The 230,686-nt window shown below is 45.2% G+C and carries 183 protein-coding genes and 2 tRNA genes (2 of these 185 only partly in view); 94 read left to right on the top strand and 91 right to left on the bottom strand.

The genetic code is table 11. From position 1 onward, the window contains the following. The 3 genes from tsaB to efp all read left to right on the top strand — a co-directional run. Nucleotides 1–494 carry the 3' portion of a tRNA (adenosine(37)-N6)-threonylcarbamoyltransferase complex dimerization subunit type 1 TsaB gene (gene tsaB, locus ACRD6K_RS05715; protein WP_430972448.1) on the top strand. 220 nt of this gene lie to the left of the window's left edge, so only the last 494 of its 714 coding nucleotides appear in the window; the start codon falls outside the window, past its left edge; its stop codon occupies nt 492–494. Further along, nucleotides 491–1,222: a DUF3108 domain-containing protein gene (locus ACRD6K_RS05720; protein WP_430972449.1), complete on the top strand. Its 732-nt coding sequence runs from the start codon at nt 491–493 to the stop codon at nt 1,220–1,222. Before tsaB ends, ACRD6K_RS05720 begins: the two co-directional genes overlap by 4 nt. Nucleotides 1,223–1,320: 98 nt before the next feature. Continuing rightward, nucleotides 1,321–1,890, top strand: a complete 570-nt coding sequence (efp, locus tag ACRD6K_RS05725) for an elongation factor P (RefSeq protein ID WP_299578786.1) — start codon at nt 1,321–1,323, stop codon at nt 1,888–1,890. Nucleotides 1,891–1,932: 42 nt separating this feature from the next. Here efp and ACRD6K_RS05730 read toward each other — a convergent pair whose 3' ends face one another. From ACRD6K_RS05730 to ACRD6K_RS05750, 5 genes are all read right to left on the bottom strand, one after another. Then, nucleotides 1,933–3,387 carry an O-antigen ligase family protein gene (locus tag ACRD6K_RS05730; RefSeq protein ID WP_430972450.1) on the bottom strand — a complete coding sequence of 485 codons (1,455 nt, stop codon included), beginning with the start codon at nt 3,385–3,387 and terminating at the stop codon, nt 1,933–1,935. Next, nucleotides 3,388–4,341 carry a Wzz/FepE/Etk N-terminal domain-containing protein gene (locus ACRD6K_RS05735; protein ID WP_430972451.1) on the bottom strand — a complete coding sequence of 318 codons (954 nt, stop codon included), beginning with the start codon at nt 4,339–4,341 and terminating at the stop codon, nt 3,388–3,390. It lies immediately after the preceding gene. A gap of 181 nt (nt 4,342–4,522) precedes the next feature. Further along, nucleotides 4,523–5,815: a tyrosine--tRNA ligase gene (tyrS, locus tag ACRD6K_RS05740; RefSeq protein ID WP_430972452.1), complete on the bottom strand. Its 1,293-nt coding sequence runs from the start codon at nt 5,813–5,815 to the stop codon at nt 4,523–4,525. A gap of 193 nt (nt 5,816–6,008) precedes the next feature. Then, nucleotides 6,009–7,019 (bottom strand): DUF3667 domain-containing protein, encoded by a 1,011-nt coding sequence (locus ACRD6K_RS05745; protein WP_430972453.1) that lies wholly within the window; start codon nt 7,017–7,019, stop codon nt 6,009–6,011. Then, nucleotides 7,003–7,542, bottom strand: a complete 540-nt coding sequence (locus ACRD6K_RS05750; protein WP_430972454.1) for a CvpA family protein — start codon at nt 7,540–7,542, stop codon at nt 7,003–7,005. Before ACRD6K_RS05750 ends, ACRD6K_RS05745 begins: the two co-directional genes overlap by 17 nt. Nucleotides 7,543–7,725: 183 nt before the next feature. Between ACRD6K_RS05750 and ACRD6K_RS05755 the strand changes: the two genes are divergently transcribed. Both ACRD6K_RS05755 and ACRD6K_RS05760 read left to right on the top strand, forming a co-directional pair. After that, on the top strand, nt 7,726–9,243 hold the full coding sequence (locus tag ACRD6K_RS05755) for a GH3 auxin-responsive promoter family protein (protein ID WP_430972455.1): 1,518 nt from the start codon (nt 7,726–7,728) through the stop codon (nt 9,241–9,243). A 61-nt stretch (nt 9,244–9,304) separates the two neighbouring features. Then, entirely contained in the window at nt 9,305–9,919 is a 615-nt protein-coding gene (locus tag ACRD6K_RS05760; RefSeq protein ID WP_430972456.1) for a deoxynucleoside kinase, read from the top strand. Nucleotides 9,920–10,035: 116 nt separating this feature from the next. Here the strand turns inward: ACRD6K_RS05760 and ACRD6K_RS05765 are convergent, their stop codons facing one another. Beyond that, nucleotides 10,036–11,037 (bottom strand): adenosine kinase, encoded by a 1,002-nt coding sequence (locus ACRD6K_RS05765; protein WP_430972457.1) that lies wholly within the window; start codon nt 11,035–11,037, stop codon nt 10,036–10,038. A gap of 454 nt (nt 11,038–11,491) precedes the next feature. On the opposite strand from ACRD6K_RS05765, the gene ACRD6K_RS05770 reads away from it, so the two are divergent. From ACRD6K_RS05770 to ACRD6K_RS05815, 10 genes are all read left to right on the top strand, one after another. After that, complete coding sequence (locus tag ACRD6K_RS05770) at nt 11,492–13,168, top strand: hypothetical protein (protein WP_430972458.1); 1,677 nt, start codon at nt 11,492–11,494, stop codon at nt 13,166–13,168. Nucleotides 13,169–13,212: 44 nt separating this feature from the next. Beyond that, entirely contained in the window at nt 13,213–14,079 is an 867-nt protein-coding gene (locus ACRD6K_RS05775; protein WP_430972459.1) for a 4Fe-4S dicluster domain-containing protein, read from the top strand. Beyond that, a complete protein-coding gene (gene nrfD / locus ACRD6K_RS05780; protein WP_430972460.1) occupies nt 14,072–15,304 on the top strand; it encodes an NrfD/PsrC family molybdoenzyme membrane anchor subunit in 1,233 nt (410 codons plus the stop codon). Before ACRD6K_RS05775 ends, nrfD begins: the two co-directional genes overlap by 8 nt. 41 nt (nt 15,305–15,345) lie before the next feature. Next, nucleotides 15,346–16,056 carry a glycine cleavage system protein H gene (locus tag ACRD6K_RS05785; protein ID WP_430972461.1) on the top strand — a complete coding sequence of 237 codons (711 nt, stop codon included), beginning with the start codon at nt 15,346–15,348 and terminating at the stop codon, nt 16,054–16,056. 207 nt (nt 16,057–16,263) lie between these two features. Next, the gene (locus ACRD6K_RS05790; protein ID WP_430972462.1) at nt 16,264–17,934 is read left to right on the top strand and encodes an ATP-binding protein; all 1,671 of its coding nucleotides are present in this window, start codon (nt 16,264–16,266) and stop codon (nt 17,932–17,934) included. A 12-nt stretch (nt 17,935–17,946) separates the two neighbouring features. Continuing rightward, entirely contained in the window at nt 17,947–19,290 is a 1,344-nt protein-coding gene (locus tag ACRD6K_RS05795) for a sigma-54-dependent transcriptional regulator (protein WP_430972463.1), read from the top strand. 80 nt (nt 19,291–19,370) lie between these two features. Then, complete coding sequence (locus tag ACRD6K_RS05800; protein WP_299578815.1) at nt 19,371–19,901, top strand: archaemetzincin family Zn-dependent metalloprotease; 531 nt, start codon at nt 19,371–19,373, stop codon at nt 19,899–19,901. Between the two features lie 152 nt (nt 19,902–20,053). Then, nucleotides 20,054–21,610 (top strand): pyruvate kinase, encoded by a 1,557-nt coding sequence (locus ACRD6K_RS05805; RefSeq protein WP_430972464.1) that lies wholly within the window; start codon nt 20,054–20,056, stop codon nt 21,608–21,610. A gap of 131 nt (nt 21,611–21,741) precedes the next feature. Continuing rightward, on the top strand, nt 21,742–21,933 hold the full coding sequence (locus ACRD6K_RS05810; RefSeq protein ID WP_299578819.1) for a cold-shock protein: 192 nt from the start codon (nt 21,742–21,744) through the stop codon (nt 21,931–21,933). A 208-nt stretch (nt 21,934–22,141) separates the two neighbouring features. Further along, a complete protein-coding gene (locus ACRD6K_RS05815) occupies nt 22,142–23,593 on the top strand; it encodes a hypothetical protein (protein ID WP_430972465.1) in 1,452 nt (483 codons plus the stop codon). Between the two features lie 122 nt (nt 23,594–23,715). Here ACRD6K_RS05815 and ACRD6K_RS05820 read toward each other — a convergent pair whose 3' ends face one another. The 6 genes from ACRD6K_RS05820 to ACRD6K_RS05845 form a co-directional block, all read right to left on the bottom strand. Further along, nucleotides 23,716–24,150 (bottom strand): hypothetical protein, encoded by a 435-nt coding sequence (locus ACRD6K_RS05820; RefSeq protein WP_430972466.1) that lies wholly within the window; start codon nt 24,148–24,150, stop codon nt 23,716–23,718. Nucleotides 24,151–24,233: 83 nt separating this feature from the next. Then, nucleotides 24,234–25,487 carry a cytosine permease gene (gene codB, locus ACRD6K_RS05825; protein WP_299578825.1) on the bottom strand — a complete coding sequence of 418 codons (1,254 nt, stop codon included), beginning with the start codon at nt 25,485–25,487 and terminating at the stop codon, nt 24,234–24,236. A 25-nt stretch (nt 25,488–25,512) separates the two neighbouring features. Next, the gene (locus ACRD6K_RS05830) at nt 25,513–26,508 is read right to left on the bottom strand and encodes a hypothetical protein (protein ID WP_430972467.1); all 996 of its coding nucleotides are present in this window, start codon (nt 26,506–26,508) and stop codon (nt 25,513–25,515) included. Nucleotides 26,509–26,861: 353 nt separating this feature from the next. Next, nucleotides 26,862–27,848, bottom strand: a complete 987-nt coding sequence (locus ACRD6K_RS05835; RefSeq protein ID WP_299578829.1) for a 3-keto-disaccharide hydrolase — start codon at nt 27,846–27,848, stop codon at nt 26,862–26,864. Nucleotides 27,849–28,050: 202 nt separating this feature from the next. Next, nucleotides 28,051–28,124: transfer RNA gene (locus tag ACRD6K_RS05840), tRNA-Asn, on the bottom strand. Nucleotides 28,125–28,314: 190 nt separating this feature from the next. After that, nucleotides 28,315–29,079 (bottom strand): hypothetical protein, encoded by a 765-nt coding sequence (locus ACRD6K_RS05845; RefSeq protein ID WP_430972468.1) that lies wholly within the window; start codon nt 29,077–29,079, stop codon nt 28,315–28,317. Nucleotides 29,080–29,397: 318 nt separating this feature from the next. Between ACRD6K_RS05845 and ACRD6K_RS05850 the strand changes: the two genes are divergently transcribed. From ACRD6K_RS05850 to ACRD6K_RS05870, 5 genes are all read left to right on the top strand, one after another. Beyond that, a complete protein-coding gene (locus ACRD6K_RS05850) occupies nt 29,398–31,746 on the top strand; it encodes an efflux RND transporter permease subunit (RefSeq protein WP_430972469.1) in 2,349 nt (782 codons plus the stop codon). Continuing rightward, nucleotides 31,743–32,735 (top strand): polyprenyl synthetase family protein, encoded by a 993-nt coding sequence (locus ACRD6K_RS05855; RefSeq protein ID WP_430972470.1) that lies wholly within the window; start codon nt 31,743–31,745, stop codon nt 32,733–32,735. Before ACRD6K_RS05850 ends, ACRD6K_RS05855 begins: the two co-directional genes overlap by 4 nt. Before the next feature lie 116 nt (nt 32,736–32,851). Next, nucleotides 32,852–34,363 (top strand): F0F1 ATP synthase subunit beta, encoded by a 1,512-nt coding sequence (gene atpD, locus ACRD6K_RS05860; RefSeq protein WP_299578837.1) that lies wholly within the window; start codon nt 32,852–32,854, stop codon nt 34,361–34,363. Between the two features lie 11 nt (nt 34,364–34,374). Continuing rightward, nucleotides 34,375–34,617, top strand: coding sequence for an ATP synthase F1 subunit epsilon (gene atpC, locus ACRD6K_RS05865; protein ID WP_299578839.1), 243 nt, complete (start codon nt 34,375–34,377; stop codon nt 34,615–34,617). A 68-nt stretch (nt 34,618–34,685) separates the two neighbouring features. Next, nucleotides 34,686–35,669 (top strand): glycosyltransferase family 9 protein, encoded by a 984-nt coding sequence (locus ACRD6K_RS05870; RefSeq protein WP_430972471.1) that lies wholly within the window; start codon nt 34,686–34,688, stop codon nt 35,667–35,669. Here ACRD6K_RS05870 and ACRD6K_RS05875 read toward each other — a convergent pair. Beyond that, a complete protein-coding gene (locus ACRD6K_RS05875; protein WP_430972472.1) occupies nt 35,666–36,832 on the bottom strand; it encodes a MalY/PatB family protein in 1,167 nt (388 codons plus the stop codon). The genes ACRD6K_RS05870 and ACRD6K_RS05875 overlap by 4 nt on opposite strands. Nucleotides 36,833–36,964: 132 nt before the next feature. Then, a complete protein-coding gene (locus tag ACRD6K_RS05880; protein ID WP_430972473.1) occupies nt 36,965–37,654 on the bottom strand; it encodes a 2-phosphosulfolactate phosphatase in 690 nt (229 codons plus the stop codon). Nucleotides 37,655–37,895: 241 nt separating this feature from the next. Between ACRD6K_RS05880 and ACRD6K_RS05885 the strand changes: the two genes are divergently transcribed. Then, nucleotides 37,896–38,486 (top strand): hypothetical protein, encoded by a 591-nt coding sequence (locus ACRD6K_RS05885; protein ID WP_299578847.1) that lies wholly within the window; start codon nt 37,896–37,898, stop codon nt 38,484–38,486. Nucleotides 38,487–38,632: 146 nt separating this feature from the next. Here the strand turns inward: ACRD6K_RS05885 and ACRD6K_RS05890 are convergent, their stop codons facing one another. Beyond that, nucleotides 38,633–39,445, bottom strand: a complete 813-nt coding sequence (locus ACRD6K_RS05890) for a DUF5602 domain-containing protein (protein ID WP_430972474.1) — start codon at nt 39,443–39,445, stop codon at nt 38,633–38,635. 266 nt (nt 39,446–39,711) lie between these two features. Here ACRD6K_RS05890 and ACRD6K_RS05895 point away from each other — a divergent pair, with 266 nt between their 5' ends. Together ACRD6K_RS05895 and ACRD6K_RS05900 are read left to right on the top strand one after the other, a co-directional pair. Beyond that, nucleotides 39,712–40,272: a hypothetical protein gene (locus ACRD6K_RS05895; protein WP_430972475.1), complete on the top strand. Its 561-nt coding sequence runs from the start codon at nt 39,712–39,714 to the stop codon at nt 40,270–40,272. A 78-nt stretch (nt 40,273–40,350) separates the two neighbouring features. Continuing rightward, nucleotides 40,351–41,187, top strand: coding sequence for a DUF2971 domain-containing protein (locus ACRD6K_RS05900; RefSeq protein ID WP_430972476.1), 837 nt, complete (start codon nt 40,351–40,353; stop codon nt 41,185–41,187). 190 nt (nt 41,188–41,377) lie between these two features. Here the strand turns inward: ACRD6K_RS05900 and scpA are convergent, their stop codons facing one another. The 6 genes from scpA to ACRD6K_RS05930 all read right to left on the bottom strand — a co-directional run bounded on the left by scpA (nt 41,378) and on the right by ACRD6K_RS05930 (nt 50,442). Next, a complete protein-coding gene (gene scpA / locus ACRD6K_RS05905; protein WP_430972477.1) occupies nt 41,378–43,531 on the bottom strand; it encodes a methylmalonyl-CoA mutase in 2,154 nt (717 codons plus the stop codon). Nucleotides 43,532–43,572: 41 nt separating this feature from the next. Further along, complete coding sequence (locus ACRD6K_RS05910) at nt 43,573–43,968, bottom strand: GxxExxY protein (RefSeq protein WP_430972478.1); 396 nt, start codon at nt 43,966–43,968, stop codon at nt 43,573–43,575. Between the two features lie 29 nt (nt 43,969–43,997). Beyond that, complete coding sequence (gene mutA, locus ACRD6K_RS05915; protein ID WP_430972479.1) at nt 43,998–45,875, bottom strand: methylmalonyl-CoA mutase small subunit; 1,878 nt, start codon at nt 45,873–45,875, stop codon at nt 43,998–44,000. A 229-nt stretch (nt 45,876–46,104) separates the two neighbouring features. Further along, nucleotides 46,105–48,444 (bottom strand): TonB-dependent receptor, encoded by a 2,340-nt coding sequence (locus ACRD6K_RS05920; RefSeq protein WP_430972480.1) that lies wholly within the window; start codon nt 48,442–48,444, stop codon nt 46,105–46,107. A 170-nt stretch (nt 48,445–48,614) separates the two neighbouring features. Continuing rightward, nucleotides 48,615–49,379: a LytR/AlgR family response regulator transcription factor gene (locus ACRD6K_RS05925; protein WP_430972481.1), complete on the bottom strand. Its 765-nt coding sequence runs from the start codon at nt 49,377–49,379 to the stop codon at nt 48,615–48,617. Further along, the gene (locus tag ACRD6K_RS05930) at nt 49,354–50,442 is read right to left on the bottom strand and encodes a sensor histidine kinase (protein WP_430972482.1); all 1,089 of its coding nucleotides are present in this window, start codon (nt 50,440–50,442) and stop codon (nt 49,354–49,356) included. Before ACRD6K_RS05930 ends, ACRD6K_RS05925 begins: the two co-directional genes overlap by 26 nt. A gap of 533 nt (nt 50,443–50,975) precedes the next feature. Between ACRD6K_RS05930 and ACRD6K_RS05935 the strand changes: the two genes are divergently transcribed. Further along, entirely contained in the window at nt 50,976–51,863 is an 888-nt protein-coding gene (locus ACRD6K_RS05935) for an SDR family NAD(P)-dependent oxidoreductase (RefSeq protein ID WP_430972483.1), read from the top strand. Next, the gene (locus ACRD6K_RS05940; RefSeq protein WP_430972484.1) at nt 51,781–52,767 is read left to right on the top strand and encodes an NAD-dependent epimerase/dehydratase family protein; all 987 of its coding nucleotides are present in this window, start codon (nt 51,781–51,783) and stop codon (nt 52,765–52,767) included. Before ACRD6K_RS05935 ends, ACRD6K_RS05940 begins: the two co-directional genes overlap by 83 nt. A 76-nt stretch (nt 52,768–52,843) precedes the next feature. Here the strand turns inward: ACRD6K_RS05940 and ACRD6K_RS05945 are convergent, their stop codons facing one another. The 3 genes from ACRD6K_RS05945 to ACRD6K_RS05955 form a co-directional block, all read right to left on the bottom strand. Next, nucleotides 52,844–53,341 carry a GtrA family protein gene (locus tag ACRD6K_RS05945; protein ID WP_430972485.1) on the bottom strand — a complete coding sequence of 166 codons (498 nt, stop codon included), beginning with the start codon at nt 53,339–53,341 and terminating at the stop codon, nt 52,844–52,846. A gap of 209 nt (nt 53,342–53,550) precedes the next feature. After that, a complete protein-coding gene (locus ACRD6K_RS05950) occupies nt 53,551–54,384 on the bottom strand; it encodes an MBL fold metallo-hydrolase (protein ID WP_430972486.1) in 834 nt (277 codons plus the stop codon). 5 nt (nt 54,385–54,389) lie between these two features. After that, entirely contained in the window at nt 54,390–55,499 is a 1,110-nt protein-coding gene (locus ACRD6K_RS05955) for a DUF3810 domain-containing protein (RefSeq protein WP_430972487.1), read from the bottom strand. Between the two features lie 131 nt (nt 55,500–55,630). Between ACRD6K_RS05955 and ACRD6K_RS05960 the strand changes: the two genes are divergently transcribed. From ACRD6K_RS05960 to ACRD6K_RS05995, 8 genes are all read left to right on the top strand, one after another. Beyond that, nucleotides 55,631–57,049 carry a UDP-N-acetylmuramate--L-alanine ligase gene (locus ACRD6K_RS05960; protein WP_430972488.1) on the top strand — a complete coding sequence of 473 codons (1,419 nt, stop codon included), beginning with the start codon at nt 55,631–55,633 and terminating at the stop codon, nt 57,047–57,049. A 14-nt stretch (nt 57,050–57,063) separates the two neighbouring features. After that, entirely contained in the window at nt 57,064–58,296 is a 1,233-nt protein-coding gene (locus ACRD6K_RS05965; RefSeq protein ID WP_430972489.1) for a dipeptidase, read from the top strand. 127 nt (nt 58,297–58,423) lie between these two features. Continuing rightward, nucleotides 58,424–58,753: a hypothetical protein gene (locus ACRD6K_RS05970; protein WP_430972490.1), complete on the top strand. Its 330-nt coding sequence runs from the start codon at nt 58,424–58,426 to the stop codon at nt 58,751–58,753. 22 nt (nt 58,754–58,775) lie between these two features. Beyond that, the gene (locus tag ACRD6K_RS05975) at nt 58,776–61,079 is read left to right on the top strand and encodes a LamG-like jellyroll fold domain-containing protein (RefSeq protein ID WP_430972491.1); all 2,304 of its coding nucleotides are present in this window, start codon (nt 58,776–58,778) and stop codon (nt 61,077–61,079) included. 269 nt (nt 61,080–61,348) lie between these two features. Beyond that, on the top strand, nt 61,349–62,617 hold the full coding sequence (locus ACRD6K_RS05980; protein WP_299578875.1) for a Gfo/Idh/MocA family oxidoreductase: 1,269 nt from the start codon (nt 61,349–61,351) through the stop codon (nt 62,615–62,617). Between the two features lie 69 nt (nt 62,618–62,686). Beyond that, on the top strand, nt 62,687–66,076 hold the full coding sequence (locus tag ACRD6K_RS05985; protein ID WP_430972492.1) for a 3-keto-alpha-glucoside-1,2-lyase-like domain-containing protein: 3,390 nt from the start codon (nt 62,687–62,689) through the stop codon (nt 66,074–66,076). Between the two features lie 184 nt (nt 66,077–66,260). After that, nucleotides 66,261–69,350, top strand: a complete 3,090-nt coding sequence (locus ACRD6K_RS05990; protein WP_430972493.1) for a sensor histidine kinase — start codon at nt 66,261–66,263, stop codon at nt 69,348–69,350. Further along, entirely contained in the window at nt 69,347–70,099 is a 753-nt protein-coding gene (locus ACRD6K_RS05995) for a LytR/AlgR family response regulator transcription factor (RefSeq protein ID WP_430972495.1), read from the top strand. Before ACRD6K_RS05990 ends, ACRD6K_RS05995 begins: the two co-directional genes overlap by 4 nt. Before the next feature lie 66 nt (nt 70,100–70,165). Here ACRD6K_RS05995 and ACRD6K_RS06000 read toward each other — a convergent pair whose 3' ends face one another. Next, nucleotides 70,166–70,606 (bottom strand): DUF4395 domain-containing protein, encoded by a 441-nt coding sequence (locus tag ACRD6K_RS06000; protein WP_430972496.1) that lies wholly within the window; start codon nt 70,604–70,606, stop codon nt 70,166–70,168. Nucleotides 70,607–70,927: 321 nt separating this feature from the next. Here ACRD6K_RS06000 and ACRD6K_RS06005 point away from each other — a divergent pair, with 321 nt between their 5' ends. The 11 genes from ACRD6K_RS06005 to ACRD6K_RS06055 all read left to right on the top strand — a co-directional run bounded on the left by ACRD6K_RS06005 (nt 70,928) and on the right by ACRD6K_RS06055 (nt 85,067). After that, nucleotides 70,928–71,725 carry a glycyl-radical enzyme activating protein gene (locus tag ACRD6K_RS06005; protein WP_430972497.1) on the top strand — a complete coding sequence of 266 codons (798 nt, stop codon included), beginning with the start codon at nt 70,928–70,930 and terminating at the stop codon, nt 71,723–71,725. Between the two features lie 28 nt (nt 71,726–71,753). Then, on the top strand, nt 71,754–74,117 hold the full coding sequence (hypD, locus tag ACRD6K_RS06010) for a trans-4-hydroxy-L-proline dehydratase (protein ID WP_430972498.1): 2,364 nt from the start codon (nt 71,754–71,756) through the stop codon (nt 74,115–74,117). A 29-nt stretch (nt 74,118–74,146) separates the two neighbouring features. Further along, the gene (locus ACRD6K_RS06015; RefSeq protein ID WP_430972499.1) at nt 74,147–75,439 is read left to right on the top strand and encodes a S28 family serine protease; all 1,293 of its coding nucleotides are present in this window, start codon (nt 74,147–74,149) and stop codon (nt 75,437–75,439) included. A gap of 183 nt (nt 75,440–75,622) precedes the next feature. Beyond that, nucleotides 75,623–77,728 (top strand): alpha-galactosidase, encoded by a 2,106-nt coding sequence (locus ACRD6K_RS06020; RefSeq protein WP_430972500.1) that lies wholly within the window; start codon nt 75,623–75,625, stop codon nt 77,726–77,728. Nucleotides 77,729–77,830: 102 nt separating this feature from the next. Continuing rightward, on the top strand, nt 77,831–78,271 hold the full coding sequence (locus ACRD6K_RS06025) for a PaaI family thioesterase (RefSeq protein WP_430972501.1): 441 nt from the start codon (nt 77,831–77,833) through the stop codon (nt 78,269–78,271). Further along, nucleotides 78,258–79,373 carry a chorismate-binding protein gene (locus ACRD6K_RS06030; RefSeq protein WP_430972502.1) on the top strand — a complete coding sequence of 372 codons (1,116 nt, stop codon included), beginning with the start codon at nt 78,258–78,260 and terminating at the stop codon, nt 79,371–79,373. The genes ACRD6K_RS06025 and ACRD6K_RS06030 overlap by 14 nt, the downstream gene beginning before the upstream one ends. Continuing rightward, nucleotides 79,370–81,052 carry a 2-succinyl-5-enolpyruvyl-6-hydroxy-3-cyclohexene-1-carboxylic-acid synthase gene (gene menD, locus ACRD6K_RS06035; RefSeq protein ID WP_430972503.1) on the top strand — a complete coding sequence of 561 codons (1,683 nt, stop codon included), beginning with the start codon at nt 79,370–79,372 and terminating at the stop codon, nt 81,050–81,052. The genes ACRD6K_RS06030 and menD overlap by 4 nt, the downstream gene beginning before the upstream one ends. A 13-nt stretch (nt 81,053–81,065) precedes the next feature. After that, nucleotides 81,066–81,890: a 1,4-dihydroxy-2-naphthoyl-CoA synthase gene (gene menB / locus ACRD6K_RS06040; protein ID WP_299578896.1), complete on the top strand. Its 825-nt coding sequence runs from the start codon at nt 81,066–81,068 to the stop codon at nt 81,888–81,890. Between the two features lie 162 nt (nt 81,891–82,052). Then, entirely contained in the window at nt 82,053–82,964 is a 912-nt protein-coding gene (locus tag ACRD6K_RS06045) for a 1,4-dihydroxy-2-naphthoate polyprenyltransferase (RefSeq protein WP_430972504.1), read from the top strand. After that, the gene (gene menC / locus ACRD6K_RS06050; protein ID WP_430972505.1) at nt 82,961–84,028 is read left to right on the top strand and encodes an o-succinylbenzoate synthase; all 1,068 of its coding nucleotides are present in this window, start codon (nt 82,961–82,963) and stop codon (nt 84,026–84,028) included. Before ACRD6K_RS06045 ends, menC begins: the two co-directional genes overlap by 4 nt. 1 nt (nt 84,029) lies before the next feature. Beyond that, complete coding sequence (locus tag ACRD6K_RS06055; RefSeq protein ID WP_430972506.1) at nt 84,030–85,067, top strand: AMP-binding protein; 1,038 nt, start codon at nt 84,030–84,032, stop codon at nt 85,065–85,067. A 105-nt stretch (nt 85,068–85,172) separates the two neighbouring features. On the opposite strand, the gene ACRD6K_RS06060 is transcribed toward ACRD6K_RS06055, so the two are convergent. The 3 genes from ACRD6K_RS06060 to ACRD6K_RS06070 are packed head-to-tail and all read right to left on the bottom strand — an operon-like array spanning nt 85,173 to nt 87,997. Further along, nucleotides 85,173–86,249, bottom strand: a complete 1,077-nt coding sequence (locus tag ACRD6K_RS06060; RefSeq protein ID WP_430972507.1) for a PCMD domain-containing protein — start codon at nt 86,247–86,249, stop codon at nt 85,173–85,175. 9 nt (nt 86,250–86,258) lie between these two features. After that, entirely contained in the window at nt 86,259–86,984 is a 726-nt protein-coding gene (locus ACRD6K_RS06065; protein ID WP_430972508.1) for a hypothetical protein, read from the bottom strand. After that, nucleotides 86,984–87,997: an META domain-containing protein gene (locus tag ACRD6K_RS06070; RefSeq protein WP_430972509.1), complete on the bottom strand. Its 1,014-nt coding sequence runs from the start codon at nt 87,995–87,997 to the stop codon at nt 86,984–86,986. Before ACRD6K_RS06070 ends, ACRD6K_RS06065 begins: the two co-directional genes overlap by 1 nt. 640 nt (nt 87,998–88,637) lie before the next feature. Here ACRD6K_RS06070 and ACRD6K_RS06075 point away from each other — a divergent pair. After that, nucleotides 88,638–89,270, top strand: a complete 633-nt coding sequence (locus tag ACRD6K_RS06075; protein ID WP_430972510.1) for a DUF6266 family protein — start codon at nt 88,638–88,640, stop codon at nt 89,268–89,270. Between the two features lie 48 nt (nt 89,271–89,318). Here ACRD6K_RS06075 and ACRD6K_RS06080 read toward each other — a convergent pair whose 3' ends face one another. From ACRD6K_RS06080 to ACRD6K_RS06120, 9 genes are all read right to left on the bottom strand, one after another. After that, nucleotides 89,319–89,873 (bottom strand): hypothetical protein, encoded by a 555-nt coding sequence (locus ACRD6K_RS06080; protein WP_430972511.1) that lies wholly within the window; start codon nt 89,871–89,873, stop codon nt 89,319–89,321. Further along, complete coding sequence (locus ACRD6K_RS06085) at nt 89,870–90,124, bottom strand: hypothetical protein (RefSeq protein ID WP_430972512.1); 255 nt, start codon at nt 90,122–90,124, stop codon at nt 89,870–89,872. Before ACRD6K_RS06085 ends, ACRD6K_RS06080 begins: the two co-directional genes overlap by 4 nt. Before the next feature lie 16 nt (nt 90,125–90,140). Next, the gene (locus tag ACRD6K_RS06090; protein WP_430972513.1) at nt 90,141–93,038 is read right to left on the bottom strand and encodes a type I restriction endonuclease subunit R; all 2,898 of its coding nucleotides are present in this window, start codon (nt 93,036–93,038) and stop codon (nt 90,141–90,143) included. Continuing rightward, nucleotides 93,039–94,247 (bottom strand): PDDEXK-like family protein, encoded by a 1,209-nt coding sequence (locus tag ACRD6K_RS06095; RefSeq protein WP_430972514.1) that lies wholly within the window; start codon nt 94,245–94,247, stop codon nt 93,039–93,041. A gap of 147 nt (nt 94,248–94,394) precedes the next feature. Next, nucleotides 94,395–94,790: a GxxExxY protein gene (locus ACRD6K_RS06100; RefSeq protein ID WP_430972515.1), complete on the bottom strand. Its 396-nt coding sequence runs from the start codon at nt 94,788–94,790 to the stop codon at nt 94,395–94,397. Between the two features lie 74 nt (nt 94,791–94,864). Then, nucleotides 94,865–96,013, bottom strand: a complete 1,149-nt coding sequence (locus ACRD6K_RS06105) for a restriction endonuclease subunit S (RefSeq protein ID WP_430972516.1) — start codon at nt 96,011–96,013, stop codon at nt 94,865–94,867. Between the two features lie 190 nt (nt 96,014–96,203). Further along, nucleotides 96,204–96,767: a transposase gene (locus tag ACRD6K_RS06110; protein WP_430972517.1), complete on the bottom strand. Its 564-nt coding sequence runs from the start codon at nt 96,765–96,767 to the stop codon at nt 96,204–96,206. Then, nucleotides 96,768–98,327 (bottom strand): type I restriction-modification system subunit M, encoded by a 1,560-nt coding sequence (locus tag ACRD6K_RS06115; RefSeq protein WP_430972518.1) that lies wholly within the window; start codon nt 98,325–98,327, stop codon nt 96,768–96,770. A gap of 300 nt (nt 98,328–98,627) precedes the next feature. Then, nucleotides 98,628–98,701 (bottom strand) — tRNA-Ala (locus ACRD6K_RS06120). Nucleotides 98,702–99,263: 562 nt separating this feature from the next. Between ACRD6K_RS06120 and ACRD6K_RS06125 the strand changes: the two genes are divergently transcribed. From ACRD6K_RS06125 to hflX, 3 genes are all read left to right on the top strand, one after another. Further along, the gene (locus ACRD6K_RS06125) at nt 99,264–99,947 is read left to right on the top strand and encodes an energy transducer TonB (protein ID WP_430972519.1); all 684 of its coding nucleotides are present in this window, start codon (nt 99,264–99,266) and stop codon (nt 99,945–99,947) included. A gap of 128 nt (nt 99,948–100,075) precedes the next feature. Then, nucleotides 100,076–100,759, top strand: a complete 684-nt coding sequence (locus ACRD6K_RS06130; protein ID WP_299578914.1) for an energy transducer TonB — start codon at nt 100,076–100,078, stop codon at nt 100,757–100,759. A 75-nt stretch (nt 100,760–100,834) separates the two neighbouring features. Continuing rightward, on the top strand, nt 100,835–102,046 hold the full coding sequence (gene hflX / locus ACRD6K_RS06135) for a GTPase HflX (RefSeq protein ID WP_430972520.1): 1,212 nt from the start codon (nt 100,835–100,837) through the stop codon (nt 102,044–102,046). A gap of 78 nt (nt 102,047–102,124) precedes the next feature. On the opposite strand, the gene ACRD6K_RS06140 is transcribed toward hflX, so the two are convergent. Next, the gene (locus ACRD6K_RS06140; protein WP_430972521.1) at nt 102,125–103,135 is read right to left on the bottom strand and encodes an aspartate-semialdehyde dehydrogenase; all 1,011 of its coding nucleotides are present in this window, start codon (nt 103,133–103,135) and stop codon (nt 102,125–102,127) included. A gap of 158 nt (nt 103,136–103,293) precedes the next feature. Between ACRD6K_RS06140 and ACRD6K_RS06145 the strand changes: the two genes are divergently transcribed. After that, nucleotides 103,294–104,685 (top strand): T9SS type B sorting domain-containing protein, encoded by a 1,392-nt coding sequence (locus ACRD6K_RS06145; protein WP_430972522.1) that lies wholly within the window; start codon nt 103,294–103,296, stop codon nt 104,683–104,685. A 149-nt stretch (nt 104,686–104,834) separates the two neighbouring features. Here the strand turns inward: ACRD6K_RS06145 and ACRD6K_RS06150 are convergent, their stop codons facing one another. The 4 genes from ACRD6K_RS06150 to ACRD6K_RS06165 all read right to left on the bottom strand — a co-directional run bounded on the left by ACRD6K_RS06150 (nt 104,835) and on the right by ACRD6K_RS06165 (nt 109,858). Next, nucleotides 104,835–105,908, bottom strand: a complete 1,074-nt coding sequence (locus ACRD6K_RS06150) for a family 10 glycosylhydrolase (protein WP_430972523.1) — start codon at nt 105,906–105,908, stop codon at nt 104,835–104,837. A 4-nt stretch (nt 105,909–105,912) separates the two neighbouring features. Then, the gene (locus ACRD6K_RS06155) at nt 105,913–107,028 is read right to left on the bottom strand and encodes a carbohydrate-binding family 9-like protein (protein ID WP_430972524.1); all 1,116 of its coding nucleotides are present in this window, start codon (nt 107,026–107,028) and stop codon (nt 105,913–105,915) included. Nucleotides 107,029–107,054: 26 nt separating this feature from the next. Continuing rightward, entirely contained in the window at nt 107,055–108,494 is a 1,440-nt protein-coding gene (locus ACRD6K_RS06160; protein ID WP_430972525.1) for an alpha-L-fucosidase, read from the bottom strand. A 650-nt stretch (nt 108,495–109,144) separates the two neighbouring features. After that, on the bottom strand, nt 109,145–109,858 hold the full coding sequence (locus ACRD6K_RS06165; protein WP_430972526.1) for a hypothetical protein: 714 nt from the start codon (nt 109,856–109,858) through the stop codon (nt 109,145–109,147). A 49-nt stretch (nt 109,859–109,907) separates the two neighbouring features. Here ACRD6K_RS06165 and ACRD6K_RS06170 point away from each other — a divergent pair, with 49 nt between their 5' ends. Next, nucleotides 109,908–110,621, top strand: coding sequence for a M48 family metallopeptidase (locus ACRD6K_RS06170; RefSeq protein WP_430972527.1), 714 nt, complete (start codon nt 109,908–109,910; stop codon nt 110,619–110,621). Between the two features lie 39 nt (nt 110,622–110,660). After that, nucleotides 110,661–111,998: a deoxyguanosinetriphosphate triphosphohydrolase gene (locus tag ACRD6K_RS06175; RefSeq protein WP_430972528.1), complete on the top strand. Its 1,338-nt coding sequence runs from the start codon at nt 110,661–110,663 to the stop codon at nt 111,996–111,998. On the opposite strand, the gene ACRD6K_RS06180 is transcribed toward ACRD6K_RS06175, so the two are convergent. Then, a complete protein-coding gene (locus tag ACRD6K_RS06180; RefSeq protein ID WP_430972529.1) occupies nt 111,995–112,594 on the bottom strand; it encodes a 3-keto-disaccharide hydrolase in 600 nt (199 codons plus the stop codon). The genes ACRD6K_RS06175 and ACRD6K_RS06180 overlap by 4 nt on opposite strands. A gap of 23 nt (nt 112,595–112,617) precedes the next feature. After that, a complete protein-coding gene (locus ACRD6K_RS06185; RefSeq protein ID WP_430972530.1) occupies nt 112,618–113,274 on the bottom strand; it encodes a hypothetical protein in 657 nt (218 codons plus the stop codon). Between the two features lie 232 nt (nt 113,275–113,506). On the opposite strand from ACRD6K_RS06185, the gene ACRD6K_RS06190 reads away from it, so the two are divergent. Continuing rightward, a complete protein-coding gene (locus ACRD6K_RS06190; protein WP_430972531.1) occupies nt 113,507–114,658 on the top strand; it encodes a carboxypeptidase-like regulatory domain-containing protein in 1,152 nt (383 codons plus the stop codon). Nucleotides 114,659–114,730: 72 nt separating this feature from the next. Here ACRD6K_RS06190 and ACRD6K_RS06195 read toward each other — a convergent pair whose 3' ends face one another. From ACRD6K_RS06195 to ACRD6K_RS06215, 5 genes are all read right to left on the bottom strand, one after another. Further along, entirely contained in the window at nt 114,731–116,014 is a 1,284-nt protein-coding gene (locus ACRD6K_RS06195) for an efflux RND transporter periplasmic adaptor subunit (RefSeq protein ID WP_430972532.1), read from the bottom strand. Nucleotides 116,015–116,197: 183 nt separating this feature from the next. Continuing rightward, on the bottom strand, nt 116,198–117,445 hold the full coding sequence (locus tag ACRD6K_RS06200) for an aspartate kinase (protein ID WP_430972533.1): 1,248 nt from the start codon (nt 117,443–117,445) through the stop codon (nt 116,198–116,200). 250 nt (nt 117,446–117,695) lie between these two features. Further along, complete coding sequence (locus ACRD6K_RS06205) at nt 117,696–118,400, bottom strand: queuosine precursor transporter (protein WP_430972534.1); 705 nt, start codon at nt 118,398–118,400, stop codon at nt 117,696–117,698. 67 nt (nt 118,401–118,467) lie between these two features. Next, nucleotides 118,468–119,256, bottom strand: a complete 789-nt coding sequence (gene pgeF / locus ACRD6K_RS06210) for a peptidoglycan editing factor PgeF (protein WP_430972535.1) — start codon at nt 119,254–119,256, stop codon at nt 118,468–118,470. 74 nt (nt 119,257–119,330) lie between these two features. Continuing rightward, on the bottom strand, nt 119,331–120,005 hold the full coding sequence (locus tag ACRD6K_RS06215) for a Crp/Fnr family transcriptional regulator (protein WP_299578948.1): 675 nt from the start codon (nt 120,003–120,005) through the stop codon (nt 119,331–119,333). A gap of 79 nt (nt 120,006–120,084) precedes the next feature. Between ACRD6K_RS06215 and ACRD6K_RS06220 the strand changes: the two genes are divergently transcribed. Continuing rightward, entirely contained in the window at nt 120,085–120,975 is an 891-nt protein-coding gene (locus ACRD6K_RS06220; protein WP_430972536.1) for an ATP-binding protein, read from the top strand. A 72-nt stretch (nt 120,976–121,047) separates the two neighbouring features. Here the strand turns inward: ACRD6K_RS06220 and ACRD6K_RS06225 are convergent, their stop codons facing one another. Beyond that, the gene (locus ACRD6K_RS06225; RefSeq protein ID WP_430972537.1) at nt 121,048–121,206 is read right to left on the bottom strand and encodes a hypothetical protein; all 159 of its coding nucleotides are present in this window, start codon (nt 121,204–121,206) and stop codon (nt 121,048–121,050) included. Between the two features lie 27 nt (nt 121,207–121,233). Between ACRD6K_RS06225 and hcp the strand changes: the two genes are divergently transcribed. Further along, nucleotides 121,234–122,904, top strand: a complete 1,671-nt coding sequence (gene hcp, locus ACRD6K_RS06230; RefSeq protein ID WP_430972538.1) for a hydroxylamine reductase — start codon at nt 121,234–121,236, stop codon at nt 122,902–122,904. A gap of 148 nt (nt 122,905–123,052) precedes the next feature. Here the strand turns inward: hcp and ACRD6K_RS06235 are convergent, their stop codons facing one another. Together ACRD6K_RS06235 and ACRD6K_RS06240 are read right to left on the bottom strand one after the other, a co-directional pair. Further along, the gene (locus ACRD6K_RS06235; RefSeq protein ID WP_430972539.1) at nt 123,053–123,718 is read right to left on the bottom strand and encodes a DUF6629 family protein; all 666 of its coding nucleotides are present in this window, start codon (nt 123,716–123,718) and stop codon (nt 123,053–123,055) included. Nucleotides 123,719–124,002: 284 nt separating this feature from the next. Further along, entirely contained in the window at nt 124,003–134,685 is a 10,683-nt protein-coding gene (locus ACRD6K_RS06240) for a T9SS type A sorting domain-containing protein (protein ID WP_430972540.1), read from the bottom strand. A gap of 217 nt (nt 134,686–134,902) precedes the next feature. Between ACRD6K_RS06240 and ACRD6K_RS06245 the strand changes: the two genes are divergently transcribed. The 6 genes from ACRD6K_RS06245 (at nt 134,903) to ACRD6K_RS06270 (ending at nt 143,720) form a co-directional block, all read left to right on the top strand. Then, complete coding sequence (locus tag ACRD6K_RS06245; RefSeq protein WP_430972541.1) at nt 134,903–135,631, top strand: PAS domain S-box protein; 729 nt, start codon at nt 134,903–134,905, stop codon at nt 135,629–135,631. Nucleotides 135,632–136,018: 387 nt separating this feature from the next. Continuing rightward, a complete protein-coding gene (locus ACRD6K_RS06250; protein ID WP_430972542.1) occupies nt 136,019–139,078 on the top strand; it encodes a protein O-mannosyl-transferase family in 3,060 nt (1,019 codons plus the stop codon). A gap of 35 nt (nt 139,079–139,113) precedes the next feature. Beyond that, on the top strand, nt 139,114–139,716 hold the full coding sequence (locus tag ACRD6K_RS06255; RefSeq protein WP_430972543.1) for a polysaccharide deacetylase family protein: 603 nt from the start codon (nt 139,114–139,116) through the stop codon (nt 139,714–139,716). 20 nt (nt 139,717–139,736) lie between these two features. Then, complete coding sequence (gene purD, locus ACRD6K_RS06260; RefSeq protein WP_430972544.1) at nt 139,737–141,008, top strand: phosphoribosylamine--glycine ligase; 1,272 nt, start codon at nt 139,737–139,739, stop codon at nt 141,006–141,008. A gap of 58 nt (nt 141,009–141,066) precedes the next feature. After that, complete coding sequence (locus ACRD6K_RS06265) at nt 141,067–142,053, top strand: hypothetical protein (protein ID WP_430972545.1); 987 nt, start codon at nt 141,067–141,069, stop codon at nt 142,051–142,053. Beyond that, a complete protein-coding gene (locus tag ACRD6K_RS06270; RefSeq protein WP_430972546.1) occupies nt 142,050–143,720 on the top strand; it encodes a carbamoyltransferase C-terminal domain-containing protein in 1,671 nt (556 codons plus the stop codon). The genes ACRD6K_RS06265 and ACRD6K_RS06270 overlap by 4 nt, the downstream gene beginning before the upstream one ends. Here the strand turns inward: ACRD6K_RS06270 and ACRD6K_RS06275 are convergent. Both ACRD6K_RS06275 and ACRD6K_RS06280 read right to left on the bottom strand, forming a co-directional pair. After that, nucleotides 143,717–145,072, bottom strand: a complete 1,356-nt coding sequence (locus ACRD6K_RS06275) for an ATP-binding protein (protein WP_430972547.1) — start codon at nt 145,070–145,072, stop codon at nt 143,717–143,719. The genes ACRD6K_RS06270 and ACRD6K_RS06275 overlap by 4 nt on opposite strands. 28 nt (nt 145,073–145,100) lie before the next feature. Continuing rightward, complete coding sequence (locus tag ACRD6K_RS06280; protein ID WP_430972548.1) at nt 145,101–145,523, bottom strand: DUF7793 family protein; 423 nt, start codon at nt 145,521–145,523, stop codon at nt 145,101–145,103. 306 nt (nt 145,524–145,829) lie between these two features. On the opposite strand from ACRD6K_RS06280, the gene ACRD6K_RS06285 reads away from it, so the two are divergent. The 5 genes from ACRD6K_RS06285 (at nt 145,830) to ACRD6K_RS06305 (ending at nt 151,688) form a co-directional block, all read left to right on the top strand. Then, nucleotides 145,830–146,555 (top strand): ABC transporter ATP-binding protein, encoded by a 726-nt coding sequence (locus ACRD6K_RS06285; protein ID WP_430972549.1) that lies wholly within the window; start codon nt 145,830–145,832, stop codon nt 146,553–146,555. Between the two features lie 9 nt (nt 146,556–146,564). Further along, a complete protein-coding gene (locus tag ACRD6K_RS06290; RefSeq protein ID WP_430972550.1) occupies nt 146,565–147,815 on the top strand; it encodes an ABC transporter permease in 1,251 nt (416 codons plus the stop codon). A gap of 18 nt (nt 147,816–147,833) precedes the next feature. Then, entirely contained in the window at nt 147,834–149,096 is a 1,263-nt protein-coding gene (locus ACRD6K_RS06295) for an ABC transporter permease (RefSeq protein ID WP_299578973.1), read from the top strand. A 68-nt stretch (nt 149,097–149,164) separates the two neighbouring features. Next, a complete protein-coding gene (locus ACRD6K_RS06300; RefSeq protein WP_430972551.1) occupies nt 149,165–150,292 on the top strand; it encodes an efflux RND transporter periplasmic adaptor subunit in 1,128 nt (375 codons plus the stop codon). Between the two features lie 61 nt (nt 150,293–150,353). Continuing rightward, nucleotides 150,354–151,688, top strand: a complete 1,335-nt coding sequence (locus tag ACRD6K_RS06305) for a TolC family protein (RefSeq protein ID WP_430972552.1) — start codon at nt 150,354–150,356, stop codon at nt 151,686–151,688. 96 nt (nt 151,689–151,784) lie between these two features. On the opposite strand, the gene ACRD6K_RS06310 is transcribed toward ACRD6K_RS06305, so the two are convergent. Then, nucleotides 151,785–152,483 carry a MarR family winged helix-turn-helix transcriptional regulator gene (locus tag ACRD6K_RS06310; protein ID WP_430972553.1) on the bottom strand — a complete coding sequence of 233 codons (699 nt, stop codon included), beginning with the start codon at nt 152,481–152,483 and terminating at the stop codon, nt 151,785–151,787. Between the two features lie 139 nt (nt 152,484–152,622). Here ACRD6K_RS06310 and ACRD6K_RS06315 point away from each other — a divergent pair, with 139 nt between their 5' ends. The 4 genes from ACRD6K_RS06315 (at nt 152,623) to ACRD6K_RS06330 (ending at nt 154,593) form a co-directional block, all read left to right on the top strand. Continuing rightward, nucleotides 152,623–152,847: a hypothetical protein gene (locus ACRD6K_RS06315; RefSeq protein WP_430972554.1), complete on the top strand. Its 225-nt coding sequence runs from the start codon at nt 152,623–152,625 to the stop codon at nt 152,845–152,847. A gap of 63 nt (nt 152,848–152,910) precedes the next feature. After that, nucleotides 152,911–153,324 (top strand): GreA/GreB family elongation factor, encoded by a 414-nt coding sequence (locus ACRD6K_RS06320; RefSeq protein ID WP_430972555.1) that lies wholly within the window; start codon nt 152,911–152,913, stop codon nt 153,322–153,324. A gap of 170 nt (nt 153,325–153,494) precedes the next feature. Beyond that, entirely contained in the window at nt 153,495–153,935 is a 441-nt protein-coding gene (locus ACRD6K_RS06325) for a GreA/GreB family elongation factor (RefSeq protein ID WP_430972556.1), read from the top strand. Between the two features lie 355 nt (nt 153,936–154,290). After that, the gene (locus tag ACRD6K_RS06330) at nt 154,291–154,593 is read left to right on the top strand and encodes a monooxygenase (RefSeq protein ID WP_430972557.1); all 303 of its coding nucleotides are present in this window, start codon (nt 154,291–154,293) and stop codon (nt 154,591–154,593) included. Between the two features lie 61 nt (nt 154,594–154,654). Here ACRD6K_RS06330 and kbl read toward each other — a convergent pair whose 3' ends face one another. From kbl to ACRD6K_RS06345, 3 genes are all read right to left on the bottom strand, one after another. Then, nucleotides 154,655–155,842 carry a glycine C-acetyltransferase gene (gene kbl / locus ACRD6K_RS06335; RefSeq protein WP_299578981.1) on the bottom strand — a complete coding sequence of 396 codons (1,188 nt, stop codon included), beginning with the start codon at nt 155,840–155,842 and terminating at the stop codon, nt 154,655–154,657. 173 nt (nt 155,843–156,015) lie between these two features. Further along, nucleotides 156,016–156,633, bottom strand: coding sequence for a ribonuclease HII (rnhB, locus tag ACRD6K_RS06340; RefSeq protein ID WP_430972558.1), 618 nt, complete (start codon nt 156,631–156,633; stop codon nt 156,016–156,018). Nucleotides 156,634–156,704: 71 nt separating this feature from the next. Further along, nucleotides 156,705–157,832 (bottom strand): glycosyltransferase family 4 protein, encoded by a 1,128-nt coding sequence (locus tag ACRD6K_RS06345; RefSeq protein WP_430972559.1) that lies wholly within the window; start codon nt 157,830–157,832, stop codon nt 156,705–156,707. A 199-nt stretch (nt 157,833–158,031) separates the two neighbouring features. Here ACRD6K_RS06345 and ACRD6K_RS06350 point away from each other — a divergent pair, with 199 nt between their 5' ends. The 3 genes from ACRD6K_RS06350 to ACRD6K_RS06360 all read left to right on the top strand — a co-directional run bounded on the left by ACRD6K_RS06350 (nt 158,032) and on the right by ACRD6K_RS06360 (nt 162,522). Continuing rightward, nucleotides 158,032–159,480 (top strand): oligosaccharide flippase family protein, encoded by a 1,449-nt coding sequence (locus ACRD6K_RS06350; RefSeq protein WP_430972560.1) that lies wholly within the window; start codon nt 158,032–158,034, stop codon nt 159,478–159,480. Then, nucleotides 159,477–160,142 carry a DUF3267 domain-containing protein gene (locus ACRD6K_RS06355; protein WP_430972561.1) on the top strand — a complete coding sequence of 222 codons (666 nt, stop codon included), beginning with the start codon at nt 159,477–159,479 and terminating at the stop codon, nt 160,140–160,142. The genes ACRD6K_RS06350 and ACRD6K_RS06355 overlap by 4 nt, the downstream gene beginning before the upstream one ends. Nucleotides 160,143–160,302: 160 nt before the next feature. Then, nucleotides 160,303–162,522 (top strand): amino acid permease, encoded by a 2,220-nt coding sequence (locus ACRD6K_RS06360; protein ID WP_430972562.1) that lies wholly within the window; start codon nt 160,303–160,305, stop codon nt 162,520–162,522. A gap of 301 nt (nt 162,523–162,823) precedes the next feature. On the opposite strand, the gene ACRD6K_RS06365 is transcribed toward ACRD6K_RS06360, so the two are convergent. The 5 genes from ACRD6K_RS06365 to gltX form a co-directional block, all read right to left on the bottom strand. Next, nucleotides 162,824–164,083 carry an ABC transporter permease gene (locus tag ACRD6K_RS06365; RefSeq protein WP_430972563.1) on the bottom strand — a complete coding sequence of 420 codons (1,260 nt, stop codon included), beginning with the start codon at nt 164,081–164,083 and terminating at the stop codon, nt 162,824–162,826. Nucleotides 164,084–164,136: 53 nt separating this feature from the next. Continuing rightward, complete coding sequence (locus ACRD6K_RS06370) at nt 164,137–165,336, bottom strand: ABC transporter permease (protein WP_430972564.1); 1,200 nt, start codon at nt 165,334–165,336, stop codon at nt 164,137–164,139. 3 nt (nt 165,337–165,339) lie between these two features. After that, the gene (locus ACRD6K_RS06375; RefSeq protein WP_430972565.1) at nt 165,340–166,335 is read right to left on the bottom strand and encodes an HlyD family secretion protein; all 996 of its coding nucleotides are present in this window, start codon (nt 166,333–166,335) and stop codon (nt 165,340–165,342) included. A 30-nt stretch (nt 166,336–166,365) separates the two neighbouring features. Beyond that, nucleotides 166,366–167,892: a TolC family protein gene (locus ACRD6K_RS06380; protein WP_430972566.1), complete on the bottom strand. Its 1,527-nt coding sequence runs from the start codon at nt 167,890–167,892 to the stop codon at nt 166,366–166,368. 216 nt (nt 167,893–168,108) lie between these two features. After that, entirely contained in the window at nt 168,109–169,635 is a 1,527-nt protein-coding gene (gltX, locus tag ACRD6K_RS06385) for a glutamate--tRNA ligase (RefSeq protein WP_430972567.1), read from the bottom strand. 385 nt (nt 169,636–170,020) lie between these two features. Here gltX and ACRD6K_RS06390 point away from each other — a divergent pair, with 385 nt between their 5' ends. The 4 genes from ACRD6K_RS06390 (at nt 170,021) to ACRD6K_RS06405 (ending at nt 176,977) form a co-directional block, all read left to right on the top strand. Next, nucleotides 170,021–172,171 carry a S46 family peptidase gene (locus tag ACRD6K_RS06390; RefSeq protein ID WP_430972568.1) on the top strand — a complete coding sequence of 717 codons (2,151 nt, stop codon included), beginning with the start codon at nt 170,021–170,023 and terminating at the stop codon, nt 172,169–172,171. Between the two features lie 88 nt (nt 172,172–172,259). After that, on the top strand, nt 172,260–172,739 hold the full coding sequence (gene rnhA / locus ACRD6K_RS06395; RefSeq protein WP_430972569.1) for a ribonuclease HI: 480 nt from the start codon (nt 172,260–172,262) through the stop codon (nt 172,737–172,739). A gap of 117 nt (nt 172,740–172,856) precedes the next feature. Beyond that, nucleotides 172,857–174,095, top strand: coding sequence for a 3-deoxy-D-manno-octulosonic acid transferase (locus ACRD6K_RS06400; RefSeq protein WP_430972570.1), 1,239 nt, complete (start codon nt 172,857–172,859; stop codon nt 174,093–174,095). A gap of 320 nt (nt 174,096–174,415) precedes the next feature. After that, nucleotides 174,416–176,977 (top strand): adenosylcobalamin-dependent ribonucleoside-diphosphate reductase, encoded by a 2,562-nt coding sequence (locus ACRD6K_RS06405; RefSeq protein WP_430972571.1) that lies wholly within the window; start codon nt 174,416–174,418, stop codon nt 176,975–176,977. A gap of 142 nt (nt 176,978–177,119) precedes the next feature. On the opposite strand, the gene ACRD6K_RS06410 is transcribed toward ACRD6K_RS06405, so the two are convergent. The 10 genes from ACRD6K_RS06410 to ACRD6K_RS06455 all read right to left on the bottom strand — a co-directional run bounded on the left by ACRD6K_RS06410 (nt 177,120) and on the right by ACRD6K_RS06455 (nt 186,908). Beyond that, a complete protein-coding gene (locus tag ACRD6K_RS06410) occupies nt 177,120–177,314 on the bottom strand; it encodes a hypothetical protein (protein ID WP_299579002.1) in 195 nt (64 codons plus the stop codon). A 212-nt stretch (nt 177,315–177,526) separates the two neighbouring features. Then, nucleotides 177,527–178,315 carry a tryptophan synthase subunit alpha gene (gene trpA, locus ACRD6K_RS06415; RefSeq protein ID WP_430972572.1) on the bottom strand — a complete coding sequence of 263 codons (789 nt, stop codon included), beginning with the start codon at nt 178,313–178,315 and terminating at the stop codon, nt 177,527–177,529. A gap of 62 nt (nt 178,316–178,377) precedes the next feature. Then, the gene (trpB, locus tag ACRD6K_RS06420; protein ID WP_430972573.1) at nt 178,378–179,559 is read right to left on the bottom strand and encodes a tryptophan synthase subunit beta; all 1,182 of its coding nucleotides are present in this window, start codon (nt 179,557–179,559) and stop codon (nt 178,378–178,380) included. Nucleotide 179,560: 1 nt separating this feature from the next. Next, the gene (locus ACRD6K_RS06425; RefSeq protein ID WP_430972574.1) at nt 179,561–180,202 is read right to left on the bottom strand and encodes a phosphoribosylanthranilate isomerase; all 642 of its coding nucleotides are present in this window, start codon (nt 180,200–180,202) and stop codon (nt 179,561–179,563) included. 47 nt (nt 180,203–180,249) lie between these two features. Continuing rightward, entirely contained in the window at nt 180,250–181,032 is a 783-nt protein-coding gene (trpC, locus tag ACRD6K_RS06430) for an indole-3-glycerol phosphate synthase TrpC (RefSeq protein WP_430972575.1), read from the bottom strand. 35 nt (nt 181,033–181,067) lie between these two features. Next, a complete protein-coding gene (gene trpD / locus ACRD6K_RS06435; RefSeq protein WP_430972576.1) occupies nt 181,068–182,057 on the bottom strand; it encodes an anthranilate phosphoribosyltransferase in 990 nt (329 codons plus the stop codon). A gap of 121 nt (nt 182,058–182,178) precedes the next feature. Next, on the bottom strand, nt 182,179–182,748 hold the full coding sequence (locus ACRD6K_RS06440) for an anthranilate synthase component II (protein ID WP_430972577.1): 570 nt from the start codon (nt 182,746–182,748) through the stop codon (nt 182,179–182,181). Between the two features lies 1 nt (nt 182,749). Then, on the bottom strand, nt 182,750–184,156 hold the full coding sequence (locus ACRD6K_RS06445; protein WP_430972578.1) for an anthranilate synthase component I family protein: 1,407 nt from the start codon (nt 184,154–184,156) through the stop codon (nt 182,750–182,752). A gap of 341 nt (nt 184,157–184,497) precedes the next feature. Next, on the bottom strand, nt 184,498–185,313 hold the full coding sequence (locus ACRD6K_RS06450; protein WP_430972579.1) for a mechanosensitive ion channel family protein: 816 nt from the start codon (nt 185,311–185,313) through the stop codon (nt 184,498–184,500). 491 nt (nt 185,314–185,804) lie between these two features. Beyond that, nucleotides 185,805–186,908, bottom strand: a complete 1,104-nt coding sequence (locus ACRD6K_RS06455) for an Sb-PDE family phosphodiesterase (protein WP_299579020.1) — start codon at nt 186,906–186,908, stop codon at nt 185,805–185,807. Nucleotides 186,909–187,057: 149 nt separating this feature from the next. Between ACRD6K_RS06455 and ACRD6K_RS06460 the strand changes: the two genes are divergently transcribed. Both ACRD6K_RS06460 and ACRD6K_RS06465 read left to right on the top strand, forming a co-directional pair. Next, nucleotides 187,058–187,918, top strand: coding sequence for an ROK family protein (locus ACRD6K_RS06460; protein WP_299579022.1), 861 nt, complete (start codon nt 187,058–187,060; stop codon nt 187,916–187,918). Between the two features lie 106 nt (nt 187,919–188,024). After that, the gene (locus ACRD6K_RS06465) at nt 188,025–188,222 is read left to right on the top strand and encodes a hypothetical protein (RefSeq protein WP_430972580.1); all 198 of its coding nucleotides are present in this window, start codon (nt 188,025–188,027) and stop codon (nt 188,220–188,222) included. 174 nt (nt 188,223–188,396) lie between these two features. Here the strand turns inward: ACRD6K_RS06465 and ACRD6K_RS06470 are convergent, their stop codons facing one another. From ACRD6K_RS06470 to yidD, 5 genes are all read right to left on the bottom strand, one after another. Next, nucleotides 188,397–189,227 (bottom strand): metal ABC transporter permease, encoded by an 831-nt coding sequence (locus ACRD6K_RS06470; RefSeq protein ID WP_299579027.1) that lies wholly within the window; start codon nt 189,225–189,227, stop codon nt 188,397–188,399. Further along, nucleotides 189,211–189,981, bottom strand: coding sequence for a metal ABC transporter ATP-binding protein (locus ACRD6K_RS06475; protein ID WP_430972581.1), 771 nt, complete (start codon nt 189,979–189,981; stop codon nt 189,211–189,213). Before ACRD6K_RS06475 ends, ACRD6K_RS06470 begins: the two co-directional genes overlap by 17 nt. Beyond that, complete coding sequence (locus ACRD6K_RS06480; protein ID WP_430972582.1) at nt 189,978–190,838, bottom strand: metal ABC transporter solute-binding protein, Zn/Mn family; 861 nt, start codon at nt 190,836–190,838, stop codon at nt 189,978–189,980. The genes ACRD6K_RS06475 and ACRD6K_RS06480 overlap by 4 nt, the downstream gene beginning before the upstream one ends. Before the next feature lie 198 nt (nt 190,839–191,036). Next, entirely contained in the window at nt 191,037–191,771 is a 735-nt protein-coding gene (locus ACRD6K_RS06485; protein ID WP_430972583.1) for a sulfite exporter TauE/SafE family protein, read from the bottom strand. Nucleotides 191,772–191,973: 202 nt separating this feature from the next. Beyond that, complete coding sequence (gene yidD / locus ACRD6K_RS06490; RefSeq protein WP_363322887.1) at nt 191,974–192,297, bottom strand: membrane protein insertion efficiency factor YidD; 324 nt, start codon at nt 192,295–192,297, stop codon at nt 191,974–191,976. Between the two features lie 183 nt (nt 192,298–192,480). Between yidD and ACRD6K_RS06495 the strand changes: the two genes are divergently transcribed. The 12 genes from ACRD6K_RS06495 to ACRD6K_RS06550 all read left to right on the top strand — a co-directional run bounded on the left by ACRD6K_RS06495 (nt 192,481) and on the right by ACRD6K_RS06550 (nt 212,748). Next, complete coding sequence (locus tag ACRD6K_RS06495; RefSeq protein ID WP_299579035.1) at nt 192,481–193,161, top strand: ferredoxin--NADP reductase; 681 nt, start codon at nt 192,481–192,483, stop codon at nt 193,159–193,161. A 123-nt stretch (nt 193,162–193,284) separates the two neighbouring features. After that, the gene (gene rlmN, locus ACRD6K_RS06500; protein ID WP_430972584.1) at nt 193,285–194,313 is read left to right on the top strand and encodes a dual-specificity RNA methyltransferase RlmN; all 1,029 of its coding nucleotides are present in this window, start codon (nt 193,285–193,287) and stop codon (nt 194,311–194,313) included. A gap of 294 nt (nt 194,314–194,607) precedes the next feature. Then, nucleotides 194,608–196,467, top strand: a complete 1,860-nt coding sequence (locus ACRD6K_RS06505) for a PAS domain-containing sensor histidine kinase (protein ID WP_430972585.1) — start codon at nt 194,608–194,610, stop codon at nt 196,465–196,467. Nucleotides 196,468–196,580: 113 nt separating this feature from the next. Beyond that, nucleotides 196,581–197,153 (top strand): TetR/AcrR family transcriptional regulator, encoded by a 573-nt coding sequence (locus ACRD6K_RS06510; protein WP_299579042.1) that lies wholly within the window; start codon nt 196,581–196,583, stop codon nt 197,151–197,153. A gap of 70 nt (nt 197,154–197,223) precedes the next feature. After that, nucleotides 197,224–197,820, top strand: coding sequence for an outer membrane beta-barrel protein (locus ACRD6K_RS06515; RefSeq protein WP_430972586.1), 597 nt, complete (start codon nt 197,224–197,226; stop codon nt 197,818–197,820). Nucleotides 197,821–198,005: 185 nt separating this feature from the next. Continuing rightward, on the top strand, nt 198,006–198,506 hold the full coding sequence (locus ACRD6K_RS06520) for a hypothetical protein (RefSeq protein WP_299579046.1): 501 nt from the start codon (nt 198,006–198,008) through the stop codon (nt 198,504–198,506). A gap of 97 nt (nt 198,507–198,603) precedes the next feature. Then, nucleotides 198,604–199,137, top strand: coding sequence for a nitroreductase family protein (locus tag ACRD6K_RS06525; RefSeq protein WP_430972587.1), 534 nt, complete (start codon nt 198,604–198,606; stop codon nt 199,135–199,137). Nucleotides 199,138–199,241: 104 nt separating this feature from the next. After that, nucleotides 199,242–200,342, top strand: coding sequence for a 4-hydroxythreonine-4-phosphate dehydrogenase PdxA (gene pdxA / locus ACRD6K_RS06530; RefSeq protein WP_299579050.1), 1,101 nt, complete (start codon nt 199,242–199,244; stop codon nt 200,340–200,342). Between the two features lie 11 nt (nt 200,343–200,353). Further along, complete coding sequence (gene ruvA, locus ACRD6K_RS06535) at nt 200,354–200,938, top strand: Holliday junction branch migration protein RuvA (protein WP_430972588.1); 585 nt, start codon at nt 200,354–200,356, stop codon at nt 200,936–200,938. Between the two features lie 18 nt (nt 200,939–200,956). Next, entirely contained in the window at nt 200,957–208,492 is a 7,536-nt protein-coding gene (gene sov, locus ACRD6K_RS06540) for a T9SS outer membrane translocon Sov/SprA (RefSeq protein ID WP_430972589.1), read from the top strand. A gap of 128 nt (nt 208,493–208,620) precedes the next feature. Further along, complete coding sequence (locus ACRD6K_RS06545) at nt 208,621–209,880, top strand: peptidase U32 family protein (RefSeq protein ID WP_430972590.1); 1,260 nt, start codon at nt 208,621–208,623, stop codon at nt 209,878–209,880. Nucleotides 209,881–209,994: 114 nt separating this feature from the next. After that, nucleotides 209,995–212,748, top strand: a complete 2,754-nt coding sequence (locus ACRD6K_RS06550) for a hypothetical protein (RefSeq protein WP_430972591.1) — start codon at nt 209,995–209,997, stop codon at nt 212,746–212,748. A gap of 142 nt (nt 212,749–212,890) precedes the next feature. On the opposite strand, the gene ACRD6K_RS06555 is transcribed toward ACRD6K_RS06550, so the two are convergent. From ACRD6K_RS06555 to ACRD6K_RS06585, 7 genes are all read right to left on the bottom strand, one after another. Then, complete coding sequence (locus ACRD6K_RS06555) at nt 212,891–214,231, bottom strand: serine hydrolase domain-containing protein (protein WP_430972592.1); 1,341 nt, start codon at nt 214,229–214,231, stop codon at nt 212,891–212,893. Between the two features lie 151 nt (nt 214,232–214,382). Continuing rightward, on the bottom strand, nt 214,383–215,432 hold the full coding sequence (queA, locus tag ACRD6K_RS06560) for a tRNA preQ1(34) S-adenosylmethionine ribosyltransferase-isomerase QueA (RefSeq protein WP_299579060.1): 1,050 nt from the start codon (nt 215,430–215,432) through the stop codon (nt 214,383–214,385). 50 nt (nt 215,433–215,482) lie between these two features. After that, on the bottom strand, nt 215,483–216,196 hold the full coding sequence (gene truB, locus ACRD6K_RS06565) for a tRNA pseudouridine(55) synthase TruB (RefSeq protein WP_299579062.1): 714 nt from the start codon (nt 216,194–216,196) through the stop codon (nt 215,483–215,485). Between the two features lie 46 nt (nt 216,197–216,242). After that, a complete protein-coding gene (locus ACRD6K_RS06570; RefSeq protein ID WP_430972593.1) occupies nt 216,243–217,025 on the bottom strand; it encodes an undecaprenyl-diphosphate phosphatase in 783 nt (260 codons plus the stop codon). A 3-nt stretch (nt 217,026–217,028) separates the two neighbouring features. Then, nucleotides 217,029–217,283, bottom strand: coding sequence for a DUF3098 domain-containing protein (locus ACRD6K_RS06575; RefSeq protein WP_430972594.1), 255 nt, complete (start codon nt 217,281–217,283; stop codon nt 217,029–217,031). 119 nt (nt 217,284–217,402) lie between these two features. Beyond that, nucleotides 217,403–218,284 (bottom strand): cell division protein FtsX, encoded by an 882-nt coding sequence (locus tag ACRD6K_RS06580; RefSeq protein ID WP_430972595.1) that lies wholly within the window; start codon nt 218,282–218,284, stop codon nt 217,403–217,405. Beyond that, nucleotides 218,256–220,772, bottom strand: coding sequence for a YfhO family protein (locus tag ACRD6K_RS06585; protein WP_430972596.1), 2,517 nt, complete (start codon nt 220,770–220,772; stop codon nt 218,256–218,258). Before ACRD6K_RS06585 ends, ACRD6K_RS06580 begins: the two co-directional genes overlap by 29 nt. Before the next feature lie 66 nt (nt 220,773–220,838). Here ACRD6K_RS06585 and ACRD6K_RS06590 point away from each other — a divergent pair, with 66 nt between their 5' ends. Beyond that, nucleotides 220,839–222,314, top strand: a complete 1,476-nt coding sequence (locus ACRD6K_RS06590) for a lipopolysaccharide biosynthesis protein (protein ID WP_430972597.1) — start codon at nt 220,839–220,841, stop codon at nt 222,312–222,314. A 25-nt stretch (nt 222,315–222,339) separates the two neighbouring features. Here ACRD6K_RS06590 and ACRD6K_RS06595 read toward each other — a convergent pair whose 3' ends face one another. Genes ACRD6K_RS06595 through ACRD6K_RS06605 form a run of 3 tightly spaced genes read right to left on the bottom strand, consistent with a single transcriptional unit; the run spans nt 222,340 to nt 225,279 of the window. Then, entirely contained in the window at nt 222,340–222,858 is a 519-nt protein-coding gene (locus tag ACRD6K_RS06595) for a methyltransferase domain-containing protein (protein ID WP_430972599.1), read from the bottom strand. Next, nucleotides 222,851–224,005, bottom strand: a complete 1,155-nt coding sequence (locus ACRD6K_RS06600) for a glycosyltransferase (RefSeq protein ID WP_430972600.1) — start codon at nt 224,003–224,005, stop codon at nt 222,851–222,853. The genes ACRD6K_RS06595 and ACRD6K_RS06600 overlap by 8 nt, the downstream gene beginning before the upstream one ends. Beyond that, nucleotides 224,002–225,279, bottom strand: coding sequence for a glycosyltransferase family 4 protein (locus ACRD6K_RS06605; RefSeq protein WP_430972601.1), 1,278 nt, complete (start codon nt 225,277–225,279; stop codon nt 224,002–224,004). The genes ACRD6K_RS06600 and ACRD6K_RS06605 overlap by 4 nt, the downstream gene beginning before the upstream one ends. 72 nt (nt 225,280–225,351) lie before the next feature. On the opposite strand from ACRD6K_RS06605, the gene ACRD6K_RS06610 reads away from it, so the two are divergent. The 3 genes from ACRD6K_RS06610 to ACRD6K_RS06620 are packed head-to-tail and all read left to right on the top strand — an operon-like array spanning nt 225,352 to nt 227,984. Next, nucleotides 225,352–226,452: a DegT/DnrJ/EryC1/StrS family aminotransferase gene (locus ACRD6K_RS06610; protein ID WP_430972602.1), complete on the top strand. Its 1,101-nt coding sequence runs from the start codon at nt 225,352–225,354 to the stop codon at nt 226,450–226,452. A gap of 3 nt (nt 226,453–226,455) precedes the next feature. Further along, nucleotides 226,456–227,028 (top strand): acyltransferase, encoded by a 573-nt coding sequence (locus ACRD6K_RS06615; protein ID WP_299579083.1) that lies wholly within the window; start codon nt 226,456–226,458, stop codon nt 227,026–227,028. Further along, a complete protein-coding gene (locus tag ACRD6K_RS06620) occupies nt 227,028–227,984 on the top strand; it encodes a Gfo/Idh/MocA family oxidoreductase (protein ID WP_430972603.1) in 957 nt (318 codons plus the stop codon). The genes ACRD6K_RS06615 and ACRD6K_RS06620 overlap by 1 nt, the downstream gene beginning before the upstream one ends. 61 nt (nt 227,985–228,045) lie before the next feature. Here ACRD6K_RS06620 and ACRD6K_RS06625 read toward each other — a convergent pair whose 3' ends face one another. The 3 genes from ACRD6K_RS06625 to ACRD6K_RS06635 form a co-directional block, all read right to left on the bottom strand. Beyond that, complete coding sequence (locus ACRD6K_RS06625) at nt 228,046–228,519, bottom strand: hypothetical protein (RefSeq protein ID WP_299579088.1); 474 nt, start codon at nt 228,517–228,519, stop codon at nt 228,046–228,048. Between the two features lie 524 nt (nt 228,520–229,043). Continuing rightward, nucleotides 229,044–229,295 (bottom strand): LPXTG cell wall anchor domain-containing protein, encoded by a 252-nt coding sequence (locus ACRD6K_RS06630; RefSeq protein ID WP_299579090.1) that lies wholly within the window; start codon nt 229,293–229,295, stop codon nt 229,044–229,046. 110 nt (nt 229,296–229,405) lie between these two features. Beyond that, nucleotides 229,406–230,686, bottom strand: partial view of a tetratricopeptide repeat protein gene (locus ACRD6K_RS06635; RefSeq protein WP_430972604.1) — the 3' portion only. Its footprint extends 789 nt past the window's final position; the window shows 1,281 of its 2,070 coding nt (coding positions 790–2,070); its start codon lies off the right edge, out of view; it ends in the stop codon at nt 229,406–229,408.

Consider the following 230,686-nt stretch of genomic DNA (forward strand, 5'->3'; position numbering starts at 1 on the left):
GCATTGGTGTTTCATTGGCCAAAGGCATTTGTTATGCCAATCAAATTCCGTTGATTGCCATCAGTCCCTTGCAAGCCATGAGCGATCATGTCAGCTTCAATCTCGAAAAATATGCCATTCAGCCTCATGCACAACTTCGGCTATGCCCCATGATTGATGCCCGGCGTATGGAAGTGTACACCGCCATGTATGATTTGCAGAATCAAGAGCTGGAATCAGTTTCTGCCAAGATTGTGGATGCAGACACTTTTGCCAGCCAACTGGACCAGCACCCGATCGTATTTTTTGGCAATGGAGCCTCTAAATGCCAACCGGTCATTGACCACCCTAATGCCATCTTTATCAGCAACCTTGAGACTTCGGCACAGTTTATGTGTTCTCTGGCACAGAAAGCGTTTGATAACAATCACTTTGAGGATGTGGCCTATTTTGAGCCTTTCTACCTGAAAGATTTCATTGCGGGCATTCCCAAGAAAAATATGCTGAAATCATGAAAATACAACTAATCATTTCCTTTTTACTGGCGGCCATTCTTGTCAATGCCCAGCCCCATGAAGAACTGAAGTACCACATGAAATACGGCTTCTTCAAGGGAGGCGAAGCAATTTTGAGTGTCGAAGACACCACCTACGAAGGCAAAGAAGCCATTCATCTTCTTCTGGACGGCAACACCGTTGGGGTAACCAATATGTTGTTTGGCGTTCATGACATATATGAAAGTATTGTCGATCCTAAAACTTACCTGCCTTATAAAGCCATTCGAAACATTAAAGAAGGCAACTATCGCTGGTACAACGAAGCCTTCTTCTTCAACGACCGGGACTCTATCTACTCGCAACGGTCCGGCCCCAAAAAAGTACCGCACAATACGGTTGACTTTGTCACGGCATTTTTCTACATGCGTCATACCAATTACCTCGATCAGTTTGAGGGAGGAGAAGAATTTTCCATCCCGGTTTTTCATGCCGATGAACATTTTGTAATGAAGGTGAAATACCTGGGAAAAACCAAAATAAAATCCAAACTCGGCACCAAAGAATGTCATATCATTCAGCCCCGCATTGACAAGGGGAAAGTGTTGAACAGCAACAGCGGCCTTAAGTTTTACATTACCAACGATGAGCACCGCATTCCACTCTTGCTTGAGTTCGATCTGAGAGTGGGTGCCCTAAAATGTGAACTCCATTCCTACAAAAAAAATGGCATCGAACAAGTGGACTAAGTTCAACAAATGAATTGATTAGCGGCAGAAAAGGAAAATATTAAGCAGAAAATAACTATTTTTGCAGCAAAATTTGCAATTCATTATAATTCAAAGATATGGCTAGTACATCAGATTTTAGAAACGGACTGACAATTGAATACAACGGACAGATTTTTACCATTGTACAATTTCAACATGTTAAGCCCGGTAAAGGTGCCGCTTTTGTGCGTACCAAATTGAAAAATGTTAAAACCGGGAAAGTGCTTGAAAACACCTTTAATGCCGGAGTAAAAGTAGATGTGGTTCGGGTTGAAAGAAGACCGTATCAATACCTGTATAAAGATGACATGGGGTGCAACTTCATGCACACCGAAACATTTGAGCAAATTTCACTGAATCCGGACATGATTGAAAACGCCGATTTGATGAAAGAAGGCCAAATGATTGAGGTAAACTTCCAGGCTGAAAATGAAACCCCACTGACTGCTGAGCTGCCTCCTTTTGTTGAATTGGAAGTTACTCAAACCATTCCTGGCGAAAAAGGAAACACAGCCAGTTCAACAGCGCTGAAACCAGCGACTCTTGAAACAGGTGCTGAACTGATGGTTCCTTTATTCATCAATGAAAACGACATCATTAAAGTCGATACCCGCGAACGCTGCTACAGCGAACGTGTAAAAAAATAAAACCTTCAGCAATGATTGAAAAGCCCGGGAAACCGGGCTTTTTTATTTTCCACTCAATTCAGCTTGCTGTTCTTTCGTTTTCCCGTCAAGCACAACCAAAATAGCGACAAAAGCCCAAAAGGGCACAGCCACCTTGTCGCTATCCAAAAAGTTGTTTAAAGTACCATGAACCAGGTAAGTGACTAAACCCAGCAATGTGCATAAAATAAGCATCCGCGTTTCCTTGTCTGATGCACGCGAATAAGCATGAATTCCGGTGTAAAGCACCACTGTAATCAAAACCAACAGACTGATCAGCCCGATGAAACCCGATTCAGCTAAAATCCCCAGGTACTCGCTGTGCGCATTTCCGCGATTGGCCGAGTTGGTGCTTATAATTGTCCGGTGCCTGGTTAACTGAAAGGGGGCATATTGAAACATGTAAGTTCCGGGTCCCCACCCCCACACCGGCCTTTCTTCAAACATACGCATCGCGCAACTCCACCGATTGATCCGCTCCAGATTGGAGGCATCGCTGGACACATTGGTCATCGACGAAACATGCGCCATTAAGTTAGCCGAAGACTCCTGATCATTGCGTTCCAGCATGCTGAGCAGCTGAGTCTGAAAAGTCAGTATCAGCGCAAGGGCAGTTAAGCCGGTAATCAACAACGGACGAAAGCGAATGCGCAGCTTCAGAATAGCCCAAACAACTGCTGCAGCCCCCAAGCTCAACCACGCAGCCCGGCTGTAGGACAACAGCAAAGCTGCCGAAAATAAAAGTAGAGCCAAAGCAGCCATCTTACGAAACCCTTTCCGGTAGCCCTTAAATAAGGTAACGCCAAGCAAAAAAGGAATGAAAAAGGCCAACATGGCACCATACGAGGTGTGATCTTTGTAAAAAGGGTTCATAACAAAATGGGCCGCTTGAACATTGTGAAAACCCAAGGCAAAATGCCGGGACCACGCATAGTAAATGACCAACACAAAAGCACTGCAATAAAGCCCTGCAAAACGATAAATGTTCGTTTTTTTCTGAAAGAGCAAAAAGCCCAGAAAGTAAAATGCGATCAAAAACCAAAGCTTCGACAACCAGTATTTTAAGGAAACCACCGGCATGCTACTGCTTAACGAGGTCAGCAGCATCCAGCCCAGATAAAAATACAGAGCCAGTGAAACCGGATGCCTGAGGATACGCTTATCAAAGGTTTGCTGCCTGGCCACCTGAAAGATAAACAAGATCAACACACCAAACAGCAAAGGCTCGGTGGGCAAATACATATCAAAAGGCAGGCCTTCAACCAAATCGTGCAACGGTAATGACAAAGGTGTTAAGAAAGCCACCAGCAGCAATAAGTTATCCATCCGCATAAAGGCTGTGAGCACAAAGGCCAAAGCAAAAGGTAATACATTAATCAACAGGCTTTGCTGATTAACCACAAAGTAGAAGTTGAGTGCCAAAAACAAAACAACAACCCCGTAAAAAATGACAAAACGAAATGATTTGGGAGACAACATCTAGCGGCTGGACAATTGAATTCCTTCAACACAAAAAATAGTAAGTAAGGCCAGTGCCTCAACCGCAAGCAGGCAAAACAACACGATTAACCAACGGATGGGGTAAGCTTTTTTATCAGCAGGAAATGGCTTTTCAATAACCATCGTGTAGGTTGAATTCTTTTCCGCCTCAATCAAGGCATTATCGTAGCGATTAGCCAGCGTATCGCGCTGAGCTTCCAGGCCAGCGAGTTCTTTTTGAAGCAGGAAAAAGCCCCCCCCCTGTTCTTCCAGGTTCGCTTTTAACTCTTTAATATCAGCCACCGAACGACTGCTGGCTCCCTCAGCCAGGGCCAGCAAATACCCTTGCGTTACCTGAGCGGCTTGAATCTCATAATCCAGCAAACCATATTCTTTTCTCAACGGCTCCATTTTTTCTGAAACCTCCTCAATCGCAATTCTTTTACGCTTCAGTTGTTTTAAAATGGTAGCCGCATTTTCGCGCGCCTTTTCCTGGTGAAGGGTCAAAATCTTGCGGTTGTAAAAATGGATTAGCGAATCGACCATGGCGCTGGCCACCACCGGTTCGGCATCAAGTGCCTTAATTTCAATCGACTCATACTCGGTCTTTTTACAACTTATTCGGTCATTGTACTCTTCCATGATTTTCGTCCGGTAAAAACGTTCAGCGGTTGAAATATCAAAGCGGGAAGTCAAATCAAACGCATCGATAAGCTGCCATTTCAGATCCGAAGAATTAAGCATCTCCAACATTTGCTCACTCTCCGACTCCTCTGAAAACGTGTTGGTATTGGTGGGATAAACCCGCGCCTGCGATTGAAACAGGGGTTGAATAAACAAAGGGGAAGAAAAGACAGCGGCTGCCAAAATAGTTACCACTCCAACAATAAGCAGGTGCAGTTTCCATTTCCAGACAATAGCCAACAGATTCTGGTTATCAAAAAAACTTCTCATAAACATTTAGGTGTTTGGTCTTTCTTTAAACGAATATACCCTTTGTTTTGTATAAATCGGGCACAAAAAAGCCCAAAATAAAAGGGTGTCTAAAAATCGTTTCCTTTGCTTTCAACAACTTAGTAGGTTCTACTAAATGAAACTGTTGAAAACGAAGCCGACTTGTTAGACACCCTTCTGCTTATTCAGCAATCAGCAAATAATAATTTTTCTTTCCTTTCTGAACCAGAATGTACTTATCACCAATCAGGTAATCTTCGTTGACAGACAACTCCTGATCCGTAACTTTATCCTTGTTAATGCTGAGTCCGTTTCCTTTAATGGTGCGTCTCAATTCTCCTTTTGAAGGGAAAACAGCTGCTGTATCGGCCAGCAAGTCCACCACGTTGATTCCCGCGGCAAGTTCTGCTTTAGAAACCACAAACTGAGGCACACCTTCAAAAACAGCCAGGAAGGTTTGCTCATCCAGTTTTTTCAGGTTTTCTGCTGTTCCGCGTCCAAACAAAATCTGAGAAGCCTCTACAGCCATCTCATAATCTTCGCGCGAGTGAACCATAACCGTAATCTCCTCGGCCAGTTTCTTTTGCAGCTCACGCTCATGTGGTGCTTGTTTGTGGCGAGCAACCAAATCAGCCACTTCATCACGGGTTAACAGCGTAAAAATCTTGATGTATCTTTCCGCATCCTCATCCGAAGTATTCAGCCAGAACTGGAAAAACTTATACGGAGAAGTCAGCTTGGCATCCAGCCACACATTGCCGCTTTCCGTTTTTCCAAATTTCGTTCCGTCGGCTTTGGTAATCAAAGGACAGGTCAAGGCAAAAGCTTCTCCACTTTCTTTGCGGCGAATCAACTCAGTACCGGTAGTAATATTTCCCCACTGGTCTGATCCTCCCATCTGCAGTTTGCAATTTTTCGAACGATACAGGTGTAAAAAGTCCGTTCCTTGCACCAATTGGTAAGAAAACTCGGTAAAAGACATTCCCACTTTGGCATCTTCTCCCAGCCGTTTCTTCACACTGTCTTTCGACATCATGTAATTCACCGTCAAATGCTTGCCAATATCACGAATGAACTCCAGAAAGCTGTATTCTTTCATCCAGTCGTAGTTATTCACCAATTCAGCCGAATTGGGTTCGCCTGAATCAAAATCCAGGAAGCGGTTCAACTGGGCTTTAATACAATTCTGGTTATGACGAAGGGTTTCTTCGTCCAGCAAATTACGCTCCTGCGACTTGCCCGAAGGGTCTCCAATCATTCCTGTTGCACCACCAATTAATGCAATTGGTTTGTGCCCGGCTAACTGAAGGTGCTTCAACATCATCACACCAACTAAGTGCCCGATATGCAATGAATCTGCCGTCGGATCAATTCCGACATAGGCCGTGGTCAGTTCTTTTTTTAGTTGCTCCTCAGTTCCAGGCATGATATCGTGAATCATGCCACGCCAGTTTAATTCTTCAACAAAGTTCATCTATAACTATTTGAATTAATGTTCTGTAATTTTTTCGATGGCCGAAAACCTCTTTTTCGCAGACAATGAAAATTGCAAGGAGTAAAAAGTGATTTGGTCCGTGAAATTTGGCAAAGATATAAAAATGAACCGTTAAGGGCTGAAGGTTCTGTTTAATATTTTAAGCTCCGATCCGGCTAGCCACTTCCTATGTTTACCCCAAGGCATTGATGAAAACCGCAACCAGCACAACAACTAGAATAGCGTGATAGATAAATCCGAGAAGCAGAAATTTGGCCAGCGTTTTCAGGTAAGTCTGCCCATAGAATTTTTTCAATGACCAATAACTATAAACCGGAATCAGCAGCAACAGCCACATAAAAAAGACTGCGACGGAGCTAGAAAGAAATAAGTGCCCGAGCACAACCACGCTTAGCAAGAAAAAAATAAACGCATGCAGATGCACGGAAAAAATTAAATGACGGACGTAAAAAACATGGTGCCGCACATAAATCAAGCTAAGCAGTAGGGCAAACACCGGCAGCAAAACAAAAAAGGCATAAGACAGGTATTGCAAAAACTTAGCAACCCGCTGATCCGGAGACCGAAGCATGGCCGCAACATCTGCCAGCTCCTTTTTTTCCGCCAAGTCCTCCGTACGTTCAGCTTCCTGTTCCAGCTGACTGGCCAAGCCATTCAACCCTTGTTTTACATTGGGAGCCTTCAGCAAATCATCATAGTTCAAGGCCACGGAAGACTCGTCTCCCATGCTCTGCTGCAACTCAATTTGAACTGAATCGAGCTTCGCATCAACCACCGAATCGAAAGCCGACGCTGCCTCCCACTCCTTCGCGATGGAGTATTCCAATGCAGTATTTAATCCCCTGTTGGTCATTACCTGCAGAAGCAGGAACAGAATAAAACTCATGAAAATATAAACACGGAAAGGAGGAGCATACCGTGCCCGGCGTCCTTTAAAAAATTCCTGCGTCAGAAAAGCAGGTTTGAAAATCAAATCGCGAAAAGTGCGGACAAAACGGGAATCAAAAGCCAGAAAATTGCCCAGAAAATCATAAAAAACAAAACCTACCGGACGGTCAAATTCGGAGGTAGACTGCCCGCAATTCGGACAGTAAAACCCTTTAAACACATGCGAACAGTTTGGGCAAGCATGTTCTTCCAGCTCGTCAAACGAAGGTTTTTCGCGTTTAAACCATTTTTTCATGTTCCTTTTGTTTTTGCGGTTCGAACAACCCCTCGTCCACATCGCCCAGGTTCAGAAAAGGAAACAGGGTAGGCAACAAATTTTTCACCGGCTCATACATCTGTGATTCCTCTTTCACATCCTTTGGAAGAATTTTTACGTTTTCATCCACTTCATCAAAAATCAGCAAAAGAACACTCAGGATCAAGGCCGACTTAATTACGCCAAAGAGAATTCCGGCCAACCGGTTTATAAAGCCCAGGGCAACAGCCGAAATAATGGTTTCAATAGCTTTACCCACCAAGTGAACCAGAATAACAATGATCACAAAAGTGACCAAAAAAGAAACCAGCCCGAGGTGATCTGATTGGTAATTGAACGTTTCAACAATGTAGTCTGCCGTGAAATGCGAAAAGTGGATAGCTCCCCAAACGCCCAATACTAAGGCAGCCAACGAAGCCACTTCGGCCACAAAACCTTTATAGAAACCACGAAATGCTGCAAGTATCAACAAAACAGCAAGAACAATATCAATGTAATTCACGCCGAGCGATTTAAGTAAGGAAACAAAATGTTGCTTTTCTTTTTCAGAAAAGATTTGAAGTAAAAATAGAAAAATATTTTTGCTGATCAGGCAATAGGTAGTCTCAAACAAAAAAGATAAATTTGATTCCTGCAGAAAAAGCAACCTGTAAGCGTGAGTATTTAACACCATAAAAAAACACGAATGCCATTTATCAATTCCGTCATCAACTGGATCAACTTTAAGCGCATCTATCAAATAGATCTTTTTAAAAAGCACCCCTTTGATGTTCAGTTGGAAGTATTTTTCAACTTGCTTGAAGAAGCACGCGACACCGAATTCGGGAAACAATATGATTTTAAAAGTATCCGTTCCGAACAAGAATTCAAGGAGCGGGTTCCCATTCGTTATTACGAAGATTTTGCCCCTTACATTGAACGGCTGCGGCAAGGAGAGAAAAACCTGCTGTGGCCCGGCGAAATCAAATGGTTTGCCAAGTCTTCAGGAACCACCAACGATAAAAGCAAGTTTATTCCTGTAAGCAAACAATCGCTTGAAGATGTTCACTACCGGGGAGCCAAGGATGTTTTTGCCCTTTACCTGAAAAACAATCCCGACTCAGGGGTTTTGTTCGGCAAAACACTCACCCTGGGCGGAAGCCAGCAGGTGAATAATTTCAGCAATAAATCCTACTATGGCGACCTTTCAGCCATCTTAATTGAAAACACGCCTTTCTGGGCCGAATTTATCCGTACCCCTTCCGTACAGGTCGCTCTGCTGGAAGAGTTTGAGGAGAAAATCGCCCGGATCATTGACGAAGCGCTGGATGAAAACGTCACTTCGCTGGCTGGCGTTCCATCCTGGTTTTTGGTTTTGCTCAACCGCATTCTCCAACACACGGGCAAAAGCAGCATCCTGGATATTTGGCCGAACCTGGAAGTCTTTATTCATGGCGGTATCAACTTTGATCCTTACCGCGAACAATACCAAAAGATTATTCCGTCGTCGGCCATGAATTACATGGAAACCTACAACGCTTCGGAAGGCTTTTTTGCCATTCAGGATGACCCGGACAGCAGCGACATGCTGCTGATGCTCGACTATGGCGTTTATTATGAGTTTATTCCGATGGAGAATCTGCACGATGAAAACCCGAAGACTCTGAGTCTTGCAGAAGTCGAGCTGGATAAAAACTATGCTCTGGTTATCAGTACCAACGGCGGCTTGTGGCGCTACATTATTGGAGACACCATTCAATTCACCTCCAAAAAACCATTCAAAATTAAAATTACCGGACGCACTAAACATTTCATCAATGCGTTTGGTGAAGAAATGATTGTTGACAATGCTGAGCAAGCCCTGAAAATTGCGACCGAACGCACCCGATCAATTGTGAAGGAGTACACGGCCGGACCAGTTTTCATGAAAGACGATCAAAAAGGAGCCCACGAGTGGATCATCGAGTTTGAGCAAAAACCGGAGGATTTGGATTATTTCATGGAAGTACTCGACGATTCGCTGAAAACACTCAACTCAGATTATGAAGCCAAGCGGCATAAAAACCTGACCCTGGAGAAACCTCATTTACTGGTAGCGAAACCAAATTTATTCTACGAGTGGATGAAGCAGCGGGGAAAAGTAGGTGGTCAGAACAAAATTCCAAGGTTGGCCAACAACCGGCAATATTTGGATGAACTGAAAGAGCTGCAGGAAAAAATCTAGCACAGGCTATTAATTCAGACAGCAAGACTAAATTTGTAAATCATAATTTAAAAACTATATCATGCACATCGCACTTGCAGGTAACATTGGAGCCGGAAAAACAACCCTGGCCGGCTTACTGGCTAAACACTATGGTTGGAACCCTCATTATGAGGATGTGGATGAAAATCCGTATCTGAACGACTTCTACGAAGACATGCAACGTTGGTCTTTCAACTTGCAAATTTACTTCTTAAACAGTCGGTTTTCACAAGTAATGGGCATTCAGAAATCAGGAGAAACCGTCGTGCAGGACCGGACCATTTACGAGGATGCCGAAATTTTTGCACCAAACCTCCATGCTATGGGCTTAATGTCCACCCGCGACTTTAACAACTACTCCACCTTGTTTCAACTGATGAGCCAATTGGTTAAAGCACCCGATTTGCTGATTTACCTTCGGGCGACGGTGCCCACCTTGGTCAATCAGATTCAACAACGGGGACGTGACTATGAAAACTCCATACGCCTGGATTACCTGAAACAACTGAATCAGCGTTACGAGGCCTGGATTAACCGTTACAAAGCAGGAAAACTGTTGATCATTAATGTGGATAACATTAACATCACCAACAACCCGGAAGATCTGAGCAGCGTGATTGATAAAATTGATGCCCAGATACACGGCTTGTTTTAATAGCGCCGGAATATGAAAGGCCACGGCTGCTCGTCTGGATGACAGCAACCGTGGCCTTTTTTATTTTTACTGAATCCGAGCCATCCCTAAAACGGCCCATCCGCAACTTCAGCAAGTCAATTGTTTTTCCAGCCCTCTACTTGTTCAAATATTCCCGGCCATTCCGCATCCGGAATTTTGGCCCCCAATACCTGAATTACCTTACTGGCCAGCAGCGAAGCCAGGTTTCCGCAGTTTTCAAGCGAAAAACCATGCGCCAGCCCAAATAAAAAGCCTGAAGCATAAACATCCCCTGCTCCTGTAGTATCCAAACTTTTCACTTTGGGCGTATCCACTTTTATGTATTGATTTCCGGCCTGAATCATCGAACCATCTTTTCCTACCTTTACCACAGCTACTTCACACTGCAAGGCAATTTGCTTTAAGGCTGCTTCGGGTTCCAATCCGGTGTAAGCCTTAGCCTCTTCTTCATTGGCAAAAACCACATCCACATATTCGTCTATCAGGTGTTTCAGAAAATCCAGGTTCGCTTCCACCACATTGAAACTTGCCAAGTCCAAGGCAATTTTCAGTCCCTGACTTTTCGCGAGCTTCAAGACTCCCTCAATCAATTCATGATTAAAAACCAGGTAGCCTTCAATATGAAGAAAGTCATAACCCGCAAACAAATTTTCCGACAAATCATCCACCACCAACTCACTGGCAGCTCCCAGGTAAGTACCAAATGTCCGCTCCGAATCCGGTGAAATCAAGGTAGCGGCTTTACCCGTTGGAATCTGACTGTAAAAAAGATGCGGCGCAATATGACTTTTCTCAAATTCATCTTTGAAAAAATGGCCCATTGAATCATCCGCAATTTTTCCGATAAATCCGGCTTTTCCTCCCAGTTGTGCTATAGCTCTTAACGTGTTCGCAGCCGAACCGCCTGTCTCAATTGAACGACTCAAGCCCTGAGTTGAGTCCAGTATCTTTTGCGACAAACCAGCATCAACCAAGGTCATGCTCCCTTTAGGCAATTGAAAATCATCCAGCAACTGGTCATCCTCCAGTTGAACCAGAATATCTACCAGGGCACTTCCGATACCCACAATTGTTTTTGGCTCCATAGTATTGTTCATGGCCACAAAAATAATGAAAATGCTGACTTAGCGACTCTTAAAAACATATGCCAGGCAATTAATCATGACTCTTCCAAACAAGAAAAGTGAACAAACTTGAACTCCAATGCAAAAATTAATTGATGCCTATTTCATTTATTTCTAATGAATTTCAAGCACTTCTCTTCGCAAAGTGTTGTTTAATTCAGCAGTATTGATTTTTTCAACACTTGACACAACTCACTAGCTCACTGCACAATAAGAAAATCCATAAAGCAAACTGTTGATTATATCAACAATACCCTCTGTTTAAGCAAACAACACACAAGCCCATAACAGTCTGACCATTTGCACTTTACGCGTGTTCTGTTTTATGGCATCCTATTTGGCTAATAGTGAAGCAAAACAGTCTAACAATTGACTAACAACCAATTACGACTAAGTAGAAATAGAAACCACACTTAATATCAACGTTATGAAAACCTTTTTAGCAACTTTTTTCACATTATCACTTCTACTGCACAGCATCGCTGGCTTTGGCTTGGTGGTGAGTGATCAACAAGCTGGAGAACAGACCGAGGCTACAAGCCTCCAACTGGTTAGTTCTCCTGAGCTACTGAACCTGACTTCTGACTGGGTGGCTAACTTTAAAAGCCAGCATCCAGATAAAGACATCACCATCCGTACAATGACTTCAGAAACAGCACTTACTGAAGATCAGCTCTACCTGACAACGCATCAGCCTCAGGTAATTCCAGAGGAAATCAGCTGGAAAATGATTATCGGCCATGATATTATTGTACCGATTATCCATTCAAACAACCCGCTTATTCAGGCAATTCAACAACAAGGCATTCATGCCGAAGATCTGGCTCAGCTGATTGTGGAGCATTCAAACTGGAGCCAGGTTCTCGAAGGCGCTCCCAGCCAATCTGCTCAAATATATCTGGTTGACCAAGAACAAATTCGAGCAAAACTTGCCAGTTACACTCAAGTGTCACCAGCTGACATTCAGGCAACGGCGTTTTCTTCAGCCGCCGAACTTCTTGCTGCAATGCAACAAGACGTAAATGCCATTGGATTCTGCAAATTGGCGGATGTAATCGCTTCAGACAACACCACATTTGCTTCAAACATCTGTATTCTTCCGATTGACAAAAACAGGAATGGACGCCTGGACCGCTTTGAAAACATCTACCAAAGTCCTGAAGCACTAACCCGTGGTGTTTGGCTGGGCAAATACCCTCGTGAACTGAGCACTGAGATTTATGCCATGGCCGTGTCAAAACCAGACCAGCAAAATGCGTTGGATTTCCTGAGCTGGGTCAATAACAACGGACAAGAACTGCTGGCCGCCTCAGGTTACAGCTATCTTTCCAGCCGCGAAAAAACGGCTAACATCGAAGCCTTAATTCAGCCCAACGCACAACCTACACCCGAGAACAACACTCCAGGCTTGCCCTTAGGATGGATACTCGCTGCAGCCCTGGTACTTGTTCTGTTTTTCGTTTACCGGCTTATTCATTCCAAACAAGAAGACCTGGCCGAAATTGGAAGTGACGACATTGAAATAACAACTGCTATGAATGAGGACGCGATTGAGGCTCCAGCCGGCCTGTTCTACGACAAAACCCACACCTGGGCCTTTATGGAACGCGACGGACTGGTTAAAATTGGCATCGACGACTTTTTGCAACACCTCACCGGACCTCTGACACAAGTCAAACTCAAAGAGCCCGGAACCGAAATTCGTAAAGGCGAAAAAATACTAACCATCATCCGCGAGGGCAAACAGCTGGAGATTCACTCCCCTGTTTCCGGAGTTATCAAAGCGCAAAACCAATCGTTGCTGAACGCTCCGGTTCAGTTAAACATTGCACCCTATTCCGACGGATGGGTGTATCAGATTGAACCTTTAAACTGGAGCAGAGAAGTACGCTTCCTATTTCGTGTTGACACTTACCGCGATTGGCTTGAGGATGAATTTACACGACTGAAAGATTTTCTGGCTCATGCAGCCAACACCAACACGCTGGCCTTTGAACACTTGGTCTTGCAAGATGGCGGCGAACTGACCGATAACGTTTTGGCAGACCTTGCCCCTGAAGTTTGGGACGACTTTCAAACCAAGTTCATCGACACCTCTAAGTAAACCATACGCTAAACGCTTATAATCACTATCCTAAAAACAGAGTTATGACAATCGATCGTAGAAAATTCTTCAAAAGCATTGCGATAACCGGCATGACCATTATCGGTGTCAATGCTTCGGGAGCGCCCAAGGCAAAGTCAGAGGATGAGGAGACCGAATTTTATGGAATTCTGTATGATTCAAGCATCTGCATTGGCTGCCAGGCTTGTGAAAAAGCCTGCGCCAAAGCCCACGGTCTACCCGAACCAACCGACAAGCCGGAAGTAGGTGTCGTTCGAAAAACCAGTGAGAACCAACGCTGCGTCCTCAACAGCTACGAAACCTCCCAGGGCGAAGTTTATGTACGCAACCAGTGCATGCATTGCAACGAGCCGGCCTGCGCCGCAGCCTGCCTCACGCAGGCCATGTACAAAACCAAAGAAGGCCCCGTCATTTGGCGTGAAGATAAATGCATGGGATGTCGCTACTGCATGATTTCGTGCCCGTTCGATGTTCCGAAGTTTGAATACGGAAGCACCAATCCGAAAATTCAGAAATGCGACATGTGTTACGACCGGATTATCAAAGGCGAAAAACCGGTTTGTGTTGAAACCTGTGGCGATGCCTTATTCTTTGGAACCCGCCGCGAGCTGGTTGCGGAAGCCCGACGCCGAATTGCCGAAATCCCTGAGCTCTATGTTGATTCAATCTACGGAGAACGCGTAGCCGGAGGAACCGGTTACTTATACCTGGCCCCAGTTGCGCCCGGCGAGCTGGGCTTCGATACCCGTATCCAGCCCTCGTCTTATCCAGCACTTACCAAGGGTTTTCTGTACAGTGTTCCTTCTGTCTTTATCCTTGTGCCTACCCTGCTGCTAGGTATTCACGAAGCTACTAAATCCAGAAAAACTAAAGACGAAAATCATGACTAGCCCAATAATTCCATTAACCAAAACAGCCAAAGATCAATCGACTTGGCGCTTTTTAATGAACGAGCTAAAACCCAGAGGAAAATGGCTGACACCTTTTAACCTGATCTCCATTCCGATCATCCTCGTGGGGCTGGCTCTTATTGTCATTCGCTTTACAGAAGGCCTGGGAGCCGTTTCCAACATCAATCAGGAAATCCCCTGGGGCTTGTGGAAAGGCTTTAACGTAGTTACCGGCGTAGCCTTTGCCGGTGGCGCCTATGTACTCACCTTCATCGTTTATATTCTGAAAGTGGATAAGTTCCACTCCATTGTCCGGGTAACCGTGCTGAACGGCTTTCTGGCTTACCTGTTTTACGCCGGAGCACTGGTGCTCGACCTGGGCAAACCCTGGAACATCTTCAACCCGATTATTGGCAATAACTTTGGAGCCAGCTCGGTACTGTTTCTCGTAGCCTGGCATTTCCTGCTCTACATTGTGGCTCAGCTCATTGAGTTTTCTCCGGCTGTAGCCGAATGGCTGGGCGCCCGTCGTGCCCACAAGCTGCTCTCGGGGCTGACTCTCGGAGCAGTTATTTTCGGAATCACGCTTTCAACCTTACACCAATCCGGTTTAGGGGCCCTGTTCCTTATGGCCAGCCAAAAAATTCACCCGCTCTGGTACAACGAGTTCATTCCAATTCTGTTTCTGGTATCCAGTGTGTTTGCCGGCCTATCCATGGTTATTTTCGAAGGGTCAATCAGTCAGCGGGTCTTCTTCCGAAAAATCAGCAGCAAGAACCGCGAATCACGCAATAACCTGGTGCAAAGCCTTTCAAAAATCTGTGCTTTTTCCATGTTTGCCTACCTGGCCATGCAATTCCTGGTTTTCATTCACGGACAACACTGGGATTTGCTCAACACACCCATGGGCTATTGGTTTCTGCTTGAAATGATTGGTTTTGTCTTTGTTCCGATGGCGCTGTTTTTCTATGCTTCCCGAAAGTCCAGCATTTTGCTGAGCCGCGTGGCCGCCATCATCACCATACTTGGCATTATTCTGAACCGTTTGAATGTATCGATCATTGCGTTTCGCTGGGATGCCGCGGTACATTATGTCCCCTCCTGGATGGAAGTGGTGGTTAGCATTACCATCATCCTCATTCAGATTTGGATTTTCCGCTGGGTTATCAGCCGGATGCCTGTGCTTGACGAATCGCCCAAGTGGGCACAAAAAGCCAGTCATTAGGCAACTGACGATTTTGAATTAACAACCTAAAATATACAATCATGGACGGATTTACATACACCAATATCTTTGCAACCAAAGGAATCGAGTACCTGGCCATCATTGGCTTTTTCCTCCTACTGGTTCCATTCTGGATGCTGCTGACCAGAAAATCAAAAACCTCCGGGCAGGAGCAACTGACTGGCAGACTGATTACCGCCAGCACGCTGCGTATTCCTCACGGAATTTTCTTCAGCAAGTTTCACAGCTGGGCTTACCTCGAAAAAAACGGAGCGGCAAAAGTTGGGCTTGACGACTTGCTGCTTCATCTTACCGGCGAGGTAAGCATTACGCACCTGAAACAACCGGGCGAAAAAGTGCAAAAAGGCGAATGGCTCACGCAAATTAACCACAACGGAAAAAGCCTGCGTATTTTCTCTCCCATCTCAGGCGAAATTAAGCAAATGAATGAGCTGCTAGCCGAAGAGCCCGGCCTGATGCGCGAAGATCCATATCGCCAAGGCTGGATGTACCAGATCAAACCCTCGAACTGGAAAGCTGACACCAATGCCCACTTTTTAGCCGAAGATGCCAGCAACTGGGCAGCCCAGGAACTGAGCCGCTTCAAGGATTTCCTGTCGGCTTCAGTCATGAAACACTTGCCCGACCCAAGCCAGGTGGTTTTACAGGACGGAGGAGAATTGGTCGACCATCCGTTGGCAGAACTGCCTCCGGAAGTATGGCATGACTTTCAGGAAAACTTCCTGACCTAAACAACCACCAAAAATACGCTTAAGCCTTAGTGCTTCTTGAAAGGAAACGGTTTTAGAGCGGTGTGCATGCCACATCGCTTTAGCCGTTTCTGATGATTTTAAATAACCGGATTTCATCATTTAGATGTTATATAACAAAATACAGAATTGAGTCTGGTTTCAATTTTCAACTAACTTCGTCCTAGTAACTAACTTTAGCCTGCACCCATGCCCTGGTTAAAAAAGATAGAACAAAAACAACGCGTTGGCAAACCTCTTGTGAATGGTTATGTCAAATTCCGTTCTTCCATCTACGGACGGGTTATCTTCATCATCGCCATTTCTTCCTTTTTCCTGTTTGTCTCCTTCGGAATTATTTTCCGGTCGGTGAATGAAAATTACATGAAATCGGTGATCAGTGAAAACGGCAACAACATTGGCTTTTTGGTCGAAGGGGCTTTGTACGATGCCATGCTGAAAAATGATCAGGCCTCGCTACAGCGAACGTTGGACCTGATCAACAACATGTCCGGGATTGACAATGTGAGCATGTACGACACCAACAACAACCTGGTGTACACCTCCATTTCGAGCAACTCGGCCAACCACAGCGACCCCGACTGCATCAGCTGTCACGAAGACTTTGCCCAAATGTTTTCGGCAGAAGAAAAATCCTACCGGATTATTGAGGCCAAAAGTGAGTGTATCATGAATCCGGACAACGACAGCATTCGTAATTTAATGATCAAATCTCCTATTTTAAACGATCCTTCCTGCCATACGGCGGCCTGTCATGCCCATAGCCCCGATGAAAAAGTACTGGGATCGCTGATGATTAAAATGCCGCTTGAGAAACTGGATAGTGCCCTGCAAGAGTCAACCACCGACTTTTTCCTGATGGCAGCACTGATGACCATTTTGCTCATCCTTTTTCTAATTCTGTTCACCGACAAAAAGATAAAAAAGCCTCTGAACCAGATTATCCGCGCGGCTGAAAAGGTGGCCAAAGGCGACAAAGACACCCGCCTGCGTATTAAGCCCAATTCGCTCTCCGACATGCGCATGGTTTCTTACGCCTTCAACGAAATGCTGGATAACCTGCACACAGCCAACACCGAGCTGCAAAATTGGTCCCAACAACTGGAATATAAAGTTCAGAAGAAGTCGGAAGAATTGGGGCAGGCGCAAAATGAACTCATCAACATTGAGCGCATTGCCTCGCTGGGGAAACTTTCATTATCCGTCGCACACGAAATCAACAACCCGCTGTCCGGCATTCTGATCTACACCAAACTCATTCACAAGCAGCTGAGCAACCCCCAGCTCGATCCGGAGAAGGTAAACAACATGCTCAAACACCTAAAACTGATTGAAAGCGAAACCAAGCGTTGCGGCGATATTGTAAAAGGGCTGCTCGACTTTTCCAAAAAAGATCAGGAAGGCTTTGAAGCCAAGCACCTGAACGAAATCTTGCGCGATACCGCCACCCTGATGAGCCACCCTATGAAGATCGCCAATATTCACTTTTTGGCTGATTTATCGGCCAAACAAGACCTGATCTTCTGCAGCCCGAACCAGATCAAACAAGCATGCATGGCTATTTTAGTCAATGCTTCGGAAGCTGTTGGAGAAAACGGCGAGATTACCCTTCGAACGCTCAACCCCGACCCGGAGACGATCCGGATTGAAGTGATTGACAATGGCGTTGGAATTGCCGAAGCCGACCTGCCTTATGTGTTTGAACCCTTTTTCTCGACTAAAGAAAAAGCCAGCGGAATTGGACTCGGTTTATCCATTGTGCATGGCATTATTCAGAACCATAAAGGAAAAACTGAAGCTCAGTCAGAACCCGGAAAAGAAACAACCATTGCCATCACCCTCCCATTAATAAAGACTTAATCAAGCTCAATCATGACACAAAAAATCTCCATACTCATTGTTGACGATGAAAGCTCCGTAAGAGACTCCCTGTACAATTGGTTTATTGAAGACGGCTACCAGGTAGATTGCGCCGAAGATGCCAAAGTCGCCTTAAACAGGTTGGAGTCTGAAACTTTCGACATTGTGCTGGCCGACATTAAGATGCCGGGCATGGACGGACTTGAAATGCTCAAGCGCATCAAAGCCATTCAGCAGGATGTCATTGTGATTATGATGACCGCCTTTGCCACGGTTGAAACAGCCGTTCAGGCTCTTAAAGACGGAGCCTTCGACTATGTAACCAAACCGTTTGACCCGGATGACTTATCGCACCTTATCCGCAATGCATCGCGGCAAATTACCCTGATGGAGGAGAATGAGGTTTTGAAGGAGAAAGTGGTGTCACTGGAAAATGTGGAAGACCTGATTGGCAAAAGTAAAGCCATGAACCAGGTATTTCGGGAAATCGAAAGCGTGGCTCAATCCAATGCTTCAGTCATTATTACCGGCGAAAGTGGGACCGGCAAAGAGCTGGTAGCACGCGCCATTCATGCCAACTCCCCACGAAAATACTTCCCCTTGGTCAGCGTTCACTGCGGAGCCCTGTCCGAAAGCCTACTTGAGAGTGAGCTGTTCGGACACGAAAAAGGCGCATTTACCGGAGCCGTTTACAACCGGAAAGGACGTTTTGAAATGGCCGACAACGGCACCATTTTTCTGGATGAAATTGCGACTATCTCCCCCAAAATGCAGATCGAATTGCTAAGGGTGCTCGAAAGCAAGAGCTTTATGCGCGTTGGTGGGAACAAAGAAATTAAGTCTGATTTCCGGGTGATTTGCGCCACCAACCGCGACCTGAAAACCATGGTGGACAATGGTGTTTTTCGCGAAGACCTTTACTACCGCCTCAACGTAGTCAACATCAACGTGCCCCCTTTACGCGAGCGTACCGACGACATCCCCTTGCTGGTCGACTACTTCATCAAGAAATACTGCAAAACCATGAACAGGGCGGTAATGACCATTGACCCGGCCGCCTTGAAGCGTCTGGAGGAATTCCCATTCCCGGGCAATATCCGTGAGCTGGAGAACATGATTGAGCGAGCCATTGTCGTTGGGAACGGCAAGAAAATCACCTTAAAAGATCTTCCCATCGACCGACCGGAAGCCAGTCCTTCATTCGAAAGCCTGAACGATATTGAAAAGCATCATATTCTTCAGATTCTGAATAAGTACAATTGGAACATTTCGGCTTCGGCCAAAGCGCTGAAAGTGGATCGGGTGACTTTATACAATAAGATCAAGAAATATCAACTTAAGCAGGCAAACAATTGAGCATTCAGCAAAAAGATAGGGCAAACATGTCCCGACGATACGGACAAAACCACCTGCTTGCTGCTTAAACCGACGGATACATGAAGCCGGAGAACATCACACTAATTTCATTTGGGTATTTCGAGAAACGATTTCTCGGTGAAATCATGTATGATGTCGAACGGGAATTCCGCATCCCGGTTATTGTCCGCGAAGGTTATCTGGACCTAAGCCTTTACTTTGATCCTGCGCGCCGCCAATACAACGGAAATCGCCTCCTTCAGGATATCAACCAGCAATTTGCTTCTGATGAAACCAAAACACTCGCCGTTTTCAATGTCGATCTATACATTCCGATTCTCACCTTCATTTTTGGCCAGGCCTTTTTAAACGGCCGTTGCGGCATTGCTTCGGCATACCGACTTCGTAACGAACGCTATGGCATTGCGCCCAACGAGCCTGTTTTTGTAGATCGTTTGCGAAAGGAAGTGATCCATGAGTTGGGGCACGCCTTTGGCCTTATCCACTGCCTTACCCCGACTTGTGTCATGCGTTCGAGCACCTACGTGGAAGACATTGACCAAAAAGGCTGGTCATTTTGTCCCAAGTGCAGGAAACAGCTGGAAGGCTGACCCCGGCAAAAGCTCCCGAATTCCGGGGCAGAGGTACTTGAAAAGAACCAACACCGATAGTAAGACCTAAAAGTATTCTTATCTTTATGTTTTATTTTCAAACGGATAAATAGTGGCAAAACACCCGAACACAAAAAAGTAATCGTCTGAATATGAAATCTATTGATGTTGACAAATTAATCCTTCGGTTGATGAGGATCAGGGAGGCGATTCTCTCATGCGAAGAAAATTATGAACCGATGATCCAGTCGGTGCATCCGAATTACCAATACAGCGTACGCAATTTCATTCGCTACCTGAAACTACGCACCTTTGAACTCCGGGAGATTCAGGAGGAACTATCGGCCATGGGACTCTCTTCCATTGGTCACTCGGAACGCTATGTTTTAGCCAACATCGAAAACATCCTTTACTTTTTGCACTTGTACCAGGGGAAAAAATTCCAGGGGAAATACGATCTGGGCGAGCACCCGGTTAACTACTTCCGGAGTAACGATGTACTGGAAAATAACTCCACCCGCTTGCTGGGAAAAAGCAACCAGTCGCTCAACACGCGTATTATGGTTACTTTACCTTCGGAGGCCGCAACTGATTACGAACTTGTCAAACGATTGATTAAGCTGGGGATTGAAGTTGCGCGGGTAAACTGCAGCCACGACACACAGGAAGATTGGGAAAAGATGATTGCACATGTCCGGCAAGCTTGTCGGGAAACAGGTCAGGAATGCCGCATTTACATGGACTTGCCCGGCCCGAAAATGCGAACAGGCCCTGTCAAGATGAAAAAAAAGAAAAAGAAGAAGAAAAAACAGATCAATTATCTGACTTTGCATAAAGGCGATCATTTGCACGTGTATCGGGAAGAAATTCTGGGACGCGATGCCCAATACTCCGCTGACGGAGAACTGATCGCCCCTGCCCAAATTGCAATTGCCTCTCCTATTCAGTTTTCCGACCTGAACGTGGGTGAACACATCTGGTTTGACGATGGCAAAATCGGAGGAGTCATCAGCGCAATCACCGCGGAATACCTCGATGTGGAGATTGTGCGGGCTAACATTGAAAAGGGAAGTAAGCTTCGGGCTGAAAAAGGAATTAACCTCCCTGACTCAAAGCTAAACCTGCCTTCCCTATCCTCCGACGACCTCAGCTTTCTACCTTTCCTAACTGAACAGGCCGACATCATTGGCTATTCATTTGTACGCCAGGCCGCCGATGTGATTGCCCTTCAGAAACAGCTGAAAAACTACGGAAGAGCAGACATTGGGCTGGTTCTAAAAATTGAAAACAGCGATGCTTTTGAAAACCTTCCCGAGCTGTTGATCACCGCCATGCGCAATCCCAATATCGGAGTGATGATTGCTCGCGGCGACCTGGCTGTTGAACTGGGAGCTGAACGCATATCTGAAGTTCAGGAGCAAATTCTGTGGCTGTGCGAAGCCGCTTTCATTCCCAACATCTGGGCCACCCAGGTTCTTGAGAAGCTGTCGAAGGAAGGCGTTGCAACCCGCGCCGAAATTACGGATGCCTCCATGGCAGCCCGTTCGGAATGCGTAATGCTTAACAAAGGAGATAACATGCAGGAAACCGTGCAAATTCTGTATAACATTCTGCATCGTATGGAAGCACATCAATATAAAAAGAAAGGAACTTTACGCGCTTTGCGGGTGGCTGAGGGTTTTCTATCGAAAAAGAATCTCCCCCTGTGAAACAAAAACAACTTGCAATGCTTGACAAATGAAACGACCTGACTAAGTCCAGCGCAGGTGTTTTTTGGGTAATCTATGCAAGATTCCCAATAATTAACCTTAACTTGCACGGTATTAAAACTATTCATATCATGAACAAAGGAACAGTTAAATTTTTCAACGAATCCAAAGGTTTTGGATTCATCAAAGATGCCGATTCATCGCAAGAATATTTCGTGCATTCATCCGGGTTAATCGACAATATCGGAGAGAATGACGAAGTAACCTTTGAGTTGCAAGAAGGCAGAAAAGGATTAAATGCAGTCAATGTTAAACTAGCTTAGTTTAAAATAAACTTACCATTTAAAGATCTTAAGTCCCATTAAACATGGGACTTTTTTTTATCTCATTTTCAGACCGATTTTTAAATTTACACCGACAAAAAACAACTGATTTAAAGCATGTTTATCTATCCAGTTCATCTCTGAAATGAATAATGGTACAGGTTTTGTATTTTCACTGGAAACAGATCATTAATTAATACATAATGTCATGAAAAAATCAATCATCATATCCCTACTCGCACTGTTTATAGCAGCAACGAGTACCGTTCAGGCAAAAAACTACCCGAATGAATACCTCGGACTGCCTGGAGACAACCTCAACCTCTACGCCACCATGAAGCTTTTTCAGGAATCAGAAACTCTTGAAGATTTTGAACGAAGTTTGAATGATGAAAATTCACGCATCAACAACCTCGACCTGAACGGCGACCGAATGGTGGACTACCTGATGGTAATTGATTATGTTGACGGACATGTCCACAACATTGTTTTGAGAGCCGCCTTGAACCAGAATGAAACACAAGATGTGGCAGTTTTTACCGTTGAACGTTTCAATGACGGATCAGCCCGCATTCAATTAATTGGCGACGAAGCGCTTTATGGCCCCAATTATATTGTTGAACCCATTTATGCCGACAACCAGGAAAGACCCAACCCCGGCTATATCGGAAACTCAACCGTTGTCGTTGAACGTCCGTCCATGGTTGCTGTTACCACTTTTCAGGTGGCTGCCTGGCCCGTTATTCGGTTCATTTACCGTCCGAGCTACGTAAGCTGGCATTCATCCTGGCGATGGGGCCATTACCCTTCCTACTGGCGGCCATGGCGCCCCTATTACTGGCATACTTACTATGGGTACCATACCCACTATCACAACCATTACTATGCGCACTACCGGCATTCGCACCATCATCATTACAAACATTACAACAAATTTTACTACAGTCGTGTCCGGACTTATTCTCCGAGGGTATCGGCCCGAATAAAACAAGGAAGCTACCGGAAAACCTATTCGCGTCCGGACCTGAGAAGAAAAGGAGATGTACTTTACAAGCGAACAGCTCGCAAAAATCAGCGATCACGCGAAAACTATTCGGATAGCAGGCGCAGAACATCCAGCTCATCTGTGAGCAGCCGGCCAGTTAAACGGAACAGTTCCGTATCTCATAAACGATCGGGCTCGAGCACAACAACACGGGTAAGCCCAAACTCTTCCGTAAACAGAAGAAGCAGTGTAACACGCAAGTCATCAACCGTTCAGCCCAACAGGTCAGTTAACAACTCGTCTTCAGGACGCAACACCAAGGTATCACGTAGAACGAGTCCAAGCAGTAATTCGACTTACAGAAGTGGCACCAAGTCTTCGGTGAAGAAGCAAAGTCGGCCATCTCCGAAATCAACAACAATAAAGACAAACCGGACAACACGTTCGTCTTACAGCAAGCCCAGCAACAGTTCTTCCAAACGGTCATCCACTTCGGTTTCAAGAAAGTCGAATTCCCAACCGAAGAGCTCTTCAAGGTCGGTAAGATCCCGAAGTTCTTCATCAAAGCCTAAAGCAACGGTTCGCAGCAGCAGCTCCAGCAGCAAGACATCAAAAGCTGCATCGAAAAGCAGGCAATCACGGAGTTCTTCCAGCAAGCGATCCGGACGTAGGTAAATCCGAAAAACATAAAAAAGCCGATCCATTTCTGGATCGGCTTTTCTGTGCTTCCAAGTCAAGCTTTACGCGCTAAATAATAATCGCTTTGAGGATAAAACCGGCCTTCGGTCTTGCCGTTTTTAACGAATCAAAGCAAGGTCTTCATCAATAACCTCAGGATTAAAAGCCAGCAATTCATCCGTATACAGCATCTCCGGCACCGGACGATACAGAATGATGCGTTTATTCAGAACATGAGCAAATCCCATTTCCAGAAAGGTATTCCCTCCAATGTAGTTGGCAATGCCCTTTTTATCAAAGTTCAAAACCAAAATCCCATCGGCCATTTTTATCTTCTCAAAATAGCTCCGAATGACATCATGCTCAATCTTTCGCCGGGCACTTTCACCCGCATTGGTTTTCTCGGCAAAATAGTCCTCCAACGTGAGCTCACCGGCTATAATTTGCTGGCTGGTCAAAGGAATATCCACCGTATGCCCCAACCGGGTTAACTCCTGTGCCACCTGCGCTATTTGTAGCGTAAAATCAATACTTGAACAGATAACAATATGCATATCAAACTTATTTTTTTTCAGAATACAAAACAGGCTTCCTGTATTTATCTATTCAACAAGAAACATGCGCAGCTTGCTGTGCGCTAAGCCTTGTCCGCAATCGTTTTGGTTTTAAGAATCACCTTTTCGATGATCACATAAGCGACAATAGACGTAAGCACACTATTTACCGGAGCAACTCCCGGCAAAAAAGTAGCAGCTAAAACACCCATTCCCCACGCCACAACGGCTGACCAGCGAAATTTAGTGATCGTCTTCTCGGCTAATTTGGCATATTTCATTTTATGCACCAGGTAGAAGTCGGCAATGAGCACCCCGCCAATGGATGGCAACATGGTATTCAATACATTCAGGAAGCCGACAAAGTTGTTGTACAAATAAAGGGCAAGCAAAGTCCCGACAACACCATTGACAATTACCATTACTTTTTTAGGCAAACGGGTAATGTTTGAAAAACCTAAGCCTGATGCATAAAGTGCATTGTCATTGGTTGTCCAGATGTTTAAGCCCAAAATTATCATGGCCCAAACAATCATTCCCTGCTGCATTAAAACATCACTAATATCAGACTGCTGATAGAAAGCGGAACCAACCGCCCCAAACAAAAACATTAACGAGTTACCCACGAAAAACGCAATCAGCGTGGTTGATACGGCAATTTTGCTGTTTCTTGAAAATCGGGTAAAGTCAGGAGTTAAGGTGCCACCGCTAATAAAAGAAGCGACACAAATACCAATTGCAGCATAAAGTGTAATCGGATTTGATGGAACAATATCGAACCAAGCCTCTGTACCACCAAAATCATTAAAGGCCTTACCAACCGACATTAAACCCAAAAACGTGATGGAAGGAACGGCAATAAAACTAAGTATTGTCAAGGCTTTGATTCCAAACCAGGCCGTAGCGGTCATAATGAATCCAGAGACAATAACCAGCATGTAAATATTTAAGCCAGTTACTTTTTGCACCGGAATAGCAAACATGGCTACACCAACACCGAACCACCCCACTTGCGTAATTCCCAACAAAAACGAGGGTAATATGGAACCGCGTTCGCCAAAAGAATAACGCGCCAACAGGTGAGTGGACAAATTGGTTTTGGAGGCAATAAAAGCAAGTAAGCCTGTGTAAATTCCTAAAATAAGGTTTCCAAACAATACGGCTGTAATAAAATTAGCGGCCGTTAATCCTGCTCCCAGGTTTCCGCCAGCCCACATACTGGCTGAGAAAAATGTGAAACCCAGCATAACAACCAGCATGGGCCAAAATCCTTTTTGATTATTTTTATCAACAGGCGACAATGAAAAGTCATGGTCAAAGTGTGTCGTCTTTTCCATTCTTATATAGTATAGTTTGAATTGATTATGAATTTGCAATAGTTTTCAACTTATCCAGCTGACAACGGGCCACTTCCAGCAGACTAACATCGGCGAACCGGCTGGCATCAAGCTCCGGGAAACGTTCACTGAGCAGCTGAGTAAAAGTTCTGCCCCGGCGGGCCATGGTATGCACCTGCTCCCAATATTCAATCACATCTTCCAGGTATTCAGGAAGCCAAAAAGCCCGCGACCCGGCATCGTAAATCACACAGCGCTCAATAGCATATGCCGGCGCTTCGTACTGACTTTCGATAAACTCCGGCGTCATTAACGCATCGCGTTTGACCAAGTCGGTTCCGGTAAGTTTTATCGTCAATGGCGATGAAATGGTTGGAACGGAAAAACGTCCTTCAATGTAACAGAGGGTAGTTGATTGGTAGCCTTCAAATTTCTCGCGGCACAGGGCATCCACTTTTTCCAAAATTTCTTCCGTACGCTGTCCTCCAAAAGTGAAAAACAGAATCGATTCAATATTGATGTTGTTCATTTCGGCTTGTTTTACCAAGGCCTCCAAGCCAAACTCTAGGCTGGTTCCGGTAGCCACAACATCGCCAATGACAATTTGTGCCGATGGAGGCATGTAAACTTTTTGGTAATCGCTTTCAATAATATGCCATTCTTCCGATTCCGGATTCCTCCGCGCACGCTGGGCACTGATAAACGACGAGCCATGCAAATTCCAGCCAAAAGCATCTGCAATAGCCTGACGCAAGCCAAAATTCAATCCTCCGCGCAAAATGTTAAAAACAATGGTTTTTCGTTCTTCCAGTTTAATCACTTGCTCTTCCTGCATACTTTTTAAAGCCAGCGAACAGGCTCTTCCTAACTTTTGCGTGTAATCAACCCCCATAACGGTTGAATCATTGCAAATTGCACGCGTTTCAGCACTGGAAACAAGCAAGCGGTTGACACTTGTTTTCCCTTCTTCCTCAATTTGATAGATCGAAGAATTGTTATTCGTTGAAATTCTATTCAGCATTTCTAAAAGATTTAGTATGTAATCGGGAGAAACAGGAGACCAGAGAACGGTCTCGAAGAGTGCCCCGAGTATTCAGAATTACCCTCTAAATACCGGACCACAAAAGTGCTTTTTATTAATTAAAAATCAAAAATTGATGTTCTTAAACAGCTCCTTTAGATCATCTCTTACCCTTTTATTAACAAGAAGACAAAAATGCCTGTCTTTGAGATTTCGTCAGCCCAGACATCAAGGCGTTGAGCAAAAAAAAGGCCAATCATCGTCTGATTGACCTTTTTAGCTCTCCAACAGTGGTAATATGCACCTGTTTGCAACAACTCCACGTTTAAAGAAAACAATTTTTACAACACCACTTAGTTGACAGCGGGTGTAATCACAAATTTGCGGAACTCGATGGGGCCATGATCACCTTGCACCATGATGGGGCCCGGTTCTCCCTCTTTGCTATCAAGCGAACCACCTGTAATTCCAGGGATTGGACGGTTCGAAACCGTTTCAATACCGTTATGAACAACCGTTACATGGCGACCAACAAGCGTGATTTCGTAAGTTTGCCATTCGCCCGGTTTTTTAGCGGCATTAACCGAAGGAGCAATAAATCCGTAGATACCACCAATACTTACCGCATCAGCTCTTCCTTTTGAATCTTCAATTTGAAGTTCGTAACGGCCACGTAGATAAATTCCACTGTTACTTCCTTCCGGATAGCGGAATTCGACGCTAAGTTTGAAATCGTCAAATTTCTGATTGGTAACCAGGTTGCCACCTTTTTCTGTGTTCACCATAACACCGTCAATCATCCGGAACTTATTGTTCGCTGGAATGATCCATTTGTCCATGTTGTCCGTAAGCAGGTTAATCGGATTTCCCCAAATTGCTGGCTCTGTTCTTTCCAAAGAAGGCGCACGAACACCAGTCCATTTCAGTTTGTTGCCATCAAGTACTTTATATCCGGTCAACACATCGTCTTTTATCGTAAATTCAAAATAGATGTCATCAATATCCATCCATTGTGGTGGAATGGTAAAATGATATTTATCTTCACTCGCTGAATAATGAATTTCTGCAATTGGTCTTGCACTTCCTTCGTATCCTACATAATATCCTACAAGTGTTGAGAAACCAGACAATTTAATTTCCAACCAACCGGGGAAACCATCCGAGGCCATTAAACCGTGTCTGAAAATTCCGAGATTCTCTAATTGTTCTTTCTCCATGGTGATCGTAAGATCCCATTTCCCAATCACATTCGAATCGCTTTCAACACGCTGTGCCTGCACCGAAACGAAGCTAGTTAAAGTAAATACAAAAAGTAATAGGAATGTTTTTAGTTTTTTCATGATACTATTCTGTTCGATTAATAAATGTGAATTTTTTGTTTACGTACAAATCTACTTAAAAAACTACTTCAGAATAAATCACAATATCCGAATCGGGTGTGTATTTGGAATTATTTACTATTTGTTGGAGGTTTCTCAGACTTTCAGCTTCTTAAATCAGGGACAAAAAAAAGGTCAACCATTTCTGATTGACCTTTTTGAGCTCCCCAGGTAGGACTTGAACCTACGACCTACGGATTAACAGTCCGCCGCTCTAACCAACTGAGCTACTAGGGAATTTTTATCTTTAGAACTGTTGCTTTGTGTTTCAAAAGCGATGCAAAAATAGGAGCTTTTTTGGAAAGAAAAAACAAAAACAGAAAAAATTATTCATTTTGATCGATATTTTTTTTCCGACCAAACCCCTTTGAAATAGGTACACCCAGCGCACACCTAACTAAAGATTCTGATTATCACCAACCTTACTTTAAAAGTGCCGAACCAAAGCCGAACGCCACCAGGAATAATATTTTTCTTCCAAATCTTTTTCCGAAGGAAACGGATAAAAGAGGTACTGCTTTTGGTCGCCTACAAAAAACCCGGTTTGAATGGTTCGATACGAAATGTCATCGCGCAAAAAACGCAAGACGGTTTTAGTTTGACGAGCTGACGATAGTTTCAACTTCTTGATACAATCCCGAAGATGATCCGGATTCGGATAAGGCAAATCGCTTAGGGGGCCATCGGGATTTGTTCCCCAGTCATTCAATTTCAAATCCACTAAAAATACTTTAGGTGCCGACACCGGCTGATTCATGTCAGTTAAACGGCGAATAAAATCAACGGGCGAAAGTTTACTGGCCACCCGCGTAGTCACCGGAATTAATTGTTGATACAAGTGAATTTCCTTGGTAGTCTTCGGAATATAATCATGAGCTGCCATTTCCAGCACCTTTCCGTCATCAGTCACCAGGTAAAGATTACGCAGAGCACGCAAAGGAATTGCTTCAAAACAGCGGTAAATGGAAAGATAAACCGAACGTTTGGGCTCTCCATCATCATAGGGTTTCATTTTTAAATTGATATAATCCTGATGCAGTTTGGTATGGTCGGGATCAAATTCAAAAAAAATCACCTGCCCATGAAGCTGTTTTTGGGTACCTACCGAAAGGTAATTCCCAAAGTCATGTGGTTGCAAATGCGAAACAATAATGGACTCGGGAGTGGCAACCAGGTAAAAATATTTTTTCATAGCTTCTAATTTTATTGATTTGCGTTTCTCCTAATTCCAATTCAAACAACACCTTTCATTACGTCCCATTCTTTAAGCAGGCTTGCTCCCTTCCGTATCCAACTTGTTTTGCCCCATTAAAAACAAGGTTTTCACCGCTTTAAATCACGAATCTTTCTTTATCATTAATGAAGGGAAGCTGCACCAATGCTTTCTTTCGTAATCCCATTTTATTAACTATTTTCGCCATAATTTTTTATACGAATTTTGATTATGTGGGTTTGGCTCTCCGGTATTATACTTAGAAACAGGCGTTTATTACTTTCAATATTAGGACTTGTGACCATTTTCATGGCCTATCAGGCCAGTAGAGTTGAAATGTCCTATGAGGCGGCACAGTTGCTTCCTAAAAAAGACAGTGCTTATGTTGATTACCAAAAGTTCAGAGAAATTTTTGGAGAAGAAGGTAATCTGATTGTCGTGGGTGTTGAAGATCCGGATTTTTTCCAGCTGGATCATTTTGAAGACTGGCATGAACTGGTCTCCAACCTGGACCAGATTGACGGGGTTGAAAATCTACTGTCGGTTTCCAACGCTTATAATTTAAGGAAGAACAAGGAAAAGCGCAGTTTTGAAATTGAAGAAATCTTCCCGGAAGAAATCAATTCCCAGCAACAACTCGACAGCCTGGCCTCGCTCTTTCACAGCCTGCCCTTCTATCGTGGTTTATTATACAATGAGGAGTCCGACTTTTATTTGCTGGCCATTTCGGTCAACAAAGATAAAATGAAGTCGAAACAGCGGGAAAAAATGGTGACTTCGATTCAAAAGACCTGCGAAGCCTTCTCCGAGAAAACCGAATTAGACCTCCACTATTCCGGTCTCCCTTACATTCGGGTTGTCAATTCCATCAAAATCAAAAAAGAAATTTACCTGTTCAGTGCCTTGGCCCTGCTGCTTTGTATCATCACCCTCTTTCTGTTTTTCAGATCGTTCAAAGCCGTTCTTTTCCCCATCTTGATTGTTATTACCGGGGTGATATGGGCCATGGGAACCATGGCGCTGTTTGGATTTAAAATTACGCTGCTCACCGGGATGATTCCGTCCCTGCTCATCGTAATTGGTATTCCCAACAGTATTTACATGCTGAACAAGTACCATCACGAATTTCGGAATCACGGAAACAACATAAAAGCCTTGCAGCGAGTCATTATTAAAATCGGGAACGCCACCTTTTTAACCAACCTGACCACGGCTTCCGGTTTTGCCACCTTCGTGATTACCAACAGTGAAATTTTAAGGCAATTTGGAGTCATTGCTGCCCTGAACATCCTGACCTTGTTTGTTCTTTCACTGCTGCTGATTCCCATTTTGTTTAGCTTTGCCAAACCTCCGGGCGAGCGTCACATTAAGCACCTGGAAAGCAAACTCTTCCAATTTATCGTTATGCGTCTGGAAACCATTTCACAGAAGCACCGCAAGCTGGTTTACATTTCCACCATTGGCGTATTGCTGCTGGGTTTCTATGGCATTTCGCAAATAAAGAGCTCTGGCTACATGGTCGACGATATTCCGGAAAGCGACATCATTTACAAGGACCTGAAATACTTTGAAAAACAAGTTGACGGATTGATGCCTCTGGAAATCATTATTGATACCCAACGCCCCAACGGAGTCATGAGCCTCAGCAATTTCAAACGCATTGACCAATTGGAAAAACGACTGGAAAATTACGATGAACTGTCGTCTTCCATGTCGTTGCTGAATATATTGAAATTCTCGAAACAGGCTTTCTATAATGGTAATGAGCGCTACTACAGTCTGCCTAACAACCAGGAAAAAAACTTCATACTGGGTTACGCCACCAAAAGTAATGAAGATGAAGCTGCTGGAGTCAGCGCCCTTCATTCCTTTTTGGATAGCACCAAACAAGTAACCCGAGTAAGTATTCGGATGCACGATGTGGGCACCAAACGCATGGAAGAGCTTTACACCGAGTTTAAGCAGGAAGTTGACTCCGTTTTTCCGGCCGACAAGTACGATGTAACCGTAACCGGCTCCAGCGTAACCTTCTTCAAAGGCACGCAGTACCTGGTAAAAAATTTGTTTAGCAGCCTCACCCTGGCCATCTTCCTGATTGCCACCTTTATGGCAGTTATGTTTTACTCCTGGCGCATGGTGCTAATGTCATTAATACCGAACATCATTCCGCTCATATTTACTGCAGCAATCATGGGTTTTGTGGATATTCCCATCAAGGCTTCCACTATTCTGGTTTTCAGTATTGCTTTCGGTATTTCGGTCGATAACACCATTCACTTTTTGGCCAAGTACCGGCAAGAACTCACTGCTACCGGCTGGAATATCCAGGAGTCCGTCAAACTGGCCCTGCGTGAAACAGGCGTGAGCATGATTTACACCTTTGTGGTTCTTTTCTTCGGATTTGGTGTTTACAGCGTTTCCCAGTTTGGGGGTACAGCAGCCCTTGGTATCCTGGTTTCGCTAACCTTATTTGTCGCAATCACTTCAAACCTGATTCTACTTCCCTCGCTTCTGGCAGGGCTCGAAAAATACACGACTACCAAGTCATTCCACGAACCTTTGCTCCAAATCTTTGATGAAGAAGAGGACATTGAGCTGGATGAACTGGAAATAGAAGGGACTAATCAAGAAGACAAAAAGCTATGAAAGCCATGTATTCAATCCAGGAACTCCAGGAGCTGCTGGTAGAACAACTCCAGCAGGAAGCAACGCAAATCGGACAAACCCATCCGGTAAATCTGTACCAACCCATTGAATATACGCTACACATGGGCGGGAAACGCCTGCGTCCGGTAATGCTTCTGATGGCTTGCGATTTATTTGGAGGCGATGTGAACAAGGCCTTGCAAGCCGCGCTAGCTGTTGAAGTGTTTCACAACTTCACCCTGTTGCACGACGACATCATGGACAAGGCGGAAATCCGACGTAACCAACCTGCAGTTCACAAAAAATACAATGAGAATGTGGCTATTCTTTCAGGCGATGCCATGTCTATCATGGCTTACCAGTACCTGCTAAAAACTGCGCATCCCGCCATTCAGCAGGTAGCCCAACTGTTTTCGAGAACGGCCATGGAAGTTTGCGAAGGGCAACAATACGACATGGACTTTGAAAGCCAGTCCAATGTCAGCATCGACAATTACCTGGAAATGATTCGGCTAAAAACAGCCGTACTGATTGCCGGAGCAATGAAGATGGGAGCACTGCTGGGAGAAGCTCCCAAAGCTGACGCTGAGCGTCTTTACCGTTTTGGAATCAATCTTGGACTGGCTTTTCAGCTGCAGGATGACCTCCTGGATGTTTTTGCCGATCAAGCCAAATTCGGTAAAAAAATCGGTGGTGACATCTTATCCAATAAGAAGACATTCCTTTTGCTCAAAGCACTCGAACTGGCATCGCCCACACAACGAGCCGAATTAGAACACTGGATCAATAAAACAGACTTCGCCCCGGAAGAAAAAGTGGCCGCAGTCAAAAAAATATATGGCGAACTGAATCTTCAGGAAATCAGCAGTCAAAAATCAGACGATTACTATCAGGCAGCACTTGGCGAATTACAAGCCATTGAGCTTGAAAACGATCGGAAGCAACCATTGATTTTATTGGCTAAAACCATCATGAAACGTGAACATTAAGCACTAAAAAGCGTTTGCTATTGTTGTAAAAACAACAGACAATATAAAACCCATTAAATTTGTTCAATTAAGCTGGTTTTTGTAATTTCCGGCTCCACAGAAGTAAACTTTTTATCATGAGTCAAAATATCGGAAAAGTAGTACAGGTTATTGGACCTGTAGTTGATATCAGTTTCGACCGGGAAGGCAGTGAACTCCCCAATATTTACGATGCCTTAGAAATTGTTCGCGAAGGCCAGGACAACCTGGTTGTTGAGTGCCAGCAACACATTGGAGAAAACACGGTTCGCGCCATTTCAATGGATTCAACAGACGGAATCAGACGCGGAATGGACGTTGTAGCAACCGGTGAAGCCATTACGATGCCACAAGGGCAAATTGCACTGGGACGCTTGCTGAATGTTACCGGTGATGCCGTTGACGGCATGAAGAACCTTCCCAAGCAAGGATTGAACATTCACAATAAACCACCGAAATACGAAGACCTGACCACTGAAACAGAAGTTCTTTACACCGGAATTAAAGTAATTGACTTGATTGAGCCTTATGCCAAAGGGGGTAAAATTGGTCTGTTTGGTGGTGCTGGTGTTGGAAAAACCGTATTGATTCAGGAGTTGATTAACAATATTGCTTTGGCGCACAGCGGACTTTCTGTTTTTGCCGGAGTAGGAGAACGGACCCGTGAAGGAAACGATTTGCTTCGCGAGATGATTGAAGCGAAAATTGTTGACTATGGTGACGAATTCCGCAAATCGATGGAAGAAGGCGGATGGGACCTTTCAAAAGTAGACCCGGAAGCCCTGAAAAAATCAAAACTGGCCATGGTGTTCGGACAGATGAACGAACCTCCCGGCGCCCGTGCCCGGGTAGCACTTTCCGGATTGACCATTGCAGAAAGCTTGCGCGACGGTGACGGTAGCAGCTCTGGTGGACGCGATATCCTGTTCTTTGTTGACAACGTATTCCGTTTCACACAGGCAGGTTCAGAGGTGTCAGCCCTTTTAGGACGGATGCCTTCAGCGGTAGGTTACCAACCCACGCTGGCTTCTGAGATGGGTGAAATGCAAGAGCGAATCACCTCAACCAAAAATGGATCAATTACATCGGTTCAGGCCGTTTACGTACCTGCTGATGACTTGACTGACCCTGCACCGGCCACAACCTTTGCGCACTTGGATGCTACAACGGTATTGAGCCGAAAAATATCAGAGCTCGGAATTTATCCTGCAGTTGATCCACTGGAATCGTCTTCACGAATCCTGACTGCCGATATTGTTGGGCAGGAACATTACAACTGTGCCCAGCAGGTGAAAGAAATTCTGCAACGCTACAAAGAGCTTCAGGACATTATCGCCATTCTTGGAATGGACGAACTATCGGAAGAAGACAAACTGGTTGTTCACCGTGCCCGCCGGGTACAGCGCTTCCTGTCTCAGCCATTCTTCGTAGCCGAACAGTTTACAGGACTGCAAGGAAAACTGGTTTCCATTGAGGATACCATTAAAGGGTTCAACATGATCATGAATGGTGAAGTGGATCAATATCCCGAATCAGCCTTCAACTTGGTTGGAACGATTGAAGAAGCCATCGAGAAAGGTGAAAAAATGCTGGCTGAAGCCCATGCTTAAAACCCATAAACATGTTTCTTGAAATTATAACACCCTCGACAAAAGTTTATTCAGGTGAAGTAAGCCTGGTAAAACTGCCAGGCAGCAAAGGCTCCTTTGCTGTTCTGAAAAACCACGCCCCTATCATCTCGACCCTGGAAGCAGGAAAAATCAAGATTGTTGAAAAAGGTGACAAGGTGAGCTATTTTGACATTAACGGTGGTGTGGTAGAAGTAAAAAAGAATAAAATTATTGTGCTGACTGAATCAGCATAAATATATTTACACTCATTAATTGATAATACCCTGAAAGATCAATATCTTTCAGGGTATTATTTTTAGCATTGGCTCCTAAAATACTCATCATACGGTTTAGCTCCATCGGCGACATTGTTCTGACCAGCCCGGTGCTGCGCTGCTTAAAAACGCAGCTGCCTGAATCTGAAATTCATTTTTTAACCAAGAAAAAACATGAAGACCTGCTTCGGGCCAATCCGTACATCGATCAACTCTTTCTGCTGCAATCCAACCTAACTGAACTCACCCAGCAGCTTCAACAGGAAAATTACGACTACATTGTGGACTTGCACCACAACCTGCGTAGCCAGTTTATCCGGCGCAACCTGCGCAAGAAAACCTACAGTCTGCACAAGCTGAATATCGAAAAATGGCTGCTGGTTACCCTTAAAATGAATCTGATGCCCAAAATTCACATCGTCGACCGGATGATGAACACCGTGGCGCCGCTGGGCATTAGAAACGACGGACTGGGATTGGATTATTTCATTCCCGAAGAAGAAGATTACCCCCTGAGTCACTTACCCGAAGAATTCAGGCAGGGCTATGTTGCTCTGGTTTTGGCCGGCAGCTTTTACACCAAACGGTTTCCTGCCGAAAAACACTTGGAAGTGATTGCCAAAACCCAGCTTCCCTTTGTTTTACTCGGCGGGAAAAATGAATTGGAGCTGGCCCGGAAGATTGAAGAACAAACATCGGGCAGGGTTCTTAATTTGTGCCATCAACTAAGCCTGAACCAATCGGCCTCGCTGGTCAAAAGTGCCCGGCTGGTTATTTCAAACGACACCGGACTCATGCATATTGCCGCAGCTTTTCAGCAAAAAATTCTTTCGATTTGGGGCGGCACAATCCCCGACCTGGGAATGACTCCCTACCAGCCGCATCCTCAATCCCGCATCTTCAAAGTAAACGGATTAAGCTGCCAACCCTGCTCTAAAATTGGAAAAGCCTACTGCCCCAAACAACATTTCCGTTGCATGCTTGCGCAAGATACAACGGAAATGGCTCAATGGGTTAAACAGAATTTTTAGGCAAACGCTTGCTCGATCCGGATTAAAGCCTGCTCCAGCGTTGCTTTTGGACAGGCAATATTGATTCGCATGTAGCCCTTCCCTTGCGTTCCAAACTGAATGCCCCGGTTCAGACCAACACCGGCATTAATCAATCGGTCGTTCAGTTCATCATCCGTCAGCTTACAGGCTGAAAAATCCAGCCAGATCAGGTAAGTTGCTTCGGGTTTCATCGGAACAATCTGAGGCACTTTCTCTTTCAGGAAAGTCTCTAAAAAGCGGTAGTTTTCCTGTAAGTAATCCATCATTTGATCCACCCAGTCGGCTCCTTCGCGCAAGGCTGTTTCCAGGGCCAGCGAGCCAAAAATGTTCCCCATATGCAAGTGCGGTACCTGCAAACTCCGGTTGTAGCGCACCAACAGACGCTTATTAGGAATGACCACAAAAGAGGTGGTTAAACCGGCAATGTTGAAGGTTTTACTTCCCGACATTAACACCACACAGTTGTCGGCAATCTCATCAGACAGCGAAGCCAAGGGAATGTGCTTATAGCCATCAAACACCAGGTCGGCATGAATTTCATCCGAAATAATCAACACGTTATTCTCCAGGCAGATTGTTGCCAGCTGGGTCAGTTCTTCGCGTGTCCAAACCATTCCCCCTGGATTTTGCGGATTACACAACAACAACATCTTGGTGTTGGGCGTAATTTTGCGCTTAAGATCCTCAAAATCGAACGTGTAGCGACCATTCTGCAGCTTTAGCGGGTTTTCCACAAGCTTTCGTCCGGTTCCCTTAATCGAATCAAAAAACGGGAAATACACTGGTGGTTGCAAAATCACCTCATCACCAGCCTTGGAATAAGTTTCAATGGCCAGGGTTAATCCAGCCACAACCCCCGGACTAAATGAAAGCCATTCCTTATCAATCTTCCAATCGTGCCGCTGCTCCAACCAATTCAGAATAGCATCCGAGTAAGAATCGCCGCGAAACGTGTACGCTAAAACCTCATGTTCCAAACGCTTCCGCAAGGCATCCATCACAAAGTCCGGCGTCTTAAAATCCATATCGGCCACCCAAAGAGGCAACACATCCATGGTTCCAAACACCTGCTCCCGGGCGTCATATTTCAAACTGTTGGTATTGGTCCGGTCAACCAGTTCATCAAAATTGTATTTTTTCATAGCATTTTACCTATTCGTTCTTCTAATTTCAGCAAATCAGACACTTCCGTAGCCTGGGAACTTCGCATCTGCATAGCACTTCCATAAACAAAGGCAGCAAAGTTACCCTTCCCAGCAAGGCGTTCCAATAGCCTAAAGTTCGATCTTTTTCAGAAAATACAAGTCCTCTTCCCGCTCAACTTTCAACACAAAGTTAAAACGATCCAGGTCCAGGCATAAATCAAAATCAACAGCAGGAGCCCAGCTTTGTTTTTCGGGAACAAAAAAACGTGCTCCGGCACCATGACGCAAGCGTTCAACCATAGCCGGGAAGTCAACCGGCTCATCCAGCAATTTCGCCTTGATGTATTCCGCCAGGAAAGTATCTTCGTCAGTTGGTTGCTGGCAGGCATACCCCATACATACCAGCGAGAGCTTTTCGGGTTGCCGCTGCCGGATATATTGAATAATAGCGCCGGCATTAACAAAGCTTCCGCTTATAATCTCATCGGCACCCGTTGCATTCACAATCCCCTGTGTACCGCTACTGGTGGTATGTACCATTGTTTTACCGACAAGCTGGGTGCTGACCAATTGCGAAGGCGAGTTCCCAAAATCAAAACCTTCGGGCTTCTGCTCGTTCCGCTCACCAACAAGCAAGTAATCCGGATGCTGCTTTTTGAGTTTATAAGCCAGCTCAATCTGTCCCACAGGATAAATACGCTCCACTCCACCATCAAAAGCATAACAAGCTACCGAGAAAGCCCGGAACACATCAATAATAACGGTTAATCCTTGTGCCTGCCGGGCACCTTCCAGTAATTGTAAGATTTGTATTTCCATGAATTTTATTAAAAATTAACACCCTGATCTATTTTATGGCACAATTATTGATGAGCCGCCCTTTGCATCTCCAATCCCCTCTAAACACACATGTTAGATGAATTCTTAAGCCCATCAATTTTATTGATCAATCTGATCGCATAAAATTAACCTACCCTTAACGCATGTTTTACAGCACATGTTGTAAAACATCTTACTTTTGTAAGTGTCATTTAGTAGTGACCATTAAAAATTCAAAACTATGAAAACATTTAGAACAATTACCATGATGTTTGCATTAACAGTTATTGCAAATATCGCCCTGGCAGCGGGAAGCCTGCGTGTAAACATTCTGCCGATCAATGGCGATCAGGCTGTGGTAGCCATTTCAAACAATGCCGAAACCAAATTCCAAATCAGCATTAAAGATGAGCAAGGCGATGTTGTTTACTTTAAAGAAACTGAGGAAAATGTAGCAGACTACCGCAAAGTGTATGATTTCTCAAAATTGGAAAACGGAGACTACACCCTGACTGTAAGTATTGATGATGTAAAAGGAGAACGTCCCTTCTCAATTGACCGCGGTTCAATCGTCGTAGGAAAAGAAAAGACTCTGGCTGCTCCATACTTCTCATTCAACAACGACGTATTGCGTATTGCTTTTCTGAACTACTCAGGCGAACAAACAAGCTTATACATTTATGATGGCGACCAACTTGTTTACAGCAAAGCATTGGAAAATTCTTTCTCTGTAAACGAAGGACTTAACCTTTCTAAATTAGCTACAGGAGATTACCAAGTGGTATTGGCTTCAGGAAATGAAGTTTACGACTACGCAGTTGCTGTAAAATAAGAAGTCCCAAAACTTTTTTTCCAATGCGGTTATCCACAAGAGACCGCATTTTTTATGCTTTAAAAATTGCCGGCACACCCACCAAAACAAAAGCCATTCTCTTAAGGAATGACTTTCATGTTTTTAGTCTGTCTGATACGATCGCACTACTCCGCGTCATGATACATCAGATTTTCCAACGCCACCGTGTATTGATTCGGTTTTTCTGAGAACCGGATACTGTAATCGGTCGCATACCAACCCGCCATTTCATAAGCTTCCGGCTGCGGAATGGGGATAAGATCATCCGGCATACTCATCAGGTAAGCACGGGTAATCATCGGCTCCCAGAAAATAAAATGCCCCTGATAAGACCCCCAGATGAACGTGTAGGTAAAAGGCACTCCACTCAATTCAGGTGAAGTTACATCAACCCAATGTGCACCCATCCCCGGCACGAGTCCCGGTAACTCCATGTAATTTTCAGGCACATACATCGCAGCTGGCTTCAGATCTTCATACGGCGGATCCATAGCTGGAATAGCCATACGCGCTTCATTTCCCAAGGTATAAAAATGGAAATCAAAATGCGGGGTATCGTATATTCCAGGCGGTTCATGTCCCTCCGGGTTCCAATCTACCAGCGCATGGGTATAAAACTGGTGCCCTTTGGTTTTTGGCAACTTCAAAACCAACTGAACCATCTCATCAGGCAAACCCATTAAGGCCTTTTCGGACAAGTCAACTCCTACCGCCAAAGGATCACCCTCCTTATTTACCCGCACCCAGGCCCGTGCAGTTCCCCTCCCCAAAGGCTGTGTTGAACTGTAAAAGGTGTTCATCGTTGCATTTTTCAAGCTAAGCCCAGAGGCATTCTTCAGCTCTGAAGAATCAATCCAATCGTCCTTCTGACAACTTGCAAGTCCCAGCAAAACCGTAATTGCCAGAACAAGCATACCAATGTTCAATTTCTTTTTCATAGTACATCATTTAAAAATTCGAAAGAAGTTACGACATACTAATTTGGATGCCAAGTAATTATGTATTTCAACGGACTGTTTTATCTTTTATTCTCCCTCAAAGCCTTTCTCAATCGGCACCACTATTTCCCAAAGTCAAACAATATCCTGGTAAAAAGCGTATTCTACTTTGCATGCAATGCTCCCGAGCAATCAAAAGCTGATTCTGCAACTGTATCGAAGCATACTTTATCCGCTTATCGGTTTTAGTTTTAGAATAGCATATCATGAAAAGAAATCTTGCCCTGCTTACGCTCTCATGCCTGCTTTTGAGCACCACTCCCCTAAAGGCTCAGGAAGAAACCAATGCCGCCAAACGAAGCCAAAGCGTTTACCTTGAATTTGCCGGCAGCGGCTGCGCATTAACCGTCAACTACGAATTCAGACTAAAAAAAGAGCGTATATCCGGCTTAGGCTTACGGATTGGAGCCGGTGGGCTTGCCATTGACCTGTTTGGCACAACATCTGTTTTTTCAGTGCCGACAGAGTTGAATTATATATGGGGCGAGAAGACCAGAGTTAGCGGTGAAATTGGCTTCAGTCTGACTTATTTACATATTCGGGATGAAACAATCTCCTGGTTTTTCGACGAACCTGATTGCGTGGAAAAAGAAGATCTTCTAGTTTCATACATTCCCTTAGGCATTCGGTTCAGACCAAAAACCAATGGCCTGCTCGTTCGCCTGAATGCAGGACCTGTCATCAATTATTCATCCCCCAACCTATGGAGTGATCATGCTATTGATCCCTTTCTGGGTATCGCTGTTGGCTATTCGTTTATGAAATAAGATAATTGCATCCGCTCAAACCAAGTAAAAGCACGAGCTTTACGCATATTACAATGTTTTTGTAGCTTTAAAAGAAAAATGGCCAACGAAAAACCATCTATCCCAAAAGAAGTTTTTGAAAAGGGACTCTTACAGTTTCGAAAATATGATTGCCATGTAATAAGAAATCTAAAAGACAATACAATTTCATTTGGAGACAGAAGAAACTTCAATGATCCATTCGATTGCAACCTCCCCATTAATCTTTGTTCTGAAGGAGAATGGCAAAAATACCTTTTAAAATTTCCTCCCAAAGATCACCTTGGTTCTCCGGCATTCATTGCAAAACGTGCAAAAGAGCTAGCCCTGAATCCACAAAAAGCAAAAAGTGAGATTGAATCATTAATTTATGATCATCGCCGATTTTCATGTTTCACAATTGCCTCGGAAGAACGGTTATTTTTCAACTCTCTGTTTTGGTCCAATTATGCAGATAAACATGCTGGCATTTGCCTGAAGTTTAATGGCAAACTCCTCGTAGAAAACTTCTTAACAAACCACATCCAACCAATTCTTGTAGAATATTGTAATGACAATAAAATACCTGATTTTAACTACATAAGAAACAAATTGAACGGTAGCAAAAAATTAGCTTCAAAGTACTTTTTGGGAACTAAGTCATCTCAATGGGCAAAGGAAGGAGAACTTAGATTTATACATTTATCCCCCGAGAAAATCCTACCGGACTACATTGTAAAAAAATTTATACCTGAATGCTTGGAGGAAGTATACCTAGGATGCAAATTTGAGCTTGAAAAGGTTGACGAGATTAAGAAAATCCTTTCTAATTCTAAATACAAAAATGTGAAACTATTTGGATTAAAAAAGGACAACAAGCATTTCAGATTAATTCCCGAACAGGTTAAAATCCATTAATAAATTCTCTCACGACGCTCAGGACAACGAAACAAAGTAGGCCGCATCCAGAATGCAGCGAATTCCGATTCGCCGTCAAGCGGCTTGGAAACTGCTTTACCCAAAAAAGCCACTCCCTCTCGGAAATGGCTTTTTATATGGTGAATTGAGCAGGTGACTCGGAGTCAGCTGCTCAATAACAGTCAGCTTTCTATTCTTCGTGCGTTGAAATCAAAATCTCAAGGATTTTTTTACCGGCAGCTGATACACTTGTACCAGGTCCGAAGATCGCAACAACACCAGCATCGTACAGGTATTGATAATCCTGAGCAGGAATTACACCACCGGCAATCACCATGATGTCTTCGCGACCCAGTTTTTTCAACTCAGCAATTACGGCAGGCACCAATGTTTTGTGTCCGGCAGCCAGAGAAGAAACACCCATCACGTGTACGTCGTTTTCAACGGCTTGCTTGGCAGCTTCTTCCGGAGTTTGGAACAGCGGCCCCATATCCACATCGAAACCAAGGTCGGCATAACCGGTTGCTACTACTTTAGCGCCGCGATCGTGACCATCCTGCCCCATTTTGGCAATCATGATCCGTGGCTGACGACCTTCCAGCTCAGCAAATTTCTTCGCCAATTTCTGAGCTTCAGCGAAGGTTTTATCTTGTTTACTTTCTGATGAATACACGCCTGATATTGTTCTGATTACAGCTTTATAACGTCCTACGATTTTTTCGCAGGCATCTGAAATTTCACCCAACGAAGCACGTTTTTGCGCGGCTTTAACCGAAAGGTCAAGCAAGTTACCTTCGCCAGTTTCAGCACATTTGGTAATGGCTGCCAAAGCTTGTTTCACTTCTTCTTCGTTACGCTCACCACGCAGTTTCTTCAACCGGTCAATTTGTGACAAACGAACAGCCGTATTGTCAATGTCCAAAATATCAATCGGATCTTCTTTTTCCAATCGGTATTTATTCACACCAACAATGGTTTGAGCACCACTGTCAATACGTCCCTGAGCACGGGCAGCAGCTTCTTCAATTCGCATTTTTGGAACACCAGTCTCAACGGCTTTCGACATACCTCCCAGTTTCTCAACCTCTTCAATCAAAGCCCAGGCTTTGGTGTACAACTCTTGCGTCAATGACTCCACATAGTACGAACCAGCCCATGGATCGGCTCCACGGCAAATTTCAGTTTCCTGCTGGATGTACAGCTGCGTGTTACGTGCAATACGTGCAGAGAAATCGGTTGGCAAAGCAATCGCTTCGTCCAGCGCGTTGGTGTGCAACGACTGCGTGTGACCCAAAGTAGCCGCCATCGCTTCAATAGCTGTACGACCTACGTTGTTAAACGGATCCTGCTCAGTCAACGACCAACCCGACGTTTGCGAGTGCGTACGCAAAGCCATCGATTTTGGGTTTTTAGGATTGAATTGTTTCACCAATTTAGCCCAAATCATACGAGCAGCACGCATTTTAGCAATCTCCATGAAGTGGTTCATTCCAACGGCCCAGAAGAAAGACAGACGTGGTGCAAAGGCATCCACATCCAATCCGGCTTTGATACCTGTTCGCAGGTATTCCAAACCATCTGCCAGCGTGTAAGCCATTTCAATATCGGCCGTTGCACCAGCTTCCTGCATGTGGTAACCCGAAATAGAGATGGAGTTGAACTTTGGCATTTTTTGCGACGTGAACTCAAAAATGTCAGCAATCACTTTCATGGAAAACTCCGGTGGGTAAATGTAGGTGTTCCGCACCATGAATTCTTTCAGAATATCATTCTGAATGGTTCCCGAAAGCTGATCCAGCGTAGCGCCTTGCTCCAATGCTGTAACAATGTAGAAAGCCATTACCGGAAGCACCGCTCCGTTCATGGTCATTGATACAGACATTTTATCCAATGGAATCTGGTCGAACAGGATTTTCATATCCAGAATCGAGTCGATAGCCACACCTGCTTTACCCACATCACCAACCACACGTGGGTGATCCGAGTCATAGCCGCGGTGCGTTGCCAAGTCAAAAGCTACGGAAAGCCCTTTTTGTCCGGCTGCCAGGTTACGACGGTAAAACGCGTTCGACTCTTCAGCTGTTGAGAATCCGGCATACTGACGAATGGTCCAAGGACGCATGGCATACATGGCTGAGTAAGGTCCGCGAAGGAATGGTGGCAAACCGGCCGCATAGTTCAAATGCTCCATGCCTTCCAAATCTTCTTTGGTATACACTGGCTTCACCGGAATTTGCTCCGGAGTCACCCAGTCTTTTTCAATTTTGTTTTGAGCAGCCCACTCACCCGCCTCTGGCTGGGCAGCAGCTGTCTTTATATTGATATTTTTAAAATTTGGTTTCATATTAAAAACTTTTAAACGCGAAGACGCTAAGTCGCCAAGAATTAAACAAAATAGTTGTTTACTTTTCGTTTTATCCCAATTTTAATTAATGGGACATTGAAATTTATTAAATATCCAAGTTTCATATTGGCTAATTTCATGTAGGTCAATAACTGAACTTCGTGCACCGGTAAGATAATTTCCACGGCTTTAAGCTCAATGACTATCGACTTTTCAACTAACAAATCAATAAAAAACTCCTTCTCGAGAACCTTTCCTTTAAAAATCACTGGCAGTTTAACTTGCCTTTCAACCTCTAAATGAAGATTTCTCAGTTCTTCGGCCAGACAAACTTCATAAACTGATTCCAACAAACCGGGACCAAGTTCACGATGCACTTCATAAGATGCATGGACTATTTTTCTCCCAATTTCTTCATATTCAATTTTTGAAATCATCTTAGCGTCTCTGTGTCTTTGCGTTAGGTTTAAATTCCAAGTTTGCTTTGATACGCCTTCAATTCTTCCAGCAAATTGCTTTTCACATGAATGAAGTTTTCAATGCCTTTGGCTTTCAGCTCGTCGGTGCAAGCAGGAGCGCCGGCAACAACAAAGATTGCTTCACCATTGATGGCTTCGAAAGCAGCAGGAGCCATTTCAGCATATTCATCATCAGAGCTACAAATCACCACGATATCAGCGCCGGCTTCTTTGGCAGCAGCCACACCTTCTTCAACCGTAGCAAAACCGTTGTTGTCTTTTACTTCGTAACCGGCAACAGCAAAGAAGTTACAGGCAAACTGAGCCCTTGCTTTGCGGAAGTTCAGGTTACCAACAGTAAGCATGAAAGCCAACGGACGCTTGTTGTTCTCGGCATATTTATCCGTAGCAACACGGATTGCTTCAAACGCCTGAGCACCACGATAAGGTTTCAAGGTTTCAATTTCAGCGTCCTCAGCAGTCAGGTCCATCGGTTTCAACGCGTCCTCAACAGCTTCTGGTTTTTCTAAACGCTCGGTGAAGTTCGGGAATTGATTAATACCCAGCAGATTTTCGCGACGGGTAGCCACGTTTAAATCCCGCTTGGCAGCCATTTCTTTCACTTTTGTTTGAATAAATCCAGCTTTTGCTGCAGCCAGGAAACCACCATTATCCTGAACTTCCAGGAACAGCTTCCAAGCCTCATCAGCAATCGACGCAGTCAATTCTTCAATATAGTATGAACCGGCACCAGCATCAACAATCTTGTCGAAGTGCGATTCTTCTTTCAATAACAGTTGTTGGTTACGGGCAATCCGGTCTGAGAATGTTGTCGGATCTTCGTAGATCGCGTTAAACGGAAGCACCGTAATCGAATCAGCTCCACCCAAAGCAGCACTCATAGCTTCGGTTTGGGTACGCAGCATGTTGACATAGGGATCGTAGAATGTTTTGTTCCAGCTGCCGGTTTCGGCATGAACTTTCATTTTGCAGCCGCATTCGCACTTGGGTTCGTAGGCTTTTACAATTTGAGCCCACAACAGGCGACCGGCACGTAGTTTGGCAATTTCCATGAAGTAGTTGGCGCTCACACTCAAATTGAATTTGATGTTTTTAGCCACATCTTCAACAGCCACACCAGCTTCGCTTAAGCTTGAAAGGTACTCAGCACCCTGAGCCAGCGAAAAAGCCAACTCCTGAACAACAGAAGCTCCGGCATTGCCATAGTTTTTACCATCAACCGCCAATACCCGGTAGCTGGGTAGTTCAGCTGTTTTGGCAATCAGGTCTTGCGCTTGCGTCATCGCTTGCTCAACACCATTTTTGATACGACCGTAAAGCAGGTAGTTGCCAAAAGGATCGTAAGACACGGAAGCGTTCACGTTTTTAGGATCCCATTTGCCTGCCAACACATACTCTGCAAACAAGCCGGCAATGTTGCACGTCTGGCATTTGCAAACAAAGTTTACTTCTACCGACTCCAGACAGATGTCTTTCAACAAAACACCAAGATCTGCAACGGTCAGTTCTGCACAGTCATTAAAAACAAAGCCCAACGAAGTCACACCTTTCATCAAAACGTCAAGTGCTTTTTTGTTGGACTCTTCTAAATCTTTTACTACGATGTTCTGACGGACATACCAATCGTTGTTATTGGTCTTGGTTCCGCGCACGTAAGGAAACTCACCCGGGAGGGCATCAAGGTATCCCAACTTTTCCAGGTCTTCCTGCCGGTAATAAGGCTGAACGGAAAAACCCTCATTTGTCCTCCACACCAGCTTGCGGTCAAAGTCGGCACCTTTCAAATCGGCAACCACTTTTTCTTTCCACGCCTCTGTACTGACAGGAGGAAACTCGTTAAATAGTTTGATATATTTTTCTGCCATAATGTAACTGTTAAGAAAATCAGGCTGCAAAATTAGTCTTTTTACATAAGGACTGCTCAAAAATTCACAAGTTTTTAACCTTTAACTAACAAATATCAGGTTTTGATACTCAGTTATTTAGACATCCAGTCATCTAGATATCTCAAAAATGCCCCTTATTTTTAATGGGTATAAATAAGGCGCTATAAAGATCATGTCGTATTCAAGACACTAATTCTACAACAATACTCTAAAATTCAATCTTGTAACTTAAATTAGGTACAACAATTCGATCGAACTGCTTTTCTGGTCGCCCATTCTGCAAATTAAACTCATAATCACGGTATTCCTCATTGCCCAACGCATTTAGCAGATGGAAAGACCAGATACTTGCATGCTTTGGTTTATTCTTCCGATATGACAGGCTGAATGAAACCACCAAAGCCGGATCTTCCTGTTTGGTATATGCACGCGAGTAGTCGTAGGTTAACTCCCCACTTTCCATCGACTCATCCACAAGCAAAGGCGTATAGCGATCGCCTCCCATCCAGGTCATGCGTCCATTCAAACTTAGGGTGTTGGCATCGTTCTTCCCCAATTGCCATTCCTTACCTGCCAAAAGGTTCAACAAATAATTCTTATTGTACAGGCTGTTACGCTCAATACCATCGCCTCCTTTATACTTTGAATCGAATAGCGATGCTGTTGCCAGGTAGTAAAAGCCGTTGGTCAGGAAGTGCTCCAAAGTAAAATCAACGCCAAGGTTAGTTCCTGTTCCATCATTCACCAAGGTTTCGTTGAAAAACCAATCCATTTCCAGATTTTGCAGCGAGAAATAACTATCCGGAACAACCGGCACATCATACAAATACTGAAAGTATGGTTCAATTTTCAGACGAGTGTTTCGGTTCAGGTTGATGTCGTAGGCCAATCCCCAATGGTGGGCTTTCGTCATTTTCAAGTCTTTATTGGGCTGAATAATGCCATTGTCCGTTTGCTGACGCGCCATGTAAAAGCCAATCATCTCGATGCGGCTATTTAAACCATAGGCAAAACCTAATGACTGATTGGGATTAAACTGCCACTTCAAGCCAACTCGAGGCTCTACGCTCACCTCATCATTCAAACTAAAATAATGCAGATGCACCCCCAGATTCAGCTTTACCTGGGCCGACAGGTTAACCATGGACTGCGAATAGGCTTGCACAGAAGAAGCATCGCCCTCTTCGTCGGCAAAAACCACCAATGGCTGCCCCAAAACAGCTGCCTCCCGATTATCAACATTGTAATGGTGCCGATTAACCACCACCCCCGTCCGGTTGGCATGATGAACACCAAATTTATGGTTTAGTGTACTGGTAAAAGTATATTTCGAGGTGTTGTTATTCACTCGTTCTTTGGGCTGAAGGTCCATGCCTTCGTCCAACTCATCATATACTGTTTCGATACGATTGCCCGAAGCTGCCAAAGTGGTATGTAAATAAGTGGTTTGATTAAACAACACTTTATGCGTTAAGCCAATAGCTCCTGTTGCCAAATCCAAAGCGTAACCTTCCTTATCCTGCACCGTTTCCCACTCCGACTGATCTTCCATTGGATCCCGTTCCTGATCGTCCAAAGCACCAATTCCCCAAAGGGTAAAGTTCCCCATTCGTTTCGTCGGAAAATTCAGCTTAAATGAAAAATCCTGGTAACCAATATCGCCCGCTTCTTCCGGAATCAGCGATCCCAGCAAAGCATAGGTTGAATAGCGATAGTTAAACAAGTAGGATGCCCCGCCTTTTTTCAGCGGTCCTTCCGAAGAAAAATCGAGTCCCGTAACACCGGCCTTAAAAGCGTGTTCATAAGTTTCATTGTTTCCATTTCGAAGCCGGACATCAAAAACTCCGGACAAGGCATTACCATACTCCGCGGGAAAAGCTCCTGTATAAAAGTCCGAATTGGCTAACATGTGACTGGACAGCGCAGTTATCCCTCCAGCTCCAAAAGCAATCACATTGGCAAAGTGCGTTGGATTGGCAATTTCAACGCCCTCCATGCGCCACAACAAGTTACGAGGAGAATTCCCCCGAACCACAATCCCATTGTTCCCAATTTCGGAAGCCACCCCCGCAAACGAACCAGCCAAGCGGGCAGGATCGTCATAGCCTCCTGCATACCTGTTTGCTTCTTCAACACTTAACTGGCGTGCACTAATAGTAGCCATCGTATTCAACGGCTGTTCTTTTGACGTTCGGGCAACAATTTTCACCTCCTCCAACTGCTCCGTTAACTCCTGTAAAGCAGCTTTCAAGACAATCTCTTTACCAGAACCTACAAGCACCTCTCGAAACAAATAGTTTTCATACCCAATAAAGCTCACTAACAAATCGTAACGCCCGGGCTGAATATCCCACAAACGGAATTTACCATGTTCATCCGTAATGGTCCCCAATTGAGGATCACGGTTCAATACGACAACCGATGCTCCGGGCAGTGGAGCCTGGGTAACGGCATCAACCACCTCACCACGAACAACCTGCCCTTCCTGTGCCCAGGCACTTGTCTGGACACCTAAAAGAATTAGAAAAATAACTAGTTTTCTGACCATTGTTTAATTGTTTGAATCATTGTTTTCTGAATGTCATTTTTAAGCAAACCAATCCCTGCTCACATCAGGTCATTTTTTGCCTTTGCAAGAATAAATCTCTGTATTTACATTTGGTAACGTGCTACCGATTCCGCTCTTCAGCTTCTAATCATTCCTGATACGAAGTCGAATCATCCAATCCACTCTTTAAAATCATTCACCCGTTCGCGACTGACAATGATGTCTTTCCCCATATCGGGCTGAAGAACCAATTTTAACCGGCTATTGTAATAAGTATGAATCTTCTCTACAGATTCAAGTTTGATTAACATTTTTCTGTTGATCCGAAAAAAGTCCCGTGGATCAAGCATTTGCTCCAACTGCTCCAGCGAATAATCCATCGGCAACTTAAGGTTCGATTTGCTATTGGCCCAAACCAAACCATCTTCAAAAAAGAAATAAGCAATATCCTTACTTTCGATGCGCTTGAGCTGCTCCCCTAGCTTAACCAAAAAACGCTGCTTGTACTTCCCTTCCCTACTGATTTGCTCATACAAAGTTTGAATGAGCTGACTTTGCACCTGTGGCTGTTGATTCCGATATTTATTAAACTTCTCAAAAGCAGCAACTAACTCTTCAAAATCAATTGGTTTCAAAATGTAGTCCACGCTATTTACCTTAAACGCCTTGATGGCATACTCGTCATAAGCCGTGGTAAAAATCACCGGAACATCAATCACCACTTGATTAAAAAGCTCGAAGCACGATCCATCTGTCAGGTGAATATCCATCAAAATCAAATCCGGGTTTGGATTGGACTTAAACCAAGCCACTCCTTGCTTAACCGAGCTCAACACCTCAACCACCTCAAGGTTTTGATCCAGGCGGGCTAGTAACTGTTCCAAGCGCTCTGCGCTTAATTGCTCATCTTCAAATATCAAAATATCCAGCTTCACTTTGCGATAACTTTGGAAGTTTTACAGTAAATGTTTCATCGGTCTCTTCAACCTGCAATTCGTGATTGCCAATCAATTCATACCGCTTCTTTATATTCTCCAATCCTATTTTCGAAGAACTCTCAATTAAATCGCGCTTGCTTTTATTATTCTTCACCGTAATGCAATTCTCTTCAGCAAACACATTTATCACCAACGGGTTTTCATCATCAAACCGATTGTGCTTAATGGCGTTCTCAACCAACATCTGCAGTGAATTTTTTGGCAGATAAACCGAGTTTTTCAAATCATGCTTCAGCTCCACCTCAAAGCGAATGTTTTCATTGTACCGCACATTGATCAGGAAAATGTACGATTTCAAAAATTTCAACTCGTCGCCCACCGAGGCCAGGCTCTGGTTCTTCCCTTCTAAAATATAGCGATACATTTTTGAAAGTTGCGTGATGTATTCAGCTGAAAGGTTTGGATCCTTGTACACCAGGGAAGTCAACACACTCAAGCTATTGAAAAAGAAATGAGGATCAATCTGATTCTTCAAAACCTCAAACTTCGATTGAATATTCTCCTTTTTCAACCGCTCTGCCGTCAGCTCAGCTTCTTTCCAATTTCGGAAATAGTAAACCAGGTTAATCACGGCAGCGATGAAAAAGTAGAAAATCAAAACAATCAGTGAAAAGTCTGGATCAAAGATTTTGTAGTCTTTCCACATCAATTCCTGCTTGGTCAGCCGATAAAACAGCTCGTAATAAATTCGCCCAAAACTAATGGCAACCACCACGCCATAAGCAGCAAATAGAACCGCCCCTAGAATAGTCCGCATCCAGCGATTCAATTTATCAAGAACCGATGATTTTATTTTGTTAGCCAGCCATAAGCCCAAGCGCCAAAAAAACGCTCCGGTGACAACAAAAAATACGTGAAAATAAATTCCCCGGCTACTGTAATCCCAAATGCCATCAAACGAACTATCGTAGTTCTTGATCAGAAAATGCAGCCCATTGATCATTAAAAATCCCAACACCAACTCGGTGATGAAATAATCTCGTTTTGTTGTATTGAACATGCTATGTTTGACAGACATCGGAATTTTTAAAACTGATTACAGTAACAAAACAACAATTAATAATAAATACAAGCAAACGATCTGATTTATATTGTTGAAAGTATCTGTTGAGCTGCAATAAAACCTGCGTGAACTGCGAGAACCTTTTTTTAAGATGTATTTCTTCAACAATAGAATTCCCCGAAATCAGCAGGACTAAGCGTGTAGCTTTATCCACATCCGTAGAATACCTGACTCAAGAAAACAGCAACCAAGCTATCCACGCCCAACAGACCATAATTTAACAAACAATTTTGCGTTCAATTGATTAAGCCCCCTAAACGAACGAAAGTTCTGCTTCCGATGCCTTTAGTGTGGTTTTTGCAGCTTGCCCATTATGAGTTGTACTATAACTAATCACAGTATCTCCAGGTTTTTCAGAATAAAAGCAGAAAACATGGAGCCCAAATTTCAATCAGCCTGCAACCCTTTATGAATTCAAAAACAAAAGAAAAGAGCTCGATGAAAATCAAAAATGCAAAGAAAAAATAAGTATGAAAGACCCAAATTCACAATATACGCTAATTACAGGAGCGAGCACAGGCCTTGGAAAAGCCTTTGCCCAGGAATGCGCTCAAAGAAAGATGAACCTGATTCTAAGCTCCTTGCCCAACGAGAATCTGGAGGACTTAACCAGACAACTCAGGCAAGACCATGGGGTAGAGGTTTTTTACAAAGAAACAGATCTCACCAATCGGCTGGCCGTTGAAGAGTTCGCCCAGTGGGCCACCACCAACTTTTCAGTCAACACTCTGATCAACAATGCAGGAATTGGAGGTACTCAGCATTTTATTGATTCCACTACGACCTACCTCGACGATATGATTCAACTCAACATCCGGGCAATGACCCTCCTTACTCGTTTGCTACTGCCCAGTTTGAAGCAACATAAGTCTGCGCATATTTTAAACGTCTCCAGCCTAGCTGCTTTCTCTCCGGTTCCTTACAAAACGATTTACCCAGCCACCAAGGCTTTCATCCACCATTTTACCCGCGGACTGGAAGCCGAGCTCCAAGACACGAATGTCCGGGTAAGCGTGTTAAACCCAGGCCCCATCATGACTAACTCGGATGTAAGCAAGCGCATTGAAGTGCAAAGTTTCTACATCAAGCTTTCCATTATGACTCCGGAAGAAGTTGCTCGAATTGCAATAAAAAAGATGCTGCGAGGCAAATCAGTCATCATCCCCGGCATAATGAACCGACTCAACGCTTTTTTTATCCGGGCAGTTTCAGAAAATTTCAGAATCTCTGTCGGAACCCAAATCTTTAAACGCGAAAACCGTAAAACCCACAATTATGAAGGTACTCGTAACCGGAGCAAACAGCCTGCTTGGCAGCAACCTGACCAGAAAGCTGCTGCAAGCCGGCTACAAGGTTAAAGCCATGGTTCGTGAAAATAGCAACCTGCGTTCGCTGGAGGGAGTTCGTCCGGAACTGTTTAAAGGGGATTTTACAAATGCTGCGCACGTACAACAAGCGCTGAACGGGTGTCAAATTGTAATTCATGCAGCAGCCAACACATCGCAATGGCCATCATCCTACGAACACTACAAAGCAACAAATGTGGATGGCGTGCAACGGATGCTGGAAGAAAGTCGGCTAGCCGGCGTAGACCGATTCATCCTGGTGGGCTCAGCCAACGCTTTTGGTCCGGGCTCTAAAACTAATCCGGGCAACGAATCCACTCCATTCACCCCCCCGCAGCACCGGTCGGGCTATATGCGCAGCAAGTTTGAAGCTCAGCAACTGGCCCTGAACTTTCATCAAAAACATGGTTTCCCGGTAACGGTGGTCAATCCCACCTTTATGTTGGGGAAATACGATGCCAAGCCCAGCTCGGGCCAGTTGCTAATGATGGCCTATGGAAAAAAACGGATGCCCTGCCCTTCCGGAGGAAAGAATTTTGTTCATGTAGACGATGTTGCAACCGGCATTGTCAATGCCATCGAACGAGGACAAGCCGGCGCTTGCTACCTGCTAGCCCATGAGAATTTAAGCTATGAAGCCTTTTTTAAAAAGATGCAGGCTGTTTCAACCTACCCCAAACGACTCATCAAAATCCCCAAGCCACTGCTGTCATTAGCCGGAACTGCTGGTTCCTGCTATGAAAACCTAACCGGCAAACCCGCCAAACTCAATTCCATCAATGCTGCTTTGCTCCAGGCGGACAATTATTACTCGCCCGCCAAAGCAGTGCGCGAACTGCAACTTCCACAAACGCCCATCGAGCAGGCCATCCACGATGCCCTCAACTGGTTCAACAAACAAGGGTATTTGAGTTAATGGAACAAACTGGATGTAAGATCAAACCAAGCTGAGTCTGTAGCAAAAAATGTGACGGTAAGGAGTTTCTTTTCCGTTAGGACTTAAAGGTAAAAAAACGCTGCAGCAGGTAACTGACAATAATCACGATGCCAGTAGTAATAATCTTTGAAAGCGTTGGGAAGAAGTGAAATTGCTCAACTAAAACCCGCAACAGCACATAGTTCAACACAATATTCAGCATCGCCACCGAAAAATAACGGACTAGCTGAACACGCCCCCGGATTACCGATTCCGGAAAGACCAAGCCACGCATCAGCATAAATCCCAGCGGGAAGGTGACCAGAAACGCAATGATAAAAGCCGCGATGTGCGGGCTGATAGCCACCTGCGAAGACAAATAAATCACCTGCTTGTCGATAATGAAGTTGTAGGAGATAAAGTACAGGAAAATGTCCAGCAAGGTATTTGATCCTCCCACCGCCAGATAGCGAAAGGTTTGCAAATCAAGAATAGGACGAAAGAGTGGATAAAACCAGTCTATTGTATTGAGAACAAATGTCTTTGTTTTTATGTACTTGATCGGCTCGGGCATGAAACAACTAAAAATTCATAAACTTGAAAGTGATGCTCCGGCAATCCACTTTCGTTAATTTTCCTCTTTATTTTTAACGGATTTTCAGGTTTCAAAAATAGGAAAAAATCCTAAGTTTCAGAATTCCATCCTTTAAGAGCTGCTTCACAACACAAATACCAGAAACTCTTATCGTCAGCAGATCAACACAATCCATCAACTAAGTTGGATCAAATCCGGAAAGGGAAGCTCTCTTTCAGCTTAGGTCCTTTTGCGGTCCATTCCACCGTGGCACATTCGGTATAATAGTCATGCTCAAAAAACAGGATGTAGTTTTTCTCAGCCACCTCTTTTAGAAAAGACGCTTTTTCTTCCATTGCCGTAACCGGATATAAATCGTAAGAAGCCAGCCACACGATAGGAATATGCGCTGTTGTTGGAATGAGATCAGCCGTGTAAACATAGGTTTTACCATCCGATTCAACCAAAGGAATTAGCTGGCCGGGGGTGTGTCCATCAAACAAACGCACACTGAATCCGGGGAAGAGCTCCCCTTCCTGCTCCACCAGCTGCAAGTTGCCTTCGTTTTTCAGAAAATTCAAAATCTCGGGATAAAAAGCAGCCTGTTCCCGCACGCTGGCTTGAGGCACATGCTCCCACTGGCGTTGGCTGCACCAGTGCGTGGCATTGGGAAACACCAGCTGCAACCGGCCACCTTCCTTTAAAACAGCCCCGTTACAATGGTCCCAATGCAGGTGTGTAAACACCACATCCGTAATGTCATCCGTTGACAGACCTTGTTGTTGAAGCGACTGAGCAAGCACATCGGTTTCCTCATGACCATTATTCTGCCTGACCTTTTCGGGATAATGATTGCCTACGCCAGCTTCTATTAGAATGTTCCGATCGCCTTGCTTTACCAACAAACAGCGCATGGTCAGCCGGGTTACATTATTTTCATCGGCCGGATAAACCCGCGACCACAACGGTTTTGGAATCACACTAAACAGAGCGCCGCCATCACATGAAAAGTGACCGGCATGTATGGGGATCAATTCATTCATTTCTTTTAATCTTTGTCTGGTTTTAACAACTGGCTCACCCGTTGGGTTGCCAGCGAATCGGTTGAAAAGTCCATCACAAACTTCACAACACCGGTATAGTCCTCAATACCCTTTTCTACTTTATTGGTTTTCAAATAGGCATCATTCACTTTCGAAGCGTATTGGTCAATCTTCTCGTTGCGCCAACTCAGCCAATGCTGCCGGATACGCCGAAAATCCGCTTTCACCGGTTCATCAATCTTTTTCACCAACCCGGCATAAGCGTCCAGCTGGTACGCCTGGTATAAAAAGTAACGCAACACATACAGGTTGGCGCTGTATTGCAACAGTTGGTCCGGACTCTGGGAGCAGACTAGCCAAGCGTAAAAGTTCGCCTCCGCCTCGCTCGTTATGCCCAGCTGATGCGCCTTTTCATGAGCCAACACCAGGGGGTACTCCACCGGCAGCAAGTGCCTGTTAACCTGCACTTCATTAAAAAACGGCCCATAATAACCCGAAATGCCCGCTTTGGCAAAAAAGCCGCTAAAGGTAATCGCTTTGGCCCGCCGCACACCGGCCGGGTATGAAATCCCAAGGAAAGGGGCCAATTGCCCGTACGAGTTCTCCACCCGTTCATCAACCCAGTCGAAATCAATGGAATCAACCGGTAAATAGGTGCGATTGGTTTTAATAATCAATGCCTCCAAAACCTCCACAAAAGCCTCAGTGTCTGCCTGGCTTTCGGCTATTTCCAGACGTTCATTCAAGCCTTGCCGGTAATAGTTAAAGCCCCACAACCAATAAAACAAGATGTAGAAGAGAGCCAGTGTGTTCACCCAAAACCGGAGGAAGCCACGCCAGTTGATGCGTCGAAGGATCAGGCTTATCAGACTAACCAACCCCAGCAAAATCAGCGAAACATACAAGAGGTCATCCAGCGAAAAAGGGAACCAGCGACTGAAGCCCGACAAAAGTATAGCAAGGTGCGGATAAATTCCACGCGCATAAACCCACTCGGAAACAGTAGGAAACGCAGCCAACAACTCGGTCAGTAAAAACGTAAGCACCGCCAGCCAAAGGAGCAGCCAGCGTTTTCCAAATAATTGTTTCAGTCGCCTGGGAGTTTTCACGTGCATCAATCTTTCTTTCAGAATTTCAAAAATACACGAAATCGGCCGAACCCCGAAATCACAAGATTTTCTTTTCTGAAAAGGAATACTTGACGTACTTTCGCTATTTTTAACGCTCAATGCTTAACACAGACTTCATGCACATCCATTTTATAGCCATTGGCGGAAGCGCCATGCACAACCTGGCCATTGCCCTTCACAAAAAAGGATACCAAATTACCGGAAGCGATGATGAAATTTTTGAACCATCGCGCAGCCGGCTCGACAGCTACGGCTTGCTTCCTCAGCAACAAGGCTGGCAACCGGAGCTGATCACCGATCAAATTGATGCCATTATTCTGGGCATGCACGCTCATCCCGATAATCCGGAGCTGAAAAGAGCGCAGGAACTCGGACTAAAAATCTATTCGTACCCCGAATACCTGTACGAACAAACCAAAGATAAAACCCGCGTAGTGATTGGCGGCTCGCATGGAAAAACAAGCATCACCTCCATGGTTATGCATGTGCTGAAAAGCAACCAGATTGATTTCGACTATATGGTTGGTGCCAAACTGGATGGTTTTGAAACCATGGTTTCGCTGAAAAAAGAAACCCGGATTGCCGTGTTTGAAGGCGATGAATACTTGTCGTCCCCCATCGACCGGCGCCCCAAGTTTCATTTGTACCATCCCCACATTGCTTTGCTCAGTGGCATTGCCTGGGATCACATCAACGTGTTTCCAACCTTTGACAATTACGTGGAGCAGTTTCGCATTTTCGCCAGCCAGGTCGAAGAAAATGGTTCGCTCATTTATTTTGAAGGCGACGAAAACCTGCAACAAATTGCCCGGCAAGTGCGGCAGGATGTAACTGCCATTGGCTACCGCGAGCATGAATCGACTGTTGAAGATGGCGTGACCTACCTGAATTATGGCGACCGACGCATCCGCTTGCAGGTGTTTGGCGACCATAACCTGCAAAACATTGCCGGCGCTAAACACATTTGCGATCAACTGGGGCTGACTGATGAGCAATTTTACCGGGCGATGACCTCGTTTAAAGGAGCAGCCCGCCGGCTTGAAACGCTTGCCGAAACCAACAACTGCACGGTATTTTACGACTTTGCCCATTCGCCCTCGAAGTTGAAAGCCACCACGGCAGCGGTAAAAAAACAGTTCAGCAACCGAAAACTGGTTGCCGTCATGGAATTACATACTTACAGCTCGCTCAAAAAAGAATTTCTGCCCCAATACCAGGGCTGCATGGACGAAGCCGATGAAGCCTATGTTTTCTTCAATCCCAAAACCATTGCGCACAAGCGGCTAGCTCCTATTTCGGAAGAAGAGGTGGCCGGTGCTTTTGCTTCCGAAGGCTTGCAGGTATTTACCGATCCGGAAGCCTTGTTACAGCAACTACGCGAAAAAGACTGGGAGCATCAAAATCTGCTGATCATGACCTCCGGCAATTTCTCCGGACAAGACCTGAAAGCATTGGCCATTGAAGTGACGGGTAACCCGGTTCGGTTTCAACAACAGAATAACTGGCTGAAACATCCGGATGGCATGATAAGCTAAAAAACAGGAATCCCATGAAGCACCTTCTACTAGCCGCACTCTGCATCCTTCTTTGGTTGCCAGGAAAAGCAACAGAAAAAGACCAACGCCTGTGGAAAAAAGCCCTGCGCATTCACGAACGTGTGTTAACCATCGACACCCATTGCGACACGCCCATGGAAATGCTCAAGCCGGGCTTCAACCTGGGAGAACAACATGAAAGTCCGGAAAGCCGGGTCGATTTGCCCCGCATGAAAGCAGGCGGACTGGATGTTCTGTTTTTTGCCGTGTATACCGACCAAAGACCTCGGACGGCTGACAATTACAGGCAAAGCTACCAGCTGGCTCACCAAATGCTGGATTCGATCCATGCTGCTGTCATCCGGCATGCCGACCAGGCCATGCTGGCCTCCACAGCCAGTCACGCGGGACAAATAGCCCAAACCGGCAAACGTGCCATCTTCATTGGTCTGGAGAATGGCTTTCCCTTGGCCCAAAAGCTCGACCGGGTACAGGAATTTTACAGTCGTGGAGTTCGCTACATCACCCTGTGCCACTCGTTTCACAACGACATCTGCGACTCGTCCAGCGATGCTGCTGAGCCGGAGCACAACGGCGTTAGCGACTTCGGGCGCATGGTCATTCATGAAATGAACCGGCTGGGCATGATGGTCGATGTTTCTCACCTGTCGGATGCCTCTTTTTTTGATGTGATGAACATGAGCCAGGCACCGGTAATCGCCTCACACAGCAGTGTTCGGGCTATTTGCAAACACGACCGAAACATGAGCGATGAGATGATCAAAAAGTTAGCGGAGGAAGGTGGCGTCATTCAAATCTGCCTGCTCGACGACTACGTGAAAGAGCCGGATACCACCACCCAACGCTACGCCATCCAAAGCCAGCTCATGCACACTTACCGCACCGAGTATCATGCCATGAACAAAGCGGAGAGGGCAGCTTTAAACCAGGAATGGGTTGACATGCAGAAAAACTATCCCAAACAGCTACCGACCGTTAGCGATTTGGTTGACCACATTGACCATGTGGTGAACCTAGTGGGTGCAGACTACGTGGGAATAGGCAGTGATTTTGACGGAGGAGGTGGCCTGGCCGACTGTGCCGATGTCAGTGAGTTTCCAAACATTACCTATGAATTGTTGAAACGCGGCTACTCCAAACGGGACATTCAAAAGATTTGGGGAGGAAACCTGATCCGTGTTTTCAGGGAAGTGGAAAGAACCGCGGCAAAACTGTCGAAGAACTAAAAAAACAGGCACGCACTGGATTGACTCCTGATAAAACTGGCGCGAAATACACTAAACCGCAGCCAAACAAGCTTTAACCGCAGCGAACAGCATCCTACCTGAGCGGAGCGTTAAAATCCGCGGCGAAATGGCATTCGACCAGGTTGAATCGCATTCCGCGCTGGTTTTTGGCATTCCGCGCTGGTTTTTTCCTGTCCCGCCCTCGTTTTTCGCATTCCGCTCCGGTTTTTCCTGTTCCGCCCTCGTATTTTGCATTCCGCCTTGGTTTTTCGCATTCCGCGCTGGTTTTTCGCGTTTCGCCTTGGTTTTTCGCATTCCGCGCTGGTTTTTCGCGTTTCGCCTTGGTTGTATTCAGGCTTTTCCTCCTTTTTTGCTTTCCAAAACGGTTTTGCCCATTTTTGAACAATTAAATTGGACACATTCGGCAAAGATCAAGCAGCTTTTTATAGATTTGTAGGAATGACCAATTGAATATTTTCTTGACACCTAAATATTATAAATACGATCTAATCTTTGCTTTACTGCTATGCCTGCTAAGTGGCTCTGCACAAACCCAAACCGTGTGGTACCACGAAATGCCGGACAGTACACGCACAGCCATTCGACTGCAAGCACACCTGCTGATTCAGTTCAATGAATTGAGCGATTCGGAGCTTAACGCGCTGAAGCAAATGGCGCTTCCTCTGGCTTTTTTCGCCGAAGATTTAGAAAGCCCGGAACGTCAACGCAAACTAAACAGGTTGACGGGTCAACAAACCCATATTCCGGTGATCACCAACACTGAAAAAGAACCAATTTTCCAAGCCAGCAAACCCTTGGTGCTGATAAAACCGCAGGAATTTGACCGGGTCAGGCTCGACCAGCAGGTGAACGACAGCTTATTCAGCCATTCCTTGTTCAGCCTCAACGAGCTGCTTTTCGTAGAACCGGGCAACACCGCAAACAAGGCCGAGCGGCTGATGGCGCTTTGGAGCCAATCCGGAAAGCTCCCCAATTTCATCCTCCCCGACTACAACAACCTTACAGCCTCTGCCCAATGGGTGCAGTCGCTCAATGCCACCGGGCAATTTGTGGGCATGGTTTCCTCCAATGGCAAACTACTTGAAAAAGTTTCCTGGAAAGCCTATCCCAACCGTCAAAGCAATGGCTATTTCTGTTTCCCGCTGATGCCGGGCAGCCTGGAACCATTTATTCCACACAAGGCTGGCTACCGCTTTTCCCCCGACATCATGTACGATTCGCCTGCCAACAGAGGCTACCTGAAAGAATTTAAAGCTGTTAACCTGAGCCCCGACTTTGAGTTGACTGACCATTTTGTGTTCGATAAGAAACCGCTCAACTTACTACGTAACAATGAGCAGGAAATCATCAACAACGAAGTTGAATTCATCACCGACAGCAAAAGAGGAAACTGTGCCTGGTTTCCGGGCAGGGCTTACCTGGATGGTGGCATCCAGAGCAAAGAAAGCCTCCACCCCAATTTCAGCATAACGGCCTGGATTAAACCCACCCAGCTAAATGCCAACAACAGCATTCTGGGTAAAGGGCGTGATTTTGTGCTGAAGCTTCACAACGGGAAGCTCACCTACACCATGCAAGGAATTAAGGATTATATTTCCACTTCATCGGAGGTGCCTACCAACGAATGGACCTTTATCTCAGTGGTCCACTCGGCCTATGAAAACCAGATTCGTTTTTACCTCAATGGCGAACTCACCGACCAGGTCGGCTTGATCACCCCCTATACCGAATCGGACTATACCTTGCTGATTGGGAGTAATTTGTGGGAAGAGTTTTTTGTCGGTTATATGGACGAGATCAAAATCTGGAGCCGTGAACTGAATGAAGATGAAATTCGCCTGCAGTACCAACAGTCCGTCAACCTGGATGAACAACGAGCCGGATTCTGGGCCTGGCTGGTCATTCCACTTTTGGTGCTGATTCCTGGCCTCCTGGCATTCCGAAAAAGAAAACCGAAGCCAGCACCGGCAGTGACGAAAAAAGAAGAAAAGAACAACAAGCCAGTGCTTAACCACGAACAAATCTACTGTTTAGGCGGGCTTAAAGTCATCAATCCCGAAGGGGTGGATGTCAGCCAAAAGTTTTCACCTAAAATCAAACAGTTGTTTGTGCTGGTGCTTCTGAATAGTGTAAACGGGCACCGTGGAATCTCAACCAGCGAACTGTCCGGAATTTTGTGGCCCGGCATGAGCACACAAAAAGCCAAAAACACACGGGGCACAAACATTCAAAACCTGAAAGCGGCCTTGGCCTCCTGTCCGGGTATCAACCTGGTATTTAAAGACCGGCTTTGGCAAATTGAACTCAGCGACTCCTGCTACTCCGAATACTGCGATATTCTTAGCAAGCTTAGCTTGGTGGAGAGCCAGCCAGATGGTCCGAATGCCAAGAAAGCGCTCCCCGAACTGCTGGACATCCTGAGCCGCGGAACACTTTTACCCGACATGTCAGAATCCTGGCTCGATCCGTACATCAGCAAAATGAGTGACCGGATCATTGAAATGGGGCTTAGCCTGTTCGAATCGCTTGATGAAAAGCAAGATTCGTCGTCCCTCTACGCCTTGGCAGAAGTTGTCAGCCTGAATGACCCGCTGAACGAACCGGCCCTTCGCAAAAAATTGCAACTTTTAACCAACCAGGGGAAACTCAGCCTGGCGCATTCGGTCTACGACCACTTCATCAAAGTGTACCAGGAAATGTACCAGGAGAACTATCCGGTCAACTTCAAAAGCCTCACTGTTGAAAATAGCAACACCGAATAAGTCGCTTTCCGGTCTTCCGGAGCAAAGCAAACGGCCAGGCATATTGGCCAATTTTTCAGCAAAAACCGACTTGTCCGCCTCAAAAAACAGGAGCGCCAAGACCTGTCGTGTCCTTTCAAGAAGCTCCGGCTAAAAAATAAAAAAACGCCTGCTTCCCTTTTTTTATCGGGCATTACCCCATTTGTTACCCCTGGCATTATACCCCGGTGTCTTTCTTTGTGTGGTTCCAATTCATATAATATCGAATCACTACTAAATCCATTAATACAATGAACAAGAAAATGAACAACCGCCGCGATTTCCTGAAAAAATCGTTGATCGCAGCCGCGGGCGTAACAATTATCCCAAGACACGTTATGGGTGGACCAGGCTTCCTGGCTCCCAGTGATCAATTGACCAAAGCCATTATTGGTGTGGGTGGAATGGGAAGAGGACACATCCCCTACGAAGGCACACGCCTTCTGGCCGTTTGCGATGTGGACAAAAATCACCTCAAGCAAACCCTCGACATGGTAAAACCTGAAGTACAGGGTTACCACGACTTCCGGGAAGTGTTACAACGCCCTGACATTGACATTGTGCACATTGCCACACCTCCACACTGGCACGGTATCATGTCGGTGATGGCTGCTCAGGCCGGTAAGGATGTTTGGTGCGAAAAGCCCATGACCCGTACCATTGGAGAAGGAAAGCGCGTGGTGGAAGCCATCAACGCTACTGGAAAAATGTTCCGCTTAAATACCTGGTTCCGTTTCAAAGACAACTTCTACGGATTGGGCACACCGGTAAAACCAATCAAGAAAGCGGTGGAAAGCGGTGTATTAGGCTGGCCGTTGAAAGTAACCATCAGCGGAGTAACCGGTTTCAACTGGAAATTCTACTGGGTAGGAAAAACCAACCTGGCACCACAACCGGTACCTCAGGAGTTGGATTACGACATGTGGTTAGGACCTGCTCCGGAAAAACCCTACAACGCACACCGCGTACATCAAACATTCCGTGGATACTGGGATTACGATGGTGGTGGTCTGGGCGACATGGGACAACACTACATCGACCCGGTTCAATACTTCCTGGGTAAAGACAACACCAGCCCGGTAAAAGTTGAAGTGGATGCCCCACAACAACACGACGATGCCATTGGTACCTGGCGGAAAATTACCTACACCTACGAAGATGGCTGCCAGATTATCCTGGACGGCGAAAACAAAGATAAAAATGCCGCTTACATTGAAGGTCCCAACGGAAAAATCTTCAATGGATTTAAATCCGACATTCCAAATTTGAAAGCGCTGATCGACAGCATGCCAGATCCAGAACCTCAAATTACCACGTTCAGCGAATCGGTACGCACCCGTCAGAAATTTGCACTAAACGAAGAAAACGGACACCGTTCAGCAACCATTGTTAATATGGGACTGATTGCCCTTCGCCTGGGAAGAACCCTGGAGTTCGATCCGGTAAATCAGGTATTCATCAACGATGATGAAGCCAACCGACTGATCAACCAACCCATGCGTGGTGAATGGCAGATTTGAAATCGGTAAACGAACAAAATCAACAGAAACACAAAATTACTTGGATTTAAAACGAAAATTTAAAACGGAATGAACCACTTAAAAAATATACTTACAACCTTATTGATAAGCTTGATGCTTATCCCGGCTTTTGCGCAGGACAGGCGGACGCTGGAAACCAAGGTCGCTGATATTCTAGCGCGCTTTCCCGCCGAAAACAGCCAGGAAACATCAACGTTAACTCAACAAATCATTGCTTTGAATTCGGAAGGGATTGCCAGCTTTTGCGACATGATTATTCCTCCCGGAACCGGAAATGACACCCAGGCTCGCTACGCCATTACCAGCCTGGCCAAATTGCCGGTAAAAGCAGGTTCGGCCGAGAGCAAACTAATTGAGGAAAACCTGATCAAAGCCTTGGAAAAAGCCAACGACAACGAAGTAAAAGCTTTCTTCATGCGCCAGCTGGCTTATTGCGGACAAGAAGCAACGGTTGATGCCGTGAGCCAATACCTGAATCATAAAACACTGGCTTCACCAGCTATTTCAACGCTTACCAGCATTGGAACAGACGAAGCGGCTGCCCTGATTCTTCAAGCAGCTCCAAACCAAAGTGGCGAGCAGCAAGTTGAATTCATCAAAGCACTGGGAGTATTAAACTACCAACCCGCCGAAGCGTTTTTGATTGGCCTGGCCGAATCAGCCAGCGGCGAACCGCTTAAACAAACCTATGCTGCCTTGGCACGCATTGGAGGAGAAGCTTCAGCCAAAACCTTCAGCGCAGCAGCCAAAAAAGTATCGTTTGCCCCGGATGAAACTGAAACCATGCTTTCGTACCTGGAATATACCTGCAACCTAAGATTGAATGGCCATACTAAATTAAGCAACAAGCTGGCTGCAACTGCGCTCAAAAAATTCAAAGAGCAGGATCAATTGCATTACCGTTCGGCTGCCTTAAAAACATTGCGCGCCAATCAAGGGGAAGCTGCCTTAAAACTGTTGGCTAAAGAATTCAAAAATGAGGACAAAGCCTACCGCATGGCGGTATTGACTTTTGCCCAGCAAGGAATCACCGAAGCTGAGGTGAACCAATGGGTAGCCTTATTCCCAAAACAATCAGCTGAGCAACAAACGGAACTGCTTTACGTTTTGGCACATCGTCCGGAAGCCAGCGTCCTGAACCAGGTTATTTTGCCATCATTGGCTTCAGACAACCAAGCGGTTCGCCAGGAAGCAGCTTTGGCATTAGCTATCAACCAACAAGCCGAGTCCATCCCTACGCTTTTGGGGCAGCTGAAAAAAGCCACTGACAAAGCAGAATTGGCAGCGATTAAGAAAGCCTTGCTTTCAGCTACTTCTGTAGACGACTGCAACCAATTGGCTGCTCAACTGAATGAGCAAAGTGCCGATGCGCAGGTTGTCCTGATCGAAGTGCTGGCAGCTCGTCGTGCCCATAATTATTTCAACCAGGTTGAAGCGCTTTGCAAAAGTTCTGACAACCAGGTTAGCCAAGCCGCTTACCAAGCCTTGGCTCGGGTAGCTCAAGCTGAAAATACAAACAGCCTGCTCAGCCTGTTGCAACAAACTTCTTCGGCCGACGGTATCAACGCGGTACAACAAGCATTGATTGCCCTGTACAACTCGACAGATGCTCCTGCTGTTTCGCTTGTTTTGAATGAAATGAAAGCCGGAAAACAGACCGAAAAACTGGTTCCTGTTCTGCCTTTCCTGAATGACCAAAACGCGCTGAACAGTGTGGTTTCTTTGCTGAAAGACGGCAATAGCAGCGAGCAGAAAGCAGCTTTCAAAGCACTGACCAACTGGTCTGACGCTTCAGCCCTGCCAGCGCTTTTCAATGTATTCAGCGACAATTCAAAAGCGGCCTTCAAACAAGAAGCACTTGCTGCCTTTTTGAAATTAACCAGCCAAGCCAACATTCCAGCCGATCAAAAATTGTTGTGGTTGGATAAAGTGATGCCCAAGTGTACCACTGACGCCGAAAAACAACAAGTTATCCGCGCAGCCGGAAATGTGAAAACATTCTTGTCACTGGTATTCGTAGCCAACTACCTGGACAACGAAGCTCTGAGTGGAGCTGCTGCAAGCGCTGCCATGAAAATTGCCCTTCCAACACCTGGCGAACAAAACGGATTAACCGGAACGTTTGTCCGTGAAACACTGACCAAGGTTAAAGCTAAAATTTCAGGGGCCGACAGCCAGTACTTCAAAATTGACATTCAGGAGTATTTGGACAAGATGCCACAAGAAACCGGCTATGTTTCTTTGTTCAACGGCAAAGATTTGAGTGGCTGGCAAGGATTGGTAAAAAACCCAATTGCAAGAGCCAAAATGTCGGAGAAAGAGCTGGCTGCTGCACAAGTTAAAGCCAACACCCGCATGCACGAAAACTGGTCGGTAAAAGACAACATGATTGTTTTTGACGGTAAAGGCGACAACCTGTGTACGGTTAAAAACTACGGCGATTTCGAAATGATCGTTGACTGGAGAATTACCAAAGAGGGCGACTCCGGTATTTACCTGCGTGGCACCCCACAAGTTCAAATCTGGGATACTTCCTTGGTAAAAGTTGGCGCTCAGGTAGGCTCAGGCGGACTTTACAACAACACCAAGCACCGCAGCACCCCATTGGTCGTAGCCGACAACCCGGTTGGTGACTGGAATACTTTCCGCATTAAAATGGTAGGTGATAAAGTAACTGTTTACCTGAATGGTGTTCTGGTTGTAGACAATGTAACCATGGAGAACTACTGGGATCGCAGCTTACCTATTTTCAGCGAAGGTCCGATTGAACTGCAGGCCCACGGTAATGACCTGACTTTCCGCAACGTTTATGTTCGTGAGTTGAATGCAGAAACTCCGGGTATAACAGAAGCTGAAAAAGCCGAAGGTTTTGTATCGCTGTTCAACGGCAAAGACCTGAACAACTGGGTTGGCAATAAAACAGACTACCTGGCTGAAGATGGCGTATTGGTTGTTCGTCCGGCAGAGGGTGGCCATGGCAACCTGTACACTGAAAAAGACTATTCAAACTTCATCTTCCGCTTTGAATTTCAATTGACACCGGGTGCAAACAACGGACTTGGAATTCATGCTCCGCTGGAAGGCGATGTTGCATATGTAGGTAAAGAATTGCAAATTCTGGACAATACTGCTCCGATTTATGCCAACCTGAAACCTTACCAATACCACGGTTCAGTTTACGGAATCATCACGGCTAAACGTGGATTTCTAAACCCTGTTGGAGAATGGAACTACCAGGAAGTGATTGTTAATGGAGATGACATTAAAATCACCTTGAATGGTGAAGTTATTCTGGAAGGAAACATGAAAGAAGCCTCTAAAAACGGAACTGCCGACAAGAAAAACCACCCCGGACTGAAACGCCATACCGGCCGTATCTGCTTCCTGGGTCATGGTTCAGACCTGAAATTCAGAAATATTCGCATCAAAGAGTTGTAATCAGTAGCGAACCGAGTAAACAACTAATAAATCAAGCGTCTCCGGATTAAAACACGGAGGCGCTTTTATTTTTTCAGCCATCTCGCTCAGCAATCAGACCGGTTAATCAATCATACATACCGTTAACTAAAATGGTATTTGTATCTTTCATTGTTTTCTCAACATTTGATGAAAACAATAAATTATGACCATGAATACAGCTTGTAAAATCTCCCTAAGCCTTTTCTTTTTTCTGCTTTTCATCGCAGGCCAAGCCCAAGAAAAACTCCAATTAAAATTAAAGGAAGGTCAAACCATCCTCTTTAATTGCACCATTCGTGAATTCGAGGATGAAACAAAAAATTCTGCCATAAAACAAAATCTACTTCTGGTCGAAGCAGAGAAACAATATGAAATTGAACTTGGCGTGAGCGAACTAATCAATGATAACCAACTTGTTATCAACATGCAACTCAAGCGATTTATTGCCAATTACTACACAAATAAAAACCGAGCAATGCATTTTGACTCCATGTTTCCGCCATCGGAGGAGTTGGATCAAACATATTTTCCTCAAGTTATCTGTGACGTTTTGCAAAACTTAATAATAAAAATGGAGCTCGACTTAACCAACAACACATTGGAGCTCACCGATAATGACTACAGGGATAAAACAATTCTTGAACTACTCAAACAAAAATCATTTCATGATGAAGAAATAGCGACTCAAAAAGAATCGATCGATTCCTTATGGATCAATCCACTAAAAAGCATTGTTGAAGAATATCTGGTCCGTTTTAACAACGCCACCATTTCATCGAAAGACTCAGCTTTGATCAATCAAAAAGACTACCTTGTTCATTCAACCGACGGTTATATCAAAATTTCAAAACATCGCTCGTACAAAAAAGATCATCAGGTTCACGAATACGATGTAAATGCTACAATCAATACGACAGACGGGCTGATTACTGAAGCGGTTTTCCGATCGTACGTGCCTGTCTTGTTTCCAAAATTCCAACATATCCTGGGAACAAAAATCGAAGAGAAATCTTTTCGCCTGATTAAAAATTCGAGCACCTATTCCCCCCAGGCAAACATCAGCGGATTCATTGAGCATCCCCAACGAAAAGCGTTATTTTTTAAAGTTCTCAATGCCCCGTTCGGAGTTAAATACGATATCCATAAAGCCACATTAGACGAAAACAATCAGTTTGTAATTGACATCCCACTGACCAGAAATAGTTTCATTTTTCTGTCCTATATCGAAGACACCGCTCGATTCATGAACACTACGTTTAAAGTGATTTATGCCGAACCTGGCGATTCGATCAAATTTGATCTATTGGGTGAAGCTGAAAACCCCAGCTACCAATTTCGCCACAACCGGGCATTGGAAAATACGTTTTTAAGCCAGAATTTCGATTCGATTCTCAATGTCAATGCAAGCCACCAAGGAATAATCACGCCTTTTATCCTGGAATTTCAACAAAATAAAAAGACAACGATCCCACATGCCCTAACCCGTTTTATTTTTTCGGAAAAATTAGTCGATGACGATTTTCCTGAAGGGGTCTCGGCGCATTTCAGAAACTACCTCACGCATGAAACTGAAATGTTAAAGATTTCACTTGCCTGTGGTATTCTTAGTTTTTACCGCTATATCAATAATACAAACATCCATACGCCTGACGACAAAGAACTGATTCAACAACTAAATGAACGAATTGCTCAGGTCAATCCTTCTGAACATTATGAAGAGTACGGCTATTTTTCAAGAAATGGAGTATCCGCTTTTGCGGGAAACAAATTCTACGATAGTTCCAGATTCGCTTACTATACATCAGAACAGAAGCATCTTCCCTCGGGCTATCCGAAAGGTATTTCCATCTCAGCCGACATCCTTTCTCAAAATTCATTTTTGAACCTGCCTTTAGCTGGATCTGCCTTAATCCGGGTAAAAGCTTTACTTATCCACCCATCCACCCATTTTAATGAAAAAGACACACCACATTTAATTTCAAAGTATAAAAAGGTATTGGACGAAATTCTCGCCGTCAGTAACGATACCTTATTGAATCGCAAAACGACTGAAAACTTCAAATCCACCAAACAATTGCTAAGTGGTGAAATATTCAAGAAACAAATATTCTTAACAGCATCAGGCGACACGGTTTCGATGCAGAATGTTATTGGCACTAAAGCCTGTATTGTTTGCTTCACATCTAGTGAGAATTACTCCTATCCCCAATATAAATTGGAGCAGATTACCGACAAGTATCCTGACTTGCAAGCAATTATTATTGACGATGGCAAACTCGGCTGGGATGTATGGAAAAAACAGGCAAAAACCCGAAATTCAACAGCGACTCACTTGTTTTATTTTGATCAAAAAACCAAGTTGAGTCAATTATTCAGAGCTTATCCCTCCAATTATTTTCTCATGGTTTTTGACCGAAACGGGGATTTAGTTGAATATGCAGTCGACCCATATCAAATCGACTATTACATCGAAAAGGCTCTTGATCAGCCTCTGAAACCAAACGAACCCAGCAAATCTTCCCTCTACGCAATTATCTGGTTTATGGTCGGTGCCATGCTTCTGGCATTGATTGCCTTTCTGATTTTTAAAGCCCGGATGCGAACCAAACTGAAAAGACAAAACCAGGAAAAGCGGTTGCAGGAATTGCAGCTTTCGGCAATCCGGGCACAGATGAACCCGCACTTTCTTTTTAATAGTTTGAATTCGGTACAAAACCTGATTCAGAAAAACCAGAGGCGCGAGGCCCATTTGTATTTGTCGGACTTTGCCGGTTTAATACGCAAAGTGCTCAAAAACTCGCAGCAGGAAGAATTGAGCTTAGCTGAAGAATTAGAAACTCTCAACCAATACATCAAGCTAGAACAACTGCGGTTCAACTTTGAATTTGAACAAATCGTTGATGAAAGCATCGATCAAAATCATTTTATGGTGCCTTCGCTAATTTTGCAGCCGCTTGCCGAAAATGCCATTCTGCATGGACTACAACACCTGCAAGGAGTTCGCAAACTGAAAGTTGAAGTTAAAAACCTGGGGGCAATGATCCAGATAAACATGGAGGACAATGGCATTGGGCTAAAAAAATCGAGCCAAATAAAGTCCAACTCGAATGGAATTGGGCTAAATTTGAACGAAGAACGCTTAAAACTAATGGCGGAGAAATACGGCGGACAGTACACGTTCCGGCTTGTTGATCTCAGTCAGGAAAACCGGCAAGGAACGCGTGTTGAAATTACCATTCCAGAAGAACTATGAGTCCCATTACAGCCATACTGATTGATGATGAAAAAAGTGGTCGCGAAAACCTATCCGGCTTGCTTCACGCACATTGTCCCCAAATTAATCTGGCCGGAGAAGCTGCTTCGGTAGCATCAGCTATTCCACTGATTGAACGTACAAACCCACAGCTCATTTTTCTGGATATTGAGATGCCGGGTGCCAATGGCTTCCAACTGCTGGAGCATTTTCAGGATTTCACCTTCGAAGTTATTTTTGTAACAGCATACGACAATTATGCCATCAAAGCCATCCGCTTTTCGGCTGCCGACTACATCCTCAAACCCATTAACCTCAACGAGCTAACGCAAGCCGTACATAAAGTGAGCGAACGCATCCATCAAAAGCGCTCCGCCGAACAAATCAACCAACTTCGCTACAATTCTCAACACCCGCAGAATCCGCGCATTGGTTTACCAACAGCTGACCGCATCGAATTTATAGAAGTCAAAACCATTATTCGCTGCCAGGGCGAGAGCAACTACACCCACTTATTTTTTGAAAACCGGAAGCCCCTGCTGGTGGCAAAAACACTCGTCGAATTTGAAGAGCTTTTGAAGGAGCACCATTTCATTCGCGCGCACAAAACACACTTGGTCAACCTCAACCACGTGCAGAGCTACCTCAAAAACGATGGTGGGCGTTTATTGATGTCGAATGGTGACATCGTTCAGATATCCAGACGACGAAAAGAAACAGTCACACAGGAATTGATGCGACGATTTTAGGCACAAAAAAACCGGCACGAAGCCGGTTTTTTCGAGAAAAAACTATTGTTTGTTGGTGTTGAATATTCAATTTTTAGACAACGGTAAAACCAAATAAGTGTAAATGGTACACCCCGCACAAAAGGCAAAGGCAAATTCCAGGCTTGCAAAAAAGAGCAGAATGCCTGCAACAACCATTGCTGCCAGCGAAAAGTTCAATCCAAGTAAAACTGTAATCATCACAGTCATAACAAAGCCCATTCGTGCCGCAAATACTTTTGGCGCTTTATCAATGGGTTTTGCCGGAATTTTAAGCCATTTCACCATCCAATAAGCCAAACAACTCAGCGGACTGAATTTCAACTTGGTAAATGCCCGAATGAAAAAGTCACCGGCTACAAGAGCCATCAACACAGGCAACTGAAACGCAAATGAAGCAATCACGGTCAGAATTACCAGCAAAGCCGTAACCCGAGGCACCTGCTCATTGATTCGTTCATCTGATATGGGGCAAAATAAATTTTTCATCGTACTCCTTTCCTGACCTACAGTTTCTTAGAATTACTTTTTAATTTCGGACAAATTTATCTTTTTCTTCTTCCTATTTAAAGATATTCTAAATAGTGCCGAATAGACTTAATAGTTTCTTTACATTCGCAAAAAAAGCTAATTTGCGTTTGTTGTTTAATTTTCGACACGGATGAAGTTCAAAATCAAACATTTCTCGAACCTGTATCACCACTTCGGCAAAGGCCTTTACGAGTGCTGGATCAATTGAATGCCTGCTTGGCTAACGTATTCACAACCACCCTTCTTTCTTTTCTAAAATCGGATTAAAACGATCTCCTCATGGATGGGATTATATTTGATATTAAGCGCTTTGCTGTACATGACGGGCCGGGCATACGCACCACCGTATTTTTCAAAGGTTGCCCCCTGCAATGCCAATGGTGCCACAACCCCGAGAGCATTGATCCGAAGCCCGTTTGTGTGCCCAAAACCGTTCAGTTCAACGGGCACCGTTTCACCGAAAACGAACAGGTAGGTTACACCATAACACCCCGGCAACTGTTGGCAGAACTTCAGAAAGAACAAGTTTTTATGGAAGAATCGGGTGGCGGTGTAACGTTCTCTGGCGGCGAACCTTTATTGCAAAGCCCGTTTCTACAAAAAATGCTGAAGCTATGCCAAAACCACGGCATGCACACTGCAGTAGACACCAGCTTATTGGCAAGTTGGAAAACAGTACAGCAAACAGCGCAATCAACCGACCTCTTTCTCCTTGACCTTAAACTGATGGATGACCAAAAACATCGGGCATACACCGGGGTTTCAAACCAATTGATAATGTCCAACATGCAAAAACTGGCAAGGCTCCAAAAGGCCTACAACGTGCGCATTCCCATCATTCCGGGAGTCAGCAACACGCCTGAGAATATTGAAGCAAGCATCGCATTTTTGCAGAAACTACATCATCCGCCACGCGCTGTTGACCTGCTGCCATTTCACAATACAGCCAGGTCTAAATACATACGTTTTCAGCTGGAAAACCCGTTTAAAGATCAAGCTTCCCTGAAAAAGGAAGCCTTGCTTGAAGTCAGAAACCAGTTTGAAAAGGCCGGATTTACAGTCTCCATCCGAGCTTAACCTTGAATTCCCCAAAATTACAAACAACATGACACCACGCATAGAAAAACTACGCAATCAGAGTTTAAACGCCATCAACCGCATCTCAGCCGAACGAGCGTTATTGTTGACCGAATTTTATAAAAGTCACCAGGCCCTGGGAGACTCCATTCCGATGCAACGCGCCAAAGCGTTTCGCTACATCATGGAAAACAAAACCATCTGTATCAATGACGATGAGCTGATTGTTGGTGAACGGGGACCGGCCCCCAAAGCCACGCCCACCTATCCGGAAATTACCGTACACTCGCTGCAGGATCTGGACATCTTAAATTCCCGAAAAAAGGTATGGTTTCGGGTTGATTCGGAAACCCGAAGGGCTTATGAAGAAGTGATCATTCCATTTTGGCAGGGGCATTCCAATCGTGACCGGATTATGAGCCGAATGCAACCAGACTGGCTGGCTGCCTACGAGGCGGGCATCTTTACCGAATTTATGGAACAGCGAGCTCCGGGGCACACCGTTGCCGGCGCTAAAATCTATCACAAAGGCATGCTGGATATTATTCTGGATATCAAGGAAAGCCTGTGCCAACTCGATTTCAAAAAGGATCCGCAAGCTTACGACAAGCAGGAAGAGCTGAATGCCATGCAGCTGGCCGCCGAAACCATTATTGTATTTGCCAACCGGCATGCCGACCAATTGGAAGAACTTGCCAGGCAAGAAAAAGAAGCGGCCCGGAAACTGGAACTTAAAAACATGGCCGGCATTTGTCGCCGGGTGCCCGCCAATGCGCCTCAAACCTTCCATGAGGCCCTGCAATATTATTGGTTTGTGCACCTGGGCGTTGTCACCGAACTCAATCCCTGGGATTCGTTTAACCCCGGGCGACTGGATCAGCATTTGTTCCCCTTCTACCAGAAAGAACTGGCTGCCGGAACACTAACCAAAGAACTAGCTCAGGAACTGCTACAAGCTTTTTGGATCAAATTTAATAACCATCCCGCGCCTCCCAAAGTGGGCATTACTGCTTTGGAAAGCAACACGTATACGGACTTTGCCTTGATTAACCTGGGCGGGGTGAAACCCGACGGAACTGATGCAGTTAATGAGCTGTCCTACCTGATACTGGATGTTATTGAAGAAATGCGTTTGCTGCAACCCAGCTCCATGGTTCAGCTGAGTCAAAAAAATCCGGACCGTTTCATTCAACGCGCCATTCGGATTGTAAAAACCGGCTTTGGCCAACCTTCCATTTTCAACACCGATGCCATTATTCAGGAATTGGTTGCCCAAGGCAAAAGCCTGACAGATGCGCGAAACGGAGGCGCCAGCGGCTGTGTGGAAAGCGGTGCTTTCGGTACTGAAAGTTATATTCTGACCGGTTACTTCAATCTGCCCAAAATATTGGAAATTACGCTTCACAATGGTTTTGACTCACGCACCCAGAAGCAGATTGGGCTGCAAACCGGCGATCCTGCCGCATTTCGGTCGATGGAAGAATTAATGCTGGCTTTCGAGAAACAAGTCCAACATTTTGTTTCGATAAAAGTTGAAGGCAGCAACCGCATTGAAAAAACCTTCATCAACCATATTCCAACGCCATTTCTCTCGTTAATCATTGATGATTGTATTGCGAACGGCACTGACTACATCAATGGAGGCGCTCGCTACAACACCAACTACATTCAAGGTGTAGGCATGGGCACCATCACCGATTCATTCACCGCCATCAAGCAACAGGTGTTTGACCAAAAAAAATGCAGCATGCCAGACCTGCTGGAGGCTTTGAAAAACAATTTTGCAGGTGCTGAAAACCTGCATTACCAGTTGGTTTACAAGATCCCAAAATATGGCAATGACGACGATCAGGCTGATGATCAGCTGCGAAGTGTTTTTGAAATTTATCACCGGGCTGTCCATGGTCATAAAAGTCCGCGGGGAGCGGATTACCGGATTAACCTGCTGCCAACCACCTGCCACGTGTACTTTGGAAGTGTGATGCAAGCCAGTGCTGACGGGCGCCTGGCTGGAACACCTGTTTCAGAAGGCATTTCACCCGTGCAGGGAGCTGACCGTAAAGGTCCCACTTCGGTAATCAAATCAGCTGCCAAGATCGATCATTTACGTACAGGCGGCACCTTGCTGAACCAGAAATTCACCCCTTCTTTCTTTGAAGGAGAATCGGCCGTTGCTCAGGTTTCCAGCTTGGTGCGAAGTTACTTCCGCATGGACGGACACCACATTCAGTTCAATGTTGTGGATGCCGCCACGCTGCGTGACGCCCAAAAGCATCCGGAGCATCATCAAGATCTGATTGTACGGGTAGCCGGCTACAGCGATTACTTCAACGACCTGGGCGAAGATTTACAAAATGAAATTATTGAACGGACCGAACACCAAAACTTTTAATTTTAAGGTATTTTCTAAACAAGTCACAAATGCACCCAATAACCGCTAAGCTCCATTGGTTTCTGGTTCTTTTTTTGCTGACCACCGGAACCGCTCTAAGCCAGAACCTGCTTCAATTTATGCAGGCTCAGCCTGAGATCTCCTCCATCAAAGCCATTGATGGAAATCACTTTTTCAATCAGTGTTACGAAATAAGGATCAGACAGCCGCTAAACCACCAGGACACCACTCAGGGATTTTTCCTTCAGCGGGTGTTTGTGTCTGACAAAAAAGCGGACCGCCCTGTGGTGCTGATCACCGAGGGGTACGATGCCAACTATGCTGCACAACCCAATTTCATCCACGAGCTCAGCCCGATGCTTGAGGCCAACCAGCTTTGTGTGGAGCACCGCTATTTTGGCAAATCGGTACCCGATCCCATCAACTGGGAGTTCTTAACGGTTGAAAATGCCGCCCGCGATCATCACCGCATTGTGCAACTTTTCAAAAAGCACTACCAGGAAAAGTGGCTCAACACCGGAATCAGCAAGGGCGGACAAACGGCTCTGGCTCACCGTAGCTTTTTCCCCAACGATGTTTCGGCGACAGTTGCCTATGTAGCGCCGCTTAACTTTGGAGTTGAAGATGGCAGGCACGAGCACTTTTTAAATCAAGTCGGATCGGATGAATGCCGGGATAAAATTCGAAGTTTCCAACGCGAAATACTGGAACGACGGGCACAAATGCTTCCGCTACTAACCGACTATGCCAACCAGCGGAACTACACCTTCCCCATGCCCATGGATGAAACACTTGACTATATTGTGCTGGAGTATGCCTTCTCCTTTTGGCAGTGGGGTCACAACTGCAATGCCATTCCCGCCGACACAGCCAGTACCGAAGCGCTTTTTAACAACTTAATCAGAATCAGCTCTCCGGACTATTTTTCCTATCAGGGATCAGCTCATTTCCGGGCATTCTTCTACCAGGCAGCCCGTGAACTGGGGTACTACGGCTACGACACCCAATCCTTTGCCGACTTGCTATCTCTGCAATCAACCCAAGGATATGTCAACCAGTTTATGCTTCCTTTGGGAACTTCCACCACCTACTGCGACAAGACCTCCAGGCAGGTAGATCAATTCTTAAAGTCGGATGCCCGAAACGTCGTGCTTATTTATGGGGAGGTTGACCCGTGGAGTGCAACGGCTGCGACTGTCAGAAAACGAGGAAATAACCATAAAATCGTACAGGAAGACGGGAATCACGCCACGCGTATTGGAACACTTCCCGAACAAAAGCGTGAAAAACTCATTCGAAAAATAAACAAAATGGTCCGATAATCTCTTTCTAAACCATAAACAGCATCCCACAAAAAGTAGAAAGATTATTTTTTACAACAGCTATAAACACAAACAACTAGCTACCAGCGCTTTTATGCAAAAGAAAGTTTTTCGCCTTTTCGTGCGAACATTGTTAAAAGTTGTTAAATTTACAGCCACTCTAACGAATCAATAATTACATCTATGACCAAGAAGACCATCGAAAGAAGGAATTTTCTAAAATTGGTAGGTACTGGAATTGGATCATTACTCACAATGCCCTACTACTCAAGTGCGCTTGAGTATACCAGCACGGTAAGCCGCAACCGGTTTAAAATAGGAAAACCACAGTGGATTCTTCACAATGACGGCACTTTCGATTTAATTGCCGGTGGCATTTATTTAAGAAATTGCCGCCCTACCATTGATGGTCAGAGTATTTTTGTTCGAAATACCTTCATGGGCGATTCGCCCAAAGGCAAGCGTATTATTTATGAGCTGGACCGAGGCTTTGTCATGCTCGACCTGAAAATTAACTCAGGCTCCATCTCTATTGGCGCTGAACTAAGCGGCATGTCGCGGGCACCCTATTATTTCTGCCCGCTGGGCGAGGCTGTGGTTAACGGCGTGAAGCACTTTTTCAGGCAAGGGCAAGGATTTGGCGGCCCTTCTGGCTTGTACGAATTTCAGAAACCCACTGCTGCCGAATTTGGGAACCAACCCGGCGAACAGGCTTGGTCGTATGATTCGTACCTGACAACAGGTTTAATCTCGGCCCAACAGGATACCTTGGCCATCGGCACCTACGAACATCACGATTTCATTCAAAAAAGCACCTTATATAACCGGCCTCACCGCCGCGGTTTGTCGGACCGTTACCCCGATGTTGAATCCATTTTGTTTGAAACGGGCTTTGTGACGGAGAACATCCCTCTGAAAGATGATTTCATCAAGCTCCCCGACATTTATATTTATTTTGGGAATAAGCCCTACGAAACACTGCAACATCTGGCCTGGAACATCTCGGAACAGCAACAGGCCCGCAAGGACACCAAGACCAGTTATCACTGGGACTCGGTGAATGAATTTGGGCCGGGCTTCAGCCACGACAAGCTGACCGGCTTGCTGACCAACCTGGACACCATCAATCCAGCCTTAATGCTGGATGCAATCCTGATCAATGACTGTTACTGTACGCACGGCGACTGGCTGGATTGCAATGACCAATGGCCCAGAGGACTGGAACCGGCTGCCCGCGATATTTTCCAACGCGGTTATCGGGCCGGAATTTGGGTGTCACCGTTTATGGTGAGCGAGGAAAGTAAGCTTTTTAAGCGGCACAAAAACTGGCTCATCCGCGACCTTGATGGCAATCCGATTCCGGAGCGAACCAGCAGTCAAGCCCGTCACTACACGCTTGATGGCAGTCATCCTGATGTGCAACGATACATTGAAAAAGTGTTTCGGGCCTATCGAAAAATGGGCTTCACCTTTTATAAAACCGATTTCATGGATTGGGGCTTAAGGCCAAGTATCGGTATCGACCGCTACGACAAAACCAAAACATCGGTTCAGATATTCACCGACATCCTCAACATTATCCGGGAAGAAATCGGCGCCGGAAGTTTCTGGATCACAAGCCAGTCGCCCTATGCCCCAATGATTGGTTATGTGGATGCCATGTGCATTGCCAACAGCAAACAAGACCAATGGACCGCTGAAGGAATAGGCAGCATGTTGCAGGAAAGTTACAACACCCAGTATTTCAACAACGTCTTTTGGCAAAACGACCTGGATGTTATTCCCTTCGATCTGGAAAATGACGGCCTAAATCCAACTGAAAAAAACAGCATTGCCAATTGGGTAGGCATTATGGGAGGAGTAGTCAGCACCTCTGTTAAGTTCTCCAAGCTCTCGGAACAGGAACTGAATACCTGGCGCTTGCTGCTGCCTCAGGAACGTCCGCAAAGTGCGACCATACCGCTTTGGGCCGGCTCTAAAAAATGTAAAGTTGCACTTCGGCGCTACCGTTCGCCCAAAGCATGGGGGCTCCTTATTCTGAATGACACGGATCAAACGGTCACTGAAAGTTTTACCTTTTCTGAAATCAACGAAGAAAACAACAACTGGGTGTACGAGTGGAAATTAGGAGAAAGCGTCAGCCTGGGAAACCTCAGCCAGATAACTGTTACCCTACAAAAGCACGAGTCGAAACTGTTCTACCTGGCCAATGGAAAAGAAAATCCGGCGGAAGATTTGACCATGAGCGGCATCCGGCTAAAAAAAGCTTACCGGAAACAAGATTCTTAGCCTATTGAGGAGGATCCTCTGGTTAAATGAATGGGGAAAAGCCCTGTTAAAATTCAAAACTAAACCTTACTTTTGAGGTCCACTTTTTTTGAATATATCATTATGGATCTTAGTTTACTAAATAACAGTACTCCCCTTGAACTAATTAATCAGGCAACACAAAACGGCTTAATCGGAAGTCTGGGCATCGAAATCACCAAAGTTGGTGAAGGAACCGTTGAAGGCACCATGCTCCTTTCTGAGAAAAATTGCCGCCCCGATGGTATCCTCCACGGCGGAGCTAACCTGGCTTTTGCCGAAAGCCTGGCCGGTTTAGGAAGCATGCTTATGGTTGATATGAAAAATTTTGACGTACTGGGAATCCAGGTCAACGGCAGCCATACCAGCAGCTTGCGCCAAGGCAAAGCTTACGCTGTGGCAAATATTCTCCATCCGGGAAACCAGACCCACATTTGGAATGTTGATGTAAGAAATGAAGGAGGACGCCTGATTTCAACCATTCGGGTGACCAATATGATTGTGAAAAGGAATGACAAATACTGAGAATTTTGCCATACTGCTGGACAAACTGATCGAAAAAAATTGCTCTTTTGCGCTATGGTCCATGCCGGGGAGCCAAACGCCCGAAATTCTGCTTACCGACAAGAATGACCTGATTTATCCGGCGGAATTTAGTAAGCTGAACGGCCAGGAGGGCTTTGTGTTTGCCCCCTATCAAATCAGCAACGAAACACCTCTGGTGCTTCTCAAGCCTGGAACCTACAAAAAGGGCATCGAAGAGATTCTGACCATAGCTCCTTCTCTTCTGGAACAAGGCGAAGCCCGGGACAAGGGGCCGGAGCAACATCGGATTATTGAAAAAGAAGCTTACATAAAAAATATTGAGCAAACGATAGAGGAGATCAAAAACAGCAAGCTTGCCAAAGCCATTGTTTCCCGACTGATTCCGAAAGAACGAAAGTCAGAGTCGCTCGGCAAACTTTACCTGCAACTCTTTCAGCAAACGCCCAACGCCTTTGTCTACCTGGTCAATTTACCCCAGGCAGGCACCTGGATGGGAGCTACTCCGGAAGTACTGCTCAAGGCAGAAGCCAAAACCGTTGAAACGGTTTCGCTGGCCGGCACCCAAAACCGCCGGGCCGACTCGGACTACAGCTGGCACACCAAGGAAATTGAGGAACAAGCCTTTGTTTCCCGTTATTTGCTGGATGTATTTTACCGATTCAACATTTACCCATACACCACACAAGGTCCGGAAACTTTGGAAAGTGGCAAGGTGGCTCATCTGTTTACCAGCTTCCGTTTTTCAGCCAAAAAACTAGCTCACAAACTGGGCGATTTCGTTGCCGAGCTCCATCCCACACCAGCCGTATGTGGTTATCCCAAAGCAAAGGCAGCCAAATTTATCCAGAAAATAGAACAGCACAACCGTCGCTATTACACGGGTTATCTCGGTCCCTGGCGAATGAATGATTCCGTCAGATTATTTGTAAATTTGCGTTGCATGGAAATTACCCCCGACCGTTACATTCTGTATTCCGGAGGAGGAATCACAGCCCGGTCGGTTCCCGAAGAAGAATGGGAAGAAACCATCAAAAAAGCAGACACTTTATTATCAGCCATTGACGCTGTTCAACATACATGATTTCAACAAAGAAACACATTCAGCAACTGGCAGCCATTTTGCTGGCCAAGGAAATTGACGATGTCATCATTTCCCCCGGATCGCGCAACGGGCCGCTAACTCATACGTTTGCCGGCAGCAACCGGTTTAATTGCCGCAACATAGTAGACGAACGAAGTGCGGCTTACTTCGCACTTGGGCTGGCGCAAGCCAAGCAAAAGCCCGTAGTCATTGTTTGCAGTTCCGGAACAGCCACGCTGAATTATGCCCCAGCTATTGCCGAGGCTTTTTACCTGCAAGTCCCTTTGATTGTGCTTACAGCCGACCGCCCCGACTACTGGATCGATCAAGCTGAAAGCCAGTGCATCCGTCAGGAAAATATTTATCAGAACTTCATTAAAAAAGAAATCAGCTTGCCATTGGGCGAGTCAGAAAATGAATTGTGGTATGCGGCACGCCAAATCAATGAGTGCCTGAATACCGCCTTATGTGAAGCGCCTGCTCCCGTGCACATTAACATTCCGCTGGAAGAGCCTTTGCACGATTTGCTGGATGAACAACTTTCTCCGGTTAAAATCATTGAAACTACTGACACCCGGCAGCTTTTAGCAGAATCAGCACTCGACGAGCTGACTGCTGTTTTCAATAAGGCCAATAAAGTATTGGTGCTGGCCGGTCAGCAAATTCCGAACCCCGGCCTGGAAAACCAACTGAGCGAATTGGCTTCCAAAACAGGCGCTGTGGTTTTGAAAGAGCATCTGGCCAATCTCGACGATTCCAACTTTTGCGGTAGTATTGACACCCTGATGGCCGCCTTGCTGGAAGACCGGATCGAGGATTTTCAACCCGAATTACTCATCAGTTTCGGCGGACAATTTGTATCCAAATCCTTGAAGCAATTTCTGCGAAAATACAAGCCAGCTAATCACTGGCACCTGAGTTTAGCGAAGGAGCATTTCGACACCTACCAGGCACTCACCAAGGTTATTCCACTGAATGCGACTGACTTTTTCGGGCAACTTTTACCCAAGGTTTCGAGCCAAGAAAAGAGCTACATCCAGCGCTGGAAAAACAAAGAAAAACAAGTCAACCAGCTTCGGGATACCTTTATCGGACAGGCAAGCTATTCCGACTTGACGGTCTTTGACCAGCTTCGAAAAGCCATCCCCGAAAATTCTGTCATCCATTTGGGAAACAGTTCGCCGGTACGCTACGGACTTATCTGTCCGCCGGTGAAGAATGCCCAATATTTTGGCAACCGCGGCACCAGTGGCATTGATGGCCCCTTGTCAACCGCTGTGGGTTTTGCTTCCGAAACAACATCCATCAACACCATTATTCTGGGCGATTTGTCTTTTTTCTACGATTCGAATGCCCTGTGGAATAAATACATTCACAGCAACCTGCGAGTGGTTGTCATCAATAACCGGGGAGGAAACATTTTTGGACTGATCAAAGGACCCGGCGATTCTCCGGCTTTTCAGGAACATTTCTTCACCGAAAATAAATTTAAAGCCGAAGGACTGGCCCGAGCCTTTGAACTGGACTACTTCAAGGCAGAAAATGCAACTGAACTAAGCCAGGCCTTAAACAACTTTTATTCCCCCGGACAGCAAAAGGCTGCCCTTCTGGAAATTTTTACCGATGCGGAAGTAAACACCACCGTGTTTCGGGAGTTATTTAAATACGTAAAACAATAAAAAACAACATACGATGAGCACAACAAGACAATGGCAAACCATTAAAGAATACGAAGATATTTTCTTCGATTATTTCGACGGGATAGGTAAGATTACCATCAACCGGGAACACGTACGCAACGCCTTTCGCCCCACTACGGTGAATAACATCAGCGATGCGCTGCAGATTTGTCGTGAAGACCAACGCATTAACGTAATTGTTTTGACGGGTGCCGGCGACAAAGCTTTTTGTGCCGGAGGCGATCAAAATGTAAAAGGAACCGGTGGCTACATTGATGAAAATGGTATTCCGCGCCTCAACATCCTGGAAGTCCAAAAGCAAATCCGCAGCATGCCCAAACCCGTCATCGCAATGGTCAACGGCTTTGCAATCGGTGGAGGCCATGTGTTGCATGTGGTTTGCGACATTAGTATTGCCAGCGAAAACGCCATCTTCGGACAAACCGGTCCCAAAGTTGGAAGCTTCGATGCCGGCTTGGGTTCTTCTTACCTGGCCAGCATTGTGGGCCAAAAGAAAGCACGCGAAATCTGGTTCATGTGTCGCCAGTACTCCGCACAGGAAGCCTTGGAAATGGGCTTGGTCAATAAGGTTGTTCCCTTCGATCAGCTGGAAGACGAAGTGGTGGCCTGGGCTCAAAAGATGCAGGAGCACAGCCCGCTGGCCCTTCGCATGCTTAAGCTGGGCTTAAATGCTGAATTGGACGGACAGATTGGAATTCAGGAATTTGCAGGCAATGCCACCTTACTGTATTACTTAACCGAAGAAGCTCAGGAGGGCAAACATGCATTCCTGGAAAAACGCAAACCAGACTTCGGGAAATATCCCAAGTTCCCATAATTTACAAGGGAAATGAGCTTATCGAAAGGAAAGTCACCTTTCGGTAAGCTTACTTGAATTAGCCCGGATTATACCCTTTCCCGAGATTAGACAATAAACAAATACATTTTCGGATATTCAGAATTTTGGAAAACTCTGGACTCCGAACGTTGAACACTGATTATGGCAACAACAAAAAGTTGGATCAAAGCAGCCCGGCCCCGAACCTTACCTTTGGCCTTATCAGGCATTGTGCTAGGTTGTGGTCTGGCATGGTTTTACGGAGCTTTTAACACGGCTGTCGCTTTGTTGGCAATTCTGACAGCTACGCTTATCCAGGTATTTTCAAACTTTGCCAATGACTATGGCGATAACCAGCGGGGAACCGACAATGAGTTCCGCCTGGGACCAACACGTACCATGCAAAGCGGAGAAATTACCAAACCAGAGATGAAAACCGGCATGGCCCTGATTGGCGGCCTGAGCTTTATGCTGGGACTTGTACTGGTTTATGTGGGCACCTGGCAGGTTTCAAAAACCGCCTTTTTCAGCTTTATTGGTTTGGGAATCCTTTCGTTGCTGGCAGCTTATTTTTATACCGCCGGCAAAAAATCATACGGCTATGTTGGTCTTGGCGACTTGGCCGTTTTCCTGTTCTTCGGTCTTTTACCGGTTGTTGGCGTTTTTTACCTCAACGCCAGTTATTTTGAAACGGCCATTTTGCTGCCTGCTATCAGCATGGGTTTTTTCAGCACCGGCGTGCTCAACCTCAACAACATGCGCGACATTAATAATGACCGGACTTCCGGGAAAATCACGCTGCCGGTTCGCATGGGCGAGCGCAACAGCCGCATCTACCATGCTGCCATGATCTTATGGGGGTGGGTGGCCGTAATCCTGTTTACCTACCACCAGCAGGAGTCAGCCTGGCAATGGCTCTTTTTATTGGCCTTTCCACTTTTTTTAACCGACCTGATCAAAATTAGCCGGACAAAAGAAGCACAAGGCTTGGATCCCTTTCTAAAACGCCTGTCACTTTCAACCCTGGCATTTACACTACTATTTTGCCTGGGCCTTATTCTGGCTGCTTCATGATTGCGCACTACCAAAAATATGAGCTTCAGTTTAAGCAGGCTGCGGGAACATCGCGTGGCGTATACAAAACAAGGCCCGTTTGGTTTCTTTTTCTGAAACAAAATAACCAAACAGGAATTGGCGAATGTGCTCCGTTGCCCGGACTTAGCCAGGAAACGCCCGAAGAAGTTGAAACAGCACTAAAATCGATTTGCCAGGATCCGAAGCCATTTCTGGAAAATCCGGAGCTTCTTCAAGCCATTCCATCGGTTCGTTTTGGGCTGGAGACTGCCTTAACCGACCTGCAAAACGGCGGCAGACAAGAACTGTTCCCCTCTGCATTTACCAAGGGAGAAGCAGGCATCCCCATCAACGGGCTAATCTGGATGGGGCCAGCAAAAGACATGCGCAAGCAGATTCGACACAAACTGGAAAGCGGCTACCAATGCATCAAACTCAAAATCGGAGCCCTTCATTTTGAGGAAGAGTTGGAGCTGTTGCATGCCATTCGCACGCATTATCCGGCCAGTCAGATTACGCTTCGAGTAGATGCCAACGGCGCCTTTAAACCTGAAGAAGCGCTGGAGAAGCTGAACCGGCTGGCAGCTTTAAACCTGCACTCCATTGAACAGCCCCTGGCCGCCTCACAATGGACGGCCATGCAGCAACTTTGCCAGCAAACTCCTGTTCCTATTGCACTGGATGAAGAACTGATCGGTATCAATACCCTGGCTGACAAAGAACGCTTACTCGATACCATTCGCCCCCAATACCTGGTATTAAAACCCAGTTTGCATGGCGGATTTTCAGGGTGCTCCGAATGGATTAGTCTGGCCAACAAACGCTCCATTGGCTGGTGGATTACCTCCTACCTGGAGTCGAACATCGGGCTGAATGCCATTGCCCAGTGGACCTTCACCCTCCAAGCAAACGGCCATCAAGGACTGGGAACCGGTCAGCTTTTTACCAACAATGTAGAATCTCCTTTGGAAATCCGCGGTGAAGAGTTGTGGTTTAATCCACAACAAGCGTTTGACCTAAATCCGATCAGCAAACAAGCCAACTCACCAAAAAATAAGGCGTAAAATGAATCTGTTTCCCAGCCATATCACACTTAACGGCAGGCCAACTGCTGTTGCCAATTTGCTCCGGCAACAAGCCAAAGCAGACTGGGAACAGGAATGGCTTGATTTTTTGGCGGAATGGTATGCTCCCCAGGATTTTATTGAAGTCAACACCTCGGGAAGTACGGGAACCCCCAAAACCATCCGCCTCACGAAAGAATTTGTGGCAGCCAGTGCCCAACGCACACTCCATTTTTTCAAATTGAAGAAAGACGACCGGGTACTGCATTGTCTGCCTACACGTTACATCGCTGGCAAGTTAATGGTTGTTCGCGCCTTGGTTGGCCAGCTGGACTTACATGTGATTGATCCGGCAAGCGACTTCCAGCTGCTGAAAAACGAGTCGTTTCAATTTGCAGCCATGGTTACCAACCAGGTGCATAAGCTATTGGATAATGGAGTGACGACAAATCTGGAATTCTTATTGATTGGCGGTTCAGCTGTTCCTCAACCACTAACAGACCAGCTCCAAAAGGTTTCAACGGCCTGTTATTCCAGTTATGCCATGACTGAGACGGCTACCCACATTGCCCTTCGGAAACTCAACGGAGAAGACAAGGACGAATTTTACCACGCCTTGGATGGCATTGAACTGAGCTTGTCTAATGAAGGCTGCCTGCAAATTCAGATGGCCGGCCTGGAAAACAACTTCATTCAAACAACCGACTTAGCGGAACTTGTCGACTCCAAAACGTTTAAGATTCTGGGGCGATCCGATCATGTGATTATTTCCGGAGGAATTAAGTTTATTCCCGAAAAACTGGAGCAAAAACTGGAACCCTATCTGCCATTTCCTTTTCTGATTACCTCTCGTCCCCATGAAAAGCTTGGGCAACAATTAGTGTTACTTGTGGAAGCAAGTGAATCACCAGAAAGCATGGCGAAGCTGACTGCTATCTGCCAACAGCAATTGGATAAATTTGAGCGTCCACGAGCCATTGAATTCACCAAAACCTTACCACGCACGCCCAACGGAAAAATCCTACGCAAAGGGCAATAAACAAAAAGCCCTACCCGCTAAACAGATAGGACTTCTTTGCTTTCAATTAAATGAATCAAAACGAAAAGTCTGATCCATTTAAAGATGCTTTCACACGGAAAGCAATCAATAATTCAAAACGAGATTATCAATGATGAGGACACTGTTTTCAGCTCCTTCGTAATCATTTCCATTGGCACTTGACGAGAACACAGCCACGATATGCGTGGGCACTTCTCCCTCGTCCGCATAAGTTTCGTCTTCACCCGGAAGCATATATTCCGGTGATCCCGCAGGTAATTGCCCGTAAGTAAAATTGACGGTTATGTTTTTCATCGAGCTGGTTCCTTCCTCAATCCGGAACCAAGCCGTTGCCACACGTTTTACCTGCTCATCCTCTCTCCTTTCCAACAAAATATACATATCACCAGTATCCGCATAAGGCAATGCATTCTGAGAGGCATCCATGTTCTTTTCGCCAGGAGTATATTGGTAATCGACACTGAACGATGCGGGAGTTGCGGTAAAAGGAATTCCAAATTTAACGGCTGCCTGAGGATTGTCGAAACTAATGTTTCCTTCCTGAAAATCGCCCGTAAAAACTGAACCCGACGCTATCGGTTTTCCAACCAACGAGCCAACCCAGGTAAACCGGGTCGTCAGCTTAACCGCATAGTCACCGGAAGCCACCTCCAACTGCTGAACATTGGGCGTTATGCCGCCAAAAACAGCTCCCGGGTTGCTCGTTCCCCAAGCTGAAGATTCATCGTCCACGCCTAAATCCAGGTAAGTTCCCCGATTGTGCCAGACATTAAAATCGGAATTTGAAATTTGTGGTTTGCTTCCTATCTCAAACACATTTAAACTCCAGTTCGATACCATCCCACTTTCAGCCGTAATATCAACACGAAGCTCACTGCTATCACTAAAATCCAGGGTATCACCAACAGCAATCGTAGCCTTTGCAAACGGAGACAATTCCAGCCCTTTTACAATAAGCTTCGAAAGATCGGTTCCATTAGCCACCTCCACATACAACGAATCGTTTTGCCGGTCGATGAAAGGTGTCCCGTTTTGATGGCTAAGTTCAAGGCTCAAAATATCGGCTCCATCACTAAATCCAAAGTGATCTTCTTTGACACATCCGGCAGTGAATGAAATAAGGAGTAAAGCAATTATAATTCGATCTATTGATTTCATCATTCCTCCTTTCTAAAAATAATAAGCCAGGCCAAAGTCCAGAGCAAGCAGCGAAATATCAAAATCGAAGTTGAACTTATCTCTTCGGCCCTCTTTGATCTCATCGGTTGTTACATTCTTACTGGTGTAGGTAAGTCCCAATAAACCGACGGACACTTCAAAGGCAAACCCCTTGGTTAATACGACAGCCATCCCCGGCTTTACGCCCACTGCCAGCGAAAACTCTTCGGAATAGGATTTGGTGATATCTTTCTCGCTTTTGGTGTGACGCGTAACATTACTGCCTAAGCCCAATCCCAAATCAGTTTCGTTAAAGAAGCTAAACCGTCCATTGGGCGAGATTGGGTAATAATTCCGTAAAAAGAAAATCATGCGATGGTTAGACTTCGCCGACTGGTAATGGGCATTTTCTTCGTTCCATTCGTAAATGGCATCCATCTCCTTACTAAGATAGCTGTATTTAATACCCGCAGAAATATCATCTGCAAAGAAATAGCCTCCTGAAAAATTCAGTCCGAAACCAGTATTGTCGAACTTTCCCACAGTAAACAACAGGTTCTCAATATTCTCGCTGTTGGTATTATTCAGGTTCATGGTAAAACCCGTGTGCCAGGTTCCTTTTTCAAACATCGGATTGGTTTGATCCTGCCCCAATACCTGGTAAGTTTGAAACAATAAGCTTACCCCAATAAGCATTAGGGTAAGCCGATACTGGTATTTTCTTTTTTCGTTTGACACTAGTCAACTTTTTTAAATTTCATCAATTCCTTACCCGCTTCGTCGGTTAGAATTAAAGTTAAACCAACAAGCTGATAGCCTTTAACCTGCTGCAAACTTTTCCCAAATTGATCCGAAACAGTCATATTCTGACACATTTTTCGGGTTCCGGCCAGCACACCAAATTCCAGGTTCTTTCCATCCAGTTTTTTGATATCTCCCATGAAATTATTGCAGCCATCCGTTCCAACTGCCCGCATTTCAGCCAAGTGAATTTCAAGTACCGGACGTTCTTCAAAATCGGTTACCTGCTCTCCATTCATGGTTTCCAGAGCCCAAATGTCATTCAAGTTTTGGTTGACCTTTTCCTCTTCATGCTGTCTGATAAAAGCCAATAGCTCTGCACCGTCTTCACCGTAAAAAACAAGCTCTGACTGAACCGCCTTATAGCTCTTAATCTGGCTTAACGCTTTTAAATAAGTATCCTCGATATTCCGATTCATACAAGCTCTACGGGTGCTTGCAACATTGCCCAGCAGAATTGCTTCCTGGGTCAGTTCCTGAATGGGGCCTGAATAACTGTTACATCCTCCGGAACCAAAAATACGGTGGTTCTCTAAATCAACTTCCAGCGTGGGAAGAACGACCGAGCGGTTAACCGGACCGCCATTAATTCGTGCTAACAGCCATTTTCCATTTACAAGTGCTCTACGGTCTACTTGTTTATCCAGCACTTTAACAAGCGTGTACCTGATGGAAGAAGCATCAGCCGGAACCTCTTCTTTGGAAAGATGCTCTTCTTTCACTTTCAATTTGTAGAAATACCCCGGCTCATAGTCAAAACCATCAATGGTCGAATAAAAGTTCTGCCATTGGGATTCCTCCAAATTATTCCCTTTCTGCACTTGCATGCACGACATTGGGCCAACGCCCATGCAATCAACCTTACTACTATTCACCCAGTATACATTCTTTTGTGTACTGCACGAAAACATCATCGCAACCAGTAATAAGCTAAAAATACGTTTCATCATAACCTTTTATTCTTAATTCATTTAAACGAGTACTTAAGCGTCCAATCGAAGAAATTGTCACCGACAACTCTTCCAGCAGTTCTTGAGCACTCCTTATTTTCTTAAACTATAAAACTAAACTATCCAGCTAGATGCGAATGCAGGTAAAAAGGTTGCTTACAAGCAAATTTAGCCTGCGAAGAAATGACCATTCCAACAACAAAAAACTCATAAATAACAAGATAACCACAAAAAAGAATTCTGAAAAACAGATGCCTAAACATCAGTATTTGTTACTCATCATTTTGAGAAGAGTTACAATGAAAGAAAAGATCAAGGTCCTTCTTAGCCGTTTGATAGCCAATCGACACGATTTCCTCAAACTTGTCAAAGTCCCAGATTGAATACTGTTGCAACTCATCGGGCTCTATGCACAGATCGCAATAAATCTAACCTTTCACCAATGAAATAGCCTCTATTGCCAGCCCCTAAGCAAATCAGTCACGGATTAACATGGCTTGAAAGGTGAAACAGACTTGACTTTGGTTGAAGAAAGTCCTAACTTTCTACTAGGTTTCTGTTAGCTTTCTGTAAGGTTTCTCTTAGTTTGCTTATAAGAACCTTATTTAAAATTTGTATAAATCCTGTAAAAATAACGAGCATGGCCAGAACCAATACACCACCGGGATCCTATCTGAGCGGAAAAGCAGGTAACCTGGTATTTGTCCAAAATGGTGACGAAGTGATTGTGAGAAGCTTACCCAAGCCACGAAAACCCGAAAGTTGGAGCGAGAAGCAACAGCAGCAGCGCAAGCGGTTTCAGGCCGCACGTCTATTTTACACCGAAGTACGCGACCAAGTGGTCACGCCCATTTGGAAGCTGTCGGCCACCCGGAAACTGACCGCTTACAACCTGTTTTTGAAAGCCAACCTGGGGGCTTTTGACAAAAACGGCGAGTTGGCCGATTATTCACGCCTGCATTTTTCAATGGGCTCCTTGCCCCTTCCCTTACAATTAAATGCCTCGCGCACGGTCGAGGCTCCCGACAAAGTGACGATTCGCTGGAACCCCACACCTCAAACCAAAGCCGAATCAAATTCCGATGAGCTGCTTTGCATGTGGGCCAAGCCCAATCAGCAGATCGGGCCAGTGGCAACCGCTAGCTTCCGGGAGGATGGCCAATCCATGTTGGCCCTGCCGGAAACAACCGACGAAGAAGCATGGAACCTGTATCTGTTCTTTAAAAACAGCAGCGGAACAAGCTACTCGAACGATAAGCATGTGGCTTTATAGGGTTCTGCATGAAAAGAGGCAGACTGCCCAAATACTAGAAAAACGGTACTACATGCTTCCAAATGTAATAGCCATGACTCCCGTTTCAGTATTTATTTTTAAGTCTAAATGTTCGTGATCATCTATATGGGTAAAAGAGAAATTTTTGTTCTTGTCCATGCTCCAGGAAGCATATACACGATCGTTGTTTAACGTATGTTGAGATTCCTTTTTCATCTTAATTTGCTGGTAAAAATGATCAATATCCACCGTGTCTAATTGTACCGAATAGTTCATTGTAAAGTCACCATTGAAAGCTGGCCCATACGTGCGCTGTCTTTTCTCGACCGTTTTATATTTTGGAAAGTGCATTCCTGTTTTTGCTTCTATTTCTGAACGACTTCCTCTCTTTATTTGATAATAGTAGTAGTCATACCCGTTCCATGATATAAACGAAAGAGCTAATAACGTAACAGGGGCGACAAGGGTTAGAATACTGCGCCCGATTATTTTTGGTTTATTCCATTTTATCGATAGGAATAGGAAAAGTGGTGAAAATAGTAACCATGATAATACAAGTGATCCTGTTTTTAAAAACTCTTTTATGCTATTGTTCATACTCATTGGGTGATGGCCCTTTTTGCCATAACATTTTGTTCGTGGGTTAGTTTTAGGGTAGTCTTAGCTCGATCCATCTCAACGACAACATCCAGAATTGCACGATAATACAATGCTCTGTTATTTGTATTTTGAAGCGCATCGCATAATTTTTTCTGAATTCGACTTCGTTTGGATTCTTCTTCAGTCGTGAGTTCTATTTTGTACGCCCCTATCGCTGCGAATTGTTTTCTCAAATCTTTTCTTTTATTTCCCATCGTATTTTAGGTTGTTTTAATATGATACAATCCCATTTATAAAAGTGTCTACGAAGGTCAGAATCTTGTTTGTAATTCGTTGTGAAATAGGTTTGCGGTCTTTCAAGGTAGGGCGGGTGTTCATGGTGCCAATAATTTCATCCCGTAAGGGCAGTTTTTCGGTGAAGAGGTAGTCGCCAATTACTTTTTCAAGTTTTTCCATGTCCAGGTTTTCTTCGCTGCTTAAGGCCTGGATCGCCTTCATACGTTCTTCATCCCAGAAATTGCTGAACGCTTCGGGTATATCGTCCGAATCATCAATGCGCGGTAAGTTTTCGTTGATAAACTTTTCAATCAGTTCCCGTTTGCTGCGCAATTGGGTATCGCCTGCTACCAAGTCGATAATGGCCTTTTTACGTTTTTCGTGTTCCTCGGGTGTGGCGTCTTTCAGGTTGCCCAGCAAATTCAAAATATAGGCGACATTGATTTCATCCCGATGAATCAGCTCCAGTTCAAAGTCAATGTCGTTCAGGATGGACACCTTCTCTTTGGCATTCGCACCACGGGTTTTGTCGTACAAGTCCAGGTATTTGCTCTTGTAATCCTCAAACGACTGTTCGCTCATAGAGAGGTCATCGTAAGTAAACTCAGTAAAGGTTCGTAAGACATTCCGCAACCGCATCAGCTCGCGAAATGCCTGGATAAATTCGGCTTCCTCCTCTTCGCTGGGCAGCTTATTCACGCTGTTCACTGTTGGAGCGATCTTTAATAATACCACAAACGCTTCATTAAACCTGGCCACGTACTCCTCGTACGGCTTCATAATGATCTCCTCAATCGCTTCCTTGTTGGAGAATAAGGTAATCGCCTCATCCGTGGCCCCCTTCAGGTTTCGAAAACAAACGATGTTTCCTTGCGATTTCAACTCATTTAAAATGCGGTTGGTCCGCGAATAAGCCTGAATCAATCCATGGTATTTCAGATTTTTATCCACATACAGGGTATTTAAGGCCTTGGAATCAAATCCGGTTAGAAACATGTTGACCACCAGCAACACATCAATCTGTTTGTGTTTGACCCGCTTGCTAATGTCTTTGTAATAGTTGTAGAACGACTGACTGTCTTTGGTGGTGTAGTTGGTGCTAAAGGTGTTGTTGTAATGGCCGATAAACGTTTCCAATGCATCGCGTGAGTGCTGGTTGATGGTGGCCGGCACCCCCTTCAGTTGATAGGTTGTTCCTCCATCGGCGGCCAGGTTTTGGCTGTATTCATCGGTCCCCAAAAATTCATCATCTTCAACAAAGCCCGTGGCCTCCTGATCCTCTTCGTTGGCCTGATACGAAAAAATGGTGGCCAGTTTTAGCTTGTGCTGCCCCTCCTGTTTCTTTTGGTGGAATATGTTGTAATAGTCGATTAAGGTTTTGATTGATGACACGCACAAAATAGCGGTAAACTCCCGGTTATGCGTTTTTCGGTGGTGGTTGGCAATGATGTAATCGGCGATGTTGTTTAAACGCTGCGGGGATTCCATGACCTCCGCTTCGTCAATGGCTTCCACTTCGATGTCGAGGATGTTGTCTTTCTTTTTGAAGGTTCGGATATACTCTACCGAGAACTTCAGCACATTTTCATCCCGGATGGCATCGGTAATGACATACTTATGCAGGCATTTTTCAAACAAGGTTTTTGTTGTGCGCTTGCCGTATTCGTTGCTTCCGGCATTTTCGGTAAATATTGGGGTGCCTGTAAACCCGAACATCTGGCAGCTGGTGAAAAAGTTCTTAATGGTTTCGTGAGTCTTACCAAACTGACTGCGGTGGCATTCATCAAAAATGAACACAATTCGCTTGTCCTGCAAGGCTTCCATTTTGCCCAGGTAGCGTTGTTTGCTGATGGCTGTATTCAGCTTCTGAATGGTGGTGACGATAAGCTTGGTGTCGCCTGCCATTTGTTTGACCAGGGTATTGGTGTTATTCGTGCCGTCAATGCTCCCCTTGCTAAAAGCATTAAATTCTTTGATGGTTTGGTAATCCAGGTCTTTGCGGTCGACCACGAAAACCACCTGATGCACTTTCGGTATGGCGGTCAGAATCTGGGCGGTTTTAAACGAGGTCAGGGTTTTTCCGCTTCCGGTGGTATGCCAGATGTAGCCGTATTTTCGGGTGGTTTTCACACGCTCCACAATGGCTTCGACAGCATAGTACTGATAAGGCCTTAGAACCATCAGTATCTTTTGCGATTCGTTTAGCACCACATACTTGGTAATCATCTTCGAGAGGTGGCAGGGCTCCAGAAACACGTCGGCAAAGGCGGATAGCTGGGTAATCAGTTTATTGTCAACGTCCGACCAATAGAAGGTTTGCTTGAATGAGCGGGCTTTAATGGGGTTGTTGGCATAATATTTTGTGTTGACCCCATTGCTAATGACAAACAGCTGAATAAACTGAAACAAGCCCTGCCCGGCACCGTACGAATGCCGCTCGTAGCGGTTGGTTTGATTAAAGGCTTCCTTCAGTTCCAGCCCCCGACGTTTCAATTCCACCTGCACCAGGGGCAGCCCATTGATCAGAATGGTTACATCGTAGCGGTTCTTATACCTTCCTTCCATCGTAATTTGCTGGCTTACCTGAAACTGGTTCTGGCACCAATGGATTTGGTTGATGAGCTCAATGGTTTTGGTTTCGCCCGCCGCGTTGGTGTAGGGCACCCGGTCGCGCAGCAGTTTGGCCCGCTCGAAGATGTTCCCCTTGTTGATGTAGTTTAGCACCTGGGTGAAATCGTTATCCGACAGGCTCAGCTTGTTGTGTACTTCCAGTTGTTTTTTCAGGTTAATCAGCAAGTCAGCTTCGTCGCGAATGAGCACCTTTTTGTAGCCTAACCGTTCGAGTTGGGCAACCAGGTTGTTTTCCAGTATTTGTTCGGCTTGGGTATTCATTTAATTGGCTTTTTGAAAGTACGCTAGTAGTGGCTTCGTTTCTTGATCCAAGTAGTCTAAAATCTGATCAACCAGCGCTTCCGAAACTTTGTTTAATGTGTCTTCATTGGCTAGTTCTCTAATAGTCTTCGGATCATTCGAGTCCATTTTAAGACCTTCTATATCTTCAAAATAATAAACATTGGTCCACCAATTACTCCTCGGAGTATTTTGCTCATTGTCCCAGTAGGGGTCGCGTACTTTAGGTGTGGCATGCAAGTTTACAACGCCTATAAACAGACGACTGTCAGGAATGCCATTACCGCTAAAACTTTCAACGCCAAAATGCAAAATACGATCGGCGAACCCAATCGGTTTAATCCAAATTTGTGCAAATTTACGGTGTATCAGATCGCCCCGGCTGATTTGATAATTATCCGAAATCTGTTCTTCCAGTAGCTCAATAACTTTATTCCGCCAACGATCCCGCACACCTGTTGCCGCTTTATTAATATTGTTAGCGATTAATGACGCTTCCTCGTAATTACTGAGTATCAGATTGATTAACTCCTGTTGTTCCTTGTTTTCCATGGTATGGGTTAGTTTCTTTAGTAAGATCATGTATTGTTTGATCGATTCGCGCAGGATCGGCACATCTGCAGACTCCTGAAAACACATTTGCAGCCAATTAATAATGTCGCCTTTGTACGACAACGTAAAAAAGTCTTCATCAACAACTAGTTTTCCTTTGCTGTTTTTAGAGGGCTCATGTCCATCTAACGTCAAATAATAAACCGTGTTTTTCTCTTTGTTGTGATTGACGTAACGCTCTACCTGTGCCTGTTGATCGCCTGCGTAAATCTTATTTTCAATGGAGATCGTATTGCCTTGACTATCCCAAATATATAGGTCTATTCGGCCGCCGGTTTTGTTATTGTCATCTCGAGTACCCACCGCGTGTTCTACCTTTACTTTGGCCGATTGGAGATCAATCGTTTTGTTATCGATCGTTTGAAGAAACAAGTTCAGGAACGTGTTGCCTTTCAGGTGACTGCCATCTGGATTTAATAGTTCGGCTAAAAATGCCGAGTGTGTTTCGTTTTCCTTCGTTTCCATTTTTAGAATGGAGAACACATTGAAGCTTTCACCTTTTAATATCTCTTTCTCACGTTGGTGTTTGATCAATATGCCGGCTTGTTGAAGGAGGTGGTTGGTTTTTTCGTGATTCATTTGTTTATCGTTTAGGTTGTGTTGATCCGCAAGCGCAAAGGTGACTTTTTATAGTTCCTCCTGCTTATTCGTTCGATTAGTCCGGTTGTTTTCCAGTATTTGTTCAGCTTGGGTATTCATGGTTGTCTGAATCAGGATTCAATGGATTTAAGGATGAGCAGGATTGTTGGATGGGTACTTTGGATTGAATATTTTTCGAAATTGCAGGCTCTTTGCACCAAAGTTAATCAATAAACCCAAGGGTTTATCGTAAGCTACAACATAATTTTTTGCTTGTGCCAAGTGTACGTCCTCTAAATTCACTAAGGCTTTTAGTTCAACAATGACAGCGTCTTCCACTACAAAATCGGCTCGTCGGGTACCGACGGCAATGCCATCGTAATAAATGGGGTGTTCCAATTCGCGTTGAAATGCAATCTCACTCCGTTGCAGCTCTATGGCCAAACACCTTTGGTAAATCACTTCCTGAAATCCGTTCCCCAGCGTATTGTGCACCTTCATGGCGCACCCGTTTATTTTGTAAGTTAGCTCATCCAGATTCATCGTTCTAATTTAGTTTGCTTTTTATTCATTGATCTTGTCCATCCTTGAATCCTGAAAATCCTGATTCAGACATTTTACACAAACATTTGTTGCAACAAGCCTTTCTTCCAGTGTTTGGTTTGTTCGATTTGCGAACGCACCAGCTCAATCTTTTGGTCGATGGACGAAAGAAAGTCGGCTATTTTTTGTTGCTCAGCGAAGCATGGAACATTCACTTTTTCTTTAGAATAATCTTTAAAGTAGATATGTGGAATTGTGCTACCTGTGACATATTTCGTAAAAGATATTCTTGTCAAGACAGAAAACAAAAAGTCTAAGCTATTTTCGTCTTTTGGCTTAATTATATCCAATGTTCCAAGTACAGATGATTTTTGCTCGCATAGCAACACTCTACCAACCCCTGCACCATCTTTTACAATTGAAATATAGGGTTGACCTTCTCTATAAAAATCGACATTTTGAAGAAAGCCAGTTGCTCCATATATTTTGTACGGTCCTTTATTTTCTTTTAAACTGTTCGCAGATATATTAGACGCTCTTTTTTCACATATCATAGTCAACCTTTTTTCTTCCCACTCCGGAAAGGCCTTCCCATTGTCATCTTTAAACCGGAGCTGTTGGCTAAAGATTTGTTGCATCAGCCCTTTTTTGTACTGTTCCAGCTTTTCTTTTTGCTGGGTGAGTAGGTTTATGCGCTCATCAACGGTGGTGAGAAAGTTGGCGATTTTGGTTTGCTCTGGGAGAGACGGGCAATAAAACTCATAATTTTCAACATTTGGCTTTGATATATTCTGCACTTTTGTACCTGCACCGTGTTTACTAAAGTATCTTTGATTTCTGTTAATTGCCATTGATAAAAAATAACTTTTAACCTTATCGGTTGGTCGAATCTCGGCAACCCGTTGATTCAAAACATATTTATTATCTATTGGTATCAAAGAAGTCATTCCAAGTAAACCAGGTGCTTGCTCACTAAGAATCATAACAAGAGTATCTTTAGATAATGTTGGAACTTCAACATCAATATACCTTTTAGAATGAACCAAATTTCCATTCATATCAACTGATTTAAGTGTGACAAGTTCATATTTTCCTTCTTCTTGAACATCATTTTCAAAACTACCACCATTAAAATATGTAGATACATTTTTTAATTTCATTCGGTCCCACTTCCCTTCAAACTCAGGAAACCTTAACTCTGGTATGTTTTTATTTTCTTTCATTATCTAAAACGGTGTTGCTATTCTTAATTCGGGATAATTGTGGGGACGTTGTTGAGACGTTGCATGCAACGTCTGTACAGCATGCAACGTCTGTACAGCATGCAATGGCTGTACGGCATGCAATGTCTGTGCGGGTGCTGGAATCTGGAATCCTGCGGAGACGTTGCATGCAACGTCTGTACGATGTTTATTATTCATAAAATTTGTCCTCCTTCCAATTGGTGGGGTTGTTGGCGATGTATTGCCGGATGGTGTGCCAGGCCGTTTCGTCGCGGATGATGTGTTCGTAAAAACGGGTTTGCCATTCAAATTCAAATCCCAACCGATGGGCGTGTTTGGTTACGGCCGATTTGTACGACCGGATGATGGTGGACAATGATCCGGGTTTTGGCGAAATACCGGCCATGGTTTCGTTTTTTGGGGACGGTGCGGGTGTCGATGGTGATTCGGGTTGCGCATCATCGTCAACCGCACCAATCCCTGGCAATACCAATATGCCGTGCACATGGTTGGGCATCACCACAAATGCGTCCAATTCGACCTGTGGGGCATGGTGTTTGATTTCGTGCCACAACACATCGGCCACCATTCCAATTCCCGACAATTCCATTTGGCCATCAACAATCTCGCCGAAATCATGACGGCGGTCTTTCGTGCATAGGGTTACAAAATAGGCACCGGCCCAACGGTAATCCCAATCTGGCAACCGACTGGAGGGTATGCGGTATTTATTTCTGAATTTGTCGGGCATCATCTAAAATGGTGTCGAGATTCCTAATTCATCACAATAGGTTGCGATTTTGGCGTTGGCTTTTTCCAAGGCTTCATCCAAGCCCTTTAAATCGGTTGCTACCTGCTCCAGGTCAATGGGTTCTTCTTCTTCAAAGGTATCCACATAGCGTGGTATATTCAGGTTGTAGTCGTTTTCCCTGATTTCGTCCAGCGTGGCCACATAGCTGTATTTGTCCTTGGTTTCACGCTTGCGGTAGGTGTCCACAATCAGTTCCACATCCTCATCGCGCAACATGTTTTGGTTGCCCACCTTTTCAAAATGCCCCGCCCCACTGGCATCGATAAAGACCACGTTGTCGTCCACCTCGCGGCACTTTTTAAAGACCAAAATACAGGTTGGGATGGAGGTGCCGTAAAAAATGTTGGCAGGTAAGCCAATCACAGCATCCAGGTAGTTAAGCTCTTTAATGAGGTACTCGCGAATGGTTCCTTCGGCAGCCCCCCGAAACAGTACCCCGTGGGGAACTACAGTAGCCATAATACCATTGTCGGCCAATTGGTAAATCATGTGGGTAATGAATGCGTAATCGGCCTTGGTTTTGGGTGCCAGCTTCCCGTATTGGCTGAAACGTTCATCGGTATCAAATAAGGGATTGTTAGCGCCTTTCCAATGGGCTGAGAACGGTGGATTGGCCACCACGGCTTCGAACCGCCTGTCCAAATGCCTGGGGTTTTCCAGCGTATCATCGTGCTCAATATTGAACTGGCGATAATGTACATCGTGCAAAATCATGTTCATCCTAGCCAGGTTGTAGGTAGTGCGGGTCATTTCCTGCCCGTAAAACTCACTAACTTCGGCTTCTTTGGCAATGCGTAACAACAAGGAACCCGACCCGCAAGTGGGGTCGTAAGCCGATTTAATTTTTTGTTTCCCGGTAGTCACCAGCTTGGCCAAGATCTTTGATACCTGCTGGGGTGTATAGAACTCGCCCGCCGTTTTTCCTGCCCCGGCTGCAAACTTACCAATCAGGTATTCGTACGCATCCCCCAACACATCAGAGGCCACGTTCTCCAAATCGAAATCAATCTTATTCAGGTAATTTAGAATACTAACAATGATTTCGTTCCTGGCTTTGGGTGTCCGGCCAATCTTGGTTGAGTTAAGGTCGATATCTTCAAACAGGGCATTGAAATCTTCTTCCGATTCCGTCCCCATGGTGGTTTGCTCAATGTGGTTCATCACCGCCTGAAGCTCATCCAGAATATAGTTGTCCACCCCACTATTTCCTTTTTCAGCAAGGGTATGAAATAGTTCAGCCGGTTGCAAAAAGTAGCCCAACTTAATCAACGAGTCTTCTTTAATGGCTTCCAGCGTTTCGGTATCGCTTACTTTCGTGTAATCTTTTACCACTTCGGTTTCCAACAATTGATTGGCGTAAATCAATTGTTTTTCCGACAGGTATTTGAAAAATATGAATCCTAATATGTAATCCCGGTAATCATCAGCACTAACCTTTCCGCGTAGCAAGTTGGCAATGCCCCACAGCTGGGCTTCCAACAGTTTCTTTTGTTCTTCAGACATGCTTATTAATTGATTTATCAATAAAAACTTAAATGTAGGCAATTCCAGTGAGCAAACCATTGGAGATTTGCTTCCCGAATCCAAATATATTGAATTGTTTCGAAGATTAAAGGAGTCAATCTCCCCCAGGAACAAACAGTAAGGTCAAGAGATTTTTCCTTCACAGAGAGCCACCACGCAACTCAATGCTATGGGATTCAGGGATTATTACCATGGAATTTCCTTCAGGCATTGAACGAAAACAGGAAGTGGTTAAAAACAAAAAGCAGTCACAACAAATAGTCGTAACTGCTTTCTTAGTGGAGAATATCGGAATCGAACCGATGACCTTTTGACTGCCAGTCAAACGCTCTAGCCAACTGAGCTAATCCCCCATAAGCGAGGGCAAATATATAAATATTTTTAAACCGCAAGACCATGCCATCGCACAATTTTTACATTTTCGGCAAATAAAAATCGGGCAATCCTCATTATCAGTGAAATGTCCAATATCCAAAAGCTATTCTTTGTTTTCCCAATACGCCTTTTCCTTCGCAATCGCCAGGTCCAAGAGAGTGGCTGACACCCTTTGCCCCACTATAACCTCTTCATTCATTAAGAAAGCTGCTTTCCCTTCTTCCATCGAACGATAGAAGCTTCCGGAAATAAAGCTGCCTTGCAAGAAATCGATTTGGTGCTCTTGCCAGAATAAGTCTTTAAAGAGCTTACAGGAGAAACGCCCAGTAATTTTGCAAAAAAGGAACGCTAATTAATACACTATATACAAACAGCTCTTACTGTAGTCCGTCTGGCTTCAAGCTGTTTTTAAACATCTGTTCATCATCTGTTAAAAGCCCCGTATTTCCCTTTCTCAGATACTTGTTTACGTTTTTGGTTTAGTTTTTGTCTTTCAAGGTTTAGCCATTGAATTAATCATTCACTTTTAAACTTAAAGTCATGGAAACTAAGAAAACGAAAAAAGCCGATTTAGAAGGAAAACGCTCCTTATTTTTAAGTATTGGACTGGTTCTTTCCTTAAGTTTTGTGCTGCTGGCCTTCAGCTGGAAAACACCCGTTAATCAAACCGACGCCTTTGACCAAGTAGATTGGGGAGTCCCCGATGACATTGTGATCCCACTTACACGCCCCGAAAAAAAAGAAATCCTTCCTCCCGTACAAACAGTCGTGGAGTTTATCTTGGTTGATAATGAAACCGAGATTGATGATAACCATCTCGAAATATTCAATTCAGAAATAACGGATGAAGGAATTGATGTGGATGCCTTACTCGCCAACAACAAGGATGACGCCTATGAAGACAAAAACACCATTTATAATTTGGTGGATGAAATGCCGGAATTTCCGGGAGGAATACCAGCGCTAATCAACTACCTAGCCAAAACAGTCAACTACCCGGTAATTGCGCAGGAAAATGGAATCCAAGGAAAAGTCTTTGTCAACTTTGTGGTTAATACTGATGGCAAGGTAAGCAATGTTTCGGTGGTTCGTCCTGTTGATCCATCCCTTGACAAAGAGGCAATCCGGGTGGTGGAAAGCATGCCACGGTGGAAACCGGGCAAGCAGGGAGGTCGCGCAGTCCGCGTGTTCTACCATGTTCCCATTAGTTTTGTATTACAATAAACAAAAACCGAAATAAGTCTGTTAATAAAAAAGATTTGAACTCTTGCTTTTGAAGATTATTTTTTATCTTTAACCCCTCAAAAGAAAAAAGTATTTCTGAGAATAGAATAAACTTCTAAAACTGAATTATGGAACTAAAGAAATCACCAAAAGCCGATCTTGAGAGCAAAAGAAATATCTTTGTTCAGATAGGGTTAGTGGTATCTCTTGGTCTTTGTTTGCTTGCTTTTGAATGGACTACAAAAGTAGAACAGGCATCTTCATTGGGAACAATGGCTGAGCAGGTAGTAGAAGACGAGGTTATCCCCATCACCCGTCAAGAAGAAGTAAAACCACCACCACCACCTCCGCCACCAAAAGTAGTAGAAGTGTTGAACATTGTGGAAGACGACGTTGAAATTGAAGATGAACTGGAAATCCAGGACACTGATATTGACGAGGAAACAGCTATTGAAGTAGCTCCTGTTATTCAGGAAGAAGAAGAGGAAGAAGAAGGACAGGTATTCTTTATTGTAGAAGACATGCCCGAGTTCCCCGGTGGAGAATTGGCTTTGCGTAAGTTTATTGCCAACGCCATTAAGTATCCGGTTATTGCTCAGGAAAACGGTATTCAAGGTAAAGTATATGTAAACTTTGTTGTTGATACTGACGGAAGCGTTACCAATGCGCGTATTGCCCGTGGTGTTGACCAGTCGTTGGACAAAGAAGCCCTTCGCGTGGTAAACAACCTTCCAAAATGGAAGCCAGGACAACAAAGGGGAAAACCAGTAAAAGTTTCTTACACGGTTCCAATTAACTTTGTGTTACAATAACGATTTTAGATAAACAAAAGATCCTGGTTCCGTATTTCGGGGCCAGGATTTTTTATGGATAGAAGTAAAAGCTGAATGATAGAAACCGCCAAAACACAGGAAACCGCCGTACTCGTTGGGCTAATCAACCAAGAACAGGATGAAAGACAGGCACAAGAATACCTGGACGAACTTGAGTTTTTGGCTGATACCGCAGGGGCAAAAGTTGAAAAACAGTTTTTTCAACGCTTAGATACACCCAATCCGGCTACTTTCGTTGGCTCGGGAAAACTGGAGGAAATCAACAACTTCATCAAAGTTCATGAGATTGATACCGTGATTTTTGATGATGAGCTGAGTCCGACACAACTCCGAAACATTGAGCGAAAGCTGGAATGCAAAGTCTTGGACCGAACCAACCTCATCCTGGACATTTTTGCCAAGCGCGCTCAAACAGCGCATGCCAAAACACAGGTTGAATTGGCTCAATATCAATACATGCTGCCCCGCCTAACCCGTATGTGGACCCACCTCGAACGGCAGCGGGGAGGTATCGGTATGCGTGGCCCCGGAGAGACACAGATTGAAACCGACCGGCGGATTATTCTGGATAAAATCGCACGGCTAAAAGTTCAGCTCGAAAAAATTGACAAACAAAAAGCCACACAGCGCAAAAATAGGGGAAAACTGGTTCGCGTTGCTTTGGTTGGCTATACCAACGTGGGCAAATCAACCATCATGAACATGCTGGCGAAGTCAGAAGTTTTTGCTGAAAACAAGTTGTTTGCCACACTCGACACCACCGTCCGCAAGATGGTTATTGGCAATCTTCCATTTTTGTTGGCAGACACGGTTGGGTTTATTCGCAAATTACCTCACGGACTGGTTGAGTCGTTCAAATCAACCCTTGACGAGGTGCGCGAAGCCGATGTATTGGTTCATGTTGTTGATATCTCACACCCCGGTTTTGAGGAGCAAATTGACACCGTCAACGAAACACTGGCAGAAATTAAGACCGGCGAAAAACCCACCATCTACGTATTCAATAAGATTGATGCTTTTGAGTACGTCCAAAAAGATGAAGACGATTTAAGCCCGAAAACGAAGGAAAACCTTTCGCTGGAAGAACTTCAAAACAGTTGGATGGGTAAAGGCAACACGCCGTCTTTATTTATTTCGGCCACCGAAAAAGACAATGTGGAAGCCTTCAAAAAAGTGCTTTACGAGGAAGTGAAAAAGGTACATGTTACCCGCTTCCCTTACAATGATTTTCTGTACGATATTGACTGGACCAAACCACAGGAATAATAAGAAAGAAGAACATCACCCAATAAAAAACCCGGCCATCAAGCCGGGTTTCTCATTATATATTGTCTGGTAAATTCATTATTTCACTTCACCATTAGCAATCAACCATTCAGCAATCTGAACAGCATTAAGCGCTGCACCTTTTTTGATCTGATCACCAACACACCAGAAGGTAATTCCTTTCGGGTTTGTCAGGTCCTTACGCAAACGACCAACATAAACATCATCTTTCCCGGCTACAAAAAGTGGCATCGGGTATTCTTTGTTCTGTGGGTTATCAATCACTGTCAGGCCTTTGAAGTTATTGAAAGCTTCACGCACCTGCTCCAGGCTCAGCTCCTCTTCTGTTTCCAGCCAAATAGCTTCAGAGTGTGAACGAGCAACGGGTACACGCACGCAAGTAGCACTTACTTCCATATCTGTGTGCATGATTTTTTTCGTCTCCCAGTTCATCTTCATTTCCTCTTTGGTGTAGTCATTATCCAGGAAAACATCAATATGAGGAATGATATTCATCGCCAGCTGGTACTGAAATTTATTAATCGTAGGCTCTTCGCCCTGAGCCAACTGACGTGTTTGCTCTTCCAATTCAGCAATCCCCTGAGCTCCTGCACCACTGGCAGCCTGGTAAGTAGCTACCTGAACTTTGGTAATCTTGGATAAGTTTTCAATGGGTTTCAATGCCACAACCATCTGAATGGTTGAGCAGTTTGGATTAGCAATGATGTTACGCGGACGGTTTCTGGAATCTTCTGCATTCACTTCAGGAACAACCAATGGAACATCATCATCGTTACGGAAGGCGCTGGAGTTGTCAATCATCACCGCACCATATTTGGTAATGGTTGATGCAAACTCCTTAGAAATAGAAGCGCCAGCCGATGTCAAGGCAATATCAATATCCTTGAAGTCATCGTTGTGTTTCAATTCCTTAACAGTCAGTTTTTTGCCTTTAAAGTCAAACACCTTACCAGCACTACGGGCCGATCCAAACAAAACTAACTCATCGAGTGGAAAATTACGCTCGGCCAGAACTTCAAGAAATTCCTGCCCAACAGCACCACTTGCACCAACAACTGCAACTTTCATAATTTAATAAATTTTATTAATTTGAATTCATTCTTACGTTCTTTCAAACGTACAATAAAGTCCGCAAAATTAGCAGTTTGCTTTTAATTTTTCACATTATGTGGCGTATAAATAGTGTTTTTCTTTTAATGCTTTTGATATTATTAACAAATGAAAGCATGAGTAAGGTAATCTGGGAGGAAAACTTCAACCAACCCGACCTGGGGGTATGGGGCGACGCAGACGGAGAAAGCATTCACTCAAACCTGGATCCGAATGTGGGCTGGTCGCTCAACTATTCGGATTGCCAATTCACAGCTGAAAATGACTACGTTAAGACAGTGACCACCTCCGGAGGACGCTTTGAAGCCCTGGACTGCGACGGCGAAGCCATTTGGACTTCGGCATGGATCATGACCAGCAAATACAGCGATATCCATTGCGAGCTGATCGCCAAAGAAACCGGTAGCGGTAAAAATCCGGCGAGTAAATACCTGAAAGCCTATTACCAGATTGACCAGCAGGAAGAACAACTTTTTGAAACCAATGGGGTGAATGAAGGCAACTGGGGTGAGGCCCTCGCCAGTCAATCTAAGTTGGAAGGCGATTCGCTCCGAATCATTATTCGCCTGAATAGCAGCTATGCCAGCGATAAAGTCATTCTGGATGCTATCCGCATTTGGACCGATCAACCGGAACAAATTGATCCGAATCAATTGGCAATTGCCGGTGATCTTTTCATTAATGAAGTTCTCTTCAACCCCTACCCCGACGGCGTTGATTTTATTGAACTTTACAATCAATCGGACAAGATGATTCGTCTTGACCATCTGTTTTTGGCCAATAAAAACGACGATGGAAGCTATAAAACCATCGTTCAACTAACAACGCAGGAAGACTACTTTCCGCCTAAAAGTTTTTTGGTGCTCAGCGAAAGCCAGGAGCAGGTCCTTGCTTTTTATAGTACGCCCTGCCCCGATTGCTTTCTGAACCTTCCTGACTTGCCCGCCATGAATAACGATGAAGGCAATGTGGTATTAATGGCCGATTCGCTGAAAACTCTGGATGAGCTCTATTATTCCGAAAAAATGCATCATCCGCTACTGGTTGACGAAGAAGGGGTGTCGCTGGAACGAATTTCACTGGAGCAAGCTAGCAATGATCCTTCCAACTGGACTTCAGCAAGTCCGGCCGTACACTTTGCCACTCCAGGTTATGCCAATTCAATGAGCCGGACCGAGTCTCACCAAACCAACAGCATCACACTAGAACCCAAATCCTTCTCCCCCAATGATGATGGGTACAATGATTACTTAACGATCAGCTACGAATTTGAAAACCCGCATTACGTGGCAAACCTGAAAATATTTGATTCACATGGTCGACCGATTAATGACTTGATTCAAAACGAACCTGCTGGCAGCCAAGGAGAATGGATCTGGAATGGCGAGTTGCAAAACGGGAGTAAAAGCCCACTGGGTATTTACATCGTTTGGCTGGAAGTGCACGACCAAAACGGGAATATCCGCCAATTCAAAGAAGCCTGTAGCATTACCGATCGACTAGAATAACAGACCAGGGACGCTTCAGTCTGAATGATGAGAACCTAAAAGTAAGGCCCCAAAGCACAGGATCAGTGGATCACTCGCCTTGGAGCCTTTATTTTTATATCTCTGAAGAAGGGATTGCTCCCTGTTAGTCTGAAGAAACAAACTTCAAGTTACCGGTGCTTTTTCAAAACGGCCAGCACATCATCATCAACATTACCAAACAGTGATACGCCGGCTGCTCCATTTTTCAGGGCATAGCTAATCCCAGCATCCAACTCTTCCGATGATTTGAAGTTAGGCAGAAACAATCCGGCATACAGCGGGAACCGACCGCACAAAAAGTGAACACCTTCTTTTACTGCATCGCCAATCCACTGCACTTGCTCGCGATAAAATCCGTGATAAATCATTGGACAGATGGCATCCAGGTTCCAATTGGTCCAGTCTTGCCGAACAATCCGACGGGCCACTTCCGGAGTTGGAAACACCGCGGCTGTAATTTGCTTTTTGTGCTTGCTGGCAATGGCCGAAGCCTGGTTTACAATATTTGTAATCCGGTCGTACCGGTAGTTTCGCCATGAAAGGCTCTGATCCGGATATTCCAGTTCCAGCGGATCAACACCGTGCATTTCTTGATACTTTGACCGACAGGTTTCGCAGTAGCAAAAATCATATTCCGGCAATTCTTCCTGTTGAACAATGCCATAATTTTGCCACAGATCAACCGGCAAAATCACATCGCAATAGCGCACATAATCCAGATGAATACCATCCACATAGTCTTTCTCCAGAACCTTTTCCACCTGCTCACGCAAGTAATTCTGAACCTCAGGTTTTGACGGACAAAGCCAGCGGTAGTAATTAACATACGGAGGATTAGTGGCACACGACTCGCCGGTGCGGCTGATGGCGTACCATTCAGGATGCGACTCCAGCAACGACTTCTCCCCCCGGTTCATGGTCCACATCCACCGATGTGTTTCCAGTCCCGCCTTCTTGGCAACCCGGAAGTGCAATTCGCTGTCACTCTCAAAAAACATCCCCCGAATGCCGGCATCATAATACCGTTCGTATTTTTTCTGCAACTCAGCTTCTGTTTCTTTTTGATTCGGATTTTCCCAAACCCAGTGTTTAGTCGCTGTTTTTTCCGGTTTGCTTGCTTTCGGAAATGCTCCCGAGCTGGTATAGCTTAAAATACCGGCACCTGCCAGTAAGGACGATTTTAAGAATTCACGTTTTTTCATCTGTCTATTTTTGATTTGTTTTGAATAAGCCTACATCATTAATCGTAAAAGAAGTTCCATCAGCAGCCGTAAGCCTGACTGTAAACTGCCACTTGCTGGCTTCCAGCTCCAGCTTGGCCGCCTCATTTCCATCTAAGGTGAAACGGTCATTTAAACCCAATTGTTGCAAATTGTCCGCATAGCTGCCGTGCTCCCGCTGATAATTTCTCTGTCGGTAATAAATTAACCAGGCATATTGGCGCAATTGCTCATGCTTCTCCGGCTGAAACACCTCCTTGGCAGTTCCTACCGGATGAGTTGAGAACTGAACGATCCCGTAACGTTCGGGGGCATGCATGCTGATGATGCCGGGAGCACTCCAAACCCAGTTGTATTCAGGTAACGGACGACCCGTTTCCGGATTTTTGCGTCTGACATACCGACCATCAACAACATCGGTTTTCCATTGTACCCGTGAAAAATTGATTCGCCAGTGATCACCCTGCTCAGGCACTTCACTCTCAACCCCGGAGCGCAAGTCCGAAAAAGGAATTTTCATCTCTACCGTCCATTTTTTATCCCGATCACTTGCATCATTCAGCGTTCCATCAATAGCAATGGCACTTTCAAAGCCCGGAGCATTGTAAATGACCAAGGGGCGGGCGCCGTCACGATACGGACGCGGCATAAATAAGTCAAACAAGGTGTTGCGGGCATTTACTTCAAACTCAAAATAATCATGGGCATTGCCGTCCGGATCAATGAAAATTTCAAAATCATTTTCATGATAGACAATCATATCATTCGTGTCGTAATAAGCCCAAACGTGCGGTTCTTCCAGCTCGGCAAACACATACAGGTTGTTCGCATCCCACAGCATTTTAACACGTGTACGATGCAATGGCTTTGGCTTGAGGCCTCCTTCAATGTCTACAAATTCAGCCGTCCAACTGGCTTTTGACCAAGCGGCTTCGTCTGGTTTTCCATCCACTACAATCGGTTCAGCAGCCTGGTAAATCACATAATTCCGAACCGGTGTAAACAAATGCTCAAGGCCTTCCCACAAGTTCTGTGTAGAAGCAGAAAACGGAGCGGACAGTAAGAGGATCAGGCTCAGTATACGAAATTGTTTTTTCATCATCTTTCTCAATACTTAAAAGATCAGTTCTATAAATTGGTTTGAATAGAAAAGGCCAACGCAGGGTATTTTGCATGACTTTTCCGGAATGACTTTGGCACAGACACCACCACTTGATCTCCATCCATTTTCCATTTCATTTTTTCTCCGGTAGCCAGCAAAATCAAATCTGAACCCTTTGCCGGTAAATTTCCACCCCAACGAATCGTTGCCGGAACAGGCTCTCCCTCTGTCAACCGGGCAACGGCATAAGTCTCTTTGTTCTTCCCTTTGGTAAAGAACACTTCGCCATCCTGATAAAACTCGGCAGTCCGTGTATTATAAATAGCGTCACCGTTGGCCTGAAGCCACTCGCCAATCACCTTTAACCGTTCGATAACTTCAGTATCCAGCGTTCCATCAGGACGGGGCCCAACGCCCAACAATAAACTACCTCCTTTGGCTACAATCTCCACCAAGTCATGCACCACTTTTATCGGCGATTTCAGCTTTTCATTCGGAACAAATCCCCAGTTGTTGCCAAGGGTAATACAGCTTTCCCATGGGTAAGCCAGTTGTTCGGAAGGAATACTGCGCTCGGGGGTCTGATAATTCTCGTAAGGACCATGAACCGTGCGATCCACGATCAACAAGCCGGGTTGTTTCTGACGCGCCATATCTGCGATTTTGGGCAGATCAATTTTCTGATCCCACTCCGGAATTGGTGCTCCCCACGACAACACTTCTTCATTCACCGTCTCACGCGGACGAACCCAACCGCCATCAAGCCAAAGAATATCCACAGAACCGTAGTCAGTCATCAACTCCTGAATCTGATTATAGGCAAATGTTTTGAAGCGGTTCCAACGCTCCGGAAACTTGCGTATGTCATAGTTAACATTCCGGTTGGGCGTTGAATATTTATCCCACCAAAAGTCTTGCGAATGCCAGTCTGGCTTGGAGTAATATGCCCCAATCATAAAGTCTTTAGCCCGAAAAGCATCAAAAACATACTTTGTCACATTGGCTTTGGGATGGTCAGCAAACGGACCGTTCGTAACTTTAAAGTCTGTTTGCTGGGTGTCGAACAGGTTGTACCCATCATGATGCTTGGTGGTGAACACCAGGTATTTCATGCCTGCCTGATCAGCAGCTTCTGCCCATTGTTCCGGATCAAATTTCACAGGGTTAAACTCCTTGCTCAAGCCCCAGTACCACTCTTTAAATTCACAGTAGCCCATGCTGTCAGGTCGGTTAATCCAGTCTTCAGAACAGAGCGCCCACGATTCGATTATTCCCGGAACAGCATACAAGCCCCAGTGAATGATCATTCCAAACTTCAGATCCTGCCATTGATCCAATTTTTCCAAAACTTTTTGGTCAGATGGCCACTCATAGGTTGTTGACTGTTGATGAACACCCAGGTCCTGAGCCGGCAGCGATAGGCACCCCATCACAACCATTAACAAAACTCCAATTATCTTTCTCATTTATAGTCGATTTTAAAGATTAGTCTACATTCAAAGTTCCGAATAATAATCCTTTCTAAAAAAAGTGTTTGCGGACACACTTTTAAAAATCAGAGATAAGATTTCCCTAATCAATTACTGCCAACAAGGGGGAAAGCCATTTTCAAATTCACTTCTGATCAAAACACGGTATTGACTCAAAATAAAGTCTTTAATACAACGATGAATTTGTCGTATTTCCCGTTGTTAAACCATGCATCCGGTGGACAAGAACATGCGACAAGATAAAAAAAAATGGTGTGTGCGTACACATTTATCGATAAAAACAGCCTTTCTTGTAAAAAATATACTTAGTTTTGGGCAGTTACAACAGACAATAAAACGCGTATACTGGTCATAATCAGGCAAATTAAAAACTAAGAAGGGATCAGTGATAAAAAATAATCGACCCGGAACATCCGTGGGCCGATTCAAAAAGATTGGAAACTCGTAGTGAAAGGCAAGTCCTTGAACAAACACGAATTCCAATAAATTAGCAGCATAATTTTTTTTTACTCGGGGCTGCATCAGTGATTGGTTTCATTGGTGCAGCTTTTTTTAGGGATAGCATGAAAACTACTAGCCCAAACAACAAGCGGAATAACAACCGTTATCCCGCTTTCAGAATCTATTTACTGTGGTAGTTTCACTTTTTCCAAATACAGCTTCTTCAGTTGCTGCAAATATTCCAGGCTTAATTTATTACTGTAAATCCTTACAAACTCGCGCAACCGCCCCTTGTGATAAAAGGCACCAACAGCCGCATCAAATTTGCTCTCACTCCAATTGTATTTCACCCGGTTGCTTAGCGCATCGAACTCTTCCCAGGTATAATGAGCCGGAAGCTCGATATAGGCATGGAAGCGCTCTTTCAAATCCAGGTAAATTCCGGGGTCAATTTCCTCCAGGCTGAAAAACTTAACCACTTTAATGTTGGCTTTCTCTTTCAGGTTTTTCCGGGTTTTAGCCAAAAATTGAATCCCATTCGCAGCATAGGCTTTTTGCAGAGTTCCAATCAGGTCATACCGGTTCAGATGCCGCACCCTCAAAACATTGTAAGTGGTATCATACATGGTAAGAAAGCCTTTACCGGCATCAAATTTTTCGTCAAACACCTTTTCAACTTCCTGGGTGGCACGAATAATCGTTTCCAGCGGATAATGTTCCTGCAACGCAATGTACATGTAGATAGGCTTTGTGTCAAAAGGCGTTTCGTGGTAATAGCCCGGGAATGGCTCAAGCGATTCAAAAACAAGGGTTCCTGGCTCTACTTTGTCATCAATAGTAAATACGGTTTCTCGTTTGTTAATCGTCCCAAATACCTCAATCGTGTTTTTTTGTTCCATAGTTCAAATTTTGAAGGATTGATTATCTTCGTCAGCAATTATCAACGCTATGAAGGCTGAAAAAGTGATCGATGTAGAACCTGTTGGCCAGGTTACTCTAGTTAGAAATGAACGCTCCCGTTATTTTCGGTTACGGGTAAAACCCAATGGACTGGCCCATGTCTCCATGCCTGTTTTAGCTTCCGAGTCAAAAGCGATTGACTTTGTCAAATCAAAAACGGCCTGGATACAAGAACAACAACAAAAGCTGAAAACAGGTTTAACTGTTTTTAGACAAGATAGCTCTTTTCGAACAAAGTTTCATCAATTAAAAGTCGTAAAAGTCAGGCAGTCAAAAGTATCAAACAGCATTGGAAACGGAATCATTCAAATCAACATTCCGGAGCACATCAATCACGAACACTCATCCATTCAGCAGTTTATACGCAGAACGCTCGTAGAAGTGATGCGCTACGAAGCCAAAGTATACCTGCCTGCCCGCCTTCAGGAACTGGCTGAAAAACACCAGTTTCAATTTGAAAAAGTATTTGTAAAACATGTAAAAAGCCGCTGGGGAAGCTGCTCATACACCAACAACATCAACCTGAATGTTCATCTGATGCGTTTGCCGGATCACTTAACCGACTATGTTCTGCTGCACGAACTGGCCCATACCCGGGAAAAGAACCACAGTGCCAGTTTTTGGAACCTGCTCGAATCAGTCTGTCCAAATTCAAAGCAACTGGACAAAGAGCTGAAAAATTATCAGGTTGATATTTTTTGAACAGAAAACGCCCCCAACTGCTTATTAAAATAAAAAGCTATGATGAACTGGAACGAATTAATTTCGAGTAAACGATTAGGCTCCAAACCCGCAGCAAAACAGGCGGAAAACTATAACCGGACCCAGTTTCAGCGCGACTACGACCGGATTATTTTTTCATCGCCATTCCGGCGGATGCAAAACAAAACCCAGGTTTTCCCGCTGCCCGGAAGCATTTTTGTACACAACCGGCTAACGCACAGCCTGGAAGTTGCGAGTGTTGGCCGATCGCTCGGAAACATTCTTTCGGAGAAACTACTGGCTGCCGGTGAAACCAATCCTTTAATTTCGGAACTGGGTGCGGTTGTTTCAGCGGCCTGCCTGGCCCACGACATGGGTAACCCTCCTTTCGGACATGCCGGAGAAGAAGCCATTTCCAGCTATTTCAGAAATGGGAAAGGGCAGAATCTGGAACTCATGCTGAAACCCGAGGAATGGAAAGACTTTGTTTATTTCGATGGCAATGCCAATGCCTTGCGACTGCTTAGCCACCAGTTTCACGGGCGTCGTGCCGGAGGCTTTGCCTTAACCTATACCACACTGGCCAGCATTGTTAAATACCCGTTTGAATCGGTCAATGTAACCAAACCCAAGTTTGGTTTTTTTCAATCGGAAAAAGCCTGCTATGAAGAAATCGCCCGCGAGCTCAATATCAAACAGCTTGACAACAACCCGTTGAAGTTTGCCCGCCATCCCTTGGTTTTTCTGGTGGAAGCTGCCGATGACATTTGCTACCAGCTAATGGATTTGGAAGATGCTCACAAACTAGGGATTCTGACTTATGAGCAAACCAAAACCCTTTTCCTGAATTTCTACGATCAGCAGGCAGACAAGGACTTATTGGCCAAGATTGAAGCAACCTTCAACGAAGTACTGGACCACAATGAGCGCATTGCCTACTTGCGTGCAGGCGTGATTAACAAGTTGGTTCATCAATGCATGGCTGAATTTGAAATCAACCAGGAAGCCATCATGGAAGGAACTTTTCAGCAGTCGCTGATCAGCCAGGTTAAAGGAATCTCGAAGGTTGCCATGGACGAAATTCAGGCCTTGTCCATCAAAAAAATTTACAGACACCGGGCAGTGGTGGAAGTTGAAATTTCGGGTCACCAGATTATCGGCACGTTGCTTGAAGCGTTCATCGAGGCAGTCCTTTCGCCCGACAAAGGTTACTCGAGACGCCTGATTTCACTGATGCCTGTTCAGTACAAAGTCGACCACCATTCAACCTATGAAAAGGTACAATCGGTAATCGACTTTGTGTCGGGCATGACGGATTTGTATGCCCTTGATTTATTCCGTAAAATAAAAGGAATTAACCTGCCTTCTTTGGGTTAAAGCTCCCGAAGCTTCAGGTTTCTCCAGCGTACTTTAATGCCGCCTCCATCATGAATTTGCAGGGCAATACTTCCTTTGCCTTCTGCAATTTTATCGTCGGTCATGTCGCACATTTGGTGTCCGTTCAACCAGGTAGTGACATGGCCGCCTTGCAGGCGAATTTTCATTTTATTCCATTTTCCCATTTTCAGGTAACCTTCTTCCTCATCCGGAATCTGGCAGATCCATCCACGGCCATACGATTCGTAGATACCGCCTGAATCATGGTTTGGCGGAGCTACTTCTACTTGCCAGCCACTCACTTTCGTTCCTTCAAAAGTAGAACGGAAGAAGATGCCGCTATTGCCATTGGCTTCTTGCTTAAACTCAACCTCCAACTCAAAATCATCATACGATTTCTCGGTTGACAGGTAACCATAAGCCTTATCCGGGCCGCTTTCACAAACTAGTTCGCCTTTTTCTACATACCATTTTTCGGTACCGTGAATTTTCCAACCATCCAGGTTCTTACCATTAAACAGTTTAACTACATCTTTTTGTGCCAGCAGCGGCCCTGCACACAGCAGCAACGCCAGCAAATACGTCATTTTTTTCATTCAATTTAACTTTACGATTTGATTTATTTGGCCAGCTCACTTTTCAGCAAGCTAACATTGTTTTTCAGTTGTTCAATTTTTTCATCCTTGGTTTGAAGATCTACTTTCAGCTTTTGCACTTGCGACTTTAAAGTAGCCAGCTGTCCCGACAATTCTTCAATGGTACTGTTTTTCGATTTCAGTTGAAATTCCAACTTACTGTTTTCATCTTTCTGACGATTCTGATTAAAACGAATTTCGGAAAGATCGCCAGTCAGTTTCTTCACTTGCGAAGAAAGCGCATTTTTATCATCCTGCAAAGTCGCTATTTGATTTTTATAGCCTTCCATCTGCTGGCTATACTGCCTCTTTTCGTATTCGAAGGCATAAATCTTTTCTTCGATGTTGGCATCTTTTTCCTGCACATTGTTTGCCAAGGTGTTGATTTGTCCGTTCAAGTCACTAATCAGCTGATCTTTTTCGGCATTGCTGCCCATCAGCTCCGTCTTGGTTTCTTCGTAGTCGGCAATCAACTGCGCAATCCGGTCAGCTTTGGCCTGGTTCTCATCAGTCAGGTCACGCACCCGCTGCTCCGCACGCAATTTTGAAGATTCCATGTCCAGGTATTTCTTTTTCGACACACACGATACAGACAAAAGCCCCACGCATGCGATGAATATAACAAGTTTGCTTGTTCTCATTTTTATTCAATTTTATTGTAAACAATAAGCCGGGCAATTGAATCCTAATTCATGTAGAATTTAAGAGGATTTAACTCCCGGATTGTTTGATTTTAAACTATTTTTTTGTTGCTTGGTCAATTCGAATAAATAACGTCGTTCTTATAAATATGTTATTCAAATTGTACTTTTAAATTTATTCTCCCGTTATTAGCTAAAAATAGGAAAAACTCTGAGCTAAAAAAAAGACAACATGAGAAATCTGATAATATCCTTATTTCTTCTGTTTAGTTTCACGACAGAAGCACAAGTCAAGCAAATTAAAGGCCGGGTAGTTGACGCGGCCAACCAGGCAGGAATTGCCTATACCAACATTGGCGTTGAAGGCACCTTCTACGGCACAGCCAGCGACGCCCAAGGCTTTTTCGAACTTAAGGTTCCGGAAGAATTTCAACAGGAACAACTGTTTTTTTCGGCGGTAGGCTATGAAAACCGCACCTTCGACATTGCCCAACTCTTGCAAAAAAACTTCATCAAGATTGACCTAAACGAGCAGACCTACGATATTGAGGATGTTGACATTGCTGCCCAATCGCGGGTTCTTTTTCGAATTATAAAAACGGCCGCAAACAACATTCCCCAGAACTTTCACCGGGGACCTCTGGGCATGAAATTTTACTACCAGGAAACCTTGAAAACGGCCGATGATTCGCAGCAAAACCGCGAAGCAGTTATTGATCTTTTTGATGCCACAGCTTATCGCTCGCCATCCATCACCGATGCCTTTAAAAATCGCCACTATCAGTTCACGGAGGTCAACAAAAATTTCGAATCGTATTCGATTTCAACAGGTAGCACCGGCTTTGACGAGCTGCTTGAAATGGATATTGCCCGGCTAGCCAATGGTATTTTAAACGCCCAGCTTCTCAACGACTTTGACTTAAAACTCGAAAGCATTAGCCCCTTTAACGGCGATTCGGTTTGGGTAATTTCGTACAAAACCATCAAAGCCGATTTGGCCCATACCGGCGATTATTATGCCACCCGCCTGGACGGGAAAATTTACATCAGCCAGAATAACTATGAAATTCTGCGTAATGAGTGTGTGGTTGAATCCAAACGCAACAACCCGCACAACCGTTCACTGGCAACCAAAAGCAAAAAACAAAGCCAGGTACGTTATCATTACACGGCTACATACAAACCCCAGGACGGGAAGTACGCCCTTAGCTACCTGGATTGCGACAAAACATTTTTAAATTCGAAAAACCAGCAGGTAACCTTTAGCCGGAAGGCCAGTGTGCTGGATTTAAACACTAGCCCAAGCCAACGAACGGGAAAAGATTACTTCGAAAACGAGGCTTACCTGGAAAGTTTCTGGAACAATTTTAAACGTCCGGAATAAGTAAGCATCAAGGCATAGAAAAAGCCATTCGGAAAATCCCGAATGGCTTTTTTTTGTGTTGCCTTTGCCTCTTTATTTTTGAGCTTCAAACAATTCTTTTTCATCCACCGGCTTAACACTTAAGCTATCTTTCAGGGTCCGGCTCACAATGTTATAGGGGCCGGTAATCACTTCATCACCGTCCTGAATTCCACTCAAAATTTCAATGTTCATGTTATCCTGAATACCGGTTTCAACCCGTTTTTTACGAGCCAATCCCTCTTCCAACACAAAAATCACTTCTTCTTTTTCATCCTTTGAGGTTTCTGCGCCCGAAACGGTATCGCCTTCCGCCACCCGGGTAGTAACTGCCTGAATCGGTACGGCAATCACCCCTTTGCGAGTCTCCGTCTGAATATCAACCGTGGCTGACATGCCCGGACGAAACGGATAAATATTCATGGAAGCGCTGTCGATCAAATCGAGGTAAGATTCCTGCAACAGCAACACCTTCACATCAAAATTGGTTACCTGGTCAGATGAAGTCCCCACCGTATTGGCCGAGTTGGCAATCTCGGTGACAATTCCCTTAAACTTGCGCTTCAAATAAGCATCCACCTCCACGAGAGCGGTGTCGCCTTTTGTCACCTTCACAATATCGTTTTCGTTCACCTCCACCTTCACTTCCATCCGATCCAAGTCAGCCACCACCATCATATCGGTTCCGGCATACATGTTGGTTCCTACCACCCGCTCGCCTTTTTCAACATTGAGTTTGGATACCGTGCCATCCATGGGCGCATAGATTTTGGTTTTCACCAACTGCTCTTCGGCTTCAGCTACCGAGGCTTCAGCCGACTTTACGGCAAATTCAGCTGCGCGTACCTCTGCGGCTGACACTTTATAACTGGCCTGAGCAGTTTCAAACTCCGACTGCGGAACGGCTTGCTGATCATACAATGTTTTAGACCGCTTGAACGCCAACTCCCGCTCAATCAATTGAGCTTCGGCCTGTGCCAAGCGAGCTTTCGAAGAGTTCAGGCTGGCTTCGGCCCGGTTCAGTGCCTGAATGTAAATATCGGGTTTGATAACCACCAACAGCTGACCTTTCTTCACCGGATCACCTTCTACAATGTCCATCTCAATAATCTCTCCGGAGACATCAGGACTTATTTTCACTTCGGTTTCAGGCTGAACCTTCCCGTTAGCCGTGATCAGCTCAGTGATGGTTTTGCTTTCAATCTTTTGGGTGGTGACTTTAACTTCGAACTCTTTTCCAAACCAGCCTTTCTTTTTCCCAACGACCAACACAATGATGAGAACAACAAGAAAGACGAGTAGTAGAGGAAGTAACTTGCTTTTTTTTCTTTTAGCCATGGTGCATTTTATTTGGTCAGTCAACTAATTCTGATTTTGTTGACTAAAAGTACGATATTTCGATAACTTATGACAAACAAAACAGAAATATACACCTGCGGCCCGCAATTCGAAAAAAACGAGCCGCAGTTTATTCATTTGTCAGCTTGATTCATCGTTAAACCAAGCCTGTCCGGCTTTTGGCTATTTCAGCACCAAACGTGCCGTACGCCGGCTTTTTTGTTCCAGAAAGAGTTGACGACCCTGCTTCATTTTTACCATCGCATCATCGTTGTAAAAACGAATGGTGGCTAAAATCAGTCCCGTGTTGTAAAGCACATCAAACTCCTTACGCAACTCAACAACCAACGATTCCAATCCAACTTCCGGTTCATCAATACATAGCGAAAGATCAATGGCCGACTGCTGAATCAGATTCACCTTAATCCGGCGCTTTTTAAACAAGCTGAATACTTCGGACAGTTGATCAATCCCGATGAAGGAGAAATCTGACGGTGACAGTGTAATCAGCGCTTGCTTTTTCTTCAGAATGAAAACAGGCACCAGGTCCAGCTGGTGGTCTACATCGTGAATCATGGTTCCGGCCTGATCCGGGAAGTCGAAGGGGCGGACCAGAAGTGGAATTCGCTTGTTGCGCAAAGGCTTAATGGTTTTGGGGTGAATAACCTTTGCTCCGGAGTAAGCCAGCTCAATCGCTTCCTTATAAGATAGTTCTTCCAGCTTTACGGTATCCTCAAAATCCACCGGATCGGCATTTAAAACACCCGGTACGTTTTTCCAAATCGTCACGCTTTCTGCATTCAGCAAGTTGCCCAAAATGGCCGCCGTAAAGTCAGAACCTTCACGCCCCAAAGTAGTTGTCTGATTCGTATTAGTCGACCCGATAAAGCCCTGAGTGACGTAGTGGTCAACATTTTTAAAAGTGAAATTATTGTTAATCAGCATTCCAGACCACTTATAGTCAACAAGTGCTTCGCGATGCGTGTCATCGGTACGCAGGCTTTGACGGATATCCATCCACTTATTGTTCAGGCCGCGCTTATTCAGGTAAGCCGAAATGATAGCTGTGGAAATCAATTCGCCATAGCAAACCATCTGGTCATACTCGTAATCAAAATTCAGTGACGGACTCTCTGCCAGACGCTGATCCAAAGCTGCAAAAAGTTGTTTCACCTGCCCCAGGTTTTCTTCACCAAGGCCCAGGTCTGCAATAATACCCGCATGATAATCCTGAATGTGCTGGAACACTTCCTGGCTTTTTTTGCCTTTGTTGAAGTAGCTTTTCACGAGCTCTTCCAACTCATTGGTTGTGTTACCCATGGCCGAAACCACAATGACTTTTTGCCCGGGAAACAACTCAATAATAGATGCGGCATTTTGGATCGCACTTGCAGAGCTCACCGAGGCTCCGCCAAATTTAAATATCTTCATAGGTCCTGTTTTTCAATCAAACTTTAAGGTGCTAAAATAAATAGTTTTAGATCATCATAAAACTATTTTTATCAGCCGCTGAATTTTATTTTCAACACCTCAAATAAGGAAATGGTTGACTGCTGTCCGAAACTTACAGCAAGAACTCAAACCACTGTAGATGAACACATCCGACAAAGGCGGACAAGCAAACCAAGCCACTGATGGGCAAGCAGGTAAAGTTCTTTCATTAAAAAAAACAGGTTGCGCTTTAGCGAATTACAAAATTTCCCTTTTTATGAATGCTTCGGGCCCAGTAAACAAAAGGCGTATCGGCAGCAGCAACCGCCCATTTCAGCAAATAGGTTGTGATTAGAATTTCCCACAGCACATTCAGCTCGAACACCCCAAAAAAGGCAATGAAGGTAAATACCACACTGTCCAGCAACTGTGAAACCATCGTGCTTAAATTGTTGCGCAACCATAGCTGACCGGTTGTGGGGAACCGCTTTTTCCAGAAATGAAAAGCCCAAATATCATGGCTTTGTGAAACCAGGTAAGCAGCCAAACTGGCAACTGCAATGCGGGGCATCAACTTAAAAATGGTGCTTATGGCTTCGTGCGTTGTTCCGGCAAACGCATCGCCTCCAAGGGGCAGGAAATAAAGCGCCAGATTCATCAGCAAGGTCATCGAAATCAAACTAAAGAAACCAATCCACACTGCCTTTTTCGCATCTTCGCGCCCATAGTTTTCCGATAAAATATCGGTTACCAAAAAAGAAGTTGCATAAACAATATTGCCTAAGGTAGCCACCAAGCCAAACAGCTCAACCGTTTGGATAACCTGAATGTTTGCCACAATAACGGAAATTGGAATCCACATGATCAATCCCCATTTTCCAAAGAATTTATAGGCAGCTATAATTAACAGAAAATTGGCCAGTAACATAACCAGCCACAGTAGTTCGTTGTGCATTTTTTTAATTTTTTAGGCAGGGTGATGCCACCTGCTGTTCACGAAATAAATATCGGCGCAAAGATAATTATTTCGCCAACATAATGCCTGAAATCATACGTCCGGTATCAATACCATCACGCCTCGCCGAATAGAAAAGGGCTTGGTGAGAAAATGAACAGAACCCCATAATTTCAATCTGTTCTTCAAGTACGCCGGCCATTACCAGCTGACTTTTGTTCGCCTCCCACAAGTCAAGATAAGCTTTTCCGGGGGTTGTTGCCGGCTTTAGCAGTTCGCGGTAATTGGGCAATTTTTCACGTACAGCGCGAATCACCTCGTCACCAACCTCATAGGCATGCAAGTGAATGGAAGGGCCTATTCCTGCAATCAGGTCTTCGGGCTGGGTATTGAAGTGACGTTGCATTTCATGAACGGTCTTACTCACGATCTTTTGCACGGTACCGCGCCAACCGGCATGAACAGCCCCTACCACACGGCGCACCGGATCATACAATAAAATGGGCACACAGTCGGCCGTTTGCACACAAATGCAGCACTGCGGCTGGTTGGTGATCAACGCGTCTGTCTCTTCCAGATCGCCGGGCACGGTAAGCTCATTAACCACAACAACCCGTTTGCCGTGTACCTGCCGCGGAATAACCAACTGCTTCGCTTCAAGCTGGAAAGCATTGGCCAGCTCCTGCCGAAAAGACTGGTAAGTTTCAGGCTGATCACCCGTAAAGCGCGATTGCCCGTTGCCTCCCCACCCTTTTCGGGTCGACGAAAAGTGAAAAACACCGGAATCGGTCAATTTTCGGAATTTCAAAAACGTCTTTTCACCATGCTGAATACATTCCATTGCGATCCTTTTCATACAAAACTACAGAATAAAAGACAGACTGGTATTTATTTACAATCAGTGTTAATTCTAACTTAACGAACAGGCCCTCACCCTTTCAGTAAGTCGTTCATTTTTTGCTTATCCAGAATGCGCACCGTCCGGCGTTGCACTTCAATGTAGCCTTCCTGATCCAGCTCACCCATGGCCCGGGCCAGCGACGGACGCGTCACACCGAAAAACTCAGCCAGCTGCGCTTGCGACAGAGGTAACTCCACCACTGCCAAACGATCGCCTGCCAAATCGAGCAGGTAGTGTGCGATCTTTTGCCGAATGGTTTTAAACGATAAAAACTTAATGCGCTGCGACAGGAATTGCGCCCGCGAAGAGATCGAGTTCAGGTAGTTGGTCAAAATCTGCGAATCCTGCTGCAACAGCTTGAGGAACTCAACCCGTTCAATACTCAGCAAGCTTACCTGCTCGTTGGCAATCACTGTCACCGGAAACCGGTTATTCTGACCAAACAAAAAGGCAGCAGCCAAAGGGCGCGGTGCCTCAATATCTTCAATCTTGATGGTTTTTCCGGTATAATCGGCCATCTCCCCTTTCACACTTCCTTTCAGCACAATAAACAGTCGATTACATTCATCGCCGGCATGTACCACCAGCTCATTCTTTTCAAAGTTCCGGATCTGGTAATGGACAGCCCGAAAAAGCTCGGTTAGCTGCTCCGGGCTCAGCCCCCTAAAAACCGGCGATCGGCTTAATAAATCATAGTTCAGCATAAAAAATCAAGTTTGTAACATTTGATACATTCTCCCCAACACAGACCATCTACATTTGTTGCATCAAACATAGGAAAAGATGATCAGAGAAATCGTAAAAATAGATGAAGAGTTGTGTGACGGATGCGGACTATGTATCCCCAATTGTCACGAAGGCGCACTACAGGTTATCGATGGAAAAGCCCGATTGATCAGCGAATTGATGTGCGACGGACTGGGTGCTTGCCTGGGCCATTGCCCGCAGGGAGCCATCGAAATTGAAAAGCGCGAGGCAGAAGAATACGATGAAGTGACCGTGATTAAACAAATGATTCCGAAAGGCGAAAACTTGTTGATCGCTCACCTGAAACATCTGAAAGATCATGGAGAAACCGGATTCTTACAGGAAGCTGTTCGCTATTTGAAGGCCAATGAGGAAGAGATTAATGTGAATGTACCGGCCATTATCAGCGAAGTGCATAACAGCAAGCCCCAGGGGCAAGAGCAAAGTAGTGGTTGCGGCGGTGGATGCCCGGGGTCAGCTCCGGTAAGTTTTGAAAAGCCGGCCTTTATGATGGCTCCGCAACCAGCAGCAAGCCATTCCGGACAATCCGAGCTGCAACAGTGGCCTGTACAAATGCACCTGATCAATCCGGCAGCCGGCTATTTTCAAGGGGCCGACCTGTTGGTAGCTGCCGACTGCGCAGCCTTTGCCCACGGCAGTTTTCACCAAACCTTTATCAAAGGGAAAAAGTTAGTCATTGCCTGTCCGAAACTGGATCAGGGAAAAGAAATATATGTTGAAAAATTAGTCCGGCTGATTGATGAATCCAAGGTCAACACCATCACGGTGGTCATTATGGAAGTGCCTTGCTGCGGTGGACTCTCCCACCTGATCCAGCTGGCTGTTGAGCGGGCCAGCCGGAAAGTGCCGGTAAAAGAAATTGTCATAGGAATTAGAGGAGATGTATTGGCTGAAGAGTGGATTTAAGGAGGAATAGCCGGGAGCACCGAATCCCGGCTTCTTTTACCACCCCAAAATTACAAGCCCTACCAATAGCAATCAGTTACGAAACTGCGTCAAATCGCAAACCGAGTCATCCTGAACTTGTTTCAGGACCTGCGAGAAAAGCGCATCTTTCCTAAGCTGACGCAGATTCCGAAACCAATTCGGAATGACTTCCTTGCTCTCGTAGGGGCCACCATCAAAAAAATAAATCATTTAATCAGAAAATAATCGCGTTTAGTTATGGAGAATATGTTTTGTTTTCAGTGCCAGGAAGCGGCCAAAGGAATTGGATGTACCATTAAAGGAGTTTGTGGAAAACCAAGCGATGTAGCCAACCTGCAAGATACCTTACTCTTTGTATTGAAAGGAATTTCAATTTTAAATACCGAGTTAAAAACGGTTGGAAAGGCAGATGCCAAAGCCAACAAAGTTATTTTTGACGGGCTGTTCAGCACCATTACCAATGCCAACTTCGACCACACGGCTTTTGTTATCCGCATCAAAAAAGCCTTGAAGTTTCGCGATGAACTGAAAGGCCAAGTGGCGGATGCCGGCTTGCTCATCAGTCCCCACGAATCGGTGCACTGGACCGCTAAAACCGGCGAAGAATTTGAAGCAAAAGCCCAGGAAGTGGGAATTCTGAGTGAGAAAAACGAAGACGTACGCTCCCTGAAAGAGTTGATTATTTATGGGTTGAAAGGACTGGCCGCCTATGCCGAGCATGCCTATAACCTGGGCCATGAGAAACAGGAGATTTTTGACTTCCTGCAGGAAGCGCTGGCCGCAACCACCAAAGACCTTACGGTGGATGAATTGGTCAACCTGACGCTGGAAACCGGAAAATTTGGTGTGGATGTCATGGCACTTCTGGATGCTGCCAACACCAGCTCATACGGCAATCCCGAGGTCACCAAAGTAAACATTGGCGTACGCAACAATCCGGCTATCCTGATTTCGGGACACGACCTGAAGGATTTGGAAGATTTGCTGAAACAGACTGAAGGAACCGGCATAGATGTATACACCCACAGCGAAATGCTGCCGGCCAACTACTATCCCGAGTTCAAAAAATACAGTCACTTGGCCGGAAACTACGGAAATGCCTGGTGGAAGCAAAAGGAAGAATTTGAATCGTTCAACGGCCCCATCCTGTTCACCACCAACTGCATTGTTCCACCTCTGGAAAAAGCCAGCTACAAAGACCGAATTTATACCACAGGCGCCAGCGGACTAACCGGGGCCATCCACATTCCGGACCGCAAGCCGGGTGAAATGAAAGATTTCTCCCTAATTATTGAGCATGCCAAAAAATGTGCTGCACCAACCGAAATTGAACAAGGCGAAATTGTAGGTGGATTTGCACACAACCAGGTTTTTGAATTAGCTGACCCCATTGTGGAGGCTGTAAAAACCGGAGCCATTCGTAAATTCTTTGTGATGGCTGGTTGCGATGGCCGCATGATGAGCCGCGATTACTATACCGAGTTTGCCGAGAAACTGCCGAAAGATACCGTGATCCTGACAGCCGGATGCGCCAAGTACCGCTACAACAAACTGCCTTTGGGCGACATTAACGGCATCCCACGGGTTATTGATGCCGGGCAGTGTAACGACTCGTATTCATTGGCAGTGGTGGCATTAAAACTGAAAGAAATTTTTGAGCTGGATGATGTCAACGACCTGCCCATTGCCTACAACATTGCCTGGTACGAACAAAAGGCTGTGATTGTGTTGCTGGCCCTGCTTTACCTGGGTGTGAAAAACATTCACCTCGGACCAACCCTGCCGGCCTTCCTGTCACCCAATGTAGCCAACGTACTGGTTGAAAACTTTGGCATTGCCGGCATCACCAACGTTGATGAAGACTTGAAATTATTCTTGAACCCCATCGAAGAAAATGCATCGATTTAGATTGGTTATTTATTGAGTTTAAATTTGATTTGGGGAAAAGCAGGGGCATCTGAAAAGGTGCCCCTTGTTTTTGTTCCATACAAAAACAAAACGTGCATCTCAAATCTGGGCAAGCGGTCTTGAACAACTTTCCGGGTTGAAATAGTGGTCAGAATTCAATTCGACCCAATTTAAATTTTTCCTTTGACGAGTGAAGGATCCAGTATACTACCCCACTCATTAAAGCAGCAAAAAAGCACCACACCGAAGTAAGGCACTGTCGGAAAAACACGATAGTAACAACGCACGACAGCAGCATCAAAATACCCAGCCACTTGGTTTTTCGGACTTCTGAAACAAAAAGAGGGACGATGGTTACAATCAGATATAAACCAAAGGCAGGTAACGCCAATAAACTCGGAAAATCATTATTGTACTGAACATGATAATAAACAATTCGTGGTGATACCTGATAGGATATCAGACAGAAGGCATAATAACCGGACAAAATCATACCCAAAATCAGCAACACACGTAAGATCTTTCTCCGTTTTTCATTTTTCTCCATCAACAAGACGGAGACTGGGATTAAAGATGGCCAGATGACTTCGGCCATAACCAAAAAGAAGTAAGTACTAAATATGCGTATTGTTTCTGAACCGTCAGTGAACAGACTAAGCCATAAAACACCTTCCGCAAATTGCTGGATCCCAAAAAACAGAGGAATTACTGCAAAGACAAGCTGTGCCGGATGATGTACTTTTCTTACAGTCACAACACCAATCACCGTAATGACTGCCCCACTGACAAAACTGGCTTCTGGCGAAAAACACATCAACTTTCCCTTTCTGTGAAATTTCTATTTACAAAATACTGATGAACCTAAAAAAACTAAAAGGTACGACATAATTCCTGGTTAAAGCAGACATGCACAAATTATATATTGGGTTATCGGGCTTAGCATCAATAACGACAGTGCGCATTTATTGAATTTGATTTGCGAAAACGCAGGGCATCAGAACAGGATGCTCCTTGCTTTCTGGGGTAGAATCAGCCACACGCCATAAAAAAAGAAAGGCCGTTCAATTGAACGGCCTCGCTTGTCGATATGTAGGTAGCTTACTTGCGTAAAATCACCTTCCTGGTCAGGATGGATGTTCCCAGCTTCACCTGAATCAAATACACCCCATCCATTTGATTAGACAGATTGAGCTGAATGGGTTCGGACAAGAAATAGCTTTTACGATGAATTTCCTGTCCCAACAGGTTACAAACACTTAACTCAACTTCCAGGCTGTTTTCGGCCTGAATAGCAACCTGCACCATTCCCCTGCTGGGGTTCGGATAAACCTTTAGGCTCATACTTTCAGTAAGCTCATCCAGCCCGGTCGGAATCTGCACCACCACCAGCACTTCAATGCTTGCGCTGGCACCTGAAAGGTCGGTGGCCGTTAATTTAAACCGGTGCTCACCCAGCTCTGTTTCGGTTGGAGCCACGGTCAGTTCCACCGATTCCGGATTGAAATTGGCCCAAGCCGGCAACGTCGTGCCATCTTCCAGACTCATGTGATACGATAAGCGGTCACCTTCGTCCGCATCGCTGAACAGGTTGGCCGACAAGTCCTCCGTCACGGTACTTTCTTTGTCCACATAAATCGTCAGGTTCTCTCCAGTCACCTCCGGAGCCTGGTTTTCCAGCACCCTTAACGTAAAACTTGCCTGAGTTTCATCCAATCCGCCATTTGCCGTTCCTCCATTGTCTTTCAGGCGAATGCTGATGGTTGTTTCTCCGCTTTGACCTTCGGCAAGCGAAAGGCTTACCCGGGCTGTTTCTTCACCTGGTGTGTAGTCCACTTGCGTTGCCGTAACCATTGACGGGTCAGCAACATCAACCACAATGTTTTCAACCCGTTGTCCCTCGCAATCGGCTCCGGCATGAATGCCTGTCAGTACCAACTCCACGCTGGTTTGATGCGCAGGCACCATCAGGTTCTCCAAAGCATCAAGCCCTGGCGCCTGATTTATGGATTCTACATTTATCTGGAAGCTGGATGTTGTGGTATTTCCCGAATTGTCGGTTGCGCGGAAAACCAGCTCCGTGGTTCCAAGCGGAAATTCGCTGCCACTCAAAAGACCCGCAATCTGTTCGAGCGAAGCCCCACAGGCATCGTTAACAACAGGCAAATCAAAGTTCACCACCGCCGAACAGGCTCCGGGTTCTGCAATAACCGTAATGGCTTCCTTTTGTGCGATTGCCGGATTTGTTACATCCAGCACGCGCACCATAACAGTAGCCTTGCTTTCGTTTCCACTCTGATCGGTCACGGTCACAAGCACCTCATTGTCGCCCAGGTTTGCACAGTCAAATGTCGTTTGCGAAATCACCTGATCGGCAATGCCACAATTATCCATCGCGTCGATGATCACATCTTCCGGCTTAATGGTCACTGCTCCGTTGGCATCAAGTTCCAGGCTTATGTTTTCGGTTACCAGCGTTGGCGGCGTTTGGTCTTCTACAGTAATTGTGAAGGAGCTTTGAACAGTGTTCCCCCCCAAATCGGTAAATTCAAAGGTGTTGGTGGTTGTTCCCAACGGAAAGACGGAACCACTTGGCAGGCCGGCAGTCTGAGTAATTGCTACCTCGCCTGAGTTATCAAGCGCAACAATTCCTGTGGTAACAGAGACTTTAAATGCCAGATCAACGTCATAAGAACCACTATAGAATGATGAATAATACTGGCCTTCGGAATATACTCCCGGATACGAAGCTTCAAATAAAAGATTGGTGCCTTCAATTTGAAAGGTATAGCTTGCTCCTTCCATAAGCATCGGAGCATCGGCATAAGGAATTGAAACATCCAGCCAACCACGATCGTGACTTTCGCCCTGATAATCGACACTGTAAATGTTTTTCCCGGCAACACCTGTCCCCTCAAAAATAACTAATTTAAACATGGGGGTAACCGGTCCATTTAAATGAAGCTGCAGTTTCGTTAACCTACCTGTTTCCCCGGCTTTAAACGATTGCCATTGGACACTTCCGCTTACTTCCATATTAGCATCAAGTACCGAAACATCAACCACCTCTTCCAAATAATTCACCCGTGCGCCACATTGGTCTGCTGCACTAGCCACCGTACTATTGGCAGGAAGCGAAATGGTGGGAGGAATAATATCCGGAATGGTTACCACAGCTGTTTGCTCCACCGAGTTTCCATGCACATCCACCAAGGTCACGATTATTTCCTGTTCTCCCACATCAGCCTGACTAAACACAGTCTGGCTTAAAAGAGTATCCTGAATACCACAATTATCGGTCGCCTCAACCACTAAATCCTTTGCACTGATGGTGGCATTCCCGTCGGCATCCAAAGTTGCCTCCATTGGCTGAACCGTCAGTTTGGGCGAAATCGTATCCATAACCGTAATGATTGTCTGTTGGATGGACTCATTGCCGCTGCCATCGGTTGCCGTTAGCATGACTTCATGATCGCCCACCTCTTCGCAGTTAAACACTTCTTTACTGGCTGTAAGCTGCATCCCGCAGTTGTCATAAAACGGGATAAAGTTCAAGGTAAATTCTCCAGTCTCTTTTCCAAAGATACCTTGTGCGTTCGGAGTCAAACTATAGCCATCGGTATCAATAGAATAATAGGAGCTGCCGGAATACGTTTGTATAAGAAACAGCTGATGATAGCTTGAACCATCAAGCGTAAAATACAAGCCATCCAACTCCTCTGGGGTGGGTCCGCCAGCTTTGAATCCTTTTAGTATAATTCTATTAAACGTTTTTGCAGTCACCTCCAAAGTCATTTCGAACGAAAAATCCTCCGCTCTAAAAAAGGCCTTTCCGTCTAGATCAAGCATTACCGTAAGATTATATATTGACAGAGCAGGAGGGGTGTTATCAACCACGGTAACTACCGCTGTGGCCGAGTTGCTGTTGCCGGCGGCATCCCAGGCTGTCAGCGTAACCGTATTATCCCCCAACTGGCTGCAGTCAAAAGAAGATTGATCCAACGAAAATTTGGTGATTCTCAAGTTATCAGTCGATCCATTATCGATTTGCTCCGGGCTGATGCTTGCCTTTCCTGATTGATCCAGCTCAAGGATAAGATTCTGAGTAAGGGCTACCGGTGGCGTATCATCCGGAGCGGTGACCGTAACAATTGCCCTCTGCTCAACGGTATTTCCATGCGTATCAGTTAAAGTCACCGTTACCTCATTTTCCCCCGCATCTGTCGGGCTAAAAGTAGTTCGACTTAAAATCGTATCCTGTGTTCCACAAACATCCGTAGCTTCAACAACTAAATCCGCTGAAGTGATGGTGATCGCTTCCGCGGCATCACTTTCAAAATTAACCGTAAAATTTTGAACCGATAAAGCCGGGCGAATGGTGTCGGCAACCGTAATGGTTAGCGTTTCCTCCATACGATTACCGTGTGAATCGGTTAACGTTAGCGGCAGGGGATTATCGCCCAAGTCTTCGCAGGAAAATGTTCTTGCAACTAAATCCGACAGCACTTCGCCGCAGTTATCATACCACAGGGCAAAGCTTAAGGTATATTCCTTGTCCGTTTCATCAAATATACGCTCTATATTGCCAGAAGAATTGTTGGTACCTGAGTCAAAATGATACAGGTACGAATCAGTGGAATGCTGATGGTACAAAAATAACTGATAGAAGTTTGAGCCATCAAGCGTAAAATACAAACCATCCAAGTCTTCCGGCCTTGGTCCTTCATCCTTAAAACCGCTAACAACAATCTCATTGTACGAGTTATGTGAGTAGTACAAATACACCGATAAGCTCATTTCGAAAAAATGGTCCTCCGGCGCAAAAACGGCTTTTCCTTCGGCATCAAGTACAAGCGTTAGATTTCTGGTCACGAGGGCTGGTGGCAAATTATCAATCACTGTAACCACTGCTGTAGCTGAAGCACTGTTGCCGGCAGCATCCCAAGCCGTCAGCGTAACAATATTATCACCCAACTGGCTGCAGTCAAAAGAAGACTGATCCAACGAAAGCTCCGTGATTCTCAAATTATCGGTCGAACCATTATCAATCTGCTCCGAGCGGATGTTTACTGTTCCTGATTGCTCCAACTCTACCGTAATATCCTGCGCTAAGGCTACCGGCGGTGTATCATCCGGAACGGTAACCGTAACAATTGTCCGCTGCTCCACGGTATTTCCATGCGTATCGGTTAAAGTCACGATTACTTCATTTGCTCCCGCATCTTTCGGGCTAAAGGTACTTCGGCTTAAGACTGGCTCCTGAATTCCGCAATTGTCTGTAGCCTCAACAACCAAATCCGCAGAGGTAATGGTGATCGCTTCAGCGGCATCACTCTCAAAATTAACCGTAAAGTTTTGAACCGATAAAGCCGGGCGAATGGTGTCGGTAACCGTAATCGCAGCCGTTGCTTCATTACCGTTGACATCCCGTGCAGTCAGAACAATTTCATTATTACCCACATCTGCGCAGGTAAATTCTTGTTGGCTTAGCTCAACTTGCACATCGCCACAGTTATCATACCACGAAGCAAAGTTCAGGGTAAACTCTCCGTAAGCTTTTCCAAATAAATCTTGCGCATTGAGAGTCGGGTTGAAGCCATCCGTGTCAATATAATAATACGAACCTCCCAGATAATGTGGATTAAGGAATAGTTGGTGAAAAGTAGAACCATCAATCGTAAAAAACAAGCTATCCAAATCCTCCGGAACTAATCCATCATCCTTGAAACCATATATTTCAATTGAGTTAGTACTCGCACTATAAACCGTTAAGGCCATCTCAAACGAGAAATCTTCCGGCCTAAAAGCGGCCTTCCCGTTGGCATCAAGTACTATCGTAAAATTATTGGTTGACAGACTCGGAGGGGTGTTATCAACAACGGTAACCACCGTTGTTGCCGAGGCACTGTTACCGGCAGCATCCCTGGCCGTAAGGGTAACGGTATGCTCACCCAACTGGCTGCAATCAAAGGAAGTAATATCCAACGTCATTTCAGTTATACCAACATTGTCTGAAGAGCCAGCATCAATCATTTCTGGCGTAAGCGTTGCGCTGCCGGTTTCATCCAGGTCTAAGGAAATGTTATTCATTAATACCGTAGGAGGGGTAAGGTCAGGAATGCTTATCACAGCGGTCTGTTCAGCACGATTGCCATGCACATCCACCAAGGTCACGATTACTTCATTCCCGCCCTCGTCTGCATGACTAAATTCCGATTGACTTAATAAGGTATCTTGAATGCCACAATTATCCGTAGCCTCAACCACTAAATCCTTTGCGCTGATGGTAGCGTTTCCATTGGCATCCAGTGCCAACTCCAAATTCTGAACCGTCAGTTTGGGCAAAATTGTGTCCAGAACCGTAAGGATTGTCTGTTGGATGGACTCATTGCCACTGTCATCGGTTGCCGTTAGCGTGATTTCATGATCGCCCACCTCTTCGCAGCTAAACACTTCTTTACTGGCTGTAAGCTGCATCCCGCAGTTGTCATAAAACGGGGTAAGGCTCAAGGTAAACTCTCCGTAGGCCTCTCCAAAAATCTCTTGTGCGTTCGGAGTCATACCCAATTGATTCGAATCAATTAGGTAGGCCGCAACTTCATCACGCTTACCATAAAAGAACAACTGATGGTAGGTCACTCCATCAAGTGAAAAAAACAAACCATCCAGCTCCTCTGGGGTCAATCCGCCAGCCTTGAAGCCATAAACCTCAATTCCATTAGCCGGTGCAGGGAACACCTCTAAGGTCATTTCGAACGAAAATTCCTCCGGTGTAAGAACGGCCTTCCCGTCAGCATCAAGCATTAGCGTCAGATTTCCGGTGGGTAAGCTTGGTGCAAGCTTGTCAACCACGGTAACCAATGCTGTTGCCGAGGAGCTGTTGCCGGCAGCATCCCAGGCTGTCAGCGTAACGGTATTATTCCCCAACTGGCTGCAGTCAAAAGAAGATTGATCCAACGAAAGTTCTGTGATTCTCAAATTATCGGTCGATCCATTGTCAATCTGCTCCGGGCTGATGCTTGCCTTTCCTGACCGATCCAGCTCAAGGGTAAGATCCTGGGTTAGGACTACCGGTGGCGTATCATCCGGAGCGGTGACCGTTACAATTGTCCTCTGCTCAACGGTATTTCCATGCGTATCTGTTAAAGTCACCGTTACCTCATTTTCCCCCGCATCTTTCGGGCTAAAAGTACTCCGGCTTAAGACTGGCTCCTGAATCCCGCAATTGTCCGTAGCTTCAACAACTAAATCCGCTGAAGTGATGGTGATCGCTTCCGCGGCATCACTTTCAAAATTAACCGTAAAATTTTGAACCGATAAAACCGGACGGATGGTGTCGGTAACCGTAATGGTTAGCGTTTCCTCCATACGATTACCGTGTGCATCGGTTAACGTTAGCGGCAGGGGATTATCACCTACCTCTTCGCATGAAAATGTTCTTGGTGTTAAATCAGACTGCACTTCGCCGCAGTTATCATACCACAGGGCAAATTTGAAGCTAACTTCCCCGAATGTATCTCCAAAGATGTCCCGCGCATTGGGAGTAGAACTGTAACCATCTTTATCGATATTATATACATAAGAATAACTGTTATAGTTGTAAGCCAAGAATAACCGATGAAAGGTATAACCGTCAAGTGTAAAGGACAAACCATCCAGGTCTTCCGGCGTCAGTCCGCCAACCTTATAGCCGCCAATGACAACCTGATTAGATGAATAGAACGGAGACACCGTTAAGGATACTTCAAACGAATAGTCCTCCGGCGTAAAGGTTGCCTTTCCATCCGCGTCAAGCATAAGCGTTAGATTTCTGGTCACGAGGGCTGGTGGCAAATTATCAATCACTGTAACCACTGCTGTAGCTGAAGCACTGTTGCCGGCAGCATCCCAAGCCGTCAGCCTAACAATATTATCACCCAACTGGCTGCAGTCAAAAGAAGACTGGTCCAAGGTAAGCTCTGTGATTCTCAAATTATCGGTCGAACCATTATCAATCTGCTCCGGGCTGATGTTTACTGTTCCTGATTGCTCCAACTCTACCGTAATATCCTGCGTTAAGGCTACCGGCGGTGTATCATCCGGAGCGGTAACCGTAACAATTGTCCGCTGCTCCACGGTATTTCCATGCGTATCAGTTAAAGTCACCGTTACCTCATTTTCCCCCGCATCTTTCGGGCTAAAGGTAGTTCGACTTAAAATCGTATCCTGTGTTCCACAAACATCCGTAGCTTCAACAACTAAATCCGCTGAAGTGATGGTGATCGCTTCGGCGGCATCACTTTCAAAATTAACCGTAAAATTTTGAACCGATAAAGCCGGGCGAATGGTGTCGGCAACCGTAATGGTTAGCGTTTCCTCCATACGATTACCGTGTGAATCGGTTAACGTCAGCGGCAGGGGATTATCGCCTACCTCTTCGCAGCCAAATGTTCGTGGAGTTAAATCCGTCAGCACCTCACCACAGTTATCCTTCCACAGGGTAAAATTCAAGCTAAACTCACCGGATCTACCTTCAAATAGATCATATGCATTCGGAGTCGTGCTCTCACCATCCATATCTAAGTGAAAAATAGAAAAATATGGGTTTGTCTCTTCAAAGAAAAGCTGATGAAAGCTTGAACCATCAAGCGTAAAAAACAAGCCATCCAAATCCTCCGGTGCCGGCCCGCCAGTTTCAAAACCATTAACCTTAACCATATTAGATGCATATTGCGGATCCATCGTTAAAGTCATTTCAATCGAATAGTCTTCGGGTGTAAAAACGGCCTTTCCTTCGGCATCAAGTACTATCCTAAAGTTATTGGTTAACAGACTCGGAGGGGTGTTATCAACAACGGTAATAATCGTTTGCTGGCTTGACGCATTGCCGCTGGCATCGGTTGCGGTTAGCGTGACTTCATGATCGCCCACCTCGTTGCAGCTAAATACTTCTTTACTGACCGAAGCCTGCACGCCGCAGATATCATGCCACGGGAAAAATCTCAAGGTAAACTCTCCAGACTTCTTTCCAAAGATCTCTTGTGCAATCAGAGTCGAACCAAAGCCATCCGTATTCATCGTATAATAGGCCTCATCTTGTACAGTTCTATAAAAAATTAGCTGATAATAGCTTGAACCATCAAGCGTAAAATATAAGCCATCCAAATCCTCCGGGATAAGCCCATCAGCCTTGAAGTCATTAACTCGAATTAGATTATCATAGTACAAAAACAAGTTTAGAGTCATTTCAAACGAAAAATCCTCTGGTCTTAAAACGGCTTTCCCGTCGGCATCAAGCTCAAGCGTTAAACCCCTGCTTTTCAGGGCTGGAGCCCTGTTATCAACCACGGTAACCACCGCCGGAGCTGAAGTGCTGTTGCCGGCAGCATCCCAAGCTGTCAGCATAACCGTATTATTTCCCAACTGGCTGCAGTCAAAAGAAGACTGATCCAAGGCAAGGTTCGTAACTCTCAAATTATCGGTCGATCCCTTGTCAATTTGCTCCGGGCTGATGCTTGCCCTGCCCGACGGCTCCAACTCAACCGTAATATCCTGGGTTAATACCACTGGTGGCGTATTGTCCGGTACAGCAACCGTAACAACAACCGTTTGCTCAACGGTATTTCCATGCGCATCGCTTAAGGTCACGGTGACGTTATTTTCGCCCGCATCTTTCGGGCTAAAGGTACTTCGGCTTAGAACAGACTCCTGAATTCCACAATTGTCGGTAGCCCAAGTAACCAAATCCTCCGGAGCTATGGTGATTGCGTCGGCCGCATCATTCTCAAAATGAAGTGTCAGGTTTTGGGCTGAAAAAACAGGATGTATGGTATCGGTAACCGTAATGGTTAGCATTTCCTCACGACTATTGCCCTGTGCATCGGTCAAAGTCAACGACAGGGGATGATCGCCCACCTCGTCGCAGCCAAATGTTCTTGGAGTTAAATCGGGCTGCACCTCGCCACAGTTATCCTTCCACAGGGTAAAATTCAAGGTAAACTCCGCGGATATTTTTCCAAATAGGTCTTGCGCATTCGGAGTTATTCTAGGGCCATCTGCATCAATGTAATAATAGGAGTAATGATTACTATCTGTATAGATAAAGAATAGCTGATGATAGCTTGTGCCATCAAGCGTAAAAAACAAGCCATCCAAGTCCTCCGGTGCCGGTCCGTCAGCTGTAAAACCCCCAACAATAATCTTATTATTTGTATAGTTTGGATCCATCGTTAAGGTCGTTTCAAACGAATAGTCTGCGGGTGTAAAAACGGCCTTTCCTTCGGCATCAAGCACAAGCGTTAGTTTACTGTCTAATAAGACTGGAGGGGTATTATCAACAACAGTAACCACTGCCTGGGCCGAAGCGTTATTTTCAGCAGCATCCCAAGCTGTAAGGGTAACGGTATGCTCTCCCAACTGGCTGCAATCAAAAGAAGACTGATCCAAGGTAAGTTCTGTAATCCGGAGATTGTCGGTCGATCCCTTGTCGATCTGTTCCGGGCGGATGTTTACCTTTCCCGACGGATCCAACTCAACCGTAATATCCTGGGTTAAAACCACTGGCGGCGTGTTGTCCGGTGCAGTAACCGTAACAATACCTGTTTTCTCAATTCGGTTACCATGCACATCGGTTAAGGTCACGGTGACTTCATTTTCTCCCGCATCTTTCGGACTAAAGGTCGTTCGACTTAAAACAAGTTCCAGTATCCCGCAATTGTCTGTAGCCTCAACAACCAAATCCTCTGAAGTGATGGTAATTGCTTCGGCCGCATCACTCTCAAAATTAACCGTGAAGTTTTGGACTGATAAAACCGGACGTATGGTGTCTGTAACCGTAATGCTAAACGTTTCCTCTCTGCGATTGCCCTGCGAGTCGGTTAAAGTCAGCGACAGGGGATGATCACCCACCTCTTCGCAGCCAAATGTTCGTGGAGTTAAATCCGTCAGCACCTCACCACAGTTATCCTTCCACAGGGTAAAATTCAAGCTAAACTCACCGGATCTACCTTCAAATAGATCATATGCATTCGGAGTCGTGCTCTCACCATCCATATCTAAGTGAAAAATAGAAGAATATCGGTTCGTCTCTTCAAAGAAAAGCTGATGAAAGCTTGAACCATCAAGCGTAAAAAACAAGCCATCCAAATCCTCCGGTGCCGGCCCGCCAGTTTCAAAACCGTCAACCTTAACCATATTAGATGCATATTGCGGATCCATCGTTAAAGTCATTTCAATCGAATAGTCTTCGGGTGTAAAAACGGCCTTTCCTTCGGCATCAAGCACTATCCTAAAGTTATTGGTTAACAGACTCGGAGGAGTGTTATCAACAACGGCAACCACCGCTGTTGCCGAGGCACTGTTACCGGCAGCATCCCTAGCTGTAAGGGTAACGGAATGCTCTCCCAACTGGCTGCAATCAAAAGAAGTAATATCCAGCGTCATTTCAGCAATGCCAACATTATCTGAAGAGCCGGCATCAATCATTTGTGGCGTAAGCATTGCGCTTCCGGTTTCATCCAGAGCTAAGGAAATGTTCTTCGTTAATACCGTGGGAGGGGTAAGATCATTCTCCACACCAAAGGCATTCTCCGCAAAGATTGTTGATTCCGATGAACCGATTGCATTAACCAGCAAACGTTCCGTTGAACTTATGGCTTTTTGGCCAGGTTCGGCACTAACAATCACTCGTTCGTTGGCCGCTAATTTTGTCGTTACGGCAAACAGTAAAAAAAGGCTTACGAAAAAGCCTCTTAAAATTGTGTGTCTAAAAGACCTCAGGTCACGTGACAGGTAAAATTCTCTCATATTTCTAATTTATCACAAAGGGTACAATATGTTATACAGGTAGTTGTGCGCCAAAATTAGGGCTTATCCATGCGAATTGCAGACTGATTATGGGTACAGTTTGGGTACATTCAGCCTAATTTTTTACATTCTTTTTTAACAATTGCATGAGCATAGACTACCCCATCGGAAATTTTATTTTTATCTTTCGTGGCAAATTGGATAATGAACGTATGCTATGGAAGAACTAGAAATTGAGGATTTAATTTTTCAGACGACAGAATGCCGTCAGGAAGCCCTCTTTTTAGTCAGCATAAAAGGGCAGGTCATCACGGCAAATCCATTGGCTGCATCCCTGTTCGGATATCCAGACCCGAAGGAACTCATAGGCCTGCCGGTCACCCAACTCGTTCCGGAGGATTTTGCCAAGCTATTCCCGGAGGAAATCCCCCAGGAGCACCTCACTCGTGGAGAATTTGTGCCACGAATCAACCGGAAAAAAGATGGCACGCTTTTTCCCACTCAGGTAAAAACCTGCTATGTTTATGCGGGCTCCCAAAAGTTTGTTCAAACCACTGTTCGTTTGGAATCACGCCAGGAAACCGACCAGCAACTCATTGAAAGAAGATGCCTGGAGCAAAACATTGCCTTGCTTAAATGCGAGCTCAGAAAAGTTAAAAACACCAGCCTCGCTTTTCAGCATCCTTCACTCAACGAAGCACCAATGAATCCTGTTGAAATTGATTTTCAATTTCGTTCCTGCTTAACAACAAAACACAAGAACCTTAACAACAACGACCTGAAGCTGGCATCCTTGATTTTCCTAAATAAGGACTCCCATCAAATTTCAGAAGCACTGGGGATTAGCCTGAATGGGGTTTATGTAGCCCGAAAACGTCTTCGAAAAAAACTGGGTCTGGACCGATCTATTAAGTTAACAGAATACCTGATCAAACTGGTCAAGTAGAAACGAAGGAGCTAACATTCATACAAATGCAAGTCCCTCACAACCTTTAACCTCTTATATTCGGCACTCCAAAATAACCTTTGGTTGTTCCCTTTAAATCAATCTCGGGCCAGGGCCTTTAGTCTGGTAAAAGCGATTACCTCTGCTGCTGAGACCATCTTAAAAAGTGTTAACAAGCACTATTTACAGGCTGTTAAAAACGCTTAATTTTATATTCTGATTAGTCTGAGTTCAAAGAATGTACTATCTTCGCAAACATCAAAAAAACATGAAAATAGAAGCGGTTAATACAAGTGCTTAACAGGACTTAGCCTGCTTGCCAACAAAAGCGATTCAACAGGCAAACCAAGCGTTTAATTAAACCTCTTAAATAGAAATCTTTAACGAATGAGAAATTATAAGTTCATTAACAATGTTACCGGCTGGCTGGTGTTTTTAGTTGCAGCCGTTGTTTATTTAATGACGATTGAACCAACCACCAGTTTCTGGGACTGTGGTGAATTTATTACAACTTCGTATAAACTGGAAGTAGGACACCCACCCGGTGCCCCCTTCTTCATGATTCTCGGACGCTTTTTCACCCTGTTTGCCGACTCGGCCCACGCCGCCATGATGATCAATGCGCTGTCGGCTCTGGCCAGTGCTTTTACCATCCTGTTTTTATACTGGACCATCACCCACCTGGCGCAAAAACTGGTTAAGAAAGAAAATGAATACACCACCGGACAAGCCCTGTCCATTATTGGCAGCGGCGTTGTTGGTGCCCTGGCCTATACCTTTTCCGACACCTTCTGGTTTTCGGCTGTTGAAGGTGAAGTTTATGCCACCTCATCGCTCATTACCGCCATTGTTTTCTGGGCCATTCTGAAATGGAAAAATGTGGCCGATGAACCTCAGGCTAACCGCTGGATCATCCTGATTGCTTACCTCATGGGACTTTCCATCGGAGTTCACCTGCTGAACCTGTTGGCCATCCCTGCCATTGTATTTGTCTATTATTTCAAAAAATACGAAGTCAGCCGAAACGGAATCATCGCCAGTCTTATCATTTCCATGGTACTTCTGGGGGTCATTATGTATGGAATTATTCCGGGAGTCATCACCGTGGCCTCCTGGTTCGAACTGATGTTTGTCAACGGTTTTGGACTTCCATTTAACACCGGCGCCATTATTTATGCCCTGCTACTCATTGGGCTGATTGTGTATGGCATTCATTACACCACCAAAAAGAACATGGTGCTTTGGAACACCGTATTGGTAGCTTTCACCGTAATTGTGATCGGCTATTCATCCTTTGCCATGATCGTAATCCGCTCTTCAGCCAACACGCCGATGGATCAGAACAGCCCCGACAATGTTTTCTCATTGTTGAGCTACCTGAACCGCGAACAATATGGCGACCGTCCGCTGATAACCGGACAGCATTACAACACTCCGCTTGATCCGCAAGCACCTTATGTACAAGGCAAACCCTATTACATCAAGAAGGATGGCAAGTATGTTGTTTCTGATGTTCGTCAGAAACCGCAATACGATTCGCGTTTCACCACCATCTTCCCTCGCATGTACAGCAGCCAGGCCAACCATATTGAGGACTATAAAAGCTGGGCGGGCATTGAAGGAAGAACCGTACAAATAACCAACCGGCAAGGGGAACCGGAAACCATTAAGCTTCCGACTTTTGGCGAAAACCTGCAGTTTTTCCTTCGCTACCAAGTGGCGCACATGTACCTGCGTTACTTTATGTGGAACTTTGCCGGACGACAAAATGATATTCAAGGGCACGGCGATGTGCTGAGCGGAAACTGGATAAGCGGCATTCCGTTTATCGATTCCATCCGCTTAGGCAACCAGTCTGATTTGCCCGAAGCGTATGCCAACAATAAAGCGCGCAACACCTATTATTTCCTGCCATTGTTACTAGGATTGATTGGTGCTTTCTTCCATTACCAGCGCAATAAAAAAGACATGTGGGTAGTTTCCCTCCTGTTTATCCTGACCGGCTTTGCCATTGTGGTTTACCTAAACCAGTACCCGCACCAGCCGCGCGAACGGGATTATGCTTATGCCGGTTCGTTTTACGCTTTTGCCATCTGGATTGGACTGGGGGTAATTGCTCTGGCTGAAAGCCTGAAAAAATGGATGCCCGAAACCGTTAGTGCACTGGCTGTTTCAGTAATTAGTCTGATTCTGGTGCCCGGTATTATGGCCAGCGAAAACTGGGATGATCACGACCGTTCGGGCCGCTACACCGCTCGCGACTTTGGAGCCAACTACCTGAACAGCTGCGAACCAAACGGCATCATTTTTACCAATGGGGATAATGATACCTTTCCCTTGTGGTACAACCAGGAAGTGGAGGGCGTACGGACCGACCTGCGGGTGTGCAACCTGAGCTACCTGCAAACCGATTGGTACATTGATCAAATGCGTCGCAAGGCTTACGATTCAGAGCCGCTGCCAATCACCTTTACCGAAGACCAGTACGTTCAGGGTAACCGCGATGTGGTTTACCTGATGGATGACCCGCGCATCAAAGGTGCTGTTGATCTGAAAAAAGCGCTCGACTTTGTTAAAGATGATAATCCAAGAACCAAGCTTGCACAAGCCGATAATGCCTCGTACATTCCTTCCAGAAGATTGTTCCTGAAAGTGGACAAGGAAGCGGTGATCAAAAACAAAGTTGTTCCCGAATCGCAGTACGACGCCATTGTGGACACCATCTACATTGATTTTGGCAACAAAAACTACATCACCAAAGATGAGCTGATGGTCCTGGACATGATTGCCAATTCAGACTGGGAACGGCCAATTTATTATGCCATTACCGTAGGTCGCGACAAATACCTGGGCTTGCAGGATTATTTCCAGCTTGACGGTTTTGCCTACCGCTTTACTCCGGTTAAAACCGAACAGTCGGGCATGTATTTCGGAAGCGTCAATACCGACCGGATGTACCAGCATATGATGCACGACTTCAAATGGGGTAACATGAATGACCCGGATGTTTACATCGATGAAAACAACCAGCGCATGATGATGAACATCCGCAACAACTTCAACCGCCTGGCCGAAAGTCTGGTTCAGGAAGGTAAAAAGGATTCGGCCATTCAGGTGCTGGATAAAAGCCTGGAGCTGATTCCGCATGAAGTCGTTCCGTACAATTACTTTTCGCTGCAACTGGCCGAGAACTACCTGGCAGCCGGCGATCTGGAAAAAGGGACAGCCCTTATCCGCGAAATTTATGAATCATACCAGGAAGAAATGGACTATTTTTTGTCACTGGACTCGAAGTTCATTGTGTCGGTAAGTGAAGAAATTCAACGCATCATGTATTTCATGCGCGAAATGAGTCTCATCACCAACAACTATCAGCAAGAAGAGTTATCAAAAGAGATTATACAAAGTTTTGAAAGCTATTTCCAAGCCTACAGCACCATTAACTAATGCTAAGATTTGACCCAAGAATACGGCCCCCAAAGTTGGCAACCTGCTTTTTCCCTGACGCTATCTGGCGACTTTCAGGCAACAAAAAGCAGGTGGTGCTAACCTTTGACGATGGGCCGGTTCCTGAAGTCACTCCCTGGGTTTTAAAGCTGTTGAAAGAAGAAAATATCAAGGCTTGTTTCTTTTGTGTGGGCGAAAATGTCCAACGGTACCCCGATTTGTACCAGCAAATCAAAGCTGAAGGGCACCAAACCGGCAATCACACCTTCAACCACATGCAAGGGTTGAAAAATCCGGACGACACTTTTTTTTCCAATGTTGAAAAAGCAGCCGGCTACATCGACTCTCCCTTTATGCGCCCTCCTCACGGGTGGATGCGCCAATCGCAATACCGGGAGTTAAACCAGAACTACCAGATTGTAATGTGGGATTTGATTAGCCGTGATTACCAAGCCCAAATTGGCCCTGAGGCCGTTGTAAAAAATGTGCTTAACTTTGTGCGCCCGGGATCGGTCCTGATTTTTCACGATTCCATCAAGGCGGAGAAAAACTTAAAACCGGCATTGCCGGTTGTCATCAGAAAATTAAAAGAAAAAGGATATCAATTTGCCTTACTCCCCGAAAAAGGCAAACAATAAACAGACAAATTTAAAGGATCATGTTAAATATTTTACTCGTTGGATCAGGAGGTAGAGAGCATGCCATGGCATGGAAAATCAAGCAATCACCTAAAGTCAATCAATTATTTATTGCCCCCGGAAATGCCGGAACCGCCGAGTTTGGCGAAAACATTGCTGTAGGTGCTACCGATTTTGAAGCCCTTAAAAAAGTGGTTCTAGAAAAAGCCATCAACCTTGTTGTGGTGGGTCCTGAAGTCCCTTTGGTAGAAGGCTTGCATGACTTTTTCCTGGCTGACGAAGAACTCAAAAGCATCCGGGTAGTAGGCCCACAAAAAGCCGGTGCTTTATTGGAAGGCTCGAAGGATTTCTCGAAAGAGTTCATGGCTCGTCACCAGATTCCAACAGCAAAATACCAAACCGTAACCGCCGACACCCTGGAGCAAGGACTGGCATTTTTGAAAACCATGCAGGCGCCCTACGTTTTAAAAGCCGACGGGCTGGCAGCTGGTAAAGGCGTGTTGATTATAGACAACCTGCCGGAAGCAGAAGCCTCGCTGAAAACCATGCTTGACGGGCAATTCGGACAAGCCAGCAGCAAGGTGGTTATTGAAGAATTCCTGAGCGGCGTTGAGCTATCCGTGTTTGCCATTACCGATGGAAAAGATTACCAGATTCTTCCGGAGGCCAAGGACTACAAACGTATTGGCGAAGGCGACACCGGACTTAATACCGGAGGTATGGGCGCAATCAGTCCCGTTCCGTTTGCTGATGCTGCCTTTATGCAAAAAATTGAAGAGCGCATCATTAAACCAACCGTTGAAGGCTTGCAGAAAGACAACATTCCTTACAACGGATTTATCTTCTTCGGATTGATCAACTGCGGAGGCGAACCTTATGTTATTGAATACAACGTACGCATGGGCGACCCGGAGACCGAAGCCGTCATGCTTCGCATCAAATCCGACTTTGTGGCCTTGCTCGAAGCTGCTGCCGATGGCACCATGGCCGAGCAGTCAATCGAAATTGACGAACGTGCTGCCGTTACGGTTATGCTAGTTTCCGGAGGTTACCCGGGCGATTACGAAAATGGCAAAGTGATGAGTGGCTTCGATCAGGTAGAAAACAGTTTGCTGTTTCATGCCGGAACCAAGCAAGCAGGCCAGGAAGTTGTTACAGCCGGAGGACGCGTGCTTGCCGTCAGCTCGTACGGAGCAAACCGTCAGGAGGCTTTGGCGCAGTCGTATGCCAATGCTGAAAAAATTAGTTTTGAGGGCAAATACTATCGCAAAGATCTCGGATTTGACTTGTAAAGTTCTCCTCCACAACCCGCGATAAAAAAGGAAAGAGACATCCAACCACTGCTAATTTATGATACTCAGGATACTCAAGACAAACCAGGCCTATCACTTTATTCTTATTCCGCTTTTGGTGGCAGGACTCTGGTTTCGTTCATACATTGACCCGGTCTACTTCCCTTATTTCGAAGGGGAAAATGACATGTTTCTGTACCGATTCGTTCATCAATGGGTGGCACATTCAGCCTTGTTGAGCAACTTGCTCTCCATGTTTTTTGTGATTGTCTTTTCCTTTCTCATCCTGAAATTAAACACGGAGTATGCTTTTATTCGGGTGCGGACCTTTCTGCCCTCCAATATTTTTGTACTCATCATCGGCGGACTGATCACCTTGCATACCCTGCATCCGGTGTATTTCGCCTTGCTTTTTCTGCTTCTTTGTGTCGACCGGATTTTCCAATCCTACGAAAAAGAAAAGTTTCATGACAGTGCGTTCGAAGCCGGATTTCTCATCGGGCTGGGGTCTTTGTTTTACCTCAACCTGGTCTTTTTCTTTCCCATCATCTGGGTTGGCTTTGCCCTGATCAAGAAACGTCCGCAATGGCGAAATTTTGCACTCCCGGTACTCGGTCTGGCTGTTCCCTGGCTATTCACCTGGTCCTATCATTATTTAACCAACCAGTTGCCTGCATTTTGGGATACAATTCTGGTTAATTTTGAAACCGAAAACTCCTTCTTTAGTGGCAACACTCCCCTGCAAGTTTACCTGGGGTATTTGATGCTGGTAAGTTTTCTGGGCGGAATTTTCCTGCTGAATCAGTATGACGAGAAAAAAATAAGTACCCGCAAAAACTTTCAGGTGTTTTTTCTGATTACGCTCATTGCCTTTGCCCTGCTCCTTTTTGTTCCTGCTGTTTCACAGGAAATTGTGGTGATCATGTCACTTCCGTTGACTTACCTGATCTCCAACTACCTGATTTTTATGAAGCAAAAATTCTGGGGCAACCTGTTTGTTTATCTATTCATCGCCTTAATCATTTACCTGCAATTTGTATCATGACTCCGGAAAGGCCAACACTGGCAATTTATGGTATCCAGGATCGCGACACTTATGAATATCCCTTTTATGTGCACGATCATAACCTGGCAATCATGCAGCATGGTCAGGTTCGGGAATTCCTTCAACTGGAACGCCTGTCGCGACGCAAGCGTGACAACCGCCTGCACGAGCAGCTTTACGACCTGTTAAAAGACCGTAAACTGTTGGCCGAAACCTTTGATTTGGTTTTTGTGGACAATGTGGTTGGACGTACTTTTCTGTCAGCTCAGGGAAATGCCCGCTTTGAAGCTCCGCTGAGCAAAGAGCTGGCCACTGACCTCGAGGAAGGACAATGCTGGTGGTTTGGGCAGCAAGCCAATGCCTGGGCATTGAATCACGAGCTGGCGCATGTTTTTACCTGCCTGCCTTTTTTCGGGAATTTCAAAAACAACAGCCTGCTGGTTCATTTTGACGGCGGCGCCAGTAAAAGCAACTTTTCAGCCTGGACTTTTGAAGATAACACCATCCGCAAAATTGAGGCACATTGGGATTACCAGTACCTTACGTCCATATTCAATGCCAATGCACTGGTATTTTCCGTCATAGGGGCCAAACTAAACGAACAAAATTCAGTGCCGGGTAAAATGATGGGGCTGGCCGGACACGGCTCCTATCAACCTGCACTTGAACAGTGGCTTCAGGATAATAATTACTTCCAGAACATCTGGGGGGAAAAATCCATGTTTTTCAAACAGGCAAAAGCTGATTTCAATCTTGATTTAAAAGCTTTTGACCAGAAAAACCAATGGGTGCAAGACCTGATTGCTACCCTGCATGAGTTATTCGTTCGTGAGAGCTTACAAATTTTCAAGCGGCTTCAACAACAAACGCAAAGCAAAACACTCTACTATTCAGGTGGGTGTGCCCTCAATATCGTTGCCAACACCCGGTTGATTCAGTCGGACCTGTTTGAAGAGGTATTTATCCCTCCTTGTTGCGAAGATTCGGGGCTTGCCTTGGGTGCTGCAGCCTTTGCCGAATGGAAAAAGCACGGACAGGTTAAAACGCATTCGCCATATCTGAATAACTGGAAGCTGGATGCAACTCCGCCCGAATATGGTTTGGAGGACTTGGAACAAGCGGCCCAACAATTGCTCCAAGGAAAGGTAATTGGGCTGTGCAACGGACACGGAGAAGCCGGTCCGCGCGCATTGGGCAACCGTAGCCTGCTATGCCTGGCCAATGACACCCGACTGGCTCAAAAGGTAAGCATGCAGCACAAAAAGCGGGAATGGTATCGTCCGGTAGCGCCGGTGATGCTTGATAAGAACACCCGCTATTTTACCGGACTTCAGGCTATTCATCACCTAAGTCGGTACATGTTGCTGGATTTTGACATTCTGACCGAGAAGCAGGAAGAAATAGCCGGAGCTGTGCATGCCGATGGAACTGCCCGCATTCAAAGCCTGTTTGAGCGAGCGCAAAATCCTTACTTGTGGGACTTACTCAACCTACTGGATGAAAAGTACCAGGTGAAAGCCTTGATCAATACCTCTTTCAACGCGCAGGGAGAACCCATTGTGCATACCGCTGATGATGCTTTACAAGCCGCTCAAAAAATGGGAATTGCAGGAGTGGTTATCCAAGGGAAATGGCAAGCAGTTACTTGCGAAGAGACACGGGATTAATCCACTACTTTTCGAATCATCTGCATCAGGCATTCCTGGTTGTAGGGTTTGGCAACATATCCGTTGCACCCTAACGACAAAATCAGCTCCTTTTCTTCGGGCAATACATAGGCTGTTTGAGCAATCACCGGCACAGCAAGGTTTCGTTTCCGGATTTCAACAATGGTTTCGAAGCCATTTTTAACAGGCATGCAAATATCCATCAAAATCAGATCAGGCGTTTGTTTGTTCAACAGGTCCAGTAATTCCTGTCCATTCGTCGCATGCTTAACAGTCATTCCCTCGGCAGTCAAAATCTCCTCCAGGTAAATGGACGACTCCTTACTGTCCTCAGCAACAAACACTGTTTCCACTTTCTGCTTCTTACCATTTACCCGTTGGGGAAGCTTACTTTCTTTAGGCTTATCCGCAACATGCAGCGGGAGTGTGAAATAAAAACAACTTCCGGCTCCTAATTCGGACTCGACCCGGATTTCCCCTCCCAATAATTCAACCAGTCCCCTGCAAATACTTAATCCCAGGCCGGTGCCTTCATTCATCTGCAAAGTCATATCCTGAAAGAAACGCTCAAACACAAATAGCCGTTGCTCTTCATTAATTCCAATGCCGGTATCTTTCACGTAGAATTCCAGCTCCTGATTAGCTGATGAGGGCTTAAGCACATAGCCAAATTCGATCCATCCTTTATGAGTGAATTTCACCGCGTTATCAATCAAATTATTCAGAACTTGTTTCAGACGAACCGGATCTGTGTCAATCACAAACTGACCTTCCTCAGGCAATCGGGGGGCTCTCAGCTCCAGCAAATGTTTTGCTTGTAAGCGCTGACGCCCAAGCTGGACTTCATAGACCTCCTGCATCAACTGGTTCAAATCGGTTGCTTGAATGAAAAGTGAGAGTTGATGGGCATCCAGTTTCGAAATATCTAAAATATCATCGATGATTCGTGTAAGCTGATTCCCGGCGTTTTGAATAATACTTTTGTAGCGCCAGAAGGATTCTTCTTCGAGCTCAGGCTGCAATAAATCAGAAAAACCAAGAATGGAGTTTAGCGGGGTTCGAATCTCGTGGCTCATGTTGGCCAGGAAAGCGGATTTCAGCTGATCACTCTCCTCTACCTGCTCCACCAGCCGCTTTAAGGCCACATTTTTTTGCTTGATCCGCTCATTCTCCAATTCCACTTCGAAACTGGATCTGATATCATCAATCATCAGGTTCAGGCCCATGGCCAGCGAATCCAGATCATCATTTTTTTCGGATACAGTAATTTGTGACGAATAATCGCCCCGGGCAACCTCCATAATTACCCGAATCATCTCCTTAATTCGTTTTTGGTCGGCGGGTGTAGTCATTCATTTCGGGGCTTTACTAAATTACAATTCATTGTTTACGACTAACCGGCTCTTTCCTGAGCCAGTTCATCGCTGCGGTTTCATTTCTGAAAAAACGCATTTCTTGCTCATTGCTAATCCCGATTACAAAACAAGCCAACACCTCCGCTACCGGATGTAGACCAAAAAGTGCAATCCGATGTGTTTGGGCACAATCCCCAATTTGCTTCCACACCCGGCGAGCCTCGCTTGAGTTCCTCCCAGCCTGATTCAAATCAACCAGGTAACTCACCGGTTTCGACGAGCCGGAAAGCATTCGGTCAAATATGTCAAGATAAGTGTAAGCCATTTCGGAGGTTTGTTCTCCACAGGCCACAATATGAAATACCTGGTCTTCTATCAGACGAATGTGATTGTGATTCATCCACACTTCATCTTTCGAGACTTCTCTAATCGTAATTTTCTGATTCATTGTTTCCGCAATGTTCCTCTTTGAGCACCTTTCAACAGAATTGCAATAGCATATTCCAAAGTTAAACTATTTCTTGAAAAACAAAAGCCTTATACTCAGCCAGCTATTTTTTGATTTTTTCTGTAACGTCTTGTCCATCTATTCGTCCTAAGTACAAGAGACACTCTTTTCCCAATTTATCCGAAGAACCAACCGAAAGGAAAAAACACCATTGACACCTAAAATTCTGCCGTTCATCGAATAAATTTCTGAAATAAGCCGTGAATTCATGAATTTTGATTGTAGAAAGCCGAAAACAAGAAAACAATGATTACACTGAACAACATTCACAAATCCTATGTCATGGGAAGCAGCAAGCTGCACGTGTTAAAAGGAATCGACCTGGATATCGAGCAGGGCGAGTTTGTTTCCATCATGGGGTCCTCCGGGTCTGGAAAATCAACCCTGCTCAATATTCTGGGCATGCTCGACAACTATGACGAGGGAACGTATCACCTGGACAACAAACTGATTGCCAACATGAGCGAAAAGAAATCCGCTCAACTTCGCAATGAAATGGTGGGCTTTGTTTTTCAGTCCTTCAACCTCATTTCCTTTAAAAACGCCATGGAAAATGTAGCCCTTCCGCTGTATTACAAGGGGGTAAACCGCAAAAAGCGAAACGCCATCGCCATGGAATACCTGGACAAACTGGGACTGGCGCCCTGGGCCGAACACATGCCCAATGAAATGTCGGGTGGTCAAAAACAACGGGTAGCCATTGCCCGCGCCCTGATCTCGCACCCCAAGATCATATTGGCCGATGAGCCTACTGGAGCGCTGGACACCTCAACATCCTACGAGGTAATGGAAATTCTGAAAGAAATTAACAACGATGGAATTACCGTTATCATTGTCACTCACGAGCATGACATTGCCGCCATGACCCAAAAAGTAGTTCGCCTAAAAGACGGACGAATCGATGAAATCATCCGCAACGGAGATTTGCGGGCCTTTCGTCATACGTACAACAAAGAATTGGAAACCGCTTAACTCCTGACCATGTTCGATCTCGATAAATGGCAGGAAATCCTGTCAACCATCAAAAAAAATAAGATGCGCACCTTCCTTACAGGCTTTTCTGTAGCCTGGGGAATTTTTATGCTGATGATTTTGCTGGGCTCCGGCAATGGACTCAGCAATGGTGTGGCCAGCAATTTCATGAATGATGCCGTAAATGCCATGTGGATCTGGACCGGCGAAACCACCATTGCCCACCAAGGGCTAAAACCGGGACGCCCCATTCAATTTCACAACGATGACTACGACATTATTACCAACATTCCCGGCGTGGAAACGGCATCCGGTCGCTATTACATGGGAAATACCCGCTATTCCTATGGAAGAGAGTCAGGCGAATACACCACCGTAACCTGCCACCCCGAACTGAATGATGTTGACAATATGGTCTTGCTGGAAGGCCGCTTCATCAACGATGTTGACATTCTTCAAACCCGGAAGGTGGTTGTCCTCGGAAAAGATATTCACACCGCCCTTTTTAAAGAAAAAGAAGCACTGGGCGAATACGTTAAAATCAATAAGGTGCCTTTCAAGGTCGTCGGGGTTTGCATTGAGCCGGAATCCACCCGAAACCGCAATGCTTACATGCCCGTCTCCACCGCTCAGAAGGTTTTTAACGGTTCCAACCGGCTGCATAATTTCGCCATCACCATCAATGGGCAAACGCTGGAAGAGAGCCAGGCTATTGAAGACCGTATCCGAAACACCTTTGCCCGCAAACACCGTTTTGACGTGACCGATGAAAGTGCGATGGACATGTACAACAAGCTGGAAAACTACATTCAAACCATGCGGATTTTTCAGGCCATCAAAATCTTCATCTGGATTATTGGTATTGGAACCCTCATTGCCGGCATTGTTGGTGTTAGTAACATTATGCTGATTGTAGTGAAAGAGCGAACCAAAGAAATTGGTATTCGAAAAGCCATTGGTGCCAGTCCCTCCTCGGTCATTGGGTTAATTTTACTCGAATCCATCTTAATTACCACAGTGGCCGGATACATCGGATTGGTTCTGGGAACGGGATTGATGGAGCTGATTAATTATGCCATGATCCAATCCGCAGGGGAAGCAGCACAGCGCGGAGAAACCGTGTTTTTAAATCCTACGGTTGACTTTGGCGTAGCCCTGTCGGCCACCATCTTGCTGGTCGTTGCCGGGACCTTGGCCGGTTATATCCCGGCGAAACGGGCCGCCAGCATCAAACCAATTGTTGCCCTGCGCGACGAATAACTTCAAAAAATCAGCACCATGTTAGATCTTGATCTTTGGAAAGAAATATTAAGTGCCCTCCGGCAAAACCGCCTGCGCAGTTTCATGACCGCCTTTGGCGTATTTTGGGGTATTTTCATGCTTATCATCATGTCGGGAGCCGGACGCGCATTGGAAAACGGTGTAATGGAAGGGGTCAAAGCCTTTGCCACCAACTCGGCCTTTTTCTGGACCGAACGCACCAGTGTTCCCTACGAAGGCTTTCAACGCGGACGACGCTGGATATACAACAACCAGGACATTGAATACATCCGTCAGAATGTATCCGAAATTGAGTACTTGTCCCCCCGGCTTTTTGGTTGGCAACAAAACGGCGACAATACCGTTCGCGGAGAACGAACCGGCGCCTTCAACATCTTTGGCGATTACCCCGATTACTTCAAAATTGATGGATGGACACCGGTAAAAGGCCGGCTGATGAACGAAATTGACGTTCGCCAAAAACGGAAAGTTTGCGTCATTGGCGAACGCGTGGAAGAAGTGATGTTTGATAAAGAGGAAGATCCCATCGGACAGTACCTCAAAATCAGTGGCGTCTATTTTCAGGTGGTGGGGGTCATTCATCCCGAAACACGGATCAATATTGGGGGCGGTAAAAAAGAAGAAACCATCATCATCCCGTTTTCAACTATGCAAACCGCTTACAACTATGGCGATGAGATTCACTTTTTTTCGGTTACTGCCAACCGTGGAACCAGTGTTAGCGCCTTGGAAGAAAAGCTCAAACGGATTTTGAAAGAACGCCACAAAATTGCCCCCGATGACATGCAGGCCATTGGCTCATTCAACATTGAAGCCGAGTTTAAAAAGTTCTCCATGCTGTTTTTCGGCATTCAGGCCCTGACCTGGATTGTTGGTATCGGAACACTCATGGCAGGCGTGATTGGTGTGAGCAACATCATGCTCGTGATTATTAAGGAGCGAACCCAGGAAATCGGTATCCAGCGAGCCATTGGTGCCACTCCGGCAAAAATCATGTTACACATCATTGCCGAAAGTGTCTTCCTGACCGTGATGGCCGGCTATGTTGGCCTTTCGCTCGGCGTTGGCCTGCTCGAAGTACTGAACCAGATATTGCTGGCTGCCGGCGATGAGGTCTTTTTCCGCAATCCGGAAGTTAACCTTAGCATGGCCTTATCAGCCTTGGCTGTTTTGGTTTTTGCCGGCGCTTTTGCCGGTTTTATTCCGGCACGACGAGCCATCAGAATAAAACCTATTGATGCCCTGCGTGATGAAGGCTAAAAACAGGAAATACTTGAAAATAAAAACTCAAAGAACATTGAAACAGAAACAATAATAAAACCAACACCATGAAAAAGATTTTCAAAATTTTAGGAATAGTCCTCATCGTAGGCATTTTTGGAGGTACGATTTACTTCCTCTACACCAAATCAAAAAAACAACCGGATGTTTTTGAAACCAAAACACCCTTTGTCAGCAATGTTATCCGGAAAACGGTGGCCACCGGATCGGTGGTACCACGCCAGGAAATTGAAATTAAACCCCAGGTTTCGGGTATCATTGATGAAATTTACATTTTGGCCGGCGACTTTGTAAAAAAAGACCAAGTGATTGCCAAAATCAAAATCATCCCCGACATGGTTAACCTCAATGCGGCCGAATCACGCCTGAACCGGGCAAACATCAATTTTGAAGATGCCAAAATTGATTATCAACGTCAGCAAAAATTATTCGACACCGATGTGATTTCCTACGAAGAATTTAAAAATGCCAAAGTGGCTTACGACTCGGCCAAAGAGGAATTGGCCGCTGCCGAGAATAACCTTGAGCTGATTAAAAACGGTGTGACCAAAAAAGCGAAAACTGCCACCAATACTCTTGTTCGCTCTACCATTGATGGCATGGTGCTCGATGTTCCGGTTGAAGAAGGCAACTCGGTCATTCAATCCAACACGTTTAACGAGGGTACCACCATTGCCGCTATTGCCGACATGCAGGACATGATTTTTGAAGGGAAAGTGGATGAAACCGAAGTTGGCAAAATTAAAGAGGGCATGCCCATTGAACTGGAAATTGGCGCCATTGAAAAAGAAAAATTTCAGGCCATACTTGAGTACATTTCACCCAAGGGAAAAGAAGAAAACGGAGCCATTCAGTTTGAAATTAAAGCCGACGTTTCGCTGAAAGACAACCAGTTCATCCGGGCCGGATACAGTGCCAACGCCAGCATTGTATTGGAGCGCAAAGACAGCGTTTTAGTCATTCCGGAAGGCATGCTTAAGTTTGAAAATGACTCGGCCTTTGTGGAAGTGTTGATCAACGAAGAAGAACAGGTATTTGAAAAACGAAAAGTAGAAACCGGTATTTCTGATGGAATCAACATTGAAGTGGTTTCAGGATTAACGAAAGAAGAGAAAGTAAAAGGCGAAAAAATTGACCCTAAAAAGCTGAAAGAAGACAAAAATAACCAGGGCTAATCCGGCGTAATTACAAACGAATGATTAAATTAGCTCCGTTCAAAACATAAAAAGAACAACTATGAAACATCTATTTCCGCTCGCGTTCTTAATGCTATTTGTATTCTCCGGAACAATCAGTGCTCAGGAAACCTGGGACCTGCAAAAGTGCATTAACTATGCGCTCGAAAACAACATTCAAATTCAGCAGCAAAGCATCAATACCGACTATTACGGCAATGAACTGAAACAAGCCAAAAAAAACCTGTTGCCTTCGGTCAGCGGAGGCTTATCCAACAGCTTCAATTTTGGGCGGACGCTGCAATACGATAATACCTATGCCAACTACAACTCGAACCAAACCAATGGCAACCTAAGCGCCAACGTGACGCTATGGAATGGTTTTACACTGCAAAACAGCATCGACAAAGCAGACCTTGATTTAAAAGCCAGCCTGGCCGACCTGCAAAAAGCCAAGGACGACATCATGCTTTTTATTGCCGCGTCATACCTCGAAATTTTATTTGCCGAAGAACTGGTGCAAGTTGCCGAAGATCAGATGGAGGTGACCAAGCTGCAGATTGAACGCACCCGTAAGCTGGTGGATGCCGGCAGCCTGGCCAAAGGCAGCCTTTTAGAAATAGAGGCACAGCTGGCCGGCGAAGAGCTCAACCTGGTGAATCAGCAGAACAGCCTTCAACTGGCCTACTTAAATTTGTACCAGTTGCTGGAATTGCCCTCCACCGAGCAGTTTAAAATTGCAGAACCGGTGTTACCCGTTGTTAAAGCCAACGGAACTCTGCTCAACTCAATGCAGGTCTTTCGTAATGCCGTCAATATTCGCCCTGAAGTGAAAAGCGCCGAATACCGGTTGGGAAGTTCGAAAGAGCAGGTGGCCATTGCCAAGGGCAGCTTGTACCCGTCTGTTTCGTTTGGCGCCGACTACTACAACTCGTACAATAACAAGTATGAAGATTTAGTTGGAGATAAGATTTCATTTAATGACCAGCTAAAAAACAACGAACGTTATGGCGTAGGGGTCAACATGCGCATTCCTATTTTCAGCAAAGGACAGGTTCGAACCCAAATTAAAAATGCCGAATTGCAGGTGTTGAACCAAGAGCTGGAATTGCAAAGCACCAAGAACGTGTTGCGCAAAGAAATTGAACAAGCCTACACCAATGCCCTGGCCGCCCTGAAGAAATACATGGCCAGCAACAAAGCGGTAGAATCCATGCAGGAAGCTTTCCGTTATACGGAAGAAAAATTCAATGTTGGCATGGTTAACTCAGTGGAGTACAACCAATCGAAAAACAACCTGGCCAAGGCGAAAAGCGACCTGGCACAAGCCAAATACGACTACATTTTCCGCACCAAGATTCTGGACTTCTACAATGGCGAGATCATTGAACTATAAACTAGTGATATTTACACATTTCAAAAATCCGATTTGTATCTGCAAGTCGGATTTTTTATTTTCTGCCAACAGGTTCTTAGAACGATCAGACGACAGCTATTTCCGGTAGTGCTTGAGCGAATCCATCAGGTTCGAAATTTCTGCGAAGGGTTTATCGCCATGATTTTGATAAACCTCATCATGAAATACATCAATCTCCTCCAAAACAGGCAAGACTTTCTTCCACTTATTTTCGCTGATGGCCGCAAAAAACAAGGTGTTCTCATCCTTAATTCGCTTGATTGACTGGCTTAAAACCTGTTTGCCTTTCTCTGTAAGCAATAACAATTTGGCTCGCTTATCCGACTCGTCCTGCTTTTCATCCAGCAAGCCATTATTCTTCAATCGCCGGATCGTGTCCATGCCGGTAGTGTATTCCAAATGATAAGTATTGATGAGATCCGTCTTTTTCGCTTTTTCCATCTGGTCAATGGACTGGAGAAATAAAAATTCGAGGCGGGTGTTTATAATCAGGTCTTTCAGAGCCTTTCGGGTGTAAAATTCATGGTAGCGGGCCATGCGGGAAATAATTTCCAAGAAACGGGCTTTTTCATTCAACTCCAGCAAAAAAGAGGTTGAAGCCCCATCCTGGGGAATCTTATTCTTCGATACGACTTTTTGATTTAATTCTGGCTCCTCTTCCAACCGACCAATCATCCAGCGCGAAAACCCAAGCAAATCCATGTGTTCCTCGCCCTGCTCATACTCTTCGAATAAATCAATCAGCTGCTTAAAAAGCGCGTATTTATTTTTCATCCACTAAAATTTGTGTGAAAATACAAAAATATTACTTACATTTACATCGGATGCGATGCTTTTGGGTCGTATCCGTTTTTTTATGCACCCAATTGGTTGCCTCAAAAAGCAACCAAAATGATGGCATTGCAAAAGTAAAATGATTAGGAACCTGACATTACATAAGACTTCGTTTTGGGACGGGCATTACCCAATGCTCCGTACACAGGATTCTTATGGCCTGATGCCCCGTGATCTGCTGGAAGACAAACTCCATGCCCGGCAGCAGCACCGGCTGTCACTTGCCTCCATGCGGAGTCAGAAAGGTTCACTTCCTGAAGGCAGCGACCAATCAGACTTCAGCACTTCACGGTTGTTCAGGTAATCTTCCTAACAACCCCAATCAGACTATTTTTTTTCGTTTAACAACAATTAATCTTTTATACCTATGGATAAACAAATTACAATCACGGAATTGGATTTTGCCCGTTTGAGCAAACTCACGCTTTCAGAAAAGAAACTTCAAGCGATCGAAGTCAGAAACTTACCCTTCTTAACCGAAGAAATTAACCGGGCGGCCAAAGTTGAATCCAAAGCCATCGCACCGGATTATGTTACTATGAATTCAAAGGTAGAGGTCCTTGACCCGGATACGAAGAGGGTCATGACTTTTCAACTGGTTTACCCCGAAGAGGCGAACCTGAAGAACGGTAAAATTAGCGTTCTGTCGCCCATGGGCAGCGCCCTTTTAGGCTACAAAGCCGGAGATACAATTTCCTTTAATGTTCCGAAAGGAATTAAGAAAATGGAAATCAAAAGCATTTTATATCAACCTGAGTCTCAAGGCGAGTATACCGTATAAACGACGGTTTACTCTTTACAATATGTCTTGTTTTTATTAACCTTAAAAATTAAAATCATGGCAAAAGGTAATTTGAAAGAACCGAAAAAAAGTTTAAAAGAACGAAGGCTTGAAAAGAAGCTAAAAAAGGAGGACGAAAAAGTTGTTAAACGCAAAAAGAGATAGAGCCGATGCTGGTATCAATTGTTGACTTCAACAAAATCATGCCCCTCGTCAATTCAATCGAAAGCGCCTATTCATCCCGTTCGGAAAGCATTCAGTTGGTTAAAAAGAAGCTCCTTTCAGCTCAAATTGTCCAACCTCATGAATTGCCTTCCAACATTGTTACGATGAACTCGGTTGTAACGCTGAGGCAGATTAACCCGATACTTACCTATAGCATCAAACTGGTCTATCCCACGTTTGATAATGTCAGAGAAAACAGGGTTTCGCTGTTCTCGGCATTAGGTGTTGCTATTTTCTTAGGGAAGATTGGAGAGGAACTGACTTACACAAACTGGAAAGGCGAACACCGGATACAAATCCTCGATATTCCCTTCCAGCCGGAAGCCAATGGTAATTACGTTTCTGCCAAGTCCTATGAAACGAACAACTCCCCCTCACTTTTTTAATACAAACTCATCTTCCCGGAGGTTAAGCATACCTCCGGGAAGTTGGCTATTGCTGGTTATCTTCAAATTCTCAAAGCAGTTTTCCAGCGCTAGAAACGCATCTAAATAGCCTTCTTCAAAAAGCCAACACAGGCAACCGCCACCCCCAACCGATACCAAAACTTCACAATTCCTTCCGAACACGTTAAAGCCGAAAAGTTTCATTTCAAAACAAAAAGCCTCAAGCACTGATCGCTAACTTCCATTTACGAAAATACGGAGAGTTGCATTAAACTTCATTGCAAGGTTTTTGTTCTCTTGTCGTTTCACGAACACTTAACAATCCTTCTTTTTAACAACGATAAAATGAATTATTATGGCAGTGATTATGTGTGTTGATTTTCCTCATAAAGAACTTTGGGGAGATGCAATGGCCAGTCAGATGACTGAACTTGCACAAAGTATCATGAAAGAACCCGGTTGTATTTGGAAAATATGGACCGAGAGCGAGAAAGATGAAATTGCCGGAGGTGTCTACCCGTTTGACACCAGGGAAAATGCCGAAAAGTACCTGGCAAAACACTCCGAAAGACTTGCCGAGTGGGGCTATTCGAATATCCGTGGGCGTGTATTCGAGATCAATGAAAAGCTTTCGGCCATTGGAAAAGCTCCTCTTTAAAAACAAAAAGGGCTCCACACGTTTTCACCGGTGGAGCCCATCTATTGTAAAGAAGTTTTTCTTAAATCACTTTCAGCTCTTTTCCTACTTTGATAAAGGCCTCAACAGCCTGATCAATTTGTGCTTCGGTATGAGCAGCGGACAGTTGTACCCGGATGCGTGCCTTTCCTTTAGGCACAACTGGGTAAACAAAGCCAATCACGTAAATGCCTTCTTCCAGCAATTTATCGGCAAATTTTACAGCCAAAGGGGCATCGTACAACATCACTGGCACAATTGCTGTTTCGCCTTTCACCAGGTCAAAGCCGGCAGCTTCCATTTTACCACGGAAACGGTCAGCATTTTTCATCGTCCGGTTTTGCAGGTCCGAAGAAGCAGTCAGCATCTCCAGCACCTTCAAAGTCGCCCCAACGGTTGCTGGTGATAAGGTATTGGAGAACAAATAAGGACGCGAGCGCTGACGCAACATCTCAATAATTTCTTTACGGCCTGAAGTACAACCTCCGTTACCACCGCCAAGCGCTTTTCCGAAGGTTGTGGTAATAATATCGATCTTACCCAGCAAGCCAAAATGTTCGGCTGTACCCCGTCCGGTAGCACCAATGTAGCCTGAAGCATGTGAATCATCCACCATGACCAAGGCATCGTACTTCTCACACAATTCTACAATCTCGGGCAACTTGGCCAAATCTCCATCCATCGAGAATACGCCGTCAGTAACCACCACACGATATTTCGCCGACTGGCTATCGATCAGGCATTGCTCCAGCTCTTCCATGTTGGAGTGCTTGTAGCGAAAGCGCTGGGCTTTACACAAGCGTACTCCGTCAATAATGGAAGCGTGGTTCAGTTCATCCGAAATAATGGCAGAATCAGGCCCCAGCAGCGGTTCAAACACACCACCGTTAGCGTCAAAAGCGGCACAATACAAAATGGTATCTTCCGTTCCTAAAAATTCAGATGTTTTTTGCTCCAGTTCCTTGTGAATGGCTTGTGTTCCACAAATAAAACGAACCGAAGAAAGACCGAAGCCCCAGTCATTCATCACATCCTGAGCAGCTTTTACCACTTCCGGATGATTCGCCAGACCAAGGTAGTTGTTGGCACAAAAGTTCAACACTTGCTTGTCGGAACCAACCTCAATGCTTGAGCTTTGAGATGAAGTGATAATACGTTCGGTTTTATACAATCCCTGCTCTTTTAATTCTTCGAGAGATTGCTGTAAATCTTGTTTAATTTTCCCGTACATGTTTTGAGTATTTGAGTATTTGAGTATCAACTTGTTTCTAGTGACACTGGTTGCACGAACAAGCAGTGCCGGAATCCATCAGAAAATACAGTCCAAAGTAATTAAATAAGGCTAAAATAAAAAGTGATAAAAGGCAGGATACACGGCCATTTTCCACCATTTAAGCTCGCTGATTACAGTTCCAGCTTCAATTGTTCATCCAGCAGGCGAAAGCTCATCCGATGATAGGGCGTAGGCCCGTGCTGCTGAATAGCCTGACGATGCACTTTCGTGGGGTATCCTTTGTTCTTGCGCCATTGGTAAACCGGAAATGCTTCATCCAGCTCATTCATATAATCGTCGCGATAGGTTTTAGCCAATACCGATGCCGCCGCAATAGCCAAAAATTTGCCATCGCCCTTAACGATGCAGTCGTGTGAAATGCCGGAATATGGTTTAAATCGGTTACCATCAATCAGGAGGTGTTCGGGTTTCACTTTCAGCTGCTTCACCGCCCGGTGCATAGCCAAAAACGAAGCATTCAACACATTAATCTCATCCACTTCCTCGTTGCTAACCACCCCTACTCCATAGGCCAAAGCCTGCTCTTCAATAACAGGCCGAAGCTGGTAGCGTTGCTTTTCGGTCAATTTCTTGGAATCATTCAGTAAGTCGCACTGAAAGTCAGCCGGCAAAATCACAGCCGCAGCAAATACCGGCCCGGCCAGGCAACCACGCCCCGCCTCATCACAGCCAGCTTCCACCCGACCTTCTTTCAAAAACAATTCTAATTTTATTGGTGTCTTTTTCAAATCTCAATTTTTAAAATTTCGGAGTTCCCCTTTAAATACCGGTTTTCATCCCAATTCCAACGGCTCCTTACTCAGGACTCCAAACAAAGTCGAATACTTTCCCACAAACTTTCCGCCGTCTTGTCCCAGCTAAACAAAGCTTGTTGCTGTTGTCCTTTTGCAAGCAGCTCAGCCCGCAAATCTGCATCATCAACCAGTCGGAGCATTGCCTCTGCCAACTGGCGAGGCTGAGCAGGATCGACATACAGCACAGCATCACCTCCTACCTCAGGCAAGGAGCTGGTGTTGGAGCAAATAACCGGAATTCCTGCACGCATCCCTTCCAGCACTGGAATGCCAAACCCTTCAAAGTGAGGCACAAAAACCAATGCCAGTGCCGCCCCCAACACCTGATGCAAATCGTCAACCGACAGTCGCCCGGTGAAAATCACATCTTCCTGAAACTGCATGCTTCCGTAAACCTGAGTCAACCTTCTGGAGCTAAACATCAATTGCCCGGCAATAACCAGCTTAACTTTGGACTTTCCGGACTTGCGAAAAGCTTCATAGGCCAACAATAGGCCATCCAGATTCTTACGCGAATGCAAGGACCCCACATACAAAAAGAAGGGTTCGCCAGCCGTAAAGCGCTGCCGCGTTTTCTGTTTCTCCTTTTCAGAAGTCGGGGCATACAGCGGGTTAACACCATTGTAAACCACATCAATCAAGTCAGAGGCAATTCCGTAAGTTTGCTGAAGGTCTTCCTTGGAATACCTGGAAACCGTTGCCAACCGTTTGGCACGCCGTGCAAATTTCGGAAAAAAATAATTGTAATAGCGTGCCATCAGCCAAGGTAAATCCTGCGGACGATGCACAAAGTTCAAATCATGAATAACCGCCAGTTGCTTGACTCCCGTGCGCAACGACAAATAACCATCCAGCGACACAAACAGGTCGGCCTTGTATTTTTTCAGCACCCGGGGGATGCGACATTCAAACCAAAACCACCAAAGCAGGGGATGACGCGTAGGCGGCGAAACCACTACGGGAGTCACATTTTCAGAGAAAACAAACTCCTTGCTGTAAGGCCGGTCAAACAAAAAAACGAACTGGTGCTCGGGATGATTCCGCGTAATCCGGGTCAGCGTTTCGAATGTAAACCAGCCAATTCCTTCCAGTTTATCCTTTTGTAACAAGCGTGTGTTTACCGCAATGATCATTCTTCGTTGTTTATTTCCAGTGTTGCTCTGCTGATTTTATCTGGTCTGCCTGAATTTGGTTAACCTGCCTGAAGCCCGAGTCACTAACCAAAGGTTTTTCGCCGGCTCCCGGTGTTTTGAATAAGCTAAGCCAAATGTACAAAGTCTGCCTAAAATTTGATTATTTTTAAGCCAATTAATCCGCTAAAGAAAACGTCCGTTGAAACGCAAGTTTGTTACCAATTTAATTCTGGTGCTCTTTCTGAATCTTCTGATCAAGCCTTTCTGGATTTTCGGAATTGACCGAACCGTGCAGAATATGGTGGGTGCCGAAAGCTATGGCCTGTACTTTTCCTTGCTGAATTTTTCGCTGCTGCTGAATATCCTGCTCGACTTGGGAATTACCAATTTCAACAACCGGAACATTGCCCAAAACAGCCATTTGCTAAAAAAATCGCTTACCAACATTGTTGGGTTGAAATTTTTGCTGGCGGTGGTTTACGCCGTGGTCTGCTTGCTTACCGCTGCGCTCATTGGCTACAACAAGCTTCAGCTTCACTTGCTGCTGTTTCTGATTTTTAACCAGTTTTTGATTTCGTTTACCTTGTACCTACGCTCCAATATCAGCGGCTTACACCTGTTTCGTACCGACAGCCTGCTTTCGGTGCTTGACCGAAGCCTGATGATCGTGTTTTGCAGCCTACTGTTGTTCACGCCCAGGCTGGCCGAAACTTTTTCAATCAGCTGGTTTGTTTATGCGCAAACCGCGGCCTATGTCCTCACAGCCATCATCACCTACCTGACGGTGTTGCATTACGCCGGCACCTTCCGGATGAGGCTGGACTGGCACAACATCCGCCTAACGCTGAAACAAAGCTTTCCTTATGCGCTGCTCATTTTACTGATGGCGTTTTACAACCGGATTGACTCGGTCCTGCTGGAGCGCCTGCTTCCCGGTTCGCAGGGGAAAGAACAGGCAGGCATTTACGCGCAGGCTTTCCGGCTGCTGGATGCCCTGGCCATGTTCGGGGCCTTGTTTGCCGGGTTGCTGCTCCCCATTTTCGCCCGAATGATTAAGCAAGGAGAGAACCCCTCGCCATTGGTACAATTTGCTTTCCGATTGCTCATTGTCCCGACCATTCTGGTGGCTGTAGCCTCCATCTTTTACGCGCAGCCCATCATGAGCCTGCTCTATCACGAACACATTGAACTTTCGGCCCCTTTGCTGGGTATCCTGATGACCGGATTTACCGGGATTGCCACCACCTACATTTTCGGCACGCTGCTAACAGCCAACGGCAGCCTGAAACAACTCAACCAAATGGCTTTGGCAGGCGTGGTGTTAAACGTCAGCCTCAACCTGCTGCTCATACCGCAGCTTCAGGCTCTCGGGTCAGCTTATGCCAGCCTGACTACCCAGCTGCTAACAGCCATGGCGCAGGTAGTTATTGCCACCCGGTTGTTTCAGTTTAAGGTGGATTACCTGTTACTGCTGAAACTTCTGGGCTTTGTTTTGTTTTGTATTTTAGCGGCCAAAGCAAGCCTTTTCCTTAACGACCGGCTGCTGGGCTTTGCGCTGCTGCTGCTATCAGGCGTTGCCTATGCCTTTCTGAGCCGTTTAATTTCAATCAAGGCTTTTGTTGTCATTCTGAAAGATCAAACCAAATGAAACACCAATTCACCCCCAACGACTTAAAAGATCCGGAGCAATTCGAGCTGCTGGCCGAAATTGACCATCATCATATTAAGCAGTTCATTTTTGAACAGATTTCGCGCGAAAGGCACCTGATCCGGCTCTATTCGATCTACCAAATCAGCATGATTGCCCTGTATGTATTTCTTCTGGCCAAAGCCATCATCAACTACACGCACGGGCTAAGTCAACCGCTGGCCAAAATGGGGCTGGCCCTGCTTTTTGCATTCACGCTGCTGATTGTGCTGCACGAACTGATTCATGCTGCTGCCTACCGCTTAAAAGGAACAGGGAGGGTACAATTTGGCGCCATCTGGCGCAAATTTATATTCTACGCCGGCGTGGATAAGGAAGTGATTGATTTCTCCACTTTCCGATTTGTGGCCCTTGCTCCCTTTTGGCTTGTCAAAGGACTTAGTATCCTTGGGGTTCTGCTTTTTTGGTCCAGCGCCTGGGCTTACTTTTTCATTAGCCTCATGTGCATTCACTCGCTGTTTTGTGCCGGCGATATCGCCATGCTGGCCTTTTACAGGCTTCATCCTGACAAGGAAATTTATAACTACGACGACTTAAGCCAGCAGAAAACTTATTTCTATTCGCGTAAAAAACACATAATCAACACACCAAATAGTCAATGATCAGAAAAAAGGCATTCATTTTTTTTTGATCGAAGTACCTCAACACAATCCTCAATTTAATATCTTGCATGTTAAAATAAGAAACGGCAGGAAGACATAAAATTGGACGGTTAAACATCAAAACAAGCCTTGCTTTGTTATCGATTCAAACAACTAAATTATGACAGTTTCAAAAAAAGAATTCGGTACTGCTCCGGTGTTTTTCACAGCAATCTCTACCATTCTCGGAGCCATTCTATTTTTACGATTTGGCTATGGCGTGGGCACGCTTGGCTTTTGGGGGGTTGTTTTAATCGTCCTATTGGGACACTTGGTAACCATCCCCACAGCCTTGGCCATTTCTGAAATTGCCACCAACAAACGGGTGGAAGGCGGCGGCGAATACTTCATCATTTCACGCTCGTTTGGCTTGAATATTGGCGCCACAGTGGGCATCGCCCTTTACCTGTCGCAAGCCATTAGTGTAGCCTTTTATGTCATCGCCTTTACCGAATCTTTTGAGTTCCTGTTTAACTACCTGAAGGTAAATTACGATTTTACGCTTCCCCGGCAAGCCATCAGCCTTCCGGCTATGGCTGCGCTATCCTTTCTAATTTTGAAAAAAGGAGCCGCCATGGGGGTTAAAACACTGTATATCATTGTCGGCATCCTGGCCTTGGCCATAATCCTGTTTTTTGCCGGAACAACTGATTATTACGAGGCCAATACCTTTTCGATTTTCTCAGCCGAAATGCGGAACATGAATCAGTTTTTCATCGTGTTTGCCATTATCTTCCCGGCATTTACCGGTATGACGGCAGGAGTCGGGCTGTCGGGCGAACTGAAAAACCCATCCAAATCGATTCCGTTGGGAACCACGCTCGCCACTTTTTCCGGCATGATCATCTACTTGTTTATTGCCTGGAAACTGGCCTCTTCAGCCAATTCAACCGATTTGATAGAACAGCAATTAATCATGGGAGACATTGCCTTGGGCGGCAGCATTATTATCCCCATTGGGCTGGCGGCTTCCACCTTGTCATCGGCCATTGGTTCCATCATGGTGGCTCCCCGAACGCTGCAAGCCTTGGCCACCGACCGGTCTTTTCCGGGAATCAAGGTAAACGCCTTTTTAAGAATGAGCGACCGCAAGAAGGGCGAGCCAATCAATGCTACCTTGGTAACCATTTTGATTGCTTTTGTTTTTGTGGCCCTCGGCAATGTGGATGTTGTTGCCGGCATTATCTCCATGTTTTTCATGGTCACTTACGGCTCCTTGTGTTTGATTTCATTCCTCAATCATTTTGGAGCTTCGCCGTCCTACCGCCCGTCGTTTAAGTCGCGCTGGTATTTCTCACTCATTGGCTTTGTGGTTGCCTTGTTTGTCATGTTCAAAATTGATGCGCTGTATGCCGTTATTTCCCTGCTGTCCATGACCATTATTTACCTCCTGATTAACCATTATCACCGGGACCGGAAAGGCTTGGAAATTATCTTTATCAATGCCATTTTTCAGCTCAACCGCAACTTACAGGTTTACCTGCAAAATGCCCGAAAGCGCACCTCTTATTCGGAATGGCGGCCCAGCTGCATTTGCATTTCCGACAAGACCTTTGAACGCAAAGAGGCCTTCCACCTGCTGAACTGGATTTCGTACAAGTATGGCTTTGGCACCTACATCCATCTCATTCATGGCTACTTTTCAAAAGCTTCGAACAAAGAAGCCAAGGCCACGCTGGATAAGCTGATCCTTCAATTTGGAAAAATTGAGAGTCAGGTGTATGTCGATACCATGATTTCGCCCTCGTATACCTCGGCCATTGCTCAGGCCGTACAGCTTCCGGGAATTACCGGGTTGGACAACAACATGCTCATTTTTGATAACAACATCAACGATGAAGATGGCTTGAAACGAATTATTGAAAATTACGGACTGGTGAATGCCGGGAATTTTGATGTGCTGATTCTCCGGACCGGACTGGACCCGATTGATTCGGACAAGGACATTCATTTGTGGCTGAAACGAAGCGATGAGTTCAACGCCAACCTGATGATTCTGCTTAGCTTCATTATTTATGCGCACCCGGACTGGAAAAAGAGTGCCATCAAGATTTTTGACATTTCGAAACCGGGAGAGATCGAAAAAACCAAGGCCCATCTGCAGGATTTAATTATACGCGGACGCCTGCCCATTACGCTCAAAAACATTGAGTTTTTGGAAGAACAGGAGAACGTAAGCATCCAGGAGATGATCAACCAGCGCTCGGCCGATGCCGGACTGGTTATTTTGGGTTTCCGGGGCGACCACCTCAAACACCAGGGCACACCGTTGTTCCAGGGTTTCACCAACATCGATTCGATGCTGTTTGTCAACAGTCATAATGAAAAGGTGATTGAATAGCGCCTGAAAGTGGCAAAAGTTCCGGGATAAGCTTTAGGAGACGGACAATAGACGGGTGATTTTCATTTCCAGTGCTGCGGAAATGAAAATTGACAGCTAACTTTCTTCTCCGGTGCTGCGGAAATGAAAACTGACAGCTAACTTTTACTTCCGGTGCTGCGGAAATGAAAATCGACAGCCAACTTTTACTTCCGGTGCTGCGGAAATGAAAACTGACAGCTAACTTTTGCCTCCGGTGCTGCGGAAATGAAAACTGACAGCCAACTTTTGCTTCCAGTGCTGCGGAAATGAAAATTGACAACTAACTTTCTTCTCCGCGCTCGTGAATCCTGATTGATTCCTGAGTCTTTGCTCTCGCCTCTAACTTCCGGTTACGCCTTGTTTCGACATACAAAGCCAAAGCGGCCGTTGCAAAGTAAAAACCAACCTGAATCAACAGCAAAAAGTATTCGTGCTGTACGCTGGACAACTCCACGCCAAGATTGCGTATTCGTAAGTAAGCCGGAACCATAATGGTTGATGGAAATACATGGGCCAGTTTGTACAGGAACGGAGGAATTGAAGCGGCCGGCCAGCTAATTCCACTCAAAAACAATACAATGGGCGACAGGAAAACCATCAGTAAAATGGAGGATTCGCGCTTTTTGAAAAGCACCGAAAAAGTAATTCCCATAAAAATAACGGCAAGCAAAAACAGCACAGTCAACGCCATCACATGCAGGTAACTGCCGCGGTTCGGATAATCAAACCAATGATGCAGCAACACCATCGTAAACACGCAATTGATGCTGTAAATGGTCAGGTAGCTCAGGCCTTTTCCAAGCAGCAAGGGAAAAACACCTCCCCGCCTTAAAGCCACAGGCACTTGAAAACTATGCCGGTTCTTTTCTTTGCTGGTTCCTCCAATCATTCCAATTCCAATCAGCAAGGTTTGCTGCAGAATAATCAAAATCAAGCCGGGCATGACAAAGCTGCCATAGCCCGAAGAGGAGTTGAACCAAAAATGCAAATCAGCTGATAACGGATCGCGGGCAGCCATGGCCTGTTCGTAGGTTTTTCCTTCAGCCATCAAGCGCTTGATTTCAACACCGGCCGAAAAGGTACCCACCGACTTTACGGCAGCTCCAACCAGCTGCCGGTAGATCAGGAAATAACTACCATCAGCATACACCGAAACATCGGTTTGAACTCCCTCCAGCAAGTCCTTCTCAAAACCGGCCGGAATCACCACAATTCCTCCAACTTGGTCGTCTTCATAAAAAAGTTCCTTGGCTTCCTGCATGCTGGTTGCCGAAAGACTGATATTCGCTTCTTCGGTGCCATCGATCATGCGCACCAGCTGGCGGCTTGAAGAACTACGATCCAAATCAACCACAACGGTATCAATCTCGCGCACAACTTCCATTTTGTAGGCATAGGCATAAATCAACGAATAAATGATAATTGCCCCCAACAAAATAAGCAGCGCTCCCTGGTCTTTCAGAATGGCTTTCATTTCATCCTGATAGAACTCTCCCGTCATGCGAATACCGGTTCTTATTTTTGTTACGATTCTTTTCATTTCTAAAAATTTAGAGCCCAAACTTCAGCCCTCAAACACTTCGAATTTAAAGCCTAAACTTTTCCCCAGAATTTTTCATTCTGAAGAATGCGCTTCAGCCGGGGAAACAAGGCCACCGCCAACAGGATAAACAACGGAATAATCGCCAAATAACGAATTCCCAAAACAGCGGCTTCGCCTCGAATTGCCTGAGAAATAAACAACTTCACCCAGTAGGTAAACGGGAAAAGCCAGGTAAACGCTTTGGCAACCACGGGCATGGCAAACTGCGGAAAGGTTAATCCGGAGAAGGTCAAAGCCATCATGGAGTAAGCACTTCCCAAGGATAACGACAAGCGCAAATTGCTGGTAACTGCAACAAGCAGAATCCCCAAAAACTGATAAGCCAGAATCAGGAGTAACTCGCCCAATACGATCAGCATAAATTCACCTCGCAGCGGCGTTCCCATCTGCACAAACAAAATGACGTTCATCACCGTTGCAAGCACGCTAAACAACAACGTGTAAGGCATCAGTTTTCCGGCTACCCCAACAATAACACTGCCTCCGGAATGCTCCAGCCATTCGGGGCCGGTACCATCCCGCACTTCGGTACCAACTGCATACACCGTACTTAGCAGGGTAAACACCACCACCATGAGCGGCAGCAAAGCCGTCAACAGGAAATAGGCATAGTTCCCAAACGGATTAAACAGCACATGCTGATGCAGCTTTACGGGCTGTGCTTTCGCCAACGCCTGTTTTTCCGACAAGCCATGTTTCATGGCTACCTGAACTTTAATCCCACCCGACATGGTTGCCAGGGTTTTATAAATTCCTTTTTGCAGGTAGCCGCCTTTCAGAATATTCGTGTTATTGATAAAAACCGGAATTTGCTGTTGTACGCCTTTCAGAATATTCTTTTCCGTTTCTTCGGGAATGACCACAACAGCATCAACATGACCGGTTTCCATTTGCTGGTAGGCATTCGCCAAATTAGGCAGGCGCATGGTAATTTCGGCTTCCGGAGCAGCATCGATCCACATTCCCATCTTCCGCGACAAGGCCGAGTTATCCTGATCCACCAGTGCTACCGACAAGTTACGGGGAACGCCTTCGTTGAAAATGGCCAACAACAAGATGAAGGCAATCAGCGGTCCCAGCAAAGTGATAAACAAGTAGATGAAGGAACTGCTCATCCGGTCGATTTCCCGAAAGAGCACCCTAAAAAAAGGATTGCTGCGAAAAAAGCCTGTTTGCTCTTTCTGGTTCATACCTTACTGCTTCTTAAATTGTTTCCAATTGATTAAAACACTCATTCCCGGGCGCAGGCCATCTACCGCTTTTGCAGGAACAGCATGGACTTCAAATGATTTCATATCGAAACCTCCCGATGCTTTGGTTGATGTCCAACTGGCAAAGTCGGCCAATGGACTGATGTAATTAATTTTGAAGGTTATTTCCTGGTTTCCAAGCGCCGGCACCGTTGCTTTGATTTCGCTTCCCAAACGAATGTCGGCCATCAAATCTTCGCGAATGAAGAACGTTGCCCAGCTATCTGATAAATCGTGAATAGTCACTACCGGAAAACCTGTTGGTACAAGTTCTCCTTCTTCGGAAATGATGTTTGAAACTTCACCTTTAGCAGGAGCGCTAATCTGCGTTTCGCTCAGGTAAGACTCCACCTCGGCAATGGCTCCTTCAGCTTGAGCCACCAAAGCTTCTGCAGCTTTTTTATCTTCACTGCGGACCCCTTTGCTCGCTTTCTCCCAAATGGCTTTTGCCGCATTTGCTGTTTCGCGGGAAGCTTCCATCTGGGTTTCAGCTTCATCCTTTTTCTGCTCAGGAACAACCCCGGCCTCAAACAAATTCGAAACCCGCTCAAACGTCTTTTCATACAAACGGGCAGCAGCTTCGGCCTTTAAATAGGTGCTGTACGCCGCCTGAATATCTTCTTTTTGTGCACCGTGCTGTGCTTTCATGCTTTGCGCTTCGGCAGCACTGCGGGCAGCAGTTGCCTGTTGTAGCTTCGCTTCAATCTCCGGACTTTTAATCGAGAATAAAAAGTCACCTTTTTGTACCTGCTGTCCTTTGCGAACGGCAATGGCATCAATTCGTCCTGGAATTTTTGAGGCAACCCGGATTTGAGTGGCTTCAATCTCGCCTTGAATTTCCAAAGGAACAGGTCGTGTAATCAACCAAGTGGTATACAGGACAAAAATTAACAAAGCTGTAAAAAACAGGCCAATGATAAAATTTCTCGTCTTATTCATGTTTTCTTTTTTTCGTTTTCAATTTAACTGCTAGTCAATAGATTGAGTAATAACCAAATCGCTGGTCAGGTAATTATTGAACTGTGCCGGCACACCGCAAATTTGCATCAAGCTGGCCAAAGCAACATCGTACTGATACATCGCTTGCAACTGTTCAATTTTAAACTTGGCAACCAGCAAGCGGGCATCCACAACATCCGATGAAGTGGCCAAGCCTTCGTGAAAAGCCCGGTCTTTACTTTCCAAATAGGCTTCAGCAAAAGTCAAGGATTTCTTCAGGCTCTCGTGCTCTTCCAATTGCATGTTCAGCTGTTGATGCAATTTACGGATCACCGTCTCAATATCATCTTCAGCTTTCAGTCCAGCCTCTTCCACTTGGCTTACCCGGTGTTTAGCGGCTTGTACTTTCCGGGTACGGGCCACTCCGTCAAATAAAGTCCATTTTACGCCAACGCCAACTAACCATTCGGGTACGTATGGCGACAAATCCTTGTTCGCAATATCGTACATTCCGGTCAAGGCAACCGTTGGCATATAATCACTCTTTTCCAGTTTTACCCCGGTTTTGCTTAATTCCTTCTTCGAATCAACCTGTTTCAACAAAGGACTGTTGGTTTTCGCCAGTTCAACAAACTGACTCTCTTCTCCAACTTCGCTTAAAATAAACAAGCGGTTAGCCGGAACAATTGATTCTGTAGGTTCCATGGCAAGCGTATTCTGAAGTGAACGCTCAATAATTTGTGACTGCCGGCGTGCTTTCTGTAGTTCACGCTCGGCATCGGCCTTAGCCACTTCGGCATGCAACTTTTCAACTTGAGCAATTTGCCCCTCTTCGGTTAATTTTTCAGCATCGTACAAGTGCTTTTCCATAGCATCAAGCACCTGCTCCCGAACTTTTTCAGCTTCGCGCGACAGCACCAAGCCGTAATAGCGGGTTACCAACTCACTGAGCAATTCAGCTTGCTTCTGCTCTTTTTGCAAGCCTGCTTCTTCCTCATGAATGCGGGCTGCTTCGTTAGCGGCATTAATTTTCCCGCCGGTAAACAAGGGCCAAACTACCGAAGCATTCAACGAAGCAAAACGTTTCTCCTGAATCATTTGATCCCATTCAGCGGCATTTACATGGTCCAGTCCTTCCAACAATTTCGCCCGCATGGCTGCGGTACTCATATCATCGGGTAAAATCGGCATGAACTGATTGGTACCTGGGTCGGGGTTTGGAACTCCCGAGAAGTTTCCAAAGTTGCCCAAGGCAGAATAAAGTGGTGTAATTGCATCGCGCACAGGTGTTAAATCCAAATGCAATGGATCTGACATTTGAATCGCTGATCCTGTAAGACTAACTTTAGGTGCCCGCAAACCCTTAGCAGCTTTCAACTCTGCTGCTTTCTCGTTCACTTGGTATTCGGCCTGCTTCAAAACGTGGCTATTGCCCATCATCTGGTCATATACCTCCGAAAAAGTAAGCACTTTTACATTGGAAGTTTGAGCATATAACTTTAGCTGCACCAAACAGGCCATAAAAACAAAGCACCAAAAAACACGTGGTTTCATCATTTTCAATTGATTTTAATATGACTTGTTTTCCTGTTTAATTATTTTCTTCTACAAAGAGAATAAATATTTTCGACTTTAAGACGTTTTTAGTCTAACTATGCAATTATTTAATCTTTAAATAAAGGTACGCTGTTTTCCAGACTCATGCACAAAAAAAAACCCGGGCTTTTCAACCCGGGTTTCAGTAACTATATAGCTAGCGTTAACTGCTTTAATCTATCCAATCTGCGCCACCGCTTTTTGAATCCGACTGATGGTTTCTTCTTTACCGATCACTTCGCAAATATCAAACAGATCGGCTCCTGCACTCGTTCCAACCAAAGCCAGACGGATTGGCACCATCACAACACCAAATCCCCAACCTTTGTCATTCATAAATGCTGAAAAGGCTTCTTTGATGGCAGCAGCTTCCCAGCTTTCGACCGAATTGAAGACAGTCACAATTTCCTGCATTTTTTCAGGCGTATCTTCTTTCCACTTTTTCTTCACTGTTTTCTCGTCATAGCTTTCAGGTGCAACGAAAAAGTAATTGGCCTGCTCCCACAAATCGGCAACAAATTCGCAGCGCTCCTTAACCATGCCAACAACTTTCACCAGCAACTCATCGCTTACAGCAATGCCTTTCTCTGCCAATACCGGCTTAAAAGCTTCAGCTAACTCCGCGTCATCTTTTTGCTGAAAGTAGTGGCGATTAAACCACTTGGCTTTCTCCGGATCAAACCGCGCTCCGGCCTTAACCACACGCTCCAGGCTAAAGGCTTCAATCAATTCTTCCATGCTGAAAAATTCCTGCTCTGTTCCGGCATTCCAGCCCAGCAGCGCCAACAGGTTTACAAACGCTTCGGGGAAATAACCATCTTCCCGATAGCCGCGTGAGATATCGCCCGTTTTAGGATCTTTCCACAACAATGGGAATACCGGAAAGCCCATTTTATCGCCATCGCGTTTACTCAATTTTCCTTTTCCGGTCGGTTTCAAAATCAATGGCAAATGCGCAAACTGAGGGCGTGTTTCAGCCCAGCCCAAGGCTTCGTACAGCAGAATGTGCAAAGGCATCGATGGCAACCACTCTTCCCCACGAATGACATGTGTGATTTGCATCAGATGGTCATCCACCACATTGGCCAGGTGGTAAGTCGGCATTCCGTCAGCTTTAAAAAGCACTTTATCATCCAACTGGTTGGTATTGAATTTAACCTCACCACGAATCAGGTCCGTTTCAACCACGTCCGTGTTTTCCGGCATTTTAAACCGGATGATAGCCGGTTCTCCGGCACTCAACTTTTGCTGAACCTCTTCAGCCGATAAGGTCAATGAATTCTTCAGGCCGTTGCGGGTATGCAAATCATACGAGAAAACCTCTTTATTCGCCTCAGCCTTCGTGCGCAGCTCATCCAGTTCTTGCGGCGTATCAAAAGCATAATAAGCATGACCGCTCTCGATTAACTGTAGTGCATACTGCCGGTAAATCTCTTTACGCTCACTTTGGCGGTAAGGGCCAAAATCTCCTCCAATTCCAGGGCCTTCAACAGGCTTGAGGCCACACCAATTCAAGGCTTCAATAATGTATTCTTCAGCGCCCGGCACATAGCGGGTTTGGTCGGTATCTTCAATACGAAGCAAAAAATCGCCACCAAATTTCTTCGCAAACAAGTAATTAAACAAGGCTGTTCGGACACCGCCCATGTGCAGTGGGCCGGTAGGACTTGGGGCAAATCGTACCCTGACTTTTCTGGTATTCATGTGTTTGGTATTTCTATGATAATCTATTCTGATTTTCAAAAGCAAATCGCGTTGTATTTTCAACGAATAATTTCAAAATGAACGCCAAAATTACAGAATAACAACAAGCTTTCGGAAAAATTCTTTGCAAATATAGGGAAAATTAAAGCCAGCGAAAGTCTTCTGATAATCTGCTGCTTCCATCGTCGGATTTCCCATTTACCAATCAAGTTCTATTTCTAAAACAAGGGATAAAATCTTCGTAGTTGTAATGGAAAACCAGTTAAAGCCACCAATAGAGCATAAAACTGCAAATAACTCTAAGCCGTTGAATCTGATTTGGCGCATCGGCGGAGTTCAATATCTTTGCATTTTTTCTGATTATAATTTATTTAAACAATATCGAATGAAGAGGATTTTTGTTGTATTGGCTGGCCTTTGCCTGCTTATTCAAAGCCCAGCCATCGCAGATGAGGGAATGTGGCTGCCTTCGCTGATTCATAAACTGAATATCGGCGAGATGCAAGAAATGGGAATGGAATTATCGGCTGAAGAAATTTATTCCATCAATAATTCAAGCTTGAAAGACGCTATTGTAGCGCTGGATCGTGGTTCATGCACCGGTGAATTAATTTCATCCGAAGGACTAATTCTAACCAACCACCACTGTGGATTCGATGAAATTCAGACACACAGCTCGGTCGATCATGATTATTTGCAAGATGGATTTTGGGCTAAAACCAAAGCCGAAGAACTGCCTAATCCGGGAAAAACCGTTTCTTTTTTGGTGCGGGTTGAAGATGTAACTGACCAGGTGACTGCCGATGTAACAGAGGAGATGTCTTTTGCTGAGCGCAATGGTGCCATTCAGCGAAAATCATTTGAAATTCAAAAAGAAGCCACCGAAGATACACACTATGACGCCCGTGTTCAATCCTTGTTTGAAGGAAACCGCTATTACCTTTTTGTGTACGAAACATTCCGCGATGTTCGTCTGGTAGGTGCTCCTCCAAAATCAATCGGAAAATTTGGTGGCGACACCGACAACTGGATGTGGCCACGCCATACCGGCGACTTTGCCTTGTTCCGCGTTTACTGTGGGCCCGATGGCAAGCCTGCCAACTACTCGGAAGACAACATCCCATTTCAACCCCGTCATCATTTGCCCATCTCTTTGAAAGGCTATGAAAAAGGTGACTTTGCGATGGTGATGGGATATCCCGGAAGCACCAACCGCTACAAATCATCATTCGGCATCAACTACACGATGACTGAGACCAATGAGGCACGAATCAATGCACGGGCCAAGAAACTTGAGATCCTGAAACTTTACATGGGTTCCAGTCAAAAAGCGCGTATTCAATATGCATCGAAACATGCCCGCAGCTCAAACTACTACAAATACAGTATTGGGCAAAACAAGGGGCTGAATGCCTTGCAAGTCATTGAGAAAAAGAAAAACATTGAAGAAGAGTTTACCAACTGGGTCAATGCTTCCGAAGAACGCCAGGCAAAATATGGTCAGGCTTTGGAGCTGATTGAGTCAGCCTACGAAAACACCAACGACGAGTCGGCCTACGAATACTTGGTTGAAACCATGGTACGCGGCCCCGAAGTATTTTACTTCAGCTACGGAGCCAAAGGCCTGTACGAAGCCCTAAAGCAAGGCAACCAGGAACGAATTGCCTCGAACGCAGAGCAACTGAGAGCCGAGCTGGATGAGTATTTTAAAGATTACAATGCCGGAACCGACGCCAAGGTGGCTGCTGCCTTAATGGAAGTATACCATGAAAATGTCATTCCGGGTTACTATCCTTCTTTCTTCAAGGAAGTAAAAAACAAATACAAAGGTGATTTCAATGCTTACGCGGAAAAGATGTTTGAGAAAACGGTCTTTGCCGACAAAGCCACACTGGAAGACTTCCTGAACAATCCGAAGTTGAAGACCCTGGAAAAAGATCAGGCTTTCCAGAGTGCACTGGCCGTGTTTGACCTGATGTCAGTACTGGGATCAAAAATGAGTGAAACCAAAGCCGATCTGCTTACTGGCCGCCGCCTGTTTGTTGCCGGAATAATGGAGATGTACAAAGACAAAACATTTTATCCGGATGCCAACTCAACCATGCGTCTGACCTATGGAACAGTGGGCGACTACATTCCACGCGATGGCGTTCACTACAGCCACTTCACCACCTTAAAAGGCTACATCGAAAAAGAAGTTCCGGGTGATGATGAGTTTGATGTTCCTGCAAAACTGAAGGAACTATACTTTGCCAAAGACTACGGACAATATGCCGATAAAGACGGAACGCTGCACACTTGCTTTACCACAAACAACGACATTACCGGAGGAAACTCGGGAAGCCCTGTGATCAACGGCAATGGCGAGTTGATTGGTGTTGCGTTTGATGGGAACTGGGAAGCCATGAGTGGAGACATTGCTTTTGAACCAGAGCTTCAAAAATGCATCAATGTTGACATTCGTTTCGTATTGTGGACCATCGATAAATTTGCCGGTGCCACCAACCTGATCAATGAGATGACCATTGTGAAATAAAAAAAATACAACGAAAACCAGAAAGAGGGTGCCCTTCACACGAGGTCACCCTCTTTCTATTTGTATATTTGTCCCAAACAATTGAATCATGACAAATTCGCCCCGCGTAACCATATACACGGACGGTGCTGCAAGAGGGAACCCGGGCCCCGGAGGCTATGGCGCTGTTTTGCTGGCCGGCCAACACCGCAAAGAACTATCGGAAGGCTTTGAACTAACCACCAATAACCGCATGGAACTCCTGGCCGTTATTGTTGCGCTTGAAGCATTAAAGTTTTCCAACTGCCAGGTTACCATTTATTCCGATTCGAAGTATGTGGTAGATGCTATTGAGAAGAAATGGGTCTGGGGCTGGGTCAAAAAAAGATTCAAAGGCAAAAAGAACGCTGATTTGTGGACTCGCTTTCTCAAGGTTTATTCGTTGCACCAGGTTCGTTTCATTTGGGTGAAAGGACATGCCAATATTCCCGAGAATGAACGGTGCGATCAGCTGGCTGTAGAGGCATCCATGGCTCCTAACTTAAAAAAGGATGAAGGTTATCTGAAAGCCCGTCTGGAGGAAGAGTAAGCCCAACACCCCAACTTTATTGCCAACAACAAACAAATACACAAAAGAACAACCGCCTGGTTGGCGGATATCTCATTTTAGAATTACTTTTACACCCGAATTGTTCAACCAGCATCTATGAGCCTCATTTATCAATTAGGTATTTTTTTCTATGCGCTTGCGGCACGTGTTGCGGCACTTTTTAATGAAAAAGCCCGCTTCTTTGTCAACGGACAAAAGGCCGCGTTTCCTTATCTCAAACAACAACTTAACCACAGCCGTCCACTGCTTTGGGTGCACTGCGCCTCGCTTGGCGAGTTCGAGCAAGGACGTCCTTTAATTGAACAAATCAAGAAAGAACATCCCGGCTACCAGGTGCTGCTCACCTTTTTTTCACCCAGTGGTTACGAAATCCGGAAGAACTATGACCAGGCAGACTATGTTTGCTACCTTCCTTTGGACACGGCTTCCAATGCCCGAAAGTTTATTGAGTTGACCAAGCCCGAAAAAGTGTTCTTCATCAAATATGAGTTTTGGTACAATTACATCAACCAACTCCATAAAAACAACATTCCCTTGCTCTTGGTATCTGCCATTTTCCGGCAAGAGCAACTGTTTTTTAAATCAGGAGTTCGGGCCAAATGGTACCGGCAGGTACTTCAAAAAGTCACACACTTTTTTGTCCAAACTGAAAACTCCGCACAACTGCTGGCTTCAATTGGCATAAATGACTACACCGTAACCGGAGACACCCGCTTTGACCGGGTTGCTGAAATTGCCGCCAACAGCAAACAACTTCCGCTGATTGAGCAATTCAAAAACGGACAAAAACTTATTGTTGCGGGCAGCAGCTGGGCGCCTGATGAAGAGTTGCTAATTGACTTCCTGAAACAGGACCAAACAACCAAAATCATTTTTGCTCCCCACGAAGTCAAGGAAAGCAACATCAAGCGCTTGCTGGATCAACTTCCTGCAGGAGCTATCCGTTACTCTCAGGCTGAGGGAAAAAACCTGGAACAGGCCCAAGTGCTCGTGGTTGACACCATCGGAATTTTGTCCAGCATTTATCATTACGCCACGGTGGCATACATTGGGGGTGGTTTTGGAGTAGGCATTCACAACACGCTTGAAGCTGCCATTTATAATATACCAGTTATTTTTGGCCCCAACTACCTCAAGTTTCAGGAAGCAGTCAACCTGCAAAAAGTTGGCGCAGCCTTTCCGATTACAAATTCCGAAGAATTGACCGGGATTTTGAGCCAACTGCTAAAAGAGGACGAAAAACGATTGGAAGTTGCACAACGATGTCGCGAATTCATGCTGCTAAACCTCGGAGCTACGCAACAGGTTTTGGAAAAAGTTTTTAACAGCAACTAACAATTCAGCCCCCGGATAAGCTTCCAATAAGCCTGCTTATTTGGCTTCTATGTGTGTATGGCTTGTTAGCATTTTCCTCTTTGTTAAGAAACAAATATTTTCCTTTTGGGAAACTTTTTCAAGTTATCAAATCCGATAACGACTAACAATCAATAAATTAACACTTTTTAGTTGATAACTTTAAAGACATCCGAGCAAAATAGTGTTCCGTCTTTTTCTTTTGGGTGGTATATTGCATCTATCAAGATCACGGAAAAACAATCCGACTTTTACACAAGTATACAATCAGTTAACAAAAACAGTTTTTTAATTTTTGGTGTATGGCTTTCAAAAATGTGGCAGTGGAGCCCCAAACGGGCAAAAAAATTTATTCCCAAGAGGAAGCGTACCAGGCAAGCTTGGATTATTTCAAAGGAGATGATTTAGCTGCCCGGGTATGGATCAACAAGTATGCATTAAAAGATTCTTTTGGAAACATCTACGAGAAGACCCCCGATCAAATGCATCAACGTTTGGCAAAAGAAATTGCCAGAATCGAGAAGGAGTATAAAAATCCGATGACCGAAAAGCAGGTCTATCAACTTCTGAAAGATTTTAAATATATCGTCCCCCAAGGAGGTCCGATGACCGGAATTGGTAATGACTATCAAATTGCCTCCCTCTCCAACTGTTTTGTTGTTGGAAACGAAGGCGACTCTGACTCTTACGGTGGAATCCTTAAGATTGACCAGGAGCAGGTTCAACTCATGAAACGACGCGGCGGCGTTGGGCACGACCTTTCTCACATCCGTCCCAAAGGCTCACCCGTCAAAAACTCGGCTTTAACGTCTACCGGAATTGTTCCATTTATGGAGCGCTATTCCAACTCAACCCGCGAGGTAGCTCAGGATGGTCGTCGGGGAGCACTTATGCTTTCAGTTTCTGTTAAGCATCCGGATTCAGAATCATTCATCGATGCCAAACTGGAACAAGGGAAAGTAACCGGAGCCAACGTCTCGGTTAAAATCCACGATGATTTCATGCAAGCCATCGAAAGCGGAGAGCCCTACGTTCAGCAATACCCCATAGAATCAGACAATCCGAAGTTTGTAAAAGAAACCAACGCGAGCAAAATCTGGGATAAGATTGTGCACAACGCCTGGAAATCTGCCGAGCCGGGCATTCTCTTCTGGGATACCATCATCAAAGAATCCGTGCCGGATTGCTACGCCGATTTAGGCTATAAAACCGTTTCGACCAATCCCTGTGGCGAAATTCCACTTTGCCCTTACGATAGCTGTCGTTTGTTAGCCATCAACCTTTATTCCTATGTTGAAAAACCATTTACCGCGGAAGCAAAATTCAATTTCGACCTGTTTAAAGAACATGTGAGCTATGCACAGCGCATGATGGATGACATTATTGACCTGGAACTGGAAAAGATTGACGCCATTATTGCAAAGATTGATGAAGATCCGGAAGATCCGGAGATCAAATCAATCGAACGTCGTCTTTGGGAGAAAATCCAAACCAAAGCTCGTGAAGGACGCCGTACCGGAGTAGGCATCACGGCTGAAGGCGATATGCTGGCCGCATTAGGTTTGCGCTATGGAACCGAAGACGCTACCGACTTTAGCGAAGAAATTCATAAAACACTGGCCATTGAGGCCTACCGCGCCTCGGTTCATGTTGCCAAAGAAAGAGGATCATTCACCATCTACGATGCAGAGCGTGAAAAGAACAACCCGATGATCAACCGGATTCGCGAACAGGACGAAAAACTGTATCAGGACATGGTTAAATACGGTCGTCGAAACATTGCGATGCTAACCATTGCTCCTACCGGAACAACCAGCTTGATGACACAAACCACCTCAGGAATTGAGCCCGTGTTTATGCCTGTTTACAAACGTCGCCGCAAAGTTAACCCAAACGACAAAGAGGTTCGTGTTGACTTTGTTGATGAAGTAGGTGACAGCTGGGAGGAATACATTGTTTTCCACCACAAATTTGTGACCTGGATGAAAGCCAATGGCCATGATACCACCATTCAATACAGTCAGGAAGAACTGGATAAGCTGGTCGAAAAATCACCTTATTACAAAGCAACATCAAACGATGTAGACTGGTTACGCAAAGTGCGCATGCAAGGACGCATTCAGAAATGGGTCGATCACTCGATCAGTGTAACCATCAACTTGCCCAATGACGTGGAAGAGGAATTGGTTGGTAAATTGTACTTCGAAGCCTGGAAAAGCGGCTGTAAAGGAGTAACTGTTTATCGTGACGGATCTCGCTCTGGTGTTTTGATTTCAAACAAAAAGGAAGAAAAGAAAAAAGAGAAGTTTTCAAGCTTCCCAACCAAACGCCCCGAAGAACTGGAAGCCGATGTGGTACGTTTTCAAAACAACAAAGAAAAGTGGGTAGCCTTCATCGGAATGGTTGGCGATCTTCCTTACGAAATCTTTACCGGACTGCAGGATGATGAAGATGGAATCTTACTTCCCCGTTCGGTAACCAAAGGAAAGATCATTAAAAACCGGGACGAGGATGGCAATTCACGCTACGATTTCCAATACGCCAACAAGCGTGGCTACAAAACAACCATCGAGGGCTTGTCTTACAAATTCAACCCAGTATTCTGGAACTATGCCAAGCTAATCTCCGGAATTCTGCGTCATGGCATGCCAATTCACAAAGTGGTGGATACCGTGACCAGCCTGCAGTTGGATAACGACACCATCAATAGCTGGAAAGCTGGAGTGGCGCGCGCCTTGAAAAAGTACATTCCCAACGGAACCATTGCCGAAGGAACAGTATGTGGCGAATGCGGATCAAACAATGTGATTTACCAGGAGGGCTGTTTAACTTGTCCGGACTGTGGATCATCAAAATGTGGTTAATTCCTTACGTAACGAGATAAATAAAAGGCTTTCACTTCGGTGAGGGCCTTTTTACTTTTCCGCTAAAATTGGTCAGCAGTCAGAAGGGAAAGGCTACAAACAAAAAAAGGTTCCTTTTGGGAACCTTTTTCTTTGTCTGAGTTTATGCAGCAATCGTTGAAAAAACATCATTTAAAATTTCAGGATACATGTCACTGAAATTTTCATCACACCATTCACGCAGCTCATTGAGATCATCCGGGGTCTCAGCCCACTTAACACATTTGATCAGCTCTTTCCGGAACAAGTCACGGCTAAAACTAATCTTTGGTAAAATTACTTTTGCGTACTCAATCATAGCATTTAGAACGTTTAATTAATTACTCTGCTAAAATAACACATCTCCACCTACTTTGGTATGTTGCAAAATAGCTATTAACACAATTTAACATCACATCAAGCCAACGTCCAGATTAAAAAACTGAGTCTCAATAGGCTAGTAAGCCCAATTTAGAAACTTGTTTTATAACATCAATTCATGTGATTCAAGGCAAAGAAACAATCCTAAAATTAAGCGCTGATTACAATTTTTTTAATAAAGCTTGAAATTCGTTCTTCCAGTGTTGCCTCCTGCTCCAAAGCCTTCACAAAGGCACTTCCAATAATGGCTCCCGAGGCATACTGACAGGCATTTTCAAAGGTCTCCCGGTTGGAAATACCAAAGCCAATCAGGTGTGGATTTTTGAGCTTAAGCTGACGAACACGCTCAAAATAGTCTTTGTTAAAATCAGACACATTGCTTTTCACTCCGGTTGTCGAAGAGGTTGACACCATGTAGATAAACCCGTTTGAAGCCTCATCAATCTCCCGAATTCGGGCATCTGAAGTTTGAGGTGTTATCAGCAAAATATTGTGCAACCCATACTTCTCAAATACAGACTGGAACTCCTCTTGATAAACATTCAAGGGCAGGTCCGGTAAAATAAGCCCGTCAATCCCCACCTCTTGGCATTTTTTACAGAAGTTCTCTACACCATACTGCATTACCGGGTTCAAATAACCCATCAAAATCAATGGAATTTGAACGGTTTCTCGAATTGTTGCCAGTTGCTCAAAAAGCTTTTTAATGCTCATGCCATTCTTCAAAGCCACCGTGCTACTGTGCTGAATGACCGGACCATCGGCGACCGGGTCTGAAAAAGGCATGCCAATTTCAATCAAGTCTGTGCCGTTTTTTTCCAGGGCCTGAATAATCCTAACGGTGTCTTCCAGCAGCGGATAACCTGCCGTGAAATAAACCGAGAAAATATTCTCTTTCTTATTCTGAAAAAGCTGGTTGATTCTATTTTGTGTGCTCATAGTTCTCATTTTTCACTTTGGGCTTTCCGTTTCATAAACCGGCACGCAGCCCAAAGCCGTTTTTAATAGCCAAAGTAATTTAAGTAAGTCTCCATGTCTTTATCACCACGTCCCGACAAGTTGATAACCGTTACCTCATCCGGTTTCAGCTCAATCTTTTTCAGCGCTGCCAAGGCATGCGCCGATTCCAGGGCCGGAATAATACCTTCAAGTTGGGTTAACTCCAAGGCGGCCTCCAACACCTCCTCATCGGTTGCCCACAAGTATTTGGCACGTTTTGTTTGAAACAAATGCGAGTGAAGCGGACCAATTCCGGGATAATCCAAACCAGCAGAAATGGAATACGGCTCCACAATCTGGCCATCCTCCGTTTGCATCAGCATCGATTTGGCACTGTGTAAAACGCCTACTTTCCCCAAGGTTAAAGTCGCAGCCGTTTCCTCGGTGTCCACACCCTTTCCGGCAGCTTCCACACCAATCAGCTCCACCTCCTCATTTTCCAGGAAGTGATAAAAAGCCCCGGCAGCATTGCTTCCTCCACCCACACAGGCAATTACCCGGGTTGGAAATTCGCGCCCCAAGTGCTCGTCCAACTGCATCTTGATCTCCTCACTGATGACAGCCTGAAACTGTGCAACCATATCAGGATACGGGTGTGGTCCTACCACCGACCCAATGATGTAATGGGTATCTTCCGGATTGTTGATCCAGTCGCGCATGGCCTCATTGGTGGCATCCTTCAGGGTTTGATTTCCGGAAACTGCCGGAATAACCTCAGCCCCCAGCATCTTCATCTTTTTCACGTTCGGCGCCTGGCGCTCCACATCCAGCGCGCCCATGTAAACAATACATTTCATGCCCATCAAGGCACACACGGTAGCCGTAGCCACACCATGCTGACCTGCTCCGGTTTCAGCAATAATACGCGTTTTACCCAAAGCCTTGGCCAGTAAAATTTGCCCAATGGTATTGTTCACCTTATGTGAGCCGGTATGGTTCAAATCTTCCCGTTTCAGGTAAATGTTCGAGCCATACTTTTCCGACAGGCGCTTGGCAAAATACAAAGGCGAAGGACGTCCGACATAATGCTTCAACAAATGAATGAAGTCATGGCGGAAGTTGTAGGAATTGATAATTTCCATGTACCGCTGCTGCAGTTCTTCAATATTAGGGTGCATCATTTCGGGAATGTATGCGCCCCCAAACTCACCGTAATAACCTTTTCTATCGACTTGATATTTCATATTATATGCTATTTTTTCTGATTTGACTGATAAAAACCTTGACTTGACCGACATCTTTCAATGCAGGCTCCAATTCAAAACCACTGTTAATGTCGAAGGCAAAAAGCTGATCATGCTCCAGCTGAGAAAGTGCCTCAACATCATCCGGACCAATGCCGCCACTCAGCAAGAAAGGCAGTTTCAGGGTATAATTCTTCAAAATGTCCCAATTAAACTTCAGCCCAGTGCCACCAGGCAGCTTTCCTTTCGTGTCGAACAGAAAGTAGTCAACAACCGACTCATAGGCCTTCAACACGGAGAAATCAAACTGATCATCCACCGAAAAAGCTTTAAAAACCGTTAATCCGGCCTGACGAACCTGTTGACAATACGCCGGACTCTCCTGTCCGTGAAGCTGGGCCACTTGCAACTGAAAGTTCCGGCAAATCGCCAGCACTTTTTCCAGCTCTTCGTTCACAAAAACAGCCACCTTTTGGGTTGATTCCGGAACCAGGCTGAAAATCGAAGAATCCGGATTTTCTCCTACAAAACGCTTCGATTTGGGGTAGAAAATGTAACCCAGATATTCCGGAGCAGCCTCCAAAACACCCCGGATATTTTCCGGATCGCGCATGCCACAAACTTTTACTTTCCTTGCCTTCATTGCTTGCTCAAAATTTCTCGTTTCAGCTACTTCGCCTTAGCAAACCATTACAACTTACTTATAAATTCAGCACAGGCTTTTCCCGGATTCTCTGACTTCATGAAATTTTCGCCCATCAGAAACCCATCAAAACCGGCTTTCCGCAAGTAGTGAATATTTTCAACGGAAGACAAGCCGCTTTCTGAAATCCGCACCATATCAGCAGGCAATTGCTTGCTTAAGCGAACCGAGGTTTCCACGTCCACTTCAAACGTTTTCAGGTTGCGATTATTCACGCCAACTAAATCAACCAAAGGATTCAGCTTCTCAATTTCTTCTTCTGTATGCACTTCCACGAGCACTTCCAGTCCCAGCTCTTTGGCTGTTTCCGACAGAAGCAACATTTCTTCCTTACTCAAACTGGCAGCAATCAGCAAAATCAGGTCGGCGCCGTGTGCTTTGGCTTCATACACCTGATAAGGATCAAGCATAAAATCTTTACGCAAAATGGGGGTGTGCGGGTTCGCAAAACGAGCTTTAGCCAGGTTCTCAAAAGATCCTCCGAAATACTGTTGATCCGTCAGTACAGACAAGCCAGAAACCCCGGCAGCCACATAGGCCGAAGTAACCTCAGTAACCTCAACAAGGGAGTTAATCTCACCTTTTGAAGGTGACTTCGTTTTAAATTCAGCAATAATTCCTGAAGCCCCTTCCGCTTGAAGGGCCGCCTTTAACGAATGAGGTGTTCGCTTAAAAAAAGGCGATAGCTTCAACTCCTCCAAGCTGATTTTTGCTTTAGCAGCCGCAACTTCGCGACGCTTATTGGCATTTATTTCATCTAATATTGTCATGTTGATTTTGTCTTTTCGTATTTCACTTCAAATTACTAGCGCTGCATCAGCTTTTTAAACACCGCCAATGCCTTTTTACTTTCCAGGGCCTCCATAGCCTCAGCCACACAATTCAGCAAGGACTCCTCCGGCTTTAAGCATTGAATGCCCAAAGCAGCATTGGCAACAACGACATGCTTTTGAGCCGCTGTTCCATCGCCTTCCAGAATGCGGACAAAAATTTTGGCGGCATCATCCACCGACTCTCCTCCCGACAATTCATCCGGATGATAGCTTGGAAAGCCAAAGTCTTCCGGTGCTAAATCATACACGCCCGATTTTGACGCATAGCGTGCCGATGCTGTCAGCGAAACCTCATCATAGCCATCCAGGCTATGCACAATCCGATAGTTCTGATCGCTATCGCGCATGGCCTGGTCGTAGAGGTCCATGATTTCAAGATCAGACACGCCTACCAACTGATTTTTGGGTGATGAGGGGTTAATAATAGGCCCCATAATATTGAAAATGGTGCGTACTTTCAAAGCTTTTCGGACCGGCCCAACATATTTCATGGCCGGATGAAAAAGCGGCGCATGAAAGAACGTAATGCCGGCTTCATCCAGTTCGCGGCGCAACTTATCGTGGTTGTTGCTAAATTGGTAGCCAAAATACTCAAACATATTGGATGATCCGCTCACGGATGACAAACCATAGTTTCCGTGTTTGGTCACCTTGTAGCCGGCACCAGCCAGCACAAAACAGCTCAAGGTTGAAATATTGAACGTGTTTTTACCATCACCTCCGGTTCCAACCACATCAATGGTATTGAACTCGGAGAAGTCAACGGGCAAACACAGGTTAAGCAAAGCCTGACGAAAGCCAGCCATTTCCTCGCCTTTAATTTTCCGCATCCGATAGACCGTCAATAAGGCTGCAATTTCTGACTCCGAGAACTGTCCTTCACCAACCCGGGTGAGCACATCCTGCGCTTGCGCTTTGCTCAAGCTCTTTCCTTCAAATAAATAATCTAAAATATCTTTCATTATGGTGTGTTCTTTTACTTTCGGTTACATTGAATGGAACGCCGGGTATTAAGGTTCTCGCGTTGTTGACTTTCCCTTCAGCTATGCTTCATCCAACAATTGTTTCAAGCTTCAGTTTGAATTAACTGTTCAACCAGTTTTCAATCATTTTTTCGCCCATGGGTGTTAAAACCGACTCGGGATGAAATTGAACACTTCGAACATCGAATTCCTTATGCCTCATCGACATGATCTGTCCATTGGCATCCTGGCTGGTTATTTCAAAACAAGCAGGCAAGCCCTCCTGATCCACAATCCAGCTATGGTAACGCCCGGCTTCAAATTGTTCCGGAACCGAAGCAAACAGAACCGAATCAGGATTCACCTGATTTACTGGTGTGGCAATTCCATGCAACACCCGTTTCATATTAATCAATTTAGCGCCAAAAGCCTCGCCAATTGCCTGATGCCCCAAGCAAACGCCCAACATGCTTTTGCGCGGAGCAAACTCACGAATAATCGCTAACAACAAACCAGCCTCTTCCGGAATTCCAGGGCCGGGAGAGAGTACTATTTTATCGTATCTTTCCAGGTCCTTCAACTCCAGCTCATCGTTCCGAATTACGTCAACCGGTTGTCCTGAAAGCTTTTTAATGGCATGCACCAAATTGTAGGTGAATGAATCGTAATTATCTATGACTACTATTTTCATGTTAAATTTCTTTAGCAATTTCAATGGCTTTCTTTAGCGCAGCCAACTTGTTGTTTACTTCCTGCAGTTCGTTTTCTTCTTTTGAATCGGCCACCACGCCTGCACCAGCCTGGTAGTAAAGTGTACTTCCCTTGCTCAAAAAAGAACGAATCATAATCGCATGGTTCAAGCTGTTATCAAAGCCCATAAAACCAATCGCACCTCCGTAATAGCTGCGTCGCTGGTTTTCGTAACGGTCAATTAACTGCATCGCCATGTGCTTGGGTGCCCCCGACAAGGTGCCCGCCGGAAACGAATCACCCAGCACCGACACCATATTGGCACCTTCAGGCAATTTGCCCGAAACTTCAGATACCAAATGAATGACATGCGAGAAGTACTGCACTTCGCGATAGCTGTCCACCCTTACATCCTCCGCATTTCGGCTCAGGTCGTTGCGCGCCAGGTCAACCAACATCACGTGCTCTGCATTTTCCTTAGGATCGGCACACAACTGTTCGGCCAGCACCCGGTCCTGCTCATCGTTGCCAGTACGCCTGAAGGTTCCGGCAATCGGGTTGATGATGGCACGTCCTTTTTTTATACGCAGCTCTGCCTCGGGACTGGAGCCAAAAATCCGGTAATCGCCATAATCAAAGAAAAATAAGTAAGGCGATGGATTAACAGACCGTAGTGCCCGGTACACGTTAAATTCATCGCCTTTATATTGTTGTGCAAACTGTCTGGACAACACAATCTGAAAGACATCTCCCCGATAGCAGTGCTCTTTCCCTTTAGTCACCATTTGTCGGTATTCCTCATCGGTAATGTTGGAGGTTTCATCGCCTACCAAATCAAATTTGGTATCCGGGAAAGACAGGTTTTTAAGCAACGACTCAATCTGGCCCATTTCAGCTGTCTCTCCTTCCGGCAGATTTTCAATCAGCGAAATCATATCCTTGGAGTGATCAATGGCCAGAATGTACTTGTAAAAGCAATATTTCACCTCCGGAATTGCATAAGCATCCTTGCGCTCAGCCGTCACATCAATCTTTTCAAAATACTTGATTGAATCGAAACTCAGGTAGCCAAATAACCCATTGGCCGGCGTATTTTCAACATCACCACTCAGCTTAAACGACTTGAAAAAAGCATCCAGCTCCAATTCAACCGTTTGATGGTCGTTCACTTCTTTTGTCAGTAACCGCTTTCCCAAATGATCAACGGTAATCAGTCCCTGATCGGCCGTAAAGCAGGACATAGGCTTGATACAGATAAAAGAGTACGCATTTTCATTCCCATGATAATCGGAACTTTCAAGCAGAATCGAATTAGGAAACAACTCCCTGAATTTCAAATAGACACTCACCGGAGTCAGTGTGTCTGCCAGAATTTTCTTGACCTTTACTTGTACATTAATTGGATTCATGCTATTGCGTTTTTAAAATTTTCGACATAAAAAAAGCGGCTTACCGTGTTCCGATAAGCCGCTTTTTTGACCATGATTGGCATGAAGCTACTCCTCTCCACGGGATTGTGAAAAGTTGTTGCGCCACCACCAATTTGTTAACATGATCTGATTCATTTGTATATCTCTTAAAAATACCAATATGGCTATTACCTTCTTATCCGAAGAAGACCCCACCACGGAAGCCATATTGTATTTATTTCATTATCTGTTTTGAACTTCAGAGTGTAAAAAAATGACTTTTTTTTTGAATTCGCAAATTTTAATGCCTCTTGCATTCAAAAAATCAGAAATCCTTCATCTTACAACTGATTTAAGTGCACATCCATTTGTGGGAACGGAATGCTTACACCAGCCTCATCCAAGGCGACTTTACCTTGCTCATAAACATCGAAATAGACCGCCCAGTAGTTTTCGGGTTTGGTATGTGGCCGCACTGCCAGCTCAACAGCACTATCGGCCAATCCAGAAACACCAACAAAAGGAGCCGGTTCCTGAAGCACCAACGGATGTTGATTCATCACCCTCAGCAACACTTCCCGTGCCTGCTTTATATTAGACTTGTATGAAATACCAAACGTCATATCCACCCGAATCAATCCTTCCGTTGTATAATTGGTGATATCGCCATTCGAAATAGCTCCGTTGGGAATAATGATGGTTTTATTTTGGGGTGATAACAGAACAGTGACCACAATGTGAATCTCTTTCACCACGCCCAAATGGCCTTGGGTTTTAATCAAATCACCCACCTGAAAGGGTTTAAAAATGAGAATCATGATTCCGCCGGCAAAATTGGCCAGCGTGCCTTGAAGCGCTAACCCAATTGCGAGTCCCGCGGCTCCTAGTATGGCGATAAACGAAGTCGTCTGGATACCAATCATGCCTGCCACACTGATAAGCAACAGGGCCTTTAACCCCAGGTTGGTCAAGCTGGACACAAATCCGATCAACGACACATTGACCTTTCGCTGCTCCATCATCCGGCGGGCTCCCCGCGTAAGCCGATTGATAATCCATAAACCTGCCACGAGAACAACAATGGCTAAAACAACTTTGGGCCCATAGATTAGAATCAACTCATAGGCCTTTTCGATTAAATTCTGATAATCTTCCATGTCCTTTGTTTTAATTGAAATTGCAAACTTTCACCACAAGTTACTTCATTATGACGAACTTATCTGCACGCCTTCTCAAAAAACAAAGCGGAAAATTCGATACTCAGAAGGCCAAAAGAAGGTTCGAATTCAGTTTTTAGAGACTCGAAAATGAAGGATAAACAGCCAGACACCGACTCGAAGACAGCCTACAGCCCAGTGAAAATTGACTGATTATTTCTAAAAGAGACAGGATTATCTCCCTACAGATCCAGCAAATAAAATTGAAGCAAGCTAACAAGGGGGAAGAAATAAACTTATTGGCAGACTAAAATCAGCTAGCTAAAGACGAAACAAAATGAAGGTCGAAATCGTAAAACTAAGTCCTTTACAGCCACTTTTTAATTCTTACATTGTAGTTGATTGGTTCGTGGTTGTAGAGATGTAAAGGTAATTTTAGTTGTTTGTTTAGAGAAAGAGCGGTGAATTCATTCACCGCTCTTTCTTTTTATTTAGCGATTGGCAATATCCAAATTAACCGATAACGGCTTCCCGTCAAGCGTCAGAAGGTTGCTCACTTCATACGACAATTTTAACCGATCCATCGTTGCCACTTCATCGGAAGTGCCTGTCAAATCAACAAACACCGTTTGATGTGCTTTCAATGTAATGCTCTCCGGACATGAAAACCCGACAGCTGGCTGGCGCAATTTCAAATGAAAATCAAGATCGCTGGAGTTGTGTATCTGAATTTTCCGAATCTGATGATTCTCCAGTCCGGCCCGTTTGTTTTTAATCTTAACCGATCCGAAGAACAAGGGAGTCAGGTATTGCCGTTCCCCCACCAATTGGTTATCAAAATAAGCCACCGTTCGCCGGTCTTTCAAGGCTTGCTTAATGGCTCCCATCGATTTGTCGGTAGCAAACACCAGAGTCATCGGCCGATGCTTATCGCCATAAGTCATATGGATAGGTGCATGAACATCTGAGTTGGCAAACACGGTCAGCTTCTTATCTCGTGCCCAGCCCAAAACTTCAGGATAAAACTCCTTGTGGTTATACACTTCCATGCCATGCAACATGCCACTGTTAAGCAATCGGGTATGTTCATCCCACCAACGGGTGGTGTCTGGTTGCTGGGCTTTCCATCCAGGATGGTTCCATAAAATGAAAGCGCCTTGTTCTTTGGCTTCCACACAAGCTTCCCACCAATCTTCCCGATCCATCAAATTGGCATTGGTTATAAACAAGGCATTCAGATGTCCTGGAGGCATTTTCCTGGTAATTTCAGTAGCCGGAATCAAAACGATGCCCATTTGCTCAGCCAGAGGCTCGGCAATCTCAAAAGAGCGGTTATGATCAATCTCCATATCCTGCGAATGAGGCAGGTATTCAATGTGATCGGTAATGGCAATTGCATCTAAGCCCTCTGCCCAGGCCTCCTGAACACGAACGGTGGGCCACACAGCGCCATCCGAAAAGACCGTATGCATATGAAAATCACACTTCAAGGTTAAATAGCCCGGAATATCCGGGAGATTGACTTCAGTCCGGCTTTGCGCCAGAGCACATAAAGGAAAAGCAAACAATAAGAATAGCAGTTTTAGGTTATTCATCTTTCAATAATTTTGGTACAAGTTATACAAAACCTTTTATTTAGCGTTTCATTTTAACCCTTCAAAGATATTATAAAGGCATTTAAGATATCAAAAATGAAGGGCTATATTTGTGAGAATACAACTTAAACAAATAAAAACTAATTACTATGAAAATGATTGGCGTTGATATTGGCGGAACCAAAATAGAAGCTGCCCTGATCGATAGAGAGCAACTGATTCAATCCTACTCCTGTCCTACCCCTTCAGACCAGACGAAAGAACAAGTGGTACAAACCATTGGTGATGCCATTGAGCAGGTTTTTGCCGATGACATTGACGGAATTGGCATCGGAGTCCCCGGACTGGTGGATCTTGAAACCAATGAGGTGCTCGATGTAGTCAACATCCCATCGTGGGATCGGGTGCCTTTAAAACAACTATTGGAAGAACGTTTCAACCGACCTGTTTTTGTAAATAACGACGCCAACTGCTTTGCCGTAGGTGAAAATTACTTCGGCAAAGGCCAAGCGTACGACAATTTTGTAGGCATTACCCTGGGAACCGGATTAGGAGCCGGAATCATCATCAATTCGCACTTATATTCCGGACGCTTTTGTGGAGCAGGTGAATTTGGCGCTCTCTATTACCAAGACAAAACCCTGGAAGCCTATGCCAGCGGACAATTTTTTAAAGATCGGAATCTGTCGGGAAAAACACTGGCCGAACAAGCTGAACAAGGCAATGAGCAGGCCCTTCAACAATTTCACGAACTGGGTGAACATATTGGCCGCGCCATTGGCAATGTGCTGTTTGCATTGGCCCCGCAAGCCATTATTTTAGGGGGATCGGTCAGCCAGTCGTTTCATCTGTTTGAAGCAGGCATGCGAGCTGTGCTGGAAAACGAGTTCCCTTACCAGCGACTCTACCAATCATTGCAAATTGAAGTTTCGGATCTTGCCAATGGGGCTGTTTTTGGAGCATCATCCTTGGTTATGGATGCTGTTTCGCAAAAATACGAGAACCACTAAGCACTGGTTTTCATCTTTTCAACTAAAAATTCCACAAAGGATATTCGACATGATCATATCCTTTGTGGAACACAAAAAAGTCGTTTATCCCCCAAACCATCCGCTTATGCGTAAACTTCGAAAACTCCTGCTAGCTGCCGCGAGTCTCATTATTTTGCTTGAACTGTTCCTACTGAACTACAAGGACCTGAGTTGGGCTGAGAACCAAAGCAACTACACGGTCATTTTAGCGATGCTGTTTACAGCAGCTGCCATGGTAATTTCAAACCGAGCGGAGCAAAAACGGAAAAACAAGAAAGAATAGCCTTACTTCTTAATTTGCGGTTTCTTAACCGGCTTCACGACAATTTCATTCTGACAGTTTGGACATAAGTACACTTCGCAACCGGTGCAGGCAAAACAGTTACCGCAATCGCGCCTAAGCTCATCTTTCGGGTACGAATTGCCGCAGCTTTTACAGCTTAAGTAAACAGAGGAATCAGCCACGAACCGACAAATTTTGGTGTAGAAAAAGCCCCAGCTTAACCAGTCCAAACTGGACAACCAGTGTAAAAATAATGGAAGCTCCCGATGGAATATCCACATAAAAGGAAAAGAGCAAACCTACAAAAGACCCAATAAAGGCAAACAATATCGAGATTGGCATCATTCGTTTAAAGTCTTTCGTGAACAGGTTGGCTGTTGCTTGCGGCAAGGTCATCAACGAAAGAATCAAAATAATTCCAACCACCCGGATATTCAGCACAATGGTAATGGCAATCAGGCTGATCAGTAAAAAATTAATCAGCGTTACCGGCAAGCCGGTTGTTTTCGCAAATTCTTCGTCAAAGGCCACATACAAAATCAACCGGTAAAACAAGGTGAAGAATAAAACCAAGACGACCGAAAGCACTCCCATGAACCACAATTCGGAAACCGATACCGTTAGCACGCTGCCAAACAAATAACTCATGAGATTAGGCGCATAGCCCGGACTGAGGTAAATAAAAATAATTCCGATAGCCATTCCTAAAGACCACCAGATGGCAATCGACGAGTCTTCGCGCACCTTGGCTTTTTTTGTAAATAACTGAATGCCCCAGCCGGAAAGAATCGCAAAAATAGCGGCGCCCAACAAGGGATTCCAGCCCAGGAAGTAGCCAATCCCGATTCCCCCAAACGAGGAATGCGTAATTCCGCCACTCACAAAAACGATGCGACGGGAAACAATATAGGTTCCAATAATTCCGCAGCTGATGGCTGCAAAAAACGATGCCCAAAAGGCATGCAAAAAGAAGTCGTATGAAAATAATTCAATGATTGTGTCCATGGTCATGGTGGTTTTCGTGCAAACTCAACACCGTATGCGGAATATGTCCGTGGGTAATAATCTGCAACGGGCAATTATAAGAAGCCAACTGCTCGGTGCTAATCACATTGCTCGGATGATAATGTACCTGGCCGTTAACACAGGCAATAGTTTTAACATAATAAGAGATAGTTCCCACATCATGCGAAATCAAGACAATCGCCATGCGCTGATTCAGTTCCTTCAGCTTCTCGTACAATTCACTCTCGAATTGATTATCCACAAAAGTATCGGGTTCGTCCAGAATTAAGAGTTCCGGTTGATTCATCAGTGAGCGACATAAGAAAACGCGCTGCATCTGTCCTCCGGAAAGTTCCCCAATCGCTTTATGCTTAATGGCTGAAATGCCCATTTCCTCCAGCAACTGCTCAGCATAAGCCCGGTCGGCCGGATCTTTCTTCAAAAGTGACAGGAAATTTGTCCTGACCTTGCCTGACTGCACTACATCCAGCACAGTTATTGGAAAGCGTTTATCCACTTGATTGATTTGCGGCAAGTAGCCCACTTTCTTCAGAGGAATATGAAACTGAATGCTTCCGCTATCCGGTTTTACAAGACCAAGAATCGCTTTGATCAGCGTTGTTTTTCCACCGCCATTCGGCCCAATTACCCCTAAAAAGTCACGTGGCTGAATCACCAGATTGGCGTCCTCCAACACCCGTTGCTTATCGTAGCTAACCGAGAGGTTCTTTATTTCAACCAGTTTATCTTTCATTTCGATGCTTCAACAATTTTCCGGGCAATTTCCCGTAATCCTTCGGCCCAGTTTTCAGCTAAAGGATCCAACGGAACAATTTCTCCCTTAATCTCTTCAGCCAGCTGTCGGGCGTTTTCCTGATCAAATTCCTTCTGAATAAACACAACCCGAATGCCTTCTTCGCGGGCATGCTTAATCAGCTCACTCATGTATTTGGGCGAGGGTTCTTTTCCGTCCACTTCCAACGAAATTTGCTCCAAATCATAGTCACGGGCCAGGTAGCTTAACGCCGGATGAAAAATCAGGAACCCACGATGCTTCAGCTCGTCAAACTGACTGAGCAACTCTTGGTCGAGCGCTTCAATCTCAGCGCGGAAAATTTCATAATTCTCTTGAAACACCCCGGCCTTATCCGGAAACAACTCCACCAGCGCCTTATAGGTCAAAGAGGCTATTTTCAGAACTTCAGTCGGCGATGTCCAGATATGCGGGTCAACGCCATGCACGTGCACATGATCACCATGCTGTCTGACTTCTTCAGCTATCCAATCGGCATCAGCCGATGTATCAAAAACCTTCAAATTCGGATTGCCTTGCTCAATTTTTTCATGCCAAGCATCCTCGAAACCCACTTTCCCAATGCGCAACCATGCCGTTGATTTCGACAACTCCTTCATTTGCGAAGGCACCAGCGAATAGGTCTCCGGCCCGGCACCAGGAGGTACCAATACCTGAACTTCTAGCAGATTTCCTGCAATTTTTTCTACAAAATATTTCTGCGGAAGTATACTTACCGTCAACAGTTCTTTATCGTTTGTTTTTGGAGAACTACATGCCGCTCCTAAAACCAAGGCCAATAGTAATAATCTTTTCATCTTTCTTGTTTTATCTCCGGAATCATCTAAACAACAGCCTGATCAGCAAAGAGGTGCACAAACAGCCTAAACACAGCGTTCCTTTTGACCAAATTTGCGTCAATTGCGGTTTTCAAACTCAAAGATAGTTAAACTTAAACACAACTGGAGAAGTAACCCTTCAGACGTTTTTTTGTTGACACAACAGGCTGAAATAAGTCAAGCCGATACCAGTGTCCGCACAATTATAAACAGCCCCAGCAAAAGGTTGATGTAGAGAATGACTTTCCGGAAAAAAAGCTGATTAACTTTTTGCGATAAGCCATCGCCCAGCTTTGTGCCCAATACAATGACCGGCAGAAGAAAAATGGTGAATTTTAAGGAAAAGGCGACAAAAATGCCATGAACAACATACAGAACAGAGCTGATTGCGGCATTAACAACACTGACCAGTGCAAATATCTTTCGAAACGATTCTTTGGAATATCCTTTCCGGTTCATGGCCAATGCAAGCGGAGGTCCGCCAATCGACATACTTGAAGTAAGCAATCCACTTAAAAAGCCAGCAAATACAATAGGTTTCTTCCGTCGTTCTTCCGGAACCGGTTGATTTCCCCCCAGCAAAAAAACCATCGAAATGGAGAAAATAGAAATACCGGCAGCCAACTCCAGCGTTTGCTCCGGGAAGTAAGTCAGCACATAAACTCCCAGCGGAATACCAGCAAAACTAGCCAACAACATGGGAACAAAATGCTTGGCTTTTACCTTGAGCTTGATCGATGCCAACAGATACACTGAAGTGATCAAATTAAACAGCGTCATCGCCGGAATTAAAGACTGTATAGGAAACAGCAGCGAAAGCAAAGGAACTGCCAGCAAGGCAAAACCAAAACCCGTCATACCCTTTAACAGGGCGGCCATCAATACCACAACTACACTAATCACCCACTCCATTGTAATTTTTTTTCAAAGGTAACGAATAAGTATAAATACTTAGTCTGAGGACAGGCGTTTTTTTAATAAAGCCAACAAACATTAAAACGGAATGGAGCGCCCCCAAGCAACTTGCCCAATCTGAATATCCGGCAACTTTCATAATTCATTTACAAAAAACAGGAAGATGATCGATCAAATTTCAGTCAGACTCAGCAGCACCCTATTTCAGCTTAAGTTTCTTCACTTTAATTTGATCCCGGTCCGGAACCGGATCATAACCATGCGTTCCCCACGGGTGGCATTTGGAAATGCGCCGCACAGCCAGCCAAAAACCCTTAAACGGGCCATGGATTTTCACGGCATCAACCGCGTATTGCGAACAGGTAGGAACATGGCGGCACGAAGCCGGAGTAAGCGGAGAAATGGCATATTTATAGAAGTACACCGGCAGTAACAACAACCAGCCCAACACTTTCAAAATCATTTTTGCCACACATTGCATAAAACTAGTCCTCTCCTTTTTAGAATGTGCAAAATTAATCATTTTTACGAAGGATTGAGAATCAACAACAAAGAGTTATTGACAGACAGCTATTCCGTCTTGCCGTACACCATCAACAAAAGCCCTCACAACAATAGCCCATCAGACATTATTCGCTGTTTTTACATCCATACGAAAACCAAATGCCACCAACTGCGTTAATTGGATGAGTAAATCATTAAAGTGATGCCCAAAGCAGAAGAATATCAAAAAAAAGCCATTGAACTTTATCAGGAAACAGTGACCGGAAATGAAGAAATCTCACCCGGAGTTTACCTGATTTCCTACAAACGAAAGCACGATTTCATTCCCGGACAGGTTGTCAAAATTGGCATCGACAACACCCAGGCTCCCCGCATTTACAGCATTTGCAGTGGCAACCACGAAGAAGAAATCCGGGTCCTCTTCAACGTAAAAGAAGATGGCTATCTCACACCTAAACTGGCAAGCCTCATTCCTGGCGACCAACTACTGGTGTCGAAACCCTACGGCAGTTTTTTGGGGACTGAAGCATCGGCCTGGTGGATTGCCACCGGAACCGGCATTGCCCCTTTTTACTGCATGTTCCGCTCCGGACAATTTGAGAACAAGACACTCGTTCACGGAGTCCGCCATCTGAACCAGTTCTATTTTGAAGATGAGCTGGACTGGTCTCTCGGCAAAAACTATGTGCGGTGCTGCTCGCAGGAACAATCGTGCGATGTATTTCCTGGCCGGGTAACTGACTATCTGAAAACAGTGGATCACCTGCCTCCCAAACAGCGCTATTACCTCTGCGGAAAAGCGCTGATGGTGGTGGAAGTGCGGGACTTACTGATCGAGCGGGGAATCCCGTACGAAAACATCATTGCCGAAATCTACTTTTAGCCAGAATTCCTGTAAATAAGAAAAATCAATGCACTCAGTTTGTTAGAAATCACTGGAAAGCATTTCGCTTTCAACAGTTTTTGCATCTGAATCTCTTTTATAACTTTGCAAAAAATTTACACGATGATTAAAGAAGCACTTTTTGGAAAAACGTTGAGCGAGTTGCAAGAACTTGTTCTCGAAATGGGTCTGCCCAAATTTACAGCCAAACAACTCACAGACTGGCTGTATAAAAAAGAAGTGTCTTCGATTGAAGAAATGACCAATCTGTCGAAAAAAGCCCGCGAACTACTTGCTGAGAAATACATGTTTGGCTTGGTTGATCCTACCAAAGTGCAGGAAAGTACAGATGGCACCAAAAAATACCTTTTCCCGACCAGCAATGCCAAGTTCATCGAAACAGCCATGATTCCTGATCGCGACCGCAAAACTGTCTGCGTATCATCGCAAGTGGGCTGTAAAATGGGCTGCCTGTTCTGCATGACCGGCAAACAAGGATTTCAGGGACAACTGACTGCGGGCGAAATTGTGAATCAGATTCGCAACATACCGGAATGGCAAGAAGTAACGAACATTGTGTACATGGGTATGGGCGAGCCTTTTGACAACCTGGATGAAGTACTGAAAAGCACTGAGATCATGACTGCCGATTGGGGATTTGCGATGAGCCCACGGCGAATTACAGTTTCTTCCATCGGCATTGTTCCCGGCTTGGTAAGGTTTTTAAATGAAAGTGAGGCCCATTTAGCCATTAGCCTCCACACGCCATTTCACGAAGAACGTCAACAACTGATGCCCGTAGAAATCGCTTATCCGCTGGAAGATGTGCTGCAAGAAATACGCGACTGGGACTTTGGCCGCCAACGCCGCGTTTCATTCGAATACATTGTTTTTCATGGGTTGAACGACACGCCAGCTCATGTTAAAGAAATGGCCCGCCTGCTGGATGGCATCAAGTGCCGGATCAACCTCATTCGCTTCCACCCCATCCCCAACACGCCGCTGAAAGGGACAGATGAAACGACCTTGGTTCAATTTAAAGAAGGGCTGGAAGCCAAAGGAATTACCACCACCATTCGCGCCTCGCGTGGACAGGATATTTATGCCGCCTGCGGACTTCTATCGACCAAAACAATGGTCAAAAAGGACTAACACCTTCACCCGATTTTTTCGTGATGCGATGCAGCCTAGTCCAACCGGCATAGGTTGACATGCTGACAATTAATCTGATTCCCAATGACTATCAAATAATTCATAGGGACTTCTGCAATAGACTTAAAAAAGTGATACCTTTGATATTCCGGCAAGAATCTCTTCCAAGAGATTAAGTCAATCCGCAATGCACCGAAAACGAAACGAGCTCGCTAAATACAAACTGCTCGATCGCTCTACGACATATTTTTTCAACATCTGTGCCCAACTCAGGAACAATCACAACCTGATAACATGAAAGCAGAAGAGGAAAACCAACAACTTAGAGAAAGCATCTTAATTAAAAACGGAAAACTTTTCCGGAAACTGTTTGATGACCACAAGGCTCCCAACCTGATCATTGATGCAGAATCGGGTGACATTATCCATGCCAACCGGCAGGCAATAAATTTCTATGCTATCTCGAAGCTAGAACTCCTCAGCATGAAGATTCAGGACTTCGGCACAAAATCAACTACTGAAATCGAATCCCTTTTGGATCAGGCCCGCCATCAAAAGTTTGGCTATTTTGAATGCCTGCAAACCACGGGAAAAGGGATCGTGCAAAAAACCGAACTGTACATCAACACCATTGAATTTGAAGACAGACTTCTATTGCACCTGATCATCAACAATAGCAAACAGCGAAAACACCCGTATAAAAATGTCTCACTGAGCGAGGCACGTCTAAGGCAAGCAGAAATAGCCTCCAAGTCAGGAAATTGGGAGCTTCACCTGGATGACATGTCGATCCTTGGATCCAGAGGTGCGATGAAAATTTATGGTGTCGACCGCGACCATTTCAACTATCAAACCATCAAAGAGTTTCCCCTGCCAGAATACCGTACAGAACTGGACCAAGCCCTAAAAAACTTGCTGCACCAAAGCAAGCCTTACAAGGTTGAATTTAAGATAAAAGCTGCCGACACAGGACAAATTAAACACATTCATTCCACCGCCACTTACGACCAGGAAAAAGGGATCATTTTCGGCATTATTCAGGATATTACCGACCGCAAAAAGCAGGAAGAAGCCATCCAAAAAAGTGAGGCCAATTACCGGCATCTTCTGGAAATGGCACCCGATGCATTTTTCCAGGGCAACAACAAAGGCGACTTTATTATCGTTAATGATAAAGCCTGTGAGCTTACCGGCTATTCCCAAAAAGAACTCCTGCAAATGAACATGAAAGACCTGTTCGCTTCCAGCCAGCTGAACCAAAACCCTTTAAGATATGATCGACTCAAATCAGGTGAAAGCTTAAAAATTGAACGGGAACTCAAACAGAAAAACGGCAACTGCATTGCAGTCGAAATGAGCTCCAGAGCCATGGATGATGGAACTTATCAAAGCTTTATTCGCGACATCAGTCAGCACAAACAGGCACAACAGGTGCTTCAGGACAATGAAATCCGTCTGCGGGAACTGAATGCCACCAAAGACAAATTGTTCTCCATCATTGCACACGACTTAAAAAGTCCGTTCAACAGCATCATTGGCTTCTCCAGCTTATTGGCAGACAAAGTTGAGATCCAAAATTTTACCGGAATTGGAAAGTACGTTCAAATCATTCAGCAATCGGCACAAAATGCCATGGATTTGCTCCTTAACCTGTTGGAGTGGTCTCGCTCACAAACTGGCCGTACCCAGTACAATCCCGAACAAACAGATTGTGTATCGCTGATTGAAGAAGCCACCCTGCTGCTGAGCGATGTTGCCGAGCAAAAATCGATTTCACTGGTGAAAGACCTACCCCTAAAAGCCCCGGTCTATGCCGACCATTACATGATTTCGACCATCCTGCGCAACCTGATTACAAATGCCATAAAATTCACCAAGCCGGGAGGGCAGGTAACCATTTCGGCCAAGCAAAACGCTAAAGAAGTTACAATTACGGTAGCCGATAACGGGATTGGCATGGAGCCCGATGCTTTGCAAAAGCTCTTTCGGCTTGAGGAAAGCTTTTCGACACCCGGCACGGTTAATGAAATGGGAACAGGTCTGGGATTGATTCTTTGCAAAGAATTTGTGGAAAAACACCAAGGAAAAATCACGGTTGAAAGTGAACCTGGTAAAGGCAGCCGCTTCCAATTCACCATCCCCAACCCCAGCTAATCAGAAACTTCCCCATCCTTCCAACATCAAGAACTGCCAATATTCTTCCGCAATAGAATTCATTTTTCAAAAATATTTGTACTTTTGAACCGAATTAGTCGAAAAACAGCCCTTTGAACGAAAAAGTACGAAATAGCATTATTGAAGTAGCCCGTGAAACCTTCGCCAAATATGGTTTCCGGAAAACGACCATGGATGAAATTGCTGTAGCTGCCCGCAAAGGGAAAAGCTCACTCTATTACTACTTCAAAAGCAAAGAAGAAGTTTTTCAGGCTGTTGTGGAGCAGGAAGCCGGCATTCTTTTTTCAAAAATTGAGCAATCAGTACGCGAACAAAATACCGCCCGGGAAAAACTTTCGGCCTACGTACTGGGACGCATGAAAGGGTTTCGCGATTTCGTAAATTATTACGATGCGTTGAAAAATGATTTCTTAAGCAAGATTGAATTCATCGAGCAAATACGGAAAAAGCACGACGAAAAAGAGCAAGCTGCCATTGCCCAAATTCTGGAAAAGGGCATAGAAGAAGGCCAGTTTCGGAAACTGAACATCAACCTTACAGCCCGGGCGATTGTCATTGCGCTGCGCGGCCTGGAAGAACCCTATTTTCTTACCGATGAGCAAGTTGACATAGAAGAACGTTTAAACGACTTGCTTTACATTCTATTTCATGGAATAAGCATTTAAATTTTTTTGTCTTCAATTCGACGATTTGACGTATTTCGTCGAATCAATTAACAATTAAACACAGAAAAAAATGAAACAAGTAAAAACACTCATCCTGCTGACCACGCTTTTAATAAGCTCAGTGCAGGCATTTAGCCAATTTGAGTTGGGTGTACAGCTGGGAATTGGAGCTGCAACCCAATCTGATCTCGGAAACATTTGTAAAAACGGAAACCGACTAGCTAACCTGAACACAGGAATACTGGCCAACTACCACGCCAACAATTGGGTTGCCGTAAAAAGTGGCTTATTGTTCGTTCAAAAAGGAGGCTATTGGAACGATACCGATGAAACTTACCGGATAAATTACCTTCAACTTCCGGTTAAAGCATCGTTTTCCTCAGCTTTGGTTGAAGAAAATAACTCCCGAATATTCTTCGCAACGGGCCCCTACCTCGCAACTCGCTTGAAAGCAGAACAGGAACGGGCTGAAACAACAACAGATCTGAAAAATGAAGTCAAGCGAACCGACTTTGGCTGGGCCTTCGAGCTTGGGGTAAATCTTCCTGTTTCAACCCATAACATCCAGATCAGCTTGAACTACGACATGGGAATTTCCGAAGTATACCACGCAGAAAAAGATGTCCAAAACAAAGCCCTTTCTTTAAATTTAGGGTTCCTGTTTTAAGCCCTTCACCCCCTCAATTCGACCATGAGGCCATTGGTATTTTTACTCGAACAATGGCCTTTATGGTTAAGTGTTAACACTAACCTTCCTTACCAAAAACAAAAATACGCCCGCCTAATTCGACATAAACCCCTACCATCTTTGCGCTAAATTTTCTACCTTGCAATTGGCAATCTTTACAAACTATGGAAAAGCTTTATTGGACAAAAGGGATCTTTAAGAACCAATTGCACCTGACCCGAAACAACGAACAAATCGGTCTAATTGAGTGGAAAAATATGTTTAGCTCCGAAGCCTTGGCCACCATGAAAGGGAAACGCTTTATTTTGAATCGCGACTTTTTCCTGTCGAAACTGGAAATTTCGGACACCAACAACCGTGCTCCTTTGGCTTCCATCATGATCAATCTTTTCCACCCTAAAAGTGATGTTGTCATCAACGGAAAACGCTTTGAACTGGAGATCAAAAATTTTTGGCAATCCCGATGGGCCTGGAAGTTTAATGGCCAGGAAATCATCATCTTCCAAAGCTACGAGTTGCTTTCAAAAGACAAAGGACAAATTGAAATTTACTCGGCCGACACCGATGAACTCGAACTGCTTATCCTGCTCGGATTGTTTGTACGCAACCAGCTTATCCTTTTCATGTTGTTACTTTTGTTAATTATTTTCTCCATTCTTATCTAAATTTCAGCCATGCTTTCTTATTTTTACCAAGCCTGAGCTTCTTTCACCCCAAAAGAAAACGCTCAGCAACTGTCTAGCAGACATAAATAACAGACACATGATTGAATTACTTCGCTCACGTAGGAGCATCCGAAAATTTACGAGCGAGCCAGTCGCTCCGAAAAAACTAGAACAATTGCAGGAAGCGGTTTTACGTTCTCCGTCATCCAAAAACGGCAATCCCTGGGAGTTTATCTTCGTCGATGATCCCAAGCTGATCCAACAACTCAGCCAATGCAAACCGCACGGAGCTGCCTTTTTAGAAAAGGCTCCTTTGGCCGTAATCGTTCTGGCTGATGAAAACAAAGGAGATGTGTGGGTTGAAGACTGCTCCATTGCCAGTATTTTGCTTCAACTTACGGCACAGTCACTCGATTTGGGAAGCTGCTGGGTGCAAGTTCGCAAGCGCCAGCACAACCAGGAACAAACCGCCGAACAATACATCCAGCACCTGCTTCAACTCCCCGAAAACCTCCGGGTATTGAGCATCATCGCCATTGGTAATCCCGCGCAAACCCGCCAGGGAAAACCGTCTGAGGAACTGGAATACCATAAAATTCATCATAATCAATTCACCCCAGGCAAGCCCTAATCTTTTTGATAAAGTTCAGATAAAGAATTAACTTTGCCTTTCACAGAAAACAGCTGTGAACAAGAGATTTTCAAGATTTCCACACACCATAAGAGACTGATAAAATGAGCAGAAACAAAATAAGAATCGGAATATCACAAGGTGACATCAACGGAATTGGCTACGAAGTAATTATGAAAACCCTGTTGGATGCACGTATCCTCGAAATGTGTACTCCCGTGGTTTATGGCTCGCCCAAGGTGGCCGCCTACCATCGTAAGGCATTGAATTTAACCAACTTCAACTTCAACAACATTCAGTCGGCCCGTGAAGCCGATCCGCGACGTGCCAACATCATCAACTGTATTGACGATAACATCCGTGTGGAATTAGGAAAGTCATCCGGAATTGCCGGAGAAGCTTCCTACATGGCGCTGGAACGAGCCGTCAGCGACCTGAAAGCCGGTGAAATTGATGCGCTTATTACAGCCCCCATCAACAAAGACAACATTCAATCAGACAAGTTCCATTTTCCAGGTCACACCGAGTTTTTAGCCGAACAGTTTGGGGCCGAAAACTACCTGATGCTCATGGTGAGCGAGATGATGAAAATTGGAGTGGTTACTACCCACGTGCCGCTGGCCAAAGTCTCCTCTTTAATCACCAAGGAAGCGATTCTCAGCAAACTGCGCATCATGGACAGTTCGCTCGAAAAAGATTTCAGCATTAAAAAACCTCGCATTGCCGTACTAGGACTAAATCCGCATGCTGGTGATGGCGGACTGTTGGGAACTGAAGAAAAAGACATCATCATTCCGGCCATTGAACAAGCGAAAAAAGAAGGTATTTTAGCCCTTGGCCCTTATCCGAGCGACGGTTTCTTCGGATCGGGCGACTATGTCAAGTTCGATGCGATTTTGGCGATGTACCACGATCAGGGCTTAACCCCTTTCAAACTGGCATCTTTCGACAAAGGTGTAAACTACACCGCCGGACTACCATTTATCCGCACCTCGCCCGCCCACGGTACCGCTTTTGATATTGCCGGAGAAGATAAAGCTTCCCCCGACTCATTCAGACAAGCGCTTTACCTGGCTATTGATGTGCACAAAAGCCGCGAACTTTATAAAGAAATCAATAAAAATCCGTTGAGAAAGTTTGAGATCAACCCCAACCAGGTTGATGAAAACATTGATTTGCAAAGCGCTGACGAACCTGAAATTTAAAGCACAGCATTATGTACGAATACATTCAGGGAAAAATAGCCGGACTGACTCCCGCCAACGCGATCATTGAAGCCGGTTCCATTGGTTATTTTATTCAAATTTCGCTCAATACCTACTCGCTCATCAACGGGAAAGAGCATACCAAGCTCTTTCTGCACCAAACAGTTCGTGAAGATGCTCACCTGCTGTACGGATTTGCAGAAGCAGGTGAACGCGAACTCTTTCGTTTGCTGATTTCGGTCAATGGCATTGGGTCCAACACCGCCATGATGATGCTATCATCGCTGACAGCTGAAGAAATCCGCCAGGCTATTCTGGGCGAAAACGTTAACTTACTGAAAAGTATAAAGGGCATTGGTGCAAAAACAGCACAGCGGGTCATTATTGATCTGAAAGATAAGATTGGAAAAACAGCAGCCAGCGACCAAATTTTAATCTCAAAAGCAGACAATACAATCCGCGATGAAGCGTTATCAGCATTAGTAATGCTGGGATTTGCCAAGAAGAATATTGAAAAAGAACTGGACAAACTTCTGAAAGCCAATCCTGATCTGACCGTCGAAGACACCATAAAAAGAGCCTTGAAAGGGCTGTAACGTTGAAAAAGACTGGCATTGAAAAAGAGCTTAACAAATATCCTTGCAACAGTTGTTTTTCCGGGAGTACTGTGCATGGGCTGGATATTGTCTCCACCCCCTACCAACGGACAGACAAAGACCAGCAATGCCATTATTACCGATTCGTTGGAAATTGACACAACCGGCACCCTTCCTTACCCTTTTGAGGATGAGCCGGTTTTTGAATTTCCGGACAGCAAAGACAGTTCCGAGCTCTTTTTAAGCCGCCCGTCCAACATCAACACCGAAATGGAGTATGACCCGGAAACCGGTGAGTACATTTTCTATGAGAAGATTGGGAACCTGAATTACCGGCTCCCAAAAACCATGACCCTCCAGGAGTTTGTCGATTACGACTTTAAAAATTCGATTCGCAACTACTGGCGTACCCGAGGCAACCAGCTTGACATGGAAACTCAGGGTTCGGTTATTCCCAGCCTGACTGTTGGTGGCGAAGCCTTCAACCGGATTTTTGGAGGCAACAGCATTGACATCCGTCCGCAAGGTTATGTTGAAGTAAGCTTTGGCTACCAGATGAATGCCATTGAAAACCCGGCAATTCCCGAGCGCCTACGCAAAACTCCAACCTTCGACTTCGACCAAAAGATCCAGATGAACGTCATGGGAAGCATTGGCGAAAAGATGAAAATGCGGGTCAATTACAACACCGAGGCGACTTTCGACTATGAAAACAAGATGAACATCGACTATACCGGCGATGAAGATGAAATTCTCAAAAAAGTCGAAGCCGGTAACGTGTCGCTACCCCTCAACGGATCGCTGATCACTGGCGGAACCAACCTGTTTGGGGTGAAAACCGAAATGCAGTTTGGAAAACTGAACCTGACCACCATTTTCTCTCAAAACAAAGGAGAAACGCAGGTCATTGAAACAGAAGGAGGAGCCCAAAAATCAACGTTTGAAATTGAAGTACTGGACTACGATGCCAACCGCCACTTTTTCCTGGCGCAGTACTTTCGTGATACGTATAACGAAGCCCTGGCCAAGCTACCCGTTGTCCGGTCCTCCATCACCATCAATAAAATTGAAGTCTGGGTAACCAATAAATCTAATCAAACCAATGAATCCCGGAACATACTGGCTTTTATGGACCTAGGCGAACATCAGAAAAATATTTACAACACAGTTCCCGGCTTTCAGGAAACGACAACAAGGCCCTATCCGGAAAACATTTATCCGTTTAACGAGGCCAACAACCTGTACACCGAAATTGTAACCAGCTACAGCGACATCCGCGAAGCCAACCTGATCAATAAAACCATGCAAAGCCTGGATGCCTTCAACTTTAAAGGTGGTCAGGATTTTGAGAAAGTAGAACAAGCCCGGAAGCTGAGCCCTTCGGAATATACTGTCCATGAAAACCTGGGCTACGTTTCGCTGAACTCTTCGCTAAATACGGATGAAGTTCTGATGGTAGCCTACAACTACACGGCCAACGGCAAAACTTACCAGGTGGGTGAATTCTCAACCGATGGCATTGAGGCACCGCAGACCCTTGTTATGAAGCTGTTGAAGGGCACCAACTTGTCACCCCGCTACCCGACCTGGAAGCTGATGATGAAAAACATTTACAGCCTGAATGCCTACCAGTTGTCCAAGGAAAACTTCATTCTTGATGTGCTCTACCAAAACGACTCGGGAACCGACATCAACTACCTTCCCGAAACCAACCTGGAAGGACACATCCTGCTGAATGTATTGAATGTTGACAACCTGAATACGCAGCTCGATCCGGGGTCAGATGGTGTGTTTGACTACATTGAAGGCATCACCGTTCTTTCATCCAGCGGGCGAATCATTTTCCCGGTGCTGGAGCCGTTTGGAAGCCACCTGGCCGATTCCATCTCTGACCCTGCCCTGGCTGAAAAGTATGCTTACCATTCGCTTTACGACTCGACAAAAACCTATGCCGAGCAAGATACCAAACACAACAAATTTATTCTGAAAGGAAGCTACGAAGGCTCTTCCAGCTCTGAAATTGCCTTGGAAAGAATGAACGTAGCACAAGGCTCGGTTAAAGTAACTGCCGGCGGACGCGAGCTGCAGGAGTACATCGACTACACCGTTGACTACACCCTGGGGCGCGTAAAAATCATCAATGCCGGTCTGCTGGAATCCGGAACCCCCATTCGCATCAGCACTGAAAGTGAAGACTTGTTTAGTGTACAGCGCAAAACACTGGTAGGAACCCACGCCAACTATGCCTTCTCCGACAATTTCAACCTGGGGGCAACTGTGCTGCACATGAACGAACGCCCACTGACACAAAAAGTCACCTATGGCGAAGATCCGATTTCCAACACCATCTGGGGGCTGGATGTGAACTACAATACCGAGTCTAACCTGCTGACCACGCTGGTAGACAAACTGCCTTTTATTGAAACCAAAGAACCGTCATCCATTTCCATGGAGGCAGAGTTTGCCCAGCTAGTCCCCGGGCACTCAAAGGTAATTGACAAAGAAGGAACTGTTTACATTGATGACTTTGAAGCGACCAAAACATCCATCAACCTCAAAGCACGACAGGCATGGGTGTTGGCCAGTACTCCACAAAAGCAGGAAGACCTGTTTCCCGAAGGAAACCTGAACGACGACCTGGCCTACGGATACAACCGCGCCAAACTGGCCTGGTACATCATTGACCCGCTGTTTTTGCGCAACACCTCACAAACCCCTTCGCACATCAAAGGCGACCGCAACCAACAGCGCAATCACTTTGTACGCGAGGTCTTTTTAAAAGAAATTTTTCCGGATAAAGAAACACCCACCGGAACACCCACCAACATTCCTGTGCTTGACCTGGCCTACTACCCCAACGAAAAAGGGCCTTACAACTTCGACACGGCTCCATCAGCCTACTCTGCGGGGGTTAACTCAGACGGTAAACTCAACAACCCGGAGTCGCGCTGGGCTGGAATCATGCGTAAAATTGAAACGACTGACTTTGAAGCTGCCAACATCGAATACATCGAGTTCTGGATGATGGATCCTTTCGTGTACGACAAGCAAAACGGAGTTGCAACTGAGGGAGGTGACCTGTATTTCAACCTTGGAGATATTTCGGAAGACCTGTTGAAAGATTCGCGCAAATCCTTTGAAAATGGCCTGCCTGAAACAGCCGAGCTGCAGGATGTAGACACCACTGTTTGGGGACGCGTCTCCACCAAACAATCCATCGTAAATGCTTTTGCCAATGATCCGGTTTCGCGCCAATTTCAGGATGTTGGTTTTGATGGCTTAAACGATGATGACGAACGCTCGTTTTTCCAAAGCTACCTACAGGCACTGGAAGGCATCCTGGATCAAACCGCTTTAACCGAAGCCCTGAATGACCCGGCCAGTGACAACTATCATTACTACCGCGGATCAGATTTTGATGCGGAACAGGCTAGTATTCTAACGCGGTACAAGAATTACAACGGGCCGGATGGCAACTCTCCCACCTCAGAGATGTCGCCTGAGTCGTACCCCACAACGGCCTCTACCATGCCCGATATTGAAGACATTAATAACGACAATACGCTGAACGAATACGAACGCTATTTCCAGTACCGCATCAGCATTCGCCCCGAGGACATGCAACTGGGTCAAAACTTCATTACCGATATTCGGGTGGGCCAAAGTGAAGGCCCCAGCGGAGGTGTTCAGGAAGTTAACTGGTACCAGTTTAAAGTCCCTGTCAGTGCTTTTGAAAACAAGATTGACATGGACGAATTCCGCTCCATTCGCTTCATGCGGGTATTCCTTAAAGGCTTTCAGGACACCACCATTCTGCGTTTTGCAACCATGGACCTGGTACGAGCCGACTGGCGACGGTTTACCGATGAAATTGATGAAACAAGCGTGCCTCCAAGCCCGCAAACCGAATTTGAAATATCAGCAGTCAACATTGAAGAAAACAGTCGGAGAGAACCTGTAAACTACATTCTTCCACCGGGAATCGACCGGGTGATTGACCCGGCAAACCCACAGCTGCTGCAGCTTAACGAACAGTCGTTGGTACTGAAAGTCATCGACCTGCAAATGGGAGATGTGCGGGCTGCCTACAAAACATTGGGCATGGACTTCAGGCGTTATCGTCGCCTTAAACTGGAGCTGCATGCCGAAGAAATTGATGGCTATCCGCTTAACGACGATCAGCTGCATTACTTCATCCGGTTGGGAACCGACGAAAACAACTATTACGAGTATGAAGTTCCGCTAAAACTGACCGAACCCGGCTTCTACAATGGCGACATTGAAAGCCAGCGTTACCTGGTTTGGCCCGATGAAAACCGGATTGACATTCCGCTCGACCTGTTTACCGAAGCCAAAATGGCCCGGAATGCCTTGTCTCGCCAAGCCGGAGCCTCTGTCAATATTTCCGATGTTTACGAGACTTCGCACCAGGGATGGAACAACAACAAAAATATTGTGAAGGTAAAAGGAACGCCCAACCTGGCTGAGGTAGGTGTCATCCTAATGGGAGTCCGTCATAAACAGCAGGGCAACCTCAACCCCGGCCCCAAATCGGTAGAGGTATGGGCCAATGAGCTCCGCTTAACCGACTTTGATGAAGAAGGTGGATGGGCTGCCAATGCCCGGGTTTCAGCCCGACTGGCCGACCTGGGATCCGTGGTGGTGGCCGGACGCACCCGTTCTTCCGGTTTCGGAAGCATTGATCAAACCATGAACGAGCGTGCACTGGACGACCTGGTGGAATACGACATTTCATCCAACTTTGAGCTGGGCAAGTTTTTCCCGGAAAAGGCCAAAGTTCGCATTCCGCTGTATGTGGGAGTTTCCAAAAGCATCAGCAATCCCAAATACAATCCGCTGGATCCGGATATTGAAATGAAGGATGCTGTCGATCAGCTTGATTCCCGGTCGGAACGCGACTCGCTGAAACAGATCGCTCAGGACTATGTCAGCCGCAAGAGCATTAACTTCACGAACGTGAAGGTTGACAAAATGAGTAAGTCCGGCAAACCACGCCTGTATGATCCGACCAACTTCTCGGTAACCTATGCTTACAACGAGATGAAGAAACGGAACGTGAATACCGAATACAGCCTGGAAAAAAACTACCGGGGGATGTTTAGCTACAATTTCAACAATCGTCCGAAGTTGGTGGAGCCTTTCAAAAAAGTAAATTTCCTGAAAGGGAGAGCCCTTCAGCTGGTTCGGGATTTTAACTTCTACCCCATGCCTACCCAGTTGTCGTACCGCACGGACCTTTACCGGCATTACAAAGAAGTGCAGGCCCGTAACCTGACCAATCCGAATATGATTATTCCCCGCACCTTCGACAAGGAATTTCTTTGGAACAGGTACTTCGACCTGAACTTCAACCTGACCCGGTCGCTGAAACTGGATTTCTCCTCGCAGGGAACCGCCCGCATTGATGAGCCGGCCGGGCGCATTAACCGGCGCGATGATGATTATGAGTTAAAACGAGACTCCATCATCACCAACCTGCTCAACCTGGGACGCCCCATTTTATACCATCATACGTTTAACGCTTCGTATGTGGCACCGCTCAACAAAATTCCATTCCTGAACTGGGTAAGCGCAACCGGACGCTACCAGGCGCAGTACGACTGGTATGCGGGCCCCATTACCGACGAGTCGACCCGACTGGGGAATACGGCCGAAAATGCCCGGGTGGCCCAGCTGAACGGACAGGTAAACATGCTTAACCTGTACAACAAAGTGTCGTTTCTGAAAGAAGTGAACCAGAAGTTTGGTTCCAACACCCGCTCGGCACGAAGCTCGCGCAGCCGCGCTCAGGCCGCAACGCGCTCCAGAGGCAAGCAGGAAGATCCAAGATACAAGATTGTTACCTACGAAAGTGCCCGCACCAACCTGAAAGCCAACACGGCCAAGGTAATTAACCACAAGCTGAAAACAGAAGATGTACAGGTTACTTTGGTCAACCCCACAGGAGGCCAGGTAGAAGGAGAAGTGGTGGTGGTTAACGAAAATCGGGTGACCGTAACCGTTCCGGAAAACACCAGTCAGGTGATGGTTCGCGTAAGCGGAAAACGGGAAGTCGGCGATGGCGTGATGCTGAAAATAGCGCAATACACAGCGCGCACACTCATGAGTGTTAAGAATATTTCGGTCTCGTACTCCAGTTCCGATGGAACCATTATGCCAGGATTCCTGCCCGAGCCCGCCTTCTTTGGTGCCGGTAATTACACGCCCGACCCGGTAACCTTTGGCAACATTGGCAGCAGCAATGCGCCCGGATTCCCTTTCCTTTTTGGCTGGCAGGATGATGATTTTGCCCGCAAAGCCATCAGCAAAGGCTGGTACACCAATGATACCACCCTGAATGCGCCGTACCGGATGAACCACAACGAAACCTTCAGCATTCGTGCCAACGTGGAGCCTATTCCCTTTCTGCGCATCGACCTGACGGCCAACCGTTCGTATTCAGAAAACATGCAGGAATACTATTCCTACGACCATACATCCGGAAGTTTCAGTTCCAACAGCAGAACCCTGCAAGGCAACTTCTCCATGTCCATCAACACCTGGAGTACTGCTTTCAGCAAAATTGGCGAAGCCGAAATTCAGGAATCAGCTCCTTTTCAGGAAATGATGGACTACCGCCGAACCATTGCCTGGCGTTTGGCCGGTCAGCGCATTGCCAACCCGGCTGTGGGCTACAGCCCCGAGGCGCCGCATTCCATTGCCGAAGGCTATCCGGCGGGCTACGGACCTACCTCGCAGCAGGTATTGATTCCGGCTTTTATTGCCGCCTACACTGGTCAGGATCCGAGCAAAGTGTCACTCGATCCGTTCCCTTCCATCAAACACATGCGCCCCAACTGGCGGGTGACCTATGATGGCCTAGTGACCAAAATTGAAGGCTTGAATAAAGTGCTCAAAACACTCAACATCAACCATGCTTACCGCTCCAGCTACAATGTGGGTTCATTCATTACCAACCTGAGCTATAATGACCAGGCGTACAATGATGGCTTTAGCTATGTGTTGAACGAATTGAGCGGCAATTTCATTGGCCGATACGACATTAACGTGGTGAGCATCAACGAACAGTTCAGCCCGCTGATTAACATGGATGTTACCTGGCTGAATGATATGACTACCCGTGCCGAAGTGAGCCGGAGCCGCAACCTGGCGCTTAACTTTGCCAACAACCAGCTCACCGAAGTGCTGACCAACGAGTACACCTTTGGACTGGGCTACCGGTTCGAGCGCATGGACTTAATCATCAAAACCAAGCGTTCGCAAAAGGCCTATTCCAACGACCTAAATATCCGGGCCGACGTGTCGTTCCGCAAAAACAAAACCCTGATTCGCAAACTGGTAGAGGCAACCAACCAGCTAACAGCCGGACAAAACGCCATTACCATTAAAACCACCGCCGACTACATGCTCAGCGACCGGTTCCAAATGCGCGTCTATTTCGACAAGGTCATCAACAAGCCCTTTACCTCCTTGTCATTCCCAACCTCCAACACCAACTTTGGGCTGAGCTTCCGCTTCACCTTGGCGCAGTAGGGGAAAGTCAGAAAGGCTCATGGGAAGAGTGATTACATGGTCATTCAATAATTTCAGGCACTCACTTGAATCCCCTGCTTCTGAAGTATATTTTTAGTACTTTTGCCCCCATCAATTAAACAACCGGGATGGAAAGAAGAGATATAGAAATTATGGCGCCGGTAGGTTCCTACGAATCATTGGCCGCAGCCATTCAGGGAGGAGCTGGATCGGTTTATTTTGGGGTTGAAAAACTCAACATGCGTTCCCGTTCATCCAACAACTTCACCTTGGAAGACCTCAGGAAGATTGTGGACATCGCCACCAAGCATGGGGTTAAGACTTACCTTACGGTCAACATCATTGTGTTTGACAATGAGCTGGACAAGCTGCACGAAATTATTGATGCCGCCAAGGAAGCTGGCATTACCGCCATCATTGCCAGCGACATTGCCGCCATTGCCTATGCCCACAGCGTAGGAGTAGAGGTGCACATTTCAACCCAGGTGAACATCACCAACATTGAAGCGGTAAAGTTTTACGCGCAATATGCCGATGTGGTGGTGCTGGCACGTGAGATGAACCTCGGACGTGTTTGGGAAATCAGCAAACAAATAAAAGAACAAAACATCACCGGACCGGCAGGTAAACTCATTCAAATTGAAATGTTTGTCCACGGAGCCCTGTGCATGGCTGTTTCAGGCAAATGTTACCTAAGCCTGCAGGAGATGAATTCATCGGCCAACCGTGGAAGCTGCATGCAAACCTGTCGCCGGGCCTACACCGTAACCGACAAGGAAACCGGTGCCGAACTTGAGGTTGACAATGAATACATCATGTCGCCCAAAGACTTAAAAACCATTCACTTTCTAAATAAATTGCTCGATGCCGGCGTTTCGGTCCTGAAGATTGAAGGGCGGGCACGTTCTCCCGAATATGTTAAAACAGTGGTGGAATGCTACCGCGAGGCTGTTGACGCCTACTTCAACAACGAATTTACCGATGAGAAGATCAGCGCATGGGACGAACGCCTGAAAACGGTTTTCAACCGTGGTTTCTGGGATGGCTACTACCTGGGGCAACGCCTGGGCGAGTGGAGCAAGAACTACGGTTCGGTGGCCACCAAGCGTAAATTGTATTTAGGCAAGGGCATGAACTATTTCTCCAAACTGGGTGTGGCCGAATTTAAAATGGAAGCCGGCAAACTTCAGGTGGGCGATGAAATTCTGATTACCGGCCAAACCACCGGCGTGGTAGAAGCTACCGTGGAAGAAATACGTGTTGATTTAAAACCTGTTGAAGAAACCAAACGAGGCGAGCGGTTCTCCATTAAGCTGGGTCAAACCATTCGTCGTTCCGATAAATTATACAAAATAGTTCCAGCCAGTGAAGTTCATCAGCGAAAATAAAACCGCCCGGGCAACGAAATTAAGAATGACTGGTTAATAAGTCATCCGAAATTCAAGGCCAAAATATTTCGCCGCTGCCTGACTTTCTTGTTATTTTTGATAAAAAATCAGATTATGCGCAAGCTCATCATACCGATTCTGCTCATTTTTGTCTTGATAGCTGCTGCTGCCTTCTTTTTGATGGAGGAGCAGTCGAAGAGCTACGACAACAACTCTTCTTTTCGTGCTATCCCGGTTAAAACGCCCTTGATTGTTGAGATTCCAGAACTGGATGCTTTGCTTGATAAAATGGATTCGCAAAACCCTTTAGTTGCCGAGCTGCAACAGGTTAGCGAATTGGAGACCTTTTTTGCAGATGTTAAGGTGTTGAAGAGCCAGTTTGAATCCAGTGCTCCTTTTCGTAAAGTTTTGGCCGACAAGTCGGTGTTGGTGGCTTTTAATGCGGAAGGAAAGAACAATGTTGGTTGCCTGTTTGTGGCCAGCTTAAACGACCGCAAAGAGAAAGCCACGATCCTGAATTACTTCAACAACCTGCCAGCTGCTCAAAACGGAAAGATCAGCTCGCGCGAATACGATGAGGAGGAAATTTACCAGCTGAAAAACGGCGGAACAACCTTCAGCTTTGCTTTTAAAGACGGGGTGATGCTGTTTAGCCGTTATGCCCTGTTTGTGGAAGAAGCCATCCGGCAAATGACGGTGGAAAACCTGACCAACAACCAACAGCTGCAAGACTTGTACGCTACAGTCAGCTCCAACTCAGACTTTAACCTGTACATTCAGCATGATCGTTTTCCCGGTTTAGTTTCCGGCCTGGTGCCACGCGACTTCCGCAAACAACTGAACCTGTTTGGCAGTTTTTCCGACTGGACCGAGCTGGACGTAAACATCAAAAATACCAACCTGTTGCTGAACGGCTTCAGCTTTTCCAACCCGAACAACCACAACTACTTGTCGGTATTTCGCGGCCAAAAGCCCATTCGAACAGACATTACCAAAGCCCTTTCGGCCAACACCAGCCTGTTCATCAATCTGGCCCTTGACGACCTGAGTACATTTTACAGCAACTACGAAGAATACCTCAAAAAACAAGGTCTGTTCTATGCCCGCGAAACCCAGCTAAAAAAGCTTGAACGCTACAGCAAAGTTCCTTTCCAAACCTTGTTTACCGAGATTGCCAAAAATGAATTTGCGCTGGCCTTTGGAACAGTTACTCAGAACGATCCGGCCAACAATCGCTTTTTTATTGCCGAGGTAAAAGGACAGTCGCTAGCCCGTGAAAAACTGCTTCCGGTGCTCGAGAATTATGCCAAAGCCAACAAAACCAGCTTGCAGGAAATGCAAAGCCAGTATGAAATTCAAAACGCAAGTTCCTTTACAATTTACGAGTTTCCGTTTGCCAACCTGCCGGAACTCCTTTTTGGCGAAGTTTTTTCAGGCACCGAAAGCCGCTTCCTGAGCTTCTACGACAACTACCTGATTTTTGCCGACAACAGCGCCGCGTTGAAACATTATCTTCACAATCTGGTGCTTTCTGAGACACTTCAAAATGATATCCAATTTCAGAAATTTAGCGAGCAGCTGGCCAGCCGTTCTACGCTGAACAGCTACCTCAATTTCTCAAAAGCCTTTTACCTGGGGAATTACTATTTGAACGAAAAGCCCGCGCAATTGCTGAACACAAACGAACAATCTATCCGGAAGTTTCACGCACTAAGCTGGCAGCTCTCCGAAAACTCGGGCCAATTCCTGAATAACCTGTACTTGAAATATGACCCAGTTCTGAAAGAGGAACCGCAAACCGTGTGGCAAAGCAAACTGGATTCCACCGTAGCCATTAAACCTCAGCTGGTGACCAACCACAACGATCAGGCCAACAAAGAAGTCATTATTCAAGACAACAAACATCAGCTTTGTCTGATTAACAAAGAAGGCGTAAGCCTTTGGAAAGTGCAACTTCCGGGGAAGATAATGAGTGAGATTTATCAGATAGACTACTACAAAAACGGGAAGCTCCAATACTTATTCAATACCAAAGATAAATTGCACATCATTGACCGGGAAGGCAATAATGTGGCACGCTATCCCATCAACTTCCGATCTCCAGCCTCCAATGGGGTTGCTCTTTTCGACTATGATAACAACCGCAACTACCGGTTCTTCATTGCTTGCGAAAATAAACAGGTTTATGCATACAACCATGAAGGAAAACTGGTCAAAGGCTGGGGTTTTACAGGAACTGACGGCCCCGTGACCACTCCTGTCAAACACTTCCGTGTAGGTGGCAAGGATTATTTGGTTTGCGCCGACCAGTACAAAACCTATATTTTGGACCGGCGAGGCAACACACGGGTGAAAACCAGCAACAACTTTGAACATTCCGCAAACGACCTTTACCTGATACAAGCCCGGCAGGCAGCCATTGCCACAACGGATATTAACGGGCAGGTTCATTTAGAATACTTCGATGGCACTCACGAGGTAATTAAGACCCAGAAGTTCGGCAAAAACCATTTCTTTGAAGCCGCCGACCTGAATGCCGACGGAAAAACAGACTTTATTTTTGCTGACGATAATGAGCTGTGGGCTTTTAACCACCAAGGAAAGAAGATCTTTGAACGAGAGTTTAACAGCAAAATATCGAGCAAACCCAACTATTACACCTTTGCCAATGACGACCGTAAAATCGGTGTTGTTTGCCGGGCCGAGAACCGGGTTTATCTGGTAAACGCCGATGGCAGCCTGTATGATGGGTTCCCCCTACATGGTAATACCGATTTTACCATTGGCTATTTCAATCGCGGTAATTCGTATTTCAACCTGGTAGTGGGTAACGAAGACAACAGCTTTTACAATTACCAGGTAGAATAAGCTCGGCACAATATGGAATAGCTGCACACTCCCCTTCAATGCTGGCTAATTCTTAATCACGCAGAAGATATTGCAAAAATGCCTGCATGCTATTTCAAAGCATGCAGGCATTTTTGCAATTTATCTATTTGTGAAGCCGATCTTATTCCAAACTCTCCAACACGCCTTTTAACAATTGATTCAAGTCGAACTCACCTTTCTTGGAGTAGCCCGTGCGAATCACAACCAACTCTTTGGAAGGAATCATGCAGATAAACTGGCCATCGTGCCCCCGGCACAAAAACAAATCACGCGGCGCATCGGGAAATTCACCCGACTGATTGAGCCAGAAAGAGGAGCCATAACGTCCGCCCGACCCCTTGGCTACATCGGTAGTATAATCCACCCAGCCTTCAGGCAGGAGTTGCTGTCCGAGCCATTTTCCATCGTTTAAATACAGCAACCCAAAGCGGGCATAATCGCGCATGGTGGCGTACACGTACGACGAGCCAACAAACGTTCCCGAGGCATCTACTTCAAATACGGCACTGGTCATCCCCAACGGATTGAAAAGCCGCTGACGTGGAAAGGCAAAATAGTCTTCTTCACGGGAAAAAGACTTGCGAAACTCACGACACACCAAGTTGGTTGATCCGGAGGAATACTCCCAAACGGAATCAGCCTGAAACTCGTAAGCTTTCTCTTGCGCATATAGGCCCATATCGCCAACCTTGTGCAACATAACGGTTACATCTGAAAGACCACCATACCCTTCATTCCAGGCCAGACCACTATTCATTTGCAGCAGGTTATTCAGGGTAATTGCCTTTCGCCCGTCGGCTTGCCACGCTTCTACCGGCAAAGGTTGATGAATAGCCAACGCACCATCTTTAACCCGAAGTCCAACCAACGTATTGGTCATACTTTTGGCCATGGACCAGCTCAAAAAACGGGTATTGGCTGAGAAGTCATCCCGATAGGCTTCAGCAACCACTTGCCCTTTATAAACTACCATCACGGCAAAACTCCCCTTAAAAGGTAAGGAATCCGACATGGCCTGCTCAACCACCTGATTCATTCTGTCCGGTTTCAGGCCTTCCGGAAGGCTGTCAGGCATCAAATCTCCAATGGGCCAAGGCAGAGTATCCGGTCGGGCAGGAAGAGGCTCTAAAGCTTTATATGAGCGATTTTTAATTTCTTCTTCTGAAAAATCTTCCACCAAAGTACATCCATAACCATCCACATAAATTGCTTTCGATTTGCACCACAACAAGCGACTAACCACCTCACGATTCTCAAAATCAACCGTACTGTTGGTATAGGCAATGATCGAAAAGTTCAGGTCCTCTGCCTCCAGTGCTTCCTGGCTTCGTCCGGAAAGGAAAATACCTGAAGCCAGGTTTTTAGCAGCATAGCCTGTGGCAACAGGCAGTAACAAGTTCAAAAAGTATCCGGCAGCAAGAAGGATGACTACCAATAGGGTCAGCAGAATTCGTTTTTTCATAATCCGCAATTTTCATTTAAAAGTCAGGATGGTAATGGTTTTCAAGGTACAAAAATATTGACTACAGGGAAATACCACAATCCGAGGCCTAAAAAACAAAAGGCCGTCAATTACTTGACAGCCTTTCGGGAAATATTTTATGTCTGATCGTTTACAGAATCAACATGGCATCGCCATACGTTCCGAAGCGATAACCTTCCTTGATTGCTTTTTGGTAAGCTTCCATCACAAAATCATAGCCTCCAAAGGCAGCCACCATCATCAACAAGGTTGACATAGGCAGATGAAAGTTAGTAATCATCCGGTTAGCTACACTAAATTCGTAGGGAGGGAAGATAAATTTATTGGTCCATCCTTCAAAAGGTTTTAAATGCCCTTGCGTAGAAACCGAACTTTCCAATGTCCGCATCACGGTAGTTCCCACCGCACATACATTCCGCTTGTTCATTTTGGCATCATTCACCACATCACAAGCTTCTTCCCGAATCCAGATTTGCTCTGAATCCATTTTATGCTTGGTCAAATCCTCTACGTCAACACTTCGGAAGTTTCCTAAGCCAACATGCAAAGTCACATAGCTAAAGTCAACGCCAATAATCTCCAAACGTTTCAGCAATTCGCGACTAAAGTGCAGCCCGGCTGTAGGCGCAGCAACCGCACCTTCGTGCTTGGCGAAAATCGTCTGGTAACGCTCTTTATCTTCCGCTTCAACTGGACGTTGAATAAATTTCGGAAGCGGCGTTTCTCCCAGGCTGTAAAGTGTTTTTTTGAATTCATCGTAAGGCCCGTCAAACAGGAAACGTAAAGTACGCCCACGAGAAGTCGTGTTGTCAATTACCTCGGCTACCAGCATATCGTCTTCGCCAAAGTACAATTTATTACCAATCCGGATTTTGCGAGCCGGATCAACCAATACATCCCAAAGCCGTTGTTCACGGTTCAGCTCCCGAAGTAAGAATACTTCAATCTCAGCACCGGTTTTCTCCTTGTTTCCATATAAACGCGCCGGAAAAACCTTGGTGTCATTGAATACCATGACATCTTTGTCGTCAAAATATTCCGTAATATCTTTAAATAACTTGTGCTCAATCTTACGAGTATCACGATGTAAAACCATCAGTTTCGACTCGTCTCGATTGTCAGACGGATGCAAGGCAATCTGTTCTTCAGGCAGTTTATACTTGAACTTAGATAACTTCATAGATGAATAATTTATGCGATAATTCAGAACCCCCTTTTACGGGGCAATCTTCAATTAGTTACAAATTTGTCAATATTTTTTAGGAAGTCGTCCACCGAGAAGGCATCTTCCAGCTTGAAATCGCCAATTTTCGTGCGTTTCAAACCAACAAGGTAAGCCCCGCTATTCAACGCTTTCCCAATGTCACGGGCCAATGATCGAATGTAGGTTCCTTTACTGCATACGACCCGTATTTCCAACTTGTTATTTGAAAAATCCAAAACTTCCAGCTCCCGGATGTGAATTGTTCGTGACCGCATTTTTACCTCTTCGCCTTTTCGGGCATGTGTATAAGCCCGTTGTCCATCAATTTTCACGGCACTAAACACCGGCGGCACCTGCTCCACATCGCCAACAAAGTGCTCGATGATCGAATCAATCAGCTCTTTGGTGATATGACTGGTTTCAAACTGGGCATCTTCTTCGGTTTCCAAATCAAACGAAGGCGTAGTTGCGCCCAGTTTTAACGTGGCCAGATACTCTTTTTCTCCAGCCTGAAAAGTTTCAATTTGCTTGGTGGCTTTTCCGGTACACAGAATCATGAGTCCGGTTGCCTTCGGATCCAATGTTCCTGCATGCCCTACCTTTAACTTTTTAATTTTCAAGGCACGGCAAAGGTTGTTACGAACTTTCTGCACCAAATCAAACGAAGTCCAATCCAGGGCTTTATCAAAAAGCAATACTTCACCTTTGATGAAGTCAAAATTTTTGGGTTGCTCCCCCATTGACAAAAGATTTAGTTTGTTTTTTCCGATCTTGGAAGTCTGTTTTTCAGCCCGCAAAGATAGCAATTAACCCGATAACCAGACAATAAGCCGCGAAATAAATCAATTTGCCTTGTTTTACAATTTTAATCATCCACTTGCATGCCAGCAAACCGGAGATAAAAGCAGCCACAAAACCAACGGCTAAGGGCAAAGCTCCAACCTCGCCAGGTTCTGTTGAAGAATGTGAAAACAGATCAATACAATTGGCACTAATAATAGGTATAAGCACCATTAGAAAGGAAAAACGGGCCATGTCCTCTTTTTTCTTGCCAAGCAACAAACCCACCGCAATGGTCGATCCGCTTCTAGAAATGCCCGGCATAACAGCCATCGCCTGAGAAACACCAATAATTAGGGAATCGAGCCAGCCGATTGGCTTGCCCTTCGATTTTGCAAAATACGTAAACGCGAGTAAGCTGGCAGTTGCAATCAGCATGCTCCCCACAAACACAAGGTTACCCGTAAAAAGTTCTTCGATTTGGGTACGAAAAAAAAGGCCCAGAACAGCCACCGGAACTGCCGATAAAAAGAGCATCAGAATATAACGGGTTTCGTCATTCCACTGAAAGGCAAACAATCCCTTACAAAGAGCCTGAATATCTTTGCGAAAAACGACCAAAGTGCTCAAAACCGTGGCTCCGTGAACCACTACCGCAAATAACAGGTTGTTATGACCTTTTACCCCTAATAAATGATGACCAATTTCCAGATGTCCACTTGAACTAACGGGCAAAAATTCGGTCAATCCTTGAATAATACCCAATAAAAAAGCCTGAAAAACATTCATTGATTAATTTCCCGTTTTGGATCGTTTCATTATGGCATAGATCTCAAATAGGAAACCAAACAAGACGATGAGTGGTGCCAGGGTAATTCTTCTGAAACTGAAAATTTCAGGATTGAATACCGAAGGATCGTCACTTTTACCACCAACCATTAAGATAAAACCGATAACAATGATGGCGAAGCCAATCAAAAGCAATTTATAATTTTCTTTCCCCAAGGCGAAAGTCTGATTTTGTATTTCCTTTTTTTCCTTTAACATAGGTCCTTATTTTTTCCTTTTGCGAAAGTAAAAATTCTATTTCTAATAATCGGTCTGCAACCTCACTTTATTGTTTAAGAAGTTAACAAATACCATTTTTTCTAATAGCCACAGACAACTTAAGTGTAAAAAAGTTCATCGTAACGGATGCGAAGGTACTTATTTACTGAAAAATAAGTGGACAGCCACGAAATAAGCACCCCAAAACCCAACACAATCAAAAACACTATGGCTAAGGTATCGAGCTGCTGGGAATCCAGTATACCTTCGAAATCCTGCCGGTAGGAAAACACCAAACCAACAATACTCAGGTTAGCGAGCAACGCCCCCAAAACGCCGTAAAAAACATTTTTCAGAATAAAGGGGCGGCGGATAAACGAGCGGGTAGCTCCCACCAATTTCATAGTGTGGATAATGAAACGTTGTGAATAAATAGCTATTCGGATGGTGTTGTTGATTAAGGTAGAGAAAATAAACAACAGCAAAACAGAAAATACCAACAAGAAAAAGCTGATACGCTTTACATTTTCATTGATAATTCGCACCAAATCGCGCTGGTAATACACTTCTTTAACCTGAGGGTAAGCCAGAAAATTATTCTCCAGAATAGACAAACTATCCTGCTGCATGTAAGCGGCATGCAATTTCACATCAACGGACGAAAACAACGGGTTGAAGCCTAAAAAGCCGACAAAGTCTTCGCCCAGCTCTTGGGTCAGTTGCTCAGCGGCCTCTTCTTTATCAACGTATTTTGTCGCTTTCACATAACTGGTCGCACTCAGTATTTTCTGAAGTCGTAAAATCTCCGCTTCACGCACATCATCATTCAGCACCAAGGTAAAACCAACATGCTCGCGCACATAATCCGACAAACGTTCGGCATTTAAAATGAGCAAGGACAACATACCCACCAGGAACAGCACCAGGGTAATGCTAATTGTCGAAGTAAGATAAGATTTGACTAAGCGGCGCTTAAGCCTCGCCGGACGTTTCTTCTTCATTTTTGGTCTTCTTTTTAATTTCTACAAAGCCAACTGCCAACAAGGCCAAAATAAGAATCAATGAGCTTGCCAGTGATATTCTGTTTCCAATAACATAAGACTGCGGTTCAAACTTAAACTCAATTTCATGAATACCTTGAGGAACAGGCATAGCCCGCAACACATAATTGGCCCGTACGTGCTCTACCAACTGACCATCAAGGTAGGCGTTCCATCCTTTAGGATAGTAAATTTCAGAAAACACCGCCAAGGGCGTTCCCTCGCCAACTGTAGCTTCATACTTCAGGTAATTCGGTTGGTACTCCTTCAACTCAATAACCGGCTGATTGCCGGGGCTGAAACTCACGAGGCTAATTGCATCGGAGAAGCGCTCATCAACGATGGCCTCAGCTGTGGGATCAAAACCTTCAAGTGCAGCTATTTCCTCATCCGCATTTTGCACCAGCTTGATGTCCTTTACAAACCACGCATTGCCTAAAGCCTGCGAGTTGAACAAAGGAGCTGCCTTTGGATTGTAAATCACATACTTTGTATTGAGCATATTGAGTACACCAAGTCCGTCAAACACAGCGTCCATATCAGCCTGCGTGGACACTTGCTGCAAGCGCGATCCAAGAGTCTGTATTTCCGGAGATATCTCAAATTCAATCAATTCCTGATAACGCTTCATTTTGGCCCCGTGATAACCTCCAATAGAATGATGGAAATACGAAGTAGAAGCATCGTTAAACGGACTAACTGAAAGGTTCAGCACCCGGTATTCCAGGCTTTTGTCTTTCAGAATTTCCTGATCAGCTACGCTTGGCGTAAACGGAACTTCAGCTTTACGGGCAGCAACAAAATCGTCGTTGTTCAGATAACGTTTATTCACCGGCCACAGGTCAACAAAAATCAACAAGGCCCAGATTAATAAGGCATAGGTCGCTTTAATTTTCTGTTTGAGGTACAGCCAAATTACACCGGCTGCAATGCTAACAAAAAGAAAGGTTTTAAAAGCATCGGTGCGCAACACCATTCGCCGGTCGGCACGCAAAGCTTCCATCAGTTGCTCAGGCCAGCCTGCCTGCACCAACCGAAGATCTGAAGGCGTACGGAAATCGCCCGCTAACCCGGGCAGTACCGCAAACACCAAAGCCAAACCTCCCACAATAAACCAACTATATTTTAGCTTATTCAGTAATTCCTTTTGATTTTCACGATTCAGGTAAATCTCCTTCACCGCCAGAACTCCCATCAAAGCCATTGCAAATTGCTGGATGACAATGATGTTTTTAACATCGCGAAACTTGTTGTAGAACGGGAAATAGTCCACCATAAAATGACTGAGGAAACCCAAATTTTTCCCCAGCGACAACAGGAAGGAAACGACCACCACGGCAACAATCCACCATTTATCTTTTCCTTTCAGCACAAACAAGCCCAGCACAAACAAGAAACAAAGAACGGCGCCATAGTAAAACGGAGCACTGGAAATGGGCTGAGTGCCCCAATACAAAGGCAGGTTTTGGCTGATTTGACGGGCTTGCGCTTTCCCCTGATTTTTGGCAAAGAACTGGTAAACTTCCGATTCTTCGCCCAGCGGCTCAGCCATTCCACCCCCTTTAAACCGCGGAATAAAAGCGGTCATCGCTTCTCCTAAGTCATAGCTATAATCCAGAATATAACTCTTATCAAGTCCCGAAGTCTGGTTGTCGTCCTGCGGTGTTAGCTCCGACTCTCCACGCATGGAGTATTTCCCATATTCGTAGGTGGTAGACAAACGCGAAAAGTTGGTTCCAACAGCCAACAGTGCTGCAACAACAAGCAGGGCCGAGGCTTTCAGAAAAGCGGGCAATGTTTTTTCTTTAATGGCGGCAACCAGATAAGTCAAGCCAATAATGATTACCATTATTCCGGCATAATAGGTCATTTGAGGATGATTGGCACTCAGCATCCACGACAGGGAAAAAGCGGCCAACAGACTTCCCCAGAAAGCGTTTCGCTTATAGGCCAGCAAGACGCCTCCAACCACCAACGCCATATAGGTGAGGGTATGAGCCTTGGTCATGTGTCCCGAGTCGATAATGACAAAGAAGAACGAAAACATGCCGTAAGCAATGGCACCTACTGCACTTACCCAAAGGTTTACCTTCAAAAGCAGCGTCAGGACAAAGAACAAGCTAAACATCAAAATCAGGTAGCGTGCCGGACGTGGGATGATATCAATCGCACTTTGCACCTTCGCAATTAAGTTTCCGGGATATTTGGTAGATAGCAGAAAAGAGGGCATTCCTCCAAACATACTGTTGGTCCAAAGCGCTTCCTCGCCTGTTTCTGCCCGATAGTCGCTCAGCTCCTTGGCACCCCCTCTAAAAGTGCTTAAGTCATGCGCATCAAGCTGCTTCCCTTCAAGCTGGGGTGAGAAATAAGTAAACGAGATTAAAATAAAAAGGAGGATAATTCCAAAACCAATGAAAATATTGCGATTGGCTTTTATCTTTGTCATCATGAATTCAAGCTTATTTGGTTTCAAATTGAAACAAAAGTAAGGAAATAATTACTGAATCCGGCACGAATGGGCATTATCATAAAACAATCCATCAAGGGGAGTATCTGGTCGTATTTAGGCGTTGCCATTGGGTTTGTAACCACTACCTACCTGTACACCGAATACCTTACCACTGAACTTGTTGGGCTTTTCGGACTGCTGGCAGCCTACGCAGCCCTGACCGGCCAATTCTTCCTTCTGGGCTTTCAAGGTGTAACTTCGCGGCTGTTTCCGTATTTCCGAAATCCAGGCACCGGACACAACGGTTTTCTTTTTCTGGGCTCGCTGGTATTTATTCTCGGATTCGCCCTATTCTTAGCAACCTATTATTCATTTAAGCCCTTGCTTATTGAAAGTAACCTGGAAAAATCGACCCTTTTTGCCAACTACGTTCACCTGCTTATTCCGCTTACCTTTTTCTCCATGGCCTTTGTATTCCTGGATGCCTACAACCGAATGCTTTACGATGCGGTCACCGGTACATTTTTGCAAGAGTTCATACAGCGGCTATTGTTGTTCATCATCGTTGTTCTGTATGCAGTCGGCCTCATCAGTCTCAATACCTTGATTTGGTTATACACGGCTGCCGTTTGTGCAAAAGGCCTGCTTCTCTTGCTGTTTTTATGGCGAAAAGGAGAAATCCATATCCAGTCCCGACCTCAGCGCATTACCCCGGAATTAAAAAAAGAAATCAGAAGTGTTGCCTTTTACAGCATCCTTGCCAGCCTGGGAGGCATTTTCGTTTTCAACATCGACAAAATTGCCGTCAACCAACTACTTGATTTATCCAACACCGGCGTGTACACCATTGCCTTCTACTTCGGAACCCTGGTCGTGATCCCCTCCCGCCCCTTGCTCAAAATATCGGGCACCCTGATTGCTGATGCCTGGCAACGCAACGACCTGGCTCAGATCAAGGATATTTATTACAAAAGCTGCATTAACCAACTGATTATTGGCGGCTTCCTCTTTCTGGGCATTTGGGCTAACATCGATAACATTCTGACCATTTTGGGTGACGACTACATCCAATCCAAGTGGGTCATCTTTTTTATTGGACTCGGTTATTTGTTCGATATGCTTACTGGTGCCAATGCCCAAGTGATTGCCTATTCGAAATACTACCGGGTAGCCTTGGTATTTATTGTCATTCTGATACTGCTGGTTATTACCCTGCTCTATCTTTTAATTCCAGTTTGGGGCATTACCGGTGCTGGTATTGCGGTAGCTGCAGCCTTGTTTGCCAATAACCTCATGCGATTTATCTTCCTGTACCAAAAATACAAACTGCAGCCCTTCAACATTCATTTTCTGTTTGTTGCTGCCTTCTTCACCGGCCTCTATTTTCTGACAAGCCTGATTCCACAGCAAGCGCTTGTTTTGGATTTGGTTTTGCGAGGAGGTATAATTACACTGATCACAGGAGCTTTTATCTTTCTGGTTCCGGTATCACCCGATCTTCGGAATTTGGCTCAAAAACTTTTGAAAATGGTGATTGGCTAATCTCAACTGAAGCCTGCTAGAAAAGTTAAGATTTTCGCTCAGCATAGACAGCATAAAACCGGGGCGTCAGCGCTCTAAGAATCGAACGCACACCATTGAACTGAAAGGGGGGTACCCATTTTTCCCGTGCCTTAATCTCCCAGCCGGCTTTCTCCAACATCATGTCCAGCTGCCAGCTCTCAAACTCATGATAATGTTGATCGTAAGGATCAGAGGCATTTCGGTACGCTTTTGCAAACCAAAGTTTCAACGGAACAGTGACCACCAATTTTTGGGCTTTTGTTTGCTGCATGATGGAAAAAGGCGAAACCAAATGCTCCAGCACCTCAAAAGCAGTAAGCACCTCATAGTCATAATCATTTACTTTTTGAGGCTCTAAATCGAAGTCGAAACCATGCCCATTTTGAATTTGATAGTCGCGCGAAGACAAATAGTCTGATAATTCATTGGGAGTACCTAAATCCAGCACACGAAGTTCCTTGGACAGGCATTTATTGAGAAAAGCCTCCGTTTTTTTAAACCGAAATAATTTGAGTTTATTCATGGTAAATTGCTTGCAATTTGAGTTTATCTTTATCCCAATTGTATTTCTCAGCGACCAACGGACGCCCCTTTGCAAATGACTTTAAATCATAGCCTCCATCAATAATCTGCTGCATTACTCCAGCTAAATGATCGATATCCGAAAACGGATAAATCCATCCACCACAAGCCTCATTTATTATTCGCTCAATGGGTTGACAGTTCGACGCCAAAATCGGCTTCTCAGTATAGAGGTACTGAAATAATTTATGAGGGATGGTCGTATCGGTATGGTCACTCTTAACATGAGGTATAAGCGCCACATCAGACTCTGCAATCAATTTCAATAATTCCTGTCGATCGCGCCACCCATAGAAACATATTTTGTTTTCAATATTTAACTCTCTGGCCAGCTCCCTTAATTTCCTTAAGTAACGCCCCGTACCAACAATCCGTATCTCAAAATTTTCAGACTTTACAAGCGATACAGCCTGAAGCACATACTGCAACCCACGATGATAAGTGACACCACCACCATAAACAAATCGGATTTTAGAGTCAGGCCTGGTATGCGATTCAAAGACAAACTCCTCCAAATTTTGTGTATTCGAAACAACATGCACCTTTGATTCATCCACCCCCAGACCGACAACCCGCTCTTTGGCTTCTTCAACTACCACAACTACCTCGTCTGCCCGGAGAAGGTATCTTTTTTCATAGGCTTTCCATTGCTTGACCGAGAACAGTAACTTGCCCAAAAAAGTTTTAGTATGTTCTGAGATTTCCAGCAAAGCAGGCCAATTTTCATGCAAATCCAATATAAACCGTACACCAAAACGCTTTTTAATTCTGAAACCAACGGTCGCTAATGGCAAATCATGCACATGAATAGCATCATACTTATAATCAGCAAACAAACGATTAACACGTTTGCTCCAAAAATTAAAATAGAAGGGGAAAGCTAAAACTCCAACACTTGACTTACGCACAAACTCGTTGATCTCAAACCGATGAATAATCGTTGAACCAAAGCTATTTATCTTTTTATTTTCCTTTGTTTTCAGACAAGCGATATGTACTTCGTGCCCTTCTTCCTGCAGTGAATGAATCTCATTTTCAACCCGGGTATCCGGTGGAAAATTATTTTCCAGCAACATCAATATCTTCATAAAGCAATCTCCTGTACTAATTTTCGGGTAAGTTCCCTTCTTGAATATTTGGTAGCCCGATCTCTACTGATCTCAAAGCGTCCTTGCAAGTTTTCAATCAGCATTTTTTTTATGCCTTCCGAATCACTGTACTCAAACAACAAACCACAGCCTGTCTCCCGAATCACTTCCTCCAAGTCGCCCCCCACCGGACCGATAGCAAGCACCGGTTTTCCCGAGGCCAGGTATTCATAAAATTTTCCTGTAACAATACCTCTATTATTTTCGATTTTGGGAATGATCAGCAACTGAATCGACGATTTCAGCAAATAACTGACTGATCGGGCATGATCGACATAGCCAACCAAATCGAGTTCAATCAACGGAAGTTCCCGCCGGATTCGATCCACAATTGCTGGAGGCATATTGCCAACCAGACGAAATAAGATATTCTTCTGCTGTTGCTCATCCAATTCCTGAAGCGCTTTCAGCAAGCCATCCATATCATAGGCTGTTGAAATGGTTCCGGTATAAGTTATCACAAACTTCTCATCAGTCACCGGGACGCTTACGGCAAAGTCCTCTTCATCGTAGCCATTAGGAATCACCGCTAGCTTTGAATCGGCTACGCCACCAAGTTTTTCACCAAACAACCGCTTCAAGGCTTTGCTTACCGTCACAATCTGATCTGCCGCCTGAAGCACGTTCAACTCCATTGCCCGATCCCTCTTTTTTGCCCAAGAGCTTCGATAAAGCTCGTTATAATAATAAATATCAGTCCATGGATCCCGCAGATCGGCCACCCAACGAATACCAAGTTTCTTTTTGAGTTTTAGCCCAATCAGCTGCGTTGAATGTGGCGGACTGGTAGTAATCACAGTATCAATCTGATGTTCCCGAATTAGCTCAACAGCCTTTTGATAAGCAAAACGATTCCAGCCCTTTCGGGGATCGGGGATAAAAAAATTACCACGAACCACCTTGGCCATCTTCTGCAAAAAAGACTCTTCCTGCTGGTTCGAAAAACCCCCATAAGGAATTTCTCCCTTTCCAATCAGCTTTCTGTATAAATCATACAGCTCAACGGTTTTCGTTGTATAAACCAACACCTCATCCGTCACCTCCTTCTGCAGACTTTCGTCGCGCTGCGCGTAACTTGCACGGCTGGGATCAACGGTGAGCACAATGGGTTGAACCCCAAACGAAGACAAATACTTGGTGAATTTCAGCCACCGCTGAACACCCGCCCCTCCGCTTGGCGGCCAATAATATGTTATAATGAGGACTTTCTTCATGAATCACTTTGTTGAGCAAATGTAATAATCTTACCTGAATTCCATTATTTTTGTAAAACTATTCAGAATCCTATGCAATTCAACGATCTCAACAAACAATATAAATCCTACCAACCCGAAATTGATGCCGCGATTCAAGGAGTAATTGACTCATCATCGTTCATCAACGGGCAGGAAATTCAGCTGCTTGAAAAAGAGCTGGCCGAATTTGCAGGCGTCAAACATGCTGTTGCCTGCAGCTCAGGCACCGATGCTTTGCTTTTGTCCCTCATGGCCTTAAACATTCAGCCCGGCGATGAAATTATCTGCCCAGCTTTCAGCTTCATTGCCTCTGCCTCAATGGTTAGTTTTTACAAAGCCCGCCCGGTTTTTGTCGATGTTTCGCCCTTGGATTTTAACATTGACCCGGCAAAGATTGAGGCTAAAATCACTACTCGAACCAAAGGAATTATTGCGGTTTCGCTTTACGGACAATGCGCTGACTTTGATACGATCAATGCAATCGCCCGAAAATACGATCTTTGGGTGATTGAAGATGGAGCTCAATCGTTTGGAGGCATCTATAAAGGTAAACGTTCTGGTTCGCTGACCGACTTGGCAACCACTAGCTTTTTCCCGGCCAAACCATTGGGATGCTACGGCGATGGAGGTGCCATTTTCACCAACGACGAAGCCAAGGCGATGAAGTTGAAGCTACTGCGCTCGCACGGTCAGGAAAAACGCTACATCCATAAGCACATCGGAATTAACGGACGAATAGACACCCTGCAGGCAGCCATCCTCCGGGTAAAGCTAAAGTACTTCGAACGGGAAATTGCCATCCGCCAGGAAGCTGCCATGCACTACGCCCAACTGCTGGAAGGTCAGGTATTACTCCCTGAAGAAGCAGAAGGACGTAAAAGTGTTTGGGCCCAGTTTACCGTCATGATTGAAAATCGGGACCAAGTGCGTGAAAAGCTTGCTGAAAAAAACATTCCAACTGCCGTGCACTATCCGGTTATTCTTCCAAAACAAGAAGCTTTCCGCGATGATGTACTGACAAATGAAAAATATGAAGTGGCCGGGTTACTGGCTGAAACCGTTCTTTCCTTACCTATTCATGGGTTTATTACAAGCGAAGAAATTGAATGCGTTGCCCAAGCCTTAATTGAAGCCATCAAAGAAAATCAGTAAAACATGACGACACCTTACTTTTCACACGAAACTGCCATTATCGACCAAGGCGCCAACATTGGTTCAGGCACTAAAATCTGGCATTTTTGCCATGTTATGCCACAAGCCCAGATTGGGGAAGACTGCATTTTAGGTCAAAACGTATTTGTAGGCGGAAAAGCACATATTGGCGATCGCGTCAAAATTCAGAACAATGTAAGTGTTTACGATTCTGTCATCTTGGAAGACGATGTGTTTTGCGGCCCCAGCTGCGTATTCACCAATGTTATCAACCCGCGGTCATTTGTCGAACGGAAAACCGAATACTTGGAAACCCGTGTAAAAAAAGGCGTTTCAATTGGAGCCAATGCCACCATCGTTTGCGGAGTTACTATTGGCGAATACGCCTTTATTGGAGCCGGAGCTGTAGTAACCAAGAATGTCAAGCCTTACGCCCTCATGGTAGGCGTTCCGGCAGTTCAGAAAGGCTGGGTCAGCCGATCGGGAGCTGTTCTGGACGAGCAGTTAACCTGCCCGGAAACCGGAGAACACTATCAACTTAAAAACGAACAACTCAGTTTAAAATCCCCCCTGTAATGACATATATAAATACACCAAAAACCTTTGGATTAATCGGTGCTGCCGGATACATTGCTCCGCGACACATCAATGCAATTAAAGAAAACAACGGACAATTATGCGCCGCGCTGGATCGGTTTGATAGCGTTGGCATTCTGGATCGTTATTTTCCCGAAGCTGATTTTTTCACCGAACCCGAACGCTTTGACCGCTACCTTTATAAACGTCAGCGCAACGGCCAGGCACTTAATTATGTATCAATCTGTTCACCCAACTACCTGCACGATGCACACATCCGAATGGCCCTGCGTAACGGTTCGGATGCCATTTGCGAGAAACCCTTGGTATTGAACCCTTGGAATGTGGATGCCTTACAGCAATTGGAAAAAGACACCAATCAGAGAATATACAATATCCTGCAGTTGAGGCTGCACCCGGCAATCATTGCCTTACGCGATAAAATCAATCAAGCACCAGCTGATCAGGTTTTTGATATTGATCTTACTTACATTACCTCGCGCGGAAAGTGGTATTACGAAAGCTGGAAAGGAGATCTCTCCAAGTCAGGCGGAATTACCACCAATATCGGAATCCATTTTTTCGATATGCTTCAGTGGATTTTTGGGCAAGCGGAACAAAGTACAGTTCATGTTCTTGAAGCGGACAAAGCAGCCGGTTTTCTTCAACTCAAAAAAGCCCGTGTACGCTGGTTTCTCAGCCTCGACTTCGAAGACATTCCACAAGCAGCCAAAGACAAAGGCCTGCGAACCTACCGTTCAATAACAGTTGGAAATAAAGAAATTGAATTCAGCGGTGGCTTTACTGATTTGCATACCCAAACCTACCAGCACATCTTAAACGGACAAGGCTATGGATTGGACGATGCAAAAGCCTGTATTGAATTGGGACACCAGATCCGCAACAGCCAGCCCAAAGGACTAACCGGAGATTTTCATCCCTTTTTAAAGTACTAAAAAAGCCGCTCCTGGGGGGAAGCGGCTTAAAATTTTTGCTGTTTAATTATTTCAATGAGGCTTAGTTCAAAATGTTCTTGTATTGGTCATTTACCAATTCGGGAAGAAATCCGGCAATCAAACCCAAAGCCTTCTCCCGATCCACTCGAGACATGGAAATGATTTCCTGGCTATTCAACCGGTTTGAATCAATTACCTGCGCATTCAAGTTTTCAGGCACAAGCATTTCGCCTGCTTTCATCGAACGTGCACCAAACCCTTTTTCAGTATTTACATACTTCACTTCGAAGTAGTTGGTGCGAATGATATATTCTTCTCCTTTTTTAGTCTCTCTCAACAAAACCTGAACGGGTCTTTTCGACTCTCCGTAAGTAATCTCCCAGCTTTGCTGGTAAGTTTTTGATGGTTCAAAGTTTTCTTTAGATGAGATTTTATAATCATCAACAAAAGTTGATTTACCGCTAGCCATTACACTTAAAGAACATACAAACAAAGCAACAAATAAGAAGCCGATAATTCTGTTATTCCTTTTCATGACAAATTGTTTTAAATAGTGATTGTTTAACACTGGCAAAAATAGGTAGCCCACACACACAAAATCCTGACAAATCGCATGTTTTATTTTTGTTAAAAAGAATCAACTTTCAAATTGAAAGTAAAAACTCATTTACAATTCACAAAATTTACAAAAAATAGAAAACAGAGTGAATTGAAACAAGAATAGAAGCCTAATATCTTATAGTTTTCAAAAACATGCTCTAGAGCATATTTTCTGAAATAAAGGGACATACAAAACTAAATCATGGACAAGAATCAAGAAAAAGTGCCGAATGAATTTCAGGTTTCAAGGGAGAGCGAGAAGCAACTTTCAAATTGAAAGCAAAAACAGCACTTTCAATAACACCAAAAGAATTGTAATAAAAAACTTGCATCTTTATTGTTAACTAGCGCGTTCGAAATCGACAATACACCCGCATTCGCCCCAGTTTGGTTTCAAAATGACAAAAAAAAGCCCCATGACGAATCATGGAGCTTGGCATGCATAGGCAAGCCTTGCAATTACTTTTTCTTCTTTTTAGCCACAAAGTAAGCTCCGGCGCCGATTACAACCACAGCAGCAATAGCAATAACCGCTGTTGAGCTTCCGCCATTGGCTTCTTCTTCGGCTTCGTAAAACACAGGATCCATATCATCAATTGATAAAGTATCCTCCATTTCAAATAAATCTTCCTCTTCCTGTGCAGACACAGGACTAAATGCTCCAACGGCCATCATACCGACCAAAGCTAAAATCAATAGTAGTCTTTTCATTTTATTTCCCTTTTTAGTTATTATCGTTTCAGATGCCAGTCAATCAATTTCATTTATCAGATCAATCAAAAGTAGACTGATCGCCACCGACCCCTTTTCTTCAATCTATTTTAATCCATATCATTAAGATACTCCCAATATTTATCTACAATCTCCGGATGCGACTCCTGGTATGTTTCGGCCAAGGCCCGAATAGCAGGCTTGTACCGGGGATTGATTCTCAAGCAAGTCTTGAGCAATTCCCGCGCTTTCTCCGGCTGAGTCTGATCGTATATCTTGGCGAGCTCAACGTAAGCACTAAAATACTTTGGATTAACCTCCAGCAAGTGCTCAAAATAATAGCTGGCTACAACCATGTCATTCTCCCCGGAAGCCAGCTGCCCCATCAGCTTCAAAGCGGGCTCATAATTCGGATTCACATTCAATGCTTTTGCAAGCACTTCTTTAGCCGCCTTATCTTTGCCCTGCAAACTTAAGGTTTTTCCTAATCGATAGTAAATATGCTCGTCTTTTTTATAATGGCCCAAAGCTTCGCTAAACAGTTGCTCTGCCCTATCGTACTCCTTATTATGTAGTGCTTCAACCCCAAAATACGAAGCTTTTGACTTGCGCTTAACAACAGCACAAACCGGCACATCATCCACTTCAACCACATGAATAGTTCCTTCGGGCGGGAAATTACCATTACGCAACTGTTCCGGTCGGATGTAGCTATTCCCAACAATGGCATAATCCCAGTTCTTATCACTCCGGAATTGGTATTGAAAATAGTCAAACTGCAAGTTGGGATGATCCTTCAGATACCAATCTACCGGAAAATTACTTCCCACAATAACCCTTCCTTTCAAGTTGTTTTCATCCAAATAGTCTTCCAACCACTCTGCACCACTTCGCATCGAATGGTAATAATAATCCGTTTCATAATAGCCATAGGCGCCTTTTAAGCCACCGACCAACGGATTGTAGTATAAATAGTAATACGGATGCGCTTTTACCATAAACCGGACGGGATGCACCAAAGCAAGGACAAAAAGAAGCAGAACAGCTCCTTTTACCCACTTCAACTTCACCTGTAGCAAAAACTCATGAATTCCAACAGCTGCTAAAATGACCAACCCAGGATAAATAAACTGAAAATGCCGCCATCCGCCATACAGGTTTGAATTTAACAGCAAAACCCATAGCACCGGAAATCCGGTAGTAAAAATCAAAAAGAAATAAGTCAGGCGATGTTTCTCCCGAATAATGGACTTGCCATAAACCGCAAACAAAATCAGCCCTCCAAAAACCACCAAAGGAATGGTTATCAGCAAATATTTAGGCAAATAGTACCACGGTTTAAAATCAGACCAAATGAATTCGCCTTCAAAAATCTGACGAATCGTGGTGGG

The sequence above is a fragment of the Sunxiuqinia rutila genome, from assembly GCF_050589705.1.
Lineage (GTDB): Bacteria > Bacteroidota > Bacteroidia > Bacteroidales > Prolixibacteraceae > Sunxiuqinia > Sunxiuqinia rutila.

Bases quoted from the DNA above. Each gene is read 5' to 3' on its own strand.
- ACRD6K_RS06245 (WP_430972541.1), top strand. From the start codon at position 134,903: ATGGAAGAACTAGAAATTGAGGATTTAATTTTTCAGACGACAGAATGC.
- ACRD6K_RS06225 (WP_430972537.1), bottom strand. From the start codon at position 121,206: ATGATTTATTTTTTTGATGGTGGCCCCTACGAGAGCAAGGAAGTCATT.
- ACRD6K_RS06090 (WP_430972513.1), bottom strand. From the start codon at position 93,038: ATGAATACCCAAGCCGAACAAATACTGGAAAACAACCTGGTTGCCCAA.
- ACRD6K_RS05945 (WP_430972485.1), bottom strand. From the start codon at position 53,341: ATGCCCGAGCCGATCAAGTACATAAAAACAAAGACATTTGTTCTCAAT.
- ACRD6K_RS05790 (WP_430972462.1), top strand. From the start codon at position 16,264: ATGCCCTGGTTAAAAAAGATAGAACAAAAACAACGCGTTGGCAAACCT.
- ACRD6K_RS06585 (WP_430972596.1), bottom strand. From the start codon at position 220,772: ATGATGACAAAGATAAAAGCCAATCGCAATATTTTCATTGGTTTTGGA.
- ACRD6K_RS06140 (WP_430972521.1), bottom strand. From the start codon at position 103,135: ATGAAAGTTGCAGTTGTTGGTGCAAGTGGTGCTGTTGGGCAGGAATTT.
- ACRD6K_RS06085 (WP_430972512.1), bottom strand. From the start codon at position 90,124: ATGGGAAATAAAAGAAAAGATTTGAGAAAACAATTCGCAGCGATAGGG.
- ACRD6K_RS05940 (WP_430972484.1), top strand. From the start codon at position 51,781: ATGAAGGTACTCGTAACCGGAGCAAACAGCCTGCTTGGCAGCAACCTG.
- ACRD6K_RS05990 (WP_430972493.1), top strand. From the start codon at position 66,261: ATGACCATGAATACAGCTTGTAAAATCTCCCTAAGCCTTTTCTTTTTT.
- ACRD6K_RS06520 (WP_299579046.1), top strand. From the start codon at position 198,006: ATGGAAAAGCTTTATTGGACAAAAGGGATCTTTAAGAACCAATTGCAC.
- menD (WP_430972503.1), top strand. From the start codon at position 79,370: ATGATTTCAACAAAGAAACACATTCAGCAACTGGCAGCCATTTTGCTG.
- ACRD6K_RS06105 (WP_430972516.1), bottom strand. From the start codon at position 96,013: ATGAAAGAAAATAAAAACATACCAGAGTTAAGGTTTCCTGAGTTTGAA.
- ACRD6K_RS06100 (WP_430972515.1), bottom strand. From the start codon at position 94,790: ATGAATCTGGATGAGCTAACTTACAAAATAAACGGGTGCGCCATGAAG.
- ACRD6K_RS05965 (WP_430972489.1), top strand. From the start codon at position 57,064: ATGAAGCACCTTCTACTAGCCGCACTCTGCATCCTTCTTTGGTTGCCA.
- mutA (WP_430972479.1), bottom strand. From the start codon at position 45,875: ATGGCAGAAAAATATATCAAACTATTTAACGAGTTTCCTCCTGTCAGT.
- ACRD6K_RS05855 (WP_430972470.1), top strand. From the start codon at position 31,743: ATGAAAGCCATGTATTCAATCCAGGAACTCCAGGAGCTGCTGGTAGAA.
- trpB (WP_430972573.1), bottom strand. From the start codon at position 179,559: ATGAAATATCAAGTCGATAGAAAAGGTTATTACGGTGAGTTTGGGGGC.
- ACRD6K_RS06170 (WP_430972527.1), top strand. From the start codon at position 109,908: ATGAAGGCTGAAAAAGTGATCGATGTAGAACCTGTTGGCCAGGTTACT.
- rlmN (WP_430972584.1), top strand. From the start codon at position 193,285: ATGATTAAAGAAGCACTTTTTGGAAAAACGTTGAGCGAGTTGCAAGAA.
- ACRD6K_RS05795 (WP_430972463.1), top strand. From the start codon at position 17,947: ATGACACAAAAAATCTCCATACTCATTGTTGACGATGAAAGCTCCGTA.
- ACRD6K_RS06450 (WP_430972579.1), bottom strand. From the start codon at position 185,313: ATGGAAGATTATCAGAATTTAATCGAAAAGGCCTATGAGTTGATTCTA.
- ACRD6K_RS06600 (WP_430972600.1), bottom strand. From the start codon at position 224,005: ATGAAGATATTGATGTTGCTGGAAAATAATTTTCCACCGGATACCCGG.
- ACRD6K_RS05835 (WP_299578829.1), bottom strand. From the start codon at position 27,848: ATGAAAAAACTAAAAACATTCCTATTACTTTTTGTATTTACTTTAACT.
- ACRD6K_RS06480 (WP_430972582.1), bottom strand. From the start codon at position 190,838: ATGAAAAGATTATTACTATTGGCCTTGGTTTTAGGAGCGGCATGTAGT.
- ACRD6K_RS05755 (WP_430972455.1), top strand. From the start codon at position 7,726: ATGCCATTTATCAATTCCGTCATCAACTGGATCAACTTTAAGCGCATC.
- ACRD6K_RS05875 (WP_430972472.1), bottom strand. From the start codon at position 36,832: ATGAAAAAATACAATTTTGATGAACTGGTTGACCGGACCAATACCAAC.
- ACRD6K_RS06070 (WP_430972509.1), bottom strand. From the start codon at position 87,997: ATGATGAAACGTATTTTTAGCTTATTACTGGTTGCGATGATGTTTTCG.
- hflX (WP_430972520.1), top strand. From the start codon at position 100,835: ATGATAGAAACCGCCAAAACACAGGAAACCGCCGTACTCGTTGGGCTA.
- ACRD6K_RS05880 (WP_430972473.1), bottom strand. From the start codon at position 37,654: ATGGAAATACAAATCTTACAATTACTGGAAGGTGCCCGGCAGGCACAA.
- ACRD6K_RS06095 (WP_430972514.1), bottom strand. From the start codon at position 94,247: ATGAATCACGAAAAAACCAACCACCTCCTTCAACAAGCCGGCATATTG.
- ACRD6K_RS06315 (WP_430972554.1), top strand. From the start codon at position 152,623: ATGATTAGGAACCTGACATTACATAAGACTTCGTTTTGGGACGGGCAT.
- menC (WP_430972505.1), top strand. From the start codon at position 82,961: ATGATTGCGCACTACCAAAAATATGAGCTTCAGTTTAAGCAGGCTGCG.
- ACRD6K_RS06550 (WP_430972591.1), top strand. From the start codon at position 209,995: ATGCGCAAGCTCATCATACCGATTCTGCTCATTTTTGTCTTGATAGCT.
- ACRD6K_RS06175 (WP_430972528.1), top strand. From the start codon at position 110,661: ATGATGAACTGGAACGAATTAATTTCGAGTAAACGATTAGGCTCCAAA.
- codB (WP_299578825.1), bottom strand. From the start codon at position 25,487: ATGGAAAAGACGACACACTTTGACCATGACTTTTCATTGTCGCCTGTT.
- gltX (WP_430972567.1), bottom strand. From the start codon at position 169,635: ATGAATACCAGAAAAGTCAGGGTACGATTTGCCCCAAGTCCTACCGGC.
- ACRD6K_RS06270 (WP_430972546.1), top strand. From the start codon at position 142,050: ATGACTCCGGAAAGGCCAACACTGGCAATTTATGGTATCCAGGATCGC.
- ACRD6K_RS06145 (WP_430972522.1), top strand. From the start codon at position 103,294: ATGAGTAAGGTAATCTGGGAGGAAAACTTCAACCAACCCGACCTGGGG.
- ACRD6K_RS06190 (WP_430972531.1), top strand. From the start codon at position 113,507: ATGAGAAATCTGATAATATCCTTATTTCTTCTGTTTAGTTTCACGACA.
- ACRD6K_RS05775 (WP_430972459.1), top strand. From the start codon at position 13,213: ATGACAATCGATCGTAGAAAATTCTTCAAAAGCATTGCGATAACCGGC.
- tyrS (WP_430972452.1), bottom strand. From the start codon at position 5,815: ATGAACTTTGTTGAAGAATTAAACTGGCGTGGCATGATTCACGATATC.
- ACRD6K_RS05980 (WP_299578875.1), top strand. From the start codon at position 61,349: ATGAACAAGAAAATGAACAACCGCCGCGATTTCCTGAAAAAATCGTTG.
- ACRD6K_RS06595 (WP_430972599.1), bottom strand. From the start codon at position 222,858: ATGAATAAACTCAAATTATTTCGGTTTAAAAAAACGGAGGCTTTTCTC.
- ACRD6K_RS05810 (WP_299578819.1), top strand. From the start codon at position 21,742: ATGAACAAAGGAACAGTTAAATTTTTCAACGAATCCAAAGGTTTTGGA.
- nrfD (WP_430972460.1), top strand. From the start codon at position 14,072: ATGACTAGCCCAATAATTCCATTAACCAAAACAGCCAAAGATCAATCG.
- ACRD6K_RS05720 (WP_430972449.1), top strand. From the start codon at position 491: ATGAAAATACAACTAATCATTTCCTTTTTACTGGCGGCCATTCTTGTC.
- ACRD6K_RS06005 (WP_430972497.1), top strand. From the start codon at position 70,928: ATGGATGGGATTATATTTGATATTAAGCGCTTTGCTGTACATGACGGG.
- ACRD6K_RS05830 (WP_430972467.1), bottom strand. From the start codon at position 26,508: ATGCTGAATAGAATTTCAACGAATAACAATTCTTCGATCTATCAAATT.
- ACRD6K_RS06265 (WP_430972545.1), top strand. From the start codon at position 141,067: ATGATACTCAGGATACTCAAGACAAACCAGGCCTATCACTTTATTCTT.
- ACRD6K_RS05900 (WP_430972476.1), top strand. From the start codon at position 40,351: ATGGCCAACGAAAAACCATCTATCCCAAAAGAAGTTTTTGAAAAGGGA.
- ACRD6K_RS06390 (WP_430972568.1), top strand. From the start codon at position 170,021: ATGAAGAGGATTTTTGTTGTATTGGCTGGCCTTTGCCTGCTTATTCAA.
- ACRD6K_RS06030 (WP_430972502.1), top strand. From the start codon at position 78,258: ATGACAAATACTGAGAATTTTGCCATACTGCTGGACAAACTGATCGAA.
- ACRD6K_RS06625 (WP_299579088.1), bottom strand. From the start codon at position 228,519: ATGAAAAGGAATAACAGAATTATCGGCTTCTTATTTGTTGCTTTGTTT.
- ACRD6K_RS06180 (WP_430972529.1), bottom strand. From the start codon at position 112,594: ATGAAAAAAATGACGTATTTGCTGGCGTTGCTGCTGTGTGCAGGGCCG.
- ACRD6K_RS05800 (WP_299578815.1), top strand. From the start codon at position 19,371: ATGAAGCCGGAGAACATCACACTAATTTCATTTGGGTATTTCGAGAAA.
- ACRD6K_RS06060 (WP_430972507.1), bottom strand. From the start codon at position 86,249: ATGATGAAATCAATAGATCGAATTATAATTGCTTTACTCCTTATTTCA.
- ACRD6K_RS05930 (WP_430972482.1), bottom strand. From the start codon at position 50,442: ATGTTCAATACAACAAAACGAGATTATTTCATCACCGAGTTGGTGTTG.
- ACRD6K_RS06360 (WP_430972562.1), top strand. From the start codon at position 160,303: ATGACAGTTTCAAAAAAAGAATTCGGTACTGCTCCGGTGTTTTTCACA.
- ACRD6K_RS06000 (WP_430972496.1), bottom strand. From the start codon at position 70,606: ATGAAAAATTTATTTTGCCCCATATCAGATGAACGAATCAATGAGCAG.
- ACRD6K_RS06155 (WP_430972524.1), bottom strand. From the start codon at position 107,028: ATGATGAAAAAACAATTTCGTATACTGAGCCTGATCCTCTTACTGTCC.
- ACRD6K_RS06370 (WP_430972564.1), bottom strand. From the start codon at position 165,336: ATGAACCAGAAAGAGCAAACAGGCTTTTTTCGCAGCAATCCTTTTTTT.
- ACRD6K_RS05845 (WP_430972468.1), bottom strand. From the start codon at position 29,079: ATGAAAAAATATTTTTACCTGGTTGCCACTCCCGAGTCCATTATTGTT.
- ACRD6K_RS05760 (WP_430972456.1), top strand. From the start codon at position 9,305: ATGCACATCGCACTTGCAGGTAACATTGGAGCCGGAAAAACAACCCTG.
- ACRD6K_RS06280 (WP_430972548.1), bottom strand. From the start codon at position 145,523: ATGAATCAGAAAATTACGATTAGAGAAGTCTCGAAAGATGAAGTGTGG.
- ACRD6K_RS06470 (WP_299579027.1), bottom strand. From the start codon at position 189,227: ATGGACACAATCATTGAATTATTTTCATACGACTTCTTTTTGCATGCC.
- ACRD6K_RS06300 (WP_430972551.1), top strand. From the start codon at position 149,165: ATGAAAAAGATTTTCAAAATTTTAGGAATAGTCCTCATCGTAGGCATT.
- ACRD6K_RS06400 (WP_430972570.1), top strand. From the start codon at position 172,857: ATGAGCCTCATTTATCAATTAGGTATTTTTTTCTATGCGCTTGCGGCA.
- ACRD6K_RS06205 (WP_430972534.1), bottom strand. From the start codon at position 118,400: ATGCACAACGAACTACTGTGGCTGGTTATGTTACTGGCCAATTTTCTG.
- queA (WP_299579060.1), bottom strand. From the start codon at position 215,432: ATGAAGTTATCTAAGTTCAAGTATAAACTGCCTGAAGAACAGATTGCC.
- ACRD6K_RS06555 (WP_430972592.1), bottom strand. From the start codon at position 214,231: ATGAAAAAACGAATTCTGCTGACCCTATTGGTAGTCATCCTTCTTGCT.
- ACRD6K_RS05730 (WP_430972450.1), bottom strand. From the start codon at position 3,387: ATGTTGTCTCCCAAATCATTTCGTTTTGTCATTTTTTACGGGGTTGTT.
- ACRD6K_RS05985 (WP_430972492.1), top strand. From the start codon at position 62,687: ATGAACCACTTAAAAAATATACTTACAACCTTATTGATAAGCTTGATG.
- ACRD6K_RS05805 (WP_430972464.1), top strand. From the start codon at position 20,054: ATGAAATCTATTGATGTTGACAAATTAATCCTTCGGTTGATGAGGATC.
- ACRD6K_RS06525 (WP_430972587.1), top strand. From the start codon at position 198,604: ATGATTGAATTACTTCGCTCACGTAGGAGCATCCGAAAATTTACGAGC.
- ACRD6K_RS05895 (WP_430972475.1), top strand. From the start codon at position 39,712: ATGAAAAGAAATCTTGCCCTGCTTACGCTCTCATGCCTGCTTTTGAGC.
- ACRD6K_RS06515 (WP_430972586.1), top strand. From the start codon at position 197,224: ATGAAACAAGTAAAAACACTCATCCTGCTGACCACGCTTTTAATAAGC.
- ACRD6K_RS06570 (WP_430972593.1), bottom strand. From the start codon at position 217,025: ATGAATGTTTTTCAGGCTTTTTTATTGGGTATTATTCAAGGATTGACC.
- ACRD6K_RS06160 (WP_430972525.1), bottom strand. From the start codon at position 108,494: ATGAGAAAGATAATTGGAGTTTTGTTAATGGTTGTGATGGGGTGCCTA.
- ACRD6K_RS06295 (WP_299578973.1), top strand. From the start codon at position 147,834: ATGTTAGATCTTGATCTTTGGAAAGAAATATTAAGTGCCCTCCGGCAA.
- trpC (WP_430972575.1), bottom strand. From the start codon at position 181,032: ATGACAATATTAGATGAAATAAATGCCAATAAGCGTCGCGAAGTTGCG.
- ACRD6K_RS06355 (WP_430972561.1), top strand. From the start codon at position 159,477: ATGAAACACCAATTCACCCCCAACGACTTAAAAGATCCGGAGCAATTC.
- ACRD6K_RS06440 (WP_430972577.1), bottom strand. From the start codon at position 182,748: ATGAAAATAGTAGTCATAGATAATTACGATTCATTCACCTACAATTTG.
- ACRD6K_RS05765 (WP_430972457.1), bottom strand. From the start codon at position 11,037: ATGAACAATACTATGGAGCCAAAAACAATTGTGGGTATCGGAAGTGCC.
- ACRD6K_RS06320 (WP_430972555.1), top strand. From the start codon at position 152,911: ATGGATAAACAAATTACAATCACGGAATTGGATTTTGCCCGTTTGAGC.
- ACRD6K_RS06220 (WP_430972536.1), top strand. From the start codon at position 120,085: ATGATCAGAGAAATCGTAAAAATAGATGAAGAGTTGTGTGACGGATGC.
- ACRD6K_RS06130 (WP_299578914.1), top strand. From the start codon at position 100,076: ATGGAACTAAAGAAATCACCAAAAGCCGATCTTGAGAGCAAAAGAAAT.
- pdxA (WP_299579050.1), top strand. From the start codon at position 199,242: ATGAGCAGAAACAAAATAAGAATCGGAATATCACAAGGTGACATCAAC.
- ACRD6K_RS06425 (WP_430972574.1), bottom strand. From the start codon at position 180,202: ATGAAGGCAAGGAAAGTAAAAGTTTGTGGCATGCGCGATCCGGAAAAT.
- truB (WP_299579062.1), bottom strand. From the start codon at position 216,196: ATGGGGGAGCAACCCAAAAATTTTGACTTCATCAAAGGTGAAGTATTG.
- ACRD6K_RS06580 (WP_430972595.1), bottom strand. From the start codon at position 218,284: ATGAAGAAGAAACGTCCGGCGAGGCTTAAGCGCCGCTTAGTCAAATCT.
- ACRD6K_RS05890 (WP_430972474.1), bottom strand. From the start codon at position 39,445: ATGAAAAAGAAATTGAACATTGGTATGCTTGTTCTGGCAATTACGGTT.
- kbl (WP_299578981.1), bottom strand. From the start codon at position 155,842: ATGTACGGGAAAATTAAACAAGATTTACAGCAATCTCTCGAAGAATTA.
- yidD (WP_363322887.1), bottom strand. From the start codon at position 192,297: ATGATTAATTTTGCACATTCTAAAAAGGAGAGGACTAGTTTTATGCAA.
- trpA (WP_430972572.1), bottom strand. From the start codon at position 178,315: ATGAGCACACAAAATAGAATCAACCAGCTTTTTCAGAATAAGAAAGAG.
- ACRD6K_RS06125 (WP_430972519.1), top strand. From the start codon at position 99,264: ATGGAAACTAAGAAAACGAAAAAAGCCGATTTAGAAGGAAAACGCTCC.
- ACRD6K_RS06620 (WP_430972603.1), top strand. From the start codon at position 227,028: ATGACATATATAAATACACCAAAAACCTTTGGATTAATCGGTGCTGCC.
- ACRD6K_RS06285 (WP_430972549.1), top strand. From the start codon at position 145,830: ATGATTACACTGAACAACATTCACAAATCCTATGTCATGGGAAGCAGC.
- ACRD6K_RS06275 (WP_430972547.1), bottom strand. From the start codon at position 145,072: ATGACTACACCCGCCGACCAAAAACGAATTAAGGAGATGATTCGGGTA.
- ACRD6K_RS06445 (WP_430972578.1), bottom strand. From the start codon at position 184,156: ATGAATCCAATTAATGTACAAGTAAAGGTCAAGAAAATTCTGGCAGAC.
- ACRD6K_RS05970 (WP_430972490.1), top strand. From the start codon at position 58,424: ATGGCATTCGACCAGGTTGAATCGCATTCCGCGCTGGTTTTTGGCATT.
- atpD (WP_299578837.1), top strand. From the start codon at position 32,852: ATGAGTCAAAATATCGGAAAAGTAGTACAGGTTATTGGACCTGTAGTT.
- ACRD6K_RS06545 (WP_430972590.1), top strand. From the start codon at position 208,621: ATGGAAAGAAGAGATATAGAAATTATGGCGCCGGTAGGTTCCTACGAA.
- ACRD6K_RS06455 (WP_299579020.1), bottom strand. From the start codon at position 186,908: ATGAATAACCTAAAACTGCTATTCTTATTGTTTGCTTTTCCTTTATGT.
- ACRD6K_RS06485 (WP_430972583.1), bottom strand. From the start codon at position 191,771: ATGGAGTGGGTGATTAGTGTAGTTGTGGTATTGATGGCCGCCCTGTTA.
- ACRD6K_RS06505 (WP_430972585.1), top strand. From the start codon at position 194,608: ATGAAAGCAGAAGAGGAAAACCAACAACTTAGAGAAAGCATCTTAATT.
- ACRD6K_RS06020 (WP_430972500.1), top strand. From the start codon at position 75,623: ATGACCAAGAAGACCATCGAAAGAAGGAATTTTCTAAAATTGGTAGGT.
- ACRD6K_RS06240 (WP_430972540.1), bottom strand. From the start codon at position 134,685: ATGAGAGAATTTTACCTGTCACGTGACCTGAGGTCTTTTAGACACACA.
- ACRD6K_RS06150 (WP_430972523.1), bottom strand. From the start codon at position 105,908: ATGAAAAAACGTGAATTCTTAAAATCGTCCTTACTGGCAGGTGCCGGT.
- ACRD6K_RS05820 (WP_430972466.1), bottom strand. From the start codon at position 24,150: ATGCATATTGTTATCTGTTCAAGTATTGATTTTACGCTACAAATAGCG.
- ACRD6K_RS06290 (WP_430972550.1), top strand. From the start codon at position 146,565: ATGTTCGATCTCGATAAATGGCAGGAAATCCTGTCAACCATCAAAAAA.
- trpD (WP_430972576.1), bottom strand. From the start codon at position 182,057: ATGAAAGATATTTTAGATTATTTATTTGAAGGAAAGAGCTTGAGCAAA.
- ACRD6K_RS06460 (WP_299579022.1), top strand. From the start codon at position 187,058: ATGAAAATGATTGGCGTTGATATTGGCGGAACCAAAATAGAAGCTGCC.
- ACRD6K_RS06495 (WP_299579035.1), top strand. From the start codon at position 192,481: ATGCCCAAAGCAGAAGAATATCAAAAAAAAGCCATTGAACTTTATCAG.
- ACRD6K_RS05995 (WP_430972495.1), top strand. From the start codon at position 69,347: ATGAGTCCCATTACAGCCATACTGATTGATGATGAAAAAAGTGGTCGC.
- hypD (WP_430972498.1), top strand. From the start codon at position 71,754: ATGACACCACGCATAGAAAAACTACGCAATCAGAGTTTAAACGCCATC.
- ACRD6K_RS06025 (WP_430972501.1), top strand. From the start codon at position 77,831: ATGGATCTTAGTTTACTAAATAACAGTACTCCCCTTGAACTAATTAAT.
- menB (WP_299578896.1), top strand. From the start codon at position 81,066: ATGAGCACAACAAGACAATGGCAAACCATTAAAGAATACGAAGATATT.
- ACRD6K_RS06575 (WP_430972594.1), bottom strand. From the start codon at position 217,283: ATGTTAAAGGAAAAAAAGGAAATACAAAATCAGACTTTCGCCTTGGGG.
- ACRD6K_RS06325 (WP_430972556.1), top strand. From the start codon at position 153,495: ATGCTGGTATCAATTGTTGACTTCAACAAAATCATGCCCCTCGTCAAT.
- ACRD6K_RS06380 (WP_430972566.1), bottom strand. From the start codon at position 167,892: ATGATGAAACCACGTGTTTTTTGGTGCTTTGTTTTTATGGCCTGTTTG.
- ACRD6K_RS06305 (WP_430972552.1), top strand. From the start codon at position 150,354: ATGAAACATCTATTTCCGCTCGCGTTCTTAATGCTATTTGTATTCTCC.
- efp (WP_299578786.1), top strand. From the start codon at position 1,321: ATGGCTAGTACATCAGATTTTAGAAACGGACTGACAATTGAATACAAC.
- ACRD6K_RS06250 (WP_430972542.1), top strand. From the start codon at position 136,019: ATGAGAAATTATAAGTTCATTAACAATGTTACCGGCTGGCTGGTGTTT.
- ACRD6K_RS06015 (WP_430972499.1), top strand. From the start codon at position 74,147: ATGCACCCAATAACCGCTAAGCTCCATTGGTTTCTGGTTCTTTTTTTG.
- ACRD6K_RS06110 (WP_430972517.1), bottom strand. From the start codon at position 96,767: ATGATGCCCGACAAATTCAGAAATAAATACCGCATACCCTCCAGTCGG.
- ACRD6K_RS06365 (WP_430972563.1), bottom strand. From the start codon at position 164,083: ATGAAAAGAATCGTAACAAAAATAAGAACCGGTATTCGCATGACGGGA.
- rnhA (WP_430972569.1), top strand. From the start codon at position 172,260: ATGACAAATTCGCCCCGCGTAACCATATACACGGACGGTGCTGCAAGA.
- ACRD6K_RS05920 (WP_430972480.1), bottom strand. From the start codon at position 48,444: ATGGTCAGAAAACTAGTTATTTTTCTAATTCTTTTAGGTGTCCAGACA.
- pgeF (WP_430972535.1), bottom strand. From the start codon at position 119,256: ATGAAAAGGATCGCAATGGAATGTATTCAGCATGGTGAAAAGACGTTT.
- ACRD6K_RS05950 (WP_430972486.1), bottom strand. From the start codon at position 54,384: ATGAATGAATTGATCCCCATACATGCCGGTCACTTTTCATGTGATGGC.
- ACRD6K_RS05745 (WP_430972453.1), bottom strand. From the start codon at position 7,019: ATGAAAAAATGGTTTAAACGCGAAAAACCTTCGTTTGACGAGCTGGAA.
- ACRD6K_RS06465 (WP_430972580.1), top strand. From the start codon at position 188,025: ATGCGTAAACTTCGAAAACTCCTGCTAGCTGCCGCGAGTCTCATTATT.
- atpC (WP_299578839.1), top strand. From the start codon at position 34,375: ATGTTTCTTGAAATTATAACACCCTCGACAAAAGTTTATTCAGGTGAA.
- ACRD6K_RS05910 (WP_430972478.1), bottom strand. From the start codon at position 43,968: ATGATTTCAAAAATTGAATATGAAGAAATTGGGAGAAAAATAGTCCAT.
- ACRD6K_RS06055 (WP_430972506.1), top strand. From the start codon at position 84,030: ATGAATCTGTTTCCCAGCCATATCACACTTAACGGCAGGCCAACTGCT.
- ACRD6K_RS06330 (WP_430972557.1), top strand. From the start codon at position 154,291: ATGGCAGTGATTATGTGTGTTGATTTTCCTCATAAAGAACTTTGGGGA.
- ACRD6K_RS06075 (WP_430972510.1), top strand. From the start codon at position 88,638: ATGGCCAGAACCAATACACCACCGGGATCCTATCTGAGCGGAAAAGCA.
- ACRD6K_RS06630 (WP_299579090.1), bottom strand. From the start codon at position 229,295: ATGAAAAGACTACTATTGATTTTAGCTTTGGTCGGTATGATGGCCGTT.
- ACRD6K_RS06165 (WP_430972526.1), bottom strand. From the start codon at position 109,858: ATGGAACAAAAAAACACGATTGAGGTATTTGGGACGATTAACAAACGA.
- ACRD6K_RS06310 (WP_430972553.1), bottom strand. From the start codon at position 152,483: ATGAAAAATAAATACGCGCTTTTTAAGCAGCTGATTGATTTATTCGAA.
- ACRD6K_RS06195 (WP_430972532.1), bottom strand. From the start codon at position 116,014: ATGGCTAAAAGAAAAAAAAGCAAGTTACTTCCTCTACTACTCGTCTTT.
- ACRD6K_RS06200 (WP_430972533.1), bottom strand. From the start codon at position 117,445: ATGAAGATATTTAAATTTGGCGGAGCCTCGGTGAGCTCTGCAAGTGCG.
- ACRD6K_RS06345 (WP_430972559.1), bottom strand. From the start codon at position 157,832: ATGATCATTGCGGTAAACACACGCTTGTTACAAAAGGATAAACTGGAA.
- ACRD6K_RS05885 (WP_299578847.1), top strand. From the start codon at position 37,896: ATGAAAACATTTAGAACAATTACCATGATGTTTGCATTAACAGTTATT.
- ACRD6K_RS06475 (WP_430972581.1), bottom strand. From the start codon at position 189,981: ATGAAAGATAAACTGGTTGAAATAAAGAACCTCTCGGTTAGCTACGAT.
- ACRD6K_RS06045 (WP_430972504.1), top strand. From the start codon at position 82,053: ATGGCAACAACAAAAAGTTGGATCAAAGCAGCCCGGCCCCGAACCTTA.
- ACRD6K_RS06375 (WP_430972565.1), bottom strand. From the start codon at position 166,335: ATGAATAAGACGAGAAATTTTATCATTGGCCTGTTTTTTACAGCTTTG.
- ACRD6K_RS05815 (WP_430972465.1), top strand. From the start codon at position 22,142: ATGAAAAAATCAATCATCATATCCCTACTCGCACTGTTTATAGCAGCA.
- ACRD6K_RS06610 (WP_430972602.1), top strand. From the start codon at position 225,352: ATGCAATTCAACGATCTCAACAAACAATATAAATCCTACCAACCCGAA.
- hcp (WP_430972538.1), top strand. From the start codon at position 121,234: ATGGAGAATATGTTTTGTTTTCAGTGCCAGGAAGCGGCCAAAGGAATT.
- ACRD6K_RS05770 (WP_430972458.1), top strand. From the start codon at position 11,492: ATGAAAACCTTTTTAGCAACTTTTTTCACATTATCACTTCTACTGCAC.
- ACRD6K_RS06605 (WP_430972601.1), bottom strand. From the start codon at position 225,279: ATGAAGAAAGTCCTCATTATAACATATTATTGGCCGCCAAGCGGAGGG.
- ACRD6K_RS06115 (WP_430972518.1), bottom strand. From the start codon at position 98,327: ATGTCTGAAGAACAAAAGAAACTGTTGGAAGCCCAGCTGTGGGGCATT.
- ACRD6K_RS05955 (WP_430972487.1), bottom strand. From the start codon at position 55,499: ATGCACGTGAAAACTCCCAGGCGACTGAAACAATTATTTGGAAAACGC.
- purD (WP_430972544.1), top strand. From the start codon at position 139,737: ATGTTAAATATTTTACTCGTTGGATCAGGAGGTAGAGAGCATGCCATG.
- ruvA (WP_430972588.1), top strand. From the start codon at position 200,354: ATGTACGAATACATTCAGGGAAAAATAGCCGGACTGACTCCCGCCAAC.
- ACRD6K_RS06080 (WP_430972511.1), bottom strand. From the start codon at position 89,873: ATGAGTATGAACAATAGCATAAAAGAGTTTTTAAAAACAGGATCACTT.
- ACRD6K_RS06215 (WP_299578948.1), bottom strand. From the start codon at position 120,005: ATGCTGAACTATGATTTATTAAGCCGATCGCCGGTTTTTAGGGGGCTG.
- ACRD6K_RS05935 (WP_430972483.1), top strand. From the start codon at position 50,976: ATGAAAGACCCAAATTCACAATATACGCTAATTACAGGAGCGAGCACA.
- ACRD6K_RS06185 (WP_430972530.1), bottom strand. From the start codon at position 113,274: ATGAGAACAAGCAAACTTGTTATATTCATCGCATGCGTGGGGCTTTTG.
- ACRD6K_RS05960 (WP_430972488.1), top strand. From the start codon at position 55,631: ATGCACATCCATTTTATAGCCATTGGCGGAAGCGCCATGCACAACCTG.
- ACRD6K_RS06235 (WP_430972539.1), bottom strand. From the start codon at position 123,718: ATGTGTTTTTCGCCAGAAGCCAGTTTTGTCAGTGGGGCAGTCATTACG.
- ACRD6K_RS06590 (WP_430972597.1), top strand. From the start codon at position 220,839: ATGGGCATTATCATAAAACAATCCATCAAGGGGAGTATCTGGTCGTAT.
- scpA (WP_430972477.1), bottom strand. From the start codon at position 43,531: ATGAAACCAAATTTTAAAAATATCAATATAAAGACAGCTGCTGCCCAG.
- ACRD6K_RS05785 (WP_430972461.1), top strand. From the start codon at position 15,346: ATGGACGGATTTACATACACCAATATCTTTGCAACCAAAGGAATCGAG.
- ACRD6K_RS06615 (WP_299579083.1), top strand. From the start codon at position 226,456: ATGACGACACCTTACTTTTCACACGAAACTGCCATTATCGACCAAGGC.
- ACRD6K_RS05735 (WP_430972451.1), bottom strand. From the start codon at position 4,341: ATGAGAAGTTTTTTTGATAACCAGAATCTGTTGGCTATTGTCTGGAAA.
- ACRD6K_RS06410 (WP_299579002.1), bottom strand. From the start codon at position 177,314: ATGATTGAGTACGCAAAAGTAATTTTACCAAAGATTAGTTTTAGCCGT.
- ACRD6K_RS06405 (WP_430972571.1), top strand. From the start codon at position 174,416: ATGGCTTTCAAAAATGTGGCAGTGGAGCCCCAAACGGGCAAAAAAATT.